The following is a 230,686-nucleotide window of genomic DNA, read 5'->3' on the forward strand; positions in this document are numbered from 1 at the left end:
CCGTTGGTGATGGTGAAAGTACCACCGGTCATTTCATCCATGGTGAGTTTGTTGTCGCGGGCTTTGGTAGCCAGTTCCACTACTTTCTTTTCAATCTGCGCCATATCCAGGCTTTCTGCATTACGGATCACCGGCACTACCAGTCCTTTCGGTGCTGATACAGCGATAGATACGTCGCAGAAATCATGGTATACCAGCTCTTCTCCGTCGATATATGCATTCACGGAAGGGAACTCCTTCAGTGCAAAACAACATGCTTTTGTGAAGAAGCTCATAAAGCCTAAGTTCACTTCATGCTGTTTCTTGAATACTTCTTTGTATTTGGCACGCAGTTCCATGATGGCTGTCATGTCCACTTCGTTGAAGGTGGTCAGCATCGCTGTCGTATTCTTCGCTTCCACCAGGCGGCGGGAAACAGTCTTACGCAGGTTGCTCATCTTCTCGCGGCGTTCTGCGCGGGTGAACATTTCCTGGCCGATAGCCACACCCGGATTCTGGAGTGCTGCGTATACATCGTCCTTCATGATCTTGCCATGTGCACCGGTACCCTTGATAGAGGATGGATCCACATGCTTGTCTGCAATTACCGCAGCAGCAACAGGAGTAGCCTTCAGATCGTTCGGGATAGCGGTCACCGGCGCCTGCTGTGGCTGTGGAGCAGCCTGTGGTTTCGCAGCAGGAGCTGCCGCAGCAGCCGGTTGTGCTTTACCCGCAGGACGGCCTACGCTGGTATCTATTTTGGCGATAGGATCACCTACCTTTAATACATCTCCTTCTTTACCCAGTGTCTGTAATGCACCGGCTTCTTCGGCATTCAGTTCGAAAGTGGCTTTCTCTGATTCCAGCTCGCAGATCACTTCATCGCGCTCTACATACTCACCGTCTTTCTTCAGCCATTTTATCAGTGTTACTTCACTGATAGATTCGCCCACAGTAGGCACTTTCATCTCAATGGTTCCTTTATTTACCGCAGGTGCTGCAGGAGCAGCTTCGGCAACAGGAGCAGCAGGTGCAGCTGCAGCAACAGGCGCCGCCGCGGCCGGAGCATTGTTGCCCACGGGTGCAACAGCATCGGTGTCAATTGTACAAGCTACATCGCCTACTTTTAAAGTAGCGCCTTCAGGGGCTGCAATTTTTAATACCCCTGCCTTTTCTGCATTCAGTTCAAAGGTGGCTTTTTCAGATTCCATTTCACAGATCACCTCATCCTGCTGCACATAATCTCCGTCTTTCTTCAACCACTTTGCAATTGTTACCTCGCTAATAGATTCTCCTACCGTAGGAACTTTGATTTCGATAGCCATATTTCTAATTTCTGTGTGCAATCAATGTTTAAAAGTGAACTCATTCTTCACTTTATTCTCTATTCATCTAAATGTTAAATGCAGTCTCAATGATTTCGAGCTGCTCACGCGCATGTACCTTCGCAAATCCGGTTGCAGTGGCTGCACTTGGATTACGGCTGATCACACCATAGTTGATCTGTTTCAGGTTCATCTGCAGGTAGGAAGCTGCGCCCATGTTCAGCGGCTCTTCCTGTACCCAGAACCAGGTAGCAGCTTTGTACTTCTGGTTCAGCGCTTCCAGTTGTGTTACCGGCAGCGGATACAATTGTTCAAGCCTTACAATAGCTACATCTTTCCTGTTCTCTTTCTGCTGTTTCTCGCTCAGGTCGAAGTACATCTTACCTGTACACAGCAGTACCTTTTTCACTTTAGACGGATCATCGATAAAATCATCATCCAGTACTTCCCTGAACCCTCCTTCTGTGAAGGCTGATATTGGCGAGTAAGAACCGATGTGCCTTAAATTGGCCTTAGGTGCGAAGTTCACCAGCGGCTTGCGGAACGGCCAGGTTAACTGGCGGCGCAATGCGTGGAAGAAGTTGGCTGATGTGGTAATATTTGTAACGATGATATTGTATTCAGCACATGCCTGCAGGAATCTCTCCGGACGGGCATTGGAGTGGTCTGGTCCACCGCCTTCATAACCATGTGGCAATAACATTACCAGGCCATTCTGCGTTGTCCATTTCTGTTCTGCACTGCTCAGGTACTGGTCTATAACGGTCTGCGCGCCATTGGCGAAGTCGCCATATTGCGCTTCCCACAGTACCAGTGCATTTGGATTGGCCATTGCATAACCATATTCAAAACCCAGTACTGCAAATTCACTCAGCAGTGAGTTATAGATGCGGAACTGGCCCTGCTTTTCCTGCAGTGCACCCAGCCTGCTATAGGTAGCGTTGGTATTTTCGTCGAACAGGATAGCGTGACGGTGCGAGAATGTACCTCTCTTCACGTCTTCGCCGCTCATACGCACGTCCTTGCCTTCCGTCAGCAGACTGGCATATGCCAGCAACTCACCGGTTGCCCAGTCCAGCTTACCTTCTGTTTCGAATAGTTTTATTTTTTCCTGTAGCAGCTTTTCAACTTTACGCAATGGAACGAACTCTTTAGGCCATTCCATCAGCTTGCCAAAAAGGCGTTTTACCTCTTCTTCTTTGATAGCGGTCACCGGCGACTTCTCAAAATCTTCCGGCTGTGATTTACGCAATGCCGCCCACCACTGCTCCGGCTTCTGGTAGGTATAAGGCAGCGGGTTCTGTCTTACCTCATCCAGGCGTTCCTGCAGGTCCGCCCAGAAGCTCTTCTCCATTTCCTTCGCCAGTTCCTGTACTTCCACTTCACCTGCCTGTAACAGTTTCTGTGTGTACACTTCCCTGGGATTAGGATGTTTATCGATCAGCGCATACAGGCTTGGCTGGGTAAATTTAGGCTCATCACCTTCGTTATGCCCATGCTTACGGTAGCACAGCAGGTCGATAAAGATATCTGAATTGAATTCCTGCCTGTAACGGGCCGCTATCTCTGATACTTTCACCACAGCTTCGGCATCGTCGCCATTCACATGGAATACCGGCGCCTGCACGGTAGAAGCGATACTGGTACAGTAGTCAGAAGAACGGGCATCGTCAAAGTCAGTGGTGAACCCGATCTGGTTGTTGATCACCAGGTGCATGGTACCACCGGTATAATACCCTTTCAGGTTGCTCATCTGGATGAGCTCATATATTACACCCTGTCCTGCTACCGCGGCATCGCCGTGGATCAGGATAGGCAGGATCTTGTCATAATCGCTGTTGTAGATCACATCGGCCTTACTGCGGGCATAACCTGTTACCAGCGGGTCTACCACTTCCAGGTGGGAAGGGTTGGGAAGCAGCTGCAGATTTACCTTGTTGCCGGTTGGTGTTTCCACGATAGAACGGAAACCCAGGTGGTATTTTACGTCTCCGCTACCCATTGTCAGGTCCGGAACGGCATGTCCTTCAAACTCGTTGAAGATCTGCTCATACGTTTTACCGAGGATATTGGCCAATACGTTCAGACGGCCACGGTGCGCCATACCGATCACTGCTTCCTGCACGCCTTCGGCAGCAGCAGTGTTGATAATAGCGTCCAGGGCCGGGATGGTATTTTCACCGCCTTCCAGGCCGAAACGTTTCTGACCGATATATTTGGTGTGGAGGAATTTTTCGAACATTACGCCCTGGTTCAGTTTCAGCAGGATGCGCTTCTTTCTTTCCAGGGATACAGGCTGCTGCAGGGTGGTTTCCATCTCACGCTGCAACCATTCTACTTTCTTAGCATCGTTGATATAAGTAAACTCCAGCCCCACTGCAGCAGCATATACCTGCTTCAGTCGGTTCACGATATTCTCCAGGCTTGTTTTACCAAGGCCCAGTACCTGACCGGCATAGAATTCTGTTTTCAGATCTGCTTCTCCAAGGCCGTAAAAAGATATATCCAGGTTAGCCTGTCTGTCCTTTCTTTCGCGGATGGGATTCGTTTTTGAGATCAGATGCCCCTTTTTACGGTAGGCTTGTATCAGTCTGTAAACATTGAGTTCCTTTGTTAACTGGTCACTGCTTACCGGAAGACCGGCGCCCGCCGCTCCCGGCGCTCCTGCTTTTCCATTAACGTTATTTACCGCAAAGTCAAATCCTTCAAAAAACTTGCTCCATTCCGGGTCTACTGCGCCAGGGTCTTTACGGTAATCCTGGTATAAAGATTCTATGTAGGCAGGATGTGAGTTGGTAACAAATGAGAAGTCCTTCATTTACAACGAGTTTTGCTAAAGCTTCGATTCAAATTGCTATTCTGTTGAATGCCCCATATATAATATATGGGATTGCAAATATCGTAGCTTTTTTGTGAAAGAAAAACGGAAAAATGCTGAAGCTTTAAAGCTTAATCAGGAACACTTAAACTGCTTTTCTTATATTAACCTGTTTTCACTTGATTTTATTCAGTTTAAACTAATTTTGTGTCTATAGTACGGAAATCCGTGGAAATATTCCCGGGAATTTTGTTTTTATTTGTTTTCTATTGAAGTAATGCATACCTTTGCCGTCCGAAACTTGAAATAAGAAAAATGGCAAACCATAAAGCAACGAAAAAAGACGTACGTCAGAGCAGAAAACGGAATGAGCGTAACCGTTACTACGGTAAAACCACCCGTAATGCTATCCGTGATCTGAAGAAATTGACTGAAAAGGCGGCTGCTGACGATAAGTTGTCTGATGTGATCTCTATGATCGACAAGTTGGCTAAACGTAATGTTATTCATAAAAATAAAGCAGCCAACCTGAAGAGCAAACTTTCTAAGAAAGTAAACGCCCTCGCGTAAGCGCTTTAGTCTAAAATAATTTAGCTCTTCCTGTAACTGGGAAGGGCTTTTTGTTTTGCGGTTACCTCCCCGGTTCTTCTAATTTATTGTCCTCCTGCCTGTTGCCTCCTGCCTGTTGCCTCCTGCCTGTTGCCTCCTGCCTGTTGCCTCCTGCCTGTTGCCTCCTGCCTGTCTTCACAGGTGAGGTTCCGTCGCTGCGGCTCCAGGTGGGACCCTGGCTGTAGTTTTTTGAAGCTGCCTTACTATTGAGCGTATCAGTACGTATCCAGCTTAGGTATGCCGATTTAACCCCTGTCAAGCGCATCGGTCAGCTTCAAAAAACTAAGGCCAGGATCTCCACCCGGAGCACTCCGCTAATGCCAGCCGTCCTGCCACGTTCCTGCCCGACGGCATTCATCTCCCTCCCCTACCGTTTGTAATTATCACTTCCCGCCCCATCAGCATCTATTACATTATTTCCTCATTCCTTCCAACTTATCATTTCTTTTATTCCCATCAGGTACTATGCCCGTTTTTTCATTACCTACTCTTTCCCATATGCGTCTACTGTCAGGGAGCTACCACCGCTTGTATAATTCTACCTCCCCTGCACACAACAGGCATATAAAAACTGAAGATATTCTACTATTTTGTCGCCCCGGTATTGAATAGCGTCAAATATGGAAGCTAACAGTTCTTTACAAACGCTATACGAGCGCTATACAGTTCTATTTGGCTATATACAAACGCCTATAATAGCTTAGCTAATACGGGTAGATCAATACAGCTCGTACAACAAAATCAACCAGAACCAAATCAAACAAACGTCGCCTTTTAATACATGAAGAACATGATCAGAACCGCCGCTCTGCTGGCGCTATGCTACTCCGCGCTACCTTCAGCGGCTCAGGACCTGAGCACCCGCTTTGAAAAGACGCGGGGACAGGAAACAGCTACTTATGAGGAATGCATCGCTTATTACCGTCAATTAGATAAACGTTTCCCACAGATCTCTATGAGAGAAATGGGCCCTACAGACGCCGGCTACCCATTGCACCTGGTAATATACTCCCCTTCCGGAGATTTCAACTTTGCCAGCCTGCGCAAAAAAAATAAACGCATCATCCTCATCAATAACGGCATCCACTCTGGTGAACCCGACGGTATAGACGCATCCATGCTGCTGCTGCGTGACCTGGCGCTGGGTAAAAACAAATTGCCTGATAACATCGTCCTGGCTGTCATTCCCATATACAATATAGGCGGTGCGCTAAACCGTAGTACCAACTACCGGGTAGACCAGAATGGCCCTGCCGCCTTCGGTTCCCGTGGTAATGCCAGGAATTATGACCTGAACCGTGACTTCATTAAAGCCGATTCCCGCAATGCCCGCTCTTTCCACCAGATATACCAGTTAACCGATCCAGACGTATTTGTAGATAACCACGTAAGTAATGGCGCTGATTATCAACATGTCATGACCCTCTTGTCTACCGAGCATAACAAAATGGGGGGTGATATGGGCAGATTTCTCCATAACGAATTTGAACCCGGCCTCTACCAGCTGATGAAGGAAAAAGGTTATGACCTGGTCCCTTACGTCAATCACTTTGGCGAAACACCGGAACAGGGCTGGATCACTTATGCCGACGGTCCCCGTTATTCCAGCGGTTATACCACCCTCTTCCATACCTTCGGATTTGTGCCCGAAACACATATGCTGAAGCCATATCCTCAGAGGGTACAGGCCACATATGCCCTCATGGAATCGTTCATCAGTTTTGTCAGCACACATAGCGAACAGATTAAAACACTCCGCGCAGAAACCAAAGAAAAAGAAAAGGAACAAACCTATTTCCCGCTGGAATGGAGGGAAGATACCACCCACTTCAGTTATATCAATTTTAAAGGATATGCTGCCGGGCACAAACCCAGCGAGATATCCGGCGAACCACGCCTCTATTACGACCGGACCAAACCCTTCGAAAAACAGGTAAAGTTCTATGACCATGTGGTAGCAAGAAATGAGATCACGAGACCAGAAGCGTATGTCATACCACAGGGTTGGTGGAATGTGCTGGATCTGCTGAAGAACAATAATGTGCAAATGAGGCGTTTTACACAGGATACAATCATCTATGTGGAGACTTACCACATAGATGACTATAAGACCGCACCACGCCCTTACGAAGGCCATTATATCCACAGTGATGTAAAAGTGTCTGTTACCAAAGACTCTATGCAGTTCCGAAAAGGGGACTATTATATTCCGATGAACCAGGTAGCCAACCGGTACCTGATCGAAACACTGGAGCCGACCGGAGGCGATTCTTTCTTTGCATGGAACTTCTTCGATCCCATCCTCATGAGAAAGGAAGGATATTCCCCTTATGTGTTTGAGGACATTGCTGCAGCATACCTCAAGTCCAATCCGACGTTACAGGAGCAGTTAAAACAGAAAAGAGAGGCCGACAGCACCTTCGCGAAAAGTGGTGAAGCACAGCTACGTTTCGTTTATGAACATTCACCTTATGCAGAACCAGGATATCTCAGGTATCCGGTATTCAGGGTTGCCCGAAAGAAAGCATTTTACAGACAATAATTACTTAAGGGCTGTCCGGTACTCCGGGCGGCCTTTTTGTTTACACCGTCTGTACCAGCATAAACGTGTGCTGCTCTCCAAAAAAGTGATTATAGATCAGGATATTCCGCAATCTTGCAGGTGGCTGCTGCAACATCGGGAACCATTGTGAGGGGATCTGTTGCTGCTTCAATATCTGTGCAGCCAGCCAGAGGGCAAAAGCGCCGGCCGTTTCGTAATCGCCGCTCAGATGTTTGAATGGCAATTGAGGGCAATGGGTATAACTATTCAGTACCTGGTAATAATGTTCATGATTACTGTCGGCATTTGCACCTGTCATTACCAGGTCTATGTCTGTTGCCTGTAAGCCACGTTGCCGCAGGAATTGAGGTAAGGCAGCACTCAGTTTTCCGGGGGATGGTTTATATAACATTTCCAGTCCTCCGATCTGTGCATAAGTCTGCGCTGTTGCTAAAGGAGCCAGTAAAAAGAATATGGCCCCTTCTCCGGCGATCGTACCAGGAGACATGTGCTCATACAACGTATCATTGGATATTGTTTCCTTCTTCCAATGACCGATACGACTCTTTATGAAAAAGTGTTCTGTTGTGATCTCGTCAAATGCGCCTGCCAATACATCAGAGGTGCCTTCATGCAATAAGAGCATGCTGTCCAGCAGGGCATGTTCAAATGAAAAGCCCCGGTGTACAAATGTGTTGTTGTACGTTGTACATTTCTGCTGTAAGGCGATCAGACCATTTACTGCATTGTAAGTAGATTGAATGAAAGGGGTAGGGTTCAGGGCCCGTTCCTGGTAATCGCGGATCTCTTTGATAAAACGTTCTGTGTCCTGCAGACTGCCCTTACCGGTACCGGTCACAATGGCGCCGGGAACGGCAATACCGCTGTCCTGCAGGCATTTCAGCGATGCTGTCAGCCCCATTTTGAGCACACGCGTCATCCGGCGCAAGCTGTTGGGAGCTATAAAGGAACGATAATCAGGTTCTATGCAGGAAAGCATATTTCCCCGGGTAATCGCCACCGGCTGCGACAGGTCTCCCTCAAACGTATGCTGGGGCGTAATGGCAGCCAATCCCTGTATATAACACTTACCCTTCATATTTGCTGATCAGCAGGGAGGCATTGTTTCCGCCAAAACCAAATGAGTTTGACAGCACATTACGCACGGGATAATGCTCCAGTAAACGGGTTTCCGGCGTAATGTACAATTCCTGCATTTTATCTTTAAAGTGGAGATTAGGAAATATTATCTGATGAGAGATAGCCAATACGGCATAAATAGCCTCTATCCCTCCTGCGGCTGCCAAAGCATGACCGGTAAACGGTTTCGTACTGCTGAACTTGGGCACCTCCATGCCAAATAAACGCTGTAAGGCCATGCCCTCTGCCACATCATTGCTGAGCGTAGCAGTGCCATGTACATTCACATACTGGATATCTGCAGGTGTACAGCCGCCCATTTCCATGGCGGTCTTCATAGCCGCATAGGCGCCGTCGCCATCCGGAGAAGGGGCCGTAGGATGGAATGCTTCGTTGGTATTGGCATAACCATTCAGCGTAGCCAGTACCCGCGCATTCCGCTCTTTCACAAGCGATTCGCTTTCGAGTACCAGGTAAGCCGCACCCTCTCCCAGATTCAGACCGTTACGGTCATTGTCGAAAGGACGGCAGGGGCGCTTATCTACATTCTTAAGCGAGTTAAAACCATTCAGGGTAAAACGGGTCAGCGCTTCTGTGCCACCACAGATCACCCGGCGCACTATGCCGGCTTTGATCAGTCTTGCGCCATACATCAACGCATTGGCGGACGATGAACAGGCGGTACTGATGGTGGTAACAGGTCCGTTGATGCCTGCTACATCAGCAATCTGCTGGGTGCAGTCGGCACAATCCAGGGTATCGATATATTTAACGAAATCGCCCGTTTTTTCCGGGTCTGCAATGTCGAAATAAACATTCTCCGTATCGCACATCCCCCCTACGGTAGACGCGTTGATAAAACCGGTGGATTCATCTTCCAGGTTACTGAGACCTGCATGCTTCAGGGCTTCCTGCATGGCGATCAGCCCCAGCAGCGTAGTACGGGTATATCCTTCTTTACCGGCAATACCAGCCATTTCACTGAGGGCAGGCGTGGTATGCTTTACTTCAGCTACCGGTAAAACGTCCCTGTAAATGGTATCCAGCTGCCTGGTGAAATCCAGTCCACTCTTCTGCGCGCACAGGCTCCGGAGATTTTCTGCTACGTTATCACCAATGGCGGTGATCATGCCTAAGCCTGTTATAAACACTCTTTCCGCCATGCCGGGTATACGCCTTACGCAGGTTGTTGTTTGGATTGAATAAATTCTGCCATAGACTGAACAGACTGTAATATTTTTCTTCCTTCGCGGGGATCTTCTACTTTGATCTGGTAATGCCTTTCCAGCAATACCATCAGCTCAAGGGAGTCAATGCTATCAAGGCCCAGACCTTCACCAAACAAAGGTGCATTGTCATCAATGTCTTCAGGACGTGTGTCCTGCAGGTTCAAGGCCTCAATAATCTGAACTTTCAATTTCTGTTTTAATTCTTCCATAGTTTTTGTTGCAGGTTTAAGTTCCCTTTTTTCCGGGAGCCTGGCCACCATCCGCAATTTTCACGCCAGGTGGCCGTAAAAATACAGCTTTACATCCAATAGTCAATACGCGCCATACTCAGCAGGACTTCCCTAGCTGAGCCGCTTCTTCTCTATCAGCGCCGCGATACACAATAGCACTACCGCAAATGATACCAGTTTGCCCATATGCCTCCAGATATGCGCCACACCTTCATTCCGCAGATAAATATCATTGATCGCATCCAGTCCCCAGCTAAGCGGCGACAGGTGGCCAATGAACTGCATATGTGATGGCATGATCTCCAGGGGTATCCAGATACCGCCAATGGCAGACAGGATAACGATGGATATAGCGCCAAAGTTCAGGGCCTGGTTGGGCGTTTTAAACACAGTTCCCACCAGTATGCCGTACGATGTAGACGCCAGCCCGATCCCCACCGCTACAATGAATGCTGCCAGCAGGCTCTGTCCCAGCATCAGCTTCGGCAATCCAAGCAATGGTAACAGGTAAATGCCTACCTGCATCATCAGGTAAAACTGCACCACACATACCGCTACAAAGAACAACATCTTACCCGTCAGGATGGCCAGGTAGGAACCGGGGATCAGCTTCATTCTCAGCAGGCTGCCATCTTCCCTTTCCCTGATCATATTACCTGCAATAGGTATTACGATGAAGAACATGGCAAAGATGCTCCATGCCGGCACGTTGTGCTGCACAGAATTGGATATCACGTCTAATTCTTCCGAAGGCCCCGTCAGTTGCTCTTTCAGCCCTACCGCCTTGAGCTGTATCACCATAGAATCGCTTTCAGGAACATCTTTCCGCTTCAATTGTTGCTTGATCCTTTCCAGCAGCAGGTCTGTCTCCACCTGCGTCAGGAAATTATCCAGCGCCTGATGAATAGCACTTTTAAAGGCTTTCTTTGAAGCGGGATCAAAATAGACGGTCACATTCAGTGAATCTTTACGGCTGCTTACCGGCAGTACTCCGGGCATGCCCATACGCTTCGAAATATCGTTAACGATCTTATTCGCATTGCTCACAATAGCGCCGGTAGCACCATGAGGAATGATGATACAGATCTTGTATTCACCTTCATTCACCAGGTCTCTGGCCTGCTGTTCCGTTACAGGCTGGCCTTTCAGGGAATCTATCACCCGGAACTGCGGACTGTATTCCAATCCATCCCTGATATATTTTCCCAGGCGTCCATGATCATTATCCACGGTCAGGATATCAAATCTCAGCTCCTGGTAATCACGGAAAGGCGCATCTTCTATCATAGCCATTACGGTGATCAGTACCACCGGCATAGCAAATAACAACGTCAGTCCCGTCCTGTCGCGCAGCAGTAATAACCATTCTTTTCGTATCGTAGCCAGTAGTCGTAACATCCGGTTTTTATTAGTCTCTCAATGCATGTCCGGTATAATGCAGGAACACGTCTTCCAGGTTGCGGCATTCAGGATGCTTTGCTATCAGCTCAGTGGTGCTGCCCTGAACAACTGCTTTGCCTTCATCAATAATGGCTACCTCCTGGCAGATGGTCTGTGCTTCATCCAGCAGGTGCGAAGTATATACGATGCTTACTCCCTGCCGGTTATAATCACGGAGGAACTGCAGTATCATACTGCGCGACTGCACATCCACACCAGCTGTAGGTTCGTCCAGCACCAGCAGCTGCGGCTGGTGTAAGATAGCTGCAATGATATTGGTACGGCGTTTCATTCCGCCCGAAAAATGCCTCACCTGTTTATGGCCGTTCTTTTCCAGCCCGAATACCTGGAGATAATCATCAATACGGTTGCGCAGGGATTTCCCTTTCAGTCCGTACAGGTTACCGAAATATTCCAGGTTTTCAACCGCAGTAAGATGGGGGAATAATGCGATCTGCTGGGGCACAATACCGATCAGCCCTTTAATGGCCTCCCGGTTCATGGCATTCTGAGGCAGATCGAAGATCTGTACCTGCCCGGCATCTGCTTTTATCAAACCACAGAGGATAGAAATAGTAGTGGTCTTTCCAGCACCGTTAGGTCCTAACAGGCCCACAATGGCCCCTTTCGGAAAACTAAAGCTCAGGCCTTTCAATGATGGTTCCAGCGCTCCCTGATATGTTTTGTGCAGATCCTGCACCAGAATGCTGGTCATTATAATTTTACTTTCGACAATTTACGGAATAGCACTTCTTCTTCTGCTGCACATTGCATCAGCATTTCACTGAGCTCTGCATAAGAGATATTATTCACACTCCGGCTCTTGCATACCCTGCCTGCGTTGAAGGCAAAGTTACGCCAGGTGTCCCCTATACGGGTCAGCTCTGCAGAGATCTCTGACAGCTCACTCCTTTTCAGGATACCTGCCGCTTCCTGTAAAAAGGCCGCATACATAAAACGGAAACCTGCACCACCGGTACCGATCTCCTCCTGCATACGGATGATATTACCCAGGTACAACACCGCTTTCCTGTCGCCCACCTTCTCCGGATAATACCTCAGTCGCTTTGCCAGGAAACGGATCCCTTTCACACCAAAAAAAGGCAGGGGGATATGCAACATATCACTGCAAGCCTGCTTGATCCCATCACGTATAGGTTGCTCCAGCGATACCTTTTCCGGTACTTCTACCGGATAATACATTTTTCCTTTCGGAGCAGGGAAACCTTTTGCAAAACGGGCCTCTGCCAGGCTTACCGGATCTATCTGTGTAACAGTTTCCATGATCGGATCACTGATACGGTAGTTGTCTCCATCCTTACCGAATGCCACCAGGTTGTGCGCATTGAAATGGAAACGATATGCCGGCGGGAAATAAGGCAGGTAATATACACTGGAAAGCAATCCTACAGGCTTGCCTGTTTCCAGTATACGGTCCAGCGCTGCCATACCTTTCTCAGGACTGGAAAATGTCTGTGATTCCATTTTAACCCCCAGCCGTTTGCATACTCTCTTGAATATAGCACCCGGCACCACCCGATAAGTTGTACCCGGAACACCGTTCACCTTTACAAAAGGCAGATGACCGAAGAAAATACCGGCTCCTATACCAAACGCCATCGGTTCACTGATATGTAAACCGTAATGGCGGAAGATATTTGAAATAACCCCACTCTCACAATGGGCAGTTTGCTCGTGGCTGAACTGAATATCACTCATAACTTCCAGTACCTCATCCATTTGGATATAATTTATTGAGCGTCCTGCGGGAACTGGTCCTGCAGGATCTGTTTACGCTTGATTATCTGATATTTTTCAATTCCTGTACGCTGATCTTGAATGCTGCCGCATACTTGCGCAACATTTTATCGTTCAGCTTATTAAAAACGGCTGGTTTCATATGGCGTTTTACCTGCCACTGGAACTTACCTACATAACTGGCCAGTAATGGCAGGTCCATGATGGTCTTCTCCATGTAGTACACTACCGGACTGACTTCACCCGCCAACACCTGCGCCCTGGCTTTTTCCACACGTTCATTGATCTCTTCCCACGCCTGCTTCATCGCTACATTCTCAGGCTCCCAGCCTACACTGGTTACCGGTACGTACTGACCCGCATTGTCGGTGGCATAAAACAACTGTTTGAAAGTACCTTCATGCATGTTGTCACCATCCTGGGGAACTTCCTCTTTTTTCATGTGTATTATGTTTGAGCCAAATTTACATTTATATTATATATCATATACCAAAAAAGAAAGGAGCTTACGCCCCCTCTTAATGATGTATTTGTAATTCGTCTGATGTTCGATGGCGTTGATCCGCATTCACAACGTGCATCCGGTTTGACGTCCCCCGGGTTTACAACCCGGGGCTACAAACACGTAACCCCTGGCGGGTTATGTCCGAGTGCTGTTGTTATGCCTCATATTCAAACGCCAGATCAATCAGGATTTTCCGATATTTTATACCACTGTAAGATGTGCGTAGGCATATGAGAATCTTGCGCTTTCAGGCACCATCATTACAATGGTCTGTCCTTTTTTCAGCATATTATTATTCATCAGCTCTTCCAGCATGAAATAAGGAGACGCAGTACCCACGTTACCCACTTTCGTCAGGTTGGTAAACCATTTTTCCTGTGGAATAGGCACTCCCAGGCGGGTGATCTCTTCATCTATTTTAAAACGGAAGAACTCAGAAGATAGGTGTGGCAGGAAATAATCCAGCTTATCGAGGTCGATATTATGCCGCTCTACCAGCTCTTTCCACATTTTTGCGCCGGACGGAACAATGTTCTTTCCCAGCAGGCGGGTATCCTGTTTAAAGGAGAATACGCTATGCTGCGCCCACTCTTCCGGTTTCATATCGATCCAGCCTTTGGTGGAACCGTCTTCGTTTTTGATGGAACCTGCATACATACAGGTTTCCAGTTCATGCGCGTAAGAGGCTATTTCCACCCAGTCTACACGCAGGGAAAGACCGGTTTCATTAGGCTTATCCTGGAACAGGGCTGCACTGGCGCCATCGGAAAGCATCCAGCGGAGGAAGTCCTTTTCAAAAGCGATGATCGGATTATCTTCCAGTTGTTTCAGGTTCTCAGTTTCAGGCTGGAACTTCTCTGCCAGCATCCAGCTGGAGAATTTCTCGGAGCCGGTACTTACCGCATTGCTGGTGTTACCGCATTTGATGGACATCCAGGCATATTTAAATGCCTGCATGCCTGCTGCACAGGCGCCTGTGGCGGCTATTAACTCTACCGGCTGGCATTTCAGCAATCCATGCACCATGGCGGCATGGTTAGGCAACAGCTGATCGGGTGAAGTTGTACCACATGCCAGCAATTGCATTTTACTGATAGGGAATTTATCATCAAACAGATTGTTTACAGCCGCGGCTGTCATTTCAGCGTTCGAATGAGTCGATTTACCTTCCTTATCCAGTGAATAATAACGTGTTTTGATCTTATTATTTCCCAGAATTCTCAGCCGGGCGCGGGAAGGTTTTCCATCCACCATGCCCAAAATGCTTTCCATTTCATCATTCCCTACAGGCTCATTTGGCAAAAATTTAGATAGCCTTGTAATATAAACTTCCTTCATTTGAAATAGATTCCTGTTTTTTTTGATGCCTATCCTCCTTTAAAGACCGGCTATTGATTTACAATGGTATGTTATCAGTGCAACGCGTGGCCTTTCCTGCAGACAGGTCATCTTCCCATTTACGTATGTAACCTGGTTATATGATGTCCGGTTAGCCCTTCCTGAATCCGTCCGATGCCGGCAAATCGTCCCCGTTTACTCGTTATATGCATGTCCGATTTGCCCCTCTTCTATCCTTTTGAATACACAAACGCCCGTAAATATAGAATACTCTACGGATATTACCGTAAAACAGTCCATTACATGTTGTCCCGGATAATAATTATACGATAAGCATTACATGACCGACGGCTGGACTTAGCGCAGATGTACCCCTTTATAATACTCAACGTCCTCCTGGAGCTGTTTCTTATTTAACGCCAGCTTGAAAACAGATGTTATTTTGGCTATAGGCGATAATACAAAAATACCAATCAGCAGTAATCCCCTGTACATTGTAACTCTTCCCTGGCGTTCCGGCGCTCCCGGACCTCCTTTAGCGCTGATGAATTCAGACCAGTAACGGAAAGCCCTGATACCTCTTCCTTCCAGCAGGATGAGATTAGGCAACAGGTCAATAGCGCCTAATTCCAGCAGTTGTGGCTGCAAGGCATCCCACTCCCTGGTTTCCAGCACTTTAGCTATCGGTTGTGCAAACCGTACTGATTCAACTATATCTTTTTCCTGTACACCTGCAGGCGGTAACAGGGCTGTTGCCTCTTTTTTTCCTTTGAACTGCCATCTTAATACCGTGATCAGCGCCACCAGGTTTGGAGAAGTATCTTTCAGCACAATGTTACCCACCAGTTTCGCTCCTGCTTTCTGCAGATATTCCTTTACTCTTTCCTGCGCATTCAACCACATATTGCGACAGCCCATCAGCGTGATAACAGGTTTGCCTTTCAGCAGGCGGCCTGCTATTTCACTCTGCAAAAATGCTGCCGTAGGTTGAGATGGAGACAGGAACCAGGGTTGGTAAGCCAGGATAACAAGATCAAAATGTTCATCCGGGTTCACTTTCAGCGGCGCAATACCTCTTGGACGCCCTAACACCGTTTCCGGCATTGTATCATAAAAAACCTGTTTTTTCCATGGGAACTCAAATGGTTGCAATGGCTTCAATTCTTCATATACAATGGTTGCTTTATCCTGTAAAGGGCCAAGCACTGTATCAATGATTCTTTTCAGTTGTCCCGTTTGTGTATAATATACAACCAGGATCTTAGGTCGTTCAATCATAAAAGGAATAGGAGGTTCAACAATATTGAAGGCGTAAACTTACGAAAAACAATATTAGGCAAAAGTATTTTTTTTGTTATATGAATGAGGGTCGTTCATAAAGGGTATCGATAAATCGACGTGATAAAATGGTTTGAGGTTTGGAAAGCAAGCTTGCATGTTCAGTCCATCTAAGGTCCAGGTATTATATTGAGCCGATACCAAAATGATATTTAGAGGTCATCTCAATATCCGTTTGATATATAAATGCCCTTATTATGCCCTCTTAATATCGTTTTAGTACCGTTATAGTAAGCCGACTGTAAGCCGGAAGCAGCCTATCTGAATACTACAAAATGGGTACCTGTTCTGTATAGCGTTATGCTATCATTGGGGTAGTTCGCGAATGCTGAAAGCCGTCCGTTTCGGGAATGATATGCATGGGGCGAGGGATAATTCAGGAAATAGTTCGCCTGTTCGCGGCAGGTTTAATGCTCCCGGATAATTCTTATTACAAAACTGAATGTGGGGAAAGTGGGGCTTGTGCCTTAGCCAGGTACTGCCATATCCTCTGCATTTGTTTACAGCAGTACCGTGGCCAAAGGACTTAATGAGTTGTTTAACAGGTACAAAGATGCTGCTTTGTACAATAACATAACTGTTAAAGAGAACTTAAAATTTTATTCCGCGTAAACAAATGTTCTCAAATTCCACCATCGTACTGCCGTCAGCCGACATTCTGGGCGTTTCCATCGCAGTATGCACGGCAACATCCCTGAATCCGTTTGCTTCCAGCAACGCTTTGGCATCTTCTTCGTTATACAAGGTAAAACCATGGGCGCTGAAAGGTAATTGCTGCATGGTATCACGGGAACGGATGCCCAATACCAGCTCTCCACCGGTAGCTAATACACGGTGTATGGATTTAAGGGCCACTGCAGGTTCGTCCCAGAAATACAGCACATTCACAGCAAATACCTTCGTAAAGGTCCCTGCTGCAAATGACATTTCCTCTGTTCTGCCCAGGTAAAGCTGCACGCTGCCCTCCGAAATACGGGCCTGATTTTCCCGGGTGGCTTCTGCCACCATTGTCTCAGACATATCGAGGCCGGTGTACCGGATCGTGGCTTCTCTTTCAAAGAGTGCAGGAATGAAATGACCATTCCCAAAGCCTATTTCCAGTATCCGGTCCCCTGGTTTTATTCCCAGGCAATTGAGCACCATATCATAAAGCGCTGCATTCGACTTGTTCATTGCAAAGCCCACCTTTATCCCATTTTCTCCTTCCGGCCTGCGTAACTGGCTGGCCACGTCCCCGGCGCTCATTGCTGGCTTCTCCATAATACCGTGTCTGTTTACGTTACTTTAAGATGATCCTGCGTTATATTATTGAACAGAGCTGGTCAGCGCTAGCTCTTCCGTACGGACCCTGAACCAGCTACTTTGGAACTCACTTCCGGGTTGCCTTTATATCTTACATCGCCCGAACCTGCGATCTTCGCTTCCAGCTTCACGCTGGCATGTACGTCTACATTACCGCTGCCCGCGATGCTTATTTCAGCATTTTCAGAATGCAGGTCGCCGCCCTCGAAATTACCGCTGCCTGCAAGGCTGATTTCCAGGTCTTTCGTTTCGCCGCTCAGTTTAATGTTGCCGGAACCGGCTGAAGATGCCTCTACTTCGGGGCTGTTCACCGCGCCGTCGATATTACCGCTGCCGGATAGTTTCAAACGTACCCCATCATGGTTTTCCAGTGTATTGGTAATGTGTATGTTACCCGAGCCGGCGAGCGACAGATAATTTACGTCAGGAGCAGTCAATTTTATCTTGATGCCTTTATGGGTTTTTACGGAGACATGGTCCTTCAGGTCCACTACCAGCTCATTTCCATGCAGTTCAAGCCGCACATATTGAATTATGTTGTCTTCGGCCTCTATCACTGCCGGCTGGGCGGGGCCCTGCGTGAATTCGATATCCATCGATCCTTTCAGTACTACTTTTTCATAGTCGCCCACAGAACGGGTTTCCGTTGTCACGTTTCCACTGCCGTTAATACGCTGACCGTCGCAACTGTATTGGCTTACAAGCAATAGAGCAATAGCAGAAAAACAAATGATCTTCTTCATAAGGGTAATATTTGTGTTGGGTTGTAAAATGGCGATTTATACACATGTATTTTACGAATATAAGAACAATCATCTACAGACTATTCCCATTTTCAAACTTGGGATTTCATATTTGGCCTTTATCTTTGCACCACCATGACAGAAAAGATACTTATACTAGACTTTGGCTCTCAATATACGCAGCTGATCGCGCGCAGTATCAGGGAGTTGAATATTTATTGCGAAATCAAGCCTTGTCTTCAGCCGGTACAATGGGATGATACAGTTAAAGGCATTATTCTCTCCGGTAGTCCGTTCTCAGTGAACGATGCCGGTGCACCTACCGTTGACATTGCTGCCATGGCGGCAAAAGTTCCTGTACTGGGTGTCTGCTATGGCGCGCAGCTTACAGCAAAGGTATTTGGTGGCGAAGTAGCCAAAAGCTCCATCCGCGAATATGGCCGCGCGTTTATGGAACATGATAACAAGGAAGAAAAGCTCCTGTATGATATCTCTTCCCGCAGCCAGGTATGGATGAGCCACTCAGACACTATCGTGCGTATGCCCGAAGGATTTGAGATCATCGCCCATACCGACAACATCCCGGTAGCGGCCTTCAAATCTGAGACCGTGGCCAAACACCCTATCCTGGGCCTGCAGTTCCACCCGGAAGTGACCCACTCCCTGGAAGGTAAACAGCTGCTCCGCAACTTCCTGGTGCACGTCTGCGGATGTAAACAGGACTGGACACCTGCAGCTTTTGTTCAGGAAACAGTTGATAAGATCAAGGCGCAGGTAGGCGACAAAAAAGTAATAATGGCGCTCAGCGGCGGCGTAGACTCTACCGTGGCAGCCGAACTGATACACAAAGCGATAGGAAGCAACCTGTATTGCATATTCGTGGATAACGGCCTGCTCCGTAAGAACGAATTTGAAACTGTACTGGATTCCTATAAACACATGGGCCTGAACGTAAAGGGCGTAAATGCCAAAGATCTCTTCTACGGAGAACTGAAAGGTGTAAGCGATCCTGAGAAAAAACGTAAGATCATCGGCCGTCTGTTCATTGAAGTATTCCAGCAGGAAGCAAACCAGCTGAAAGATATATCCTTCCTGGGTCAGGGTACTATTTACCCGGATGTGATAGAATCCGTTTCTGTAAACGGACCTTCTGTTACTATCAAATCCCATCACAACGTGGGCGGTCTGCCGGAAAAGATGAACATGGGACTGGTAGAGCCACTGCGTTTCCTTTTCAAAGACGAGGTAAGGCGCGTAGGCCGTGAAATAGGCATCAGCGACATCTTCCTGGGCCGTCATCCTTTCCCTGGTCCGGGTCTCGCTATCCGTATCCTGGGTGAGATCACCCCTGAGAAAGTAGCTATGCTGCAGGAAGCAGACGCGGTATATATCGACGGGCTCCGTGAAGCAGAACTGTACGATAAAGTATGGCAGGCAGGTACCATCCTGCTGCCGGTACAAAGCGTAGGGGTAATGGGAGACGAAAGGACCTATGAATTCACCGTAGCTCTCCGGGCAGTAACCTCTGTTGACGGTATGACCGCCGACTGGGCACACCTGCCATATGAATTCCTGGCAAAGATGTCTAACGACATTATCAATAAAGTGAAAGGTATTAATCGAGTGGTATACGACATCAGCTCCAAACCACCGGCTACTATCGAATGGGAATAATTCCCTGCGCTATGAGTAGAAACGCTTAACACTGAGTACTTTATACATTCTCATCTCAGTGTTAAGCGTTTCTTGTTCAACGCCCGGGAACGATTTTTGTAATTAATCATCGCTATGAGTAAATCCAAAATATGCAGTCTGATGGTCACTGCCTGTGCACTGACCATTCTGCTGTCTGCCTGTTCGCTGTTCAAAAGCAGTAGCAGCAGCACCCCCACTGCTCCGCCAACAACTGTCACAAAACCTAAAGAGGACGAAAAGAAAAAGGATGAGAAAAAGAATGATGAAAAAGCAGCCCCTTTCAACGTACCGGCATTTGCCCGTGAAGTGAAAAAAAGCTCCTACAACATTGCACTCTTTGCTCCCCTGTATCTTGACTCCGTTTTCACAAATGGTACAGAACTTTCCGGTCGCACGTTGCCCCGTTATGTATTACCCGGCCTTGATTTTTACGAAGGCGCCCAGCTGGCGCTCGACAGCCTGCAACAGCAGGGTGTAAAGCTCAATGTACACGTATATGACAGCAAATCCAGGGCTAACAGTGTCGATAACCTGATAAGAAATAAATCGCTGGACAGCGTTGACCTCATTATTGCAGCGGTAAGCTCTCCCGAGATCCAGGAGCTCAGCAACGTAGCCCGTCAGAGAGAAGTGAACCTGGTGTCTGCCACTTATCCCAATGATGGCGGCATCACCGCCAATCCCTTCCTGCTGATCACCAACAGCATGCTCCGGACACATGGAGAAGCCCTTCAGCGTTACCTGCAGGAAGCATTTGCTACTAAGAACATCCTGCTGTTCCATCGTAACAGCGCCTTCGAAAAACGCCTTGCCGCCGATTTCAAGGCCGATTATGAGAAAATGCAAAATCCTAAAAAATCACACATCCGCGAGGTGATCTGGAGTGATGCCATGACAGACGGAGAATTGTCGCAGTTCCTGCTGGCCGACAGACCGAACCTCTGTATCATTACCGCCCTGGACGAGGCCAATGCAAAGGCCATCCTGCGCAAACTCAGCGTACAGACAGGTACTTATCCTATCCAGGTATACGGTATGCCTACCTGGGATATCATGAAGTTCAAAGAACCTGAGTTCAAGGATATGCAGATTTACTATACGTCTCCTTACTTCAACGATAAGACCAACGCTTACAGCCGTTATATCACCGATTATTTCAAGCGCATCTACAAATCCCGTCCGTCTGATATGGCCTTCAAAGGATTTGAGCTGACCTGGTATTTCGTAAAACAGCTGAGCGATAAAGGGGTTTACTTCAATGGTAGCCTGAACGATCCTTCTAAAAAAGTGTTCAACAATCTTAATTATCAGCCGGTATATCTGAAAGATGGTGCTACTATGCCTGATTATTTTGAAAATAAGAACATCAACATCATACAAAAGAACGATAGCAGCGATGTAAGGATGAATTTCCAGTAAACATGACTGTGGTTCCTTTTAACGCAAAGAGGGTGTCCGTTAACAGCGGCGCCCTCTCTGTTTTTTCCGCCATTCCTTTTAGCCCCTAGCCATAACTACCTCCGACAAAAAAGACGTTTCGTTCCTGCAATAGCATGGTGCCGGATCTGTGTCTAACATGTATAAGCAGCCTGGATCCGGGTGGATATTAAAATCCCCGGCGGATAGACGAATAAACCAGAACGGCACCGTGTTATATATTGTAACGTTACAGGAGTATGGATTTGATGTATAATCCAGGGACAATGCCTTACACCCCAAAAAAGGATGCCTCCGATATCGGGACATCCATTTTCATTAAATGTGACTGAGGGGGGTTACATTGAGGATTCGAGACCGGGGTAATAATGCAGATAGTAATTTTGTGTTGCTCTTTACTATATAGTCTGTGAAAGTGCTTAAATCTTCGCGCTATAATACAAATTTCTCCTGCTTTCTCATCCCGAACTCCACCCCGACCCCACACCAGGAGCTGTTGAAACGCACACACACCACACAAAAACATCAACACCACAGCCAATTTAAAGGAATTTTATACTTTTTTTGAAGGATTTCGGCAGCAATGTCAAAATAATATCAAAACTCACCTTCATCACGCATGAAAATTGCATACTTTGCTTTCATATGCAGGTATTACAGTTTACGGACAAGGGTATTTACTGCCCGGCAGGAGATTTTTACATTGATCCCTGGCAACCTGTGGAACGGGCTGTTATTACCCACGCCCATTCCGACCACGCCAGGTATGGTAATAGACACTATCTCTGCCATCATGATAGCGTTCCTCTTTTGCAGTTGAGGCTCGGGCAGGATATCAGCGTGCAGGGCGTCGCCTTCGGCGAAAATATCCGTTATAACGGCGTCACAATTTCCCTGCATCCTGCAGGGCACATTATCGGGTCAGCACAGGTGCGGGTACAGCAGGAAAACGAGGTATGGGTGGTGAGCGGCGACTATAAAGTGGAAAACGACGGCATATCGGGGCAGTTTGAGCCGGTTCGCTGTAATACATTCATTACAGAATGCACCTTTGGACTTCCCATCTACAACTGGCAGCCACAGGGCGTCATCTTCAGTAACATCCGGCAGTGGATACAGGACAACCAGGCGGCGGGCAAGAACAGCGTGTTGCTGGGTTACAGCCTGGGAAAGGCCCAGCGGCTGTTGTACCATCTCCGTGACGCCACCCCACAGATCTGGGCGCATGGGGCCATCTATATTCCTCATCAGTTACTGAGAGAAAAAGGCTGGGACCTGCCGGAAATCCAGCGTATCACACCGGAAACACCGGCATCTGTCTATAAGAACAATCTTATTATCGGCCCTCCTTCTGCAGCAGACAGCTCGTGGATGCGCCGGTTCAATCCATACGCCCTTGGCGTGTGCAGCGGGTGGATGCAGGTACGGGGCCATATGCGCCGTCGTAACGCCGATGCCGGTTTTGCCTTGTCAGACCATGCCGACTGGACAGGCCTGCTACAGGCCGTGAAAGCCACCGGCGCTGAGAAGGTATATACAACCCATGGCTTCAGCAGTGCCTTTGCCCGTTACCTGACAGAAAACGGGATACCTGCACAGGAAGTGAAAACAGAATATGGTGATATGGATGAAGAGGCAGGAATGCCCGAAACCATCGCTAACGATCAATAACACCAGGTATGAAAGAATTTGCCGCACTGATAAGAATATTGAGCAACAGTACCAAGACCAATGAGAAACTGGATGCGCTAAGCCGGTACCTGGCTGCTGCAGATGCTCCTGACCGCCTCTGGGTGCTGGCATTGTTCACCGGCAGGCGGCCCAAACGTACCGTCAACGCTACCCAGCTTAGCACCTGGTGCCTGCAGATGACGGGTTTACCCGCCTGGTTATATGAAGAGTGTTATCATACCGTGGGGGACCTTGCTGAAACGATCGCCCTCCTGTTGCCGCCAGGTAAAAGCCTCTCTGCCCATCCTTTGCATTACTGGGTAGAACAGCTCATACAACTTGAAAAAGCGGACGAAAGCACCAAACAGACCTTCATCCTCAGGGCATGGGAAGAACTCGATACCAGTGAAAGATTTGTGTTCAATAAACTGATCACCGGTGGCTTCCGCATTGGCGTGTCGCAGCAAACGATGGTGAATGCCCTGGCAAATACCTACAACATTCCCGCTGCTACTATCTCACATATGATCAGTGGGAACTGGGACCCGCAGCAGACCACCATCGAGGCCCTGCTCAGTGAAAACATTACAGAAGCTGATGCTTCCAAGCCCTTCCCTTTTTACCTGGCTTATGCCCTGGAAGCCGATCCGGCAGAACTGGGCGCGCCCGAACAATGGCAGGCGGAATGGAAATGGGACGGCATCCGCGGACAGATCATCAAACGCAACGGACAATTGTTCGTATGGTCCCGCGGCGAAGAGCTCATCACCGACAAGTTCCCCGAATACCAGCCCTTGCTGGAGCTGCTTCCCGAAGGCACCGTGCTGGATGGGGAGATCCTCACATTTGCGAACGGCGCCCCCCTGCCTTTTCAGACATTGCAGACCCGCATAGGGCGGAAGAACGTGACCCGCAAACAACTACAGGAAGCTCCTGTGGCTTTTCTCAGCTATGACCTGCTGGAATGGGAAGGACAGGATATACGTACAACCGCATTGCAGGAACGCCGGATACTTTTGGAACAGGTGGTGGAACAGATCAATCACCCTACCCTTCGCCTTTCGCCCGCTATTACCTTCCACGATTGGGATGAACTGGCCAGTTTCAGGTTGCAGGCCAGGGAAAAAGGCAGCGAGGGCCTGATGCTGAAGAAACTGGATTCCATGTACCAGGTAGGCCGCAAACGGGGCGACTGGTGGAAATGGAAGATAGATCCGCTCACGGTAGATGCAGTAATGATCTATGCACAGAAAGGACATGGCCGCCGCTCTAATCTGTATACCGACTACACTTTCGCCGTCAGGGATGGCGATCAGCTGGTGTCTTTTGCCAAAGCTTATTCCGGCCTGACAGACAAAGAGATCAATGAAGTGGACAACTGGGTCAAAAAGAACTCGTTAGAAAAATTTGGCCCGGTAAGGACCGTGAAACCGGAACTGGTGTTTGAGATCGGCTTTGAAGGAATTGCCGCCTCCAACAGGCATAAGTCGGGCGTGGCACTACGCTTCCCCCGTATACTTCGCTGGCGGAAAGACAAACCACCTGCAGAGATCAATACCCTGGAGGATTTACAGCAGCTACTACGAACACATAAATAAATAAGGAACTTTGAAGGAATATTGAAGCTAATTAGTATATTGTACTTAATTTTGCTTTTGAAACGGAACATTATTCTATACTAATATGAATAACCTGGGAAATAACAAAAAAGATAACGCAACTGAAAATATTGCGCTGGATGAAAAGGATATTGCTATCCTCCAGTTGCTGGAGGAAGATGCCAAGATGACCATCCGTGATCTGGCAGCAAAACTGAACCTGAGCGCAACTCCCGTTTATGAACGTATCCGTAAAATGGAACAGGCAGGCGTTATCAGGCAGTATGCTGCCATTGTTGATCCCAGTAAGATTGATAAAGCCCTTACCGTACTATGCTATATCTCCCTGAAAGAGCATGGTAAAAAAGCAGGTAGTAAATTTATCAAAGAGATCACCTCTTTCCCTGAAGTGATGGAATGTCTCAACATTTCAGGCCAGTTTGATTTCATGCTGAAAGTGCAGGTAAAAGACATGCTTGCCTATCATGAATTCAATGTAAACAAACTGGGCGAGCTGGATAATATCCGTCACATGGAAAGTGTGTTCGTGATGTCAGTGATCAAAGCTACACACAGGGTGGTATATTAACTGCTTACAATTTCCTTAGGCCCTCATAACCGGGAAAGAGAATATAGGTATTGATATCTTCACCCTTAGGATGTACCGTAATGGCAGTACATAGCTGCTTACCGCCTTTCTCCGTTGTCATCTCAAATGCAATGCCTGCTTTACGCACATCATACAATATGATCTTCCTGCTTTTCTGTTTATCCTGGTATTGTGCCACGACCTTGATAGCGGGAAATAGTTTTTTCACTTCTATATAAGAGCTGCCTACCCGCAGTCCTTTTTCCGTTGTAAAGGAAGAAGTATTCACACGGATCTGCTTCACTACCATTGCCTCCTTACCGTTTGTTTCTTCTCTTACGGAATAAACAGCCAGGTATCTGCTGGAGTCGATACTCTTATCTTTTTTGTGGCTATACCAGATGCTCCATGCCTTTCCCATGGCAGCGTCTCCGCCATCGGCGGGTCCCAGCGCCGCAGCCATATCATCTGCGGTAGCGCCTATTTTTGAGTTTCCTATATACTGCCCGGGTTCTATTCTCCAGGCTGTCTGTGCCATTGCCGGTGCTATCATCAGCAGAAATGCCGCCCCTAAAAAGTAAAGGTGTTTCATAGTTGTTCTTTTATGCAAAGAAAGACAAAAAACACGCCACATCGCTTATAAATTATGCTTACATTAATGTTATGAATCGTAAGCACTTCCTGTCAGCACTGGCCACCGCAGCAGGACTCACCACATTGCCGGCGCTCGCCCGTTTACAACAGGCCGCCGCAGCCCTGCAGCCACATGAAGAAAGATTATTGATCCCGCCTTACCTCAGGCCCGGCGATACTATTGGTATCACCTGTCCTGCAGGACACATCACTATGGAAGAAATAAAACCAGCTATCAACATCATACAAAGCTGGGGCTTTAAAATACGTGTAGGCAATACTGTTAATAAAACTGATTTCAGCTTCGGAGGCACCGACGAGGAACGCCGGCAGGATATGCAGGATATGCTGGACGATTCCGCCATTAAAGCGATCATGTGCGCCCGTGGCGGTTATGGAAGCGCACGTATCGTAGATCAGCTGGATTTCTCCAGCTTTGTGCAACAACCTAAGTGGATCATCGGTTTTAGTGATATTACGGTACTACATTGTCATATTAATCGCCTGTATGGTATTGCCACCTTACACTCAAAAATGTGCAACAGTTTCCCGGATGATTTCAGTAAGGCTGAACCTATTGTACAACAAACTATTTCTTCTATCAGGGATGCGTTGTCTGGCCAGCAACTGCACTATACCACTTTCTCTGATTCCCGCAACCGAACCGGCGCCGCGAAAGGCGTTCTCGCAGGCGGTAATCTTTCAATGATCCAGAGTGTGCTTGCTACTAACTCAGAGCTGAATACCATTGGCAAGATCCTTTTCCTCGAAGAAGTAGGGGAATATCTTTACAGCCTTGACCGCATGTTCAACAGCCTTCAACGCGCACATAAGCTGGACAATCTTGCAGGATTGATCATTGGTGGCTTTAACCGCATCAAACCTGATGACCCGGGCGAAGAATTTGGCAGGACAGTATATGACATTGTGATGGAGAAAGTGAAGGATTATACATACCCGGTGTGCTTTGGTTTTCCCGTGGGACATCAGAAAGATAATTATGCACTGAAATGCGGAGTGATGCATCAGTTGACGGTTGGGAAAGAAGAGGTGACACTGGATGAGTTGAGGAACTAAGCGGCTATCTGACATCTTTTTCCGGATTTTTTTAAAAAAAATCCGGAAAAACGCTTGACTCTTACCTGTCACCCCCAGCCCATGTCACTAATCCCATACTTGCTTTTCCTCCCCCTTCTCCCTATCTTACAGCATCGAATTCCCTTCCATGAAAGCACACATCACTGTACTGGTATTTTGCATCGCAATCCTTACATCCTGCAAAAAAGATGACAACGTCCATGTCATGCAGGAAGGCACCTATAACAACAGGAAACTAGCCACTGCCGGCCCTGTTACGCTGTACGTCGGCAACAAAACCATTACTGAACATACTTTTATCCACGCCTTCCTTGAAAGAAGGATCAGCAGCTGGCTGGCGGATAGCACCTTCAGGGAACAGCCCGGGATCAACATACCGTTTATCTTTACTTCGGTAACCATCCAGGGAGACTTTGCCTATTACACATCAGATCCGGGCAACAGCTACCAGGATACTTTCCGCATCAACCCTCTTTCTGCCAATACAAGACTGCTTGCAGCCAATAGTGAATCTATTATAAAACCTACTGTGGCTGGAGAATTAAGCTGTTTGAATGTGGCAAAGTATGTACGCCGTAATCCGCCCACATATGCATGTAGCTACTTCAATTATCCCAACAGCTACTGCACCGGCCATAAACTAATGCAGCTGAATGTAGAGAGCGATTACCTGGTGATACCGGTATTGACATATTACTTCGCCCGCCCTATTGCTCCCGGTATCGTTTGTCATACTTACGAGCGTTACATCAGCGATGATTTTAATAAGGATATTCTTGGTAAATTACGTCCGGAAGATACACTCGCCGTACAAACCTATTTTGTAAAACTCTATAAGCAATAATCCTGTATTTATGAAACCATCCATGTTACTGATTTGCGCGCTGCTACTTTGTCCTGGCTGTGAGAGCGATGACGCGGCTCCTTACCCGACCGGCAATTATGAAAGCGTTGCCAATATTAAAAATGACCCGGTAACATTGTATACAAAAGATAAGGTCATTACAGATGTTGCTTTTATCCAGGCTTATCTTGAACGCAACCAGGTATATGGTTTCTTTGATCTGACAGCCGGTACAGCGGAATCTCCCATACATGTAACATTCGACAACAGGGTCTCCGACAGCGTCTATTTCAGATCAGTATCCGGCAATAGTGCGCTTGAATTGATCTTTAACCAGGTGTACTATGATAACAATGCAGCTATATTACTGGGTCGCGACAGCTTACCGGGATTCCCGGCCGATGACGGTGAATTGAGCTGTTCAAATGTCGGCATTAATATCCGCCGGCATCCGCTGCTTACCTTCTGCGATGCTTCAGGCATGCCGGGTGCATTGGTATGTAAAACAAGATACCGGATGCCGGTAGCAATGGAAGGCGATCGTCTTTCCCTTCCTGTTATCAGTTATCGCTTCAGCACCAGGACAAGTAATGCGAATTGTGCTTCGGGAGAAAGGTATGCTTATGGGTATTTGAACGCTGATGCCTTAAAAACGATACATACGCAGGATACACTGCTGGTGCAGACAAGAATGTTAGTTTTGGAGAGGAAATAAACAGGAAGTACATACAGGCCGCTAAACATAATAGTAGCTCAATATGAATCAGACTTTCAGCCGGAAAGTTCAGCGCCCGGTTCCACGTTATTTTTTGTATATTTAGTTTGTCCTTAACCCTTTTTATGTCGCATTCCCGTATTGGGCGTTGTCCTTTATAGTATCGCACCATAATTCGCCCCGCTCATCTGACCATTGACATGTCTTTGTTTTTCCCTAATTTCATCACCTGATGAAAAACAAAGCGCGCGGATGGCAAGTGATAACAGAATGGCTCGCTGCACATGACAGGAAGCCTTTTGCTTTCCAGGAAGAAGCCTGGGAGCATTACCTGCAAGGCAGATCAGGCCTTGTAAACGCCCCTACCGGTTACGGTAAAACCTTCTCTCTCTTCCTGGCGGTGGTGATCGACTGGATCAATAAACACCCGAAGGATTATCAGCAGAAAACAAAGAACGGCCTGCAAATGATGTGGATCACTCCGCTACGCGCATTGGCAAAAGATATTGCCCGCGCCATGGAGGAAGTACTGCAGGAACTTAATATGTCCTGGCAGGTTGGTATACGCAGTGGGGACACCCCTATTTCTACCCGTCAGCAGCAAAAGAAACAGATGCCGGAGATATTGATCATCACACCGGAAAGCCTGCACCTGCTGATGGGACAAAAAGAATATGCGAAGGTCTTTACACACCTGACAACAGTGGTGGCAGATGAATGGCATGAACTACTGGGCAGCAAGCGTGGGGTAATGGTGGAACTGGGCCTCAGCCGGCTCCGTGGTCTGGCAAAGAAGGCAGGGCGACCTCCCCTGAAGGTATGGGGCATCTCGGCCACTATCGGCAACCTGGAAGAAGCGCTGGATGTCTTATTGGGCCGGCCGGACCCGGAGGCGGTGATCATACGCGCCAGACTGGGCAAGAAGATAGAACTGCAAAGCATCCTGCCGGATGAGATCGAAAAATATCCCTGGGCAGGCCACCTGGGTACCAGGTTGCTCTATAAAGCCCTGCCGGTGATCATGAACAGTCAGACCACCCTCATATTTACAAACGTCCGTTCACAAACGGAGATCTGGTACCAGGAAATATTGCGCCAGTGCCCTGAACTGGCGGGCGCTATTGCCCTCCATCATGGCTCTATCGATGCGGAGCTCCGGGTATGGGTGGAAGAAGCCCTGCACACCGGCGTGCTGAAAGCAGTTGTATGCACCTCCAGTCTTGACCTGGGCGTAGATTTCAGGCCTGTGGACACGGTGATACAGGTGGGTAGTCCGAAGGGAGTAGCCCGTTTCCTGCAGAGAGCCGGCAGAAGCGGTCACCAACCCGGCGCCACCAGTAAGATCTGGTTCCTGCCCACACATAGCCTTGAACTGGTGGAGGCAGCGGCATTGAAGGCGGCGATGGAAGAACAGCTGGTAGAGAGCCGCCTGCCCGTTCTACTGGCCTTTGACGTGCTACTGCAATACCTGATGACGCTCGGCATCTCAGATGGTTTTCATGCGCCTGAAATATGGGAAGAAGTGACGGGGACTTTCTGTTTCCGTGATATGACGGAAGATGAATGGGCCTGGATATTATCTTTTCTGTCTACCGGTGGAGAAGCGCTGTATAGCTACGATGAGTTCAAAAAACTGGAAAGGGAGGGCGATTTCTTCATCTGTCGCAGCCGTATGCTGGCCATGCGGCACCGCCTGCACATCGGCACCATCGTGAGCGATGCCATGCTGAAAGTGAAGTTCATGAGCGGAGGCTTTATTGGTATGATCGAAGAATGGTTCGTTGCACGCCTGCAGCCGGGCGATGCTTTTAGCCTGGGAGGACGCACACTCGAATTTGTGATGATCAAAGATATGACGGTGCTGGTGCGCAAGTCGGCCGCCAAACGGGCCATTGTGCCCAGTTGGATGGGAGGACGGCTTCCTCTTTCTGCCAATCTCGGAAAGATATTACGCCGCACTTATAATGAGGCACTATCCGGCAAATCGGATATGCCGGAGATCAAAATATTGCAACCGCTGTTCGACTTACAGGAGCAATTGTCGCATATACCGAAAGACAATGAGCTGCTCATTGAAATGATCCATACCCGCGACGGTTATCATATGTTCGTCTATCCTTTTGAAGGACGACTGGTGCATGAAGTGATGGCTGCCCTGCTGGCCTACCGTATCAGTAAGCGCCAGCCCATTACCTTTTCAATGGCGATGAACGATTACGGGTTTGAGCTGCTTTCCGATCAGCCAATTCCTGTCAGCGACGGAGACGTGCACGATCTGTTTTCCCTTGAGAACCTGAGCAATGACCTGCAGGCCAGTGTGAACTCCACAGAAATGGCCCGCCGTAAGTTCAGGGATATTGCTGTCATTGCCGGCCTGATATTCCAGGGTTACCCTGGTAAGCACAAAGCCAGTCGTCACCTGCAATCGTCTGCCTCCCTGCTGTTCAACGTGTTCAGGGACTACGATCCGCAGAACCTGCTGCTGCGGCAGGCATTCAATGAGGCCTTCTTCTACCAGATGGAAGAGGCACGTCTGAGGGAAAGTCTGGAGCGTATTTACAACAGCGATATTATTATTACAGCGCCTGAGGCATTGACACCATTCTGTTTTCCGATCAAGGTAGACAGTCTCCGCGAAGAGCTCACCAGTGAAAAACTGGAAGACAGGATCAAAAAAATGCGTCCGCAGATATAGTTTGAGAGAGATACAGTAGTTTTACCGGAGATTATGGAGGAAGTGATTTACAGACACCAGGACCAGACCTGGCATTTATCGGCCCACCGGGCTATTTTCTGGAAAGAAGAACAGGCGCTGATCGTGTCTGACCTGCACCTGGGTAAATCCGCCCATTTCAGGAAAGCAGGAATAGCCGTTCCTGCCAACATCGGGCAAGACGACCTGTACCGCCTGCAGTTGCTGATTACTGCCTATAACCCCTCCCAGATCATTATTGTAGGAGATATGTTCCACAGCCGGGAGAACAATGACGTGCCTTACTTTAAACTCTGGCGTCAGCAATTTGCACATATCCGTTTCAAACTGGTAAAAGGCAATCATGATATATTGCCTGCCGCTACCTATGAAGCGCTGAACGTCGAGGTGTTTGATACGCTGATCATCCGCGATATTCATTTCATACATGAGCCCTGCTCGGAAGAAGATGCAGCGGGGTATACTTTCTCGGGGCACCTGCACCCGGGGATCGTTGTTGCCGGCGCGGGACGGCAGCGCTTACGCCTGCCCTGTTTCTACTTCGGCAGGCATTGCAGCATTTTACCCGCTTTCGGGCGCTTTACGGGCCTCGCCATGCTGGAGCCAGCTGTTGATGAGGCAGTATTCGTTATCGCTGAAAATAACGTCTTAAAAGTCAATTAATGCTGGTTGCCTACGATCCCATATATGCACATCCCTTACCCGAAGGTCACCGGTTCCCTATGTTGAAATATGAGCTTATTCCTGCGCAACTTTTAAGGGAAGGTGTGATCACCGATAAACAGCTGCATACACCGGCTCCTTCAGATGAAGCGACCATCCTGCTTACACATACGCCCGGCTACTGGTATAAGCTACAGCATCAGACCTTGTCTGACAAAGAGCAGCGCCGTATCGGCCTGCCCCAGTCACCTGCGCTGACGCTACGTGAGATCGTGATCTGCCAGGGAACAATAGATTGTGCGCTGCACGCGCTGGATCATGGTGTGGCATTGAATGTAGCGGGTGGCACGCACCACGCCTTCGCAGATCATGGAGAAGGTTTCTGCCTGCTGAACGATTTTGCTGTTGCTGCCAATTATCTGCTGCAGCAAAAGCTGGTGAAGCAGGTGCTGATCATCGACCTGGATGTGCATCAGGGAAATGGCACGGCAGCTTTATTTGCGGGCCGGCCGGATGTATATACCTTCAGTATGCATGGTGCGCATAACTATCCTTTTCACAAGGAAATATCCGACTGGGATGTACCCCTGCCCGATGGTATGCACGACGACGATTATCTTCGTACACTGGCTGATTGCCTGCCGGTCTTGATGGATAAAGTAAAGCCTGATTTTGTGTTCTATCTGTCGGGAGTGGATATCCTGCAAACTGACCGTTATGGTAAGCTGAAGGTCACTCCGCAGGGTTGCAGAAAACGGGATGAGCTGGTATTCCAGGCGATGAAGCAACATGATATTCCCTGCGCAGTGGCAATGGGCGGCGGGTATTCAACACATATCCGGGATATTGTGAATGCGCATTGCAATACGTTTAAGGCAGCGGCGGAGATATTCGGGTAATATCAGATCTTGCTGTTTGTCAGATCAACCAATGACCAACCATGTCCGTTTACATCTCCCGCTCCTGAATTTTTAATCCAGTCTCCGCTCGCATCATTGCCCCTTACAGGACTAAGGTGCGGCAATCCGCCTACGCTTTCAATACCTAACCTGGCTTCATACAGGCCGACAGATATAGGAGTAGGCGGCGCCTGTTGAGTTGTAGCATTGTTATTGTAGTGTGAGTCCGGAAGGGACTGAATACTGCTGTTAGTACCGGCGTCTCCTATATAATAATTGGAACTGGAAGCATCGATGTACTCTATGAGATCATTAATGGCATCTACGCAGATTTCGGCTGCTGTTTTTAGCGGAGTGGCATTAGTAGCACTATCCCGGATATTTTTCAGTAATCCGATACACATCACCTGAGTAGCGGGGTCCCTGTGGGTCAGCCATTTTATCCATGATTCATGCTCATTATATGCAGCCACTTTAGTGCTCATATTGGCATAGTGTACCAATGTATTTTCGACATCGTCGATTGAGTTTTTATGGCATACTGCAGCACTGTTGTTACTGAGGAAGTTATTATGACGCAGTTCATTCAGTGCCTTTTTTTTACCCATACCATGCAGGATGCTTTCAAGTGCATTCATTGCCCCATGGGTAAAGATGTCATCGATAATTGCTTCCTGTACAGGTTTAGTAGTCCGTTTAGCAGGTCTGCCGCTTGTGCCTACTACACTGCTCTTGGTGGTGTCTGTCTCTACCGGCCATCTCTGGGCTACTGAATTTCCCGTCGCCTGTAGTTGTAACACTGCGGCCCCGGATGCTTTCATTTGAACCGCCTTTTGCGATGCTCTGTCCGCAATATCTCCCCTATTGAATTGTAAAGGAGATACTGCGGGTAAAGCGATACCCGCGGAAGATCTATCGATGGCAGCTGCTGCTCTGGAATTGGAAGAAGGATGGGCTTTCTGTTGTTGTTGCATGATAAGGAATGATTGATTAGCCGATGTCCGACATATCGTCGTAACACCAGGAGATGCAAATGCTGTTATGCAATGCATACATTAATATACGAAATTAATCAATTCTTCACCCTGACAACCTACGGGGAAAATAACAATACTATCTCTGCCGCTATACTTACAGCGTTCCTCTACACAAACAACAATATCTTTGGGTTTATGCTTAATCCTTGATCCGCTTCTTCAGCATGCTCACCTGATCCTGCAGATGGCTCACCATATCAGCCAGGTGATTTACACTCAGGCGACTTTGCTGACCTGTTTTGCTGATGACAGCATCTGACTGCCAGAGTTCAAGGACTTCATCCATACCAACCGCATAGGGTTCATATTGCGGATTATCTGACACCAGTGTGATCTTTCCTTTAGTGCGGTTGCTTTTAAGCACACGTTTATAAACAATGCCCTCACGGCTGGTCACCACTACATAGGCTTCATTGTTGCGGATCTCTTCCCAGCCATCTACTTTGTGGCAAACGATCACTGATCCGGACGGAGTGGGTAACATAGAATCTCCTGCGATCTCGAATGCCCTGTAGCTGCCTGCACCCATCATAGGGAGCGTGAAAGTGTTCAGTTCTTCAATGAATTCATCATCGTTGTAGCCAGCCAGGTATCCTGCCGCAGCTTTTACAGGTACGAACTCTATCTGCTGACGATCATTCGCCATCTTCTGCTGTCTGCGTTTTTCCAGGAAACTCTCTTTCTGGGAACCTACATCACGACGTAATAAGTCATCAATGGATATACGGAACATATCACTGACCAGTTCGAGCACTTCTGTGCGGGGTTCTGCACGTTCTTCTTCGTAAGCGCCCAACAGGGAACGTTTGATCCCTAATTTATCAGCAAACTCCTGCTGCGTCCAGCCTTTCTGCTTGCGCAGGAATTTTAAATTGCGGCATACTACTGACATAATCTAAATAATTTAGTACGTTACTAACAAAATTAGCATATAATTTTTATAATTACCAAATATATTCCGGTCAGCTTAACTTATTTTTGCCCGTAAATCCAACTCAATATTATGCATAACACGTTGTTAATTATTCACTCGCTGTTAAGGTGGGCAATCGTACTGACAGGATTATGGGCCGTGATCCGTGCATTGAAGGGCGTTAGTAGTAAATCACCTTACACCGCCGCAGATAAAAAAGCAGGTCTTTTCTTCATGATCTTCCTGGATACACAATTGCTGATAGGCTTACTGCTTTACTTTGTAACCAGCGCATTCGGACTTAAAGCTTTTCAGGAATACGGAGGTGAGGTGATGCGTAACGGCGGGCTTCGTTATTATGCAGTTGAACATGTATTTGTTGCTATCGTAGCCATTGCACTGGTGCACATCGGACGTGCCAAGGTGAAAAAGACGGCACAGGATGCACAGAAACATAAAACTTCCCTGATCTTCTTCGCCCTTGCATTGATCATACTGGCAACACGCATTCCATGGGAAAGAGGTCTGCTGGGCTACTAGTATAATACTCATCACACTATATTTCATAAAAGTGAAGGCTGTCCACTTAAGGTGAACAGCCTTTATTTTTATATGTGACCACTAAAACACCTGATCCCTTATCCCTTGTCCGTATTGAACAGGCGGTAAGAATAAATATAAGGCAGCGCTGCCAGGATACCTCCTGTAAAGATCAGCAAAAAGGTACCTGTTACTACCGGCAGGAAGAATCCTGCAATGATCATAACAATCCCGGTACACAACCAGAGGTTTCCCGCAAAAGCATGCGTTTCGCGCCAGATATCGTCGCTCTTCAGCGTCCAGGGCGTTCGTACGCCAATGAAATAGTTCGGCTCAAGCCGCCTCAGGTAAATACCTATCACCCCGATCAGTAATCCCACTCCCGTAAACACCCAGCGCTCTATCACAAACGGATGGCCCTGACTGGCCATAAAAATGATAGCCGCGGTAAAAATTGCCAGGTAGATATGGATCATGAAACGGATCTGGTAGTACTTCCTGTGAAATACAGTCATATCCTTGTGGTGAATATCCGGCTCATCCACATGCGGAATGTACCGGAACAAAAAATATAACAGCAGATTAGTAAAGAACAGGAACGTCATCAGGAGAAGAAAGTCACTTTTGGCACCCACCCGCTCGGCAACACCGCCTACGCTGAAATTAGTCGGCATAACGTCTGGCAGGGAAGGCCAGATAATTCCCAGATAGATCATGGGTACTATCAATAACAACAATAACAACAGTTCCTGGCCAATATCAGGCTTTTTCATGAGAAAGTGTTTTGTTTGAAAGTAAGTTGACAAATACTGTACCCGCTTACGGCACCCTTATAATTAACCATTATCCCCTCCAATTTGTTATTGACTGGTTATTTGTACTAATATTATTAGCACAAACTAAAAATATTAGTAAATTCGCTCCGGATCGTATAGTACATGGGCGATGGTCCGTGGACAGGCAATGCCCTCATAGCCTATGTCATACACATGCCGCCCGTCCATAGACTGTTTCCTGTGTACTATTCATCACCTGAACCATTACCGTAGCTTATGATTTCTTTGCAGCACAGGTCCATTGCTCATTTCGACATGGACAGCTTCTTCGTATCAGTAGAATGCAGGGATGACAACAGCCTGAAGGGGAAACCATTGCTGATAGGAGGTATGAGTGATCGTGGTGTAGTAGCCTCCTGTAGCTATGAGGCCCGCCGTTATGGCATCCATTCCGCTATGCCCATGAAAATGGCGCTGAAACTATGTCCCCACGCTATCGTCAGAAGAGGGGATATGGAGAAATACAGCCAGCTCTCCCGCGAAGTCACCGAACTCATAGCCGATAAGGCGCCGCTTTACGAAAAGTCTTCCATAGATGAATTTTACCTGGACCTGACCGGCATGGACAAATTCTTCGGTTCCATGAAATGGACAGCAGAACTACGCCAGCACATCATGCGGGAAACACAGTTGCCTGTTTCTTTCGGACTGGCTTCCAACAAAATGATCTCGAAAGTAGCTACCAATGAAGCCAAGCCCAACGGACAAATGGAGATCCTTTTCGGCGAAGAAAAAGCTTTCCTGGCCCCTATGCCGGTGGAAAAACTACCCATGGTGGGTAAAGAAACAGCCGGTCAGCTAAGACGTCGTGGGGTGGAAACAGTGAAAACACTGAGCGAAATACCCGTTAATCTGCTCGAAGCATGGCTGGGGAAGAATGGCATCTCCCTGTGGAACAAAGCCAATGGTATTGACGAATCTCCTGTTGTGCCATATCATGAACAGAAATCTATCTCTACAGAAAATACCTTCTCTTCCGATACCATCGACATGCAGTTCATTCATGCAGAATTGGTACGGATGACAGAAAAGATCGCCTTCGAACTGCGCCAGCAAAACAAACTCACCGGTTGCGTTACCGTAAAGATCCGCTATTCAGACTTTGAAACTGTTACCAAACAAATGACTATTCCCTATTCTGGCAGTGATCATATACTACTTGAAAAAGTGAAAGAGCTTTTTAATAAACTCTATGACCGGCGGCTCCTGATCCGTCTGATAGGTGTACGTTTCAGTCACCTGGTACAAGGCAATTACCAGATCAGCCTGTTCGACGATACACAGGAAATGATCGCACTCTACCAGGCTATCGACAATATTAAAAACCGGTTCGGATGGCAATACCTGATGAAGGGTACCAATGCAGTACCGCCTGCAAAAAGGGGAACCGTACGAAAACCGGATATCATGCCTTATCCTAAAGTGAGATAAACGCCTGCTGATATGTATCTCAACTGCAAATCCTTCTTCAGCCTGCGCTATGGTACTATTGATACGAAAGACCTGGTCAGGATTGCCCGTGAAACAGGCGTTACATCTCTTGCGCTAACCAATATCAACATCACATCCGATACATGGAACTTCGTAAAGGAATGCCAGGAACAAGGCATTAAACCTATCATAGGTCTCGAATGCAGGAACGGACACGAGCTGAAATACATTCTGCTGGCGCGCGATATGGAGGGATGGTTCTATATCAACCGCTTCCTCTCCGATCATCTGCATAAAGCACTTCCCTTCCCCGACCGTGCCCCGGCCTTTCCCGGTATATTTGCCATCTATGCCTGGGGAACCCTGCCATTGCATGATCTGCATGCACATGAACTGTTAGGCATCCGCCGCCGCGAGATCAATAAACTGTTCCGCGTAGATACCATGTCCTACCAGCACAAACTCGTTATACTGCAACCTGTCACTTTTCAGGATACCGATCATTATGAACTGCATCGTGTATTGCGCGCTATCGATCAGAATATCCTCATCAGTCAGCTGCTGCCACATACCACCGCCCAGGCAGACGAACAGTTCCTGCCGCCGGCCATATTGTTTGAGAGCTTTGAACAATATCCGCATATCATCAGCAATACAGTGCGGGTGATGGATGCCTGCCAGATCGACTTCAACTTTAAAACACCCCGCAACAAAAAACATTTTACAAACAGTGAGGAAGAAGACCATGCGCTGCTCAGGCAATTAGCATATGAAGGCATGCTGAGACGTTATGGCCCCGACAATGAAGAAGCAAAAGCGCGCATTGAAAAGGAACTGGGTGTTGTGCAGGAACAGCATTTTGATTGTTATTTCCTCATCACCTGGGATATCATCCGCTATGCGCAGGAAAGAGGCTTCTTCTATGTGGGCCGTGGTAGTGGCGCTAATTCTATTATCGCGTACTGCCTGAAGATCACAGACGTTGACCCCATAGAACTGAATCTTTATTTCGAAAGATTTCTCAATCCTTATCGCAGATCTCCTCCCGACTTTGATATCGACTTCTCATGGCGGGACAGGGATGAGATCATTGACTATGTTTTCAACAAATATGGCAACGTACATACAGCCCTGTTGGGTACGGTTACTACGTTTCAACAGAATGCAACCATCCGGGAACTGGGCAAGGTATATGGTCTTCCAAAACACGAAATAGATAAAATACTGGACACGCCTTTCCAACCCGATCTCACGGGCGATAGTGTGCAGCGGAATATCCTGCGCTACAGCCAGCTGATGTCGGGCGCAAAGGCATTTCCCAATCATCTTAGCATCCACGCAGGCGGTATCCTCATCAGTGAGGCGCCCATTCATCAGCACTGCGCTACTTATATGCCACCCAAAGGCTTCAGCACGGCACAACTGGATATGCACCAGGCAGAAGCTATCGGGTTGTTCAAATTCGATATACTTAGTCAGCGGGGCCTCGGTCATATCAGGGACTCCCTGGCCATTATCAAAGAAAATAAAGGCATAGATATCGACATCCATGATGTAAAAGCATTCATGCAGGATCCACGTGTACAGCACGAGCTGAAAACAGTGAATACCATTGGCTGCTTTTATATTGAATCGCCCGCCATGCGGCAGTTGTTACAGAAATTGCAATGTGAAGACTATCTCACGCTGGTAGCCGCCAGCTCTGTAATACGGCCAGGCGTAGCGCAATCAGGTATGATGCGGCAATATGTGCACAACTACCGTAACCAGGACAAGGTAGTATACCTGCATGAAATTGTGAAGCAGGTATTAAGCGAAACATTCGGCATCATGGTATACCAGGAAGATGTGATCAGGATCGTGCATGAATATGCTGATATGGACCTTGCCGATGCTGACATCCTGCGCAGGGCTATGGCAGGGAAATACCGCGGACAGGGAGACTTTCAGAAAATAGAACAGCAGTTCTTCACGAACTGTAAACGGCTGGGAAGACCTGACGATGTAACAAAGGAACTCTGGCGGCAGATTGCCAGCTTCTCCGGCTTCTCTTTTTCAAAGGCACACTCGGCAAGCTTTGCAGTGGAGAGTTACCAGAGCCTTTTCCTGAAGACTTATTTCCCTGCGGAGTTTATGGTAGCAGTTATCAACAACTTCGGCGGCTTTTATAACAGGGAACTGTACTTTCGTGAATTACATAAGACCGGTGCTATCATTAAAGCACCCTGCATTAATAACAGTGAATACTATACGAGAATAACAGGCAACACGGTGTATACCGGCTTCATTCATATTGAAGGACTGGAAGAAAAATGGATGCAGGAAGTACTGGAAGAACGTACATTGTACGGTGCTTTCGAGAACCTGGAAGATTTTGTTGCACGTGTTGCGCCACCGCCGGAACAACTGGATATACTGATAAGAATAGGCGCTTTTAATTTTGATGCGCATACCAAAAAAGAATTGCTGTGGAAGAGCAGCCTGCTGCTGAGAAAAAGGGCGCCGCATGCAGAACATATACAACCCTTGTTCCGGGAGCAGGTACCCGAATGCCAGTTACCAATGTTATCGTATCATGAGCATGAACATGCATTCGAAGAAATTGCATTGCTGGGCTTTCCCTTATGCTCTCCCTTTGATATTCTTCAACATGACCAGCAGGGATATGTTCCTGCGAAGCGTTTTAAGGAGCATAAAGACAAGCTTATTTCCACACTGGGATACCTGGTGTGTACGAAGGGAATTTATACCAGCAAAGGCATTCCTATGAGCTTTGGCACCTTCATGGATGTAAACGGCGATTTTATTGACACCGTACATTTCCCCGATATCCTCAAACAATATCCTTTTCAGAAAGGAGGTTTTTATATACTGCAGGGAAAGGTGACAGCCGAGTATGATGTGTATTCAATTGAGGTGAGCTACATGCGGAAGATCGGCTACTTTGAAGATAAATAACAGCGCGTATAAACGACAAAGGGTACATCAGAAGATGCACCCTTTGTGGTTTATAATATACTTTCCAGCGCCTATTCCAGGTTGAACAAACCTTTATTCAGCAGCTGTAATGTTTTCTCTTTGTACTGACCGCCTATCAGGATAGAAATGTTATGACGGCTGCCTCCATAAGAGATCATACGCAATGGCACTTCATTCAGCGCATCAAACAGTTTCTTCAGAATAGAGGGTGTAGCTGCCACTTCATTACCTACAATAGATACGATGGTCTGGTGATGATCCAGTTCCACAGAACCGAAGGGCTGTAACTCTTTCAGCAGCTGATCCAGGTTAGGTGTATTCTCTATTGTCAGCGACACGGCTACCTCAGAGGTAGTGATCATATCAATTGGCGTACGGTATTTTTCGAACACTTCGAAGATCTTACGGAGGAAACCGTAAGCCAGCAGCATACGGCTGGATTTGATCTTGATAGCGATGATACCATCTTTGGCCGCAATAGCTTTTACACCGTCTCCGCTGGGCAGTTCAGTGATGATGGTACCCTTTGCCTCCGGCTGCATGGTGTTCAGCAATTTCACAGGGATGTTGAAATGCTGTGCAGGCCAGATGGATGCCGGGTGAAGGATCTTAGCGCCGAAATAAGCCAGTTCCGCGGCTTCGTCGAAAGACAGTTGCTCGATCGGGAAGGTTTTCTTTACTACCCTTGGATCGTTGTTGTGCATACCGTCTATATCTGTCCAGATCTGTACTTCGCTGGCCTGGATGGCAGCGCCGATCAGGGAGGCAGAATAGTCGCTACCCCCACGTTTCAGGTTGTCTACTTCACCTTTTGCATTACGGCAGATGTAACCCTGGGTGACGAAGATGTTCTTACCCTTGTTCTTTTCCAGCAGGTTACCCAGCTTGATCTTGATCTTCGGGATTTCAGGTTCTTCATATTCATCGATGCTCATAAAGTCCAGCGCCGGCAGCAATACGGCGTCTACACCGGCTTCTTCCAGGTATATGCTGAACAGGCGGGTGGACAACAGTTCGCCTTGTGCCAGTATATCCTTGTTCAGGGCCTCGTTAAAAGATATCTTAAGAATGATGTTCAGGAACTCGAAATGTTCGTCAACAACAGCAGCAGCCTTGGCGCGTGAGGCGTCCTGCTTGACCAGGGCCTCGCAAAAAGTTCTGTAATGTGCTTCCAGCTTGTCTATCTGGCCTTTTGCCTGTTCTTTTTTACCCTCGGAAAGGGATTGCCCGATTTCTACCAAAGCATTGGTAGTACCGGATAATGCGGACAACACTACTATTTTAGGAGTATTATCAGCAGTCACCAGACTGGCCACGGCATGCATACGTTCCGGTTTACCTACAGACGTACCACCAAATTTTAAGATCTTCATTGCTGTTGAATTGTTATATGTTTGACGCTACAAGATATTGAGCTTAAAAAGCCGCAAGTTCGTGTGTTTATGGCGACTTTAAAAATCCAATTTAAATTTTCCTGCTACTTCCTGCAGATCTTTCACCACGGGGTCCAGTAAGGGAATGCCCGCAGTTCTTCTCTCCTTCTCCATTTCCCTTTCAGGATCGCCTGGTATGAGCACCTGTTCGCCCGCTACAGGCTTTGCCTGGCGGAAACGGGTGATCCATTTGTCCATGTGTTCCTTGAACTCATCTGCCGGACGGAATGCATCCACCCTCATTGCTCCCAGGAAATGCCCCAGGCCCTCTCCTACCGGATCGGGCGCCAATGGCAGGAAGCTCACGAAAGGCGGCGCCCAGGGCCCGTAATTGGCGCCGGAGAGCACTGCAGAGAAGATGTCCACGATCGCTCCCAGGCAATATCCCTTATGACTGCCGTGGTCACGGTCGCCACCCAGTGGCAGCAAGGCGCCTCCGGACTTCAGTTCATGTGGGTTAGTGCTGGAATGACCGTCCTTATCCTGGATCCAGCCGGTAGGCGCTTCCTGGCTTTTCCGCTGCAGGATCTCCAGTTTACCATTGGCAGCCGTAGTAGTGGCAAAGTCGGCCACGAAAGGCGGCTGCTCTTTGGCAGGTATGGCTACCGCAATGGGGTTGGTGCCCAGCATACGCTCTGTGGCGAAGGTGGGGGCCACCAGGGGGCTGGCGTTTGTCATCGCCATCCCGATCATGTCCTTCTCCAGGGCCATCATTGCATGCTGGCCAGCTATACCAAAGTGATTGGAATTCTTAACGCTTACCCAGCCGCTGCCCACTGCAGCCGCTTTCTCAATAGCCACTTTCATGGCAAAGGGCGCTACTACCAGTCCGAGACCGGCGTCGCCGTCTACAACCGCCGTACTGGGCGTTTCATGTACCACGCGTACATTCGGCGTAGCATTGATCCTGCCGGCCTCCCACAACCGTACATAACCCGTCAGACGGGCTACGCCATGGGAATCTATTCCCCGCAGATCTGCAGATAACAATACTTCGCTGGCGGTGTCGGCATCCTGAGGAGGACACCCCATTTTTATAAATACTTCCCTGGTAAATTCCCGCAGATGGGGATAGGAGAATGTCTGACTCATTGTTACTTAAATCCTGTTTCCTGTATGGTTTCCGTTCAGCGTTTCAAAAAAGAACGATTATGCCTGTGCAGTTGGCCCGCCAAAGTTCATGGGCAGGGAAACAGGATCCTGGTCCTGAATGGCGCCATGCACAGATTCATATTTCTTGATATTGTCCACCAGGGCTCTCATGAAGCGCTTGGCGTGCTGAGGAGTCAATATAATGCGTGATTTTACCTTCGCCTTGGGCAAACCGGGCATCACGTTTACGAAATCCACTACAAATTCGGCATTGGAATGGGTGATGATAGCCAGGTTGGCATACACACCTTCCGCTATTTCCTCGCTCAACTCAATATTAAGCTGATTCTGTTCTTCCTGCTGATTTTCCATATTATTTTGCTTTTGCGGTACAAATGTAAAAAAGAGACCTTAAAATGAAAGGTCTCTTTTTCAAACGTCGGTACAAGGAAGTAATACGGTCTATTGAGCATCCCACCATACCCGGCGTGTCAGCCTGGTGTTGGCAGGCGTATTGGTATTGTAACGTACCTCGCTGCTGGGATAGAACAATGATCTTGGCAACTGCCCCCCCAGTACATTGCCCGGAGTAGCCGTCAAAGCTGGCAAACCCGTTCTGCGCCAGTCGGTCCATACCTCAGGGCTTAAGAACAGGGCTATATACTTCTGGGTCATGATGTCAGCGAGCGTAATATTGGCCGCGGTCTTCTCCACCTCTGTCAGATAGGACGCATTGTTGATGGTCCTGAGCAGATTGGCCCTCACTGCTTCATTGTAGGCTGCTGCTGCCTCCGCGTTATTTCCGTTCCGGAATTGCAGTTCCGCTTCAATGAACTTCACCTCATCATAAGACATAAAGTAAACCGGGGAGTTAGCAGAACCGTATAAGGGGCCCAGCGAACTTGGATCGGAAGGATCAAAATACACTGCATACCTCGGATCATCGGCGGCAGACATAATATCATTGAGGTGACCGGTAAAGATGATATCGGCACGCTGGGTATTGAACTGGTACCAGGGCGCCTGCGTAGTGGTGGCGCTGCTGCCGACAAATTTGACAAAAGCGCCCTCACCGGCTTCAAAGCCCTTAGCCGCTTCTGCCAGTGCTTTGGCCGCAGCTGTATTATCCACCTTTACAGTATGCAGGTAAAATTTGGCCTTCAGCGAATGAGCAAACCTGAGCCATTTTTCCAGATCGCCCTCAAACAGGAGGTCGTCATTGGTACCCGGCTGGAAAGCGCTGCCATCATCTACTTCAAGGTCGGCAATAGCCTCATCGAGCAAGCGGTGCAGCTCGGCATAAATGGACTGCTGGTTGTCATATTTCGGCTGTGTATTGACCAGACCCTTGAAAGCTTCTGTAAATGGTACATCTCCCCAGAAGTCAGTCACCTGCCCAAGGTCATTCGCCATCATTATTTTGCCCACAGCGGCATAGTGCTTTTGCCCGGCTGTAGTGGCAATAGATATCAACGTATCAATATTTGTCATGATAGCACCATAGAAGCCGGCATACCACATGTTGTCCACATCATCGGGCGTGATATTATACAAATCAGCACTGGCCGACTGGTTGGCAGCGCCTGTTACCTGTTGCATAAAGATAGACGGGAAACGGGAAGCATCTCCACCCCAGGTGTAAGCGCTCTGCAGGATCACCCCTGGTAGCAGGGACGACGCGGTTGGATTCTTTAACTGAGAGGGGTCATCATTGATGCCATTATAGAAATAATCCTTCCTGCAGCCCTGCGAGATGGCCAACAGAAATATTATTGACAGTAGATATTTAGTAATCCGTAACATGGTCATTCGTTTTAAAGGGTTAGAATTTAAACTTAAAATTCAGGCCATAGCTGGAAGTACCGGGTATATTGAAGTAATCAATACCCTGTGCATTGGTAGCCCCCGTCAGGCTGGTTTCAGGATCTATGCCCTTATACGGAGTCCATATGATGATGTTACGGGCAAATCCGCTAACAGTAATGGCTTTGACGAACCTGGAGTTCTTAAACTTATCTGCCGGAAAATCGTAGGACAAACTCACTTCACGCAATTTCACAAAAGAGGCATCATCTATAAATGTTTCTGTCTGTGCACCAAAACCACCACCATTTCCAAGGTACCAGGCTTCATCCAGTGGCACTGCGGTTGAATTGACCGCACCACCGCCCGGTTTTTCAGCACCACCCTCGTTATGTACGATCTCACCCGCATCGTTCAGGTGTCCCATCACACCGGGGAATACCTGTTGCTTTCCCCTGTCTATTGTATAATAGGAAGTACCAATAGCCTGGAGCGATCCGCGTGTACCGTTCCACAGGTCACCTTTATGCTTCCAGTCCACCAGCGCATACAATGAGAATCCTTTATAGCTGAAAGTATTGCCGATACCCATCAGGAACACCGGGTTGGGGTTCCCCACCTTCCTCTGTTCTGTAGACACCACCGGATAACCGAAGTCATCGGGATTGTCACTGATAACGATACGGCCCTGCGGATCTCTCTGCCAACCATAAGCATAGATAATACCAGCAGGCTCATTCGGCAGATGCGCTATCACCGTACCGGTAAACCCGTTCACTGTTACCTGGTTGATGCCCGGAGCCAGTGCCAGTACCTTGCTGCGGTTCATGCTATAGTTTACAAACATATCCCAGGTAAAGGCCTTGTCAGCGATTGGCTTGGCGCTCAGGGTAATTTCCAGACCATTGTTCCTGATAGAAGCAGCGTTCAGGTTAACATACTGGTATCCGGCAGAACCTGCTATAGGAGCCCTTACCAGCAGATCGGTACCTTTGGTGTGGTAACCGGTCGCATCAATTCCAAAACGGTTGTTGAAGAACTGTAACTGTATACCTGCCTCATAAGAGAGGGTCTTTTCAGGTTTCAGGTTGGGGTTGCCCAATACGTTGTTTAAAGAAAAGCTACCTTTTCCGTCATACGGGAAGGAGACACCTGTAGTATAGCCATCCGGATAAGTGGTAGGCACGGAGAAAGATTTCGTCAGGAAAGACCCCGGATCTTTACCTACCTGGGCTATTGATAACCTGATCTTACCAAAGCTGAGCACATCTCCCCCCTTCAGGGCGCCAAGTTCTGTAAATACAAAACCTAAGCTGGCTGATGGATAGAAGAAGCTGTTGCTGCCCGGCGGCAGGGTGGACGACCAGTCATTACGCCCCGTCACTTCGAGGAACAACATTGACTGATAATCGAAGTTTGCATCAAAATAAAGCGATATTCTCCTGTAAGGAGTAACGTAGTTGTATGATTTCTGTACGGTTGCGTTACTGATATTATCATATCCCGGAGAAGTCAGACCATCGCCCTGTACATACAGTTCATCCAATTTGCGTGAGTACAGGTTATTACCTACCCTGAGGTTTACCCTGAAATCTTTCGAAACCTGTTTGTTGTAGGTCACGATCGCGTCTGAGTTCACACTTTTATAAGTGTACCTGTCGTCATACAGACGACCGCCGTTATAGGCGCCGGATTGTATTTCATAGTACTGGTGACGGTTATCACTATATATGTCCGTACCAATACGATAGGTCAATGTGAAGTCTTTTATAAAGTCATAATCCACCTGCAGGCTTCCTATAATACGGTTCACTGCAGTAGTGTAAGGGTTATTATTGATAGTCCAGTAAGGATTATCGTATATACCATTCCGGTAAGAACGCTGTAGACCGTTGGAGAACAGGTAAGTCCTGGGGTCGTCTGCGGCCAGTCCTCCATTAGAGTTATCAAAAGTAATAGGCGTTCTCGTTAAGCCCAGCATGATACCAGACAGGTTACTACCATTTTGTGGCATACTACCGTTGGTAACGTTGAAATTAAGGTTAGCCGATGTCCTTATTTTTTCAGAGATTTTCAACTGTCCGGCCAGTGCGATAGCTGTACGTTGCTGGTACTGCAGCGGTACAATGGAGTTCTGGTAGTTGTGGGAAACAGACATGCGGTAAGTAGCTGCTTCGGTACCACCTGTAAATGACAGGCTATTATTATAGGTAACGCCCGTTCTCCAGAAATCCTTGGTGTTATCGTACGGAACGAATTTGATGTTGGCGTTGGGATTGGAAGCGCCCACCACGTCGCCATGGAAATCATATTCATTTGGGGTACCTGTCCAGAACAGGGTGTCAATATTGGCTCCCCAGGAATAGCGGGTAGTGGAAGTGAATGGCGCCAGTTTGCCACCTGTCCCTTTGGAAAATTGTTTCTGGATCTTTGGCAACCTGTTCACCACATCAAAGGAAACGCCTGTACTAAAATCTACACTGACCTTACCTGCCTTACCTTTTTTAGTAGTAATGATAATAGCGCCATTGGCGGCGTCAATACCATAAATTGCGGCGGCGGCGGGGCCTTTCAGTACGGAAATGCTTTCAATGTCGTCCGGATTGATATCCGCGCCACGGTTAGTATTTGTAGCCCCCTGCAGGAGATTGTTTGTTGCATCGGCAGGGTCGCCGGAATAGTTCTGCGAGTTATCCACAGGAATACCATCTATTACAAAAAGGGGCTGGTTATTACCGGTCAGGGAGTTCGTACCCCTGAGCTTTATGAAAGTAGAAGCTCCGGGCGTACCACCTGAACCAATTACCTGCATACCGGCCACCTTCCCCGACATGGCCCTGAGCGCATCGCCCTGGCTGGCCTTTACGAGGTCGTCGCCCTTTACGTCCTGTACAGCATATCCCAACGCTTTTTTCTCACGTTTGATACCTATACCGGTAACTACTACTTCCTGTAAGTTTTTGTTGTCCTGTGTCAGTGTAATGTCATAGGAAGTAGCGGCGCCCACAGGAATTTCTTTAAGTGTAAAACCCACGCTTCTGACTTGCAGAACGTTGTTATTACCGTCTACCACTAATCGGAAATTACCGTTCTGGTCGGCGGTAGTACCTTTATTGGTACCCTTTATCTGGACAGTGGCATAAGGTATGGGAACCCCATCGGTTCCTGTCACCTTACCTGTCACTTCACGCTGTTGTGCGTAAAGTCCTGTCATTAAACAACTAAGAATTAACAAGCACAGTAAATGTTTTAGCATAACGGTTCGGATTTATTTTATACACCGGAGAGGTGCGTGAATAAAACAATGTCCTGAGGAGTATGGCCCGATATGTCGTTTTACGAATTTCTTGCGTTAATTAAAATCCAAGCTTAGTTTTTCTGTTGATTGATTTACAAGGGGTTCTCCTGTATAACAAAAATGAAGGGGTTGGGTTCAGTGGATTAACAAAAAAGCCCTCCTCAAAACTATTGAGGAGGGCCTTGTTATCAATTCTAAATCTTGTGCAGCTACAGCTTTTGTCTATTCGGGAGTTGATTATTTATCCCAGAATATTTTTGTTGTCACTTTATCGCCATCGCCACCCAGATCTTTAGCTGCTTTGTCATAATTAGCTTTGTTCAGATTCTGTTCAGAAACAGGATAAGTGAAGCGTACAGGCCATGCACTTCTTGCAGTAGGACCAGGTACGAATACAGGGTAATCAAGTCTTCTTGCTTCTACCCATGCATCAAAACCACGGTTGTACAATGCGATCCATTTCTGCAGACCTATTTTCTGTTTGTAAGTACCTGTAGCTGTTGCATATGCCACGGAAGGCTGAGCCAGGTAGGCAATTGCTTCAGCTGCGGTACCACCCCAGGAAATGATGGAGTTGGTGATAGCGTTGTTGTAGTGAGTTGCAGCAACACCTGTTAACAGACCTCTTTCGATAGCTTCTGCACGCAGGAACTCTATTTCGGAATAGTCGATAAATACGCCTGGCAGATCTTTTCTTTCCAGTTTATCGCCCGGATGAGAGTATGCAATGTAAGAGCCTTTGGTACCATATTTTAATCCTATAAACTGACCACCCACTGTAGTGAAGAACTGACCGATCCTTGGGTCGTTCAGCGCCTTCAGCTGATCAATGATCAGAGTGGTAGCATTAAAGTCATGACGACCGCTCTGCACCAGGTCTTCCCACAGCGGGTTGGTATTTGGCGGAACGGTTGAATAAGGAAATCTCGCGTATTCGCCCTGGATATTGAAAGCCTTAGGATCTGCCGCAGTAACAGCAGCAGCAGCCTTATCCGGCGCTACGTCTACCAGGGTCATACCTAATCTGAATTTCAGAGAGTTGCCAAACTTGATCCAGCTGTTGATTTCATCATCAGCGAAGAGCATATTGGCGGCGTCAAAACCTCCGGCACTTGCATCGAAAGATGCCAGGGCTGCATCCAGGCGGGTAAGCAGGTCAGTATAGATGGTCAAACCGTCTTCATATACCGGGAACAGGTTGTCAATATCCAGTGATTTGCTGTAAGGTACATTACCGAAAGTATTTACAGCCACTGAAGTAGCGAAAATTGACATGATCTCGATCTGAGCCAGCTGATTCTTTTTAGTAGCAGCGCTGATGGATGCATCACCCTGTACTACTTTTTTCGCCTCGTTCAGATCTTTCAGTACATCTGTATAAAGTGCGCTCCACACCGCGTCAGGAATGCTCCTTTTGATCAGGTTGTAGTTGGACTCATCCAGGTAAGTGTTCTCTGTCCATTGTTGTACGATCAATCTGTAAACGTTCAGATTCACACTTGTACTGGTCAACAGGTCAGCCAGTTCTTTGGTTGCACTCGCATACAGTGCAGAACCAGCTACTACCTCCGGTTTCTTCACATCATTGTTAAGTGAAGTGAGGTCTTTGGTGCAGGATACTGTCGAAACCATACCTGCTATAGAGAGTGATGCGTATAAGAATATTCTTTTCATTTTACTTTTTTTGAGTTTAATTCACCTACTAGAACCTGAATCTTACGTTAGCACCAAATGTTCTTGTAGAAGGATAGCTACCGCCGATATAACCCTGATAGTTACCGGAGCTGATAGCATCATCAGGATCTGCATAAGGCAGATTTTTGTGGATGATCCAGAGGTTTCTGCCGATCAGGGAGAAGTCGATACCTTTGAAAGGCGCCATACGTTTTGTCAGAGATGCCGGCAGTGAGTAGGTCAATGATACCTCACGCAGTTTCACATAGCTCGCATCGTATACGAATGCTTTATCAGGATTGGATACGTAACCATATGTTCCGTATTCGTTTGCGATCCTTGTAGTGTTAGGTTTACCATCAGCGGTTACGCCAGGTACAATGATACCACCGGATTTGCTATCGCCTGTGAGCGGAGCCCTTGACTCATTACCCAGGTCGTTTTTACCAACTGTTTCAGGCAGGATACCTGTTGCCAGGCCATAGTACATATCCAGGGAGAACAGGTCGCCACCTTTACGTACATCAACCAGGAAGCTCAGGGATACGTCTTTATATTTCAGTGTGTTGGTGATACCGCCGATCCAGTCAGGATTTGCGTTACCGATGATGTTGTTGGAAGTAGGAGAGATCTCATAGTATCCATCAGCGTCAACCAGTTTCTGGCCTTTTTCATTGTATACATAGTCAGTACCGATGATAGTACCATAAGGTTTACCCACAGAAGCATTGACGGTAATGTTACCAGGGAAGCTTGCAAGCTGCAGTGTGCTGATACCAGGTAAGGATTTCACCTTGTTACGGTTACGTGACCAGTTCAGGTTAACGTTCCAGGAGAAGTCTTTGGTCTTAACCGGAGTACCGAAAACTGACAACTCAATACCCTGGTTCTGGATATCGCCGGCGTTGATCACTTTGTAGTCAAAACCAGTTGCAGTAGATACCGGCAGTGGAACGATCTGGTCTACAGTGTTCAATCTGTAGTAAGTCGCGTCAAAACCAAGGCGGTTTTGCAGGAAGGACATTTCCAGACCTGCTTCAAAGCTTTTTGTACGCTCTGATTTCAGGTTAGGATTGTATTTGGTTCCATCAACAGATGCCAAAGGAGTACCGTCGATACCTGTAAGTACCTCGTAGTAGTTTTTGGTGTACAATGCAGGAGCCGGGCTACCTACTTCAGCGTAGTTCACCCTTACTTTACCGCTTGACAGCCATGTAGCCTGTGGCAGCAGTTTAGAGAATACGAAACCTAAGGAAGCTGCCGGATAGTAGTAGCTGTTGTTGCTCTTGGGTAAGGTAGAAGACTGATCTCTTCTTACAGAGAGGTCGAGGAATAATAATTCTTTGTAACCCAGGTTAGCTGAAGCGAATATACCGTCTACTTCTTCAAGTGTAGCGATTTCGGTTGGCGCTTCCATAGGGTTGGCAGTGTTCAGCAGTGCATACAGACGAGGGATCAGCAAACCACCATTTGTTTTAGAAAGGATGGAATTGTTCTTGGTCCTTCTGACGTTACCACCGAGAATACCTTTGAAAGTCAGGTTCTCAGAGATATTCTTATTGAAATTCAGCATCAGGTCGTAGTTATACTCGCTGAAAGTATGTTCATATCTCTGGTACTGAGACACGTCGATTGAACCAATTGCGATCCTTTCCTCCTGCATTTCATTGTAAGTATCCAGCGACACACGGCCCAATACGTTCAACCAGTCGGTCACATTGTAGTTCAGCGCGATGTTGCCGAAGTTACGTGTACGGTGATCGTTTTCATAGTTCTCATATCTTGTCCAGTATGGGTTATCCCAGTATGCGGGAGCAAGGCTGCCAGGATACTGCTGGTTCCAGGTGATGTTCTTCATCTCCTTTTTGTAAGCCGCTTCCTGGTCTTTCACGTCAATGTTGGTTTCCCACCACTGCCTGAAGTTGGTCATCAGGTTCTTGGAATCATAACCAGTACCATAACGGCCCTGGCCTTTGATCAGCGAAGTATTTACTGATGCACTGGCAGTCAGTTTGGAAGTCAGGTTGTAAGAAGAGCTGAAGTTGATCAGGTCTTTACCGATGCGGCTGTTAGGCATGATACCCTGGTCAACGCTCTTGGTGTATCCCAGTTTGAAATTACCTCTATCGCTACCACCATCGATCACAGCACTGTTGCTGGTACCAACGGCAGTTTTGAAGAAGTGAGTAGCATCATTTGCAGCTGCTGTATAAGGCCTTTTTTTACCGTAGTTTGGTGAACCTTCATAGAAGGAATCCCAATGATAAACCATCAGGTTTGGATCGAATTTAGGACCATAAGAAGCATCATCTACGGTATTCACGATCTTGTCAACAGTGCCGTCGCCGTCGATATCTTCTTCAAACCAATAGTCGCCGTAACCAGCACCATAGTCTTTCTGATATTTTACGAAAGTGCTTTTATCTACTTTACCGATGTTAACGCCGCTGTTCACGGTAACGTTCAGACCACGGTTACCTTTTTTGGTAGTGATCATCACAACACCGTTAGAGGCACGTGAACCGTACAACGCGGTAGCAGCTGCACCTTTCAGTACGCTCACAGATGCGATATCATCCGGGTTGATATCTGCAGCAGCGTTACCATAGTCATAACCAGAACGGCCGGTACGCTGATCTTTACTGTTTGTGTTTGAGTTATCTACGGGCACACCATCCACAACGAATAATGCCTGGTTGTTACCAGTCAGTGATTTGGCACCACGCAGTACGATATTGGTGGAACCACCCAGGGTATTGTTTTTGCGGATTTCCAGACCGGATACTTTACCGGACAGGGAAGTTACCACATTCGCATCTCTGGTCCTGTTCAGCTCTTCCGCATTTACGATCTGAGCTGAATAAGGAAGTTCGTTTTTATTTCTTTTAACGTTCAAAGCGGTTACAACAACCTCCTGGAGGTTCTGATCGTCATTCTTTAGTGATATGGTCAGGCTCGCATTTCCACCTACAGCAATATCCTGAGCAACATAGCCCACACTTCTAACAATCAATACCGCATTGCTGCCATTTACATTCAGTTTGAAATTTCCGTCCTGGTCAGAAGTGGTTCCGGTATTTGTCCCTTTGACTTGAATTGTAGCGAATGGTATAGGTAAACCATCTGCTCCGGTGACCTTCCCCGAAACCTGACGTTGTTGAGCATACGTCAGCGTAGCGCTCACCATAAGCACGTTGAAAAAGAGTAACGCTCTTTTCTTCATAAACGATTTAGATTTAATTGACAATAAAAAAATTAGTCCCGAGGCTTGCTAATTGGCATAGCACAGACTATACAAGCCCCTAACTTGCAAAAACCACTTTATGTTTACTATAAATTTTGTTGTTGAAATAACCATCCGGGGTGAAGGCGGCAAGAACCTGGATGGTTGTTTGCAGTACGGAATGACACTCCTCTATCTTACCAACGGAAATGGAATACCGTCGAGCACAGGTTGACATTGTTGTATCTCTTGCAGTAAGACAGGAAAAAGAGATTCCGACCTCTTTCATATTACGATTTAGATTTTGGTTGAGGCCCACAATTTAGAGATTTTTTTTCCTCCCATCCAAGAAAAATTTAACCTTTTTTTAAGAGAGAAAAAAAATAACATATGTACATCTATATTTCCCAAATAAATATCGAATAAAATTTAACATTGTTTCCTTTTCCCTTCCTAAAATGAGTATTGCAGCTGACAATATATGAACCTGGACCTGTTACCTGTTACTTCATCCCAGCCATTTCCAATGCTGCTTACCCCGCCATATACTGTTTGCTGATAGCGTAACCAGTATGTCAGTCCTTTCTTCATTTTCCAGCGTATGCGGCACTGATACTGATGCCCCTCCCCCGACAGGCGGGATACCCCATATTCATACAGCATACCCGATGTAATGGCATACATGCTCTCCGCCTCCCCCGTTACAAACATGGTATATCTTACATATAATTGCAGCGGCCAGCGGGTACACTGGTAAAGCAGCTCCTGGAACAGAAGAAAACCCCGCTGCACGGCACCATCTACCCTGTGCCGGCTCAGCTCCACCCTGTTTTTTACAGTGAAGCCTCCTTTCGCTCCCAGTTTTGCCTGCAGTCGCCAGCTTTGATGGTATACCTGTACAGGCGGCGGCAGGAAGGATACATCATCCTTCCCATCCTGCTGTTTAACGGTGTAATTGTAGCGGAGAAAGATCTCCGTTTGTTTATCAGGTGTATAGCTTACCGTTGCCAGCAGGTCCCTTCCGCCTCCCGGCGCCGATGAACGGTATTGCAGCCAGGGAAAACGGAAGCGGTCTGCATAGGCTTCTATTTTCAGACGAGCATTCACTTTCAGACTGATCCCGGTGTAAATGCCGTTCTCATTGACAGGTTTATAAAACTCACCCCAGGCATCTGCGTAAAGAGATTGGTAGGCCCTGTTATAATTGCGGTAAAGCAACACCATATCAACATCTGCACTAAGGCTGGCCAGTAAACCACTGATGAAAGCTGTTTTCCCATTGCCGCTCATAGCCCCTTCACCAAAGAGATGCAGCCCTTTCCAGCTGGCTTCATAGTCTGCACTGAAGCCTTGCAGTGTCTTACCTTCAAACGCAAAAAGCTGGTAGGGAGCCGTACCTTTCTCTACTGGCCGGGAAAATTGATGTTGTATCACATTAAATCCCGCTTTCCAGTCCCGGCCTGTTACCGTGACGTTGCCGCCTAAAGTAAATTGTTTCAGCGTATGCCGTTTAGCCAGTTCTGCCAGGGAGCGGTGATAGCCGCTATTCTCCGTAATACTGCCATCCAGCATGCGGGAAGAAAGGAATGCCGTGCCCTCCCATTTTCCCTGTGCTAAAGTGACACCAGCACCGCGGTAGAAGTTGTATTCCCCCGCCGAGGCATAGGGCTTTAACAGTTCGCTTTCCCGTTTCACCTGCATGACGGCAGCCCCTTTGCCAAAAGCCAGCGACTGCCAGTTCAGCAAGCCCTGTCCCATGTTCACAGTAAAGTCGCCCAGGGCCAGTGCCCTGATCCATTTATACTGTCTTATAAACACATGTATGTTGTAGCAATCAAACCCCTGGCGCTGGGCGCCCCTGAAGAAGGCTTCTCCTGCATCTTTCTCCATTACAAGTCCCCAGCTCATGTACCGGGGGAAATTATACCGGTACCGCAGCAGCAACCTGTCAGGGCTGCCCAGGTAATGTGCAGCCGTGCTGTCGGTATGCCGATATCCCCTGCTGGTTTCCAGTTGCCGGCCATAGCGGAAAAGCAGGGTATGATCGCCTCTCTTCAAATAGTCTTTCAACGTATACTGCGGCTCCAGTCCACTGCCGGCACGCACATAAGGTAATATGCTCCGGATCAGCGGTTCGTCCCAGCCGGGTACTGCCTGTAGTTCATAAATGCTGAGCAGCTTCCCCATTTGCTGCCGGTATGCCAGGAACTGGCGGATCTGAATGGGAGACAACAGGCCCAGTGATTGCAGGGCTTTCACATCGGCAGTGTTCAGGTCAATTTTCCGGCGTGTATATCCCTGAAGCTGTTGCCAGTGACCATCATCTTCAGGTATATGATCCGCATTTGCTGCGTATCCTTCCAGGCGGCTTTCGGCCACGGCACTCATTTCGGGCTCCGGCTGCTGAGCATAACTGTCTGCGTAAAAGAACAGGAGCAGAAGTAGTATTATTGTTGTCATTAAGCTCCGCTTGCAGTTCCTGTCCAGGTACCTTACCATGAATGATGACATCATTACTTTAGTAGTCACACGATTGCAATGGCAGCGATCATACCGGCTTATGGATGCTGAGGCCCTCGTCACGCTGATGGCCAGGCAATCGCTATTGCAGCTGTAATAGCTCATCGCAGACAACGACATCATCATCGCTTTAACGGTTGCATCAACATGATTTTTCCTATAATGCCAGATTGCAGACAACAACCTCGCTGTCGCGTTAACCAGCACGCAACTGAAGATGTAATGCCCCTTTGATAATATTCTCATTGCCGCCGCTTTAATTGCCATACAATTGCGGTTGCCGGTGTGAGCCCTAATTGCGGATGATGACTCGCGGAAAGCTGTATATACAGCTGCTGCAGTGAAATACCAATAGCCGCACTATTGAGCTGCGGATCAGTACAGATCCCAAGCTGCAGGGACAACTGTTTTATAATACGATACTCACACATCACTTTGGTAAGTGTTGCAGCATCCGTCTCCTGTGTTACAGCTATACTCAATAGAAAGGCAGGCCTTACTTCATATCCCAGGCCGGCACTGTAAATAGCAGGCACCTTATTTTTACCCAGGCTTTGAGCGCTGCCTGCGGTGGGATTAAATACATGTAATCCCATATGCAGCTGTGACGTGAGATGCATGAGGCATCCCAGCTCAAAAACAACAGTAGCCGTTGTGGTGTATTGCGGAATGAACTCCGACAGATAATCCGCCTGCATGCCAATACTGAAGCGGTCTCCCAGGGTTCTGCCATATGACAGGCCTATGACCTGCCGCCTGTAATCAGTGTATCCGGATTGCTGTAAATGCAGTCCAAAACCACCATGCCTGACAGGCACCGCCAATGCGGCATTATGTGTGCTAATGGCCTTTAAAAGGAAACGCCGCTCTGTGATTATCCCTGCAGTCACCACAGGTATATAGGCCAGCGCAGCCTGGTTTTGCAGGGCGGTCAATAAGTGATGGAAGTTCCGGCTATAGGTACCGGCAAAGGGCTGCTTATCGACAGACAGCCAAACAAGTTGTGCGCAGATAACTGCCGTGCACATTGTACAGGCAATGGTCGCAATGATTTTTTTCATTTGCTTAAAATGATTGTGGATTAGTTAGTTTTTCAAGGGGAATGTTACGTGGTGCGGGTCAACGTGTTAACAAACAAAAATCTCCTCACATGTGTGAGGAGACAATATTAGGAAATTAATCTTTATTTAAAAAAACTATATCGTAATGATCAGAACAGACCATATAACTGAGAGTCTATTTTTGATATGATCTCACCCAGATCTTCTTCGCTTTCCGGGAATTTATTCTTGTCGATATCTATGATCAGCAGCGGTCCTTCCGAATATTTTTCTATCCAGTTGTTATAATATTCGTTCAGTCTTTTCAGGTAATCCAGGCGGATATTTTCTTCATATTCCCTTCCTCTTTTCTGGATCTGTGCTACCAGTGTAGGCACAGATGCACGCAGATAGATGAGCAGGTCCGGCGGTTTTACCATGGACTTCAGCGTTTCGAAGAAGTTGAAATAATTATCGAAATCGCGCTTGGTCATCAGTCCCATTTCATACAGGTTGGGCGCAAAGATGTGCGCATCTTCGTAGATGGTACGGTCCTGGATCACGATCTCATTTCCATTCTGGATATCGAGTAGCTGTTTCAGACGCCCGTGCAGGAAGTATACCTGCAGGTTGAACGACCAGCGTGGCATATCTTCATAAAAATCATTGAGGTAAGGATTATGCTCAACATCTTCGAACTGGGGCACCCATTTATAGTGTTTTGACAGCAGCTCAGTCAGTGTGGTTTTTCCGGCGCCAATGTTTCCGGCTATAGCTATGTGTTTGATCTTGCTTTGTTTTGCCATGATAATATCAGGGGTCACCAATCATTCAATTGCAGCCGGCTGGTGGCAGCAAGTAATTAGTAGACAACCTAAAATTTACAAATTATTTGGTTATCAATCGAAAAAACTTGCTACCACTTGCCATGCGGCATTATAACGAGTGATTAATAGTAGTGAATTCCAATGAGTTTCCTCGCTTGTTGCAAAGTTTGTGCCGCACTTTCCCTGGCTTTTTCCGCGCCTTCTTTCATGATACGGTTCAGGTAAGTCGGATCGTTCTGTAAAGCGAATGCTTTCTCCCTGATGGGGGCGATAAAATTCACCATGTCATCTCCCAATTGCTTTTTCATATCTCCGTAACGGATAGTCTGATTATCGTAGGTATCGCGGAAATGCTTGATCACATCCGGGGTGCTTACCTGTTCCATCAGCAGGAAGAGGTTTTCTATTGTTTCCGGCATGGGCGATCCTGGTCCTCCGGTTCCGCTGTCAGTCTTCGCTTTTTTCATTTTTTCCCGGATCAGTTCATCTGAGTCTGAAAGGTACAGCGTAGCCATCTGGTTTTCGCTCTTACTCATTTTACCCTTGCCATCCAAACTCGGTATCTTAACAAGGTTATCTCCAAAGTTGAATGCTACAGGTTCAGGGAACAGCTCACCATAACGGTTGTTGAAACGCTGTGCATAATTGCGTGCCATTTCCAGGTGCTGTTCCTGATCTTTACCTACCGGTACTTTCACAGCACGATGAATGAGTATATCTGCACTCATCAGTACAGGATAAGTCAGCAGCCCTGCGTTCACATTTTCCGGCTGCAGGCGCACTTTATCTTTAAAGGTGGGTACTTTTTCAAGTTCCCCCTTATAAGCCATCATATTGAGTAACAGATACAGTTCTGCGATCTCGGGAACGTCGCTCTGTACGTACAGGGCCACCTTTTCAGGGTCCAGGCCGGACGCAATATTTTCTGCCAGCACGCGGAAAACATTGGCGCGCAGGTCTTTAGGATCAGGATGGGTGGTAAGGGAATGCCAGTCAGCTACAAAAAAATAACAGTTGAATGTTTCCTGCATCCTGATGTAGTTGCGGATAGCGCCAAAATAATTGCCTAAGTGTAAATACCCGGTGGAGCGGATACCGCTCACCACTATTTCTTTTGATGTAGCCATAATGGGGTGCAAAATAAGGAATTTGCCCATTATGGACTATCGACTATTTAAGGTAACTTTAACGCGGACCATGTCCAATATTTATTATTTTTTCATTTAATTTGATTTATGGAAGTGAATGAGATGCTGGTACAGCAACTGGCAGACCTGGCAAGGCTCGAATTCAGCGAACAGGAGAAAAAAGAGATCCAGGGAGATCTTCAGCGGATGATCACCTTTGTGGAGAAACTGAATGAGCTGGACACAACTCACGTAAAACCATTATTACATCTGACGGCGGACAGAAACGTGCTGAGAGAAGATACTGTAGTCCCTTCCATAACCCGGGAAGAAGCTTTAAAGAATGCCCCCGCTGCCAACGAGCAATATTTCAAAGTGCCGAAAGTTATCAAGAAATAGATCAACCTTGTAATGCTATAAATCTATGCGCCCAAATTCCGTCATCCATTTGGAACATATCCGTAAAAGCTACTTCATTGGCAAAAATGAACTACCCGTACTGAAAGGTATTGACCTGGACATTTTTAAAAATGAGTACGTAGCGCTGATGGGCCCTTCAGGCTCCGGCAAATCCACGCTCATGAACATGCTGGGCTGCCTTGATACGCCTACCAGCGGCAGGTATATACTGAGTGGTCATGACGTAAGCAAAATGGAAGATGATGCCCTGGCAAGGGTACGCAACAAGGAGATCGGGTTCGTATTCCAGCAGTTCAACCTGATGCCACGTCTCAGCGCACTGGAAAACGTGGCCGTTCCACTGATCTATGCCGGTATCTCCAAAAAGGAACGGGAAGACAAAGCCCGGTTCATGCTGGAAAGGGTAGGTCTTGGACAGCGTTACAAACATAAACCCAATGAACTTTCCGGTGGTCAGTGTCAGCGTGTGGCCATTGCCCGCGCCCTGGTCAATGATCCGTCCCTGATACTGGCAGATGAACCTACCGGTAACCTGGATACCAAGACCTCTATTGAGATCATGGAAATATTCGGAAAAATACATGCTTCCGGCAATACGGTGGTGCTTGTAACCCATGAGGAGGATATAGCAGCCCATGCCCGCCGCGTAGTGCGCCTTCGTGACGGCCTGATAGAGTCTGACAGGAAGAATGAGGAAGTACTCGAAGACACCGTAAAATCCAATCAGTAAACCGTTCACTGATGTCATTTAAGATCTACACCAAAACAGGCGATCAGGGTAAAACAGCCCTGATCGGAGGTACCAAAGTGCCTAAAAGTGACCTTCGCATAGACGCCTACGGTACAGTAGACGAGCTCAATTCCTACATTGGCCTGGTAAGCGACCACCTGTCTGCCTATGACGATACGGTGACCCTGCTGCGGGAGATCCAGGACCGTCTTTTTACGATCGGCTCTTCCCTGGCCTGCGATCCAGAGAAGGATACCAAAATGCGTATTCCCGACCTCCATGCGGCCGATATTACATTGCTGGAAAATAATATAGATAAGATGAATGAAGTGTTGCCGGAAATGAAGTCATTCATTATTCCCGGTGGCCATGTAACAGTATCTACCTGCCATATTGCGCGCTGTGTATGCCGCAGGGCGGAGCGCCTCTGTGTGGGACTGCAGGAGCAGCAGCAGTTCATTGAACCGCTGGTGCTGCAATATCTGAACCGGCTGAGCGATTATCTGTTTGTACTGGCCCGCTGGGCAGGGCACCAGTTACAGGTGGCGGAAATACCCTGGAAGGCAAGGATGTAAAGTACGTTTTATCCGTGCCTTAACCAGCCTTTGACCAGCCGTTACCCAGCCTTTGTCCCGGACTTGAAGGCTATGACTGCTCCCCTACTATTCCCCCGTCTTTCATTACCAATTGCCTGTCGCTCATCGGAGCAAGCTCTTCGTTGTGGGTAACAATGATAAAGGTCTGCTGGAACTTATCCCGCAATTCAATGAACAGCTGATGCAGTTCCCGGGCATTTTTAGAGTCCAGGTTGCCCGTAGGTTCGTCGGCCATGACAATATCCGGCTGGTTGATCAGGGCCCTGGCTACCGCCACGCGCTGCTGCTCCCCTCCCGATAACTGGTTGGGCTTGTGTTCCAGCCTGTCTGACAGGCCCAGGGTCTCCAGCAGGAAGGCTGCCCTTTCTTTTACCGCCGCTTTGCGGGTACCCGCAATATACCCGGGGATACAGACGTTTTCTAAAGCAGTAAACTCCGGTAAAAGGTGGTGAAACTGAAAGATGAAACCCATATGTTTGTTCCTGAAATCAGCCAATGCGTTCCCTTTCAGCAGTCCCAGGTTAGTGTTATTCAGCCAGATTTCGCCGGAACTGGGGGTATCCAGCGTTCCGAGTATATGCAAAAGCGTACTTTTGCCAGCACCGGAAGACCCTACGATAGTAACGATCTCCCCTTTGGATACAGATATGCTTACACCTTTCAGGACGTGTAAGTTGGAATAATTTTTGGTAAGATTGCGTGCGGTTAGCATACTCAAAGAAAAGTAATTAACCTTTAAAATAGTAATAGTTGTTTATTTCAAATTAAATAATACTTTTGCGAAAATTCAGAAAGTAAAAATTTCGATAACATGTACTGGACCTTAGAATTAGCTTCATACCTGGAGGATGCTCCATGGCCAGCTACGAAAGACGAATTAATAGATTACGCCATCCGCTCCGGTGCACCGATTGAAGTGATAGAGAACCTGCAGGAACTGGAAGACGAGGGGGAAATTTATGAGGGAATAGAAGATATTTGGTCTGATTACCCGTCGCAAGACGACTTTTTCTTCAACGAAGATGAGTATTAGACGGATTATTTTCCATTATTGTTGCCTCAGCAATTCGCCTATGCTTAAAAAGTTTAGCCGTTCCTTTTCTTAGGAGGAACGGCTTTTTTTATATCCTGATCAGTAATATCATACATGATCAGTAGTAGCAGCACGGAGTGAACTGGAATTGTATGCCCCGAAAAGATGTCCTTTTCCTCACTACGCATCTGGAACCCAGGTGTGTTTTCATGTAATTAAATTATGTAGGTATCATTTGCCGCGGATGATTCATTCAACCTGTGTGAAAAACGGTGTTGGTATGTGTTATGCCGGGGCCCCCGGGGTTGTCACCTGCACACGGGGCCCGGGGTTGTCACCTGCACACGGGCCCCCGGGGTTGTCACCCCGGGCTACAAACACGGGACTCCTGACGGAGTCTATTGTCGTTTGTTAATGACGTTTGTTATAAATAGATATACGTGGCAACCGTATATGGGCCGGGGTTGTTCCCGCATATGGCGTCCCCGGTTGTCACCTGTACACGGATCCCGGGGTTGTCACCTGCACACGGGGCCCCGGGGTTGTCACCCCGGGCTACAAACACGGGACTCCTGACGGAGTCTATTGCCGTTTGTTGATGATGTTTGTTATAAATGGATGTACGTGGCACCCGTATATGGGCCGGGTTGTTCCCGCATATGGCGTCCCCGGTTGTCACCTGCACACGGGTCCCGGGGTTGTCACCTGCACACGGGTCCCGGGGTTGCCACCCCGGGCTACAAACACAGGACTCCTGACGGAGTCTATTGCCGTTTGTTGATGACGTTTGTTATAAATGGATATACACGGCGACCGTATATGGGCCGGGTTGTTCCCGCATATGGCGTCCCCGGTTGTCACCTGCACACGGGTCCCGTGGTTGTCACCCCGGGCTATAAACACCGGGACTCCTGACGGCGTCTATTGCCGTTTTGTTGATGACGTTTGGCGCAACCACATCGGTCAGGACCGGATTATAAATAAAGAAGCCGTGAAAAGGAGTATTCCTCTTCACGGCTCTTCAATTATGTTATACGACTTGATTATTTTTCCATCTGCTCAATTACCTCTGCGGATACACCGGTAAATGAGAAACCACCATCATGGAACAGGTTCTGCATAGTTACCATTTTGGTCAGGTCAGAGAACATTGCGATACAATAGTCAGCACACTGTTGTGCGGTAGCGTTACCCAGCGGGCTCATTTTTTCTGCATAGCCAATGAAACCATCGAAACCTTTCACACCGCTACCGGCAGTTGTTTTGGTAGGAGACTGGGAGATGGTGTTCACACGTACTTTCTTCTTGAAACCATAGTGGTAACCGAAGCTGCGTGCTACTGACTCCAGCATGGATTTGGCATCTGCCATTTCGCTGTAGTCAGGGAACACTCTCTGGGCAGCGATGTAAGTCAGCGCTACTACAGAAGCCCATTCATTCAAAGCATCCAGCTGGTATGCAGTCTGCAGTACACGGTGCAGGGACATAGCAGAAATGTCGAATGTTTTGTGAGAGAAATCGTAATCCAGGTCGGTATAAGATCTGCCTTTACGCATATTGATACTCATACCCACAGAGTGCAGTACGAAATCTATTTTGCCGCCAAAATGCTCCATGGATTTAGTGAAAAGGTTTTTCAGATCATCCATATTGGTAACATCAGCGGGTATAACAGGAGCCTTACACAATTCAGCCAGTTTGTTGATCTCTCCCATACGTAATGCTATAGGAGCATTGGTCAGCACAATTTCGGCGCCTTCTTCCACACAACGTAATGCTGTGCTCCAAGCCATAGACTTCTCGTCCAACGCACCAAATATGATACCTTTTTTTCCTTTTAATAAGTTATGAGCCATTGGGTTCAAAAATTAATTTCGGCAAAAATAGCTGTTATAGTTGAAAAAAAAAGATTAATTGAAAAGCGATCAATTGATTAGCTATTTCACCAGCTCCCTTGCATTTTCCAGCGCCGCTGCCGTAGGCTTCTCCCCGCTCAGCATCTGGGCAATTTTATTGATGCGCTCTTCCCTTGTCAGCAGCCTCACATTGGTAGTTACCTTACCATCACGGGCGTCCTTGAACACAAAGTAGTGGGCGTCTGCCTTGCCGGCAATCTGCGGCTGGTGGGTGATGCAGATGATCTGGTGACCGCGGGCCATATCTTCCATGATAAAACTGACCTGACGGGCCGCTTCCCCGGAGATACCAGTATCAATTTCGTCGAATATCAGGGTTGGCAGGGCTACTGACCGGGCTACCAGCGATTTGATGCATAACATCAACCTGCTCAGCTCACCACCGGAGGCCACCTTCCTGATTGGCGCGAATTGTCCGCTTTTATTGGCGTCGAAGAGGAATTCGATAGTGTCCTGTCCGTAAGGGTTCAGCCCTCCCTGTGCAATGGAGGCCTTCAGGCGGGCATTCGGCATACCTACCTGTGCCAGCAGGGCGTTCACCTTTTCTTCAAAAGGCCCCGCAGCTGCCACACGTGCAGCCGTGATCGTATCAGCCTGCTGCTGCAGGTCGGCCCGCAATACTTCCAGTTCAGCTTCCAGGGCTGCCAGCTTTTCATCCATGTTCAGTGCACCTTCCACGCTATTGGTCAGCTTCTCCTGGATCTGTAACAGTTCTGCCGTTGTCTGCACACCATGCTTTTTCAGCAGTTTATAGCCTGTTGACAGCCTTTCGTTCACCAACTCTATACGGGCACCATCAAACTGCACCTGATCGTTCATATGGCCTATTTCTGACGAAATATCCTGTAGTTCCACATAGGCCGACTGCAGCCTTTGCGCTACCGCCGGAGCGTCTTTATGGAAAGCTGCCAGGGCCTGTATGGAAGACTGTATCTGTTTCAGTTGCTGAAGGATGGGTTGTTCATCTTCATTCAGCTGGAAATATACACGGCTCAGCGTGTTACGGATCTCTTCCGCATGGCTTAATACCTTCAGTTCTGCGTCCAGCTCTTCGATCTCGTTAGATGCGAATGCCGCATCCGACAGCTCATCGAGCAGGAACTTATTATAGTCCAGCTCCTTATTGGCGCTGTCCCGCTGGTCTTTCAGCTGCTTCAGCTGTCGCTGTACCTGTGAATAGCGCTGGAACTGCTGCTGGTATTGTTGCATTACCGCAGGCTGGTTTACCAGCGCATCGAGTACTTCGCGCTGGAAATCGGACTTTTCCAGTTCCAGCGTATCAAACTGCTGATGGAGGTCTACCAGGTACTGGCTTAACTCTGTAAGCTGGTTCAGATTAACAGGTGTATCATTGACAAATGCACGCGACTTCCCGGCAGCACTGATCTCCCTGCGGATGATCAGCTGATCTTCCATATCCAGCTCGTACTGCTGAAAGAAAGCCGCCACCTGCGATTTTTTAACTTTAAATGCACCCTCTATCACACACTTTGCTTCTTTGTCAAGCAGCATTCCAGGGTCAGCACGCTCTCCCAATATTAATGACAATGCACCCAGCACGATCGACTTACCGGCCCCTGTTTCCCCCGTAATTACATTCAGGTTACCGGAGAAATCCACCTCCAGGTGGTCAATGATCGCGTAATTCTTGATAGTTAGTTTCTGTAGCATAAGGAGTATTGGAAATACGAATATATCACATTGGATTATTCCGCAAATTAATACACATATTACGAACTGTATTTGCGTAGTGACAGGCTCAACCACCATTTAAACGTTGCAAGCCTGCCTTCGCCCGCTGATCGAGTGAATTTTTATAGTCGTGTCCTTTCATATCCAGACAGGCCTGGTAGCATTTCTGCGCCTTCGTCTTATCATTCCTTTTCTCGTAGATATATCCCATCTGTAAAGAAGCTCTCGCCGCAAAGTATTCCGGCCTGTTGGCTCCCGTTCTCACCGTTACCTCATACATGATAATGGCATTGTCGTCCTGGCCCATTTCATCATAGATACGCCCCAGGCGGTAAGCATATTCCAGCTTTTCTTCCATTGACCCGAAATCAGCTGCCTTCTTCGTTTGCAACAATTTCAGCGCATCCTGGAAATAACCGCCATCGCTCAGCAAACGGGCCTTTAGTAAAAGTGCATTCGGCCATTTACCGCTTTTGGCGTCTTTTAATGCCTGCTTGTCTGCATCGGTTTCCGTATTTCCCCTGCTGAGGATCATGTTACGGTATTTATTGGCGGCATCCATATTACCATGCAGGTAATAATACCAGCTAAGGCGTTGCAGCCCTTCCTTGAGGTAAAACTTTCCTTTAAACCGGTCAACGAATTTCAGCAGATAGACATTGGCATCTTCATCCTGCCGGCACAGTTTCAATTGTCCCAGCAGGTAATATACATACGGGATCTCTTCATACTGTACACTGTCATTGCGCTCTGTCAGCACTTTAATACCCAATGAGGCCTTCTGGTTATTCATCGCAATATTGGCCACCATCAGGGCAAAGAGGTAGTTATTCTTCGTATCCAGCTTATACTTCTGGATAAACCCCCATACGTCTTCCGGCTTGTTCTCTATGAACAATTTCAGGTAGCAGTAATAATAACAGGCTTCCTCTCTGAATAACCTGGCCACTTCCGTATTACTGTCTATCACCTGCTGCACCAGCTGCATACCTTCACGGATGCTTCCTTTCATGCCAAGTGTATTGGATATCCAGCGGAAACCTTCAGGAATGGTACCAAAAACAGTTTGCATAGATCCCGCCAGCATGTTGTTGGGCAGGAACTGGGGAAATTTCTTCTGGTTGTCTTTTAACAACAGGTATGCCTTACGGATGTCCCATACGGCATCCCAGCGTTCACTAAACTTTACACGGATCATTCCCCACTGGAAACGGATCGCTGCCTGGGTGTAGAGATAATAAGGTGAGTTGGAAGGCCCTTCTTCCATGCGTGCAAGCCGTTCGGCCCTCAGAGGCTTTCTCTGCGCATACAATGCCGGGTCTTCATTAAAGAAGAGCGTAAAGAAATCTGTATAATTTTCCAGGAAATACGGGATGAGGTTGTCGGGGTTCGCCTTTTTCTCCTCTTCCAACAGGGCAGTTCCGGCGTCGAGGCGCAGCTGCATGATAGCGTCATAGGCTTGCTGACAACGGATATTGAAGTCGAAAACCTTTTGCCGTGCTGTTACCGAAAACGAAATACTTAAAATGAATGCCAGCAGGAATGATGTGCGCATGAAACAAAGATATCTGATTATTAACTCCGGGCCTATCTAACCAAATTCCAAACCAAATTTTAACACTTCCTTTCCGGCCTGAATGTAAAAGTCCCGGCATAAAGCCGGGACTTTGCTATATTATTTAAATGAGGTATATCGCACTATTAGATAGTCACGGTTGCGTCCAGGTCATTATCAACCAGGATACGGCCACAATGCTCGCAAACGATGATCTTCTTACGCTGACGGATCTCAGCCTGGCGTTGAGGAGGAATAGCGTTGAAACAACCCCCACAGGAATCGCGGGAGATGGTCACCACAGCCAGACCATTGCGGTAGTTGGTGCGGATCTTCTCGTAAGCTGCCAGTAAACGGGCTTCTACTTTGGTGCGGGCTTCGTCGCTCTGCTTGCGGAAAGCTTTCTCTTCTTTCTCGGTCTCAGCGATGATCTTTTCCAGCTCACCTTTCTTGTGCTTCAGGTTAGCCTCCTTGTCAGCGATCAGTCTCTTGGCGCTATCCAGGTTACGGCTCTTGTCCTTCACCTCTTCGTTCGCATCTTTAATATGCTTCTCAGCCAGTTTGATCTCCAGCGACTGCATTTCGATCTCTTTGGTGATAGCTTCGAACTCACGATTATTCTTAACGTTATCCTGTTGCTTCTCGTATTTCTTCATCAGGGCCTCTGACTCTTTAATCGCCGCCTTCTTGTTGGCAATAAAGTCCTGGATGCCACGGATTTCGTCCTCTACATGAGACAAACGGGTGTTCAGCCCTTCGATCTCATCTTCCAGATCCTTTACTTCCATTGGCAACTCTCCCTTCAACACCTGGATCTCATCCAGTCTGGAGTCCATCTTCTGTAGCCTAAGTACAGACGCCAATTTTTCTTCTACGGAGTATTCTTTTACAGTAGCCATGTATGTTTTTATAAGTAATTTACCGGATTTGTACGAATTGTAGATTTAAGAGGCGCAAAATTAGGGAATTTTTCGGTCAATATATGATAAAATAATTCAACCGTAAACTGCTCGCTCTCGAAATGTCCTACATCCGCTATAACTATTTGATTTTCAGCATCGAAAAATTCATGGTATTTAAAGTCGGCTGAAATATAGGCATCTGCCCCTGCTGATATTGCCTTTTTCAGGAGAAAACTGCCCGCTCCCCCGCAAAGAGCCACTTTTTTAACGGGCCTTCCCCTCAGTGGCGTATACCTCACACATCCCGTGTCGAACTGCTGTTTCACCCAGCGCAGGAAAGTTTCCTCGTCCATCGGCTCTTTCAGGTATCCGACCAGCCCCGAGCCTACCTCTCCATATGCATTTTCCAGCTTCACGATATCGTAGGCCACTTCTTCATACGGATGACTGTCATGTAATGCCTTTATCACATATTGTTCCAAATATACAGGAAATATCACCTCTACCTTTGTTTCCGCTTCGTAGTGACGTTCTCCCACCTTGCCCACATAGGGATTGGTGCCTTCTCCTCCCCTGAAAGTCCCTGTACCTTCTCCATTGTAACTACACTCGCTGTAAGCGCCAATATGTCCGGCACCGGCTGCAAAGAGGGCAGTGCGTACCTTTTCGGCATCTGCCTGTGGCACAAATGTATAAAGCTTGCGCAGCAACTCTCTCTTGGGCGATAATACACTGCAATGCTGCAAGGCCAGCTTCCGCGCCATCATCTCACAGACCCCGTTCCTTACATTATCGAGGTTGGTATGGGCGGCATAAACAGCGATGTCATTTTTGATGGCTTTAATAGCCACCCTTTCCACATAGTTATTACCATTGATCTTTTTCAGTCCGCCGAAGACAATGGGATGATGGGCCACCACCAGGTTACATTTCCTGGCAATCGCCTCGTCTATTACGGCTTCGGTAGCATCCAGCGTCAGCAACACACCGGTAAGCTCCCAATCGGGGCTGCCAAAGAGCAGTCCGGCGTTGTCATAACTTTCCTGGTATTGTAATGGCGCGAATGCCGCTATAGTATTGGTTATATTCCTGATCTTCATATCGACGGTAATTTACCCCTACTTTTGCACAAAATCAAAAGCATGGCACAGACCTCATCTACAGTAAGCCAATACGAAGCCTATAAGGGAAAGATGCAACAGATCGCAGATATCCGGAATGCGATTGCCGTACTTAGCTGGGACCAGGAAACCTACCTGCCGGAGAAAGGAGCCGCCTTCCGCGGGCAACAGATCACAACCCTCAGCTCCCTTGCGCATGAATTGTTCACTTCCCCGCAGCTGGGAGACCTGCTGGAAACTCTTGACAAGGAAAAACAAACACTGGATACCGTAGCCGCAAAGAACATTACTTTGTCGCTGGAAGATTACCAGAAGAATAAAAAATACCCTGCCAGCTTTGTGGCAGAAATGTCGCAAACCACCAATGAATGTTATCATGCCTGGATCAATGCCCGGAAAGAAGGCAACTATGCTGTTTTTCAGCCGGTGTTGAACAGGATGGTGGAACTGAAACGACGGGAAGCCGACATCCTGGGTTATGAAGGCCATCCTTACAATGCCCTGCTCAACGAGTACGAGAAGGGGGCTACCACTTCCATGCTGGATAAGATATTCAGCGATGTTAAAACAGCGCTGACTCCTTTGCTGCGTAGTATTGAACAAAGGCCACAGGTGAAGAAGGACTTCCTGCACCTTCATTATGACAGGAACCGTCAGTGGGAATTCGGCATACAATTGCTGAAAGCCATGGGCTACGATATGGCGGCGGGACGGCAGGACGTGTCAGAACATCCGTTCACGACCAGCTTCAGTCCCCAGGACGTAAGGGTGACCACCCGTATCGATGAAAATGACTTCGGGAATATGACCTGGAGCTGTATTCATGAAGGAGGCCATGCCCTGTATGAACAGGGACTTGATACAGCCGCTTACGGATTACCGGCCGGTGAGGCGGCCAGCCTGGGCATCCATGAATCACAATCCAGGTTATGGGAGAATAATGTGGGCCGCAGCCTGGTATTCTGGCAGCATCATTACCCGCAGTTGCAGCAGTTATTCCCTGATAACCTGGGCAATGTAAGCCTGGAGGATTTTTACAGGGCCATTAACCTGGTACAGCCATCCCTTATCCGTACGGAAGCTGATGAACTGACCTATCATTTCCATGTGATGGTGAGATACGAAATTGAGAAAGGATTACTGGATGGAACCTACCAGACGAAAGACCTTCGTGAAATCTGGAATTCCTACTATAAGGAATTCTTGCATGTAACGGTTCCTAACGACACCCAGGGTGTTTTACAGGATATCCACTGGTCGCATGGCAGCTTCGGTTATTTTCCCACCTATTCCCTCGGCAGTTTTTATGCAGCACAGTTCTTTACGACTGCACAACAGCAGATCCCCGGACTGACCGGGCAGATCGCCGGCGGTAAATACGATGCCCTGCTCAACTGGTTACGCCAGCAGGTGCACCGGCATGGCCGCTACTATACTTCGAATGAACTGTGTGAGAAAATAACCGGTGAGCCCTTGAATTTCAAATACTTCCTGGAGTATGCCACCCAAAAGTTCGGTGACATCTACGGCCTATAACTTGTCATATACACCCTGTTTCCGCCACACTTCCCTGCCATCCCTGTAAAGAATAAAAGTAGGCAGGGAAGTGGCGTTTATAGCCTGCATCACCTCACGGTCACGCCCTCCGTCCACCTTCAGCAGGCGTACTTTCCTGTTTTCTTTCAGATATGCCTGTATAACAGGCTCCATTTTCCGGCAGGGAGGGCACCATTCAGCGCCCACATCTACCAGCACCTCACCGGTGGCTATGGCGTTGTGGAAAGTATCTACGCTCATCTGCTGCTGGTCTGCCGCACCTTCCACAGGCAATCCGGCCTGCTTCCAGGCATTGATCCCTCCTTTGAGCTCAATGACCTCCCTGAAACCATTTTCCCGCATCCACTTTGCCGCTGCGGCGCTTCTCCCGCCGCTTAAACAATACACGTATATAGTTTGTTGTTTGTCAAGGTACTTTACCCGTTCGAGGAACTCTGGTTTTTTCGTATAATCAGCCTGCAATGCATGATGCAAATGACCGGTATTAAATTCTCCGGCTGTCCTTACATCAAATACCTGTGCATCTTTTTTTTCTATAGACTGCTGAAATACAGGCACATCGACCTGCTGCCCGCTTACACTACTCACTACTGAAATAAGTAAACCTACCAGGGCCACGTATGTATAATATTTATAAATCATATTTTTGCTATATATTGTTGAGCTTGTGCATCCGTAATTGTTCGTTAAGTGCTGAGTTGGAATAACTTGTGTTACTGGGACAGCCCCTGAACTGTTTGTGCAAAGTTTACGTTTTAATTTTTACGGATCAGCATTTATTCGTATTATTTTTATTTATTATTTTTTACACTTTATTTTTCACCCTGTGCTGACGTCCAATAGACAACGGCCATATCCGGAAAATGAAACACCAGTACCTACGCCAATTTACGCACTTCTGGTATGCTCTGTCATGCTTTATAGTGCTTTTTCTGCTTTCAGGCGCAAAAGCGCAAGCGCAGAACACTGTAGCTTTTACCGCCGACAACTGGAGTGGTTGCGGAGCAGTGTTCGTTCAATTTTTAAATCAGTCCAGCCCCGTCGGTTCAGCCTCCTGGGACTTCGGGGACGGAGGCGCAACATCCACATTATGGAATCCAACACGTTCTTTTAACCGACCTGGCAATTTCACAGTGACACTTACGGTTACTTTCCCCAACGGGCAGGTAAGTTCCACCCAACATGTGGTGAGTGTATACAATAAGCCGACGGTTGCTTTTGCTACCTCGCCGGTGACTAATTGTACGCCGCTGAATGTAACATTCACCGACCAGTCAACAGCCGGAGATGGCAGCATCTCGAGCATCAGCTGGGACTTCGGGGACGGTAACGGAGCTACCGGTTCTACTACCTCCCACACGTACGACAAGGGAGGCAGCATTGTGGCCACGTCAATTGTTACCAACAGTTTTGGCTGTACAAACAGCGGATCAACAACGCTGCAGATAAAGGCTAGCCCGCAGGTATCATTTACAAGCAACAACCAGGGAGGATGCCGTATACCAACGACTGTCAATTTTACCAATACTACCAGTGTAAATACAGTGGGCGCTCCACCGGCCATTAGCTATTTATGGGATTTTGGTGACGGGACTACCAGTACGGCCCAGCATCCAAGCCATGATTATACCGGCACAGGAACGTTTGACGTAAAACTGACGGCCACCACTGCAGACGGTTGTTCGCAAACCTATACTGCGCCAAGATATATCACCGTAACTACTGCCACAGCAAATTTTACCATTCAGCAGGCGTGTACCAATGCCAGTGCAACCTTCACCAACACGACGCTACCGGCTCCCGTATCTGCTACATGGACTTTCTCTGATGGTACTGTACAGAACTCAATAAACGCCGTAAAAAGCTTCACTGTAGCGGGGCCCTATTCCGTTACACTGAAATCTATCTCAGCGGATGGCTGTGAGGCTACCGTTACAAGGAACTTCACTATTTCAGCTCCGCCGACCATCAATTTCACCATGAACCCGACAGCCGCCTGCGCTGTGCCGGCCAATGTACGGTTCACCACTTCCGGCGCCGGCGCTACCAGCTGGGCATGGGATTTTGCAGATGGCACTACCAGCAACTTACAGAACCCCGTACACAGCTTCGCGGCAGAGGGTACCTACAATGTGAAAGTGATAGCTACAAGTGCCGGGGGATGTATAGATTCTGCCGTTAATTCAATTACCATAAAGAAGCCGACACTTGCCATCACCGGTACCAGCAGAGGTTGTATACCGCTGAATGCAACTTTCGGCACCACCATCGTAAGCCCTGACCCTGTAGTTTCATATCTGTGGGATTTTGGAGACGGTACCACTTCTACCGCTGCTACCCCATCACATGTGTACAATACGCAGGGCCGCTATACTGTCAACCTGACCATTACCACCCAGACAGGTTGTACACAGACAGCCACCTACGATGTAAGAGCCGGCAGTCCTATCAATGTTGACTTCACCGTCGATGCGACACAGGGTTGCCAGCCAACAATATTCAGGTTTACCGATCTCTCTACACCTGCTGTAGCCGGCCTGACATACCAGTGGACATTTGAGGAGAACGGTAGCGCTGCAGGCACTTCTGCGGTTAGAAATCCTACCTATGTTTTCAATACCATCGGTATGCACGATGTGACACTGACCGTTACCAATAATGGTTGCTCACGATCAGTGACGAAAACCGACTATATTGAAACACTTGCGCCGATAGCTGACTTCGCGATAGGCACTGTTGATTGCGCCAATCCTTTCGTGCGCGTATTTACTGATGAAACCAACTGGGGAACCGGCCCTGTTGGCACCTATTCATGGGACTTCGGCGATGGTACCACCGCTAATATACCGTCTCCTTCACATACCTATACTGCAGATGGTACTTACACTGTTGTGCTGAGCGTATCCAACGGTACCTGTACCTCCACTTTCTCGGCCATAGTAAGGGTGATCACACTAAAACCGGTGATCCACGCTACCCCGAATGTGCTTTGCCTGGGTACTTCTACATCACTCAGCGTAGATCCTTTCCCTCCCGGTACCATCACTTCCTTCAGATGGAATTTCGGAGATGGAAGAACCGGTAGCGGTACCAGCAGACCGGTGGTTACTTACAGAAATGCAGGCTCTTACGATGTTGTGTACACAGCCAATGACGTGAATGGTTGTCCGCACGTTTCCGATCCACTGAGAGTGGAGGTAAACGGTTCTGTATCAAATTTCACTATCGATCCGCGCCAGTGTAAAGACCAGCCGGTTACATTTAACGACCAGTCTACCACCCGCGCCGGCAATACGATCGTTTCCTGGACATTCGATTTTGGTGACGGTACAGCTCCGGTAGTTTATAATACCCAGCCACTGGGCATCACCCATACTTACAGCGTAACTGATACCTTCCAGGTAATACTCACAGTAGTGGACAACACAGGTTGTCAGGACACATCTATCCAGCAGGTTGTCATTCCCGACATCACAGCCGGCTTTAGCGCAAAAAGCAATATTGCCTGTCTGAATGTACCGTTCCAGTTTGATAACTCTTCTGTGACTGAGCCACTGACCTATGCATGGACATTCGGAGATGGCGGTACCAGCACAGACAGGGATCCGGCGCATATTTACACCGCACCCGGAACATATACTGTGACACTGGATATAACAAGCCCGAACGGTTGTACTGCTAACGTATCTGTAACTGACTTCCTGAAAGTGCCTAATCCGATCGCTGACTTTACCTTCCCGAATGTAGCGGGAGATATCTGTCCGCCGGTACAGGTACAGTTCACCAACCGCTCTACCGATTACGTGAAGACTTCATGGGATTTCGGAGACGGTAGCGCATCAGACGAAGACAATCCTTTACATAACTATATCAGGCCTGGCACCTTCCCTGTTACCTTAACGGTTTATTCTGAAGGTGGTTGCGCCAGCCCTGTTGCAGGACCGAAAGACATCGTCATAGCAGGTCCTGACGGTACCTTTACCGTAACGCCTCAATCAGGTTGCTGGCCGCTGACGGCTTCCATGACAGCTGTATCAGCCACTGCACAGCGCTTCATATGGGACTTCGGGGACGGTTATTCCGTACGTACCACCACTCCTGCTTCTCCATCCTATACTTACCAGAAAGAAGGGATATACTACCCGGTAGTATTGCTGGAAGATGCGCGTGGATGTACAGTACCTGCAGCAGGCAATCCGAAAATAACGGTAGACAGGATCACCCCTGCCTTCAGTGCAGATGTGACCCAGGCCTGCGATGGAGGAACCGTAGTATTCAGCGATTCCACCAAAGGCGTTTCTATGGCCGACAGCCTGGCCGCTACCTATGCATGGGACTTTGGTGTGTCTGGCCGCACAGACGACGTGTCCACCATTCCTAACCCGACTTTCATTTATACTGCACCGGGTACATATACCGTAACATTGACAACTACCAGCTATTATGGCTGCGTGAAGGATACCACCATGCAGATAGAGATAGAAGCAAAACCTGACGCCCAGATAGCGCCGGTTACACCTGTCTGCGTCGGTCAGCCGATACAGCTGGTGGGAACAGACACGAGGAACCTGCCAGGTACTACCTGGAACTGGACCGCCAACAATCAGCAATACAATGTACAGACACCGCCGGCCATTACTTATCCACAGGCAGGCACTTACCCGGCACAATTGATCATCACCACTGCCAGCGGCATCTGTAGCGATACCGCCACCCAGAATGTACAGATAATGGACTTCCCAACCCTGTCGCCAACGCCGGTTGCTGCCAGCATCTGCCGCGGCCAGTCTGTTACATTGCAGGCAAATACGCAGGCTGGTGTGGACATTACCTGGACAGACTATAACATTTCCGACGTCAAAAGTGCTTCTCCGGTTGTCACACCTGATATGGACACTACCTATCATATAGTAGTGGTGAACACCGCCGGTTGCAGCGCAGAAGGAGATGTGAAGGTAACCGTATCACAGCCATTCACCATGCAGGGCGTAAATGACGGGGATATCTGTCCGGGAGGAGCCGTACAGTTACATGCAGAAGGTGCAGTTAGTTATAAATGGATCCCCGCCACAGGCCTGAATAAGTCGGATATTGCCAACCCGCTGGCTACTCCCGATTCTACCATTACCTACCAGGTAGTAGGCTTCGGCAACGATAATTGCTTTACCGATACCTTGTCTGCCACCGTGACCGTACATCCTGCTCCTGTTGTGAATGCAGGTGCGGATATGGAAGTGCCGACCGGTACAGTGGTACAGTTACCGGTAACGGGCAGCAGCGATATTACACAAATAGAATGGTGGCCGGCCAACTCGCTGAGTTGCGTGGACTGCCTCACACCGATAGCTACACCAAGAGAAAACACCACCTATCATGTAAAAGTGACAAACGCTTATGGCTGTACCACCCTTGACGATGTTACCATCAGCCTGGTATGTTCATCGAGCGCTATCTTCCTGCCGAACACATTCACACCGAACAGTGACGGCGCAAACGACATCTTCTACATCAGGGGTAAGGGCGTAAAAACTGTCAAGTCTTTCAGGATATACAACCGTTGGGGCCAGCAGATATTTGAAAGGACCAACTTTAGTGTAGAAGATCCGGCATATGGATGGGATGGTCGTGTGAATGGCCAGCCAGTGAATCCGGACGTGTTCATTTACGTAGCAGAACTGGTTTGCGACTCAAACGAAACTTTCACCCTTAAAGGAAATGTAATGCTGGTCAGGTAAGCCATACCTGCCAGCATTCATCAAAACCATATGAATATTAAAAACTTGCCAGCATGAGAATGAATTGTAGAAACCTGTTAGTGGCACTGTGCCTGTGCGGCACACAATCACTGGTAGCACAGGATATACACCTGTCCCAGTTTTATGAAACTCCGATCTTACGTAATCCGGCCCTCATAGGGCTGTTTAATGGAGACTATCGTATCCAGGCCGTATACAGAAATCAATGGAACAGCGTTACCATACCATACCAGACAGGCGCATTAAGTGCCGAGATGAAGTTCCCGGTAGGAAGTAGTGAGGACTTCGTGACTGCCGGTATCCAGTTCACGTACGACAGGGCAGGCACTGCCCGCCTGCAGTCGGTACAGGCATTGCCGGCTGTCAATTACCACAAGTCCCTGAGCCAGGACAAAAGCATGTTCCTGTCGGTGGGCTTTACCGGTGGTATAGTGCAGCGCCAGTTCGATGCTACCAAACTGACCTTCAACAACCAATATACCGGCGGCCAATACGACCCTACGGCGCCTACAGGCGAAGAGGGCCGGCTGGCACTGCGCGGATATTCTTACCTGGACGCAGGCGCAGGTATCAGCTTCAATAGCACCCTCGGTGCAGATGAGCAGGTTACCTATTACCTGGGCGCCGCCCTGTTCCATTTTAACCGTCCAAAGCTGTCCTTCTTTAAGGATGCGACCATTGCCCTGGATCCCAAGTTCACCGTTAACGCGGGCATTACCTTCCCGCTGCAGGAAAGGCTGAAATTCATCGCCCAGTACAATGAGATCCACATGGGCGCCTATTCAGAATACCTGGGTGGTGCATTGCTGGGTTACAGCCTGTACGACGACGGACTGGAAAGTACAAGGGCATTTTATTTCGGCGCCTATATGCGTTATAAGGATGCGATCATCCCCTCTTTCCGTCTTGACATGGATAAATATGAGATCGGCGTAACATATGATGCGAATATCTCAAAGCTGAAGACAGCCAGCAACAGCTTCGGAGGTTTTGAAGTATCGCTGGTATTCAAAGGGTTCCGCAACGGAAGGAACAGTACGCTGGAAAGTATCCGCTGTCCAAGGTTCTGATTGTTGCACCAATTGTTATCTTTACATCTGACTTTAATCACGTAAACAGATAAACAGATGAACGTAACAGTTGGTGCAAAAGCTCCTGCTTTTTCCCTGGTAAATACAGAAAAGCAGAAAGTTTCCCTGGAGGACTTCAAAGGACAGAACCTGGTCATCCTATTTTTTCCAATGGCCTTTACCAGTGTCTGTACAGCAGAACTTTGCAGTATGAGGGACAATATAGCGACCTATAATAATCTGAATGCAGCCATAGTGGGTATATCGGTTGACTCGCCTTTCACATTGAATAAGTTCAAGGCAGAACAAAACCTGAATTTCCCGCTGCTGTCAGATTTTAACAAGGAAGCCTCCCAGGCCTACGGGGCTTTTTATGAGACATTTGTGCTGGATCTGAAAGGTGTGTCAAAAAGGGCAGCTTTCGTGGTGGATAAGGAAGGTACGATCAGATATGCGCAAGTGTTAGAAAGTGCCGGCGATCTGCCTGATTTTGAAGCTGTTAAGAATACGCTAAACAGCCTGCAATAAAAAATATCCGAAAGCGTTAATTTTTTTAAAAAACTAGTGGCAAGCCTTCCTTTTTGGCTTGCCATTTGTTATTTTTACGTAGGATGATATTGTGAAATAAATCGACTGATATTTGAAAAAATCTTTATCTTTACGGGTATGTGGAAAACCTCTACACTATTACTTACTTGCTTCCTTTGCCTGGCGTCCTTAGCAGGACGGGCACAAAGCGTCAAAACTTCTCCATTTTCCGATGGAGGTAGTAAGATCGTGAAGCTGTATCCCAACCCAGCTACCAGCAGGATTAATTTCGAAATCCAGAACAATAACGACCAAGGTTATGATCTTATTGTCTTTAATTTTCTGGGAAAAAGAATAGATCAGTTCAAAAATCTGAACACACGTACTACTGTTGAACTGGATAAATATTACAGTGGTGTATATATCTTCCAGTTGAGAGACCGTCAGGGCAACCTGGTGGAATCTGGCAAGTTCAATGTAGTCAAGTAATCATCAGGATATTTCCTTTAACTACTTATAGAAGAAAGGGGGCCGTTCAGCACGGTCCCCTTTTTTAATTCCTTCCATCATCCGGGTTAAGGCCCGGCTATAATTCTACAGCTTTCCGTGGCTGATGCGGCTTTTTCAGATCTTTCACCCTGGCCTATTGTACTTCTACAATGAGGAATTTCAGGTAGGTGGTATTTTCAATATTCCAAAGGATCGGGTGGTCCTGCGCCTGGGTCTGGAATGTTACCTGACGCAGTTTCTTTTTAGCATCCTTTGCGGCCATATCGATAATTTCCAGGAAAAGGGATGGCGGCACCAGGTTGGTACAGGAAGCCGTTACCAGGAATCCTCCCGGTTTCAGCAGTTTCATACCACGCAGGTTGATCTCCTTGTATCCTGTGATGGCCTTCTGGATATTCTCACGGCTTTTGGTAAATGCCGGCGGGTCCAGGATCACCACATCGAATTTCTTTTCTTCACGTGTCCATTGCTTCAATACATCAAATGCGTTGACTGCCTGGAACTTACATACATCATCCAGGTTGTTCAGGGTGGCGTTCCTGCGGGCGGTATTTACAGCATGTTCCGAAATATCCAGTCCCAGTACGCTTTTGGCCCCGTAGTGGCCCGCATGGCAGGAGAAGGTACCGGTATAGCAGAATGCTTCCAGTACGTCGGCGCCTTTCACAATATGCTGGATGGCACGGCGGTTATCCTGCTGATCCAGGAAATAACCCGTTTTCTGGCCATTTTCGATATCTACATGGAACTTCAGACCATTCTCATTGATGATCACATTGGTGTCAAAAGGGGCGCTTAAAAAGCCCTTTTGCTGCGGCAGTCCTTCCAGTTCACGTACCGGTACGTCATTACGCTCATAGATCCCCTTAGGTGAAAATATCCTGTTCAGTGCATCCACGATAGCGCCTTTCCAGCGGTCCATCCCCAATGCCAGCGTCTGCAGTACAAAATGGTCGTTGAACTTATCGATCACCAGCGCCGGCATTTCATCCGCCTCTCCGAACACCAGGCGGCAGTTTTCCACATAGCCCAGCTGCTGGCGGTATTTCCATGCCTTCAGCAGACGGCGGTAGAAGAATTCAGCGTCGATCTGCTCGTCTTTGTCGCGTGTAAGCAAACGCACCAGTATCTGGGACTGAGGGTTGATATATCCCCTGCCGATGAAAAAGCCCTGATGTGTAAATACATCCACCGTATCGCCAGCGGTCACCGGTCCATCAATTGTTCCCACTTCGTTACCAAATACCCATGGATGGCCCTGCAGCACACGGTTTTGTATCTTTTTCTTTAAAAAAACTTTGGTCATTGCAATTTTTTCCAGGCTGCAAAGGTAAGGCAATTACAGATTAGGATGGGGAATTTAGGGTCGGGATAGCCTTCAGATAGTGTGGAGATCCGGTGGAACCTCCTACTTACAGGCACTCTGCTATAGCATTATAGGCACTGTTCTATAGCGAACGCTATAGAATAGTAGGACAAATGCAGGCCCATAGCGCCTACAGGTAGGGAACTGCTATATAGCCGAAGCGAAGACGAAGCGAATACCTGACGAAACAAGGGCGAAGTCAGGACGGCCTCCCGGGCATCATCAGCCTTGTGTCAATTTGTCTTTTCTTTCCATCTTGGCAAGTTAATTGTCTGACGTACCTTTGCAGACAATATTACTTCATAAAAGAAAACGTAAAAGATATGCAGACAAACGGACAGGACACCGAAAATGGTAAAGGCATGCCGGATATTAATGCTGATGAGAACCTGAGCGGCACCACACACCTCAACGATGCCTTGGCGGATGAAAGCGAACTGGACAAGAAACAACAGGAGCTCAATGAAATGAGGGATAAATACCTTCGCCTGGTTGCGGAGTTTGACAATTTCAAGAAGCGTACGGCCAAAGAACGTATTGAACTGATGCAAACGGCCAGCAAGGAAGTGATCATTTCCTTACTGGATGTACTGGATGATAGCGAACGTGCAGCCAAACAGTTAGAAAATGCTACCGACATTAATGCCGTAAAAGATGGCGTTGCGCTGGTTTTCAATAAATTAAAATCGACCCTGCAAGCCAAGGGCCTTAAACCTATGGAGAGTTTGCACACCGAGTTTAATCCTGATCTACACGATGCCATCACTGAGATTCCCGCACCCTCAGAAGAGTTGAAAGGAAAGGTAATTGACGATATGCAGAAGGGGTACTACCTGAATGACAAATTGATACGTCATGCCAAGGTTATAGTAGGGAAATAAGTGACGTTCTGACAGAAATGCTTTCATTAACCATGCCGGCAATTTGCCGGCCTTAGTGTGATATATGTCTACCAAAAGAGATTACTACGAAATACTGGGTATTGCCAAGTCTGCCTCGCAGGATGAAATAAAAAAGGCCTACCGCAAGGTGGCGATGCAATACCATCCTGACAGAAACCCCGACAACAAGGAAGCGGAGGAGAAATTCAAGGAGGCAGCAGAAGCCTATGAAGTGCTGAGTGATGCCGATAAGCGGGCCCAATATGACCGTTTCGGACATGCTGGTGTAGGAGGCCGCGGAGGCTTCAATGGCGGCGGTATGAACATGGATGATATCTTCTCCAACTTTGGGGACATCTTCGGTGACGATATCTTCGGCAGCTTCTTTGGTGGCAACCGCGGCGGCGGTGGTGGCGGCAGGCGCGGCAGAGGAACCCGTGGTTCCAATCTGCGCATCAAGATCCGTCTTACATATGAGGAGATCGCGAAAGGCGCCAACAAAAAGATCAAGGTTAAAAAATATGTTCCCTGCAACCACTGTGGCGGCATGGGAGCCAAAGATAAAAATGCGTTCCAGACCTGCGGCACCTGTGGTGGTTCCGGCCAGGTAAGGAAGGTAACCCAGACCTTCCTGGGCCAGATGCAGACGGTAACTACCTGCCCTACCTGCCATGGCGAAGGACAGACCATTACCAGCAAATGCGGCCACTGTAAAGGTGAAGGACGCGTTTACGGCGAAGAAATGGTAAGCATCGACATCCCGGCAGGTGTACAGGAAGGTATGCAACTGAGCATGAGTGGAAAAGGTAATGCCGGCGAAAGAGGCGGCGCTCCCGGCGATCTGCTTATACTCATTGAAGAAGAACCACATCCTGAACTGCAACGCGATGGCCTGAATGTAGCCTATGACCTCTACATCTCCTTCCCTGATGCAGTATTTGGCACCTCTGTGGAAGTACCTACCATCGACGGCAAAGCCAAGATCAAAATACCAGCCGGTACACAGAGCGGAAAGATCTTCCGCCTGAAAGGTAAAGGATTCCCTTCCGTCAACTCTTATGAGAAAGGAGATCAGCTGATACACGTCAATGTCTGGACCCCTCAGCAGGTGAGCAGCGAAGAAAAGGCTTTCCTGGAAAAGATCCAGTCGTCCGACAACTTCAAGCCAAACCCGGAAAAGTCCGAAAAAGGCTTCTTCGAAAAGGTAAGGGATATCTTCAGCTAATACCCAGCCGCTCCCGTCCGTCATTCGCCGGCAGCATGAGTAACTGGTACCAACAAAGCGTACGATCAACGTTTCCAATATAAGAAGGCTGTCCGCCATAGGCGAACAGCCTTTTGTCTTTCTTACTTTTATATTTTTTACTTTTACAGGTTACATGTTCGATCCGTCAAAACTTCAGATGCTGGAAAACCGCCTGGTAAAGGTGTTCAAACACCTGCGCAAAACAGCGCGCCGGCAAAATATTACCTGCTACAGGGTGTACGATGATGATATTCCTGAATTTCCCTTCAGTATAGAATTATATGAAGACCACATCTATGTGGCGGAATACCAGCGCCAGCATGGCATGGAAGAAGAAGAACATGAAAACTGGCTGGATAGCAGCCTCGGGGTAATATCCAGGGTGCTGGAAGTACCCCTGGAAAAGATATTCGTAAAGCAACGCCAGCGCAAGGCCAGCAGGCAGGAGCAATATGAGAAACTGTCTTTCGAAAGCCATGAAATGACCGTACAGGAAGCCGGCCTTTCCTTCAAGGTAAACCTGTCCGACTACCTGGACACCGGTCTCTTCCTCGACCACCGTATTACCCGGGGTATGGTCAGAGATGCCGCAGCAGGCAAAAAGGTGCTGAACCTTTTCTGCTATACCGGCTCTTTTTCTGTTTATGCTGCTGCTGGTGGTGCCTCACAGGTCACCTCCGTAGATCTTTCCAAGACCTACCTGGCCTGGGCAGAAGAAAATATGCGCCTGAACGGCTTTGATGTAGCAAAACACCGCTTTGTTCATGCTGATGTACTGCAATACCTGGACACCCTTCCTGAAGAAGAATTTGACCTGGTAGTGCTCGACCCGCCTACCTTCTCTAACAGTAAACGTATGAAAGAGTTCCTGGACATCCAGCGGGACCACGTCTCCATACTGAACAAGGTACTGAGCGCTACAAAGCCGGGCGGCGTCATTTACTTCAGTAATAATTACCGCCGTTTTGTACTGGACAGCGACCGTATACTGGCGGCTGAAATAAAGGACATAACGGCGCAGACAATGCCGTTCGATTTCCAGCAGAAGCTGATCAGGAAATGTTATAAGATCACGCGATGAGGGGTTAATCTTCTATTTTCTTCGATTTCCTGAGCTCTCTCAGCAGGGCAATGAATTCCCTGCGATAACCGCCCGGATCATCTTCCAGCGAGTGTTTGGCAATGTCCAGCACCATATTGCAGGAGCCATTACCCTTATAGGCAGATTTCCTGAGCAGCATCCCCATCAGGGCCACGGCACTGGCAAACCTGAAATCGCCGGAGGCGTCCCTGAATGCTGTCAGATCGCCCGGTACCCGGTAATGCAGGTATTTCATGGTGGTATCTATTGCTTCCCGGTACCCCAGCTGAATGGTAGCCAGCGAGCTGTCTCCTTCCATCTTTCCATTTTGCGGAACGATCTCATACATAGCCACTGCGCAATGCCCTGCCCCAATAATTCCTCCGGAGATCTTGTCGGTTACAGAATCTTCATCCTTTATTACTTTATTCTCATAACCGATCAACCTGTAAGACTTCACTGTACGCGCATTAAAAAGCACATCAGCCTGCACATCTTTTGCCACTGTAAACAAGGTACTGCCAAATTCCCGGGCGAAGATCTTATTCGCTTCTTCCAGGTTGTCTATATAGGCAAAATTGCCATTCCCTTTACTGGACAAGGTCTCTAGTTTGGAATCCTTATAGTTCTTCATGCCGAAACCCAGGCAGGTGAGCAGTACGCCTGTCTCCTTTTTACCCAGTATGAGCTGTTCCATATCATAATCGCTCGTCTGCCCCACGTTAAAATCCCCGTCTGTTGCCATGATCACCCGGTTGTTGCCGTCTTTAATGAAATTCTCTTCCGCTATCTTGTACGCCAGCTTAATGGCCGCCTCCCCTGCTGTGGCCCCGCCTGCACTGAGATTGTCAATGGCGTTCAGGATCTTCGCCTTCTGATCGCCGGGAGTACTGGGCAGAATGATACCTGGCGTACCGGCATAGGCTACAATCGCTACATGGTCATTGCTGCGCAGGTTATTGACCAGGATGCGAAAGGCGGCCTGTAACAAGGGCAGCTTATTCGGTAAGGACATCGACCCGGAAACATCTATCAGGAAAACGAGGTTGCTGGGCGGCAGACTATCGAGGTTGACGGCCTTGCCCCGCACCGCTATCTGTAACAAACGGTGCTCGGGCGCCCAGGGGCAGGTGGCATAATGACTGTAGATCACCAATGTCTGGCCGGGAGGAGGTAGTGAATAATGATAATGGAAGTAGTTCATCATCTCCTCGATACGAACAGCGTTGACCGGAATCTTCTCCTTTAGCTTTACGAAACGCCGGATGTTGCTATAGGCAGCCCTGTCCACATCTACGGCGAACATCGAAGCATTCTTTATATCAGTTTCGACAAACTTATTCTCGTATAGTGTCCCATAGGTCTCATCAAAGAAGGCACGGGTTCCCATGGCAGAATTGCCATAATTGGGATTAGAGCCATTGGAAGAACGTTCCCGGGCAATGGCTTTGGCCTTTTTAGCCACATCATCCTGGACCTCTTCCCTGCTGCTCAACTGAACAAGCATACGACTGTATACCCCCGCAGACAAGCGCTTCGGGAAGTATTTGTTATGGTGAAATAAAAGTATCGCGTCCTGAGAGGGCACCGCAATGCGAAAAAGTCCGTACTGGTTCGTAATAACCCTGGCGGTATCATTGTTTACTGTGACGATCACTCCCTGCAGTGGACTGTGGGAGATGCTGTCTTCGACTGCCCCTGAAATCCATATCTTCTGAGCTCTCCCAGGTACAAGGATAATTAAGCCGACAAGCAGCATAAGGAGCCTTTGCATCAGTTTTGCATCAGTTATACATAAATATAATAAAAACGGAAAAAGGAAGGGAGGAATTGTGAAAGAACGAACACAAAGCCAGTACTGACAGGCTATTACGATTTCTATTTGGACCGGCAGATCTGCCTCGTTGGAGCACCGTGTCTATAGTCCGGTGTAACAATTCCGGGGCCTGTGTTGATAATCAGGAAGCCGGGGGCATGCCATTACGCCCCGACGGGGTTCAATAACAACGCCCTGTTTAATCAGATCCGATTAAACAGGGCGTATCATCCCGGAACTATATCCGGGATCATATGATGATGATCTGATTATTCCACCAGTTTGTATATCTCTGGCAGGTTGCGTCCCAGGCCATCATAATCCAGTCCGTATCCCAGCAGGAATTTATTGGGCACGGAAAAACCCAGGTAATCGATGTTGATAGGATGCTGCATTGCTTCCGGTTTGGTAAGCAGGGCGGCCACCATCAGTTTTTTAGGCTGCTGATGCTCCAGCTGCGGCAGGAACTGGCTCAGGGTCTTGCCGGTATCTACAATGTCTTCCAGGATAACCACGGTCCGGCCATACAGGTCTTCATCGAGACCAATGGCCTGCACTACATTACCAGTAGATTTCATGCCCTTGTAAGAGGCCAGTTTAATGAAAGATATTTCCGCCTCGATGGTGAGGTACTTAAAAACATCTGCAGCAAACATAAAAGAGCCATTCAGAATAGCGATGAATAGAGGCTTTTCTCCCTTCAGATCATTATTGAGGGCAGTGGCCAGTTCCCTGATGCGCTCCTGTAACTTTTCAGCGCTGATGTATGGTTCGAACTGTTTATCGTGTACCCGGATAACAGACATGCGATTCGTTTTATGTGATTAGATTTTGCCGACCAAAAGCCGTTGTCCTATTTTGATATCAAAACTTTCCAGATGATTCCATTGTTGCAACTGCTCTACTGTTACGTTGTAACGTTTCGCAATACCATATAGTGTTTCTTTCGTCTGTACTTCATGATATAATGAGTTGCCATCCCTGACAGGGCCTCCCGTTCCGGCAGGTTGCGATGGTGTGCCCGCAGGTTGAGCAGGAGATGTTGTTGCTACAGGCGCTGCCGGTTTCTCCGCTACAGGCGCAGGCTGCACCGGTGCAGCTGGTTGCGTAGCTGAAGGCTGTGTACCAGCCGGCGGCCTCGAAGTGTATACAGGCTGTGAAGAAGATGGCGACGATGGCACCGGTGTGGCAGGCTGTGTACCTGATGATTGTGCACCGGTTTGTGCAGGTTTGGAAGAATATACAGGCTGCGAAGACGATGGCTGGGTGGCCACAGGTTTTGACGATGCAGGTGTATTCTGCGCCGCACCGCCACCGGTCGATTTCACCTCACCAAGCTTTTTCAGGTCATCCTCCATACCTGGAGGCAGATTACTTTTTGGGGCCGATGTATTGTTCTGTTGCTGTTGCTGTGCTGCGTTCTGCTGTGCTATTTCCTCCTGCCGTTCCATTTCTGTTCTGACATCTTCAACGATTTGCCCGGGCTTAAAGTCGCCCTCTGTAGGGTCTTCTACCGGTGCATTTTTCGCAAGGCGGGGCGCTTTATTAGCGTAACCTGCTAATGCCAGCCGCTCTCCTATTTCCGGTTCCTCTCCTTCCTTCATCTTATTACGACGGCGTAACCAGCGGAGCTGGATACCTTCCGACTGAGCAATGTCGTACATGGTTTCTCCCGCAGCTACTGTATGGTAGTCATTCTTACCTGATTTACCCTTTTTCTGCAGGAAGATGAAAGTTTCTTTCGGTAATGGATCATCATTCGGCAGGTCGTTGTAGTGAACCAGGTTACGCAGTTTGATATCCCGCTGATCGGCTATCTGTATCAGTGAGGTCCCTGCAGGTACCAGTATTACTTTACGATCGTTGATCTGGAACACGCCTTTAGGTGCATTGGCCTTGGTAATGCCGGATGGTTTACCGGTGCCCGCAACGGGCGCTTTAGATGGTTTCGATGCCACCACTTCATCGCCGGTCTTGGCGTTGTTCGTTCCGGCTTTGGTTACCCCTTCTCCCTCCAGCGTGTACTGCTGTAAGTTGTAATCTTCAATGAGTTTTATGAGCTGCTGCGGATAGGTGTTGCTGGTGGCATATCCTGCCTGTTTCAGCCCATAGGCCCATGATTTATAATCTTCTTCCTGGAACTGGAAGAGGAACGCATACCGGGGATTGTTCCGCAAAAAATCTGAGTGATCTTTATAGGAATCGGCTGCAGATGGATATTTGCGGAAGCATTCCTGGCGGGCATCATCATCATACCTGACACTTTCGCCGGCCCAGTTGTTCTTACATTTTATGCCGAAATGGTTGTTGGAGTTTTGCACCAGCCAGCTGCCGCCAGACTGTGTTTCCAGTATGCCCTGTGCCAGTTTGATGGAAGCAGGTATACCGCTACGCTGCATTTCAGCAATAGCGATGTCTTTATACTTCGCGATATACTGCTGGGTACTCGCGTTTTGCGTTTGAGCCCTCAGCATGGGCATGCAGCCAAACAGGAAGCTACACACTAAAACAGATCTCCTTAGTTGCATGTATGTTGAATTTAATGGGTGCGGTTAGCGTAAGTGGATCAGTTTATCTTTCTGATGATCATCAGGCCGTCTCTGAGCGTCAGCAATAACTGTTCCGCCCTGCCGTCAGCTGCTACTTTTTCGCAGAAACTGATCATTGCTTTGGCATTGGTACTTTGTCTTGATGGTTCCAGTAATGTCTCTCCATGAAAGAGCACATTATCTGCCAGTATAAATCCCCCCGGACGTATCTTATCCCAGACCAGATCGTAATAGTTTCCGTAGCCTGTCTTATCTGCATCGATAAATACCAGGTCGAATACTTCGTCCAGCCGGGTTATAATATCTGCTGCCTTACCGATATGCATTTTTATCTTTCCGGATAATCCTGCTTCCACAAAATAGCGCTGGCACATTTCTTCTCTTTCCTCGTTGATGTCGATGGTGTGCAATACACCTCCCTCCTTTAATCCCTGTGCCAGGCAGATAGCTGAGTAACCGGTATATGTCCCGATCTCCAGTATCTTCAGCGGTTGCAGCATATGGCTCACCAGGCTCAGGAACTGCCCCTGCAACTGGCCGCTTAACATATGCGGTTGCTCTACCTTCAGGTATGTTTCCCGGTGTAACCGTTTCAACACATCTGTTTCAGGACTTGTATACTTTTCTGCAAACGCTTCTACAGCAGCAGGAATTATATCCATGTTGTATAATTTTTGCAAAAATATGGCAATAAATGCTAGAAGTTGGGGCGCAACTTATTTGTTGTGTAGAATACCCTGAAGTATTCCACAACTTCGTCGGCTGTATCAAACAGCTTTAACAGGCCCAGATCTTCCGGCGAAATATTGCTTTCCTTTTCCATCATGGTGCTGCGGATCCACTCCAGCAGCCCGCTCCAGTATTCCCTGCCCACCAGCACCATTGGGGTTTCCGTCATTTTCTTGGTCTGGATAAGTGTGGCTACTTCGAAAAATTCATCCATGGTGCCGAAGCCGCCGGGCATCATGACAAAGCCCTGTGAATATTTAGTGAACATTACTTTACGCACAAAGAAGTAATCAAAGTGCATGTTCTTGTCATGGTCAATATACGGGTTGGGGTTCTGTTCATGCGGCAGTGAGATATTCACACCGACAGATTTCCCTTTTACTTCCTGCGCTCCTCTGTTGGCGGCTTCCATAACACCGGGGCCTCCCCCCGTGATAATGCCGAAGCCTTCATCCGCCAGTCGTTTGGCGATATCGTGCGCCAGTTCATAATACCTGCTTCCGGGTTTAGTACGTGCAGAACCGAATATAGAGATACAGGGGCCCATTTTTGCGAGAGATTCAAAGCCATCCACGAACTCGGCCATGATCTTGAATATCTGCCAGCTGGAATGTGCTTTTGTTTCTGTCCAGTCTCTCTCCTTCAAATGCATTAAACGATCGTTCATTACTGAGAGTTGTTTGTTCTATAATTGGCTAAAATACTGAAAAACTGCCGGGATTATGACAGCGAATATAAAGCAGCAGGACAGTTAAGACACAGATCAGTCCCCCATCATGTCCATTGAGCATATATGGATGGCGTTAACTAAAGCAACATTGCTGAAGCTGATGGGGCAACAATGCTTAAAAAGAAGCAGGTAACTTGAAAGAAACCCGCTTAACATTTAACACGTTATGAACATGTAGTTGCCGTTGTTTGACATACCACATAATTTTTATCCATAGCTGGCCATAACGCATAACGTTCAATGCTTTTTCCTTTCCAAGTTAGTAGTGGTGTAATAATGACAGCCTGCATGTACAGGCATGTGAACAGTACAGTGTTTTCATACAACGTGGTTTAGTTTCATCATATTGACCTTGAGGGGGGCCAATTTTTACTTAAAATACAGATAATCTTTGTTAATTCCTAACATGATAAAAACTATTGGGAATTAACAATTAACGCTGCCGGGTTATGCGGGAAAACTGGTGTATAAAGACGCAGGCGCTGGGGCAGCTTGTCGCAATATGCGCGCGCCTGTATCTCATATCCGTATCCATATTTCATATTTGATATTTGATATCCGATATCTCATATTAGTAGCCCAATGCCTCATATATCGGGTTGCGCCCTGCTACTTATGGGAGGCAGCTAAGTAGCAGAAAAACAAAAGGGATCAGGCATTAAATGCCTGATCCCTTTATCAAACTAATTTTACCCTTACAATCCGATAGTCGCACCCACACGCAATATCAGCCCATTCTGGTATGGAGACCTGCTATCCTGCAGTACATCATACAAAGCCATAATACTGAATGCTGCATTGCCTCCGATAGGTTGTGTATAGCCACCTCCCATCAGCAAGCTGCTCACGCCATAGCTGTCCTTGACCACTGTTTTCGGATCAGTGTCATAATAGGTGCTTTTGAGATTAATGTGATTATATTCCGGCTGGATGTGTATAAAAAGGAAATCCAGCGGATATACGCGGCCCCATACGCCACCGCCAAAAATGCTGTACTGGTTACGCTGACCGGTATTACCGTAGTAATCGCGGAAACGCTCGGACCCGTATTGCGCATTGATGGCGAGACCTGCCGCAAATAACTGGGAAATACGATAACCCACCAGCGGGGATATATTGATATTGGTATAATCTCCAAATGCCAGTCCCATGGAGCCACCTACAATGAGGCGGGAGGCATCAAATTCTTTCTTCCTGGTTGTATCTGTTTTGTAATACTGTGCATGTACCAGTTGTACAGCTGTCAGCAGTAAAAAACACAACAATAAACGTTTCATATTACTGTCCTTTTAAATGGTTTATCATCAATCAAAAATCTTTCCCCTGTTCAGTATATTGGATGGGTCAAACACCTGCTTGATCTGCCGCATCAATTGCATGGAGGTGTTATCGAATATCACATCCATATAACTTTTCTGTACCAGGCCTATTCCATGTTCTCCGCTGATGGTGCCTCCCAGTTGCTTTACCAGCAGGAAGATCTCGCGGATACCTTCTTTCAGCGTACCGTTCCATTGCTCTTCCGTCAGTTCTCCCCGGATGATATTCACATGCAGGTTACCATCGCCCGCATGTCCGTAACACACAGAATGGAAACCATATTTACGTCCTATGTCTTTTACACCTTTCAGCAACACCGGTAGTTCTGCCCTTGGTACTACAGTGTCTTCCTCTTTATAAACAGAATTGGCCTTGACAGCTTCCGCCACCCGGCGGCGCAATTTCCAGAGCTCTTCTTTCTGCTGATGATCTTCTGCAAAAAGGATCTCCCCACAGTCGAACTCAGTCACTACGCCTGCGATTCCTTCCATCTCCTGCATCAGCACATCGGGATAGTTTCCGTCCACTTCTATCAGGAGGTGGGCCTGCACATCATCTTCTATTTTAACAGTGCTGCTGTCTACATACTTGCTCACCCAATCCAGGGCATCCCTTTCCATGAATTCCATGGCGGAAGGCGTGAACCCTGCCCGGAAGATAGCGCTTACTGCTGCACAGGCATTTTCAGCAGACCGGAAAGGCACCAGCATCAGGAGGTTGAACTTCGGCAGTGGTATCAGGCGGAGTACGATCTTGGTAACAATGCCCAGTGTACCTTCACTACCTACCACCAGCTGCGTCAGGTTGTAGCCGGTGGCATTTTTCAGCACATTAGCCCCCGTCCAGATCACATCCCCGGAGGGAAGTACCATTTCCAGGTTCAGCACGTAGTCCTTCACTACCCCATATTTAACAGCTTTAGGCCCTCCGGAGTTCTCTGCAATATTCCCCCCGATAAAGCAGGAGCCTCTGCTGCTGGGGTCGGGAGGATAAAATAAGCCCTTTTCTTTTACAGCGTCCTGCAATACCTCTGTGATCACACCGGGTTCAGTGGTCACCTGCAGGTTCCTTTCATCCAGGTCAAGGATCCGGTTAAACCGTTCCATGGAGATAAGCACACCGCCCCATTGTGGCAATGCGCCACCGCTCAGACCTGTACCACCGCCGCGGGGCGTGACCGGCAGGCCTTCCTGCTGGCACAAGCGCATAATGCGGCTCAGTTGTTCGGTAGTATCCGGTTTCAACACCACCTCTGGCAGATAGTGCAAATCTTCTGTTTCATCATGTGCATAGTTGTCCAGGTGCTCTGTATCAACTATCACATACGCCGTCCCTACTATCTCACGAAAAGCTTCGAGATGGCGGGTATTTACTTTCGCAAAATCGATCATGTAACAAAAATAGGAAAAAGCATCCTGTTAAAACGAAGGACAAATAACAGACCTTCTGGCGCCTGTAAAACTACGGTTGGGATACAAGCCGGTATAAACAATACCAATCTCATAAGCGCCGCGGCGGTTATTGAACTGTGCCAATGATGATGTGGTTACGTCGTAACTGAACATGATCTTCACCCTGTTCAGCTGATATCCCACCAGGAATACGGCCGCGTCGTTCATACGGTAATAGGCGCCACCATACAACTGTGTTCCTCCGTCGCCGGAAAGATTATAGGCCAGGTTACCACCAAACACTTTCTCTGTAGCTCTGGCCTGCCTTGCGTAGTAGGCGGAGGGATTCACTATCACTTTATCGCTCAGTTTAAAGCTTCCGTTCAGGAAGGCGATGTACCGGCGTGCAATCTCATTATCTCCTGCGAAGAATGTTTCCCTTGGTGTATTGATGTGTTGTGCCGATACACCGACATTAATGTAGATATTGTCTGTAGGGAAATAGGCATAGTTCATCCCTACCTGCATATCAAAGTAAGAGATCTTTGTCTGGCTGAAAGGTTCTGCAGTAGGTACCTGGGCGTCAAAGAACTTTCCATTCCACTGGTCGCCGAAGGTCAGTTTCGTTACATCTACCCTTTTACTGGCAGATCCTACATTGAAGCCCAGCGATAACAGGCTGCTCTGTCCCAGCAACTGGTGATAGGCGATAGATGCGTATGCTTTGGTGGAGGTCAGATTACCACTGCCTGCCACGTCCCTTAATACTACACCGCCTAAACCTAACCAGCCATATTCAAGCCTGTCACGGAACAACTGAAAATCTCCAAAGACTGACATGGTCTTATAAGGAACCGGGATACTGGCCCACTGGTTACGGTAATTGATGCCGATACGGTAGTTGCCGTCCGGAATGAAGCCTGTATTAGCAGGGTTTGTAAGGAGCGGTGAATTGAAGTACTGCGAGAAATGCATATCCTGTGCATTCCCTTCCAATGTTGCGGTTAACAACATTATACAACCTGCGATGTGTTTAAAAATCTGCTTCATATCATCATCTTAACAAGGTTACACTTCCATTCTTGGTGGCTGTGGTACCGTCACTGAACTGTACGTTGATCACATATGCATAGGCGTCCATTGGTTGCACTGCACCTTTAAAGCTTCCGTCCCATCCTATCAACGGATCAATGGATTCAAACACCATCTGGCCCCAGCGGTTATAGATCTTCATATTAAACTTGGCAATACCAAATCCTTTTACCAGGAATACATCATTTACACCATCCCTGTTCGGTGAGAACGCGGATGGGATATCAAACAGCGGTATTACGATAGCACTCACCTGCTTGTGGGCTGTATCCGTACAACCCGCGCTGTTTGAGGATATTAGGTATACATCAAATATTCCGGTCTTGTTGTACTGGTGCGCCGGATTCGTTTGTGTAGAACCCTCTCCGTCTCCAAATTCCCACAGGAAGCTGACAGCATCAGGAGAAGACTGGTTCGTAAAAGTGACAGGCGTATTTTCCACCGGTTTCGTTGGTGCAAAAGTAAAGTCGGCTGTTGGCGGCGGGAACACGTTGATCACCATGGTGGTGTCGTCGGTTTTGTTACAGGTGTTGTTATCTACTACATGTAACGATACCGGATAACTGCCCGCATTAGGATATATGTGTACAGGATTCACTTCAGTTGATGTAGTGCCGTCACCGAAGTCCCATGCAAATGTTTCACCTCCCAGGGTCGTATTCACAAACTCAATGGTAGCAGGTACACAGGTGCTGTCGGGCGCAACGAAAGAAGCCCTTACATTCTGTGCTACACGCAATGGTACCGTATCGATATGCGGTGCATTACAATAGTTCGTATCCACGAGGGTCAATGTTGCGTTGTACACGCCTTCTGCCGCATAGCGGTGCGTAGCTGGGAAATTGCCTGGCCCTACTGGAATTGAAGGTGTATTATCACCGAAATTCAACGTAAAGGAAGTAGCGGTGAAAGGAGGATTCGGTGGCGTTAGTGCAGCGAAATTGAACTGGTAATTCAGGTCTTCACATGGCGGGAGACGCTGCGCTGTCATATCAAAGTCAGCCCTGTTTGTACGGATACGCAGATCCAGTACTGCTGTATCGCAACCATTGCAACTGGCAGGATCACATTTGATGAGCGTTACCCTGTAGTTGCCCGGATTGTTGTAAGTATGCTGAATGGTGTCTTTACCGGTTACAGGTGCGGAACCATCTCCGAAATTCCATGTCCAGGTCTGTGCCGGTATACGTGTAGTATCAACAAAAGTAATGGTAGCCGGTACACAATAATTCGTTCTTCTTTCCAGTGTTTTGATACCTGCCTTTACACCATCCAGGTTGAAGGCGATCTTCAGGGCGCCGAGGTTACAGTTAGGCGGAGCTGTTGTTGCATATGCTCCCGGTGTAGTCGGATAACGGGGCCTGAAGTCTGTTCTGTTGGTTGGGCACCATGCACAGATACCCTGGTAGATCACCCCGTTACGATCAAAACGGCTGGTACCGCCATCCACATGCTCATAAGTACCATTACCACCAAAGTAGCTGCCAAACAGGATATCGGTAGCATCGCGCTGTAATACGAAGAAGTAGAAGTCCTGGGTATCCGTGGTACGCTGTAAAGGATTCTTCAGCGGCAATCCTGCTGTATTGGAATTCGGATAATGCAGGTCAATGTCAATACCGCCACCCCATCCGGATACGTACACGTTTTCACAACGGTCTACCAGGAAAGCTACCGGTGAGATACTGGGCGTCGAAGCCCCTTTCCCGAAGGTAGTGGAGTACACGAATGCTGACAGGTCTGGCTGCAGTTTCGAAATGAATTGTTTTGAGTTGTCATTGTAAAATGTGCCTGTATTAGGCGCCTGCTGTACAGGCCAGGTACCCTCTGTGGTACCCATGATGTATACAAAACCTTTGGAGTCCAGCTGGATGCCATACACCTGGTCGGCCGCCACCGTGTTGGCGCCCATATAGGTACTCTGCAATATACTTGTACCGTCGGCGCTGATATGTGCAATAAAACCATCGCATATGCCGCCTCTGTAGGATCCATAGATGGGATTTCCCCTGATCGGGAAATTGTTGCTGGCAGTACCGCCGGCAACATACAATGTACCGCCGTTCAAGGCCAGTACATAGGCTGCATCTTCCTTACTGCCACCAATAAAGCTGGCCCAGAGCAGGTTGGAACAATTCTGATCTATTTTGAGTATCACGCCGTCCTGTGCACCGCCGAAAGCCGTCTGAAAGGCGCCGGATGTTACCGGGAATCTATCAGAGCGGGTACAGCTGGCCACATAGATATTGCCGGTGTTGTCTATCACCACTTCGCTACGGGCATCATCACCATAGTTACGCAGCAGCACAGAAGCGCCCAGGGTTCTGTCTTCCCTGATATTCACACCGTCATCGCCAGGACTGGCCACAATCATAGAACCGATGATGGCGGAACCTGTGGCATTGAGCTTTGTAACGGCAATATCCCATCCACCACGGTTGCCGACTACTACCGGCTGACCGTTATTGGAAGCGGCGCCGGGAAAATTGCCGGAGGTAGTTCTTCCTGAGATCACCAGGTTACCGGCAGGATCTACAAAGAGACTATGTGGCTGTTCCTTACCACCGCCACCCAGGTAGGTGGCATATATCAGGTTACGGCCATTTGCAGAAAACTTGCTGATACCGATATCAAAACCACCTTCAGCATAAGTATTCTGCACTGCACCGGGCGTAACAGGGTATCCTACATTGAATACAATACCACCGCCATAGAAGGCGCCCACATTGTCGTAGGTAGCAGTGAACCCCCAGTTATCAGCCTGTGAGCCCGATACGGTGGAAAAGATGTAGGAAGGATCTATCACCAGGGGATAATTACTATCATATTTGCCGGAGACCTTGAACTTCAGTTTCAATCCGCTCAGTACATAAGATACTTTCACGGATACACGCTGATTGTCAATGTACTGATATGCAAAGGGCATCTGTTCTGTAACGGTACCTACGGAGGTTGTGATGATCAGCTGTTCTTTTTTGATCTCCAGTTTGTCCACGCCTGTATATTGCAGCTGTATCTGGGAAGGATCAGCGCCGGGTTGTACGATGAGGTCATATTTCAGCACACCTGCTTCCGAATACACCTGCATGTCAACGCCCTTGTACAATGCCTTGTAATTAACGAGTTGATAAGATCTTACACCGGAGGCCCATTTTTTAGGGTCATTGCCGATGAAGTAGTTGGCATAACTTTCAGACGCTTTTTCGGCAGTGATTTCAGGCGTTCCGGCGTTCAGGAAGCTCACCTCATATGCATGCCCTTTTACTTCGGGAAGCGGCAGCGTTCCACCAGCATCGCCATCTTCCTTCCGGGCAGCTGCATTATTTACAGCGCCGGACTTCACGTTGGCAGCATAGCTGGGATCGGGCACCCATACAACAGAATCTTTACCACCATGTGCATGGCCATGTATCCTTTCGGCCAGCGCATCGCGTTGTTTTTTGTCCTGTAGCAGGAATGTAAAGCCTGTACGTTTGAGAAAGGCGGCCCCTCCGCCCATATCAGTTTTATAAAGGAAATCACCGTTCCACTGTCCTTTGTTCTCAGTAAACTGCAGGGGTTTGTTGTCATAGATTTCCTGTACCTGCACCTGCGCACTGGCCATTACGCCCGTAAAAAGCGAAAAAAGGAAAGCCAAGCAGCCTATAGGGAAAGTAAAATTCAACGGAGTAGATTTAAAATGTTTATTCCTAGTTCTTTATCACTTATATAATACGTAATAACGCAGACAGCGGTACATTTGTTACCGCAAGAACAGCGCCAAATCAATTAGTAGCATTATCCCAAAACGCCGGCGGTTATTAATATAGATGGCGGAAACGGGCCGGAGTTTAAAATAAGTCAATATACCAGCTTGCCGGGGCGCATTTAAATAATAAACGTAAAAGTTGCTCAGGAAATTTTACTCCACTGAGATTTTCCTTGCTGGGCGGCCAGAAACCGCTGTAAGGATTGATTCTCAGGTGCTGACAAATCCGGATCTTCCTGTAGTATTTTTTCCGCACTGGCGCGGGCGGCTTCCAGTATGGGCCTGTCCTCCACAATATCGGCCAGTTTCAGGTCAAGCAGCCCACTCTGGCGGGTACCTTCGATATCGCCGGGGCCCCGCAGTTCCATATCTTTCTCAGATATGACGAAACCATCATTTGTTTGTACCATTACCTGGATACGTTCTTTTGAATCGGCGCCTACCTTGTTGCCCGTCATGAGGATACAAAAGGACTGTTCCGCTCCCCTTCCCACGCGCCCGCGCAGCTGGTGCAACTGGGAAAGGCCGAACCTTTCGGTGCTCTCAATCACCATCACGGAGGCATTAGGTACGTTCACCCCTACTTCTATGACCGTAGTGGCTACCATGATCTGCGTATCGCCTTTTACAAAACGCTGCATGTTGGCCTCTTTCATTTCTACCGGCTGGCGGCCATGCACCATGCTGATATAATATTGGGGCTCAGGGAAAAACGCTTTCACCTCCTCATACCCTTTCATCAGGTTTTCATAATCCAGCGTTTCAGAATCTTCAATTAACGGATATACGATATATGCCTGCCGGCCTTTCCTGATCTCGTCTTTAATAAAATCCATGACCTGGGGCCGCTGGAACTCCGTACGGTGTACCGTCGTAATAGGTTTACGGCCCGGCGGCAGCTCGTCAATGACCGACACATCCAGGTCTCCGTATACGGTCATGGCCAGGGTGCGGGGAATAGGAGTTGCCGTCATGACAAGTATATGTGGTGGTATAACGTTCTTTTCCCAAAGGCGGGCACGCTGTGCTACCCCAAACCGGTGTTGTTCATCAACAATGGCCATACCCAGGTTCTTGAAAACGACCTGGTTTTCCAGCAGAGCATGGGTGCCGATCAGCAGATGGATCTCCCCTTCTTCCACTTCTTTCAGGATCTGCTTCCGGGCTTTACCCTTCACATTGCCGGTAAGCAGCGCCACCTTTACCGGCATATTTTCCAGCAGGCCGGCAATACTTTTATAATGTTGCTGGGAGAGGATCTCGGTAGGCGCCATCAGGCAGGCCTGAAAACCATTATCGACCGCCAGCAGCATGGTAAGCAGGGCAACCATTGTTTTTCCGCTACCCACGTCGCCCTGTATAAGGCGGTTCATTTGCCTGCCGGTGGTGGTATCCTGACGGATCTCTTTCAGTACGCGTTTCTGCGCCCCTGTCAGTGAGAAAGGCAGGTGATGATTGTAAAATGTGTTAAATGCTTCGCCTACGGTATTGAAGATGAAACCGTGCGACAACTGCTGCCGCCTGATCTTCAGCCGGCAGATCCTGATCTGGGCAAGGAACAGCTCTTCAAATTTCAGCCTGCGGCGGGCCTGGTTAGCATCATCCTCTCCCGCCGGCAGGTGGATCTTAAAATAAGCTTTTGCCCGGTCCATCAGCCGGTATTGCTGCAGGATGGACTGGGGAATATTTTCAGGTATCTCTCCGGGAGACAATTGTTCCAATAAAGACTTTGTCAGCTTGCCGATGGCTTTAGCTGTCAGACCCCGGGCTTTTAGTTTTTCAGTAGTATAATAGACCGGTTCCAGGAAAGGTTTCCCGGCGGCAATTTCTTCCGTCAGCAGGTCCATTTCGGGGTGCGACATCTGCAGGTAGCCATTGAAAACAGAGATCTTCCCGAATACCAGGTAAGACACGTTCTGCTGCAGCGACTTTTCCATCCATTGCCAGCCCTGGAACCATACCAGCGATATCTCTCCGGTTTCATCCCGCAGGGTGGCCACCAGCCTTTTAGCGCGCTTATCTCCTATCACTTCCAGGCGGGTGATCTTTCCGCGGATCTGTACATAATCCATCTGCATATGCAGACTGATGATCTTTTCCACTTTTGTGCGGTCCACATAGCGGAAAGGAAAATAATACAGCAGATCCCTGAAGGTGTGGACTCCTATCTCTTTGCGCAGCAGTTCTCCCCGCTGGGGGCCTACTCCCTTCAGATACTCTATCGGATTGGATAATATGGCGTTTTTAAAATCCATAGACGACATTCCTCAGACAGGTGAATGTTCCCGGCCTGCGGACATGCTATTTTGCTTTTTTAAAGGTCAGGCTTTTCTCAATAAGCAGGGCACAAAAATAACGAGGATGTATCAAAAATAAACGAAGGTCCTGAAATCGCTTAAATACTGGCCCTTCTCTGCAAGTGCATGAATAAAAAGAGGCTGTACTTTGGATACAGCCTCTTTAGAATATTATTGGTAACTGGTGTTTACTCAGCTTCTACCTTACCTTCCACAAATTGCTTCATCCATTCTGTAGTAACGGATTTAGGTCTTTCGAGAGAGAAACCAAGCGCACGGTCCCAACACAGGGAAGCCAGTACACCCAGCGCGCGGGATACGCCGAACAATACAGTATAGAATTCATATTCTACCAGGCCATAATGTACCAGCAGTGCACCGGAATGCGCATCTACGTTAGGCCATGGGTTCTTGATCTTACCGAGGCTTTCCAGGATCGGTGGCACGGTTTCATATACCAGCCATACGATACGTACCAGCTCATCGTCAGACAGGTGTTTCTTTGCAAACTCCATCTGTGCGGTGAAACGGGGATCTGTCTTACGCAGCACAGCGTGACCGTAGCCGGGTACTACTTTACCTTCGCTCAGGGTCTTACGTACGTAATCTTCGATCTGCTGTTTGGTAGGCATACCACCACCCAGCTCTTCACGCATGTCAAGTATCCACTTGATCACTTCCTGATTAGCGAGACCATGCAGCGGACCAGCCAGACCGTTCATACCTGCAGCGAATGACAGGTAAGCATCGCTCAGCGCAGAACCTACCAGGTGGGTAGTATGTGCGCTCACGTTACCGCCTTCGTGGTCAGCGTGAATGGTCATATAGAGACGCATCAGTTCTTTGAAGCCTTCATCTTCATAACCCAGCATGTGAGCAAAGTTACCAGCCCAGTCCAGGAGACCGTTCGGTTGTATGTGGTTGTTGTTCTTATATTTACGGCGATAAATATACGCAGCGATACGTGGCAGACGGGCAATGAGATCCATTGCATCGTCGTACATCACGCTCCAGTAATCCTTTTTATTCATGCCTTCTGCGTAAGCTTTCGCAAAAGCAGATTCTGTCTGCATGGCCATTACACCTACGGTGAACATGGTCATCGGGTGCGTAGTCACCGGCAGGGCGTCTATAGCAGCAAAAACGTGGTTAGGCACATGAGAGCGGCGTGCCCACTGGTTAGAGAGGTGCTGCACGTCTGCTTCTGAGGGCAGTTCTCCTATCAACATCAGGTAAAATAATCCTTCCGGCAAAGGCTCAGCACCACCTTTAACTTTTGGCATTTTCTCCCTCAGTTCCGGAATGGAATATCCACGGAAACGGATCCCTTCGTTTGCATCCAGTAATGATGTTTCTGTCACCAAGCCAGTGATGCCACGCATTCCCTGGTATACCTGGGCCAATGTAACATCCTCTATCTTCTTATTGCCATGGTTCTTCACGAGGTCCTTCACTTCCGCATTGAGCTCATCGGCCTTTACCTTGAATTTTTCTTTTATATACCCCATTTTAAACTGTTGATTAGGTAATGATAACAAAAAATCGGATCAATTGTCAAAAGTAATGATTTGTTGAAAACTTTAGCTGCTTATAATCATGGAATTACAGGTAACTATTAACGAAATAACTTTCAAACAACTGATTTCCAATATACAAATAAGTAAATATTAATGTTACGCACGATAAATTAAAGAAATGTGAAATTTTATTTCGGCGCCCGCAGATACAGCCAGAAAGCCAGCCCTCCAAACAGGAAGTTAGGTATCCACACCGCCAGCAAAGGATTGAGGTCTGCCTTAATAGAAAATACCGTGGCAAACTGCAGGAAGATAATGTAGCTGGCGCTGATCACTATTCCCACAGCCAGGTGTAATCCACTTCCTCCCCTTACTTTTTTAGAAGCAATAATCCCACCAATCAGTGTAAGGATGATCACTGCCCCGCAGGAGGCTGTACGCCTGTATTTTTCAACATAGAATATGTTCAGTCCTTCTGCCCCTCTCAGCTCCTCCCTGGCAATGAACCTGTTCAGTTCGGGAGTTGTCATGGCCTCCTGTATATTTGACTCTTCGTACATCTCTTTCGGATGCAGGGCAATCTTTATCGAAGTATCTGTTTTCGTCCACCAGTGTTCCTTCAGCCCGTTGATAGAGCGCATGGTCACGTAGTCCAGTTTCCACATATTGGTGGTAGAGTCCCAGGTCACCCTGTCGGCCTTCATCTTGAACATAATGTTCTGTCCATGCACGTCTTCCAGCAGGAAGTTGGCGCCACTTTTATAGTTAGGGTCATAAGATCCGAAAGTGACATAGGTAAAACTGTCCACGCGGATGGTCTTATCATATATATTCTGCTGAGCCGACTGTTTATGCACATAGGCATTTTCGAACTTGGTCCTGATCTTATTGGCTATAGGCACGGTCCACCTGTTCCCCAGCCACAGCAGGCCTCCGAAAAGGAGCGCTCCTATCCAGTAGGGGCGTAAAAAGCGGCGGAAACTGACCCCGCTACACAGGATGGCGATGATCTCAGTCCTGTAAGCCATCTTGGAAGTGAAGAAGATCACAGAGATGAAAATAAAGAGCGGGAACAACAATGCGGCGATATGCGGGATAAAGCCGAAGTAGTAGTCTACTACGATCGTGTAGAAAGACAGGTTATTATTCATGAAGTCGTCAATCTTCTCCGTCACGTCTATCACTACGGAAATGATCAGAAGGATCATGAGGGAGTAAATAAAGGTACCTATGAACTTACGTAGGATATACCAGTCTATCTTTGTCATATAAGGGCAAGATAATATAAATCTAAAGTCTTTGTTTCAACTGTGGCACCATAGTATTTTTCCAGCTGGCGTAATTACCGGCCAGGATCTGCTTCCTGGCTTCCTTCACCAGTTCCAGGTAAAAAGCAATATTATGGATACTGGCCAGCTGCATCCCCAGGATCTCCCCCGCGGCAAATAAATGGCGCAGGTAAGCCTTGGTGTAACGGTTGCTGGCAAAACAGGCACTGTTCTCATCTACCGGGGTAAAATCGGTCGCCCATTTCTTGTTTTTGATATTTATTACGCCATTCCAGGTGAACAGCATACCATTACGTCCGTTACGGGTAGGCATTACGCAATCGAACATATCTACCCCCAGGGCAATATTCTCCAGGATGTTCCAGGGAGTGCCCACCCCCATCAGGTAGCGGGGCTTCTGTTCGGGCAGGATATCGCATACCAGTCCACACATTTCATACATATCCTGTTCCGGCTCGCCTACGCTCAGGCCGCCGATGGCATTGCCGGCACAATCCCTGGCGGCGATCTCTGTAGCCGAGATAGTACGCAGGTCTTTATAGGTGCTGCCCTGTACAATAGGGAACAAGGTCTGCTCATGACCATAGGCGGGTTGTGTTTCCGCCAGGCGTTTGATACAGCGGTCCAGCCAACGGTGGGTCAGTTCCATCGACTTTTTGGCATATCGGTATTCCGAAGGGTATGGCGGGCATTCATCAAAGGCCATAATAATGTCGGCCCCGATGGTCCGCTGGATGTCCATTACATTCTCCGGCGTGAACAGGTGACGGGAGCCATCGATATGTGACTGGAATACAACCCCCTCCTCCTTGATCTTGCGGTTGGCTGCCAGGGAAAACACCTGGTATCCGCCACTGTCTGTCAGCAGGGGTCTGTCCCAGCCATTAAATTTATGTAACCCACCTGCCTGCGACAGTACATCCATACCGGGGCGAAGGTACAGGTGATAGGTATTTCCCAGGATGATCTGAGCCTGCACATCATCGCGCAACTGTTCCTGCGTCACTGCTTTTACACTGCCTACAGTGCCTACCGGCATGAAAATAGGCGTTTCGATCCTGCCGTGACCTGTGGTGATCTCGCCGGCACGGGCTTTACTGTTGCTATCTGTTGTTATCAGTTCAAAATTCATCTCGGTATCTGAATGCTTGAGGCTATTCCTGCCATTTTCAGGGGGCAAAAATAAGGGGAATTATGCAGAAACCTTCATTCGGGGCCGGGAAAGCACCCGTCTCTCCGGGCGATTGTAAACAGTTCATTCTCATTAAAAAATCTTTTTTTCCACAGGCTTATACAGATAACTAAAAACGTATATATTTGTTGTTGCTATGTTGTATAACTTGGGCTTATTAGCCTTTTACGCTTTTGCTACCGTTGCAGCCATACAAATATTGTATTACCTGTTTTTCTTTTCCCGGGTAGCTTTTTATCGCCGTACCTTCGAAAATGATATCGATCCCGATAAGGAATGCTCCGTTATCATCTGCGCGAAAGACGAGGAGCTGAATCTTCAGAAGAATTTGCCGTCGGTGTTGTTGCAAAGGTATCACGACAAGAAAAAGCCGGCATATGAGGTGATCGTAGTCAATGACAATTCTGAAGACGACACCAAGTATTACCTCCGTTCTATCGAGCCCGGATATCCTCATTACCGCCATATCGAGATCAAACAAGCCGCCAAATTCATCCCCGGAAAAAAATTCCCGCTCTCCATGGGCATCAGAAGTGCCAGATACGAAAACATACTGCTGACAGATGCTGACTGTAAACCTGCCAGCACCTATTGGCTATCACTGATGAGCCAGGGATTTACGGATGGCAAAGAGATCGTACTGGGTTACAGTCCTTACGAGAAGAAACCGGGCCTGTTGAACAAGGTGATCCGCTACGAGACCTTTTTCAGTGCATTACAATACCTTTCTTTTGCCCTCAGCGGCATCACCTATATGGGCGTAGGCCGTAACCTGGCTTACAAACGCGAACTGTTCAACCGTCATAAAGGCTTTACAGCACACCACCATATTGCCTCCGGCGATGACGACCTGTTTGTCAATGCAGCTGCCAACCGGCATAATGTGGGGGTGGTGATCAACAAACAAGCCTTCACTTATTCAGAACCAAAGACCAGCTGGAAGAAATGGTTTCAGCAGAAGACCAGGCATATGTCCACCGGCAAGCATTACCGCTTCAGTCATAAGCTCCTGCTGGGCCTGTTCTCTTTAAGTCACTTTTTATTCTATCCGCTGTTCTTTGCAAGCATCTTCTATGAACCGTTGCGCATATATACGCTGGCTATTTTCGGAGGAAAACTGCTTTTGCAATCTGTGATCTCTTTCATGGCGATGCGCAAACTGGATGAGTCAGACCTCTTCAAGTTCAGCCTGTTCATGGATTTCTTTATGTGCTTATACTATATTATCCTCACTCCTGCCCTGCTGTTCAAGTCAAAGAACAGGTGGTAGTAGTGAACTACAAGACATACCGGCGGCTGTCTCAAAAAGAGGCAGCCGTTTTTTATTGGTACATCCTCTTTACATTTGCATCAATTTACAGACCATCACTACAATCATGGATATCGTACTCAAATACTTCTCTGACTTTACGGATACACAATTAGCGCAGTTAAAGGCCCTGGCAGGTTTATACCAGGAATGGAACGAAAAGATCAATGTGATTTCCCGTAAAGACATTGACGCCTTGTACGAGAAACATGTGCTGCACTCCCTCAGTATTGCGGCCATTGCCGACTTCCCGACAGGGATGCAGATACTCGACCTGGGCACGGGCGGTGGCTTCCCTGGCATTCCCCTGGCCATCTTCTTCCCGGAAGTGCAGTTTCACCTGGTAGATTCCATCGGTAAAAAGATCAAGGTGGTGCAGGGCGTATCCGAGGCGCTGGGCCTGAAGAACGTCAGTTCCGCCCATACACGCGTCGAAGATATCAAAGACCGTAAGTTTGACATGGTAGTTTCCCGTGCAGTAGCGCCATTGAAAGACCTGTGGCGCTGGAGTAAGCCGGTTTTGAAGAAAGCGCCCGCCCATGAACAGCAACCCGGACTGATCTGCCTGAAAGGCGGCGATCTGACCGGGGAGATAGCAGATAGCGGTGTACGTCCCCGCCTGACGAATATCTACAAACTGTTCCCGGAAGAATTTTTCCTGGAAAAGCACATTGTTGTAGTAAATAAATAATTGAAAATCAATAGCTCTCACAAAATAAGCCCGGAAATATTATAAAAATTTCGTAAACTGTAAAATATCCATTCTGTTTTTTCGTCTCCCTTAGTAAGATGAAAGAATTGCTCCTTAAAAAAACGCCTCTGGCTATGGCTGCAGAACAAAATGAGCGCATCCAGGAAACGGTGCGGCAGGAGCGCAAACGCTTACTTCATTTTATCCGGAAACGGGTGAATAATGTAGCTGACGCGGAAGACATATTACAGGACGTTTTTTACCAGTTTACAGAATATTCCCGCCTGGGGAGTCAGATCGACTCTATTACCGCCTGGCTGTTCACTGTAACCCGTAATAAGATCACCGATTGGTTCCGTAAGAAACGCGAATCCACCTTCAGCGAACATACCCGTGAGCAGGATGGAGAAGAGACCCTGTTCCTTTCAGAAATGATAGCCGACCCGGGTGCGCTGAGTGATGCGCCCATGACCCGTAAAGTAATAGCCGAGTCTATTATGGAAGCTATTGATGAATTGCCCGGGGACCAACGCATGGTGTTTCTGCAACATGAAATAGAAGGCAAGTCCTTTAAGGAGATGTCTGCCGAAACAGGTATATCCGTCAATACCTTATTATCCAGAAAAAGATATGCAGTGCTGTACTTACGTGAACGGCTGGCGGAACTGTATAAAGAGCTTTTAAAAGATTAAAAACATTATATATGAAACGTCGTACTCCGAAGATTGTGCATGTGTTAAAGTTCATTGTACTTGGCGCCATCTTCTTTTGTTTCATTGGCTTCGCCGTTCAGATACTCTGGAACTGCCTGATACCAGACCTCTTCCACGGTCCGCTCATTACCTTCTGGCAGGCCATTGGTCTTTGCCTGCTTGGTAAACTCCTCTTCGGATGGCATGGCAGCGGTGGCGGCCCCTGGGGTATGCGTGCCAAGCAACAATGGCGCAGAAAAATGATGGAGAGAATGGAAAATATGTCAGAGGAAGAAAGAGATAAACTGCGCGAGAAATTACGCCGCTGCGGTATGCCCAACCGCTGGGGAAACGAAGGCTTTTACAATGAACCAAAAGATCAGCAGAAAACAGAAACAAATCCATAATGCAAAGTTTAGCTGTAAACTACTTAACACCATTTGCCATGATAGGTATATTCAAAACCAATATAGCTACACAGGAAGACAGGCAAAATATACTGCAGGCTATCCGTAACAGATTTGAAGTAGGTCATTGCCATGTTGACCTGGAGGACTGCGATAAGGTATTACGCATTACAGAGATGAAAGTGCAGGAAGATGATGTGATTGAATTTGTAAAGAAGCAGGGATTTTACTGTGATGTGCTGGAATAGCAAGCCGTTTTTTAGATAGATAGACTATTGTCATAGAAAGGCTGTTCTGAAAGGAACGGCCTTTTTTATTTACCATAAAAAAACAGGTTGCCTTCTTTCAAAAGCAACCTGTTATCATCAGAAATTATTTAGCTGTTATCTTGTCATTACATTATTACTCCTATCCAAATCCGCCATTCTTGCACTCGGATCAATTTCAATGCTGGCGATCTCGCTCAGCGGCATATCTACTTCCACATCATAAGTCCTGTTAGTCCATGGCCAGTAATCATGTACGACACGGGGCGTGCTGTCTTCCGCAGGCTTGGAGCCGAACATCAGGGACATGGGCACGTAATGCATCACTTTCTTACCATCTTTCGCAGTGATCAGCAGGTCTATCGGCATAGGCATCTTATCGATACGCTTCAGCCTTACAATTGTTTTACCGCTGTTCTCAAATGCAGTGTCGATACCATAGTCAATATGCTTAGTGGTATATACAAAGTACTGTTTATACCAATCCAGTTGCAGACCACTTTCTTTCTCCATCACACGAACAAAATCGTTCACATTGGGATGCTTGAAACGCCATTCCCAATAGTATCTTAAAAGCCCTCTGTCACGCACAGCAGCACCGATAATGTACCCCAGCTGTTCCAGGAATACCGCTCCTTTTGAATAGGCAGACTGACTGTAACCAAAGTTGCTGTTATAATGATCGGAGTGTGTGCTCAAAGGTTCTTCATAACCGCTTCTTACCAGAGAAAAATAACCATTGTACGCACCTGTCTGAGGCGAAGGTGACCTCAGAGAATCCAGTGTGTGATATACTACATTGTTTTCAGCGAAAGTAGTGAACCCTTCATCCATCCATGGATAGAGGCTTTCATTGGTTCCCAGCATGCCCTGGTACCAGGTGTGCATCCATTCATGTGCAGCCAGACCGTATAAGCCTTCTATTTTGCCATTGCCCATGATCAGTGTAGCCATCGGATACTCCATACCACCATCTCCTCCCTGTATGAAGGAATAGCTCTTGTAAGGATAAGGACCATAATGTGCTTTAATGTATTTATAGGCATCAGGGATCATTTTGGCTAATTGCGGCCAGGTATTTTTCGTAATATCATTCTCGATGTAGAAGAAATGTGCTGTAAAGCCATCCACCTGCTGCGTGATATGTTTATAGTCAGGATCTGCCGCCCAGACAAAGTCATGCACATTAGGCGCCGAGAAATGCCAGGTCAGCTTATCGCCTGCCGGGCGCAACACCTTTGTGCCGGCCATTTCATAGCCATAGCCGATCTGGTTAGGATTCTGCAGATATCCGGTAGCTGCTACGACAAACTTTTTATCGATAGCGATTTTCACATCATAGTCGCCCCATACACCATAGAACTCACGGGCGATGTAAGGCGTAGGATGCCATCCTTCATAGTCATACTCACACATCTTAGGATACCACTGCGCCATGGAGTAATCCACACCTTCGGAGTTGTTACGGCCGCTGCGCCGGATCTGTACAGGCACCTGCGCTTCAAACTCCATATCAAACGTAGTAGTGGTATGCGGCAGGATAGGCTTAGCCAGGGGTACTTCGAGGATGGTACCAATAACGTTATATGACTGGCTGGCGCCATCTCTTTTCAGCGAAAGGATCTTCTGATAACCGATCTGGTCGGGTTGCAGTTTGGAAATACGGTCTGTTACACGGCCGTCCCAGTCACGTCTTTCATTACCGTTCTTGTCCCTGTATATCACCGTTTGTCCCAGTTCACGGCTGCGCACATCCATCATGCTGTTGGGCTGGAATGCGTTCCAGTAAAGGTGATAAAATACCTTAAACAGGGTGTCGGGTGAATTGTTGGTGTATTGCAGTTTCTGTTTGCCGCTAAAGCGGTGGGCAGCAACATCCATATCGATGTCCATCACATACTTTACTCTTTGCTGCCAGCGGTCCGATTGAGCCTCTGTGCTTTGCCAACCGGCAATGAACAGGCATGCCAGCAGGCATTTCATTACTCTCGTTTGCGTCATCCTTAAGTTCTTGTTTGCGTTAAATTGAGTTACGTTGATCTGAGATTACGTTAATCTAAGTTTATTATCGATATGAATTTGCATGAAATTGACAAGCGGGTTTTATGCTTTACCTTCGACAACGAGGACGATTTCCCCCTTTACCCCTTTTTCGTTAAAATAATCATGCACCTCCTGTAAGGTACCTCTTTTATTCTCTTCAAACATTTTGGTCAGTTCCCTGCTAACGCAGCACTGGCGGTCTGGTCCGAAGTAGGTAATCAGGTCGGCCAGTGTTCTGACCAGCCGCTGGGGAGATTCATAAAACACCAGTGTACGCTCATCCGTAGCCAGCTGGGTAAACAGGGTATGACGTCCCTTTTTCAGGGGCGGAAATCCTTCAAAAGCGAAACGGTTCATCGGGATACCGCTGTTGACCAGTGCCGGTACAAAGGCAGTAGCGCCTGGCAGGCATTCAACGGGTATGCCTGCCCTGTTACATTCACGTACCAGGAGAAATCCCGGATCGGAAACGCCCGGGGTACCTGCATCGGTGATGAGGGCCATGGTCTTACCTGCCTGGAGCTGCTGTACCAGGTGCTGCAGGACTTTATGTTCGTTATGCTGATGGTAGGGAGTGATGGGCTTATTGATATTGTAATGCTTCAATAAGATCCCTGAGGTGCGGGTGTCTTCCGCCAGCACCAGGTCCGCTTCTTCCAGTACTTTGACTGCGCGGTAGGTGATATCGGCCAGATTGCCTATAGGAGAAGGAACAAGATATAACTTCATACAATTGCGGATTACAAATTACGAATTACGAATGACATGCAGCGACGATCATAGATGCTATAGGCTCATTCGTAATTCGACATTCGTAATCCGTAATTGCTGATTTTTTACTGGATGCTTACTTCGAAAGATTCCATTACCTGGTTAGCCAGCAGTTTCTGACAGGCCACTTCAGCCAGTTGTTTAGCTTCTTCTTTGGTAGCAGCATCTATCTGCAAGGTGATATGTTTGCCAATCCTTACGTCGTGTACATTGTTGATGCCCAGGTTCTTTAAACCACTCATTACCGCCTTACCCTGAGGGTCCAGTAATTCTTTCAGCGGCATCACATTAATATGTGCAGTAAACGTCATTTTTAAAAATTTTGACGCAAACCTAAGATATAAATCGCAAAAAACAACTACTTAACGGCATTACCGGTAGAAGGTTTTGACATAACAGACAGCAGAACGTAGCACACAAAGACAAAAGGCACGGTGGCAAATTTCAGTACAGGAATGCCTGCTACCGACAGTGCCACCAGCACTAAACGGGCCCAGTTGGGCCTGAGCTGCAGACTTTTAAACTTCAGGCTAAGCATTGGTATTTCCGCTACCATGAGGTAGCACAACAGGGCGATGATGGTATACAGCACCCAGATATTCTGCAGCCAGTGGGCCAGGTTGAACGGATTGTACAATATGATCAGCGGGAAGGAAGCCACCAGCAATCCTACCGCGGGTGTGGGTATACCGATAAAATTCTCCGACTGACGGGTATCCAGGTTGAACTTCGCCAGCCTGTAAGCGGCAAAACAAGGTACCAGCAGGGCCGGCGCAAGGTTCACGTAAGACACGTCAAATACATCGGGCATACGCATATAAGCGCTGCGCAGGAGGCGGAACAGCATCAGTCCCGGTACCAGTCCAAAACTGATCACATCTGCCAGGGAGTCCAACTCCCGGCCAAAAGGCGATTGCAACTTGAGCCACCTGGCTGCCAGTCCGTCGGTAAAATCAAATAAAGCGGCCAGCACCACCATGGCAGAGGCCCAGTAAACCGGCTCCGGGTTGGTGATTGTATACTCTACGCCGTTGAACTCCGCGATGTACTGCGGAGCATGCAGGATATAAATAACGGCCAGGGCGCCGCAAAAAAGGTTGCTGAGCGTAAGGATGTTAGGTAGTTGCTTCATTTGTATTCAAGCCGATCGCCTATGGAAATGTATCCATAGACGATCGCACATTTTTAGCATTAAATATTTAGTAAATATATACACTATTTCTTCATCAACGACTCTATCTCCTCAGCAGTGATCGGAATATTCTTCATGAGGTCCACATTGCCCCCCGCTGTCAGCCATACATTGTTCTCTATGCGGATACCCATTTTTTCTTCCTCAATATAGATACCGGGTTCTATTGTCATCACGGAATTTTCCGGGATGGGCTGATGGAATGACGGTCCCAGGTCATGTACACCTATTCCGAGGTGGTGGGAAATGCCATGGTAAAGGTATTTGCGATAGGCTGGTGATTCGGGATCCTGGTTTTTGATGTCTTCCTCTTTCAGCAAACCAATCTTCACAAACTGTTTTCCCGCTTCCACACCAACCATATCATGATACTTCGCGATGGTCATGCCCGGCCTGAGGATGGATTTCGCATAGTTATGCAGATGGAGACAGGCATCGTATACCTCCCGCTGGCGGGCGGTGAACTTACCATTTACAGGCACGGTACGGGTCAGGTCTGCATTGTAACCACCATAGGCAGCGCCGAAATCCATCAGTATCAGTTCCCCGTCCTTACATTCCTGGTTGTTGAATATATAGTGGAGAATGCGCGCACGGTCGCCGCTGGCGATAATGGAGCCATATGCCTCTCCGTCTGCCCTGTTGCGCAGGAATTCATGCAGGATCTCTGCATGGATCTCATGTTCCCATACACCAGGACGGATAAACTGCAACAAACGGCGGAAGGTCTTTTCTGTGATGTCTATTGCGTGCTGGATCACCTTCACTTCTTCTGCCGACTTAACAGCACGCAGTTTCTTAAATATAACGGCCGCGCGCAGGTAATTATGCAAGGGGTAACGGCTGCGCAGCTCATCTGCATAGCGGTAATCCCTTACAGGTACCAGGCTGGATTTGCGGTTATTTTCGTTGGTGTTGAGATAAATGTTGGTGGTATCATGGATCCATGGCTGCAGTAAAGCGTCCAGGGAATCCAGCCATACTACCGTAGAGATACCGGAAACAGCGAAAGCCTCATCCTTTCGCAGACGGTGACCGTCCCATTTTTCCTTGAGCTCGTTAGGACGGACCAGTACCAGCACTTCCCTGTATTTCGGGTCCGGATTATCGGGGTACAATATAACCATCGTATCCTCCTGCTCTATACCGGTCAGCCAATACAGATCTGCATTCTGCTGGAACTTATGAAGTGCGTCCCCGTTGGTTGGCAGCTCATCGTTGGAATTGATGATAGCGATGGACTGGGGCTGCATTTCTGCAATAAAGCGCTGGCGATTCTTTATGAAGATCTGTGAGTCTAATGGTAAATGTTTCATATTCTTTTTTTACGGTGGTGTATGTAAATGCGCGTCAAACCTACTGAAATTTCACAATAAGCACCATCTTCTCTTTCCGGCCGGAAACCTGTCCTGTTCCATACTCTGACAAGGGCGCTTCTGCCGTATGAAACATAAAGCGTACTTTCTATGAGAGACCGCAACTTTTCAGGTGGAATTCAGGAGAAGACAGAAATAAATATCGGATAACATTTACGACGCTGTAATATAATGAAATATACTATTGTACAGGATAACAATAAGTGTACGACCACCACTTAATTCTTTACCATTTCCTACAAAACAGCCAGATCCATTTTAGATATTTATCAAACAAATATCCATTTAGCAGTTACAATTTCTAAATTTATGCAAATCTGCAGCCTTTAATTTGATAATATCAAAAAAGCACTAGATTTGCTTACTACACCAAAACAATCTTACTATGCAAGTCAGCAGTGTAAGGAATCCTGTTGCCGACCTATTAGAGCTAGGTATCCGGCAGGCAAGTCATATTTACTACCAACTGGAGCCGGCAGAACTGATCGCACAAACAGTAGCTGCGGGACAGGGAACAATCACCAGCAGCGGTGCGCTTGCTGTGAATACCGGCCAGTTCACCGGCAGATCTCCCAAGGACAAATTTATTGTGAAAGATGAGCTTACGGCATCTACAGTTAACTGGAATGACTTCAACATTCCGGTTAACCCTGATGTTTTTGATAAGCTGTACGACAAGATCACCCGTTACTTTACGGGTAAGGACGTATGGGTGCGGGACGGTTATGCCTGCGCCGATCCGGCTTACCGTCTGAACATCAAGGTGATCACGGAAACGCCCTGGGCCAACCTGTTTGCCTACAACATGTTCCTGCGCCCTGCTGAGGAGGAGCTGGATTATATCCACCCGGAATGGACCGTGATCCAGGCGCCGGGTTTCCTGGCAGATCCTGCTACAGACGGCACCCGCCAGGGTAATTTCGCCATGGTCAGCTTCAGCCGGAAGATGATCATCATCGGCGGAACAGCATATACAGGCGAGATCAAAAAAGGCATTTTCACCATCCTCAATTATATACTGCCTCATGAGCATGGCGTGTTGAGCATGCACTGCTCTGCCAACCAGGGAGAAGCTGGCGATACCGCTATTTTCTTCGGATTGAGCGGCACCGGCAAAACGACGCTCAGTGCGGACCCCGACCGAAAACTGATTGGCGACGATGAACATGGCTGGACGGCACACAACATCTTCAATTTTGAAGGCGGCTGTTATGCCAAGTGTATAAACCTGAGTAAAGAAAATGAGCCCCAGATATTCCATGCCATCCGTGAAGGCGCTTTGCTGGAGAATATCAGCTGCCATCCGGGCACCACAGAGGTAAACTATGCAGATAAATGCATTACGGAAAATACCCGGGTATCCTATCCGCTGCACTATATCGATAATGCCCTGATACCTTCTGTAAGCGGCATTCCCGAAAATATATTCTTCCTTACCTGCGATGCTCATGGCATATTACCGCCCATTTCCAGGCTGACGCCGGAGCAGGCCATGTACCAGTTCATTTCCGGCTACACAGCCCGGATAGCCGGTACCGAAGCGGGCATTACCGAACCTACAACTACTTTCAGCACCTGCTTTGGCGCTCCTTTCCTGCCACTTCATCCGGTAAGGTATGCATCGATGCTGGGAGAGAAATTACGCCGCCACAAAGCAAAAGTATGGCTGGTCAACACCGGCTGGATAGGAGGCGCATACGGCACAGGACAGCGCATTAAACTGTCTTATACCCGTGCCATGGTAGCGGCGGCCCTGAAAGGACAGCTTGACAGGCTGGCATATAAGGATCATCCGGTGTTCGGCTTCTCCATTCCCGAATCATGTCCGGGTGTACCTGCAGACCTGCTGGACCCGAGTAATACCTGGGCCGACAAGGCAGCATATGATAAGCAGGCTAATGCACTGGGACATAAGTTTGTACAGAATTTTGAGAAATATGCCGACCAGGCAACGCCGGAAATTTTATCTGCATCTCCAAGAATTTAACTATATTGGCATTCTACCCTGCCTTTAAAATTTCCACTACTATTACAAGTTCACCGATGTACAGACTTTGTCTGTCGCAAAACAAGTAACCTATTCATTATATTCATTATTGATGGCAGGGAACTTGTTTTGCGGAACTTGAAAGGAAATACCTACCTTTGCGCATGCAAATTTTAGACGGTAAACTTGTTTCAGCGGCTGTTAAAGCCCAATTGGCAGATAAGGTAACTGAATTGAAAGCGTTGGGCAAAAAAGTCCCCCACCTGGCGGCCATCCTGGTTGGCAACAATCCGGCCAGTGAAACTTATGTGGCATCTAAGGTAAAATCCTGCGCCGAGATCGGTTTTCACTCCACTCTTTTACGCTTCGATGCGAAAATCTCTGAAAAGCATTTACTGGACAATATCACCTTGCTGAATGAAAATGCAGATATTGACGGTATCCTCGTACAACTTCCTCTTCCGAAACATATCAACGAAGAACTGGTGATCAACACCATTGATCCCAGCAAAGATGTGGATGGCTTCCATCCCATGAACGTCGGTAAAATGGTGGCAGGACTGCCTGCTTATATTCCCGCAACGCCTTATGGTATTATGCTGATGCTGGAACACTACAACATCCCTACCAAAGGGAAACATGCGGTAGTGATCGGACGCAGCCACATCGTAGGTACGCCCATGAGCATCCTGCTGAGCCGTAACGCTAATCCGGGCAACTGTACCGTAACGCTGACCCACTCCCAGACGGTAAACCTGAAAGAGATCTGTCTCCAGGCCGACATCATCGTGGCAGCTATTGGTCGTCCGAACTTTGTTACCGCCGATATGGTAAAAGAAGGAGCTGTTGTAATCGACGTAGGTATCAACCGTATTGAGGATGCTACCAAAAAGAGCGGTTTCAGACTGGTAGGCGATGTAGATTACAACGCCGTAGCACCTAAAACCAGCTTCATCACGCCGGTACCGGGCGGTGTTGGTCCGATGACCATTGCAGCATTGCTGAAAAACACCTACCACGCCTCCCTGGGCCAGAAAGTAAACATGAACTAAGGAATATCCTGTAAAACGCTTAACACTTTGTACGGCTGCCGGCCTATAAAGCGTTAAGCGTTCTGCATTTCCGGGCACCGACCTGCCAGTGAATCTTCCCATTTACGTACCTTTGCAAAATGTCAACAACTACAGCCGATATCGCAACATCTCTTCAGCTTCCTGTAATGGAACGTTTCTACACCCTGCAGGGTGAAGGAAACTACCAGGGCCAGGCCGCGTATTTCATACGCCTGGGTGGATGTGATGTAGGCTGCCACTGGTGCGACGTAAAAGACAGCTGGGACGCTTCCCGCCACCCGATGATCGCCATCAGTGAACTGGTACGGGATGCCGCGGTACATCCCGGCCGTATTGCCGTGATCACCGGTGGAGAACCCCTTATGCACAACCTGGACGCACTGACAGAGGCCCTGCACCAGGAAGGCTTCCGTACGCACATGGAAACGTCCGGCTCCTCCCCTCTAAGCGGGCACTGGGACTGGATCACCCTTTCCCCCAAGAAATTCAAGGCGCCTCTTCCGGAGATCTGCGGAGTGGCCCATGAGCTCAAAGTGGTGATATTCAACAAGACTGATTTCGCCTGGGCCGAAAAATATGCAGCGCTGGCAGGCCCGCACTGCAAACTCTACCTGCAGCCGGAATGGGACCGCGCTGCCCAGATCACTCCCCTGATCATTGACTACATCAAGGAGAATCCTAAATGGCAACTCTCACTGCAGGTGCATAAGTACATCAATGTACCCTAAAACCTTTACCCTACATCATTTTAACCCCTTACATTTGTGCTTTTTTTCATATATTGGCGGCCTAGCCAATCTAAAAAGTTATGAAGAGAGTCCTTTTATTGATGAGCAGTTGCTTCCTGTTATGCCTGGAACTGAGCGCCCAGGTCATAACCTATGAGAACGCGAAGAAAAAAGCACAGAAGACTTTTGATGATGCTCAGATGGCAGTAAGGGAATACCGCATGACGGATGCTATTGAACTGCTGAAAGACGCTGTAAGACAGGAACCCGGATTTACAGACGCTTATGGACAGATGGTCATCACATACGCGGAAATGAAGCAATACAAGGAAGCCATCATCAACTACGAAACACTGAAAAGACTTGACAGCCCATCTACAAGACCGGCTATGCTATCTTATGCCAAAGCACTGGCAGGTGAAGGACGGTTCAGTGAAGCGCTGTCCAACGTTACCCTGTACATCCAGACCAACAAAACCAGAAGCGCAAGAGCAGAAGCGTTACAAAAAGCCTATACTTTCGCAGCAAAAGCTGCTGCCAAACCGGTGCCCTTCAAACCACGCAATATGGGTGACAGCATCAATACCAAGGATCCGGAATATTTCCCGTCCCTTACCATCGATGGCCGGACCCTCGTTTTCACCCGTCGTGTGAACAGCAAGAATGAAGACTTTTACGTATCCGAAAAAGACGATAGCCTCGGCTGGATGCCTGCCTATGGTTTTGGCTCGCCGGTAAATACCGCCAACAATGAAGGCGCGCAGAACATCTCGCAGGACGGGAATATGCTGGTGTTCACCGGTTGTGACTTCCCGGGAGGAAGAGGCAGCTGCGATATCTACTACACGATCAGAACAGAAGAAGGATTGTGGGTAGAACCTATGAACATGGGCTCTCCTATCAATACGCGCGACTGGGAATCGCAACCCAGTCTTTCGGCAGACAGGCAGACCCTGTACTTTGCCCGTGAGACCGCCGATGCCGGTTCGGAGATCTTCATGAGCAAGTTACAACCCAATGGTAAATGGGGCTTCCCGGAGCGACTGGATTCGAACATCAACACCCCCGGTCGCGAAACCACTCCTTTCATACATCCCGATAACCAGACCCTGTACTTTGCATCTAACGGACACGAGGGTTTTGGTGATATGGACATCTTCTATTCCCGCCGCCAGCCTGATGGCAGCTGGGGCCCTGCAGTAAATCTCGGCTACCCGATCAATACTGTTGACGAAGACGCCAGCCTGATCGTAGCCGCAGATGGTAAAACCGCTTATTTCGCCTCAGACAGATCTGACAGCCGCGGGCAACTGGACATCTACACCTTCGAGCTCTATCCGGAAGCACGTGCACAAAGAACACTCTTCGTAAGAGGTTATGTGTATGATGCAAAGACTAAACGCCGTCTCGTGGGTAACGTGGAACTGACCGACCTGGAAACAGGAAAGACTGCCGCTGTTGTACGCACAGACAAAATAGGCAACTACCTGATACCATTACCGACAGGTAAAGACTATGCCTTCAACGTAAACCGTAAAGGTTACCTGTTCTACTCAGACAATTTCTCTTTGAAAAATAAAACAGACGATTCCATGTTCGTCAGGGACATCCCCCTGGTGCCACTGGATACAAGTGCTGTAATGGTGTTGTACAACATCTTCTTTGACACCAGGCAATTCAACCTCAAGCCGGGTTCTGAAATTGAGTTGAACAGGCTTGTAGGATTGATGCAGGAAAACCCAACCCTGATCGTGGAGATCAGCGGACACACGGATAATGTCGGCAATGACAAAGACAATATGATCCTGTCTGAACGCCGTGCACAGGCCGTGGTGAAATATCTCGTGGATAAAGGCATTCCGGCAGACAGGCTGCAGGCAAAAGGTTACGGAGAGACACTCCCTGTAGCGGAGAATGATACTCCGGGAGGAAGAGCCGCAAACAGAAGAACGGAATTCAAAATATTGAAGCTGTAGGAAAAGGCTACACGTAAACTTTTAAATCAGGAATATCGCTGTTCGTTTAATGCGTTATTCCTGATTTTTTTTGTACTGTAGTTAAAAACATTATTAGCTCCTTTGCGGCTATGTTTATAAACAGGTTAAAATCACCGTTTAAATAACGCATTTAACAAACGTCAACCGGCTCCGTCAGGTGCCGTGTGTTTGTAGCCCAGGGTGACAAACCCTGGGTTAACAATCGGGTCACCAATCACGGTCACCAATCACGATCACCAATCCGGTCACCAATCACGGTCAATAATCCGCGTCAACAAACCGCGTTTAACAAACCCATTTAAATAACGCATTTAACAAAACATCAATCGGCTCCGTCAGGTGCCGTGTGTTTGTAGCCCAGGGTGACAAACCCTGGGTTAACAATCGGGTCACCAATCACGGTCACCAATCACGATCAACAATCCGGTCAATAATCGTCACCAATCCGGTCACCAATCACGGTCAATAACCCGCGTCAACAAACCGCGTTTAACAAACCCATTTAAATAACGCATTTAACAAAACATCAATCGGCTCCGTCAGGTGCCGCGTGTTTGTAGCCCAGGGTGACAAACCTGGGTTAACAATCGGGTCACCAATCACGATCACCAATCCGGTCACCAATCACGGTCAATAATCCGCGTCAACAAACCGCGTTTAACAAACCCATTTAAATAACGCATTTAACAAAACATCAATCGGCTCCGTCAGGTGCCGTGTGTTTGTAGCCCAGGGTGACAAACCTGGGTCAACAAACGTTTATTTATAATCCCGCAGTTCTCTTCGCAACAATGAATCCATTTCTCCCGGTGTGCGCTTATAATTGTATTCAAACATCGCCGGCAACCAATCACCATACATGGGGTTGGGCAATACAATAAACCGTTTACCAAAATCAGCTGCGGATTGTTGTGTAACCTGTTCACGCTTATCAACAGGTTGTTTATCGAATATCGCTGCGAAATCCCCCAGATTATCTCCCATGAGTAAAACGATGTGATGTGTCTGCGCTACTTGCTGGCGGCGGCTTTCCTTACCTGAGGTAGTTGTTTTCAGGAACAGATGCTCATTATCCGCATCAGGAAAATGCCAGCGTTGCAAATTCTGTAACGTTGACGCACGTTCTGTTTCTGAACGGTTAGTAATATAAAACACGTGTACACCTTTCGATGTTGCATATTGCAGGAAGGACAATGCACCAGGCACCGTGTCTGCAACGGCTTTCGCCGTCCATTCCATCCACGTTTTGTCTGCATATCCTTCCCCTCTCAAAGCAGTATGCACTGTATAGGGACTGTTATCCAGTATGGTTTCATCGATGTCGGTAACAATTGCAGGCGGCAGCGTAGCCGGTTGCGAAAGACTTTCATCCAATCTTATTTTCGCGATGTTATAAGCCTGGAAGCACAGGGCTTTGTATTCCGCCGCTTTCTGCTGCCAGAGGGCAGCCCAGGCCGGACCATACGGCTGAAGAATGGTGGATGATGCTGCCTGTGAAACTGATGGTTGCGTCGTCTTACAGGCAATCATTCCTGCAAGCAATGCACATGTGAGTAAAATATTTTTGTATTGCATGGGAGTAAACAGAAGAAGTTTTAACTTAGATATGTTAACCGCAAAAATACGCAATATGCAGGAGGAATTACGCCACCAGATTGCTCTTACACAAATTCCACAAATAGGAGATATCGTTGCCAAAAAGTTACTCGGACATTTTCATTCAGCCAGCGCTGTTTTTAAAGCTGCTAAGCATGAGCTGGAAAATATTCCTGATATCGGCACTGTCAGAGCTGCCGCCATACTGGAATTCTGTGACTATGAACAGGTAGACAGAGAAATTGCCTACATCACGCAAAACAATATACAGCCGGTCTTTTATACCAGTGTCCAGTATCCGCAACGACTGAGGCATTGTGCAGATAGTCCGGTGATGCTGTATTACAAAGGCAACGCAGATCTCAACGCCGGCAGGATAGTCAGTATTGTGGGGACGCGTGCACCGGGCGATTATGGCCGGACAGTTTGCGCAAAACTGGTGGAAGATCTCGCCGCACACAAGGTGACAGTAGTCAGTGGCATGGCCTACGGTATAGACATTATCGCCCACAGGCAGGCTTTGCTCCATGGCATGCCGACCATTGGTGTCCTGGCCCATGGACTGGACCGTATCTATCCGCCGCAACATAAAGGCACTGCTATGGAGATGGTTGAAAACGGCGGGCTGCTCACCGAATTCCTCAGTGATACAATGCCCGACAAACAGCATTTCCCCATGCGTAACCGTATTGTGGCTGGTATTGCAGATGCTACTGTCGTAGTGGAAAGTGGCCTGAAAGGAGGTTCACTCATCACTGCAGATATTGCCAATAGTTACAACAAAGACGTCTTCGCCATTCCTGGCCGGGTTGGCGATCCACATGCAGCCGGCTGCAATGAACTGATCAGAACGAACCGGGCCATGCTGATTACCGGCGCAGCAGATCTTTTACAGGCGATGGGATGGGACCATCACCACGCTCCCAAAAGCCAACTTAATCCCCAGCGGGAATTGTTCCTGACCCTCGATGAGGCAGAGCAGCATATATTGACGCTTTTTACAGGGAATGACGAAAAGCATATAGATCAGCTTCGCCGGGAAAGTCACCTGCCGGGTAGCCAGGTGACCTCCCTTGTGTTAAAACTGGAAATGCAACATGTATTGAGGGGACTGCCCGGGCAGAAATACCAGGTGATAAATTAACAGGGCGCTTCTTCGTTGCTTGTTCGTCGCTTATTCGTCCCTTGTTCGTCCAATTCTATTTGCGGTGTTCTGGCATTCAACCAGGGTGTGTGGGGTTCCGTATTCAACCCCGGGTTGAAACCCGGGGCTACAAATACGGCGCTCCTAACGGAGCGATATTTTCAAGGCGCCTGGGTTCGCAAAGTTTTATCTTAATTGTTGTGGTGGTCACACCAATTTCCAACTCCGGGTTACGGGGGTTCGTTCATTCAACCGGGGTTGTGGGCGTTTGCCGTTCAACCGGGGATATGGGCGTTCTGTATTCAACCCCGGAGTTGTGGGTTTCACCATTACCCCCAGGGCCAAAACCCCTAGCTACAAATACGGCGCTCCTGACGCAGCAATATTTTCAGGCGTCCCGGGGTTACAAGATTTTATCTTATCTGTTGTGGTTCCTTAATTTATCTGGTTTGTTCCTGTTTAGGTGTTCTCTTGTCTTTGTTTATTTCCTCCTTGTTCTCAATGCTCCCCTGTAATGACCCCGGCATTCCCCTCTTATCGGCTTTAAAACCGATATTCTGAATTATCGGCAAATCAACCGATATTTCAAAATATCGGCTAAATAACCGATATTTATAGTATGACCAGCATCATTACAGGCGATATTATCAACTCAAGAGGGCAAAACGACCCTGGCATCTGGCTGCATCCTTTAAAGGAGTTATTAGGAGAATGGGGTAAATCACCCAAGACATGGGAGATATTCAGAGGGGACAGTTTCCAGCTGGAGATCAATAAACCCTGGAAAGCATTACTGGCAGCTATCCGTATCAAGGCCTGTATCAGGTCCATAGACAAGCTGGATGTCAGGATCGGCATAGGGATCGGCGAAAAAACTTACAGTGCTCCGCATATTACCGAATCAAACGGACCGGTTTTTGTTTATTCGGGGGAAACGTTTGAAGAACTAAAAAAGCAAAAGCAACGTTTAGGTGTCAGAAGCCCGTGGCCGGAACTGGATACGCAACTGAACCTGATGTTCCGGCTGGCAGCTATTGCACTCGACAAATGGACGCCGGCAACAGCACAACTTGTAGCCATATCTATTGCAAACCGTGAACTTTCACAGAAAGAGCTGGGCGATCAGATCGGACGCACACAATCTACCATCAGTGAGGGGCAGAAAAGAGCCCATTATGAGGAAGTGATGGCATTGGAACATTACTACCGAAAATGTATTAAAGAATGTATTTCAAAAACACACACATGATATGATACTCTTTCTGCAATTATTCTTAGCGCATATCCTGGGCGATTTCTTCCTGCAGAATAACAAATGGGTCGGTGACAAGGAATCGCTGAAATGGCGTTCCCCATACCTATATATACATGTCCTCATTCATTTCTGGCTCATATTACTGGTAACCTGGAATATCGATAACTGGAAGATCGCCTTCCTGATCATGCTTTCCCACCTGCTGATCGATGGTGTAAAACTGCAATTCCAGCAAGCTGCCTATCAGCGGGCATGGTTCTTCGGAGATCAGCTGGCTCACCTGGCGGTTATAGGTATGGTCTGGGCATTTCATGAAAAAATAACATGGCGCTATGCAGACCTCATTACTGTCAAAGGTCTTATTATATGTATCGCCTCCCTGTTCGTACTGAAACCCGCTTCTATTATTACCAAAAACACCATCTCCCGCTGGACGCCCAACAGCGATCCCGGTCAGCCTATATCAGCAATAGAATCATTAAAAGATGCCGGTGAATGGATCGGGTTCCTGGAACGGCTGATGATACTTACTTTTATACTGATGGGCAAATGGGAAGGCGTAGGCTTCCTGCTGGCCGCGAAATCCGTCTTCAGATTTGGCGACCTGAAAGAACCCAAAGAGACCAAACTGACTGAATATGTGGTGATAGGCACATTCCTGAGCTTCTTCCTTGCCATCATGACCGGGCTGCTGAGCAGCTACTTATTGTCAGTGTTAAAGTAAACTTCACATCCCCTGATTCATCTACATTTTTCTATTTGACCAAATAGGTGTACATTTGCGTGCAATTATTTAATAACTGACAAATAGTTGCAACATGCCTGCCGGAAAATCAAAACCGAAATTTGTAGAGGACGGACTTACTTTTGACGACGTACTTCTGGTTCCCGCCTACTCTGAGGTACTACCCAGAGACGTAAATATCTCAACGCAACTTACCAAAAACATACGCCTTAACATACCAATGGTGTCTGCTGCCATGGATACTGTTACTGAAGCTAACCTGGCCATTTCACTGGCTCGTCAGGGAGGCATTGGTATTCTGCATAAAAACATGAGCATTGAAAAACAGGCAGAACTGGTGAGAAAAGTAAAGCGCAGTGAAAACGGCCTGATACTCGACCCGGTTACCCTGCATGCTAATGCTACTATCGGAGAAGCGCTCCGCCTGATGAAAGAAAACAGCATCGGCGGTATTCCTATTATAGACGACGCCAACAAACTGGTGGGTATCCTCACCAATCGTGACCTGCGTTTTGAAAGGAATCAGAAACGCCTGGTAAGTGAAGTGATGACCTCCGAGAACCTGATCACCGCTCCTGAAGGAACTGATCTGAAAAAAGCAGAAAAGATCCTCCAGCAGAATAAGATAGAGAAACTGCCCGTAGTTGCCAAAAACGGTAAACTGGTAGGCCTGATCACTTACAGGGACATTCTCCAGGTATCCAGCTATCCAAATGCTGTAAAAGATGCCTATGGCCGTTTGCTGGTTGGCGCTGCACTCGGCATCACACCCGATGTACTTGACAGGGCCCAGGCACTGATCAATGTAGGTGTGGATGTAGTTTGCCTCGACAGCTCACATGGTCATTCCATCGCTGTTATAAACAGTCTTAAGAAACTCAAGAAAGCATTCCCTAAACTGGAAGTGATAGCTGGTAACGTAGCTACCGGCGAAGGCGCACTGGCACTGGCCAATGCAGGTGCTGATGCAGTAAAGGTAGGTGTTGGACCGGGTTCCATCTGTACTACCCGCGTAGTAACAGGCGCTGGTTTCCCTCAGCTCTCCGCCGTAATGCTGGCCGCCGATGCACTGAAGAAAACAGGCGTACCGGTGATCGCTGATGGTGGTATCCGTTACACCGGCGATATGGTAAAGGCCCTCGCTGCAGGTGCATCCAGCATCATGGCCGGTTCTATCTTTGCAGGTGTGGAAGAAAGCCCCGGAGAAACCATCATCTATGAAGGTCGTAAATTCAAATCCTATCGTGGAATGGGCTCACTGGAAGCAATGGTAGAAGGTAGCAAGGACCGCTATTTCCAGGAAGAAGACGATATCAAGAAACTGGTACCGGAAGGTATCGTAGGCCGTGTACCTTACAAGGGTATGCTGTCTGAAGTGATCCAGCAATTCGTTGGCGGTCTGCGTGCAGGTATGGGCCTCACCGGTTCCAAAGATGTAAAAGCGCTGCAGGCGGCACAGTTCATCAAGATCTCTCCTGCTACCGTGAAGGAAAATCACCCGCACGACGTAGTGATCACTAAAGAAGCACCGAACTACAGCAGATAATCTTTGCTACAGATCAGCTGACAAAACTGACCGAAGTAGCTGATGATACATAACATGCAGTTGAACAATAACTGATGCGCTGGTCATCACTGCTCACATAATAATAAAAAGCCTCCTGCAACATCGTCAGGAGGCTTTTTATTATTATTTAATAATTTATTTCCCATACTACTTTTATATTCGCTCTTTCCCCGGCCTACCAACCGGCGGACAGACAAATCATATTACAGTTATCAGCATACCGTTGATAGCTGTTTATAAAATCAATTAACTATGAACCGCTGGTTACCCATACTACTAAGCCTTGCCGGTGCATTGCTGTTATGGGCCGCATGGCCAACCTCTCCCCTTACCTTGCTGATATTCATCGCCTTTATTCCCCTGTTGCGGTTGACAGATCTGGTGCCTCACCGGGGTAAATACTTTGGCTGTATCTTCCTGACATTATTCCTTTGGAATGTGGCCACTACCTGGTGGGTAGGCAATACTACCGTACCACTCAGCGGTGTGGCTGCAAACCTGATCAATACACTGCTGATGAGCATCCCCCTGCTGGGATATCACCGTACGCGAGCGCGGGTAGGACAAACAGCCGGCTATTTTGCCCTGATAGTATATTGGTTAACGTTCGAATACATCCACCTCAACTGGGAATTCAGCTGGCCCTGGCTTAGCCTGGGCAATGCCTTTGCCATGCACCCTTCCTGGATCCAATGGTATGAGTACACCGGCGTAAGCGGCGGTACCCTCTGGATTCTGCTTTGTAATATCCTTATCTATCATACCTGGCTGCAGCGCAAGCGTTACACTGTGCCACTGGGTACTTTTCTGTGGAAAACAGGCTGGCAGCCCGCAGCCGCCATTGTGATCCCTTTTCTACTCAGCTCGCTGGTACAATATACTTTCAAAGCGCCTGAAGGCCCCGCCGCCAGAGTCGTGATCGTGCAGCCGAATATTGACCCCTACGACAAATTTGCCGAGGAAAATGAGCAGCTGCAACTGGACAAACTGCTGGCTTTATCCGCTCAGAAAACCGATAATACCACTACATATATTATATGGCCGGAAACTGCGTTATTTACACATGGCGTGTGGGAACACAAGCTGTCTTATGAAAGCGGAACGGAGCAGATCAGGCAGTTCCTGAGACGCTACCCCCAGGCTACGCTGGTGAGTGGCGCCACAACCCTGAAACGCTACGATGTAATGGACGAAGCGCCTAAAATGGCCCGCAGCACAGAAGACGGTACGCTCAGATACGACGCGTTCAATTCAGCTATCCAGCTGGATACCTCCTACGCCGTACAGATATATCATAAATCCAGACTGGTGCCCGGTGTGGAGATAATACCTTATGTACGCTATCTCTCCTTCATGAAGCAACTGGCGCTGGACCTGGGAGGCATCACCGGAGGATACGGCCTGACGCCGGGAGTTGAGCTGCTGGAAAACAACCGTACACACATTAAAGTATTGCCTGCTATCTGTTATGAATCCGTTTACGGCGAGTTTGTAGCAGAAAATGTAAGAAGAGGCGCCAACCTGCTGTTTGTGCTTACCAATGATGGCTGGTGGGGCAATACAGAAGGGCATCGCCAGCATGCACAATATGCCCGCCTCAGGGCCATTGAAACCCGGCGCTGGGTAGCCCGCAGCGCCAATACCGGCATATCCTGCATCATTGACCCCCTGGGCAGGGTGCAGCAGCCATTACCATACTGGAAAGAAGGAGTTATTGTAGGAAATGTAACACCAGCCGATACATTTACGTTCTATGTGAGGTTTGGGGATCTTATATCCAAGGCGGCCGTTGTTTTCTGTATAATAATGATATTGTATAGTTTCTATCTGAAGTTCAGATTTTCAGCACCCAATTCCTGATTCAAAAATTATTTCAAGTGTCCACTAAACCTTCTACCCAAAATACTGATCTAAAGAACAAACCGGCAGTGCTGCTGATACATGGTTTTTCTGAAAACAACCAGATATGGCAGCAACAGCTGTCAGCCTTGAGCGAACAATTCTATGTAATAGCGCCTGACCTTCCCGGTACGGGCAATACGCCGGCAACAGGCACACTCAGCATGGAAAATATGGCTGAATATGTGAAGGATCTTTTAACAGCGGAAGGCATCTCCAGAGCAATAGTGATAGGTCATTCCATGGGGGGCTACGTAGCCCTGGCGCTGGCGGAAAAATATCCCTCCCTCGTACAGGGACTGGGCTTATTCCATTCTACCGCCGCACCAGACAACGAAGAAAAAAAAGAAGCCCGGCGGAAATCCATCAATATGATTGAGAAGTATGGGAACGAGGCTTTTGTAAAACAAACAATGCCTAATATGTTCAGCCCCGCCTTTAAAAAGCAACATCCTGAACAAATAGAGTCGTATATTCAGATGTGTTTGCAATGCCCGCAGTCATCCCAGGTAGCTTATTATGAAGCAATGATGCAACGCCCTGACCGCACTGCAGTGCTGTCATCTGTCTCCGTACCTGTTTTATTTGTAATAGGCAAAGATGACAACGCCGTACCCATGCAAAATGTGCTGCCACAGGTATCCCTGCCGCGCATCAGCAGCATATACATATTTGAAGACACAGGACATATGGGAATGTGGGAAGTACCGGAAGCCAGCACACAACTATTGGAACAGTTTATTCTTTTTTGCCAACAATATTGAACGTGAAAAGAACCCTTATACTGCTAATTATTCTTTCCCTTGGATACGCGACACGCGCCTCCCATATCATCGGAGGAGAAATGTCCTATAAATATATCAGCCGCAACGGAGACATGTTGACCTACCAGGTAACATTGAAGCTATTCCGTATCTGTGAAAGCGGGGGGAATATAGCAGAATTACCGGAGGCTGTTTACTTCGCTATTTTCAGCAAAGTAGACAATGCATCGTATGGTGCCCCGGTACAGGTACCGCGCGCCAATAAAGAAGTAAAACATCTGGCACAGGTGGATCCCTGCATCGTCAATCCTCCTGATATCTGTTTCCAGATAGGTACATATGTGCAGAACATCACTGTTCCTGTCAGCCCTATGGGATATACCGTTTCCTTCCAGAGTTGCTGCCGTGACAATACCATCGATAATCTTATTGACACCAGAGATCCGAACAATGAACAAAGCAGACCAGGAAACGGCGCCACCTATTTCACGGAGCTACCCGGTGAAAACGGTCAGCTAACCAACTCAAGCCCCTTTTTTACGAAAGATGAGGCAGTACTGGTATGTGCCAATAAGAAATTCACTTACGACTTTTCTGCAACCGATATCGACGGCGATGAGATCGTATATTCCTTCTGTGATGCTTATGGTGGCGGACAAACCACCCCACAGGGAGGAATACCACCTGCAGCTATTGCTCCCCCTTACGGAACGGTGCCTTATAAAAGCCCTTACTCCGGCAGCAGTCCGCTGGGAGCCGGAGCTACCATAGATCCGAAAACCGGCATTATTTCCGGGATTGCGCCCGACCCGGGAAAATATGTACTGACCGTCTGTGCCTACGAATACAGGAATGGCCAGCTATTGGGCATTCATCGAAAAGACTTCCACCTGAGGGTGACGACCTGCGTGAAATTGGTCGTTGCCGCCATGCCGGATAAGTATAACGATTGCTCGGGCTACACCGTTACCTTCCTCAATAACAGTACAGAAGGCAAACCCTATGAATGGGACTTCGGAGATGGCGACACGATGCATACCAACAGTACCGACCCTATACAGCATACTTACACCAGGCAAGGCACTTACAATGTTAAACTGTGGGTGGACAGATACAGTAATTGTGGAGACAGCGCAACCGCCACTGCCTATGTGTATCCTTTGCTGCGGCCAAATGTGAACTTCAGTGGGCTTTGCAGCAATACGATCACCACTTTCACCAACAATTCCACCACTTCCGGCGTTAATGATAATATCAACTATTACCGTTGGGACTTTGGCGTAACAACTTCCGATGCCGATACTTCGCTGGAAAAAAGCCCGCGCTTTCAATACCCGGGGCCCGGCAATTACCAGGTGGTACTGCACCTGAAAACAGAACGGGGATGTGAACGTTTCGATACTTCAGACCTTATTGTATATGACAAACCACCGCTGGCCGCCACACCAGATACACTACTGTGCATCCTGAACTCCATCCAGCTGCACGCGGAAAGCATGGTGGACGGCAATGTGGTAACCGGAACATATACATGGGCTCCTTCATATAATATCAATAATGCCAATACCGCCAATCCGACTATATTTCCAAGACTGGATACCGCCTATACCGTCACTTTCACAGACGCTACCGGCTGTACCAATAGTAAGCGGGTTGCCGTTGACGTGAGGGACAAACTGGTTGTGAGAACGATGGCCGATAGTGTGGTATGTACAGGCGATGAAGTGAATATCCCGGCCTTCCCGGACGGCAATTATCCACTCACCTGGTATGACGTCAACAATACGGTGGTAGATACCGGCCTTACCCTGAACATTGTTCCACCTCCCCCTTCCGCCACTTACAGGGTGCGGGGTGACCTGGGCGACTGCTTTGGTGAGGATAATATAACGCTGCGCGTAGTAGATCCGCCGGTGGCTTATGCCGGTGAAGATACCACCATCTGTTATGGAGAGCAGTTAACATTGCGGGCATCGGGAGGCGCCTATTATCAATGGACGCCAACAGCAACACTGAGCGCTCCGCAAAGCGCCACTACTATTGCCCGTCCAACAGATTCCACTGCGTATATCGTTACCGTGAGGGATGTACTGGGCTGTCCGAAAGCTGTTTCCGACACCGTACTGGTCAATGTGGTGCCTCCGGTACCAGCGTTTGCCGGCAACGATACCATTGCGATGCTGAACCATCCTTTCCAGCTGAATGCTTCCGGCGGTACCACTTATATATGGACCCCGGTAGATGGATTGGATAATCCGAATATCAATAACCCGGTTACCACCATCAACCACGATATTACCTATACCGTCACCGTCTACACGGAACAAGGCTGCTCCGGCAGGGACGATATCAAGGTTCGTTTTATAGCCGGTCCCGATATCTATGTCCCTACAGGATTCTCCCCTAACGGCGACGGGCAGAACGACATTTTCCGTCCGCTGCCTGTAGGCATTGTACAGCTGGACTTCTTCCGCGTATATGACCGTTGGGGAAAGCTGATGTACAGTACCACACAGTATTTGCAGGGATGGAACGGTTACTTTAAAGGATCGCCGGCAGCAGTAGGCACCTACGTTTGGGTAGTGCAGGGAAAAAATATAAACAATGAAACCGTAACAAGAAAAGGAACAGTAACACTCGTCAGATAGAAAATACTTCATTTAATGACATACTATCAACTGTAATGAACTACTGTACAGGTACTTCCAAAACCGCGTGTACACTGGAAAAAATGATTTTATTAACGGTGGATTTTTTTGTAAATTCCTATACGAAAGTCATTTTTACGTTATGCGCCCCTTTTGATGTACAGGTTTCTCATTCTGGCTATTTGCTGCACCTTTGTCCACGTTAGAGCAGATGCTTACCATATAATTGGCGGCGAAATTTACTATGCATACCTGGGGGTAGCCGGAGATGGCATTTACAGGTATGAGATCGTCCTCAAGTTATACCGGGATGCCGATTTCACGTGTGGTCCCATTCAGGGATGTCTCGATCATTTTGAGAATCCCGTTCCTGTCAACATTTACAACGCCAGCGGTATCCGTGTTACAAGCGCCCGGCAACTCTACATCCGGGAAACAAAGGCGCTGCGCGATACGCTTAAAAATCCCTGCCTGGCCCCCCGTACACAGAACCTGGAGGTAGCCTACTACCGCGATACTGTAGAACTGCCAGCCAGCTACGGCGGGTATTACATTACCTATCAGCGCTGCTGCCGTGGAGAAAAACTGACCAATATTTACGACTCAGAACATGAAGGGTCTACTTTTTATACCGTCATCCCGGGATCGGAAAAACGGCCTACCAACAGCAGCGTATATTTTAAACACGATGGTGCGATCGTCATTTGTAACAGCCTGCCTTTTACCTTTGACTATTCCGCCTTCGATCCTGACGGCGATAGCCTTACCTACACTCTCTGTAATGCCCTTACGGGCGGTTCTACACGCAGTGAAGGCGTAGCCGCCAATCCGCCGCCCTACAATTCCATCGTCAATTATGTCACGCCATATTCAGGCACTAATCCCATGGGCGGCTCTCCACAGATCTCCATAGACAATAAGGGTATACTGCGAGGTACGCCTAACCGTGAAGGCAAGTTCGTTATCTCCGTTTGTGTAAATGAATATGACAGGCGCACCAAGATGCTGCTGGGCACACACCAGAAAGATCTGCTGCTGACGGTCTTCAATTGCAAAACCAATATACAGGCCGGCTTCCCTTCTGTACTGATGAACTGTATAGCCAGTCCTGAACTGAAAGTCACCATTCCCAATTACAGCAATGCAGGTTTTACCTCCAGCTATTACTGGGATTTTGGTGATGGTACAGACACTACCACCTTCGACAAGACCGTCTTCGATCACCTGTACCCTGATACCGGCATTTACAAGCTCAAACTGGTCGTAAACCGCGGGCTCTCCTGCACCGACAGTGTAACGGGCTTCGTACACAATTATCCGGGCTTAAAAGCGGATTTCAGCGTGGAAGGTCTCTGTCGGGGAGAACCGATCCGCTTTAACGATATTTCTTCCTATACCTATGGCAAAATTACCAGCAGACGCTGGGACATTGGTATACCCGACGCCGCGCAACCTACCAGCGCTGTCAGCACCCAGCTCAATTATGTTTACCAGAAGGGTGGCACGTATACGGTCACACTCTCCCTGCTTACTGACCGATCGTGCAGTGCCACGGTGTCGAAGGAAGTGATCGTTTATGAAGTGAATCCTTTTGCCGGGAATGATACCATTCTGGCCAAAGGCCAGTCCCTGCAACTGAATGCCAGCGGAGGGGATTTCTATGCCTGGTCGCCAGCCACCGGTTTGAACAACATCAACATTCCGGACCCTGTTGCCAGCGGCAACCAGGATATCACCTACCTCCTGAAGGTGTCCAATTCCCAGGGATGCTCCGGCCACGATTCTATCAGCGTGAAGTATTACGCTGGTCCGGAGGTATACGTCCCTACCGCCTTCAGTCCCAATGGCGATGGGCAAAATGACCGTTTCCGCTTCATCCCGGTAGGGATCACCGAATATGAATACTTCCGCATTTTCAATCGCTGGGGGCAGGAAGTATTTTCTTCCACCGACTTCCGCAGCGGATGGGACGGCACCATCAAAGGCACGCCTGCGCCGGTAGACACCTACATCTGGATACTGGCCGGAAAAGATTTAACCGGTAAAAGCATTTTAAAGAAAGGCACTGTAACTTTGGTGAAATAAAATCGGGTTATGGCAATAGTTTTAATTACCGGAGCTACCTCTGGCTTCGGTGAAGCATGCGCAAAGAAGTTCGCAGCGAATGGATATGATCTAATTATCACCGGAAGAAGACAGGAAAGACTAACAACATTACAGGAACAGTTGCAGCAGGAACATAAGATTGCCGTACTCCCTCTTTGTTTTGATGTAAGAGATCAGCAGGCTGTCAATACCATATTGGGCAATATACCCGATAAATGGAAGGCTGTCAGCATCCTTGTCAATAACGCCGGACTGGCGCTCGGCATGAGTAGCATCGAAGACGGCGACGTGTCTGACTGGGACACCATGATCGATACCAACGTAAAAGGCCTGCTTTATGTGTCCAGGGTGGTGATACCCTGGCTCAAGGAACAGGGAAAAGGACATATCATTAACCTGGGCTCTACTGCCGCCAAACAGGTTTATGCAAAAGGACATGTATACTGTGCTACCAAAGCCGCGGTGGATTCCATCTCTCAGGGTATGCGTATAGACCTGCTTCCCTACCGTATCAAGGTGACGGCGGTACATCCCGGAGCAGCAGCTACCGAGTTTTCAGAAGTACGTTTTAAAGGCGATAAGGAAAAGGCCGACAGCATCTATAAAGGCTTCCAGCCACTCACAGGTGAGGATGTAGCAGATACTATTTACTATTGCGCTACCCTGCCCCCACATGTATGCATCAACGATCTGGTGATGACCTGTGTACAACAGGCCAACGCTTATTACTTTGATAAAGAATAAAAAAAACTCATATAACACTTAGATGTTATTTCGAATACAATGTTTTGTATTTATATTTGAAACAATTAACGTATATGAGGGGCTATGTGTGATGTAAGTAATTGAGGAGTGCTGCTTTATACCTCCACGCGGAGGTGAGAACCTAACTAACTATTTAACGTTTTGACAATGCCGACTATCTATCCTAAAAAACCATATCCCTATGCTTACATTTGCAACACTGTATTTGTTGCGCCTTTACTATCCCAGGTGGAAAGCAGAATGGCGCTTCTACTCCGACAGATCTAAAAGGAATAACTACGGTCGCTGGGCAACTCGCCAGGATTGGGCCGGAGCTTTTAGTTACTGAGAAATGAATCTAATCCCGCCGGTGTAAGCCGGCGGGATTTTTTTATACCATCCTTATTCATGCAACAGCTTACATCGTACCTGCTGTAACGCTCCTTCCCGCTGCGTATACGCCACCAGCACAGTATGATCATCCAATCCCTTTATCACCGGATAGCACGCATAAACAGAATCGGGCGTCAGCAGGCCTGTATCCAGTACTTTCCCTGCTCTATCCCTCAGCTGAAAACCTACGCGGCTGTTAAACGTATTTTTCACCTTTACCGGCTCATCCCATACCAGCATGATCTTATCATCAGCCAGCGCCGTGATCTGCGGATGTTTTGCCAATGGCAGCGAACTCACTTTCTGCTTATGGGTATAGGTCTGACCGTTATCTGCCGACTGGCAATAATAAACGCCTTCTCCTCCACCCATCGTAAACCAGGTAAAATGCATACCGTCTTTGTTCTTCACCATGGCCGGGCCGGTATGCGGGCAACCTCTCACCACCCAGTTATCTGCACTGATCCTGTTCATTGTCGAGAAAGAGGCGCCTCTGTCAGTGGATACCATATGCACCATATCGCGGATCGAGTCATTGATAATATCTCTGAAAGCGATATGAATACCGCCGTCTCCGTCTGTATAGAGATCTGTTCTGCAACATTGGCAAACAGTTTCCGCTAATGCCTTTTCCTGTTTAAAACCGTCATGGCCGGCTGTAACGGCAAAATAAAGGGAAGAGCCTTCCGCATCTATGTCCTTCCTGTTGTCCAGCCAGATAGCGGCTGCTTCGCCATCAGGCAACAGCGCGATATCAAAATACCGCTGATCATAACTACCTGTATCTGTTACCAGGGCCTGGGCAGGCAACCAGCTTTTTCCTCCGTTCAGGGACCGTGTATAAAATACCCTTCCTGCATATTTGTTACGGGCATCATTCTGCTCTACACCATAGATAGCAATGATCTCTCCATCGGGTTTGAATACCATCTTAGGCATGTTCTCTGCATGCGGCAATATGCCATTGGCGGTAGGCACCCGTTGCGGTATGGAAAATGTATTGCCTTTATCAGCAGATACCGCATAATACAAGGTACCTGTATCAGCGCCCGGAGCTGCTTCCACCCAGCTGATCACCGTTTTACCATCTGTAGTAGTGGTCAGGTACGGACAGGAAGCGTCCTGCGCCGGCTGAGACAGCACCTGCATTTTTTCCTTCCTGCTGTTACATGCTACTGTGCAAACTGCCAGTAATATCATCCATTGTCTGATCGCCATCGAAAATTAGTTTTTACCATTAAATGTATAAGCAACACCTATGTTGAATGTACGCTTCGGGCCTGGTCTGTAAGTAGTACTGTAAGCCGTTTTCTCCGCTGTTGTAGCATATATCACATCTGCCGCATTACGACAGTTCAGCCAGCATTCGAATTGCTTCCAGTTGTAACCTGTACGGAAGTTCAGCAGGTCATAACCGCCGTAGTAGCGTGTATTCTGCGGATCCATATAGTAACGGCTTACATGTTGCCACTCTCCTCCCAGGCGGAAGCCACGCAGGAAAGCAGGTTTCCAGGTGATCTCCGTATTGGTGATGACTTTTGGTGCACCACTCATCTGGTTATGATCATAGCTTACACCTTTTTCCACATAATCGTTGAAAAAGTGTTCTGCATATTGACCGCTGCAACGGATCCATAATGAACGGATGGGCGTATAACGCACATTCCATTCTATGCCTCTGTGTGTGGTACGACCAGTGTTACGGTTCTCATAAGAACCATCATCGAGTTTCACACTGATGATCTCATTTGTACCCTGCATATTGTATACACCTACATCCACATAGCCCTTATCATTCGCAAAACCAAACCAGCCGCCTGCTTCATAATTGCGATATGTAGCAGGTTCCAGCACGGGTACTTTCACCCCTCTGTACAATTCAGAGATATTAGGCGGTGCAAAACCTACGCTGTAGTTGGCATACATGCCACGGTTCTTTCCAAAATCGTATGTCAGGCCTACTTTTGGTGTCAGTGCATTAAAGTTGTTCCGTTCATCGGGAGCGCCTGTGAATGCAGAAGGCGTAAGGTGGTTATCAAAATCATAGTCCATCCTGTCGTAACGGAGCGCAGCTACCAGTTTTACCCCACGCAATAATTCCATATCGAACTGCGCATAGGCGGCCGTATTCAGCAGGCCTACGTTGTAATCTGTCAGTAAAGAATCTCTTTTAGTATAACCTGTATAATAACCTGCAGCATCGCGGGTAATATCTATAAATTCTGAGTAATACGCTGCAGGACTATAGTCTGCGCTTACGCCTGCAATTAAAGATGCATGCTGCCAGGGAAATTGCTTCTTATGTTGTATGATCAATCCATAACTGTTAAAGCTGTCGTCATTGATCTCGCCGGTAGCTTTCAGCGGATTCTGCATGTTGTTCTTAATAGCATAAAATGGATTCTGTCCTATGCTGTTGTTACGGAAGAATGCAGTTACCGTAGTCCTGTCTGTTGAGCTCCAGCTATGTTCCAATGTGCTTCTGTAGCGGAATGCATTTACCTTACGATAAGAGAAGGTCTGGAAATTGCGGTAATCTTTGCCATAGAAATGAGCGCTGTCCAATCCTCCTACCTGGTCGGTATAATAGTCGGTCAATGTAGCAGCATTGATCCATTTCGTCCGTTCATTGAGCTGGTAATCTACCCGGAATGTAAAAGCCAGTTTATGAAAATCGCTGTGGTCCATATAACCATTGCGCTGATCTGCATAATAGCCGCCGAAGGTGATACCCACTTTATTGAATGTGCTGGATGCGCTGAAATCAGTGCGTTTATATCCCCTGTCGCTGATCTCTGCCTGTATCCTGGCAGTGGGTTTCAGTGATGGCCCTGCAGTGATAAAATTCACTGCACCACCCACCGCTTCACTGCCATATAAGGAAGAGGCAGGGCCTCTCACTACTTCAATATTGCGCAATGCCGCCATATTGATCTCGATCAGTGCATTGTGATTAAAGTCGCCAATGGTACGAATAGGTATACCATCTTCCAGGTACAGAAAAAGGCTCTTATAACCGATGGGTTGCCTGATAGCCATAGTATGCTGTTCATTTCCCAGGTCGACCATATACACACCACTGACCTTGTTCAGCAATTGCTCGAGGGAAGTTGCTTTGGTATCCCTCATCTCCTGTGTTGAAATGGTGCTGATGGCTACGGGTGCATCTGTACGGGATTGTTTGTCCCTGCTGGTAGTCACTATTATTTCATTCAGGCTGGCGATGTCTGGCATCAGCGAAACAATGAAGGCTTCCTGTGTCTTAACTGCCAGCTTTTGTGACTTATAGCCCACAAAAGACACTTTGATGGAATCTTCTGCTTTATTGCCATGCATCACAAAACGGCCGGCTGCGTCTGTCTGACAACCTTTGTCTGTGTGTAACAGCTGCACGCTTACACCAGGCAATACTTCTCCTGTCTGCGCGTCAATCACGCGGCCCTGCATCTGCGCACGTGACTGTACAAAAAACAATACTCCTGTTATTATCAGTAATAAATATTTCATTGGTTCGATAGTTCAAGGCCACACCAGGGCGTACAACTGCATGACAGGCGGTGTAATATCGCTGCCGGTACAATTGCCATCACGGACAATAGTGGTCAATAAGTAAATAGATGGAATGAAGATCAATGAGACTGATCACAACAATAAGCTGCGTCTTCGCTCATATGAATGCATCACAATAAATGTGCTGTAATTATATTGTTGGCTGTACTTAAGCCTGGGGCGGGTGAAAGAAAGAGAATAAAGGAGTATGCAGTTCAGGATCCTGATAATAAACGATGAGCTTTGAGGAAGGTGCAAGCGGCGCGAAGTCAAACTCCTGCGGAGCATCTATAAAAGATACTTCATACTTTTCTTTGCCTGTGGTACCATTTTGCTGCTGCTGTTCATCCTGTTGCAGCTTTTTTCTGAGGTAACATTTACCGTTACAGTGCATGTCAGGTTTGTCCCTGTTTTCGCACAATACACGGGCTATATATGCCTGATCGATCTTATACTTCACCATAATCACAGCCTGGCTGAAGTTTTGCAACAGCAGTCCCAGGAATACGGATATGACGAATATATATCTCATTGATGCAAAAATAGGTCAAGACTTGTCCAATTTCAAATGATTTATGTCATGTTGCGGGGAGATCCTGGTAAGCAATAAAACCAAGCTCCCGGATTATTACCGATGGTCGCCTGAGCCGGATATTGCTATTTGAGCTATGCACGAATACCGTTTTGATGCCGTGGATGATGCTTCGTGCCCTGGCCTGGTAAACTGCAAAATTTCAGCACAAGGAGCGCATTAATATACTTGCATATATGTAAAGCGAAACCTGAAATCAAAATTACCTGTAAAGCCAATCCTGAAAAATGTTACTTTTTTGCCGTCCTGATACCGCTTTGATACCGCTTATATACCGCTAATGCTACGTTAATCTTACGTTCATGAACGTAAGATTAACGTAGCATTAGCGGTATATAAGCGGTATCTGTCAGGTCCTGAAATAGGTTTACACCTTAAAAAGTGTAAAACATGCAAAATTCAAACAATCAGAACAAAGGTGGACGCAAGGGACGCCTGGGACCACAGTTCCAATATGAGCAGTCGTTCATGAACAAAGTCGTAGCCGATTACATGGCCGGAGACCAAAGCATGAGCCAGGTCGCAGCTCGTTATAAGATCACTAAACCACAAATAGCTTATTGGTACTCTCTTTTTTCTTCCGAACTTAGGCAAACGACTTTGGAAAAACCCATAATATCTACGGCCATGACAGAACAGGAAAAAAAGGAGTTTGATGCTTTAAGAAAGCAAAATGAAGAACTCCGTAAAAAGCTGGAACATGCCAATTTAAAGGCATTTGCTTTTCAGACAATGATCGAAGTTGCTGAAGAACAATTTAATATTGAGATCCAAAAAAAGCCTGGTACCAAGCCGTCTGCAGAGTAAAAGAACATTATCCGGACAAGGATTTGGGTAATGTTTGCGGACTGTTTGGTAAAAGCAGACAAGCTTTTTATAAGCGGAAAAACAGCGATCATCAATTTGGCCTGGAAATGGCCATCGTTCTTGACAAAGCGGAGCAAATCAGAGCTTCACAAAAGCGACTGGGCGCCAGAAAACTTCATAGAATGCTTTCACAAACTCTTCAACATCATAAAATTAAATTAGGCAGGGATCGATTTTTCAATCTGTTGGCTGAAAATGGAATGCTTGTCCGTAAAAGAAAACGTAAGAAAATACGGACTACCGATTCTAATCATCCCTTCAAAAAATATCCTAATCTGATTAAAGAGCTGAAGCTTAGTCAGGCTAACCAGGTGTGGGTTAGTGATATTACTTACCTTCCTTTGGTAGGCTCCCGGTTCTGTTATTTGAGCCTGATAACTGATGCTTATTCAAGAAAAATCGTCGGTTATTGCTTACATCCATCACTGGAGGCCGAAGGGCCTATTGAGGCCTTAAAAATGGCTTTATCGGATATAAAGAATCCCATCAAATATAGCCTGATTCACCACTCTGACAGAGGGTCACAATATTGTAGTAAAAACTACATAGAATTACTTAATGATAGTCACGTCGGCATTAGTATGGCCGAGAAGGGCAACCCGTATGAAAATGCCATTGCTGAGCGAGTAAATGGAATATTAAAGTTAGAATTTGGCCTGGACCGGTTATTTAAAAACTATGAAGCCGCGGCTGCTATAGTAGCAGAGACTATCCGCATCTACAATGAACAAAGGCCTCATACAAGCTGCGACTATCTGACTCCGAATCAGGCACATACAAAACAAGGGGAATTAGTAAGGAGATGGCGAACCAAGAAAAAAGATGGTCCAAAATCAGGATTAACAGCAGATACTGTCAACCTGATCCAGGACTAAAATCTAAAGAAAACAACCTTTTTAGGATTATCTTTTAATATTGTAAAATTCAAACGGATTATCTCACCAAAAGTGTAAACCTATACCAGGATAAGACAATCAAAGCGGCAATCAAACCAGTCAAAACGCTCGGGAATGATAATGACCGGGTTGTCCTTTAAATATCATCTACTTTCTTTATATGATGCCAGTATTCCATCTCCCCGTTTTGGCGTCCTGTGAACATGGCTAAAATGGTGAAAGTAATCCTGCTATTATTACATCGACGGATATCGTCAACTGCCCGGCGTAGAAGGTGTACAAACAGAGAGGGGTGCCCCTGTTCGAGACACCCCTCTGCGAAAAAAGATATTGAAAATGCTGTTATTGCGCCAGCATAAATCTCAGTGTTAAACCACCTCTGGTACTGGTGATCGGATAAGCAGTTGAAATAACCGGTATGGTCTGCCTGCGGTCATAGAAGAAACGCAGGTTCAGGCGGTTGTTCAACACGTAGTCAATAGACGGCGATATACCGATCACTTTCTGTCCGCTTGTCGGTATCACCAGGTCAGCATCCAGCCTGTTGTTCACCGTCTTGTCGTCACGGAAGCTCATATCCAGCCTGAAGTTCATATCATTTTGCACCTTCTTGCCATCCTGTGGTTGTCCAAGGAATGCGAACTTCACGTTACGCAGACGGTAACTACCTCCCAGGGTGAGTTCTGTAGAACGCAGCTCTGTCAGCTGGTAATCGATCAGGCTAAGACTGAGTGAACGGTTCTTCTTGAATTCCACCCGCAGGTTCAGGCTGTTGGTGAAGGTCACATCAATACCCAGCAATGGTGCGAACTGCTCGGTCATGGTGATGTTTGGTATCAGGAAGTACGGAATATAGTTGCCGGAAACAGTATCCACGAATCCAGGATAACCGGCCAGACGTGGATCTTCATACAACAATGCGGAGTTGTATGAGCTCATGGCCAGGGTACCCACGTACGCATGTGTGAGCGATACGTTGGTAAAGAGCGACTTGAATGGTTCCAGTTTGGTTAATCCGTTGTAAGCCACACGCCAGTTTGGACGTGGTACATAATTGCTGAAAGGATTGCTGCGCACATTCGATAAACCAGCGTTCTTCAGCAGGCCGATCTTCTCAGGGTCCTTGCCTGTATACGCAGCCAGGAATGCCGGTACCAGTACATCCTGTGCGTAACGGCCATAACCATAGCGGTAGGTCGGATCTTTCGGGTTGTTGGTAGGCACACCGGGATCGCTGTTATAAGGGTTCAATGCACCAAGGCGATTGGAGATGGCCTGACGATAACGCTCAAAATCCTTGAAGGTTTTGGTGGTGCCGGATTCGGCATCAATACCTCCAAACATGGTTTTGATGGCCATGTAGGTGATCTCAAATCCACCCGCATCGTAAGGGCTCAAATGCTGGAAGCCGGAATCAGACAGGTTCTTGAACAATTCCGTATGCGTCTTGGTAAATGACTTGGTCATACTCAGATCGATCCGGAGGTCATTTACTGGTTCCAGCTGTGCCTGTATCTGCCAGCGCTGTGTGAATTGCTGCTGGAACTGGATGTTGAAAGTAGTATCGGGTGTGATAAGGCCTTTCTTGGCAAAATTGTCCAGCCATGCCTTATCGGGTTGTTTACCAAACACGAACGGCACACCCGGCGCCCAGCTGGCCCAGTTCATACCGAGCAGCTTGGTACTGTCTATATAACCCGGTAAGCGGGTACCGCCATTCTCAGAATAATCTACACTGATACGTTTCAGTGACAGTAATGGTTTCATAACTGCTTTCAGGATAGGCGATATTTCTGGTGTATTATCCTTTTTCGCTGGCTGCTGCTTATTCTGATTGCCAGCCATGCCCGGCCTGTTGTTATTGTTTGGTTGCGGCTTCTTCTTCTGTTGCGTACCCGTTATGGCCCGCAGGAAGGCAGATTTACTATAGAGCTCTGAGAACTTGAATTCCGCTATCATCGTCTTCTGGTTAGAATTCTCAATAGCGTTACCCAGGTACTTTGCCAGCAGGGAAGCGCCCGTCCAGCGGTAATCAGTGGAATAGCCCAGCGATACGTTCGTCCAGCTCAGTAAAGGTATCTTGGCTGTTGGCAGTGTATAAGTGATGTTAGCGGTATGATAGTAATTCGTGGTTCTGCCCAGTTTGAAGAAATTGTTCCATACGCTGTCTTTCTTTTCCTTGCTATCCAGGCGGCCTCTCGGTTCATCAATACGGGCGTTGTTCACCGCATTGAAGTCGATGCTGAGGCTCTTCGACAGATCCCACTTCAGACCATAATACCTGTCGAAAGTGAAGTACTTGTTATAGGTCTCAGGCAATTTATAAGTATCGTCCCCTCCAACGTTGCGGATACGTGTGGCTCCGAACTGGCGGGTGATGTCTACCCTGAAACTGATGAGTGATGGTATATAGTTAAAGTTAAAGTCGCGAACCAGGTCCAGCCATGGTGTTTTCGTCTTGAACAATTTCTTGAACGGCGTAATGAACTTACTCTGACCGGTGAAGGTGTACCCCAGGCCACCACGGTGTTTTGTCAGTTCATCGCTCTGAATGATCGGGCTATGGCTGGTGGTTTGTGTAAAGGAATAACTGATGTCGAAGTTCTCAATATCCCAGAGGTGGTTCTTCTTCCTGTTCAGGTTCATACGACGCACGTTGGTGAAGTTGAGGCTCTTGATAGCGGTAAAGTCTTCTGCAGCCTTACGGATGGAATCGCGTTCATAATCACTGCGGGCCATTCTTAACTTATCCTTCAGTTTGATATCCAGGTCGTACGGATCGTATTCCGGTCTGCTCACCGCCCTCGAATATCCGGCATAGACGGGAATGGACAGGCTGGCTCTCTTCGGCAGCAGTTTGCCCAGGTCCAGGTTGGCAGCCGCATCATATTGGAGGTAGTTGTCGCGGAAACGTTCATTCACACGCTGGTCAAGGTTACCAAAACCTGTAGTGTGCATGTTACCCGACACGCTAACGGTACCCAGGTCTGCCAGTTGCATATCTACACGGCCCATACCTGCATAACCGCCTTTTTCATCGAGACCGGACAGGCGCAATTCATTGAACCATACTTCACCGCATTTGGGCAGACCATCATCCTTAGGGTTGGTCACACCCAGCATGATGCTTCTTACATCACCCAGGTTCGGATTACCCATCACGCTCATGTAGTTGCCTTTTTCATCCTGAATGGTATATGGAGTTAAAGGAGAGCAGGTGCTACACTGGTTACGCTGTTGTTTCAACTGGGTCAGTTTACTCATCAGCAGGTCCATATCGTTTACTTCCGGCCAGATATCATAAGCTGTATGAGAGCCTCCCCAGCTGGTAACTTTCAGTGGTATCTGGTATTCGTAGTAGTTTTCCACAAAATCGCTACCCATACGGATGATGGCGCGCAGGTCACCATCTTTCAGACCGTTGGGATCGTTGGAAGCTTCTGCGTGCAGGTACATCTGGATATGTTTGTACTGACGCAGGTCCATATTCAGGTTCTTTGACACCCCGCGGGTATCTCCATCTTCCAGTTTGCACACCTGGATAGACATGGCCTGTTCGTTCAGCTGCAACACGGTACTGTTGGTGCTCACGGTATTCTGACGCACCACTCCCGGAGGCAGCGTATAAGGAATAGGCTTGCGGGAGGAGTTTTCTTCGATATTTACAGCGGAAGTATTGAAAGTAGTTGTTCCATCGTTCGGAACAGGATCGCCCGGTTGCAATTTATAGTCATACTGCCGCCATTGGTTACGTACCAGCTGCAGTTTGGCGAAACGTACAACTACAGAATCCGTGAATCCCGTCAGGAACATACGCATGAAACGGATGGATTTGAAGTCGGGAATGCTGCCTATTTTTGCGCCGAAACTGCTGATCGGCACCTTGAACTGGTACCAGTTTTCGATTGTCTTATTACCATTGGCCAGTGTTACTTCCGCCGCTATCTTATCCACGATATAGTTGGTACCCACCGCCATGTTAGGACGCAGGTTCACACGGTACTGGAAGTATTCCTCTGTTTCATTCAGCGTATTATCCCTGTTCAGGTCTTCCGATTCCGGAATATTGGTAGCTGCGGAGGAATAGGTCGTATTCTGTGAAACCGGGGAGTTACCTTCCGGATTGCTGTATCGCTTGTAACGTTGCAGGATATCGGCACGGTCATAGCTCCTGTAGTGCCTGTAGTCATCGTTGGATGGATCCCCTTTCGCGTCATTATAAATCTTGGAACCTGGTCCGAAATTTCTCGCCAGCTCATCAAGATATGTTTTATGGAACGTAGCCTCATCGGTACTCTGCAAACCATCGTACCCCACATCCTGGTAACGGCGGATATCCGGGTCATTGTCAAACGCCTGGGTGATCTGCTGCTGGAATTTCGGAATACGGCCCCAGATGGAAGAATCTGTTTTATTCAGGTCTGTGGTCGGGTTAGGTAATCCGTTCTCGAAGAACTTACGGGAATCTTTCAGGATATCTTCAGATACGTTACCGAGGTTGAAGTACAATTGACCACCGTTGCTGTTCGGATTCTTAATGAAAGGATCCTGGATCCAGAATTCGATAAACTCAACGTTCTGTGTCTGGAAGTCACTGTTGTCGATAGCGCGCATGATACCACCCCATGCCTTTTCAGGATGTTTCAGGTGACCATTGGCATCAACACTATCCCTGTTGGTAATGAAGTTGTACGGACCTCTTTCCGTTGGATAATAGGCCAGGTCAAGCGTGCTTAACTGGCTCTGACCAAAGTCGGTGGAACGGTTGGCAAATACCTCTTTCTGATATACCAGGCGCACCCGCGGGTCGGATTGATCTTCAGTACTGATACCCTCGGGCAATGCCGGCGATTTGGGGATCTGCAGAGTAGGCTCAATAATATACCATGCCAGCCTTGCCCTGTCATGACCATAGGCAAGATCATTCGGCTTGTCTGCATTCGGGAACAGTGCGTGCCCCGCGCTGTCAACTGCGTCTTTTGGCGTAGAAGCCAGTGCCCAGGCAGTTGCCGGGAACTTCAGGTCATAACCACTCTGGGACCCTTCGAAATCATCGATGAAGACCTGTCCCTGGCCGGTACCTGCCGCGTTTACCAGTTTGCTGTGGCCTGGGAATAACTTGGCCACCTCGCCGGTGAACATGATATTGGAAGGCGTATTGCTCTGGTAATTAGGCAGTTTGTTCAGGAAACGGGTCAGCCCTTTCCACTGTGAGTTGTAGTTCACGTCAAAGCCCACCACAGTATTCTTGATAGGGTCTTCGCCGTAGTTCACCTTCTGGTAATAAGGGCGTTCACTCATCCTGGCGATGGTAGATCCCAGGGTCAGGTTGTCGTTCACCACATAATCCAGGCGGGTACCGAAGTAGTTCCTCACCTGGGTGCCAAAGGCGGCATTATTTTCAAACTGTACATTGATGGCCACACCCGAGTTCAGGATACCAGCGTTGATGATCTTGATACGGCCCAGGTTATAGTCAATAATGAAGTCTACATTCTCACGCAGTTGCTGACCGCCGGCAGTTACGGTTACCGATCCCGGTGGGATATTGTAACCACCCAGCTGGATCTCGGACGAGTTGGCAGATTTATAGGATCCTTTCAGCACATAACGGTTCAATTGCGGGAATTGCTGCGCCACCACCTTAATGGAGTCGTACAGTACCTTGTACAGGTACTGGCGTTCCAGGGCGGCATTGCCACCGAAGGCTTTTTTGATACCCGCCGCGAAGGGCTCCAGTTGCGGGAACATAATACGTCCCGTCTGCGAGTTGATGGTATACCCTTCCACGTAGTCAAACACACCATCCGGCTGCGGGTCATTCTGGTTATTCAGCCTGTCGAGGTTCAGGATGGTAATGAGCGGAGCTCCTTCCCATATACCCTGGGCATCGGGCAGGTAACGCTTATCGCTCGGTGCACGGCTCTCTGTACCGGGGTCTTTATAGTAAACATCCAGTTTAAAGTCAGCCCTGTTGATCTGGTAGGCGCCTGTAGAATAGATGTTCTTCATCATCAGGTCCCAGATGGGCAGGTTGGGCCGCGCGGAGGTAGCTTTCAGCAATTTCAGGAACAGGATACGCTGGTTGGCGCTATTGTTCTGATCTGGCGGAATATCCTGTGAGAATTCACCCACTGTGTACACGCGGCCGTTATAAGTATACTGGTATGCAACGGCCAAAACTTCATCCGCCTGCAATTGCTGATTGAGCGAGATGAAGCCTAACTGCCTGTTGAGGGTATATTCCGTTGAGTCCAGTTTACGGGCGAAAGTCTTTTCGTATTGCTGGACGGGTTCGAGGTTGAGACTTCGCAAGCGGTTGACGACCGTTCCCGTATAACGGCTCATCGGGTCGGAAATCACCTGGGAGTAGAGGGTATTGGCCCTGTTGTCAGTGAGTTTGGCAGTACCTGGTATCAGGAATGCCTGGTTATAGGGATTGTATTCACCGAGGTCCATCAGACCGACGATATCCCTTGCATTGGTGGTAGCGCCTGTTTTATTGGTCACCCATACCTCTATTCTGTTCACATATGCCAGCGACTGGATGATGGGCAGGTTGGCTACAGCGTTGTTGAATGTATCGCGGAAGAACTGACCAAGCAGGAAGTGGCGGTTGTCTTCATATTCATCTGCCTTCAGGGTGAAATCCTGCACCTGGGTACCGCCCTTGATCAGCATATTCTGCTTCTGTGATTTCTGGTTGGACAGTACAGATGTCACCGTCAGGCGGCCGAACTGCAGCTGGGTCTTGATACCGAACAGGGACTGTACCCCGGATATCAGCGAGCTGCGCAGGGGGAAGCTCACGTTACCGGCCTCGATCTTCTTGATGATCTCATCGTCATAACCGGTATATTCCAGTTTGATCTGGTTTTCAAAGTCGAAAGTAGACTGTGTATTGAAATTGGTGATCAGTTTCAGCTTGTCCCCTATCTTACCTGTCAGGTTCATATTGATATTCATATCAAAAGCGAAACCTCCCGTTTTACGGGCCTGTTCTGTGAGCACGGGGTTCTTAATATTCTGGCCTTCATAGCCAAAAGTGAGTTCAAGGCTACCCTGGGGCTTGATATCCACTTTATTACCACCGAATATCCTGTCAAACAGTTTGCTGCCTTTATACAATTCGGGTCCGTCCCCCTTCTGGTTCAGCGATCCGAGTGTACTGGCCCTTTTTTTCCAGTAGTCCTCCTCACTCTTAGCAGACTGGAGTTTATAATATTCATCAAAGCTGAGATAGGTTGGATTGCGGTAGTAGTGGTCGCCAATCTTTTCTGTTACTGTATATTGCCTGGTGACGGGATCATAATCAACAGTACGGGATAAACCTGCAGGATCTTTTAAATCTATCTGATTCTTGACAGGATCTGTAATACTGGTACCGTAACGGTCTTTTATCGGAAACTTCAGCGTATCCTTTTTAACGGTATCTGCTGCTGCTGGTGTGACGATGTTTGGTTGCCAGTATTTCTTAGTATAGTTGTTAGTATAACCCGAACGATTCCTTGCCGCAGTATCAAAAATAAATAAAGAAACAACTCCTATTACTGCAATAGCACCATAATATGTCTTTCTTGACAAGAGAAATAGGTTTTTATAGAGGTCAGGGTAATAAATAATTTATAGACCTTTCAGCGACTTTTTAATAAGCCCTTCGAGGTCTTGCAATAGTGGTTCAGCTTTTAGCACTTTATTAATTGCCTGTTCTGCCACATTTCTGGCTATTCCTAAAGTGACTAATGCATTTAACGCGTCTTCCTGAATTGTATTGTTTGGTGTTACAGATATTTGGTGACCGGCATCCTTCTGTTTACTGATTTTGTCTTTAAGCTCCAGAATTACCCGTTTTGCCGTTTTAGCGCCGATCCCTTTTATACTTTCAAGCATTTTTTCGTTCTCCATCGCGATAGCCCGTTGAATATCTTCAGGTTGAAGGGAAGACAGCATCATCCGGGCAGTATTGGCGCCTATACCTGAGACGCCTATCAGCAGGAGGAACATATGACGTTCCGCCTGGTCAAAAAAGCCATAAAGTGTATGTGCATCCTCCTTTATATGCAGATACGTCAGCAATTTGCAATTTTCCAGTCCCTGTATGCGGGAATAGGTATTGAGACTGATCTGCACTTCGTATCCAACCCCTTGAACATCAATATGTACCAGAGCAGGGGATTTATAGGACAGTTTTCCGTTGAGGTAAGCAATCATACAGGAAGATAAATGTTTCTAATGTTCGGCAAACCTAGTAAAAATTTAGCAAGAACAGGGCAGTAAGTAACCTTATACTTACATTTACAAATTCTTATGTATTTTTACGCCTCGTTTAAAACATCTATTTTATTAATATGAACAAAATAACGGCCGCTATTACAGCGGTAGGTGGTTATGTACCTGACTACGTGCTCACTAATAAAGAACTGGAAACACTGGTAGATACAACAGACGAATGGATCATCACCCGTACGGGGATCAAGGAAAGAAGGATACTGAAGGGAGAGCGTAAGGGGACCTCTGAGTTATGTGTACCGGTAGCACAGGAAATATGCCGTAAAAGAGGGATCAGCCCGGAAGAGATCGACCTGCTGATCGTGGCCACCGTTACACCGGACATGGTGTTCCCGGCAACCGCCAACATCGTAACTGATAAAATAGGTGCCAAAAACGCCTTCGGCTTTGATATCAGTGCCGCCTGTTCTGGTTTCCTGTATGCGCTGGACACGGGTGCACGCTTCATTGAAAGCGGACGCTATAAGAAAGTAATGGTGATCGGGGCTGATAAAATGAGCTCTATCATTGACTATACTGACCGTACTACCTGTATCATTTTCGGCGACGGTGGCGCAGGCGTATTACTGGAACCTAATACAGAAGGACTGGGCCTGATCGACAGCATTCTGAAAAGTGATGGTCATGGCCGTGAATACCTGCACATGAAAGCCGGCGGTTCTGCACAGCCTGCCAGCATTGAGAGTGTGACCAACAGGGAGCACTATGTATACCAGGAAGGCAAAATGGTGTTTAAATATGCGGTAGCCAATATGGCTGAGGCGGCGCATGACGTCATGAAGCGTAACAACCTTACCGCCGATGATGTAGCATGGCTGGTACCTCACCAGGCCAACAAGCGTATCATTGACGCTACAGCTTCCCGTATGGGCCTGCCGGAAGAAAAAATAATGATGAACATTCAGCGATATGGTAACACTACCGCGGGTACCTTGCCACTTTGCCTCTGGGATTACGAAAAGCAACTGAAGAAAGGTGACAACCTGGTACTGGCTGCCTTTGGCGGTGGATTTACCTGGGGCGCCAGCTACGTGAAGTGGGCATACGATCCAAAATAATTAAACGGTCAGGAATTAGGAATTGAGCACTGCTGCGAATAATTACTGACGGGCCACATGGTTGCAACGGTAAGCGTTATAAGAATAACGCCGGTCAACAGGCAACTCAGGGCTTAATTCCTGACCTAATTGAAAGAAGGCAAACTATACCCCAGCCTCAGTTGCACTCCCTGTACCTCTGCACTGATATGGCCTCCCATTTTATCCATAAAGTCCTTACAGATCACCAGCGTTACAGACATATCATCTCCTCTCCTGTATTCAAATAAATGAGCTGCCATTTGCGGGGTAAATGCTTTAACGGTAAATGTGATATCCACCCGTACCAGTTCCTCCTGCATAGCGTGTACCACTATCGGCCCTTCTCCTTCCGACAGCATTACTGCACAATGCAGCAGGCTACGGTTAATGAACAGCAACATCTCCTGATCGCCCGCCAGGTATAGCCCTGAGGGAATATCCAGTCTTATCCGCTGCTGATCCGTATAATGCATGGCCTGCTCAAAAAGCAGTAACAGGTCGCAGGGGGCAGGATTGTATACAAAACCTGACAACTGGGATTTTATCCAGCGCAGGATATTTTCAAAAATAACCAGTGTTTTCCTGGAAGAAACAACGGCTTCATCAATGATCAGCTGCATGGATGCCTGGTCCATATCCTTATTCCGGAACATGGCCGACACCCGGATAATGTCATTCAATGGCTCCCGGAAATCCCTCGCCAGGATGGCGATCAGCTTATTCTTAAAATCGTCATGGATATTCAGCTGCTGGTTCTTTTCAGAAATAGCGTCGTTCATTTCCCGCAGCAGGCGTTCCTGCCGGCGTAATCCCTTATAAGACCGGTAACGGGCATAAGTAAAGCCGCCCATTAGCAGCAGCACACCTATCATAAAGCCGATCAGCTGCTGGCGGCTTTTCCGCTTCATATTGGCTTTGTTGATCTTCTGTTCCTGTACCCTGTTGCTTAATTCCCATTCATTCAGCTCCTGCTCTTTCAGGAAATAATCCAGGTAGTTCATATAATTGCGGGACTTCATTTCCAGCCGCTTTCTCACCAGTTCCCACAGCGCCCTGCCATAGTAGGCCTTTTTCGCTTCGTTATTGCTGTTGGCATAATACCTGTACAGGCTGGCAATGGTCGGCAACATCATATTCAGGTACCCTGACCGGCTACCAATGGCGAAAGCCCTCTCCTTAGCGGGTATGGCATCGGCAGGATAACCGTTCTGCCTATATGTGTCAATATGATCCAGCATGTCGATCGCCACCACTACCAGACCTTCTTTCAATGCTTTATCTGCCAGTTCGTTGATCTTCTGTACTGCGCGGGCACCTTCCCCCTCCTGCATCCATTCGTCGGCTTCCAGTGCCTGAATGTAGTAGATATCTCTGCTGCCGGGGTACTTGCGGATGATCTCCTTTGATCTGCCTAATGCCCATTTCACAGAATCCCGGCGGGTACTGTCCTGTTCAAAACGGAGCGCATAGTTGATCAGTACCAGGCTGTAAATAGAATCCTGCGCCAGTGTTTTTCCCAGCTCCATTGCCTGGTAGAGGTACTGGTTGGATTCCGGCTTCATACCATCCATGTCATGCAATACACTGAGATTCATCAGTAGCTGGCAGATGTTAGGCTGGTCTTCCAGTTCGCGATAGTATAACAGGGATTTAAAGCCATATTCAATAGCCTGTTTGGTATTGGCTTTCAGCGCATAGAAAATACTGAGGTTATTCAGGGCGCCGGCCAGTCCTCTTTTGTCGCCACGGCGGGTAGCTATATCCCGGGCTTTTACCCCATACCAGAAGCAACTGTCTGTGTTACTCAGGTGAAATTGCATACCCAGCTGGTTCAATATATCGGTATAGAGGGTACTATCCGGCTGCCGTAAGAGGTCAGTCCTTAACTGACGGATCACATTATCCTGGGCAAAAGACGCCCTTCCGGCCATCAGACCGGCAAACATCAGGAGTATAGTATATATCCGCGTTCTTTTCACTGTTCCTGGATTATGCCATCTTTTGCAAGGGGCAAAGTATAAGAGAACGTACTACCGTTCCCGGGGTTATTAATTGCCTGAATAGTGCCCCCCATTTTGTCCATAAAGTCTTTGCAGATGATCAGTGCCAGTCCTGCGCCTCCGTTTGTCCTGCCTCTGTCCTTTTCCCTGTTGCGGTATTCGAACAGGTGCTGCAACATACCGGGGTCTATCCCTCTTCCTTCATCGCTGAAGGAAATAGTGACCATATCGCCCTCCACCATAGCTGCGACGTGAAGGGCACCTTGTACCGGACTGAACTTCACAGCGTTATGCAAGAGGTTCCGGTGTACGAACTGCAGCATTTCCCTGTCGGCCAGCAATTGCAGCTGGTCCGGAATGTCGAGGTGTATATGTAAGGCTTTCTCCGTACAATTATCCTTCAGGATCTCCAATGCCTCCCTGATCATGACGGCTGGCCGGCAAACCGCGGGGGTATACACGAAACCGCTCAGTTGTGACCTGATCCAGCGCAGAATGCTGTCAAAAACATGCAGGGTATGCACAGATTTGGTCTCCAGCTTCCGGAACAGGGATGTTGCCTGATCATACTCCAGCGATTCGTCCTTCAGGAGATTGGTGATGTCTATGATATGATTCAGCGGTACACGGAAGTCATGTGCGATGAGGGAGATCAGTTTATTTTTAAAATCGTCATTGGTGCGCAGCAGTGCATTCTTTTCGCTGATTTCACGGTTCTTCTCTCTCAGCTGGACCGCATTCCGCCGGGAGCGCCGGTGGGAACGGTTTACATCTATCAGCAACAATACTGTCAATACCAGCAATACGGTCAGAAAGATAATAACCACGTATCTGCTGCGGCTTTCCATGCCTTTTTTGTCTAATAGCTGCTGCTGGTAGTCATGTTGTAACTGCAATGCGCGCAGCTTTTTCTCCTGCATGTAATAGTCAATGTAATCCAGCTCTCCCTGCGTTTTACTTTGTTCTTCCTTTTCCATTATATCGAGCATAATGGAGCCATAGAGGCTGGCGGAATCGCTTTTATTGTGATTATCGTACCAGGCGTAGAGTTTTGCCACCACCGGCAAAGCCAGTTCCCGGAACCCTCCTTCCAACGCCAGCCTTACCATCTGCCGCTGAAAGATCAGCGAGTCGGCCAGGTGATTGCGGGCTTTATAGGAAGCCAGGTGGGAAGAGCCATACATGGCATGATATACATACCCTTTCCTTTGCGCTTCCCCCACCAGGGCAATAAGCCTGGCCACTCCTTCTGCCTCGTCGCTTTTACCATAGATCAGCTCCTGGGCCTGCAGCATGCCGGTATATAACAGCAAGCGTTCATCGCCTGCCCTGGCCCCCATCTGGCGGGCTATTGCCAATGCCCGGTTAGCCCTTTTCCTGTCCACGAAGTCACTGCTTCGGCCGGCCCGGAGGTTACTGAGATAAATAAAATAATAATTGGCCCTCAGCGTCATGAGGATACTGTCATTTTTCAGGCCCTTACTGATGTCCAGGGCCCGTTTCATGTACTCCCCTGCTTCGTCATACTGCTTTTCGAACTGGTAATACACCCCCAGGTGCATACATGTCTGGCAGATGCCGGCACTGTCTCCCAATTCCTTATACAGGTTCAGGGCGTCAATATAAAAGCGGAAAGAAAGATAGCTGTTGTCGCGATAGGCATAATAGCTTCCGAGGCCACGGTAGGCAGCCGCCTCTCCTCTTTCATACCCCAGCCGCTGGGCCACTTCCCGGGCTTTACAGAGATACAGGAAACAGGTATCCAGCTGACGGTGCTGGAACTGGCTGGCCAGCTGGTTCATCAGATCTACATACCGGGTGCTGTCTGTAGTCAGGGCTGCGGTAGACTGCAGCCGGGAGATAACTCCTTTCTGGGCAAATGCTGCTCCCTGCCGGACAAAGCTCCCGGAAATGACTATCATGAGGTAGATGAGTACGTTCTTATTACGGAATATGCACAATAATAAACAGATGTAGTGTAGTGATTTCGCCTCTTTTCCCCTACAAGATACTGCTATATCTCGAACACGAGGCCCCTCCTTTTTAATTCTTCATATTTCTGTTTATCGAACCGGTACAGGTGCGCTCCTTTCTTGGAGGTTGTTTTATCCTTTTCATCGAGTTTCTCCAATATGTTCATGGACAGTATCTTCTTACGGAAGTTACGTTTGTCCAGCTCATGCTGGAAAATCTCCTCATAGAGGCTGCGTAACTGGGAAAGGGTAAATTTTTCGGGCAGGAGCTCAAAACCAATAGGGTGAAAATGAGCATTATCTCTCAATTTCTTCAGCGCGTCAGCTATCATCTGGCGGTGGTCGAAGATGAGGTTAGGGATCTGATGGAGTTCCAGCCAATGTGCGCTGTATTGCTGTGTGGGATTATGTTCATGTTCCCTGATACGGATCAGGGCATAATACGCCATGGATATTACCCTGGCGCCAGAGTCACGGCCTACGTCTCCATAGCAGGCCAGTTGCTCCATGTAAATGTTTTCAAGTCCCGTAGTTTGCTTCAATACCCGCGCGGCAGCTTCGTCCACACTCTCATCTTTCTGGAGAAAACCACCCATCAAAGACCATTCGCCCTGCATGGGATCTACTTTCCGCTGCATGATGAGCAACTTCAGTTTACTGTTTTCGAACCCAAAAATAATACAATCTACTGCTACCAGGTGTTGCGGTACATTAGCATAAAATGACTGTGCACTCATTGAAATATTGTTGTCTGCCTTGTGCTGACCAGCTGCAAAGATGCTACTATTTTCTGCTTCTTGCGAACTCGCTGTAATCAGTAACGGGAATTTTAGTAATACCGGCCTGCCGTAACATAGTTACCAGCTGACCGCGATGAAACGTTGCATGATTAAATACCTGCATCAGTATTTCTATAACGGTTGATTTACAATATTGTTTCCGGGTATCGTAATAAGCCACCACGTGCTGTAGCCTGACAGGCGGCACCTGTCTTACCCAGTCGGCCAGCAACTGCGACTGTTGCTGCCAGCGGGCGCAGGCTTCCACAAACGTGCCTTCAAAACCGATAGAGGGCCTGACGGCCTGTTCAACCAGGTGTAAACGCTGGTACCACAAGCTTTCCACGTCCCACATATGGTATGCCGTCTTGCGTAAACTTCCGAAGCTGCTACCTGTTTCCTGGTCCAGCTGTGTATCCGGCAACTTTTTCAATACATCCGCTATCCTATTGTTAGCCCAAAGGTTATAAGCTGCATAGCTGAGCAGGATATCCTTCATGGATATAATTTTAGTTACTATCTTCACCAAAATACCAAAAATTATGGCACCTGCCAGCAAGTGCAGGTAAATAATCCTGAAGGAACATGGAAAAAATTACTATTAGGGACGTACGAAAAGAAGATTGTCCGAGAATAATGGAGCTGATACAGGAGTTGGCTGAATATGAAAAAGCCCCTGAGGCAGTAACCGTAACACTGCAGGAGTTTGAGGATGCAGGATTCGGTGAGAATCCGGTCTGGAAAGCGTTTGCGGCTGTCCATACCACAGAGGGGAAAGAAACGATTGTTGGTTTTGCGCTTTATTATATCCGGTATTCTACCTGGAAAGGATGCAGATTATACCTGGAAGACCTGGTCGTGACCGAAAGCTTCAGAGGGAGGCGTATAGGCCATATGTTGTTTGAAAGATTATTCGAAGAGGTACGGGAAAAGAAGCTGAAAGGCATGAACTGGCAGGTATTGGAATGGAATGAACCTGCTATCAACTTCTATAAGAAACTAAATGCCAATTTTGACCCGGAGTGGTGGAATGCCAGCATTGACTTTTAATGACCTGATCCCATCAGGTATACAAATAAAGAGAGGCTACTTCATACTTTGAGCAGCCTCTCTTCATATTAGCTGATGCCGTTCACCACGGCATCTTTCTGTATCTTCACGATCAGTCCCTGCAATACTTTGCCAGGGCCGACTTCTGTAAATGTAGTTGCGCCATCGGCAACCATAGCCTGTACGGACTGTGTCCAGCGTACAGCGCCTGTCAGCTGATCGATCAGGTTTTGTTTGATCTCAGCCGGACTGCTGACAGCTTTCGCCACCACGTTCTGATATACCGGGCAGGATGGTGTGCTGAAAGTTGTTGTTTCAATAGCCGCCTTCAGTTCTTCTTTGGCAGGCGCCATCAGCGGGGAATGGAATGCACCACCTACAGGCAGTACCAGGGCTCTTTTAGCACCAGCCGCTTTCATTCTCTCACAGGCTACGTCAATACCCTTGATGGAACCGGAAATTACCAGCTGACCAGGGCAATTGAAATTGGCAGGTACCACTACCTCACCTGTTTCTGCGCTTACAGCAGCACAGATCTCTTCTACTTTCGCATCATCCAGCGCCAATACAGCCGCCATTGTAGATGGCTGCAGCTCGCAGGCCTTCTGCATTGCCGTAGCGCGTATGAATACCAGGCGTAATGCATCTTCGAAGGTCAGTGCACCATTGGCTACCAGCGCAGAAAACTCACCCAGGGAATGCCCGGCTACCATGTCTGGTTTCGCGGCAGGCTCTGCGCACAGGAAAGCGATCACACTGTGCAGGAACACTGCAGGCTGTGTCACTTTAGTCTGTTTCAGGTCTTCCTCAGTACCGGAAAACATGATGTCTGATATACGGAAGCCCAATATTTCGTTGGCTTTCTCGAAAAGCTCTTTTGCTTTAGGATTGCTATCATACAGATTCTTGCCCATACCCGGGAACTGAGAACCCTGTCCTGGAAAAACGTAAGCGTGTTTCATCTGATTTGGTTTACGCTACCTGACACATGCATTAATATTTCCACATATATCTTGGTAACTGGATTGCAAATATTCATACTCTTTATGATATATCAAAATCCCACCTAAAAAAGGCGGTATTATACCGTGGTTGTTTTAAATTGCATGAGCCTTATCTCCATGTAGCATTTCGATCCGTTCAGTAAAACACAGATAATTCTTAACAGGGATTAAATACATACTGCAATGATAACAGGAAATGATTACACCATAATTTCGAATAAAGAATTCAGCGAATTCTTCCCGGCATTTATTGACGCGCTCAAAGCACAGGACGCCCACCTCATTGCAGAGGAAGTGGAGGTAGTGGAGGATGAGGTATATGAGTATGTATTGGCAAAAGACAAGAAAGCATACCAGGAATACAGGGAAAACGGATATGCGGTGCATGAGCGGGGAGAAGGCTGCTTTGTAATCCTCGCCAAAAGAGTTCACAGGCTGGAATATAATGTTGAGATCACGACGAAGATAGAAGATGATGTGGAAGAGGCGATCGACCCTTATACATCGGTGCTGATCTTAAGGGATACCTGGAGTTATACACTGGTGTTGCCTGCCGTAATTGAGGATAGTGCGTATTGTCAGCAGGTGTATGATATAGCAGTGAATGTGTTGAGGTGAAATGAATAAAATGAACTCCTTCACAGATAAGGGTATAATATATTAAAAATCAACAATTTACTGAGGTGGCAAAATAGACATTGCCATGTGCGGCATTTCAGCCCTGATGGGGATGTAGCTGTGCTCCAATAAAAAACCGCCTGACCAAGGGCCAGACGGCACATATTTCCTTTTTAACTTATCTCGTAATCAAACGCATAAACTCATTCCTCGTCCTGCCATCTTCAAACTGTCCTGAAAAGGCGGAAGTTGTTGTTACTGAGTTTTGCTTCTGCACACCACGCATCATCATACACAGGTGCTGCGCTTCTATCACCACTCCTACACCCAGTGGCTGCAGCGTTTCCTGGATAGCATCCAGGATCTGGTGGGTCATCCGTTCCTGCACCTGAAGCCTGCGGGCAAACACATCCACGACACGGGCAAGTTTGCTCAGACCCGTAATATATCCATTAGGAATATAGGCAATATGCGCCTTCCCGAAGAATGGTAACATATGGTGCTCGCACAGGGAATACAATTCAATATCCTTTACGATCACCATCTCACTATATGCCTCAGTAAACTTAGCTCCTTCCAGGATAGCCTTCGCATCCATCTGGTAACCTTCAGTGAGGAATTGCATTGCCTTGGCCACACGTTCCGGCGTCTTCAGTAATCCTTCCCTTTCAACGTCTTCTCCTAATAATTCGATACTGCTCTTGTAATGATGAATCAGCTCATTCGTTGTCTTTTCATCATACGTTTCTATCTTATTGTAAGCCATTACTATAATTAACTTAGTCTAATAATCGGCAATTCCTGAATTTCCTTGGTATGGGATACCTCGTGGCTCATTTGGCGCCAAAGTATTCTACATAGATACGAGGCGTTTCATACAGCTTAATACAATGTAACTCCACTCCGGCAGGCAGGTGAGGTGTCAGCTGGTCCCAGATACCTATAGCGAGATTTTCAGCAGAAGTAAATTTACCGGCCATGAAATCAACATCCACATTCAGATTCCTGTGGTCTACCTTTTCCACGATATAATCCTTGATAAGTACGCCGAGTGTCTTGGCATTAAATACAAATCCGGTTTCCGGATCCGGCGTTCCCTTCACAGTGACGTGTAATTCGTAATTATGACCGTGCCAGTTTTCGTTAGCACATTTACCAAACACTTCCTCGTTCTTTTCCTTACTCCAAGCGGGATTGGACAACTTATGCGCCGCATTGAAGTTCTCCACACGCGTTAAATAGATCATTATTTACTCTATATTTTCCGCAAAAATACAATAATTCGATCAGAACCGATCGTTACACAAAAACCAAAAGCGCCTACCTTTGCATCATGAAAATATTGGTTACCGCAGCTACTACCTTTGAAATCCAGCCTTTTATGGACCATCTGGCCGGGAATAATTACCGGAATTGCCAGGTAACCACCCTGATCGGGGGCATCGGCATGATGCACACCGCCTACCAGTTGGGCAGGCAGTTTGCCACATCTCGACCGGATTTTGCCATTCAGGCCGGTATTGCCGGTTGTTTTGATCATTCCTGGGAAATGGGAAAAGTAGTGATGATCGATAAAGAACAATTGGGCGACCTGGGCGTTGAGGACGATCAGGCGTATAAAGACTTGTTTGATATACAGTTATGGCAGCCGGATCAGCCTCCCTTCACCAACAGGCAACTTATCAATCCGCTGAAAGACGTTCCTCACCTGCCGGCGCTGCCAACCGCTTCCGGTGTAACTATCAATACCGTCAGTGGTAGTGAGCGTACCCGTCAGCTGTTGGTCGACAAGTACAATCCGGAAGTAGAAAGTATGGAAGGCGCGGCTTTCCATTATGCCTGCCTGCTGGAAAATATTCCCTTTTTGCAATTGCGCAGTATCTCCAACTACGTGGAGGTGAGAGATAAAAGCAAATGGAAGATCCAGCTGGCTATTAAAGAATTGAATGATGCATTGATTAAATATTTTGAACGATGGAACTAACATTAGGATTTTCACCATGCCCAAATGATACATTCATTTTTGATGCGATGGTGAATAACAAGATCGATACAAATGGCCTCACCTTCAATACACAGCTTGAAGATGTTGAAACACTGAACAAGTGGGCCATGCAGGGCAAACTGGCCGTTACCAAACTGAGTTTCGGCGTATACCAGAAAGTGAAAGACAAGTATGAACTGCTCAACAGCGGCAGCGCACTTGGCAGGGGCTGCGGACCGCTACTCATTTCAAAAAAAGATATCCCGCAGGAAAAGATCAAAGATTGTAAGATCGCTATCCCCGGGGAAAACACCACAGCTAATTTACTCTTCTCTATTGCGTTTCCCGAAGCTAAACAGAAAGAAGTACTGATATTCTCTGATATCGAAAACGCCGTACTGGACGGCAGAGTAGATGCGGGTGTGATCATCCATGAGAACAGGTTCACCTATCAGCAGAAAGGTCTTGTGAAAATTATTGATCTGGGTGAATACTGGGAAAATACTACCGGCAGCCCTATTCCTTTAGGCGGCATCTTTATCCGCAAAGATATTCCTGATCACATCAAACAACAGGTAGATCAGCTAATACACGACAGCCTGCAATACTCCTACAAACACTATCCGGCCCTGTCATCCTATGTAACAGATCATGCGCAGGAAATGGATGAAACTGTGATGCGCCAGCATATTGACCTGTATGTAAATGATTTCAGTCTTGGTCTCGGCGAAGCGGGTAAAGCAGCGGTCGACAGGCTGATGTCTGTATATGCATAAACATTGATGGTATATAAATAAAAACAGCCCACAGACAATGAATATCTGTGGGCTGTTTATGTCTTAACGGCTGTATCTCACCCGCGCTTCTTTTATTACGATGACCTAAGAAGCTAATGCGGCTTTATACACTTCAAGTACTCTTTTGCGCGCCTGTTCATGCACTACCATCGGCTTTACATAAGTCAGTTCCTCAAATTCAGGCACCCATTTTCTGATGTATTCAAAAGAAGGATCAAAACGTTGTGTTTGCAGCGTTGGATTGAACACCCTGAAATAAGGCGCTGCATCACAGCCACAACCTGCCGCCCACTGCCAGTTACCATTGTTTGCGGCCAGATCATAATCGAGCAATTTCTTGGCAAAATATGCCTCTCCCCAGCGCCAGTCTATCAACAGGTGTTTTGTAAGAAAGCTCGCCGTGATCATACGTACGCGGTTATGCATAAAACCTGTTGTATTCAGTTCACGCATACCTGCATCTACAATAGGATAACCGGTTTGTCCGTCGCACCATTGCTGAAATTCTTTTTCGTTATTCCGCCATTGTATGTTATCATATTCACGACGGAAGGAATATTCCACCACATGTGGAAAATGCCACAAGATCATCTGAAAGAAATCACGCCATATCAGTTCACCCAGAAATGTCTCGTTCAGGCGATTGGCGCGGTCCGCTATTTCGCGAATGCTCATCGTTCCAAAACGCAGATGTAGTCCAATATGTGTAGTACCTTCAATGCCCGGCAGATCGCGCGTTTTATCATAATTCATAATCACGCTGTCCTTTACTCTCATAGAGGGGAATCCCCTGTCGCCGGCAAGGAATCCGATAGCACGCAGGCTGGGCACTTTTATGGTTTTCTGTTTAAAGAAATTTCTGAAGTAGTTTTCTGTAGGATATGCTTGTAAAGAATTTTCATTCAGTAGTGTTTTCCATTTTTTACTATAAGGTGTAAATATCGTGTATGGCTCGCCGTTATCTTTTAAAACTTCATCCCGGTCAAAGATAACATGGTCTTTATACTGATGAAAGCCGATACCCTTTTCCTTCAGCCGCTTCGCAATATCTGCGTCCCGCTTTACTGCATACGGCTCATAGTCAATGTTGGTGAACACTTCCTGCACATGATACTGCGTAGTCCAGTATTCAAATGCCTGTTGCGGAGTACCGTAGTAAATATCCAGCGTACTCCCCAGTTTACTAAGCTTTACCTGCAGGTCATTCAATGTATCGTGAATAAACGTGACACGTCTGTCATGCTTGTCTTCAAGATCATTGAGGATGTTTGTGTCAAACACAAAGACAGGGACAACAGGATTTGTTGACTTTAATGCGTAGTATAAAGCTGCGTGGTCAAGCAGACGTAGGTCACGTCGCAACCAGCATAAGTTTATAGTCGGAGGCATAAGAGTGGTTAGTTTTGCATTCTCAAATAAACAATCTCAGGTACAAGATAAACCAGATAAGACAAAGAAAGTTCCGCTAAAAATATGCCACTGTCATGCAGGTTCAGTATATATTACTAAATAGGTAATCGTATATTTTTTATCTATAATCCTTCGTGGATCAGCTCATGTAGAATAACTGCAGTGGCATTTCCATAACTACTATCGCGGAAGGAGCCTACCCAGCGGATACCGGTAACAGCATTAGTCAGAAATATTTCATCTGCCGTCTCAAGATCAGCCACTGTTATAGGTTTCTCAGTAACGGTGAACGGCAGCTCCATACGCAGCAGGTTCTTACGCATCACTCCACATACCCCTCCTTCCGATAAAGGAGGTGTGATAATCTGCCGGCCATGCACAATAAAAAGATTGGCAATGGTAGTATCTGCCACTCTGCCACAGGGGTTCAGCAACACTGCTTCATTAATGCGGTGTTGCTTTGCGTACATGGCAGCCATAACATATGGCAGGCAATTGTTCGATTTGATATAGGAGTATTTGTCGCTTGGTTTTCTTACATCGGGGAAGATATCCAGTTTCAGCCCGGTCTCATTTAACTCCAGCGTCTGCCGGCCGAGTTCCCAGCTCTGTATAATAAAATTCGGCAGGTTATTGACAGGGTCATATAAGCCTCCGTCGGACCTGAAGAAAGTCATTCTTACCCTGGCGAGCCGGTCATGACCGTTCCTGCTGCAGAGGTCTGTTACAAGCCTGGTAAAATATGATTTTGTAAAATGCTGGGGAACATCAAAATGAAGGAGGTTCATGCTGGACATGAGCCGTTCAAAGTGCAGGTCAGCCAATAAGATCCGTCCCTGGTACACCCGCATGGTTTCAAAACAACCATCTCCATAACGGAAGGAACGGTTATCGGCCGTTAATATAGGTTCGGACGCCGCAATAAACTTACCATTATAACATAAAGACCCCGATTGCACTTCGAACACTTTAGCATTTAATTGGACTGTTAAGTTACGGAAAATTAATGGGGTAAAAATGGGTAGCGGTTACCCGGCCTGATGCCGGATAACCGTCTTTTTTCACATAGGACAGGGGTTCTTCCCGGCTTAAGCAGAGATGGACACCTGTAATGACTGACAACCCAGTATTGGAAATTGCTGATAATACGGAAACATTCACGCGATATTATATACAAACCTTGTACTGGCTTGCTATCCGTTAAGTGTGACACAGTATTCTTTCATAATTCAAAAAAAAGTATAAGATAAATAGGACACTTCGAACAATCACATGACAGGAATTAAATTCCACCATATACCATTCGGTACCTGTAATCATTCAGTATTCTTTTCCGTTCAGGATAGATACATACGTGGTCTCACTTTCATAGTGTATTGCTTGATTCTCTGACGTTCACGACAAATTTCACAATGTTCCTGACATTGTACGATTTAAGTTTTGGTTCTCCCCTCCGGGAATATTTCTTCTCTTATCGGATCTGATTTCGAATGCTGTTCACATACATTACTGTTGCGTAATTGCTATCAGTAATTGACACAGCAAAGATGCTGATTTTGTTTTATTATACAATAGCAAGTTAAGGGTATTGCAAATATGAGGGATAATACTTATGAAAAAATAAAAAATTAGGAATTGAGCATTTGACACGAAGTACTATTGTGGTATGTCAATTCCTGATTCAGATTTAATTCAGTTTCATTTCTGGTATATCTCCGCTGACTATCAGTCGTCCTGCGGTCTTCGCAACGATCTCTTCCACACTCACACCGGGAGCTCTTTCAAGTAAGCGGAAACCTTCGGGAGTAATATCCATCACTGCCAGTTCAGTTACCACTTTCCTCACACAGGATACCCCTGTCAGCGGTAAGGTACACGTTGGTAGTAATTTGCTTTCTCCTTTTGGATTCGTATGCATCATGGCCACGATAATATTTTTCGCGGATGCTACCAGGTCCATCGCACCACCCATTCCTTTTACCATTTTACCGGGTATTTTCCAGTTGGCGATATCTCCTGCATCAGACACTTCCATTGCGCCCAATACGGTAAGATCCACCTTTCCTGCCCTGATCATGCCAAAGCTCTCAGCAGAGTCGAAAAAAGCGCCTCCTGGCAGTACGGTGACGGTTTCTTTACCTGCGTTGATCAGGTCTGCGTCCATCTCCTGCTCTTCAGGATAAGGCCCCATACCCAGCAGGCCATTTTCAGACTGTAACATGATAGAGATGCCTGGCGGTATAAAGTTGGCCACCAGGGTTGGTATACCGATACCCAGGTTCACATACATACCATCGCGCAGTTCCTGTGCTATTCTTTTGGCAATGCCGTATTTATCTAAAGACATAACGATTTTCGGATTTGAGGTTGCTTAAGCTGTGAGGGTCAACCCATTTTTATGGTTTTCCGCTCTATGCGTTTTTCATAATTACTTCCCTGGAAGATACGGTGTACATAAATACCCGGTACATGGATCTGGTCAGGATCAAGTTCTCCTGGCTGCACCAGGTGCTCTACTTCGGCGATCGTGATATTGCCTGCTTTAGCCATGGAAGTACTGAAATTGCGGGTGGTTTTACGGAAAACGAGATTACCCATCGTATCTCCTTTCCAGGCTTTAACGATAGAAAAATCTGCATGCAGGGCCAGCTCCATCAGGTATTGCTTACCATTGAACTCGCGCGACTCCTTTCCGGCGGCGATCTCCGTACCATAACCGGCAGGGGTGAAAAAAGCGGGAATGCCCATACCTGCCATCTGGATGCGGGTAGCCAGGGTACCCTGGGGGATCAGTTCTACCTCCAGTTCGCCGGAGAGCAGCTGACGTTCAAATTCAGCGTTCTCTCCTACATAAGACGAAAGCATTTTTTTGATCTGCCGCGTTTTCAGTAGTAATCCGAGGCCAAAATCGTCCACGCCGGCATTATTTGAAATACAGGTTAACTGTTGAATGCCCTTACGCACTAAGGCGGCAATACTGTTTTCGGGGATGCCGCACAAACCAAATCCGCCCAGCATTAAGGTTGCGCCGTCACGGATGTCATGCAATGCCTCATCAGCATTAGCTACAACTTTGTTCATGTTTTGGTGATGTTTTTAAAGAGGATGGCCTCAGTTCCCCGGCTTAGCCAGTTTGGGCATGGGATCATGCTTTGGTGGCAGATGGTCGAAATTGATGCCTCTCTTATTTTTCTTAACAAATGGAATTAATGTATCCTGTTCACCTGAAATTAGGCTATTATTATTAACCGGCAAAAGCGAACGGCGGTTTGTAACATACTCATGCCGTTTCAGGTTCAGATCCAGCATGTTTTTATCGCTGGTGACAGATGCGAACATCATATCGTATACTTCTTTGAACTTGTTGGGGTGCGACTCATAATAGGCATAGCTATGTCTGAACGCTTCAGGGGTCAGTTTATGCAGGTCCAGCACCTGGCGGTAATACACCTTCAGCCTTTGCTTGCGCACGGAGTCACTGACGATCACGTTGGGCTGGTCATCATCCGAAGTGCTGCTATATACATCCGCCAGGTTCATGTCCAGTAACACGTCGCGCATTTTTTCCTTTGGCAGAACGTCTTTCGGTACCTTATCCGCCTCCCCGCACGCCGTTATCAACAGCACCAGGCAAACTGCTATTATTCTATACATAAATGATTTTCCTTCTTCAGAATGCAAAGCTATTTCATCTGCTGATATTTCGCAGCATTGGTGACGTCCATTATGGCAAGTAATTGTGCCGCACGGGATTTTTCCTGCGGGGGTGATTTTGCAAAGATCTTCTGCAACTCATCCGCTTTGGCGGTAAAGAACGTGGCCATCAGCATAGAATTGGGTATATCCTGGTAGATGGCATACAACATATTCAGGCAATTCATCACCGCATTACGACCCTTATTCATGTCCTCATACATCATATCAAGCCCCTGCCGGTGGTATTGATACATCACATCATGAAAACGGGCGAATTTCACATTCAGCAGATTATCCTGCAGCCAGTAGCGGTTACGGTTACCTTCAAAAGGTTTCCATCCGGAAATGTCTTTACCGTCGGGCGCATTGGTCACTATGTTCAGCGCTCTTTTATAATAATCGTCTCCTCCCCTGGCCGCAAAAGAATCTGCGTCCAGTCCGAGAATAATGTAAGTATAGTATGCGAGGATAGCTGTGAGGTTGGATGCCAGCGGGTCATTTCCCACTACACGGTTATCACTGAATTCCAGGGGCTGGAACTCCACATAACGGAACACCACATTCTGATCCTGTGTGTTCAGGAGGCTGGTCAGGTATCCAGCATTATATACCGGCCGGGTGGCCTGTATGGTCAGGGTAGCCTTGAAGGTATTGTTGCCCAGGTCTTCTGTGATATTGACCAGGAAATTGCACTCTATCCGTTCTGCCGGCGTATACGCTTCGTCCGTCCACCTGCGGCCATTCAGGAATTCCCTGATAGAATTCTGCAGGGTAGTAAATACCTTCCTGCTGGTATTGTTATTTACCAGCCTGCCGGTAGTGACGGTAACATTTGCACGGAGTTCCTGTGCCTGCGCGGGCATCAGCGCCAGCAAAGTTCCTGCTATTGACATGATGAGTGCAAAACACCAGGTTCTGTGTTTTGCATACCATAAGTGAGCGTTATTAGCCATTGTGATCATTCTGGTTATATAGAGCATGTGTTTAGACTACCAGGGGAGCGCTGTTAAGGTGAACAATGTCCACGATAGCAGCTACTATATCCTGCGCCACCTCCAGTTTGGATTTCAGGGGCAGGTCCCTTGCATCGCCTTTCTTGTCGAATAAAGTTACCTTATTGGTATCATGATTAAAGCCGGCGCCTTTATCATTCAGGGAATTCATTACAACAAGGTCCAGGTGTTTCTCACGGAGTTTCTTCAATGCATACTCCCTTTCGTTGTTCGTCTCCAGTGAGAACCCAACCAGCACCTGTTTATCGGTACGGGTGGCGCCAAGCGTGCGCAGGATATCTTTCGTTTTTTCCAGTTCCAGCGTCAGGGCATCTCCTTCTCCTTTCTTCATTTTGATATCTGCCACGTGTTTCGGACGGTAATCTGCCACGGCTGCGGCCATCACAATCACGTCGGCCTGGGTGAAATGCGCAGCGCTGCTGTTGAACATATCTTCCGCAGTCACTACCCGGATGGTATTGATGGCCGGGTTGACAGCCGAGAGGCCTGTGGGCCCCAGCACAAGGGTAACCTCCGCTCCGGCAGCGGCCAGTGCATCTGCAATAGCAATTCCCATCTTTCCGCTGGAATGGTTACTGATATAACGTACAGGGTCTAAGGGTTCTTGCGTAGGACCAGCAGTTACCAGCGCTTTTTTTCCTTTCAGTGGCAGACCGGCAAAGACAAAGGCCTGCTGATCAATGTGCTGTGCAGATTGCCCGGCGCCGGGTTGTGCTGCGGGCTCAGGTTGCCCTGTCAGACCGGCACCGCCCGGTGTTACTTCTGGTTTATGCTGTGTATGCCCGGCGCTGAAATGCGCATCGAGATATTTTACAATATTTTCAGGTTCAGCCATACGGCCTTCGCCAAACAGGCCACTGGCCAGTTCGCCTTTTTCTACCGGTATTTGCTGGTGACCGAAAGAGAGCAGTTTACTGATATTGTTCCGCGTAGCAGGATGATGCCACATATCTTCATCCATAGCCGGTGCAAAGAGGACGGGGCAGGTGGCAGACAGGTAGGTAGCCATCAGCAGATTGTCACAGGCTCCGTTGGCCATTTTAGACAGGGTATTGGCGGAAGCCGGGGCTATCAGCATAACATCTGCCCAGCGGCCCAGCATCACATGGTTATTCCAGCTCTGGTTATCGCTGATGGTCACCGGCACTTCATGTTTAGATAAGGTAGCGAGGGTCAGCGGCGTAATAAAATCGCAGGCAGAAGGGGTCATCACCACTTTTACATCTGCGCCTTCTTTTACCAGCAACCTGACGAGGGTAGCGGCCTTATAGGCAGCAATGCTGCCGGATACACCCAGTAATATTTTTTTTCCTTGAAGCATGACCTATTGGCTATTAAACAAAAAGGCGGCAGAAATATGTTCCTGCCGCCATGAAGTTAGATATTTTTCAGTCAAACTACTTAACTATACAAGTCGTCGTCGTTCCTGCGGAAGTAGATCTTATCTTCCAGGAATTCCTGTGTAGCCTGGATAGCCGGATTAGCCATCCTCTCATAGAAACGGGAGATCTCGATCTGCTCTTTATTCTCATGCACTTCCTCCAGGTTGTCTGTGTGGCTGGCAAATTCTTCCAGCTTGGAGTGCAGTTCTTCCTTCACAGATATGTTGATCTGGTTGGCGCGTTTCGCGATCACTGCAATAGATTCATACAGGTTACCAGTTTTGCTCTTGATCTCGGTAGTATTTTTAGTTTCTACCATCGGATTGATGCTACTGGTGAGACCTCTTTTTATTTTGCTCATTCTCCAGGGAATTATTGTGTTTATTAATTGTTTTTAGTTTCGGTATCGGCTTTCTCAGATTTCTTTGATTTATCTGATTTTTCCGTTTTGTCAGCCTTTTCAGCTTTATCTGCAGCTTTTTCGGCTTTTTTTGCTTCTTTCTTCAGGCGCTCGGGCTTCGTATTATTATTATAGCTTTCAAGCGTTTTGATGTTGCCTTGTGCTAAGGTATAATATTTCTCAGCATCTCCCTTCAATTTGCTGTTCGGATAGTGATCGGCAAAATCCAGGTATTCAGACAGTACCTCGTCGTAGCGTTCCCTTTGCTTTTCCCATATGCTGTTCTTTGCATACTGGTAATAAGCCCTGATAGCCATATACTTATACTCATCGCTCTTATCAGAGTCCGGGTAGTTGCGCATCAGGCTTTTGAAAGAGATGGCGGCTGCCTTGTAATATCCTAAGTTATAGTATAACTCCGAGTTATTATATTCTTTCTTTTCCAGCTTCCTGCGGCACAGTTCGATCACGAGGTTAGCCTCAGGCACTTTATCGGAAGTGGGATAGTTGTTGATGAAGGTTTGCATGGCTGCAATCGCCTTCTGTGTATTGGTCTGGTCCAGCTGCACTTTGGGAGACTGCTTATAATAGCAGTAAGCCTGCATATAGTCCATTTCAGTAGCTCTCGGACTGTTCGGGAAGTTATCCAGGTAGTTCTTGAAATAGAACCCGGCCTGTACATAATCCCTCATTTTATAAGAGCAATAGCAGTAATTATAATAGATAGGTTCATACTTATCAGTTCCCTTATAGACCTGGAACAAAGACTCGTACAAGGCCTGGGCAGAAGTATACTTCTTTTTGGCATAGAGCTTATCAGCATATGCCAGCTTGGCTTCGTAGTCCTTGCTTTTTTCAATTCTGCGCAGCTCCGTATTACATGATACTGAAGCTGTTGCTGCCACAAAAAGACTGATGTATAAAACTATTTTCCGCATAAAGAGGGCAAAGTTAAGAATTAAATGTAAATGTAAGATAGGGCGGGGATCGAAGCTGTTAAAATTTTGCAAAAGCCGGGGCCGCAACCCGTCCTGTCTGTCCTGAATAATCGCTTCCGGACTTACCGAACCGGTAAACCCGCCGCTTCCCATCTCACAACAGGATTTTTCGGAAATACCCCACTTTTTACCACCCGAATCATATTCCCCCACTTTTTACCACGACAATCTATTTTCTCCACTTTTTACCACGATAACCTCAAATGTGGTGGGTTATCTGAAAATATTGCAAGTCCATTGTGTTTTAAGTCCACTCCTGCTTTAAACGCCCGCGGGAGGAAATATGGGACAGTTTTGTACTGCCAGAGGGGCGCCGACCGCCATCCCATACTGAAACTGAACTACTGAGCGTGATAAAGCAGAAAGTCTCATAGGCCTTGTGCACGAAAGAAGGTTCACATTGAAAATGAGTTACTTAGCATAATAAAGGAGAGAATCATCCATAAGCAGACGACAGGGGAATGCCAAGCATCACTTTACCATGAAAATGAAGCACTTATTAACAAACAAACTATTATCGGCCAAAGGTCCCCCAAGCGCTATCCTATTGAAACCGACCTCTTAACAAGGGTATAGCGCGAACTTCTGATGAACAAAATAACACTGAAAATGAATCCTTTAGCAAAAAACCATAAAAGCCACATCCACGTTATAAACAAATAATACACACTTATAAACACAATATTAACACGCTATCCACATCAATCCACATACATTACACAATAAAACTCACACAATTCAATATTATAGGCAACGAAACTGCTGTGGAAAAAATTTATATTTCATTTTTTCGTTAGAGAGTGGGAAAAAGTGTTATTTTGTGTTAGAAAAGTGTTTTTCAAGGACTTTCGCCCCCAAGTATGACAGGCTTTCTCGGTGAATATGAGGCTACGCTGGATGCAAAAGGGCGCTTTCTACTCCCCGCTGGCTTTAAAAAGCAGCTGGCAGAGAGCGCAGGGGAGCAGTTTGTACTTAACCGCGGGTTTGAAAAATGCTTGTCTTTGTATCCCATGAATGAATGGCAGCCAATTTTCGAGCGTATCAGCAAGCTAAACGACTTCGATCCGAAAGTTAGGGAATTCCGCCGCTATTTTCTGAATGGAGCTACAATATGTGAACTGGATAGTGCAGGGAGATTATTAGTACCAAAAAACCTGATGTCGTACGCTTCGCTTGAAAAAGACATTGTGCTGGCGGCGGCAACCAATAAGATAGAGATCTGGGATAAAGGTAAATACCAGGAGTTCTTTGAAAATTTCTCACCAGGATCATTTAGTGACCTGGCCCAACAAGTAATGGGAGGCGGAGATAATAATATTTCGATTTAACCGAGTATGGAAGAAGGTTCAGCATATCATCTGCCCGTGTTACTGCAGGAAGTGATCACAAACCTGCAGATACGCCCCGACGGTGTATATGTAGATGCCACTTTTGGAGGAGGGGGCCATTCCAGGGCAATCCTGGAACAACTAAATGAAAACGGCAGACTGATCGTATTTGACCAGGACGAAGATGCTTATAACAACCGGATAGATGACCCCAGGGTCACTTTTGTTCAACAGAACTTCCGGCATATGCAGCGGTTCCTGAAGTTATACAAGTCAGTCCCGGTGGATGGTATTCTGGCTGACCTGGGCGTTTCTTCCTGGCAGTTCGATACCGCAGAAAGAGGATTCAGTACCCGCTTCGACGGCGACCTGGATATGCGGATGGATAAGCGCACTACGCAGACCGCCGCAGATGTTCTGCAATCATCTACCGAAAAACAACTGCAACTGATCTTTCAGGAGTATGGCGAAGTAACAAACGCCCGCACCCTTGCAAAGACCATCGTGCAGGAACGCAAGGCAAGACCAATGCGTACCATTAGCGAATTCAAATCTGTAATTCAGCCGATAGTAAAAGGTAATCCGCAGAAATACCTGGCACAGGTGTTCCAGGCACTGCGAATTGCAGTCAACGATGAACTTGGCGCCCTGAAAGATATTTTGATCCAGTCGGCGGAAGTGCTGAAACCAGGCGGGAAACTCGCCATTATCACTTTCCACTCGCTGGAAGACAGACTGGTGAAAAACTTTATGAAAATGGGACAATTTGAAGCACAGGATGACACGTTCTCTTTTGAAACGCCTCCGAAACTCTTCAGATTAGTGACTAAAAAGCCAGTAACTGCCAGCCCCGAAGAGCTGAAGCGCAATACGAGGTCCCGAAGTGCAAAACTCCGGGTTGCCGAAAAATTATAAGATTGATTATGAATCCGCTATGCCAATGTACCTGTTTAACGACAGGCTACATTGGCTTAGTAGCATAAATAATAAAAAGTGTTGCAGGACGAAGAAGCATACATATCAGCCTTAGACGAGACCCCGGAAGAACAACCGGAACAGCATGAACATAAGAAGGAATGGCGCCTTCGTATCAACTACAGGGCCATCACCCAGAATATGCCGTTCATCGGGTTCCTGTCCGTACTCGCACTGATATATATTGCCAACAGTCACCTGGCAGAAAAAAAGATCCGGCGCATCAATAAACTTGGCAAGGAAATAAAGGAACTCAAATGGGAATACCTCAATGTCAAAAGTGAACTGATGTTCCGCAGTAAAATGAGCGAAGTAGGCAAAGCAGTTGAGCCCCTGGGACTAAAACCGCTTAACTCTCCGCCACAGAAAATTGAACTGGAGAAAAAGGAATAACCTTTTATACATAACAAACAGTGGAAGTAAAGAAAGACATATTGTGGCGTGTGTATCTGTGCTTTATAGGCATGGGACTGTTTGGTGTGGCAATCCTCGTAAAAGTGTTCATGGTCCAGAATATAGAGGGCAACTACTGGCGTAGTATGGCAGACAGCCTGCATACCCGCTACGTTTCTCTCGATGCCGACCGTGGCACCATTTATTCAGAAGAAGGCAGAATGCTTTCCACATCCATCCCTTACTTCAACCTGAGGGTGGATTTTGCTGCTGATGGCCTGCGGGAAAACAAAGGAAAGCTATTCAAAGACAATGTTGACTCATTGTCTATTCGCCTTTCTGCCCTGTTCGGCGATCATACGGCAGCTGAATACAAACGCATCCTGCTGGATGCCTACAAAAATAAAGACAGGTACTTCCTCCTGAAAAGAGATGTACAGTTTGTCCAGTACCAGGCAGTCCGCGACTTCCCTATGTTCAGACTGGGAAGGAACAAGGGCGGCCTGATCGCAGAAACGAAAAATAAACGCATCAACCCCTTCAAACTATTGGCTAACCGTACAATAGGATTGTCCAGGGAAAATGCACAGAACGTAGGTCTCGAAAGGACCTACGATAAATATTTAAAAGGCGTTACCGGTAAAAGACTGATGCGCCGTATCGCCGGTGGAACATTTGTTCCCGTGGAAGGATACGATATCGAACCTGAGAACGGACGGGATATCGTCACCACCATAGACGTCAATATGCAGGACATCGTAGAAACAGCGCTCATGAACATGATGGTGAGCAATGAAGCTGAACACGGCACCTGCATCCTGATGGAAGTGAAAACCGGTAAGATAAAAGCCATTGCCAACTTAGGCCGCCAGCCGGATGGCAGCTACTGGGAGGACATGAACTATGCCTTACAGGTGGGCGAACCTGGTTCCACCTTTAAACTGGCTACCGTGATCGCCGCCCTGGATGACCAGTACGTTACCATGAACAACCAGGTGAACCTGAACGAAGGCCGCTGGCAGATTGGTAAGAGAACGGTGTTTGATTCCGAACCTCACCCCGGACAAACGAACGTTAGCATCAAACATGCTTTCGAACTGAGCTCTAACGTGGGAATGGCAAAACTGGCGATGCAGTGTTACGCAAAAAGACCGAACGACTTTGTAGCGCACCTGCGAAAGCTGAAACTGGATAAACCCACCGGTGTCGACCTCGTAGGAGAAGGCAAGCCGGTGATCAAGAATACCAAGTCAAGAACATGGAGTTCCACCACCCTGCCATGGATGGCCTTTGGATACGAAGTGTTGATAAGCCCGTTACAGACCTGTATGTTATACAATGCAGTGGCTAATAACGGCACCATGATGAAGCCTTACCTGGTAAACGCTATCATGGAATATGGTCAACCGGTGGAATACTTTGATCCGGAAATTATTCTGGACAGTATCTGCTCACAGAACACCCTCAGACAGGTAAAGCAGATGCTGGAAGGTGTAGTGACCAATGGTACGGCTAAAGCCTTGTGGTCACCGTACTACAAGTTTGCCGGCAAAACCGGTACCGCCCTTGTAGCCAATGGCAAACGGGGGTATGAAGATAAGATCTACCAGTCTTCATTTGCAGGGTACTTCCCGGCCAACGATCCGCAGTTCACCTGCGTAGTGGTGATCAAGAACAAAGCCAATGCGGCGAAGTTCTACGGAGGTGCAGTAGCAGGACCGGTGTTCCGCGAAGTGGCAGACAAGCTGTACGCGATCGCCCTGGAGAAACAAAAACCAATGCGCGCCAGTCTGGCAATAGATACACTGCTGGCGTTTAAGAACGGACAGGGGCGCGAATGGAAAACAATACTGAACAAACTGAACCTGCCGATGCAGGGGAATGTGAATAACAGCAGCTGGGTAAGCGCTAAAGTGGATGATAAAAAGATCGTCTTCGCGCCGGTACAGCAAGTGAAAGGTGGAGTGCCCAATGTAACGGGGATGGGCTTAAAAGATGCACTGTACCTGTTAGAGAATGCAGGGTTGCGTGTGGTGATAAAAGGAGCCGGTAAGGTGACAAGCCAGTCAATACCCGGCGGCTCCAGGTTAGAAAGAAATCAGACAATCGTAATAGAACTGAGCTAAGAGAATGAAGACGTTGCGCGACATACTATACAATGTGAGCATCCGTGAGGTACACGGTAGTACTGATACTGCTGTTAACTCACTGAGCATTGACTCCCGGGCCATTGGCCAGGGAGATGCCTTTATTGCAATAAAAGGCGTACATGCAGATGGCCACCTGTTCATAGATAAAGCTCTTGCACAAGGCGCCGCAACTATCATCTGTGAGGAACTGCCGCAAAACCTGGCGGCCGGAGTTACATACGTACTGGTGAACAGCAGCGCTACAGCAGCTGGTATCATTGCAGGTAACTTTTACGATAATCCTTCGCATAAACTGAAACTGGTAGGCGTGACAGGTACCAATGGTAAAACCACCATCGCTACCCTCCTCTTCCGCCTGTTCAGTAAACTGCGTTTTCATTGCGGACTACTGTCCACCGTGCAGAACCAGATCGGCGATAAGATCGTTCCGGCTACACATACCACGCCCGACGCTATTCACCTGAATGCCCTGCTGGCAGAAATGGCAGACGAAGGCTGCGAATATGTGTTCATGGAAGTGAGCTCGCATGCAGTACACCAGCAACGTATTGCAGGACTGAAATTCGCCGGTGGCATATTCAGCAACATCACACACGATCACCTGGATTACCACAAGACCTTCGACGAATATATCAGGGTGAAAAAAGCCTTCTTTGACGGACTGCCGCCCACTGCCTTTGCACTCACCAACCTGGATGATAAACGGGGTAATGTAATGCTGCAGAACACCCGTGCAAAGAAACAGTCATACAGCCTGCGCACAGTGGCTGATTTCAAGGGTAAGATCCTGGAAAACAACCTGACAGGGCTGATCATGACGGTGAATGAAAAAGAGGTGCATTTCCGCCTGATAGGTGAATTCAATGCATACAACCTGCTGGCAGTATACGGCGCAGCCGTACTACTGGGACAAAATAAGGACGAAGTACTACAGGCACTGAGCGACCTGACAGGCGCTGAGGGCAGATTCGACTATATCATGTCCGCACAGGAAAAGATCATCGGTATTGTCGACTATGCACATACACCAGACGCACTGCTGAACGTACTGGCCACTATCAAAAACCTGCGCAAAGGCAACGAACAGGTGATTACAGTAGTAGGCTGCGGCGGCGACCGTGATACGGCCAAACGCCCCGTTATGGCAGCAGTAGCGACTGAACACAGTGATAAGGTGATCCTGACTTCCGACAATCCACGCTCGGAAGACCCGGTAGCCATCATTCAACAGATGGAAGCAGGTATACCAGTGCACCAGAAGAAAAAATCACTGTCTATCACCGACAGAAAAGAAGCCATTAAAACAGCTGTAAGCCTGGCTAACCCGGAAGACATTATCCTGGTAGCCGGCAAAGGCCACGAAAAATACCAGGAGATCCAGGGAGTAAAACATCCTTTCGACGACAAGCAGGTATTGCGCGAAATGCTGGAACTGATGGGGAAATAACAACAATGCTGAGACAACTAACGAAACTAAACCTGTAAGTAACGAATACAGGCAAAGACAGAGACTAACTAACTATATGCTATATTACTTATTTAACTATCTCAAATCATTAAACTTCAGCGGTAGCGGGATGTTTCAATTCATCACCTTCCGTGTTACAATGGCATTGCTGCTGTCGTTAGCGATTTCTTTGTTATTAGGTAAGCGCATCGTTCGTTACCTGCAGCGCAAACAGATCGGGGAAACTATCCGCGACCTGGGACTGGCCGGAGAGAACTCCAAGAAAGGTACCCCTACCATGGGTGGTCTCATCATTCTGTCTTCCATTCTTATTCCTACCCTCCTCTTTGCTCAGATCAAGACCGTATACGTATGGCTGATGCTTTTGTGTACAGTATGGCTGGGACTGATCGGATTCCTGGATGACTACATCAAGGTGTTCAAGAAAAATAAAGAAGGACTGGCTGGTAAGTTTAAAGTACTCGGACAGATAGGTCTGGGTATCATCATAGGCAGCACATTATATTTCAATGAGAACGTAGTGATATCCCGCGAGATCATCAGCGGTAAAAAACTTGCTTCCTATGAAAGAGATGTGCACCACAAAGAAAGGGTTACAAAAGATGGTCACCGTTTTGCCGATGTAAAGACGCCGATCACCACCATTCCTTTTGTAAAAAATCATGAGTTCAACTACGCCAAACTGATCTCCTGGATGGGAGAAGGTGCGGAGAAATATACATTCATCCTGTATATCCTGATCGTCATTGTCATCATCACAGCCGTCTCGAACGGCGCGAACCTCACGGACGGCCTCGATGGGCTGGCCACGGGAGTCTCGGCAGTGATTGGCGTGTGCCTGGGCATCTTTGCCTATGTATCGGGTAACATTCAGTTTGCGGAGTATCTGAACATTATGTACATCCCTAACCTGGGTGAATTGTCCATCTTCATTGCCGCCTTCGTGGGTGCATGTGTGGGCTTCCTCTGGTACAATGCTTATCCGGCGCAGGTATTCATGGGCGATACCGGTAGCCTTGCACTGGGTGGCATCATCGCTTCCATCGCGATCATCGTAAGAAAGGAATTATTGATACCCATTTTCTGTGGTGTGTTCCTGGTAGAGAATCTCAGCGTTGTGCTGCAGGTATCCTACTTCAAATACACCAAGAAGAAATACGGAGAAGGAAGACGCATTTTCAGGATGTCTCCCCTTCACCACCACTATCAGAAGCTGGGATATCATGAAAGTAAAATTGCAACAAGATTCTGGATCATTACCATCATCTGTGCAGCAGTGTCTATAGCAACGTTGAAAATGAGATAAACATGCAAAAGAAGCTCGTCATACTCGGAGCCGGCGAAAGCGGCATCGGTGCTGCCCTCCTGGGGAAGCAGCGGGGGTATGATGTATTTGTGTCTGATGGCGGTGCTATAAAGGATATCTACAAACAGGAACTGGCGGTCAACCATGTTCCATTTGAAGAAGGCAGGCACTCCTGGGATGTGATCCTGAACGCTGATGAGATCATCAAAAGCCCTGGTATACCGGAGAAAAGCGAGTTGATGAAAAAAGTGCGGGAGAAACAGGTGCCTGTGATCTCTGAAATAGAATTCGCTTACCGGTTCAGCAAGGACAGCAAGGTCATTGCCATCACCGGTAGTAACGGTAAAAGCACTACCACTGCACTGACCTTCGACATCTTTGAAAGAGCAGGACTGAAAGCAGCCATGGTAGGGAATATCGGCCTTAGCTATGCAAGGCAGGTAGCCACAGCGCCGGCGGATTACTATATCGTGGAGGTGAGCAGTTTTCAGCTGGACGATATTAAGGAATTCAAGCCCAACGTAGCCGTTCTGCTGAACATAACACCAGACCATCTGGATCGTTATGACTACAAAATGGAGAACTATGTGGCGTCAAAATTCCGCATAGCGATGAACCAGGGTCCGGAAGATTATTTCGTCTATTGCATGGATGATCCCGAGATCAGCGATTATTTAAGGAAGCAAACTATTTATTCAACAACAATACCCTTTACTATCATGGAACCATTAAAGCAAGGAGGATTTATGGCAAACGAACAGGTGAACATCCAGGTGAATGATGAGCCAATGATCGTATCAATGTATGATCTTGCGCTGAAAGGCAAACATAACTTGTATAATTCAATGGCAGCGGGTATTGCAGGACGCACCATGGACATCAGGAAGGAGAAGATCCGCGAGAGTCTTACTTCTTTCAAGAGCCTGGAGCACCGCATGGAGTATGTAGCTACTGTGCGCGGAGTGGATTTCATTAATGATAGTAAAGCAACCAACGTAAACTCGCTGTGGTTTGCATTGGAAAGCATGGAACACCCTGTAGTGCTGATCATGGGCGGTGTGGACAAAGGAAACGACTACAGCGCGATCCGTGACCTGGTAAAAGAAAAAGTAAAAGCAATTATCTGCCTCGGTGTAGACAATGCGCCTATCCAGGAAGCGTTATCTAGCGATACACCAATAATGGTAGATACACGCAATATGAAGGATGCTGTTCAGGCAGCATTCCAGCATGCCGCGAAAGGAGATGTAGTATTGCTCTCCCCTGCTTGCGCCAGCTTTGACCTCTTCAAAAATTACGAAGACAGAGGCAAGCAGTTCAAGGAGGCAGTCAAAGAACTGTAACCGGCTTGTTGTCTGAAAGTAATACACTCAGACAACAAGCGCCAAAAGAGTGAAATGGACGTACTTCATAGGACAAAAGGAGACAAAGTGATATGGACGATCGTGATCTTCCTGTCACTGGTAAGCCTGCTCGCTGTTTACAGCGCCACGGGATCGCTGGCGTATCGCGAACAGGGAGGTCATACGGAGTACTATCTTTTCAAACAGCTGAGTGTACTGGGCATGGGACTGCTGATCATCTACTTCGCACATAGAGTGAATTATACTATTTACTCACGTGCAGCGCAGATAGGGTTTCTTGTCTCTATACCATTACTGATCTACACACTGGCATTCGGACACAACATCAACGACGCCAGCCGTTGGATAAGGCTGCCAGTTATCAACCTGACATTCCAGACATCGGATGTGGCCAAACTGGCCATATTCATGTATGTAAGCAGACAGTTGTCCAAACGGCAGCATGTGATCACTGATTTCAGGAAAGGCTTTTTGCCCATCATTATACCGGTAAGTATCATCTGTATGCTGATCATGCCGGCAAACATGTCTACAGCATTGCTGCTGGGCGCCAGCTGCATGATACTGTGCTTTATAGGCCGGGTACCTGTCAGGTTCCTGGCTTCCATGGTCCTGGCTGTAGTGGTACTGGTGCTGCTGATGTTTGCCATTGCGAAGCTCACAGGACTTGAAATGCGTACACAAACCTGGATAAACAGGCTGGAACATTTCTCGGGAGAAGACAACTCCGATCTGCCTTACCAGGTGCAACAGGCAAATATTGCCATCGCCGGCGGAGGCATACTGGGTAAAGGTCCAGGCAACAGCACACAAAGAAATTTTCTTCCTCACGCATATAGTGACTATATATATGCAACAATTATCGAGGAGTATGGTATCTTTGGCGCCTTTTTGATATTGATGGCCTATATGTTGCTACTCTTACGGAGCATCCGCATATACAGGAAATGTCCTTATGCATTTGGCGCATTTCTCGCAGTAGGGCTCAGTGTCACGCTTGTAATACAGGCACTTACAAATATGGCGGTCAATGTGGGACTGTTCCCTGTAACAGGGGTTACACTACCACTGGTAAGTATGGGAGGTTCTTCCGTGATCTTTACCAGCCTTGCCATAGGAATTATACTCAGCGTATCGCGCAACGTAGAAGAACTGGAAGGAAAAAGAATTGAACAGGAGCGGATCGCTAAAGTGATGGAAGAAAACGGCATGCAGCCGGCAGCTTAAACAACCAACTTAAAAAAGATACAAAATGCAACGCAGAATAATCATAGCAGGTGGCGGAACAGGAGGACATATCTTCCCGGCTATCGCTATTGCCAATGCGTTGAAGAAAATAGACCCGGAAACGGAGATCCTTTTCGTAGGCGCCAAGGGAAAGATGGAAATGGAGAAAGTGCCTCAGGCTGGCTACAAGATCGAAGGACTCGAAATAGCGGGATTGAACCGTAGTAACATGTTGAAAAACCTGTTACTGCCTTTTAAAGTGATCAAAAGCCTGGGACAGGCACGCCGCATTATTGAACGCTTCCAGCCACAAGCCGTGGTGGGCGTTGGCGGTTATGCCAGTTTCCCTATCCTGCGGAAAGCCCAGAGTAAAGGCATTCCGACGCTGATACAGGAACAAAACTCCTTCGCAGGAAAAGCCAACATGATGTTGGGAAGAAAGGCTAAGAAGATCTGTACCGGCTATGAGGGCATGGAAAAGTTCTTCCCGGCTGATAAGATCATTTTCACTGGCAATCCTGTAAGAAATAATATCACACAGTCGTCCGTGACAAAAGAAGATGCATTGCAGCACTTCGGCCTGAAGAACGGTAAAACAACCGTCTTCGCTGTTGGCGGCAGCCTGGGGGCTAAAGCCATCAATGAAGCACTGCATCCGCTGCTGTCCGGCTTTGTAGAGAAAGATATCCAGCTGATCTGGCAAACAGGTAAGCCATATTTTGAAACAGCTAAGACTGCAGCAGCTGCATATGCATCTCATGTGAAGGTGTTTGAATTCATCAACCTGATGGACTTTGCCTACAAAGCGGCAGACGTAGTGATATCCCGCGCAGGCGCACTGGCCATTGCTGAATTGTGCGTAGTGAAGAAGCCAGTCATCTTTGTACCATATCCCTTTGCAGCAGAAGATCATCAAACCTTCAACGCGCAAAGCCTGGTGAATAAAAAGGCTGCCATCCTGATCAAAAATGATGATGCCGCAGCACAGCTTGGAACGACATTATTCAGCCTGGTACAAAACAAAGCACTGCTGGAACAACTGTCAGAAAATATCGGAAAACTGGGTAATACCAATGCCGATATGGTCATAGCAAAAGAAGTAATGGGATTAATAGGGTAATCAGTAATACACAATTGAAAAAATGGATCTGAACAACATAAAACGTGTATACTTCATCGGCATCGGTGGCATTGGCATGAGCGCCATTGCACGCTTCTTCAATGAGAAGGGTGTGCATGTGAGCGGCTATGACCGTACCGAGACGGCGCTTACCCGCCAGCTGGCCGAAGAAGGCATGCAGATCCATTATACCGATGATGTACAACTGCTGGATCAAGAAGCAGAACTGGTAGTGTATACTCCCGCTATTCCCGGCTCCCACTCAGAACTGATCTGGTTCCGCCAGCAGGGATATGAAGTGGTGAAACGCAGCGATGTATTGCAGGAGATCACCAGGAACCTGTATGCCATCACCGTAGGTGGTACACATGGGAAAACCACTACCTCTACCCTGATCGCACACATACTCAGGCATACCGGTTATGGCTGTAACGCTTTCCTCGGAGGTATCAGCGCCAACTATGACCGTAACTTCTGGAGCAGCAACAAACAGGTGGCTGTAATAGAAGCTGATGAATATGACCGTTCATTCCTGAAACTGCATCCTGATGTGGCTGTATTGACAGCTATCGATGCAGATCACCTGGATATTTACGGCACCGAAGAAGAAGTACAGGAAGCATTTATACAGTACACCCGCAACATCAAAGCCAATGGCACACTGGTGGCTAAGCGTGGTTTACATCGCGCAGATGAGCTGAAGGGCGATCACCATATATGGTATCACCTGGATGACAATAAGGCGGATATACATGCTACCAATATACAACCAACAGAAGGCGGTTACATGTTCGATGTGGTACAGAAAGACTGGAAATTAGCGAACATCTATCTTCCGGTCGGCGGTACCCACAATATAGAAAACACCGTAGCTGCCATCGCCGTAGCGCACCTGTTGGGCATCGAAGATGAAAAGATAAAGGCAGCTATTGCTGACTTTAAAGGTATCAAACGCAGGTTTGAATACCTCGTGAAGAACGATTACCAGGTGTATATTGACGACTATGCACACCATCCGGAGGAATTGCGTGCACTGATCTCCAGTGCCCGTGCATTGTTCCCCGACAGGAAATGCATCGTACTGTTTCAGCCACACTTGTACACACGCACGCGCGATTTTGCAGATGGCTTTGCAGAAAGCCTCTCGCTGGCAGACGAAGTATTACTGCTTCCCATCTATCCGGCCAGGGAATTACCGATTGAGGGGGTGCATAGTGAGATGATAGCAAAGAAGATCAGCAAGCCTGTTCAGGTGATACAAAAAGAAGATGTACTGGCCTGGGTAAAAGCGAACAGCGCTCCACTATTCATCACGGCAGGTGCAGGAGATATAGACCAGTTCCGGGAGCCTGTACAGGAAATACTGAATGGAAAAGGCATCATAGACAATGAAGAAGTAAAGAAGGACGCATAAAAAAAGTATAACACCCAATGCAAACCAAAACCCGTAAGGTATTAAGACGAATCGGCACCACTTTAATGTGGCTAGGCGTGCTGGCGGGCTTTGTTGTCATCCTGGTAGCAGCAGTCAATGACAAGAATGATGGGAAATGCACAGGGATCGTTGTGAAACTGCTGGGAGATGAGGCCAACTTCTTCATAGAAGAAAGAGATATTAAAGCGCTGATCACAAAAGACATGGACTTAAATCCTGTCGGTAAACCGATCAAGAATATCAATACTGCTAACCTGGAAAAGATCGTATCGCACGATCCCTGGGTAAAAAACGCAGAGATATTCATCGATAACCAGCGCAAACTGAACATAAAAGTAACACAGCGGGAACCCGTAGCACGTGTATTCACAGCAGCAGGCAACAGCTTTTACTTTGATACGGAAGGAGACAAGATACCGGTATCTGCCCGTTACACCGCCCGTGTACCGGTGTTCACAGACTACCCGGCAGAAGCTGTAAAACCCAAAGCGGCAGATAGCTCACTGTCGGCAGGTATCATGACGCTGGGTAGTTACATCATGGAAGATCCCTTCTGGTCTGCACAGGTAGAACAGGTAGTGATCACACCGACGCATGAGTTTGAGATCATCCCGAAACTGGGCGATCATGTTATTGCCTTCGGAGATGGAACAGATGTAGAGAAGAAGTTCAGCAAACTGCTGGCGTTTTATAAAGAGGGACTGAATAAAGTGGGCTGGAACAATTACGCGAGGATTAACGTTGCTTATGAAAATGAGGTAGTATGTACAAGAAGGAATGGTGAGGAATTATCCAGAAAACTGGCGTCTGCAGATAGTGCACGCACTGCCGGAAGTGATTCTGCCGCCAGGTTCCTGATACACCACGATGAAGTAACGCAAGCAGAAACAACATCAATGATGAAGACGCAGGCCAAAGTGGCGGCACCCAAGCAAACAAAAGCAAAGGTGACAACATCCAAACCGGCATCTTCAAAGCCGAAGGTACAGAAGGTTGCGGCAGCCGATAAAAAAGCGCCGAAAGCAGTGTATAAGCCGGTTAAAAAATCTGTCAACACAACAAAAAATAATAGAACGCCATGAATCAGGAAGCTCCCATCATTGTAGGTCTCGATATTGGAACTACAAAGATTGCTGCCATCGCAGGAAGAAAGAATGAATACGGGAAACTGGAAATCCTGGGTTTTGGTAAAGCCCCGTCTTTCGGTGTTCAGCACGGAATGGTGCTGAATATTGATCAGACTATCAAGGCTATCCGCCAGGCCCTGGAAAACTGCTACGCTTCTAATCCGAATCTCGAGATCAATGAAGTATATGTTGGTATTGCAGGACACCACATCAAAAGTCTGCAGACACGCGGTGACATTGTTCGTAGCGATACCGACGCCGAAATTTCACAGAAAGATATCGATCAGTTGATCAATGACCAATATAAAACTGTGATCCCCGCCAGTGATCAGATCATTGACGTGATACCACAGCAATATATCGTGGACAGCCTGCAGAACATCACCTACCCTATTGGTATGTCCGGTGTGAAGGTGGGCGCCAACTTCCACATCATTACCGGCGATAAGAACGCTATCCGTAACATCAACCGTAGCGTGGAGAAATCCGGTCTGAAGATACATGACCTCGTACTGCAGCCACTGGCGTCTGCAGCAGCGGTAATGTGCGATATGGACTTCGAAGCAGGTGTTGCTATCGTAGACATCGGTGGCGGTACAACAGACCTCGCCGTGTTTTATGAAGGTATTCTGAAGCACACAGCCGTGATACCTTACGGTGGTGAAAACATCACCAACGATATCAAGAACGGTCTGGGTGTACTGAAAACACAGGCGGAACAGATGAAAGTGCAGTTCGGTTATGCGCTGGCTGATGAAGCTAAGAATAACGCGTACATCACTATTCCTGGTCTGCGTGGCCAAAGCCCGAAAGAGATCTCTGTAAAGAACCTGGCCCACATCATACAGGCACGTATGAGTGAGATCATGGACTTCGTGGTGTATCATCTGAAACAGATCGGTATGGACAATAAGATGCTGAATGGCGGTATTATCCTGACCGGTGGTGGTTCTCAGCTGAAACATCTCATACAGTTAACTGAATATACAACCGGTGTAAGCGCGCGTATCGGTTATCCGAACGAGCACCTGGCCAGCGGTCATATTGATGAACTGACCAAGCCGATGTACGCTACCTGCGTAGGTCTCATCCTCAAAGGTTACAATGACTATGAGAATGACCGCAGGGCACTGGAAGAGAATTATGTAAAGATCAATACCAGCTACCTGGCGAAAGAACAGGCAGCTAAAGCCGCACTGGACGATGATTCCTGGGAAGATGACGAGCCGACAGTTGAGCAGATACAGGAAAGGAAAGTAAAAGAACGGAATGCTTCGCTGAAAACATTCCTGGACAGGATGAAGACAAAGATCATAGACATGTTCACGGAAGAAGAAGATGCGAAACTTTAACAGGGTATTGTCGGTATATGGCGCAATTGTTGCAGCCACAAACGATTTAAAAATCAAGTAATTAATAAGGGATAATTAATAACGTAGAAAGAATTGTGGGCATTATTAATTATACTAACTAACCCATAAAAGAGATAGAGTCATGATACATTTTGATCTTCCCAAAGAAAAATCTTCCATCATCAAGGTGATAGGCATTGGTGGTGGTGGGAGCAATGCGGTGAACCATATGTTCAACCAACGCATTGAGGGTGTGAATTTTATCATCTGCAATACCGATGCACAGGCTATTGCAAACAGCCCTGTGCCTAACAAGATACAGTTAGGACCACACTTAACGCAGGGACTGGGTGCGGGTGCCAATCCTCGCATCGGTGAACAGGCGACGGAAGAATCCTTTGAAGAAATCAAAAAGATCTTAGAGGTGAATACCAAGATGGCCTTCATTACTGCGGGTATGGGCGGTGGTACCGGTACGGGTGGCGCACCTATCATCGCACGTATATGTAAGGAGCTGGGTATTCTTACGGTGGGGATTGTTACAACTCCTTTCTCTTATGAAGGGAAAAAAAGGATGGCCCAGGCAGATGAAGGTGTCAGCAGATTGAAAGATTATGTTGATACACTGCTGATCATCTCCAATGACAAACTTCGCCAGAAATACGGCGATCTGAAATTCAAAGCTGCCTTCGAAAAAGCAGATAACGTACTCGCAACCGCAGCAAAATGCATCACCGATGTGATCAATTCAACTGGTCAGATCAACGTGGACTTTGCGGATGTTTGTACCGTAATGCGCAATGGCGGTGTGGCTATTCTTGGTGCAGCTACTGCAGAAGGTGAAAACCGTGCGCAGAAAGCGATCGAAGATGCACTGACATCTCCGCTGCTGAACGACAACGATATCCGTGGTGCTAAATGGATACTGATAAACATTTCCTCTTCAGAAGGTGAATTCGAACACACCCTGGATGAAATGGATACTATACAGGCATACGTACAAAGCCAGGCCGGTGAGGATTGCGATGTGATCCTCGGCGTAGGTTATGATTCCGCTCTTGATCGCAAACTGGGCGTAACCATCATTGCTACTGGTTTTGAACAGAAACCGATCCAACAGGTAAAAACGACTCCACAGGATCCTTCCCAGGAACAGCCTAAGATTGTAATGCAGCTGGGCCAAGATGGTGATGAAAAGAAAATGAATAATCAGCAACAGACATTATTCGTTGAACCGGCGGACCTGATGGCGCCCCGCCTGGTAGAACCTGTGGTTACCCAGCCTGCAACTACTTTCACTCCTCCTGCTCCGCAGCAGCCGGAAAGGCAAAGCTTTACGCTCAATATTGAGCCTTCAGCAACCGTTCCGCAGCCAGTGGCAGGATACGGTGCCGGTGTAAATGTTATACAGCCTACTCCTGCAGCCGGTGGCTACCCTGCAGGCCCTGCATACATCTACATTGAGCCGGGCAATAACAATCCTGCTTCCCAGGATGTTCCGGAGATGAAAATGGTGTTCAGAGAAGAAGATCAGTCGCCGGATGCACCTTCAGACATCCAGCTGCAGGCTTTTGAAGAACAACTGGAAGAACAAAAACGCAAACAGGCTGAACGCGTAGCGAAACTGCGCAGCATCAGCTTCAATGTAAAAGGCATAGACAATAACACAGAAATAGAAAATGTTCCTGCCTACATCCGTCGCAATATCAATCTCGATAACGGCGCCGGATCAGCAGAGAACTTCTATTCCAACTATACTATTTCCGACGGGCAGAATAACCAGGCGGAAATTAATACGATTAATACCTTTTTAGATGGGAAAAAACCCGATTGATCTATTCGGACGTTTGATTGTTTTTTAGTTGTGTTAAAGAAAAGTCCTCCGGTTCCCCGGGGGACTTTTTTTGTTTGTTAACGAGATATTAACAATTCTCAGAAAGGATATTCGGATATTGTGAGCGTCAGGACGCTCAAGCCCCGTAAATGAAATAACACTTATTGTCGTTAGGAAGATAATACAACCTCAACATTAAACTTTAAAAATTCCCCCTATGGATTTCAAAGATCAACTCAAACAGCTCGGCGATAGAGTGGCCAAGCTAAAAGATCAGATCCTTACAGAAGAAGCAACCAAAAACGCATTCATAATGCCGTTTATTCAATGCCTGGGATATGATGTGTTTAATCCACTTGAAGTAACTCCGGAATTTATCGCAGACATTGGAATTAAGAAAGGTGAGAAAGTAGATTATGCCATCATGAATGAAGGCAAACCCACAATTCTCATAGAATGTAAACACTGGTCGGCAGACCTTAATCCACATAACAGCCAGTTATTCCGGTATTTCCACTGTACCTCTGCAAGGTTCAGCATTCTTACAAATGGTGTACATTTCAGGTTCTATACTGACCTCGTAGAGCCTAATAAAATGGACGAGAAACCCTTCTTTGAATTTCGGATTGACGATCTGAAAGATAATCAGGCGGAAAAATTAAAAGAGTTTCATAAAAGCTATTTTGACCTCGAAAAGATCATTACAACTGCAAGTGAACTGAAATATACCAACGAGATTAAAAACATTATTACCAAAGAGCTAAACGATCCATCCGACGAGTTCACAAGGTACTTTGCCAAGATTGTTTATCCATCTATGGTTACAGCAAAAGTGCTTGAGCAGTTTAAAGGATTCCTTAAGCGTTCTTATAATCAGTTCATCAACGATACGATTAACGAACGCCTTAAATCAGCATTGAATAGTCAACAGCAACAGGAAGTAAAGGAAGAGGCATTAGAGGAAAACATTGTAGAAGAAGCAAAGATTATTACGACGCAGGAAGAGTTGGAAGCTTTCCATATTGTACGTTCACTATTGAGACAGAAGATCAATGCAGGCCGCATTGTCTTCAGGGATACACAATCCTATTTAGGCATACTGCTGGATGATAATAACAGGAAGCCTTTATGCAGAATTCACCTCAACGGTAAAAAGAAATTCATCTCCTTGTTTGACAAAGAGAATGAAGAAAAAATCGAGATAGCAGGTCTTGATGATATATATAATTACGGCGACCAATTGCTGAAGACTGCATTAAAATATGAGCCATTACAAAACATTGAAAAGAGCACTTCAGCGTAAATAAATTATGAGATTGGGCCATAGCGGCCCAATCTCATTTTCATAATATTGGCAATACTCAGGCGCTCTCTATCAGATAAACAATCAGCAATACACTCGCCAGAAATATAAACGCTGTCAATAATGTAATGAGCAAAGACGAATGGTTATAAGTCCCTTCCTTCAGTTGCTTTTCTGTACGTTTATAACGGATGTAGGAGAACACCGTAGTGGCTGCTCCAACCGCCACCAGTAATATTCCTACAAGCGCAGAAATACCTCTTGAATGAACTATATACTCCTTTCCCAGCACTAATGATATCTGCTTCACAAAAAGCGAAAATTTGACCACAACAAAGCCAAAAGCCATAATGCCGATACTTGTTCTTGTCCAGGCAAGTAAAGTACGTTCGTTGGCAAGGTGGTCGCTTGGATTTCCCCTTTTACTCTCTTCCGGCATAATGAGCTATTTATTATAAAAGATACATTAAAATTGACGCAAATGCCATTCAGATAATTTGAGTAGTAGTCATTTAGAAGTATTTTCTTTTTTTCCGTAGGTTTAGATGTTTGATTATCATTAACCTCAAATTGTCTTCTCGACAGATACCTCAGCATTCTACGTTAACACTCAAAATGTACACCATATAAAAGGTAATGAGATAGCAGAAGCTTTTGAAAACTTTAAACTAACTCACAAACATATCATGAAATACGTATCACTTTTTGTCATTGTCGTGCTGTTCTTCGCCTGTAAACCTCAAACTGGTAACGTTCGCGGAAACATCTTCTGGAAGTATAATAATTATGTCGGAAATAAACCAGATGCAGGGGCATCAGTAACTTTATACTCCATGTCCGATAGCGTAAAACTAGACGCCAAATGCGATGTTCAGGGCAATTTTATCTTTGATAAAGTACCTGTGGGAAAGTACATTTTAGTAGTAAGATCCCAAAATACGACCGGGTCTGCGGATGACCAGCTATCGCAGATATTAGATCATATTAATGAAGTCAACTATATAACTAGACAAGACATAGGAAAATTGGGTTTTACTGAGAACTTTGAAAAATTAAAAACCGCAGTCATAAACTCGTATGCACAGGAACAAGATCCAACAATAAATTATTTGGAAATATATAGGAAACGAAAAAAACTTGAAGACACACTTCAATCCTTTAGCTCAAATGCCCTGCATACCATATACTCAAAGGCGCCAATAAATACAACTCCGTTACCGTTACTTAGCAAATATTACTACAGCTTGTTGATCGTTGAACCAGAAAAAACTAATAACGTCGTAGTTGATTTTGGAACCACGTATCTATAGTATATAACTTTGTAATTCATGTGCCCCTAAAATCATCCACCCTTTCCTCACTTCTATCCATTCCCTACCCTGCCCTTCCTTCGTAAATTTGCGTATGCAAAAGACAGTAAACAAGGTTGTAAACAACCATCCGATCAGTGGCTCTCAGAGCGATTATTACTTTTATAGTCCCTTGCCTTATCAGGATGGCAAGGCAACGGATCCATTTCTGTTATTACATCACCATGGACCAATGACCTTACCTCCTTTTAACAGTGGTATGCCCTTTGGCCCTCATCCTCACAGAGGCTTTGAAACAGTGACCTGGATCATCAGCGGACACGTAGTACATAAAGATTCCCACGGTTATCATAGCAAAATTGATGCAGGCGGTGTACAGTGGATGTCGGCTGCACGAGGACTGATACATAATGAGTATGTGGAGAAGTCTTTTAAGGAAGAAGGTGGCGACCTGGAGCTTCTGCAGCTCTGGATCAATCTGCCGGCGAAACTGAAGATGAATCCCGCCAGATATACCGGCTTACAGAAGAACGATATTCCTGTCGTAACTGCTGACGATGGTAAGGTGCAGGTGGCCATCGCAGGAGGTAGCTGGAATGGTCATAAAGGCGCTATCAATTCCCTTACCGGCGTCAATGCCTGCCTGATCACCATGCAGCCGGACAGTAAGGCTGAAATCACTGTTAAAGACGGCAGGAATGTCTTATTCTATGTATTGCGGGGCGATGTGACGGTAAATGGAAAAACAGCCGGCGACAGGTCGCTGGTACTCTTTAATAACGATGGGGACACGATCGATATCGCAGCGGGCAGTGATGCAATTATCCTCTATTGTGACGGAGAACCTTTAAACGAGCCGGTGGCCTGGCATGGTCCTTATGTAATGAACACACAGACCGAGATTATGGAGGCGATGAGAGACGAGCGAATGGGTAAATTTGGGTTCTATATAGACTAAAAGTAAAAAGGCCAGCTTCATCACGCTGGCCTTTTTTATTAAGAATGTATAATCCTTCGCAGTTGGAGGTTCGTGACAGGAGACACGACCAAAGGATATTTTTCGATCGTTACATAACTTGAATCCAGTCCGAAACCACGCTCTTCCGATAAGCTGATCTTTTTGAGGAAGAAATACATACGCATCACCAGGCGCTCGTAGAGCGGCAGATCATTATCGTGTGAAAGGAATTTCTCCATCACAATGAACTGGAAGTCCCCTACTACATTGTTCTTGCTCAGGGATTCGTAACGGCTGGTAATGTTCACTTCCTTGTTACGCACCATATCTTCCACCACCATACGGAACATGAGATTGATACGCTGTTCCACTTTAAAGCCCAGTCTGAATTCGACCCTGATCACCTCATTCGGAATGATCGTTTGTACGGAATATTCACTCAGGTAAGGTTCATCCACAACATCTACATGCACAAACCAGTAGATGTCCGCCCTTTTGGGCTTTTTGTTCAGGATAGAATAGATGATCTTATGTTCAATCTCCTTCGGATTGTCAGCACTACTCATGTACACCAGGTGAGTGGCATATTTGGGGATGGTGCTGTCATTACTTAACTCCTGGATCACCGGAAGATGGTCTTCCAGCCTTACAAACTCCACATAGCGGTTTTTGATCTTCCTGGATTTAAACCATACCATCATGATCAGGAAGAGTATTCCCGCCACAATCACGGTCACATAACCACCATGCATGAATTTCACGAGGTTGGCAAAAAGGAAGGAGAATTCCAGGGTAAAATAAATGACCAGGTAGATCAGGATCAGGCTGAGCCGGACCCTTCGCGTATATAAATAGAAGGCGAACAGGCAGGAAGTCATCAGCATACAGATGGTAATAGACAGTCCATAGGCCGCTTCCATGGCGGTCGACTCCTTAAAGATCAGCACAATAGCCACACAACCTACAAACAGCATCGTATTGATACCGGGAATATACAACTGTCCACGCTCTTCGGTAGGATAGTTGATCTTCAGTTTAGGCCAGAGGTTCAGTCGCATTGCCTCCGAAATGAGGGTGAAAGAACCTGATATCAGCGCCTGGCTGGCGATAATAGACGCCAGGGTGGCGATCAGTACCCCGAAAATGACAAACCACTCCGGCATGATAGCAAAGAATGGGTTCTGGTCTTTAGGGATGATCTGTCCTTTCTGGGTCAGTAACCAGGCGCCCTGTCCGAGGTAGTTCAGGATCAGGCAGGCCTTTACAAAGGTCCAGGAAACCCGGATATTCCCCTTACCGCAGTGGCCCAGGTCGGAATACAGGGCTTCAGCACCCGTGGTACACAGGAACACCGCTCCTAATATCATAAACCCGCGTGGGTAGGTAGTTAACAGTTCTATGGCATAGTGGGGGCTGAATGCCTTAAAAATAGCTACGTCATCGACGATGTGTGACAGCCCGAGTATGCCCAGCATCGAAAACCAGATCACCATAATAGGGCCAAACAACTTACCGATGGATACGGTACCAAATTGCTGTACTACGAACATAAGGGTGATAATAGTCAGTACGATCTTTACAATGGTAAACTGGCTAAGATCCTTAAATACTTCCAGGGTTCGCAGACCTTCTATGGCGGAGGTCACTGTAATGGGCGGGGTAATGATCCCATCGGCCAGCAGGGCGGCCCCTCCTATCATCCCGAAGATAACGGCCCATTTGGCATGCCGTCTGACCAGCGCATATAATGAAAAAATCCCGCCTTCACCTTTGTTATCGGCCCGAAGTGTCAGGATCACATATTTGATAGTCGTTTGTAAAGTCAGGGTCCAGATGATACAGGATATACCACCGATAACCAGGAGGTCGCTTACAGGGTTATTGCCTACAATTGCCTTGAAAACGTATAACGGAGAGGTTCCAATGTCACCGTAGATAATACCCAAAGCTACTACTAAACCGGCCAGGCTTACCCTGTTAATGTCTTTTCTCACGAAATATGTATTTAATAAAAAAGCCACCAAAGTTAGGTGGAATTGCGCAGATGTACAAATATCAAAAAATACGCTTATAAAAAAACCCCGTCTCGGTTCGCGAGACGGGGCCTTATATCTTCTCAGTGAGACACTATTAGTTAGCAGGAGCTAAATCAACAGTTGAAGACTCACCAGGAGTGTTTTGTTTGATGAAGCGACCGCGATCGATACCTTGTTTATCAGCCAGGTAGTCGATAACTGCATCTACTCTTCTGCTGCTCAGGTCTACACCACCTTTTTTACCTTTAGCACCAGCGTGACCGGTAACCAGGATGTTGCAGGATGGGTTAGATTTCAGTGTGCTGGCAACGCTTGCCAGGATAGCTTCGTTGTCAGTTGCAACTTTGGTAGAGCTACCTTTGAAGCTTACGCTAGGCAGAACCAGTGTGTTACAAGCAGCTTCTGGTTTGATGTTTTTGCAGCACTCAGGATCTGGGCATTTACCAACACCATCAGCGTCAACTGGCTGGCAGTAAGTTGGAGTAACCAGTTGTTTATCCTTGAAGTCAGGAACACCGTCACCATCAGTATCTTTAGCTACACCGTGAACATCAACTGGAGCACCAGCTGGTGTGTTAGGCTCACGATCAAACTGGTCAGTAACACCATCACCATCAGCATCAGGCAGTACCGGAGTAGGCAGCTTCATGTGACGAGGAGCGCTCAGTTCGTTGTAAGCATAGTTCAGCGGATTTACCCACCATAATGGCTCAACGCGTTTAGCGGAGTTACCCAGGTTGAAGTTCAGACGGATGCTGGTATAGCTGAAAGCGTCTTTGTGGTTGCTATATGGAGAGGAATAACCGTCCAGATAGTCATCAAAGTATAAAGTATATTTCTCTTCGATACCGATGTTGAAACGTTTAGAAATTCTGTACGCGATTCCGGTACCGAAATCAGCGCCATGACGCCACAGCTGGTTGTTGTCTTTACGACCGATGTTACCTCTGTTACCCTGAGATGGAGCGTTCTGCTCGTAATCTCCGTCTAACAGGTTTTTCAGCTGATCCTTGATGTCTTTACGAGGAGCGGAGAAGTTGATGTTGCTGTAGTTGTAAGCTGCATTACCGTTCAACGCATCTACGTCAACGTCGATCAGACCTAAGCTATAACCACCGAATACATACCAGTTGATCTTAGGCTGTGCCTTATAGAACAGGATGTTGCTCAGAGAAGCCATCAGGTCAAAAGACAGCTGGTGAGAAGCTGTTTTATAGTTAGCTACGATCATACCGTTGTTAGCAGCTGCAGTAGTTGCCCATGCATTGCTACCAGTGGTGATCGCTGGCCTTAATCTGTAGTCCAGACCTTTATCGAAAGAACCGGTGTATTCAGCTCTTACAGAGATAGTATGACCCAGAGATTTTCTCAGGGAGATACCACCACCAAAACCTGGTCTGGCTGGGATTGTACCATTGATCAGGTGAAGACCACCATGGAAACCTAATTCCCACATGTCGCGAGGTTTCGCAGGGAAATCATACTGGTGGTTGGAAAAGTTGTTCTGTTGGGCCTGTCTTGACGCTGGTACCTTGCTTGAATCCAGGGCATCATAAACAGGGGTAACTTGTGCAAAACTGGAGGACGCCGCTAGGAGACTCATAGCGCCTGCCAGTAATAAGTACTTTTTGCTTGCCATAATTGTTTTCTATTTAAAAACTGTTAAAAATTTACTAATAACCCGTTTTTTTACCCAGCAAAGGTAAAATTCTCAAATGAATATTCAAATTTTTGTTACAATATTATTTTCATTGATAACTAGTTAACTACTAGTGCTTAGGCAAAACAAATGTTATACCTTAATTTGCCTTGGTATATAACGAATAAGCATATTTGTTATAACTAAAACAAAGTAATGTTAAAGTTATGTTACACCCATATATACAAATTAGGGGCCAAATTGTTAAAATTTGACATTTTAAGCATAGCTTAGCAATCTTTTTAAAGCACCTATGGACGAAATTAAACACCTGATCAGTAAGGAATTACAGGATTTTGAAAGCAAATTCGCTGACGCTGTAAAAAGCCATGTCCCCCTTTTGGACAGGATCATGCATTACATCGTTAAACGTAAAGGCAAACAGATCAGACCCATGTTTGTGCTTTTATCTGCCAAACTCTTTAATAATAATATACAGGAAAGCACATATCATGCCGCAGCCTTCGTAGAATTGCTCCATACGGCAACACTTGTCCACGACGATGTGGTGGATGATGCCAATGAAAGACGGGGCTTCTTTTCCATCAATGCACTGTGGAAAAACAAGATAGCCGTTTTGGTAGGAGACTATCTCCTGTCCAAAGGCTTACTACTTTCAGTAAACAACAATGAGTTCAAAGCCTTAAAGATCCTTTCAGAAGCCGTAAGGGAAATGAGCGAGGGCGAGCTCCTGCAGATAGAAAAGACCCGCAAGCTTAATATTAAAGAAGATATCTACTTTGAGATCATCCGCCGGAAAACAGCTTCTCTCCTCGCCTCTGCCTGCGCTGCTGGCGCCTGGAGCACTACCAACAACGATGAAACGACAGAGAAAATGCGTCTCTTCGGCGAAAAAGTAGGTGTGGCCTTCCAGATCAAAGACGACCTTTTCGATTATGGCTCCGATAAAATAGGCAAACCTACAGGGATTGATATACGGGAAAAGAAAATGACCCTTCCCCTTATTTATACCCTGGAACATGCCACACCAGATATCAGGAGACGTATTATTAATATCGTCAAAAATCACAATACCGATAAAGAACGCGTCGCCGAAGTAATTGAACTGGTTAAAAAATCCGGCGGTATCGAATATACACAACAGAAAATGTTCGAGTACCGCGACGATGCTTTGGCCATCCTCCACAGCTTTCCTGACAATGAGATCAGGGCCGGCCTGGAAACATTGGTAAGATATACTACAGATCGTACTTTTTAACCAATAAAAACTTATCTTCCGAGAACAGAACACTATTCGAACAACTTTAGATACTAACTCACGCATTAATGCAAAAACGCTGGACAGTCCGATCTTATCAACCGAAACAGGAAGCATTGCTCCAGTCGTCTTTGCGCATTCACCCTTTACTATGCAGATTGCTGGTGCAAAGGGGCATGCATACCTACGATGAATCACGCCTGTTCTTCCGGCCTACCCTTACAGACCTGCACGATCCCTGGCTGATGAAAGACATGGATAAAGCAGTCTCCCGTATTGAACAGGCCTTTTTCAGAAATGAAAAGATCCTCGTTTTCGGCGACTATGACGTGGATGGTACCACTGCTGTAGCTACTGTTTTTGACTTTCTGCATTCTTTATATAATAACATCGAATTTTATATCCCTCACCGCTATAAAGAAGGATACGGCATTTCCAAACAAGGTATCGAATACGCCAGGGATAATGAATTCACCCTGGTCATTGCACTGGACTGCGGCATCAAAGCCATTGACCAGATCACCTGGGCAGCCGGCAATGGCATTGATTTTATCATCTGCGATCACCACCTGCCCGACGCTATATTGCCACCGGCAGTGGCCATCCTCAACCCAAAGCAATACGATTGCCCTTATCCATATAAAGAGTTAAGCGGCTGCGGCATCGGCTATAAACTGATCTCCGCCTTTGCACAGAAAAGAGGTGTGCCAGATGAAAAAGTTCATAAATACCTGGACCTGGTAGCCACCAGTATCGCCGCCGACATTGTACCGATGACCGGAGAGAACCGCGTGCTGGCCTTTCATGGCTTAAAGAAAGTAAACGCTGATCCGCTTCCCGGTATACAGGCATTGATAGAATTAAGCGGGTTGAAAGAGCAGCTGACCATCTCCAATCTTGTATTTGTAATAGCGCCACGCGTCAATGCTGCCGGCAGAATGGACGATGCAAGAAAAGCAGTGAACCTCTTCGTGGAAACTGATAAGGAAAAAGCAATGGAGATCGCCAAAGTGCTGCATGCCGACAATTTCGACAGGAAAGAAATAGACGGCAACATCACCAAAGAAGCAGTTGAATTATTGCAGAACGATCTTACACTGCAGGATAAAAAATCCACCGTTCTATATAAACCCGATTGGCATAAAGGCGTAGTAGGCATCGTTGCCTCCCGCCTGATCGACAAATATTATTATCGCCCTACCATTATTCTTACACTGAGTAACGATAGAGTGGCAGGTTCTGCACGCTCCGTTACCGGTTTCAATGTATACGAAGCCATTCACCAATGCAAGGAGCTCCTGGAGAATTATGGCGGTCATTTTTATGCGGCAGGTATGACATTAAAACCTGAAAATGTTACTGCATTCCAAAAGAAATTTGAAGAAGTAGTGGCCACTACCATTGATCCCGATTTGCTGGTACCGGAAATACTGATCGATACCGAGATCCAACTGAAAGATATTACCCCCGCTTTTTTCAATATCCTGCGGCAATTTGAACCACTGGGACCGGAAAACCTGCGTCCCGTTTTCCTCGTCAGGAATGTAGTTGACAGTGGTTATTCAAGGCTTGTAAAGGATGAACATATTAAGTTCTCCGTAAAACAGGGCAAATCTCCTAACGCATTAACGGGCATAGGTTTCTACATGTCCGAAAAATTCCACATTGTCAACAGTAAACAGCCCTTCGATATGGTATTTACCATCGATGAAAACGAATGGAACGGTAAAATGAACCTGCAATTAAAAGTTATTGACATCAGGACCACCACTAAGTAATAATACTTATTCTCTCTCTTCTTCCGTATTGTTTAACCTGCTATAACAGTCTACCGTTTCTGTTGTAACAGCCAGGTATATAACGTACTATCTGCATATGCTTTTGTCCAGGCATCATGCCCGCCTGTTGCATTTTCTGTGTACTTAACCAGCTTGCTTCCACACGTCTTCAATGCATTTACCATGTCTCGCGAGCCGGCTACACTTACCGTCGGATCATTGGCATTATGAAAGGCCCATACCTGCATATTTTTCAGTACACAAGCCTGCGACGGTGTACCTGCACCGCTGATCGGCACAATAGCTGCAAACTTCTGAGGGCTGGCCTGCGCCCAGTTCCAGGTGCCGTAGCCGCCCATACTTAATCCTGTCAAATAAACACGCGCACTGTCTACATGATACTTCTTCAGCACTTCCTTATACAGCTGTTGTAAGACATCGGTATTCCACCAGGATGCAGTACACTGGGGAGCGATCATCACAAACTGCTTTCCTGTTACCACTTTTGGCAGCCCTACTTTTCTGATCACGTTGATATCGGTTCCTATCTCCCCCACTCCATGCAGGAAGATCACAACGGGCCATTTATATGCTTTTTTCTCGTTGTAAGTATCGGGAACATACAGCAGATAATCGTCGATGTTGCCACCTTTATAGTCCATTGTCTTTACGGTGATGCCCGGGGTCTGAGGGTCAAACACGTCTTCTTTGGGAGGATCGGGTATCGTATCAGTTCCATTACCGCCGGGTGTTGCGGCTTCATTCTTTTTGGAGCAGGCTACTATATTACCTAAAGAAACAAGCAGTAGCACATAAATAAATCTCTTAATTGTTCTTCTTTTCATATGTGTGGCATAAATGAAAAATCCCGCCTCATGTGCTATGAGACGGGATCCGGGTTGTTATTTCTTATTGCAAACCTACTACATTGTTGCTTTACAATAGCAGATTAATTCTTCTTTTCTGCACTCATCAACTCAACACTTCTATTCACAAATGCGGTAAGATCGGCGCCTGTCAGCAGGTTCTGTGATAATAACGCAAGATCTGCCAGGTTTCGTACCTGCTTCTGCTGTTTATCATTATCATTTTCTTCGAGGATCTGCAGATAGATAGGATGGTTTGCGTTGATGGTCATATTGATCTCATCCGGCATGTTTGCATACCAGCTCATACCGCTTCCGCCTACTGCCGCCATATCTTTCATACGACGCATGAATTCCGGACGGGTTACAATCACCGGCTGTGCATCTGCGCTCAGACCTTTCAGTTCCACCTTCACATGCTGCTGCGGAATATGCTGGAACAATTCCTTCAGTTTTGATTCCTGGTCGGATGTCAATACACTTTCAGATTTTTCGTCTTTATCCACCAGGTTATCAGCTATATCAGCATCCACACGGGTGAACATCATGCTATCCCATCTTGGCTCCATATTGTTGATGAACGCAGCATCTACAATAGTATCCAGCTTCACGATCTTATATCCCTTGTTCTTTGCCGCCTGTATGTAGCTATCCTGCTGCACTGCATTTGTTGCATACAATACGACCAGCTTTCCATCTTTATTGGTCTGCAAAGCACTTGTTTCCTGTTTATATTCTTCCAGTGTATAGAACTTGCCTTCCTCTGTGATATCTTCCATGATCAGGAATTTGTTCCCTTTCTCCTGGAATTTATCATCAGTCATCATACCATATTTTGCAAACAGGCCGATGGATTCCCATTTCTCTTCAAAGCTCTTACGATCATTACGGAAGATCTCATCCAGTTTATCAGCTACTTTCTTGGTGATATAAGTGCTGATCTTTTTCACATTCGGATCGCCCTGCAGATAACTGCGGCTTACGTTCAGCGGAATATCCGGACTGTCTATCACACCATGCAGCAACATCAGGAATTCAGGAACGATATCCTTTACTTCATCCGTTACGAATACCTGGTTGGAATACAGGCTGATCTTATCCTTCTGTACCTCAAAAGTCTTGCTGATCTTAGGGAAATACAGGATACCTGTCAGGTTGAACGGATAATCCACATTCAGATGGATCCAGAACAAAGGCGCTTCTGCGTATGGATATAATTCTTTGTAGAAATTCTGGTAATCTTCCGGTGTCAGGTCGCTCGGCTTCTTGGTCCATGCGGGACTGGTATTATTCAGCTGTTTGTCTGCAAATTTTACAGGTACAGGCAGGAATTTACAGAACTTCTCCAGCATGGTCTGAATACGGTGCTCATCCAGGAACTCTTCACTTTCTTCGTTAATATGCAGCACAATGTCAGTACCACGGCTTTCCTTCGTGGTTTCTTCCAGCATATATTCAGGGCTGCCATCACATTCCCAGCGCACAGCAGGTGCATCTTCTTTGTGTGACTTAGAGAAGATCTCCACCTGGTTACTTACCATGAAGGAAGAATAGAAACCGAGACCGAAGTGACCAATGATATTAGCGCCGTCTGTCTGGCCTTTGTATTTTTTCAGGAATTCTTCTGCACCGGAGAAAGCTACCTGGTTAATGTATTTGTCTACTTCTTCGGCGGTCATACCCACTCCCATATCGGAAATGGTCAGCGTCTTTTTCTCTTTATCCAGCTTCACTGTAATTTCAGGGGTGCCCAGCTCACCTTTAAACTCTCCGACACTAGCCAGGGTTTTTAGCTTCTGTGTAGCGTCAACCGCATTGCTCACCAGCTCGCGGATGAAGATCTCATGGTCTGAATAGAGGAATTTTTTGATAATGGGGAAAATGTTCTCTGTCTGAACACGTATTGCTCCTTTCTGCATGGGTGTCAAAATTTTTAATTCTCCCTGACAAAGGATATGCCAGCAGACATTAAGCTGACAAACTGTCTGCGAGAAGAGAAAAACAGGGCTCCTGCGTGCCGCTCCCTGTTCGATGCGCCTTCGTCGCTTATTCGTTGCTTCTTCGACCAATGCATGCCCGTATGCAGAAATGGCATTTTTTCCGCCCGCCGGCTTAACAAATAAATCATATGAACGGTCCCTCAACTCTAGGACAATTATTGTAGTTTTAATGTCCTGACCCCGGTGACATGTTGAGATGTATGTTTTACCCAAACCCTCTTTCTAAATCGCTGTTTTTATATGAAAAGACCTTTACTCCTTTTCTTTACCGCAGTTTGTTTTGCCAATGCCAGCGCGCAAACGCAACCTGCTGCCCAGACACTGCCTTATCAGCAGCCATTCAGCACCTTAGCGCCCTCATCCACCACCTATCCGGATGGATGGCAGGGCTGGACACTTTCCGGATCGCCCTCTGGCAGTTTTAATGTGCTGCCACCCGCCTCTGACAAAGCGCTTGTAACAGGCAGCGCTTCCAGCACGGCTAATGGCGTATACAATTACTCCGGGAAACTGGGCTTCCTCAATAGCGGTAGTGTGGATAACTCCCTGGTACTGGCCCTGAACACCAGCGGCCAGACCAACATCGCTTTTCAGTATGATGTGATGACGCTGCGTAACCCTTACGACGGTACCAGCAACACCCGCATCAACGAAGTAACCCTGCAGTACCGTATCGGGAACACCGGTAATTTTACCAATATCACCGGCGTGGAATACCAGAATGGTACCACCCAGCAAACCGGTTCCGGCGTGACCACGCCACTGGATTCCGCTCATCGGTCGCTGGTATTGCCGGCAGCCTGCGACAATCAGCCCCTGGTACAGCTGCGCTGGGTAAACCGCCAGATCAGCGGAGCAGGCTCCCGCCCTTCGTTTGCCATCGACAACATCGTGGCAGGCAGTTCGGGTGCAGATGTAACGCCACCTGCTATCGACAGCTTGTTCCCCGCCAACAACAGCACTGATATATCTCCATCTGCCCAGCCATCCATATTTTTCAGCGAAAATATCAAGGCAGGCAATGGTCAGCTCATACTGCACAACGTTACCGCCGGCACACAACAGGTATTCCCTGTGGATAGCGCCGCTGTGATCATCAGCAATAAAACACTTACACTGGCTGCAACACTGCAGCCACAGCAGCATTACTATATCACCCTGGATGATGGCGCCATACTTGATCTGAGTGGCAACGTGTTTGCCGGGATCACGGACAACAGCACCTGGACATTCAGCACCGGCGCCCAACAGTTGTCGTTTGACTTCAATACCTGCATGAGCGGCAGCATCACCGGCGGCTTCAGGCAATACAGCGTAAGCGGCGCCCAGAAATGGGATTGTACCACCTTCGGACAGAACGGCAACGGCGTACAGATCAACGGCTATAGCGGCGGTCCGATTGAAAATGAGGACTGGCTGATCTCACCAGCCTTCGATCTTTCCGGTTTTGACTATCCCCTGCTGGATTTCGCCAGCCGGACGGCTTTCTCCGGCCCCTCCCTTCAACTGATGGTCTCTGCCAACTACGACGGTGCCAGCAATCCGCACACTGCCACCTGGACACCGGTGAACGGACGTTTCCCGGCCCTGCTGTCAGACACCTGGACCGTTTCAGACAGTATCAACCTGGCAGCTTTTAAACAGCCTGAGGTATACATCGCTTTTGTTTACACCTCTTCTCCTGCCGTAGGTGCGGCCCGCTGGACATTGGACAATTTCCATATCACCAACAGCCCGGTAGCGCCTAAGCCATCCCTTGATCTGAATACCAACAGCATCGACTTTGACTATGTTCCCGCAGGTCAGCAGTCATCGCCGTTGCCATTCACTTTCCAGGCTAATGACTTCATTGACAGTCTGACCATTGTTTCGTCTTCCGTATTTTTCATAGCGAAAGACAGCAATGGCGTATACAGCCAGTCGCTGACCTATCTGCCCGATTCACTGAATGGCCCACGTACCGTTTGGGTGAAATTCCAGCCAGCCGCCGCAGATCAAAACTATACCGGCGCTATTACCTTCCGGAGCGACAGCATTCATGTACCAGCCATTCCCCTTTCCGGTACTTCCCTGCGTTCCCTGAAAGTGGTGAACTGGAATATCGAGTGGTTTGGCAGCCCGGTACAGAATCCGGCCAACGACAGCCTGCAACAGGCCAATGTAACGACCATCCTCAAAAAGCTGGACGCAGACATTTTTGCACTGGCAGAGGTCGTAGACACCGCCCGTTTCAGGGCAGTGGCCAACCAGATGCCGGGGTATAGTTATATTATATCCGATTTCGGTTCTTATGCAGATAGTATTAAAGATGTGGACTATGCCTCCGCCCAGAAACTGGCATTCCTGTATAAGACATCGGTTATCAGGGGATTAAGCTCCTACGGCGTACTACGCAGGGGCGGCAGCAGCGATGCGTATTACAACTGGTCGTCCGGCAGGTTCCCCTTCCTCCTGGAAGCACGGGCTAAACTGAACAACGACAGCGCCCTGATCCGATTTGTATTGCTGCATGCGAAAGCCAATACCGGCACAGCCGCAGATAAGATCGAGTCCTGGCACAGGCGTAAAAACGGCAACCTGGAGCTGAAAGACAGCCTGGATGCCCAGTATCCGACAGCTAACCTGGTAATACTCGGCGACTTCAATGACGCATTGAACAAGACCATCACCACCGAACTGGCGCCAGATACCACGACCTCTTACATAGACTTCGTCGATGACAGTATCCATTATAAACCGCTGACCCTGCCGCTCAGTTTACAGGGCCAGAAATCTACCGCGTCTTTTAACACGGTGATTGATAATGTACTGGCTTCCGATGAAATGGCCCTGAGCTACCTGCCGGGATCTGCCCGCGTAAGGACAGAGGTGGAAAAACTGGTGAACAGCTACAGCAGCACCACTACAGACCACTACCCTGTGCAGACCAGCTACAACCTGCATGTACTGGCGCATCCTGCACCGCTGGAAGACTTCTCTGCCACAGTTGACACGGGAGATGTAAAACTGACCTGGAGCACACCTTATGAGCTGAACACCGCCTATTTTGTGGTACAACGGTCCCGGAATCAGCAGCAATTTGAATCTGTGGACACTGTGGCGGCTCATGGTACCACCTCTCTGCCAAACAGTTATGTTACATACGATACCCGCCCCTGGCTGGGACTTTCCTATTACAGGCTGAAAACAGTGAGTCTTGACGGATCAGTTAGCTATAGCAGCAATGAAAGAGTGATAATCACACTTAAAGATCTGATAAAGAAACTTTTCTGGTGTATCTTTGGCCGCCAGTTACAGGTATATCTCGATATCGAAAGACCTGGGCAGGCCATTTTACAGCTGGTCGACATGCAGGGACATGTGAGACAGACGACGCTGACCACTGTTAATAAGGGAAGAAATATCAAGACATTGGATATCAGTAATTTGTCTAATGGTGTGTATATCCTGCGTGTACAGAGCAAGGAAGGCATCCAGACAAGCAAGATACTTGTTAACCACTGATCTTTTTGAAAAAGCCATTTGATCCAGCCGGTCTGTATTGCATACAGGCCGGCTTTTTTATTGGAATTACCCTTCAGGCGTAAGGAGGCTGCAAAAGGCGTATGTATTCGGTTAAGATAGCTTAGGAGTCCGGTGGGGGCTTCTACTTACAGGCGCTCTGCTATAGCATTATAGGCACTGTTCTATAGCGAACGCTATAGAATTGTGGGTAAAATGTAGGACTATAGCGCCTGTAGGTAGGAAGCGGTAGGACAGTCGAAGCGAATCTCCACCGAAGCGGTACCCTATAAAAGACCGGACAGGTAGCATCCCGCCTCCCCCTGAAAATCAATCCCCCGCTTTTATTTGCTGGTGTCAGCAATTTCAGTATCTTTGCACTCCTAATTTTTTTAACAAATTTTAAAACAGGGAAATTTATGAACTACGAATTGATGGTGATTTTTACCCCTGTGCTGTCTGAGGAAGACTACAAAGCTGCTCAGAAAAAATTCGCTGACCTCATTAAAGAGAACGGCGGAGATGTAACGCACGAAAATCCCTGGGGATTAAAATCACTGGCGTACCCAATCCAGAAGAAAACCACGGGCATGTACCTGGTTCTGGAGTACAGCGCGCCATCCGACCTCAATGAGAAGCTGAAAATCCAGCTGAACCGTGACGAGAATGTACTGCGTCACATGATCACAGCATTAGACAAATATGCTGTACAGTACAATGGCCGCAAAAGACATGGCGTGAACGCTGATTCTAAAACCGCAGAAGCTTAAAATTATGGCAGTAAAACAAGAAATTAAGTACTTAACCGCCGTAAAACAGGAGAAACGCGCAAAGAAATATTGCCGTTTCAAAAAGTTAGGCATCCGGTATGTGGATTACAAAGACGCTGAGTTCCTGAAGAAATTCCTGAACGATCAGGGTAAAATGTTACCTCGTCGTATCACTGGTAACTCTCTGAAATTCCAGCGTAAAGTAGCGCAGGCTATTAAAAAAGCCCGTCAAATGGCTTTGTTACCTTACGTTACTGACCTTTTAAAATAAACAAACCTATTCACCGGTTTCCTGGTCTATGCCAGGTAATTAAAGGTCCTTAAAACTAATTAACAATGCAAGTAATCTTAATACAAGACGTAGATAACCTGGGCCAGAAGAATGAGCTGGCAACCGTTAGAAACGGTTATGCCAGGAATTTTCTGATCCCGCAGAAATTTGCGGTAGAAGCCAGCCCTTCTAACCTGAAACAACTTCAGGAGCGCCTGAAAGTACAGAAGGTTAAAGAAGAGAAAATGTTGGCTGAAATTGCCAAAGTTGTGGAAGTGCTGAAAGCAGGTCCCGTTAAAATTGGCGCTAAGACCGGTACTTCCGGTAAGATCTTCGGTAGCGTAACTGGTGTGCAGATCGCACGTGCTATTAAAGAGCAGAAAGGTTACGAAATCGATCGTCGCCGTATCCACATCCTGGATGACGTAAAAGAGTTAGGTACTTACAAAGCAAGACTGGATTTCGGTAAAGGCAACGAAGCTGAACTGGAATTCGAAGTAGTAGCTGAATAAGACTACATATTCTTTCTAAAAAATCCCGTCTCGTTTTAAATGAGACGGGATTTTTTTATGGGGTTATTTATATTTGCGCATCATATGAAAAAGTATTTACCTCTATTTTTTATTGCAGGCATGATAGCTGCCTGTAATGGACAGGATCTCAGTGATAGCGCTTCAGATACTTCACATATAGAAGAAGCTCCCTCAATCGGCAAAGTGCCCGTTAATACAGATACCTTCTCTGTCGGTAACAGGTCATTTACCATCCATACGCTGGAACATTCCTCCTTTGATAAACTGTCAGATCCTGACTATGATAGTGCGGAAAACAGCCTCCTGAACAAAGACAAGGCACATGTAAAACGCACCGGCGACACCCTGCAGTTTACACTGAACAACGGCGAGACCCGCATTCTTGCCAATAATACCAAAGATGATGATAAGTATTGTATCTTCTTCTATGCCGGCTATCTGCCCGATATCCATCAATACCTCGTTTTCGGCAGTTATTATGAATCCAGCGACTATGTGCTGATCAACGCCGACAATGGGGAGCTGACGCATGTATGGGGCGTACCTGTCGTCTCTCCCGATCATAAATATGTCATATGCGCTTCAGTGGATCTGATAGCCGGGTTCAATAACAATGGCTTTCAGCTCTTCTCCTATCGCGATAATAAGCTCATTTCCGAGGGGGATGTGCAGTTTGATAAGTGGGGTCCGGGACAAATGAAATGGCTCGATAATAAGACTATCGAGGCCGAATACGTCGTACTTGACAACGATATGAATGAAGTGCCTAAACCGGTTAAACTGGTGATGAAATAAACGGAGCTGTCTTCGGAGAGATAAAGGAACATCAGGCGGTGTTCCTTTTTTTTGGTGTACCTGTCGATATACGTAACCATTGGGGCTGCGGCTCATTTTATTTCATCCCGGGATGCCGCAAATACATTAACTTTCTTATAAATCCCCACGCTGATGAAAAACGCCTTATTATTTTCATTGTTATTGCTGACTGGATTGACATCCATAGTCTTCAACAGCCTGGCGCAGGTACAACAGGCCCCGCTTTCCAATATAGAAGGTAATGCACAATCCATTACCGGTAAGCTGAAAGCGGCACTGACCTTAACCGAAGCCCAGCAGCCCAAGATACTCAACACCGTTACCAATTTCCTGCAGCAACGGGCTAATATCCTTTCGCTGAACAACAGCAATCCCAAGGCATACGATACCAAGCTAAAAAGCTTTCAGAACGGCTTTCAGCGAAAGCTGAAGACCATCCTGACACCGGAACAATTCACCGGTTTCCTGGAGCTGAAACCAGTGAACAATGACATGACCAATGTCCTGTCACAGTTATTTTATTAGCGGTCAACTCCAGGCTTTACGCAGGAACCTTAGCCAGTTGCCGTGCATAATATTGTCAATATCCGCTGCGGAATATCCTCTCTTTGCAAATAAAGCAGGTATTTTCTGCAGATCGGCAATTGTTTCGAGGTCGTAAGGACTTTGCTCTTTTCCGAAGGCACCGTCCAGGTCTGATCCTATCCCAACATGCAAGGCATTTCCTGCCAGCTGGCAGATGTGGTCCATATGATCGACCAATACATCCAGGGAGGCGCCCATTTCTTTAGGCTGAGACACACCCCTTACCCATCCGGGCACCATCATCCAGGCATCCATTGCGCCGCCAATTACAGCGCCACGGCTGATCAGCTCTTTTATCTGCTCATCAGAGAACTGGCGATTATGATTCACCAATGCACGCACATTGTTATGGCTGGCCCATACATGGCCATGGAAATGCTCCATTGCTTCCCAGAAGCTATCATCACACAGATGCGTAGCATCCAGTATGATGTTCAGTCTTTCCATTTCCTTCAGCAGGGCATGTCCCTTAGGGCCCATAAAACCGGTGGCATCTGTTCCCTGTGCATAACGGCCGGGGCCATAATGTGCCGGACCTACGGCACGTAGTCCATTGTCATAGGCACGCTGCAGGTAGCTGACATCAACGATAGAATCGGCTCCTTCCAGGCTGAGTATGTAACCAACCGGCTTGCTGATGTTGGGTGAACCATCGTTCCAGAGGGCCAGGTGTTTCTCGAGGGCCGCCAGGTTGGTGATCTGGACCATTTCCCCTGCGTCTTCCATCGCTTTGTACCAGGCCAGCTGTCCCTGTGTCTGGGCCCAGGCCTGCTCGGGTGAGAACCAGCCGGGTAATGGATTGTCGGGCGCCACGAAACGCGCTATCTGTGTAGCCACGACCAGCCCGATATTTCCTTTGCGCAACTCGGGGAATGATACCACTCCTTTTGCACGATCCGGTTTGTCCGTCATTCCTACCTCACGTCTCCTGATGTCTTCCACCGGCAATCGCAGGTTACGGTTCCATTCCATCGCATTCATGCTCAGATCAAGATGCGCGTCTATTATAAACATGTCAGTATTTTTTTGATAAGTTAGATCATGATCTTTCTGTCCCGCGCTATTACCTTCCAGTAGGCTACACAATTATTGTCTTCCACCACTCCTACCCGATCGTGCAAAGCTACTGTCGGACAGATATGTACCGGAATACCATAGAACACTGTACCTACCGGGTACAGGGAAGTATCCGGCACTTTAACCACCATATGCTCTTCACTATGGCCCTGTGGTATTGCATCTGGTACGTCCAGGAAAAGTATTCTCGGCTGAGGCATTTCAGATGCAATAGATTTATGTCCCAGGTCCACACACAGGCGGGTGTCGTCAATAATTGAGATAACCCTGGTAGCCACCACAGCGGCATATGCAAAGTCCTGCTCAGGAAGTTCCCGCCTGTATCCCCAGTCCCAGAAGATGAAAGTACCGGGGCTGCATTCTACACCGGGGCGCGCTGCATGAAATGCATAGGTGGGCGTACCACCTGCAATGATCTGCGGAGCTGTTGCTCCTGCAGCAGTGATCGCATCCGCGAGCGTAGTTACGGGCGCAAAGCCGGCATTACATTTCTCCCTGCGTACGGCAACGTCTGCGTCATGCAGATGACCATCATATGCGTGTAAGCCAACAGGTGTAATGCCAGGCATGTATTGCAGCTCCTGGTAAAGCTCAAGCGCTGCATCATCCGCAGGAATACCGGTCCTGTTCATGCCTATATTCAGATCAAGATATACAGGAATAGTACGTTGCGCAGCGAGGAACAAAGCGGCGATAGCCATAGCAGCAATGCGGTTGTCCACCAGGCAGGAGTACTTTGTATCAGGATATTGTTCCACTATCTCCAGCAGCCGGCCGATCTTCGGGCCGACAGGCTGATAAGCCAGTAATACATCCGCAGCGCCGGCCAATCCCAGCATTTCCGCTTCTGCTATCGTGGCACACTTAAACTTGTTGATACCTTCTTCCTTCAGTAACTGCACGGCTTCGATCATTTTGCTCGTCTTGATATGCGGCCGCAGGCGCTGTACATCTCCCACTGTCTTTTTCAGGAGCAGGATGTTCTCACGCATGCGCTCGGGGAAAACGAGCACCGCAGGCGTATCAACAGTATTGATATTGTGTAATTCGTACCAATGCATGATTGTAGATTAAGACCCGGGCATGAGGCATCTGCCCATGAAGGCAGCATGCGCGTCACACCTGATGGTTTTAGTGCAATTCAAACAGCGCTTCAATCTCCACCGGAATATTATCGGGCAATGAACCAAAGCCTACCGCGCTGCGTACGCCAATACCATTCTCTTCGCCCCATACTTTTGCAAATAGTTCGCTGCAACCATTGATAACGTAAGGATGACGGCCAAAGTCAGGCGTACAGTTCACCATACCCAATACTTTGATCACGCGTTTTACTTTATCCAGGCTACCCAGGTTAGCCACGATAGTAGACAGCATAGTAAGGCCCACCTGTCTTGCCGCCAGCTTACCCTGATCCATATCGAAGTCAACACCAATACGCCCGATGATCAGGCTCTTATCATCCTGTACAGGACCATGACCGGACAGATACAGGTATTTGCCATCTACGAGGCAAGGTTTGTATACGCCCAATGGTGACGGTGCCGGCGGTAATGATAATCCTAACGCTTTAAAATTCTCTGTTGGTGTCATAGATCAAGTTTTGCTTATAAGTTAGATAAAGAGGTTTAAGATCAGGCACCCGATCAATCCTACTACAGAAACGATCGTTTCCATGATCGACCAGGTTTTGAAAGTATCTTTCACTGACAAATTAAAATATTCCTTGAACATCCAAAAGCCACCGTCGTTCACATGGGAGAACATGAGGCTTCCTGCCCCCGTGGCCAGTACCATCAGGCTTGGATGTACGGTTGTGCCCACTACCAATGGCGCGACGATGCCCGCAGCAGTCAATCCGGCTACAGTGGCCGATCCCACACTTACACGTATCAGGGCTGCTATGGTCCATGCCAGTATCAGCGGGTTCATATGCATACTACCCAGGCCTTCTTTTATCACATCACTTACTTTACTGTCCAGCAGCATCTGTGTCAATGCACCGGAACCGCCAATGATGAGGATGATAACAGATACATCGCGGATAGCATCTTCCATCGTGCCCATCACCTTTTTGATAGGCCATCCTCTACGGATGCCCAGTACATAAGCGCCGTTAAGCACTGCCAGCAACATCACGATCACAGGGTCGCCCAGCCAGCTGGCAATGTTGAAGGCAACACTGTCAGGCGCGGCCTTCAGCTTCAGGAGCGAGGTAGCCGCCAGCAACAGCACCGGCAGCAATGCCGCCACAATACTGGTGGCCATCCCGGGCAATTGATCGTCCGGCAGGGCAACAGTAGTGAACAGCTGTGCAGGTTCCTGTGTATATTTTTTGAGGAAACGGCTGAAGACGGGACCTGCCAGTACAATGGCCGGAATAGCCACCAGGAGGCCGTATAACAACGTAATTCCCATATTGGCATGGAAGGCTCCTACCAGGGCCGTAGGGGAAGGATGCGGCGGTAAATAGCCATGCGTGACCGACAATGATGCCAGCATCGGAATACCCAGGTATACCGCAGGTAGTTTAGTGCGTGCTGCAACCGTGAAGATGAGCGGCACCATCAATACAAAACCGATATTGTAAAACAGGGGAATGCCTACGATGAAGCCCGTCAGCATCAGCGACCATTGCACATATTTACGCCCGAACACCTGCATCAGCCCATTGGCAATCTTTTGTGCCGCGCCGCTTTCAGCTACCAGTTTACCCAGCATACTGCCAAACACGATAATAATAACCAGTGAGCCCAGGGTTTTACCGATCCCCGTCTGGATAGATTGAGTAATGTCAGCAATGGACATCCGCTGCGCCGGTTCCCTGACGACGTTCAGCGCCAGGCCCATAAACAGGCATACGATCAGGAATGCAATGAATGTATTTAAGCGGAAATAAGCTACCAGTAATACCAGCAGCAGAATGGAAGCGAATACTACACCTAATAAAGCCATGAATTAATTGGATGTTGGCAATAGCCTGTTAATTATTCGTAACGCAGCGCAACTATCGGATCCAGGCGGGAAGCCTTGATGGCAGGATAAATACCTGATGCAAGCCCTACAGCCGCACAGATCACTATCCCTGTCGTTATCCATAACCACGGAATGATAAAATCGGTTTTCAATAATAATGATACGATGTTTCCTACCAGCATTCCGAGTATCACGCCCAGCAAACCACCCAGCAGGCTGATGATAACAGCTTCGTACAGGAACTGCTGCCATATCACCTTTCTGGTAGCGCCCAGCGCCTTGATAACACCTATTTCGCGGGTACGCTCCGCTACTGATACCAGCATGATGTTTGTCAGCCCGATAGCAGAGCCAAACAATGTGATCGCACCGATCAGGATGGCAGCAAATACTACCACACCTAACAGGTTAAACAGCATCTCTGCAACACTGTCGCTTTTATTGATATAAAAGTTCTCTTCTTCTTTGAGCGTGAGGTGGCGGATGATCCTGAACAGGCCAGTTGCCTCGCCTATAGCAGCTTCCATCTGGGTGATGTCTTTTACTGACACACCGAGATTGTAGGTCACATTCGGGCGGTCAAATATTCTACGTGTATTGTTGACCGTTGTGATCACCACATTGTCTGCGCTCATAAAACCGCTGTTCCCTTTCGGCGCTAACACTCCCACAACACGATAACGCACATTCCCTACCCGGATGCTGCTGTTCACAACGTTCCGCAGGTTGTCCCCAAACAGTTTCTTCGCTACGTCCATTCCCAGCAATACCACGTTCCTGCCCGATTCTACATCCAGCAGGTTCAGATTACGGCCTTCGCGCAATGTATAATTGGATAAATTCAGGTAGTTCTCATCCCCTCCTATTACACGTACGTTGGGATTCGTCTTTTTGTCGTCTTTATACACGGTAGCATTCCCTGTGGCATTGGTAGACACACTTACCACGGCCGGGAAGGCATACTGCTGTTTAAAGTCCATAGCTTCCTTGTAAGTAATAGGAATATTACTATTGGACGTTTTTACCTTGGATTTTTTGTCGCCTTTTGTTGCTCCTCCGCCACCACCTATGCGTATCCTCAGTGCCCTGCTCTGAATATTGAAGCTGTTGGCCCCCATATTGGCAAAGCTGCTGTAGATACTGTTCTTCATACTGTCTATGGCGGTAAAAATGCCCACCAGGGCCATAATACCAAAACCAATGATGGCTATAGTAAGCCCTGCGCGCAAACGGTTGCCGCTAACAGAGCGAAAGGCGAGGGAAAATGTGTCACGGAACTGCATGATTTAAAGTTAATAAAAAGTTTTTTTCCGCTACTTTTATTATACAAATGGCCCGATGCCTAATCCTCCCACCATAAAAGAAATTGCCAAAAGGCTGAACCTGGCTCCTTCCACAGTATCCAGGGCCCTGCACAATCATCCGCGTATCGGGTTGAGAACCAGGATGAAAGTACAGGCGCTGGCCCGGGAACTGCAATATGAGCCCAACCAGACAGCTATTTTTTTCCAGCAGAAAAAAACTTTTACGCTCGGTATCGTATTACCGGAATTGTCAGAAGCCTTCTTCTCAGCTGCCATCAGTGGCATAGAGGATACGGCAAATAAGAGCAATTATATGGTCCTGCTGGGGCAATCGCATGACGACGCTGAGCGGGAGCAGAAGATCGTGGAAATAATGAAGAATCACCGGGTGGACGGCTTGCTGGTTTCCCTGGCTAAGAATACGGTGAATTACGCACATTTTGAGATGCTGCGGAAGTATAATATACCAGTCGTGTTCTTTGACCGTATCCCTAACATGCCCGACATTCATTATGTGGCCTCAAACATGGAGTCGGGTACTATACAGGCTGTCTCTCTTTTATTGCAAGGGGGGCACCGCGTTATCGGGATGATCAATGGTCCCGAAAAACTGATTGCCAGCCAGCAACGTACCACCGGCTACCAGAAAGCCATGCAGCTGCAGCGTTTAAAATATGACGCCAGCCTCAATATAAATGCCGATCTGACCAAAGAAGGCACCCGCCATGCCATGCAACAGTTACTGGCGCATAAAAGAAAGGTGACCGCTATCGTGGCATTCAATGACTATGTATCCCAGGATGCAGTGCAATATGCGCTTGAGCAGGGCCTGGAGATCAACAAGGATCTTACTTTCGTCAGTTATGCCAACCTGCCCTTAAGCAGCTATATGGCTTTTCCTCCCCTGGCATCCGTAGAACAGTATCCTTACCTGCAGGGACAAAGAGCTACGGAGATACTGCTGGAACTCCTGTCAGGCAAACTGGCGCCGGATCAATACCAGCAGGTTGTGATCGATTCCCGGCTGGTGATTGCAGCGGGCAGATAAATTTGCGCAACCGTTTGTCCAACCATTCTCTCAATTCTTATTGTTATGTTTGAAGCATCGCAATCTTATCAACCAGCAATGCAGGAAATATTATCAGCTTATGGATTAGTGATGGGTGAATGCCGTATACAGGCATTCGGCAGCGGGCTTATTAACGCCACCTGGAAAGTGTCCCACGCTGATAAAAACTACATCCTGCAGCGCATCAACCACCAGGTGTTTAAGCAACCTGCACTGATTGCCCAGAACATCAGCGTTATCGGCCATTACCTGGAGAAACACCATCCTGAATATTTCTTTGTGCAGCCGGTGCTGACTACAGACAAGCAGGATATGGTCGTTACACCGGAAGGGGAATATTATCGCCTGCAACCATTTGTAGCCAATTCCCACAGTTATGATGTGGTGAACAGTGAACAGCTGGCATATGAAGCGGCCAGGCAGTTCGGGCGTTTTACCAGGTTGCTGTCGGGCATTGATACCAATGAAATACAGGTTACCCTGCCGGATTTCCATAACCTTACTTTACGTTATGCACAGTTCGAGCAGGCCGTGAAGCAAGGCAATCCTACCCGCATTGCGGAGGCTGGGCAGGATATCAATATTATCCGCAGATATAAATTCCTGACAGAGATATTCACATCTATACAGCATAGCCCTTATTTTAAAATAAGAGTAATGCACCACGATACGAAGATCAGTAATGTACTATTTGACGCTGATAACAAAGGCATCTGCGTAATAGACCTGGACACCGTCATGCCGGGGTATTTTATCAGTGACTTTGGAGATATGATGCGCACCTACCTCTCTCCCGCCAGTGAGGAAGAAACAGATCTCAGCAAAGTGAAGGTTAGAAAGGAATATTATACAGCGATCGTGAACGGCTACCTCAGTGAAATGAAAGATGAACTGAGTGTTACAGAGCAGGCGCACCTGGTGTATGCAGGGCAGTTCATGGTCTATATGCAGGCGATCCGTTTTCTGACGGATTACTTCAACAACGATGTTTATTATGGGGCAAAATATGAGCAACATAACCTGTTGCGGGCGAGAAACCAGCTTAGCTTATTGGAAAGTATCACTCAACAAGAACAAACTCTTTCTTCTGTGGCGACACACTAACGCCACTTCGTTTGAAAAGCAGCACCAATAAAAAAAACCGGCCATGTGGCCGGTTTTTTGATTTTATCCGAATATCTTAAATAAGCTGTAATAAAAGTCCGGGGAAGATACCCAGCAGTATCACGATGGCTGCTGTAATGATGAGCATCAGCTTGAAGCCGCCGGTGATAGGCGCTGTTGCAGGTTCTCCCTGTTTGAAGTACATCGCGATGATGACACGGAAGTAATAATAAGCACTGATGGCAGCACAGATCACCGCTACAATTACCAGCCATAAGAGATTGCCCTGCTCTACAGCGGCCGTCAGTACAAAGTATTTAGCGAAGAAACCTGCTGTGAGCGGGATACCTGCCAGTGAGCATACAAAGATGGTAGTGGTAATTGCCAGTACAGGCTGTGTACGGGCCAGACCGTTAAAACCGTCGAATGTATAATCCTTCAGTTTGATCATCACAGCGAAGATACCAATGGTAGCCACGCTGTAAGCCGCTGCGTACAACACGATACCCTGTGTAGCGTAGGCGTTCATGGATACAACCGCCAACAGCATGAAACCTGCCTGGGCGATACTGGAGTATGCCAGCATACGTTTTACACTTTGCTGGAACACTGCTGTGAAGTTACCGATGATCAGGGTAGCGGCGGTGATGATAGCCAGCAGTAATTGCCAGTCGGCAGTGATACGCTCGCCGATGAACGCGCCATGGAAGATCCTGATGAAAGCGATGAAACCACCTGCTTTTACCACGGTTGCCATGAAGGAAGTGAATACGGTAGGAGAACCGTCATATACGTCAGGCGTCCAGAAGTGGAACGGCGCCGCAGATACTTTGAAAGATAATGCGAAAGCTACGAGAATGATACCGCAGAGTGCCAGTGTATTTACTTTACCGGCGCCCAGTCCGAGGTCAGCTACGCTGAAAGTACCGGTAGCTCCGTATATTAGGGTAATACCCATCAGCAGGATACCGGTAGAGAAGGAACCCATCAGGAAGTACTTCAGGGAAGCCTCACTGCTTTTAGGCGTCTTTTTATCGCTGCCTGCCAGTATATACTGTGGAATAGAAATGATCTCTATTGCCAGGAAAAGCATTAATAAACTGCTGAAAGTAGAAGCTAAAGTGATACCTGAGAGGATGAAAAAGATCAGCGCGAAATAATCTGCCACATGCTCTCCTACATTCTCAAAAGCACTGCCCGACAGCAGGAAGAAGATCAGTGTAGCGCCCAATGCGATAGCATTGAACAGAATGCTGAAACGGCTGATAGTGATCATGCCGTATAGTGTACGGTCACCTGCTTCAATGGTGGATAACTCAGCCAGGTTGGCTACCAGACAAGCCAGCAGAACAACAATGGCTATAAACTTAATGCGCTGCTTATTACTTACAAATAAACCCGCAAACATCATTACAACGCCCGATAAAGCAGTAGATATTAATGCATTCATATTCCTGTGTTACGAAAGAACAACTTTTTAATAAACCTTGTTAACCAATTCAGTAGTGCTGCTTACCAGTTCCAGCATAGGCTTTGGATATACGCCCAGTACCAGAATGATCACTACAATAATGCTCAGTACCAGCAGCTCATTTGCTTTCAGGTCTGTAGTGGTCTCTGTCAGCGCATTGCTCTGACCGAAGATCACTTTCTGGACCATATTCAGTGTATACACTGCTGCCAGGATGATACCCAGTCCGGCAACGGCCATAAACCATACATTATATTGGAACAGACCGCTGAACATCAGGAACTCCCCGATAAATCCGTTGGTCAGTGGTAATGCGATATTGGCCAGGCTGATAATTACGAGGAAGATAGCGATACCTGGTGCATACTGTGCGATGCCGCCCATCTCGTTCAGGTTCTTAATCTTCAGACGCTGCTGGATGATCTCTACGATGATCCAGAGGCCGATGATGTTAATACCGTGGTTGAACAGCTGTATCATCATACCCTGTAAGCTCTGCTCATTATTAGTGAAGATAGCAGCGCTCATCAGGCCGATGTGGGCGATGGAAGAGTAAGCGATCAGGCGTTTGATGTCTGACTGTACGATGGCAATGCATGATGCATAGATGATACCGATGATAGACAATACAATGGCCACATCAGACCACATATAAGCACCTTTCGGCAGTACAGGCAGTAACCAGCGTACCACACCGAATAAGCCCATCTTCACCATGATACCGGAAAGCACCATTGTAACAGGTGTAGGAGATTGCTCGTAGGTATCCGGCTGCCAGGTATGGAAAGGGAAAACCGGCATCTTAATAGCAAAGGCTACGAAGAAGAGCCAGAACAACCATGACTGATCCTGCGGGGCTACGCTGCCATTGGTAAAGCTGGCATAGCTGAAGGAATGGTCGGGCGATTGCAGGTAGATGTAGATCAGGCCTATCAGCATGAGCAATGAACCTGCAAAGGTGTATACGAAGAATTTGAATGTAACAGGAATACGTTTTTCGCCACCCCAGAGTGAGCAGAGGAAGTACACCGGGATCAGCGCCAGCTCCCAGAAAACGTAGAACAACAAAGCGTCATAAGCAGTGAACACGCCTACCAGTCCTGCCTGTGAAAGCAGCATCAGACCGTAGAAGCTGTTGGGACGCTCATACTCCCTGTTGAAAATCACAATAAAGATCAGCAGGAAGGAAATGGCTGTCAGTAAACAAAGCATCAGGCCCATTCCATCCAGCCCCACGCTAAACTGAGCGCCCAGCTGAGGTATCCAGTTTGCAGAGAACTGCAGACTGGCCGGAGCAGTCCGGAACTGGAACAAGGCACCAAGCGTTACTGCCAGCGAAGCCAGGGATGCTATCAAACCCAGCGCTTTCGGTCCAGACCCCTTCAGACCAAACGTAATCAGGCCCGCAACTAAAGGAATCAATATGAGTAATACTGTCAACATAATTTATCTAAACTTGTCCTTTTTTAATGATGATGCAGGTTGCTGCTATTTCAGCAGAAATCCTATCACGAATAAAACAACCATTCCAATTACCATGGCAAAGATGTAGAAGCCTACCTGTCCGCTCTGCAGCAGTCTTACCTGCTGGCTGCTCCATTGTACACCACGGCCTACGCCATTTACCAACCTGTCAATACCTGATTTCTCGATCGCTTCTTCAAAGAAACGGCTCAGCATCATCAGGGGTTTCACTATGATAGCATCGTATAACTCATCCACGTACCATTTGTTTTCCAGTACTTTGGCAATACCGGTACGAGGTGCTCCATTGTCTTCATAATTGCGGTACCAGCTGCGTGCAAAGAAGATCGTGATGATCACCAGCACAGAGCTTAATCCCATCAGCAGCCATTCGGTGTTGTGCGACAGGTGCTCATGTTCATGAACGAATGGTACTGAGCCAGCAAATACAGGCGCTAAGTATTCTTTCAGCAGGCTGTGGGTACCGAATACTTCCGGCAGACCAACATAACCACCTATTACGGAAAGGATAGCCAGTACGATCAGCGGAATGGTGATAGCCACCGGGCTTTCGTGCAGGTGATGTTCCTGCTCGTGCGTGCCACGGAACCTGCCACAGAAAGTGATGTAGTATAAACGGAACATGTAGAAGGCCGTCATCAGCGCTGTGATCAGGGCTACTGCATACATGATCTTATTAAAGGCGAAAGTTTCAGCAAGGATCTCATCTTTGGAGAAGAAACCTGACAGACCCGGGATACCGGCAATAGCCAGACAGCCGATCAGGAAGGTGATGTGCGTAACCGGCATGTATTTTTTCAGTCCGCCCATCTTATTGATATTCTGCTCACCGCCCATTGCGTGGATCACGGAACCGGAACCAAGGAACAGGAGGGCTTTGAAGAATGCGTGTGTCATTACGTGAAACACTGCTGTGGTATAAGCGCCTACGCCCAGTGCGAGGAACATATATCCAAGCTGGCTCACGGTAGAGTAAGCCAATACTTTTTTGATATCGTCCTGTTTCAGGGCAATGGACGCTGCCAGTACCGCTGTAGCCAGGCCTATTACCGCAACAACCGTCTGAATGCATGGCGCCAGGGTATATAATACATTGCTACGTGCGATCATGTAGATACCTGCTGTTACCATCGTAGCAGCGTGGATCAGGGCAGATACGGGAGTAGGACCTGCCATCGCATCGGGTAACCAGGTATATAAAGGCAGCTGGGCAGATTTACCGGCTGCACCTACAAACAGCAGGATGGCAATAACTGGTATTACCTTGTCGCCATGACCAATTGCTGCTGCTTTTTCGAATACTTCAGGGAAAGTAACACTGCCAAATTTCACGATCATCGCAAAGATGCCCAGCAGGAAGCCGAGGTCACCGATACGGTTCATAATGAAAGCCTTCTTGGCAGCATTGTTATACGCAGTGTTCTTGAACCAGAAGCCGATGAGCAGGTAAGAGCAGAGCCCTACGCCTTCCCATCCGATGAACATCATCACATAGTTGGCGCCCAGTACAAGTATCAGCATGGAGAAAACGAACAGGTTCAGGTAAGCGAAATAACGCGCAAACCCTTCGCTGGTTTCATCATGCATATAAGAAGTGGAGTAAATATGGATCAGTGAACCAACACCGGTAATGATCAGCAAAAATAAAGCGCTCAGCTGGTCCACCTGGAATGCGAATGGAATATGCAGGCTGCCTGCAGAAATAAAGTCAAACAACGGAACTACCTGTGCCTGAAATCCCGGGGCTTTCACGTCCAGGAAGATCAGTAAGCTAATTACAAAGGCCGCTAATACAGCTCCGCTTCCTACTATACCCGCCAGTGATTTGGAGAGGTATCTTCTTCCCAATCCATTCACCAGGAAACCTAATAATGGTAAAAATGGTACCAGCCAAACTAGATGTATCATCTATTCAAATACTAATTACGATTTACAATTACGATTCAAGCTGTTAGTTCTTCAGCCTGTTCATGATATTAATATCCACCGACTGTGAATTCCTGTATACCATCACGATAATGGCCAGTCCTACGGCAACTTCCGCAGCGGCTACCACCATGATAAAGAATACAAAGATCTGCGCCCCACCGGCGTCTACACGGCCAGCGTCTGCCCACATTTTAGAGAAGGCTACCAGCAGCAGGTTTACGGCATTCAGCATCAGCTCCACGCACATGAAAATAATAATGGCATTTCTGCGCATCAGCACGCCCATCACCCCAATGCAAAAGAGTGCTATGCTTAAGAAAATGTAATATTGAACAGGCATCTTAAAAGAATTACAAATTGATCAATGACGATTTACAGATGTTGTGGTTATGCTTCCCTTTTCCCGATTACAACTGCACCTACCATAGCGCTCAGGAACAGGATACTGCTGACTTCAAAAGGAACTACGTATTGATTGAATAAAGTTTTACCAAGGTTGGCGATCAGACCTATATCTGTCGCTCCGGGTTGAATTGGAGTTACATCAGCCTCACGGAGTGCGCCCAGCAATACCAGCAGCAGGGCGCCGCCACTGATAGCGCCGGCATATTTCAACCAGCTGCGCTTCTGTGGTTCTATTTCTGCATTCAGGTTCATTAACATGATCACGAACAGGAACAATACCATGATCGCTCCCGCATACACTATGATATGCACCACAGCCAGGAACTGCGCGTTGAGCATTATATAGTGCCCTGCGATGGTGAAAAACGTTACTATCAGGCAAAGGACACTGGTAACGGGGTTCTTGCTCAATATCACGCCCAGGGCGGATATTATAGAGATGATCGAAAGTACCCCGAAAACGATTTGTTGTAAACTCATTCCCATTGCTATAATGACTATTATGTTTTTAGCTAAGACTGTCTTTAATTATGCTTTTTTCTTTTCACCAGGTGCTGGTATCAGCAGGTCCTGTTTTCCATAGATGAAACCTTCGCGTTTGTAGTTAGCAGGTGCAAATGTTTCTGTCAGATAGATAGCATCTTTCGGACAAGCCTCTTCACAAAAACCACAGAAAATGCAACGCAGCATGTTGATCTCATAACGGGCAGCGTATTTCTCTTCACGGTACAGGTGCTCTTCACCTGGTTTCCTTTCTGCTGCTTCCATAGTGATCGCTTCTGCCGGACAGGCTACTGCACACAAACCACAGGCGGTACAGTTCTCACGGCCTTCAGCGTCACGGTTCAATATATGCAGACCACGGAATACAGGGCTGAACGGACGCTTCTGCTCCGGGTAACGCACTGTTTCCTTCCTCTTCCAGATATGCTTAAAGGTGATGATCATCCCTTTAATAATATTCCACAAATAGATCTTCTCGATGAAGGTCATCGGTTTACGGTCTACCTGTCTTGCCCTACTTGTTAAAGCTTGCATATTATGCTATTAAAATAAGTCGTTAATTAATGTGAACTGCGATACAGTACGATCGCTCCTGTTATCAACATATTTGCCAGTGCCAGCGGGATCATAATGTTCCAGCCAAGACGCATCAGCTGATCGTAACGGAACCTCGGGATGGTCCAGCGTACCCACATAAAGAAGAACAGGAAGCAGATGATCTTGATGAAGAGTGCTGCTGTTCCGAGGATTGTCACCAGGTTAGGCGCCAGTCCCAGGCTGTCCATATATGGGAAGGAATAACCTCCGAAGTAAAGGCTGGACATCAGCGCAGAGCTGATGAACATATTGATGTACTCTGCAAACAGGTAGAAGCCCAGTTTCATGGAAGAGTACTCCAGGTGATAACCACCATTCAGCTCACTTTCAGCTTCTGACAGGTCGAACGGTGTACGGTTACACTCTGCAAAGGAACATACCAGGAATATCAGGAAGCCCAGTGGCTGGTATAATACATTCCAGCCGCCATGACGCTGCTGTTCTACAATTTCCTTGATGCTTAAACTACCGGTCATCATCAGCAATGCGATCAGCGACAGGCCCATTGCCAGCTCGTAAGAGATGATCTGGGAAGCTGCGCGCACGGATGCCAGCAGGGAGTATTTGTTGTTGGAAGCCCATCCACCCAGCATGATACCATACACGCCTAAGCTCACTACTCCGAAAATGTATAAGATACCGATGTTAATATCTGCGATCTGCAGGGATACCGTATGACCGGCTATGGTCAGTGTGTCGCCCCAGGGAATCACCGCGCTTGTCATACAGGCTACGATCATTGCCAGGGAAGGCCCCAGAATGAACAGGAAACGGTTGGAATTGCCAGGTATAATTTCCTCTTTGAAGAAGAGTTTACCACCATCGGCCAGCGGCTGCAATAAACCCATAAAACCGGCCCTGTTAGGACCAATCCTGTCCTGAATTATACTTGCTACTTTTCTTTCACCCCATGTGGAATACATCGCGACTACCAGTGATATCACCAGTACGCCGGATATCAGTACGATCTTTTCGAGGATAAAGAACCAGTCTATGTTCATCAAATACGAATTATATCAATTACGAATAAAGAGTGAATTACTTCTTGTTAAAGTCATCTGAGTGTGCCGGGCCATCTATCTTAGACAGATCAATATCCGGTCTGTTCACCTCGCTGACCTTATGAATGTCCAGCAACAGCTTAGGCTGACGGCCATCCAGTACCTCTACCAGCGTATCTTTCGGTTTGTGCACGCCAACATAGTGACCCTGGGAAATAACGCTGTGACGGTCTATTTTACGAGGTCCTTCTATGATCCAGTCTTTCACATCTTTTTTATCGAAGCGGCAGGTATCGCAGATCCACTCTTCCACTTCACCGTATTTATCCTTACGGGCAGTTACGCGGAAAATCTCATCACCACGCATCCACAATACGGTCTTACCGCAGCATTTAGGATCTTCACACTGACGGTGGGCATCTACCGGTTTCAGGAACCATACGCGGTTCTTGAAGCGGAAGGTTTTATCTGTCAGCGCACCTACGGGGCAAACGTCTATCACGTTACCGATAAAGTTGCTGTCCAATGCCTGGTGGATGTAAGTACCGATTTCTGCTGCTTCTCCACGTCCCAGTACGCCGTGCTCACGTTTTTCAGTCAGCTGATCGGCGGTGAACACACAACGGTAGCAGAGGATGCAACGGGTCATGTGTAACTGTATCTTATCGCCGATATCGATCCTTTCGAAGGTACGGCGTTTGAATTCGTAGCGTGTAGTATCTGCTCCGTGCTCATAGCTGAGGTCCTGCAGATGGCATTCCCCTGCCTGGTCGCACACGGGGCAGTCCAGCGGGTGGTTCAGCAACAGGAATTCCACTACTCCCTTACGTGCGTCCTGCACTTCAGGAGAGGTGATATTGGCCACTTCCATACCGTCCATTACGTTGGTACGGCAGCTGGCCACCAGTTTAGGCATAGGACGGGGATCAGCTTCTGATCCTTTGGTTACTTTTACCAGGCAGGTACGGCATTTACCACCGCTACCCTGCAGTTTGGAATAGTAACACATTGCAGGCGGCACGATATCTCCACCAATTTTACGGGCAGCATTCAGGATAGAAGTACCCGGCTCCACTTCCACGGAGATATTATCGATCTTAACCTTAAAGAGTTTCTTTTCTTCAGCCATTTTGCATCGCTTAAATTGATTCTTATACAGCAGCAGGAGCAGCTATTTCCAGTGGATCTGCGTAATGTGCCAGTCCGTAGTTACGTTTGGTAGCCTCGTCAGGATGCAGCACATGCCATTCAAACTCATCACGGAAGTGACGGATAGCAGCTGCTACCGGCCAGGCAGCAGCATCGCCCAGCGGGCAGATGGTGTTACCTTCTATTTTACGCTGGATATCCCACAGCAGATCTATATCACTCATTTTGCCCTTGCCGTTCTCTATATTATGCAGTACACGCTTCATCCAGCCGGTACCTTCACGGCATGGGCTGCACTGTCCGCAGCTCTCATGGTGATAGAAACGGGCAAATGTCAGGGTGTTCTTGACAATACACTGGTCTTCGTCCAGCACAATGAAACCACCGGAACCGAGCATAGTACCTGTAGCGAAACCACCATCGGCGAGGCTTTCGTAGGTCATCATGCGCTGCTCGCCTTTTGCTGTTTTCAGCAGCAGGTTAGCCGGCAGGATAGGTACGGAAGAACCACCGGGGATGCATGCCTTCAGGCGTTTGCCGTTAGGGATGCCACCACAGTATTCATCGGAGTAGATGAACTCCTCCACGGAGATATTCATCTCGATCTCGTACACCCCTGGTTTGTTTATATTACCACAGGCAGAGATCAGTTTAGTACCGGTAGATTTACCGATACCGTATTTTGCGTATTCTTCACCACCGATGCGCAGGATAGGCACAACAGTAGCCAGTGTTTCTACGTTATTCACCACAGTCGGGCAGTCCCACAGACCTTTTACAGCCGGGAATGGCGGTTTGATACGCGGGTTACCACGTTTACCTTCCAGGGATTCTATCAGGGCAGTTTCCTCACCACAGATATAAGCGCCGGCGCCACGCTGTACATATATTTCGAGATCAAAGCCGGAGCCCTGGATATTCTTACCCAGCCAGCCGTTCTTCTTTGCTTCTGCGATAGCCTGTTCCAGGATGTCAGGGATCCAGGCGTACTCACCACGGATATAGATATAGCAGCTGTTGCAACCCAGTGTATAGCTGGAGATGAGCAGGCCTTCTATGAGCAGGTGAGGGATAAATTCCATCAGGTAACGGTCTTTGAATGTACCTGGTTCGGATTCGTCCGCATTGCACACCAGGTAGCGGGGCACGCCTTCCGGTTTTGCAATGAAGCTCCATTTCATACCGGTAGGGAAACCGGCGCCACCACGACCTCTCAGACCGCTCTTTTTTACCTCATCCAGCACCTGGTCAGGTGTCATGCTTTTCAGCGCTTTTTCCGCAGATCCATAACCTCCGTTGGCCCGGTATACATCATAGTACCGGATGCCTTCTATGTGCGCTTTGTCAAAAAGTAGTTTGCGTCCCATCTTACTTTTTATGATTGTAGACCGTATTCCGGCCATTCAAAGTTTTAGTTTGCTTTAACCCTGCATTCCTCAATGATAGCATCTACCTTTTCAGGGGTCAGGTGCTCACGATAGTGTTTGCCCAGCTGCATCATAGGAGCGTATCCGCAGGCGCCGAGGCATTCTACTGTCTTGAGGGTGAACAGGCCATCTTTGGTGGTTTCGCCCACGCCGATGTCCAGTTTCTTTTTGATATAGTCAATGATGTTGTCTGAGCCACGCAGCATGCAGGGGCCTGTCTGGCATACTTCAAATACGTATTTACCAACAGGCTTCAGGTTAAACATCGAGTAAAAGGTAGCCACCTCATACACTTCGATCGGTTTGATCTGCAGCAGGGAAGCCACGTAATCCATGGTTTCCGCGCTCAGCCATCCGCCAAACTCTTCCTGTGCCAGATGCAGCACGGGAATCAGGGCGCTCTTCTGTTTCCCTGCCGGGTAACGGGCGATGATCTCTTTTACCTTATTCAGTTTCTCTTCAGAAAACATAACTATGAAAGAAAAAATTAATAATTAAGCATCCAGTTCACCTGCTATCAGATTCAGGCTACTCATACAGATTACGGCATCGCTGAGCATTGCGCCTTTGATCAGTTCTGCATAAGCCTGGTAATATATGAAACATGGGCGGCGGAAGTGCAGCCTGTAAGGGCTACGGCCACCATCGCTGATGAGATAGAATCCCAGTTCGCCGTTGGCTCCTTCTACAGGATTGTACAGTTCGCCCGGCAGGATATCCGATTCACCCATGATGATCTTGAAGTGGTATATCAGCGCTTCCATTTTGGTGTATACCGCGCTCTTTTCAGGCAGATAATAAGCAGGTACGTCTGCATGGTATACATCTGAAGGCAGGTCTTTCAGCTTGTCCATGGCCTGGCGGATGATGCTCAGGCTTTCCCACATTTCGGCATTACGCACCAGGAAGCGGTCGTAACAGTCGCCCGTGGTACCTACCGGTATATTAAACTCGAAATCTTCATAAGAGCAATATGGCTGTGCCACGCGCACGTCGTAGTCCACACCGGCAGCGCGCAGGTTAGGGCCGGTAAAGCCGTAGTTGATGGCTCTTTCCGCACTGATAGGGCCAACGCCCTGTGTTCTTTCCATGAAGATACGGTTACGGTTCATCAGGGTTTCGAACTCCTTCAGCGCCACCGGGTATTCTTTCAGGAAACGTTCTATTTTTTCAAACGCCGCAGGTGTAAAGTTTCTTTCAAAACCACCCACACGGCCAATATTGGTTGTCAGACGGGAACCGCATATTTCCTCATAGATCTCATAAGCCAGCTCACGGTATTTCATGAGGTAGAGGAAGCCGGAGAAGGCGCCGCTGTCCACGCCTACCACACCGTTACAGATCAGGTGGTCGGTAATACGGGCCAGTTCCATGATGATCACACGGAGGTAGTCAACGCGCTTGGGGGTTTTAATACCCAGCAGTTTCTCTACGGTCATGTGCCATCCCATATTATTGATAGGAGACGAACAATAGTTCAGACGGTCAGTTAAAGGAGTGATCTGGTAGTAAGGGCGTCTTTCTGCGATCTTCTCAAATGCACGGTGGATATACCCTACAGTAGATTCCGAACTCACGATACGCTCGCCGTCAATTTCCAGGATATTCTGAAATACCCCGTGTGTGGCGGGGTGGGTAGGTCCCAGGTTAAGGGTTTGTGTTTGCCTCTCTATGGAGCCTTCCGGCAGTGTGATATGTTGCTGCTCTGACATGTTCAAACGAATAATTTATTAAATGCCAATATGCCCGCCGCGGCCGAACATTTCATCATCTTTATCGGTACGGGTCTGATCTTCCAGCGGAAATTCCTTACGCATAGGGAAATAGGTCATTTCGTCCACGTTCAGGATACGTTTCAGGTTCGGGTGCCCCACGAAGTTCACACCGAAGAAGTCGTATGTTTCCCTTTCCATCCAGTTGGCTGATTCAAACAGCCGGGTAGCTGTGAATACACGAGTATCCTCAATGCTGGTGTAAACTTTAAAACGCAGTCTCACTCTTTCCCTGAAATTGTACAGGTGGTATACTACCGCCAGCTCCTCTCCTGTTCTGTTGGGATAGTGTACGGCAGTGAGGTCCGTTAAAAAACGAAATTGCAGTTCCTCATCATCGTACAGGAACTGCATTACTTTCAGGTTCAGGTCTTTCGGTGCGGTAAATGATAGCATCCCAAAGGATTCTTCCACCTGGCTGATTGATTCCCCAAACTTTTCTGCTAACCTTTGCTTTATATAGTCGTTTGTCAAAGACATTACGATTTCAATTTTCTATTTCAGATTGACTTTTCGGATATGATCTTCTTTCGTGTGGTAGATTACTCGATACCGTAAGAGTTCAATAATTCCTTGTATTTGTCGGTGTGACGGCGGCGCAGGCTTTCCTGTCCCACCAGTTCCTGTACGCGCATAAAACCATCTATAATGGCCTCAGGACGCGGAGGGCAACCGGGAACATATACATCTACCGGGATCACCTGGTCTATACCCTGCAATACGGAGTAAGTATCAAACACACCGCCGCTGCATGCGCAGGCGCCTACAGCTACTACCCAGCGGGGTTCAGCCATTTGCAGGTATACCTGGCGTAATACAGGGCCCATTTTCTTGGAAATTGTACCCATTACCATTAATAAGTCACACTGGCGGGGAGTGAAGGCCATTCTTTCAGAACCGAAACGGGCCATATCGTAGGTAGAGGCCATGGTTGCCATAAATTCAATACCACAACAGGAGGTAGCGAAAGGTAAAGGCCAGATGGAGTTTTTACGTGCCAGACCAATTACCTGGTCGAATTTTGTAGCAAAAAACCCTTCCCCTGCATACCCATCGGGTACTTCCACACTCTTCACTTTTTCATTATACTGGACCGGACGTGCCATACCATGTCAGATTTAAAAATTTTCACAATCAGATTTGACCTAAACGCACACGGGATTGCCAGCCACCGGCAACCCTTCTGCTAATATGCTTATATAAAAATCAGTCTTCCCATTTCAGCGCTCCCTTCTTCAGGATATAGAAGAAGCCGCCCATAAAGAACGCAACGAACAGTAACATGGCCATAAAGCCATCCCAGCCCAGTTCTCTGAAATTCACCGCATAAGGATAAAAGAAGATCACTTCTACGTCAAAAAGCACGAACAGAATGGCGGTTAGGAAGTACTTAATGGCTACTGGCTGGCGTGCGTTGCCTTTTTGTTCAATACCACTTTCAAAGGTAGCAAGTTTGTCGCTGGTTTTACGTTTTGGCCCCAAAAAATGCGTTGCAAGCATTGTAATTCCAACAAAGCCCAATGCAGCTACCAACTGCAGAACAATGGGAAAATAGCTGAAAGGAGTGGTTGCGGACAATAATTCTGTGTCTGTAAACATAAGCTTCCCTGTATAAATCGTTCTCCGAATGAGCAAAAATAGGCTAACTAATGCAAAATTCAAATCTTATGAAGGATTAAAATATTATCTTTTTTCACCAACCGGCAATTAAAAAGCCTCCTGTCAGGCGACAGGAGGCTTTCCTATAAATTTTAAACCAATTACTTTTTGTTACCCTGAGCTGGTTTAACAGCTGCAGCTTTGGATTTATTTTCCTGGTTTTCCTGGATCGCTTTCACGGTAGCGTTGTTAGGATCGATAGCCAGTACTTTGTCCATCCAGATCTTCATATTTGCCTGATCATCCTTATTGTAGTAGTAGATCATCATATACTGATAAGGGAACATCAGCTGGGCTGGTTTGTTCATCTTCTCATCTCCTTTGATCTCAAAGAATTTCTGGAAGTAAGGAACAGCAACACCTGATTTTGCTTCAGGATCTTTCGCCATGTTGGCACGACCTCTCCAGTAAATACCTAAAGCTTCGTTGTTAGGATATTTAGCTGCGAAGGCGCCCCAGGTTGAATCTGCCGCATCGTATTCACGTGCGTAGATCTCCATGGTACCTTTAAAGAACATATCCTGCACTTTACCGCTGTTCTGCTCATCAGTAAAATCATTTACCAGTTTGCCATACCACTCTGCTGAACGTTTGAAGTCATGCATTGCTTTAAAGTTCTCAGCAACGGCCCTGTATTTTTCAACATCTTTTGCCGTATCAGCCAGTGCGTATTTCTCCAGGTACATACCAGCCAGAGAATCGTTGATCGCTTCCTGTGCAGAATCAGTTACATGCTGCTGGTAGATAGCGCTCAGCAGTTTGTAGTCGTTAGCCTGGAGCTTAGCATCTCCAACGGATTTAACGTACTCTTCGATCACCTGTTTACCGGTAGTGGTATCACCTTTCTGCAGATAAGCATCTGTCAGCAGGCGTACGAATTTACCTTTATTACCTTCAGTTGTCTGGGGTAATACGGCTTTCGTTTTGCTGATAGCAGCGTCATAGTCTTTACGGTAGAAAGCGATAGCAGCCAGGTTGTATTCGTTTTCCAGTTTACCAGCGCCCTCACCTACTGCCGCCATATATTTCTCCAGGTACTTAGCTGCATTTTCGAGTGACAGCTGAGCTTTGGTTGGAGTGATATAGAACTGGTACAGTTCGTAGTAAGCTGGTGCGTAGTTTGCGTCCAGATTGGTGGCTTTTGTCCAATCATTTACGGCATCCTGCAACAGTTTAGCGTTGTAGTTCACCAGACCCTGTTTCATTACAGCTTCAGCGTTGTTAGGCTCGAGTTCCAGCGCCTTGTCGTAAGCAGTGATGGCTTTACCACCATTCTCACCACCCAGGAGGCGGTAAGCGTCGCCTAATTCTATATAATCTGCAGCTTTTGCAGTATATACTTCTTTCTTTTTACGGCCTTCATTGTTCAGCAGTTTTTCCATTACTGACAATGCATAACCGCGGTCGCCACCTTTTATTTCAGTGTTTGCATCTGCAATAGCGCGGGCTACATCACCGTTACGTCCTTCGGTAGCAGTGCTGGCGGCTTCAAATTTTTGTTTTGCTGCAGCAGCGTCACCTTTCAGCAGGTCGATACGGCCGAGGCCAGCCTGTAACAAAGGCGAGGTAGGCACAGCCTGCAGTCCTTTCTGAAAAGTTGCAGCAGCACCGGCGTCATCATGCAGGCCCAGCTGCGCAATACCCAGGTAGTAATACCCCCTGTCATCGGTTGGCTTGGCCGCTATTACTTTTTGCAGATTTTCTTTGGCTGTTTCATACTTGCCATAATACAGGTCTTTCAATCCATCTTCTACAGATTGGGCCATTACGCCGTTCGCGACGCACAGCAATGCAACAATTAAACTTTTCCGTCTGTTCATGAGCAATCCGGTTTTTAATTTTAGTTGTGTTAGTTTTTTACTTAATGTTCGCTTCCCTGAATACTACATTCAATCTCGCAGGGAACAGTCTGAATTTCGCAATGATCATCTGTCCTTCATAACTCCCCAGGAAAGTGGCGAACCCTGATCCCAATCCTGAATATGGTTCTTTCAAGCAGTAGAACAAACCACGTTTAAGCTGGTAGGAACCAAGAGCGATGTATGCCTGATATGGTTTTACAAATTCCGAACCATAATCTGCTCTCACCTTGACCACTTGCACTTTATTTGTAAACTCTATAGAAGTTGAGTCGTTGGGATCCGAGATCCAGCTCACTCCTATTACACCAATCGCATCTTTCATTTTAGCCACATAATCAACCACTTCGGGATTGGTTTTCGCAGCCATTACGTTCTGCGGCAACGGTTTTCCCTTATTGATCGAATCGCGGACATATCTTACCGTACTTGAATTCTGATTATCAAAAACTATTTGATGTTTTTTCGTGGAATCAGACCCGTCCATAATTTTCCGCACCTGGTCCATTGTAAGGATACTGTCGGGATTACTACGGTTAGTAATCAGCGCTACGCCATCCCAGGCAAGGAGCAGGCTTTGCGGCGATACCTTTGCCTCTTTAAAATATGTCTTTTCTGCTTCACTGAAATCTCTTGTTACGAAGATCAGCCTTGAACTATCGGCCAACAGATCTTTAAAACACTCAGCTTCGGGCTTGTATTCAGCAATGATATGCGCATCCTTATATAAGGATTCAAAAACCTTAATTTCGGCTTCCATCAGCGGGCGATAGGTTTCATCCACACTTATTCTGATGGTCCCTGCAGTTGGCGTATCCTGCTGTCCTGCGGACTTGTTGGCCTGTCCACAGGAGGCCACTAGCGCTGCTACGGCTAACAAGATAACAGCGATCTGGTTTCGCTTCAATATTCCGGTCGTCATATGTTCGTCTCTTGTTTAATCCTTTTGATGAAATAGGTATCTCGTTCCTCTATATACACGGAAAAGACCATACGCAATTAGTATGACCCCGAAAATAGTCACTACAGTCTGAGATACCTGGAACTCGCCCAGGTTATATTTCTGCGCAAAGATTGCATATAGGCCCAAGAGCAGAAAAAATATACCCCTTATTAATTCCCCGAGCGAACGATAATTTACCTTAGTCCGCGTGTTTCCAGATTTTTCTTGTTGCATTAGCATCGTTAGCGAATTACAAGTATACAAAAAAATATTTCCAAATAAATACCTGTTCTTTTAGAGGATTGTTAAAAAAAAGTGATTCCGGCCCCATCCCCTTCACCGTAAACCAGCCACTACGGCAGGTTTTAATAATCGTCGGGCATACACACATTTTTTCATATTCAATCTACATCTAATTAAACAAGAACTTGTTAAAACCATGTTAAATACTGGTACTTTCAGCACTATGTCGTACGTAATCACCGGAATACATACTCATTAAAAAGAAAGTATAGTATTAACCAATCTTACCATATAGATGCGAAGAAACCAGGATTCCATAATGCCTGTTTATCCCGTTTTACGGCCAATACCGGCTAATACGCACCAGTTCAGGATTTTAGGATGCGCATAAAATAATGTTAAAATCTTGTAGGTTTGCGGAAATTATGAAAATACTGATGGTATGCCTGGGGAACATCTGCCGTTCGCCCCTGGCAGAAGGAATACTAAGGCATCTTGCACTTCAGCAGGGACTGGACTGGGAAATAGATTCTGCCGGTACGGGTAACTGGCATGTGGGCGATCCTCCCGACCGCCGGTCGGTGAAGGTTGCACAGCGCCACGGAATAGATATCTCCGGCCTGCGGGGCAGACAGTTTCAGGCAGCAGATTTTGACCGGTTTGACCGCATTTTTGCCATGGACCTGGATAATTACAGGGATATACTCCTGAAAGCAAGAACTGACGCAGATAAGGCTAAATTGCAACTGTTGCTGGACGATCAGCAACCCGTGCCCGATCCATGGTATGACGACGCCTTATTTGAACCGGTGTATAACATGATCTACGAGGCCTGTGAGAAGATCGTGGCAGGAAAAAAATAAATTACTTTAAAGCATAACTGAACAATAATGATAAAACCCAGTATACCAAAAGGTACCCGGGATTTCGGACCGGTGGTGGTAAGAAAACGGCAATACATTTTCCAGACCATCCGTGAAACATTTGAGCTGTTTGGATTCCAGCCACTGGAAACCCCTACAATGGAGAACCTGGATACGCTTACTGGTAAATACGGTGAAGAAGGTGATAAGCTGATATTCAAGATCCTTGACAATGGCGACATCCTCGGTCGTGCCCAACAGGCAAAGGATAGCCGGGAACTGGGCATCTTATTATGTGAGAAAGCCCTGCGTTACGACCTCACTATCCCTTTTGCGAGATATGTGGTAATGAACCAGCATGAACTGGCCCTTCCTTTCAAACGTTACCAGATGCAGCCGGTATGGCGTGCTGACAGACCTCAAAAGGGCCGGTACCGGGAGTTTTATCAATGTGATGCCGACGTTGTAGGCAGCAATTCTCTGTTAAATGAAATTGAATTGCTTCTCATATATGATACTGTTTTTACCCGGCTGAAATTAGATGGGTATGAAGTTCGTATCAACAATCGTAAAATATTGAGTGCGCTTGCTGAGATAATTGGTAAACCTGCCCTGCTCACGGATATTACTGTGGCTATTGACAAATTAGATAAGATAGGTATAGGGAAGGTAAAGGAGGAACTACAAGAGCGGGGACTGGCTGCCAGTGAAATTGCCATCATTGAAAACTTCCTGGGTATTGAAGGTAACAACGAGGAAAAACTGCAACAGTTGAGTACTCTCTTCAAAGATTCTCCTACCGGTCTGAAAGGCATTGAAGAATTATCTTATGTATTGCATACACAACCGGACGCCTTCAAAACCACCCCGATCCTGGATGTAACACTGGCCCGCGGCCTGAACTACTATACAGGTATGATCGTGGAAGTTAAAGCACCTCCTGCTGTCAAAATGGGTAGCATTGGCGGTGGCGGCCGCTATGATGACCTTACCGGCCTGTTTGGCCTGCCGGGTCTTTCCGGCGTAGGTATCTCTTTCGGTGTGGACCGTATTTACGATGTACTGGAAGAACTGCAATTATTCCCTGCTGCAGCCCAACAGGGTACTCAGGTGCTATTCTTCAACCTGGATGCGCAGTCAAGCAGCGTCGCTTTCAAACTGCTGATGCAATTGCGTAATAAGGGCATTTCTTCTGAATTATTCCATGAACCATCTAAAATGGATAAGCAGATGAAATATGCGAATAAAAGGAATATCCCCTATGTGATCATTATGGGCGAAAGTGAGGTACAGGAACAAGTAGTGAGCGTTAAGAATATGGTGACCGGCACACAGGAGAAAGTGAAGATGGCGGATTTAGCGGATTATAATTTCTGAGGAAATTGAGCATACAGGCAAAGGCCCGCTTAATGCGGGCCTTTGTTATTTAGGTCCTTCAGGGCACAGCTATATACTATGCTCTTTGTTATAAAAGAACCGATTTCAATTTCTGCAATAAAAACGGCTGCCCGCATAAGCGAACAGCCGTTTCCTGAATAATTTATATTTATTACTTTCCTTTCTTAAACGCTTCTAACCCGCACTTCAACCAGCTGGCATATTCGCTTGCACGGGGCGTATATCCAACAGGCTTTGTTAACAGCTTCTCATCAGGGCTTATCAGCACATAATAAGGCTGTGAATTGTTCACAAAATTCTCTGTCTGCATGGTAGCGTATTTATCGCCCACAGTTTTGATCTCCTTCTTGCGACCGGTATTGGTAGTAAAGAGGAACTGCTGATCTTCCGGTAACAATTTCCTGTCGTCCACATACAATGATACGAGGATATAATCTTCTTCTATCAATGTTCTTACTTTCTCATCCGGCCATACATTCTCTTCCATTTTACGGCAGTTCACACAAGCCCATCCTGTGAAGTCTATCAGGATCGGTTTGTGCTGTTCCTTTGCAAGTTTCAGCGCTGCTTCATAGTCATTTACCACATTCGCCTCAACCCCTTTAGCAGCGTTCTTATAAAGACTATAGCTTAATGGCGGAGGGAAACCGCTGATCAATCTGCGATTGGCATATTTGGTGTTTGTTACGCCAGGCAGCAGGTACAAAGTCATTGCCAGGAAGATCAACGCCAATACCCAACGGGTCGGACTGATCTTCTTCAGCGGTGAATCGTGCGGGAAACGGATCTTGCCCAGGAGGTAGAGCACTATCAGGAAACCACAGATGATCCATACTGCAAAGAAAACCTCGCGTTTTACCAGTCCCCAGTGCGTTACCAGGTCTGCATTGGAGAGGAACTTAATAGCCATTGCTACTTCAATAAAGCCTAATACTACTTTTACTGAAGTGAGCCAGCCGCCGGATTTAGGCAGTGATTTCAACAAGTTCGGGAACATGGCGAACAAAGCGAAAGGCAATGCCAGCGCAAATCCGAAACCAGCCATACCTACTGTCAGCTGCATAGCGCCGCCATCGGTGGACAAAGAACCTGCCAGCAGGGAACCCAGGATAGGACCGGTACAGGAGAATGATACCAATGCCAGCGTCAATGCCATAAAGAAAATACCAATGATGCCTCCAACGCTTGTTTTTGCATCTACTTTACTGGCAAGCCCACTTGGCAGGGTGATCTCAAAATAGCCAAAGAACGAAATGGCAAACACAATAAAGATCACGAAGAAGATCAGGTTTAGCCATACGTTGGTAGAGATATTGTTCAGGATCTCAGGATCCAGTGAATCCAGGAAATGGAAGGGTAAGCTTAATAACACATATATCAGGAATATGAAAAAGCCGTAAATACTGGCGTTCATGACACCTGTCTTTCTATCCTGCGACTTTTTAGTGAAAAATGATACGGTCAGCGGTATCATCGGGAACACACAGGGCGTCAGCAAAGCAATAAAGCCACCGATCACACCGAGGATAAACAATCCCCAAAGGCTTTTTTTGGCAGTACCCTCTTCCCCACCGCAGTTATTCACGGGATGGTCTTTGTCGATCGTAGCACGTTTCAGGGTTTGCCCCGCGGCGCTCGATTCCTGCAGGCCCGCAGCTACATTCACCAGGTTGCCGTTTGCATCTGCATTAAAACGGAATTTCA

Annotated in this window: 186 protein-coding genes (2 of these 186 running past the window's edge); 82 read left to right on the forward strand and 104 right to left on the reverse strand. The window is 47.4% G+C overall.

What is annotated here, in order from left to right; genetic code table 11:
- Both odhB and MYF79_RS29900 read right to left on the reverse strand, forming a co-directional pair.
- Nucleotides 1-1,304 carry the 5' portion of a 2-oxoglutarate dehydrogenase complex dihydrolipoyllysine-residue succinyltransferase gene (odhB, locus tag MYF79_RS29895; protein WP_247811514.1) on the reverse strand. 268 nt of this gene lie to the left of the window's left edge, so 1,304 of the gene's 1,572 nt are visible here — the first part of the coding sequence; the start codon lies at nt 1,302-1,304; its stop codon lies off the left edge, out of view.
- 67 nt (nt 1,305-1,371) lie between these two features.
- Nucleotides 1,372-4,122 (reverse strand): 2-oxoglutarate dehydrogenase E1 component, encoded by a 2,751-nt coding sequence (locus MYF79_RS29900; protein ID WP_247811515.1) that lies wholly within the window; start codon nt 4,120-4,122, stop codon nt 1,372-1,374.
- A 315-nt stretch (nt 4,123-4,437) separates the two neighbouring features.
- On the opposite strand from MYF79_RS29900, the gene rpsT reads away from it, so the two are divergent.
- Nucleotides 4,438-4,692 (forward strand): 30S ribosomal protein S20, encoded by a 255-nt coding sequence (gene rpsT, locus MYF79_RS29905; protein ID WP_089834712.1) that lies wholly within the window; start codon nt 4,438-4,440, stop codon nt 4,690-4,692.
- 61 nt (nt 4,693-4,753) lie between these two features.
- Here rpsT and MYF79_RS29910 read toward each other — a convergent pair whose 3' ends face one another.
- Nucleotides 4,754-4,996, reverse strand: a complete 243-nt coding sequence (locus MYF79_RS29910) for a hypothetical protein (RefSeq protein WP_247811516.1) — start codon at nt 4,994-4,996, stop codon at nt 4,754-4,756.
- A 525-nt stretch (nt 4,997-5,521) separates the two neighbouring features.
- Between MYF79_RS29910 and MYF79_RS29915 the strand changes: the two genes are divergently transcribed.
- A complete protein-coding gene (locus tag MYF79_RS29915; protein WP_247811517.1) occupies nt 5,522-7,273 on the forward strand; it encodes a M14 family metallopeptidase in 1,752 nt (583 codons plus the stop codon).
- Between the two features lie 40 nt (nt 7,274-7,313).
- Here MYF79_RS29915 and MYF79_RS29920 read toward each other — a convergent pair whose 3' ends face one another.
- The 11 genes from MYF79_RS29920 to MYF79_RS29970 form a co-directional block, all read right to left on the reverse strand.
- Complete coding sequence (locus MYF79_RS29920; RefSeq protein WP_247811518.1) at nt 7,314-8,372, reverse strand: beta-ketoacyl synthase chain length factor; 1,059 nt, start codon at nt 8,370-8,372, stop codon at nt 7,314-7,316.
- Nucleotides 8,362-9,543 (reverse strand): beta-ketoacyl-[acyl-carrier-protein] synthase family protein, encoded by a 1,182-nt coding sequence (locus MYF79_RS29925; protein ID WP_247811519.1) that lies wholly within the window; start codon nt 9,541-9,543, stop codon nt 8,362-8,364. Before MYF79_RS29925 ends, MYF79_RS29920 begins: the two co-directional genes overlap by 11 nt.
- Before the next feature lie 47 nt (nt 9,544-9,590).
- Complete coding sequence (locus MYF79_RS29930; RefSeq protein ID WP_247811520.1) at nt 9,591-9,851, reverse strand: phosphopantetheine-binding protein; 261 nt, start codon at nt 9,849-9,851, stop codon at nt 9,591-9,593.
- Between the two features lie 132 nt (nt 9,852-9,983).
- The gene (locus MYF79_RS29935) at nt 9,984-11,270 is read right to left on the reverse strand and encodes an ABC transporter permease (RefSeq protein WP_247811521.1); all 1,287 of its coding nucleotides are present in this window, start codon (nt 11,268-11,270) and stop codon (nt 9,984-9,986) included.
- 10 nt (nt 11,271-11,280) lie between these two features.
- Entirely contained in the window at nt 11,281-12,027 is a 747-nt protein-coding gene (locus MYF79_RS29940; RefSeq protein ID WP_247811522.1) for an ABC transporter ATP-binding protein, read from the reverse strand.
- A complete protein-coding gene (locus MYF79_RS29945; RefSeq protein WP_247811523.1) occupies nt 12,027-13,052 on the reverse strand; it encodes a BtrH N-terminal domain-containing protein in 1,026 nt (341 codons plus the stop codon). Before MYF79_RS29945 ends, MYF79_RS29940 begins: the two co-directional genes overlap by 1 nt.
- Nucleotides 13,053-13,113: 61 nt before the next feature.
- On the reverse strand, nt 13,114-13,512 hold the full coding sequence (locus MYF79_RS29950) for a hypothetical protein (RefSeq protein ID WP_247811524.1): 399 nt from the start codon (nt 13,510-13,512) through the stop codon (nt 13,114-13,116).
- Nucleotides 13,513-13,776: 264 nt separating this feature from the next.
- The gene (locus MYF79_RS29955; protein WP_247811525.1) at nt 13,777-14,913 is read right to left on the reverse strand and encodes a beta-ketoacyl-ACP synthase III; all 1,137 of its coding nucleotides are present in this window, start codon (nt 14,911-14,913) and stop codon (nt 13,777-13,779) included.
- Between the two features lie 357 nt (nt 14,914-15,270).
- The gene (locus tag MYF79_RS29960) at nt 15,271-16,191 is read right to left on the reverse strand and encodes a hypothetical protein (protein WP_247811526.1); all 921 of its coding nucleotides are present in this window, start codon (nt 16,189-16,191) and stop codon (nt 15,271-15,273) included.
- A 651-nt stretch (nt 16,192-16,842) separates the two neighbouring features.
- The gene (locus tag MYF79_RS29965) at nt 16,843-17,511 is read right to left on the reverse strand and encodes a class I SAM-dependent methyltransferase (protein ID WP_247811527.1); all 669 of its coding nucleotides are present in this window, start codon (nt 17,509-17,511) and stop codon (nt 16,843-16,845) included.
- Nucleotides 17,512-17,579: 68 nt separating this feature from the next.
- The gene (locus tag MYF79_RS29970) at nt 17,580-18,296 is read right to left on the reverse strand and encodes a head GIN domain-containing protein (protein ID WP_247811528.1); all 717 of its coding nucleotides are present in this window, start codon (nt 18,294-18,296) and stop codon (nt 17,580-17,582) included.
- Between the two features lie 135 nt (nt 18,297-18,431).
- On the opposite strand from MYF79_RS29970, the gene guaA reads away from it, so the two are divergent.
- The 5 genes from guaA (at nt 18,432) to MYF79_RS29995 (ending at nt 25,286) form a co-directional block, all read left to right on the forward strand.
- Nucleotides 18,432-19,970 carry a glutamine-hydrolyzing GMP synthase gene (gene guaA / locus MYF79_RS29975; protein ID WP_199653177.1) on the forward strand — a complete coding sequence of 513 codons (1,539 nt, stop codon included), beginning with the start codon at nt 18,432-18,434 and terminating at the stop codon, nt 19,968-19,970.
- 114 nt (nt 19,971-20,084) lie between these two features.
- Complete coding sequence (locus MYF79_RS29980; protein ID WP_247811529.1) at nt 20,085-21,410, forward strand: ABC transporter substrate-binding protein; 1,326 nt, start codon at nt 20,085-20,087, stop codon at nt 21,408-21,410.
- A gap of 663 nt (nt 21,411-22,073) precedes the next feature.
- Nucleotides 22,074-23,099, forward strand: coding sequence for a ligase-associated DNA damage response exonuclease (locus tag MYF79_RS29985; RefSeq protein ID WP_247811530.1), 1,026 nt, complete (start codon nt 22,074-22,076; stop codon nt 23,097-23,099).
- 8 nt (nt 23,100-23,107) lie between these two features.
- On the forward strand, nt 23,108-24,697 hold the full coding sequence (locus MYF79_RS29990; RefSeq protein WP_247811531.1) for an ATP-dependent DNA ligase: 1,590 nt from the start codon (nt 23,108-23,110) through the stop codon (nt 24,695-24,697).
- 85 nt (nt 24,698-24,782) lie between these two features.
- A complete protein-coding gene (locus MYF79_RS29995; RefSeq protein WP_199653181.1) occupies nt 24,783-25,286 on the forward strand; it encodes an Lrp/AsnC family transcriptional regulator in 504 nt (167 codons plus the stop codon).
- A 4-nt stretch (nt 25,287-25,290) separates the two neighbouring features.
- On the opposite strand, the gene MYF79_RS30000 is transcribed toward MYF79_RS29995, so the two are convergent.
- Nucleotides 25,291-25,878 (reverse strand): hypothetical protein, encoded by a 588-nt coding sequence (locus MYF79_RS30000; protein WP_247811532.1) that lies wholly within the window; start codon nt 25,876-25,878, stop codon nt 25,291-25,293.
- A gap of 71 nt (nt 25,879-25,949) precedes the next feature.
- Here MYF79_RS30000 and MYF79_RS30005 point away from each other — a divergent pair, with 71 nt between their 5' ends.
- The 6 genes from MYF79_RS30005 to MYF79_RS30030 all read left to right on the forward strand — a co-directional run bounded on the left by MYF79_RS30005 (nt 25,950) and on the right by MYF79_RS30030 (nt 32,851).
- Nucleotides 25,950-26,996: an LD-carboxypeptidase gene (locus tag MYF79_RS30005; protein ID WP_247811533.1), complete on the forward strand. Its 1,047-nt coding sequence runs from the start codon at nt 25,950-25,952 to the stop codon at nt 26,994-26,996.
- A 148-nt stretch (nt 26,997-27,144) separates the two neighbouring features.
- Nucleotides 27,145-27,861, forward strand: a complete 717-nt coding sequence (locus MYF79_RS30010; RefSeq protein ID WP_247811534.1) for a hypothetical protein — start codon at nt 27,145-27,147, stop codon at nt 27,859-27,861.
- Nucleotides 27,862-27,871: 10 nt separating this feature from the next.
- Nucleotides 27,872-28,576, forward strand: coding sequence for a hypothetical protein (locus MYF79_RS30015; protein ID WP_247811535.1), 705 nt, complete (start codon nt 27,872-27,874; stop codon nt 28,574-28,576).
- A gap of 232 nt (nt 28,577-28,808) precedes the next feature.
- Nucleotides 28,809-31,271 carry a ligase-associated DNA damage response DEXH box helicase gene (locus tag MYF79_RS30020; RefSeq protein ID WP_247811536.1) on the forward strand — a complete coding sequence of 821 codons (2,463 nt, stop codon included), beginning with the start codon at nt 28,809-28,811 and terminating at the stop codon, nt 31,269-31,271.
- Between the two features lie 33 nt (nt 31,272-31,304).
- Nucleotides 31,305-31,952, forward strand: a complete 648-nt coding sequence (gene pdeM, locus MYF79_RS30025) for a ligase-associated DNA damage response endonuclease PdeM (RefSeq protein WP_247811537.1) — start codon at nt 31,305-31,307, stop codon at nt 31,950-31,952.
- Nucleotides 31,952-32,851, forward strand: coding sequence for a histone deacetylase (locus MYF79_RS30030; RefSeq protein WP_247811538.1), 900 nt, complete (start codon nt 31,952-31,954; stop codon nt 32,849-32,851). The genes pdeM and MYF79_RS30030 overlap by 1 nt, the downstream gene beginning before the upstream one ends.
- A gap of 2 nt (nt 32,852-32,853) precedes the next feature.
- Here MYF79_RS30030 and MYF79_RS30035 read toward each other — a convergent pair whose 3' ends face one another.
- Complete coding sequence (locus MYF79_RS30035; protein ID WP_247811539.1) at nt 32,854-33,825, reverse strand: hypothetical protein; 972 nt, start codon at nt 33,823-33,825, stop codon at nt 32,854-32,856.
- Between the two features lie 202 nt (nt 33,826-34,027).
- Complete coding sequence (locus MYF79_RS30040; protein WP_199653190.1) at nt 34,028-34,780, reverse strand: XRE family transcriptional regulator; 753 nt, start codon at nt 34,778-34,780, stop codon at nt 34,028-34,030.
- Nucleotides 34,781-34,891: 111 nt separating this feature from the next.
- Here MYF79_RS30040 and MYF79_RS30045 point away from each other — a divergent pair, with 111 nt between their 5' ends.
- A complete protein-coding gene (locus MYF79_RS30045) occupies nt 34,892-35,341 on the forward strand; it encodes a hypothetical protein (RefSeq protein ID WP_247811540.1) in 450 nt (149 codons plus the stop codon).
- Between the two features lie 98 nt (nt 35,342-35,439).
- Here MYF79_RS30045 and MYF79_RS30050 read toward each other — a convergent pair whose 3' ends face one another.
- Nucleotides 35,440-36,114: an SdpI family protein gene (locus tag MYF79_RS30050; protein ID WP_247811541.1), complete on the reverse strand. Its 675-nt coding sequence runs from the start codon at nt 36,112-36,114 to the stop codon at nt 35,440-35,442.
- A gap of 279 nt (nt 36,115-36,393) precedes the next feature.
- On the opposite strand from MYF79_RS30050, the gene dinB reads away from it, so the two are divergent.
- Nucleotides 36,394-37,608, forward strand: a complete 1,215-nt coding sequence (gene dinB / locus MYF79_RS30055) for a DNA polymerase IV (RefSeq protein WP_247811542.1) — start codon at nt 36,394-36,396, stop codon at nt 37,606-37,608.
- A gap of 12 nt (nt 37,609-37,620) precedes the next feature.
- Nucleotides 37,621-40,566, forward strand: coding sequence for a DNA polymerase III subunit alpha (locus MYF79_RS30060; protein WP_247811543.1), 2,946 nt, complete (start codon nt 37,621-37,623; stop codon nt 40,564-40,566).
- Between the two features lie 71 nt (nt 40,567-40,637).
- Here MYF79_RS30060 and MYF79_RS30065 read toward each other — a convergent pair whose 3' ends face one another.
- The 7 genes from MYF79_RS30065 to MYF79_RS30095 all read right to left on the reverse strand — a co-directional run bounded on the left by MYF79_RS30065 (nt 40,638) and on the right by MYF79_RS30095 (nt 53,110).
- A complete protein-coding gene (locus MYF79_RS30065; protein WP_247811544.1) occupies nt 40,638-41,960 on the reverse strand; it encodes an aspartate kinase in 1,323 nt (440 codons plus the stop codon).
- 78 nt (nt 41,961-42,038) lie between these two features.
- A complete protein-coding gene (locus tag MYF79_RS30070) occupies nt 42,039-43,112 on the reverse strand; it encodes an Ldh family oxidoreductase (protein ID WP_247811545.1) in 1,074 nt (357 codons plus the stop codon).
- Nucleotides 43,113-43,169: 57 nt separating this feature from the next.
- Complete coding sequence (locus MYF79_RS30075) at nt 43,170-43,484, reverse strand: DUF3467 domain-containing protein (RefSeq protein WP_089834682.1); 315 nt, start codon at nt 43,482-43,484, stop codon at nt 43,170-43,172.
- Between the two features lie 90 nt (nt 43,485-43,574).
- The gene (locus MYF79_RS30080; RefSeq protein ID WP_247811546.1) at nt 43,575-44,915 is read right to left on the reverse strand and encodes a SusD/RagB family nutrient-binding outer membrane lipoprotein; all 1,341 of its coding nucleotides are present in this window, start codon (nt 44,913-44,915) and stop codon (nt 43,575-43,577) included.
- Nucleotides 44,916-44,934: 19 nt separating this feature from the next.
- Nucleotides 44,935-48,129: a SusC/RagA family TonB-linked outer membrane protein gene (locus MYF79_RS30085; protein WP_247811547.1), complete on the reverse strand. Its 3,195-nt coding sequence runs from the start codon at nt 48,127-48,129 to the stop codon at nt 44,935-44,937.
- Nucleotides 48,130-48,450: 321 nt separating this feature from the next.
- On the reverse strand, nt 48,451-49,887 hold the full coding sequence (locus MYF79_RS30090; protein ID WP_247811548.1) for a SusD/RagB family nutrient-binding outer membrane lipoprotein: 1,437 nt from the start codon (nt 49,885-49,887) through the stop codon (nt 48,451-48,453).
- A 28-nt stretch (nt 49,888-49,915) separates the two neighbouring features.
- Nucleotides 49,916-53,110 carry a SusC/RagA family TonB-linked outer membrane protein gene (locus tag MYF79_RS30095; RefSeq protein ID WP_247811549.1) on the reverse strand — a complete coding sequence of 1,065 codons (3,195 nt, stop codon included), beginning with the start codon at nt 53,108-53,110 and terminating at the stop codon, nt 49,916-49,918.
- A gap of 100 nt (nt 53,111-53,210) precedes the next feature.
- Between MYF79_RS30095 and MYF79_RS32450 the strand changes: the two genes are divergently transcribed.
- Nucleotides 53,211-53,345: a hypothetical protein gene (locus MYF79_RS32450; protein ID WP_262922354.1), complete on the forward strand. Its 135-nt coding sequence runs from the start codon at nt 53,211-53,213 to the stop codon at nt 53,343-53,345.
- 218 nt (nt 53,346-53,563) lie between these two features.
- Here the strand turns inward: MYF79_RS32450 and MYF79_RS30100 are convergent, their stop codons facing one another.
- The 4 genes from MYF79_RS30100 to trpS all read right to left on the reverse strand — a co-directional run bounded on the left by MYF79_RS30100 (nt 53,564) and on the right by trpS (nt 58,624).
- Nucleotides 53,564-55,876: a ComEA family DNA-binding protein gene (locus MYF79_RS30100; protein ID WP_247811550.1), complete on the reverse strand. Its 2,313-nt coding sequence runs from the start codon at nt 55,874-55,876 to the stop codon at nt 53,564-53,566.
- Nucleotides 55,873-56,691 carry a hypothetical protein gene (locus MYF79_RS30105; RefSeq protein WP_247811551.1) on the reverse strand — a complete coding sequence of 273 codons (819 nt, stop codon included), beginning with the start codon at nt 56,689-56,691 and terminating at the stop codon, nt 55,873-55,875. The genes MYF79_RS30100 and MYF79_RS30105 overlap by 4 nt, the downstream gene beginning before the upstream one ends.
- A 149-nt stretch (nt 56,692-56,840) precedes the next feature.
- Nucleotides 56,841-57,476, reverse strand: a complete 636-nt coding sequence (locus tag MYF79_RS30110) for a deoxynucleoside kinase (protein ID WP_199653203.1) — start codon at nt 57,474-57,476, stop codon at nt 56,841-56,843.
- A 143-nt stretch (nt 57,477-57,619) separates the two neighbouring features.
- Nucleotides 57,620-58,624: a tryptophan--tRNA ligase gene (trpS, locus tag MYF79_RS30115; protein WP_247811552.1), complete on the reverse strand. Its 1,005-nt coding sequence runs from the start codon at nt 58,622-58,624 to the stop codon at nt 57,620-57,622.
- A gap of 108 nt (nt 58,625-58,732) precedes the next feature.
- Between trpS and gatC the strand changes: the two genes are divergently transcribed.
- The 3 genes from gatC to MYF79_RS30130 are packed head-to-tail and all read left to right on the forward strand — an operon-like array spanning nt 58,733 to nt 60,349.
- Nucleotides 58,733-59,023 (forward strand): Asp-tRNA(Asn)/Glu-tRNA(Gln) amidotransferase subunit GatC, encoded by a 291-nt coding sequence (gatC, locus tag MYF79_RS30120; RefSeq protein WP_199653205.1) that lies wholly within the window; start codon nt 58,733-58,735, stop codon nt 59,021-59,023.
- 25 nt (nt 59,024-59,048) lie between these two features.
- The gene (locus MYF79_RS30125) at nt 59,049-59,774 is read left to right on the forward strand and encodes an ABC transporter ATP-binding protein (protein WP_247811553.1); all 726 of its coding nucleotides are present in this window, start codon (nt 59,049-59,051) and stop codon (nt 59,772-59,774) included.
- A gap of 11 nt (nt 59,775-59,785) precedes the next feature.
- Nucleotides 59,786-60,349: a cob(I)yrinic acid a,c-diamide adenosyltransferase gene (locus MYF79_RS30130; RefSeq protein ID WP_247811554.1), complete on the forward strand. Its 564-nt coding sequence runs from the start codon at nt 59,786-59,788 to the stop codon at nt 60,347-60,349.
- A 70-nt stretch (nt 60,350-60,419) separates the two neighbouring features.
- Here the strand turns inward: MYF79_RS30130 and MYF79_RS30135 are convergent, their stop codons facing one another.
- Nucleotides 60,420-61,082, reverse strand: a complete 663-nt coding sequence (locus MYF79_RS30135; RefSeq protein WP_247815101.1) for an ABC transporter ATP-binding protein — start codon at nt 61,080-61,082, stop codon at nt 60,420-60,422.
- 99 nt (nt 61,083-61,181) lie between these two features.
- On the opposite strand from MYF79_RS30135, the gene MYF79_RS30140 reads away from it, so the two are divergent.
- Nucleotides 61,182-61,403 (forward strand): DUF2795 domain-containing protein, encoded by a 222-nt coding sequence (locus MYF79_RS30140; RefSeq protein ID WP_012794455.1) that lies wholly within the window; start codon nt 61,182-61,184, stop codon nt 61,401-61,403.
- Between the two features lie 1,043 nt (nt 61,404-62,446).
- Here the strand turns inward: MYF79_RS30140 and MYF79_RS30145 are convergent.
- The 5 genes from MYF79_RS30145 to MYF79_RS30165 form a co-directional block, all read right to left on the reverse strand.
- The gene (locus tag MYF79_RS30145; protein WP_199653208.1) at nt 62,447-63,259 is read right to left on the reverse strand and encodes an enoyl-ACP reductase; all 813 of its coding nucleotides are present in this window, start codon (nt 63,257-63,259) and stop codon (nt 62,447-62,449) included.
- 81 nt (nt 63,260-63,340) lie between these two features.
- On the reverse strand, nt 63,341-64,990 hold the full coding sequence (recN, locus tag MYF79_RS30150; protein ID WP_247811555.1) for a DNA repair protein RecN: 1,650 nt from the start codon (nt 64,988-64,990) through the stop codon (nt 63,341-63,343).
- Between the two features lie 88 nt (nt 64,991-65,078).
- Entirely contained in the window at nt 65,079-66,566 is a 1,488-nt protein-coding gene (locus MYF79_RS30155; RefSeq protein WP_247811556.1) for a tetratricopeptide repeat protein, read from the reverse strand.
- Between the two features lie 146 nt (nt 66,567-66,712).
- The gene (locus MYF79_RS30160) at nt 66,713-67,465 is read right to left on the reverse strand and encodes a zinc ribbon domain-containing protein (protein ID WP_247811557.1); all 753 of its coding nucleotides are present in this window, start codon (nt 67,463-67,465) and stop codon (nt 66,713-66,715) included.
- Between the two features lie 8 nt (nt 67,466-67,473).
- Complete coding sequence (locus MYF79_RS30165; protein ID WP_247811558.1) at nt 67,474-68,568, reverse strand: Nif3-like dinuclear metal center hexameric protein; 1,095 nt, start codon at nt 68,566-68,568, stop codon at nt 67,474-67,476.
- A gap of 42 nt (nt 68,569-68,610) precedes the next feature.
- On the opposite strand from MYF79_RS30165, the gene MYF79_RS30170 reads away from it, so the two are divergent.
- A complete protein-coding gene (locus MYF79_RS30170; protein WP_247811559.1) occupies nt 68,611-70,125 on the forward strand; it encodes a carboxypeptidase M32 in 1,515 nt (504 codons plus the stop codon).
- Here the strand turns inward: MYF79_RS30170 and MYF79_RS30175 are convergent.
- The gene (locus MYF79_RS30175) at nt 70,120-70,788 is read right to left on the reverse strand and encodes a rhodanese-like domain-containing protein (RefSeq protein ID WP_247811560.1); all 669 of its coding nucleotides are present in this window, start codon (nt 70,786-70,788) and stop codon (nt 70,120-70,122) included. The two genes, MYF79_RS30170 and MYF79_RS30175, sit on opposite strands and share 6 nt — an antisense overlap.
- Before the next feature lie 221 nt (nt 70,789-71,009).
- On the opposite strand from MYF79_RS30175, the gene MYF79_RS30190 reads away from it, so the two are divergent.
- The 4 genes from MYF79_RS30190 to MYF79_RS30205 all read left to right on the forward strand — a co-directional run bounded on the left by MYF79_RS30190 (nt 71,010) and on the right by MYF79_RS30205 (nt 77,989).
- Entirely contained in the window at nt 71,010-75,881 is a 4,872-nt protein-coding gene (locus MYF79_RS30190) for a PKD domain-containing protein (protein ID WP_317233101.1), read from the forward strand.
- Between the two features lie 53 nt (nt 75,882-75,934).
- Nucleotides 75,935-76,972, forward strand: coding sequence for a PorP/SprF family type IX secretion system membrane protein (locus tag MYF79_RS30195; RefSeq protein ID WP_247811561.1), 1,038 nt, complete (start codon nt 75,935-75,937; stop codon nt 76,970-76,972).
- 57 nt (nt 76,973-77,029) lie between these two features.
- Nucleotides 77,030-77,500: a redoxin domain-containing protein gene (locus tag MYF79_RS30200; protein ID WP_247811562.1), complete on the forward strand. Its 471-nt coding sequence runs from the start codon at nt 77,030-77,032 to the stop codon at nt 77,498-77,500.
- A 138-nt stretch (nt 77,501-77,638) separates the two neighbouring features.
- Nucleotides 77,639-77,989 carry a T9SS type A sorting domain-containing protein gene (locus tag MYF79_RS30205; RefSeq protein ID WP_247811563.1) on the forward strand — a complete coding sequence of 117 codons (351 nt, stop codon included), beginning with the start codon at nt 77,639-77,641 and terminating at the stop codon, nt 77,987-77,989.
- 154 nt (nt 77,990-78,143) lie between these two features.
- On the opposite strand, the gene MYF79_RS30210 is transcribed toward MYF79_RS30205, so the two are convergent.
- Complete coding sequence (locus MYF79_RS30210) at nt 78,144-79,316, reverse strand: class I SAM-dependent rRNA methyltransferase (RefSeq protein WP_247811564.1); 1,173 nt, start codon at nt 79,314-79,316, stop codon at nt 78,144-78,146.
- 383 nt (nt 79,317-79,699) lie between these two features.
- Here MYF79_RS30210 and MYF79_RS30215 point away from each other — a divergent pair, with 383 nt between their 5' ends.
- The 3 genes from MYF79_RS30215 (at nt 79,700) to MYF79_RS30225 (ending at nt 82,584) form a co-directional block, all read left to right on the forward strand.
- Complete coding sequence (locus MYF79_RS30215) at nt 79,700-80,257, forward strand: nucleotide exchange factor GrpE (protein WP_247811565.1); 558 nt, start codon at nt 79,700-79,702, stop codon at nt 80,255-80,257.
- Between the two features lie 64 nt (nt 80,258-80,321).
- Nucleotides 80,322-81,482, forward strand: a complete 1,161-nt coding sequence (gene dnaJ, locus MYF79_RS30220; protein WP_199653221.1) for a molecular chaperone DnaJ — start codon at nt 80,322-80,324, stop codon at nt 81,480-81,482.
- 154 nt (nt 81,483-81,636) lie between these two features.
- Complete coding sequence (locus MYF79_RS30225; protein ID WP_247811566.1) at nt 81,637-82,584, forward strand: class I SAM-dependent methyltransferase; 948 nt, start codon at nt 81,637-81,639, stop codon at nt 82,582-82,584.
- A 4-nt stretch (nt 82,585-82,588) separates the two neighbouring features.
- On the opposite strand, the gene MYF79_RS30230 is transcribed toward MYF79_RS30225, so the two are convergent.
- From MYF79_RS30230 to tgt, 13 genes are all read right to left on the reverse strand, one after another.
- Nucleotides 82,589-84,358, reverse strand: coding sequence for a vWA domain-containing protein (locus MYF79_RS30230; protein WP_247811567.1), 1,770 nt, complete (start codon nt 84,356-84,358; stop codon nt 82,589-82,591).
- A gap of 311 nt (nt 84,359-84,669) precedes the next feature.
- Nucleotides 84,670-85,206: a hypoxanthine phosphoribosyltransferase gene (hpt, locus tag MYF79_RS30235; RefSeq protein ID WP_247811568.1), complete on the reverse strand. Its 537-nt coding sequence runs from the start codon at nt 85,204-85,206 to the stop codon at nt 84,670-84,672.
- 18 nt (nt 85,207-85,224) lie between these two features.
- On the reverse strand, nt 85,225-86,928 hold the full coding sequence (locus MYF79_RS30240; protein ID WP_247811569.1) for a glucosaminidase domain-containing protein: 1,704 nt from the start codon (nt 86,926-86,928) through the stop codon (nt 85,225-85,227).
- A 38-nt stretch (nt 86,929-86,966) separates the two neighbouring features.
- Complete coding sequence (locus MYF79_RS30245) at nt 86,967-87,611, reverse strand: O-methyltransferase (RefSeq protein WP_247811570.1); 645 nt, start codon at nt 87,609-87,611, stop codon at nt 86,967-86,969.
- A 35-nt stretch (nt 87,612-87,646) separates the two neighbouring features.
- A complete protein-coding gene (locus MYF79_RS30250; RefSeq protein ID WP_199653227.1) occupies nt 87,647-88,345 on the reverse strand; it encodes a TIGR00730 family Rossman fold protein in 699 nt (232 codons plus the stop codon).
- Between the two features lie 758 nt (nt 88,346-89,103).
- The gene (locus MYF79_RS30255; RefSeq protein WP_247811571.1) at nt 89,104-89,685 is read right to left on the reverse strand and encodes a hypothetical protein; all 582 of its coding nucleotides are present in this window, start codon (nt 89,683-89,685) and stop codon (nt 89,104-89,106) included.
- A 27-nt stretch (nt 89,686-89,712) separates the two neighbouring features.
- Nucleotides 89,713-91,119 (reverse strand): FAD-binding oxidoreductase, encoded by a 1,407-nt coding sequence (locus MYF79_RS30260; RefSeq protein ID WP_247811572.1) that lies wholly within the window; start codon nt 91,117-91,119, stop codon nt 89,713-89,715.
- Between the two features lie 27 nt (nt 91,120-91,146).
- A complete protein-coding gene (locus tag MYF79_RS30265; protein WP_247811573.1) occupies nt 91,147-92,169 on the reverse strand; it encodes a PorP/SprF family type IX secretion system membrane protein in 1,023 nt (340 codons plus the stop codon).
- A 4-nt stretch (nt 92,170-92,173) separates the two neighbouring features.
- On the reverse strand, nt 92,174-95,875 hold the full coding sequence (locus MYF79_RS30270; protein WP_247811574.1) for a PKD domain-containing protein: 3,702 nt from the start codon (nt 95,873-95,875) through the stop codon (nt 92,174-92,176).
- Nucleotides 95,876-96,102: 227 nt separating this feature from the next.
- Nucleotides 96,103-98,214: an ATP-dependent DNA helicase RecG gene (gene recG / locus MYF79_RS30275; RefSeq protein WP_247811575.1), complete on the reverse strand. Its 2,112-nt coding sequence runs from the start codon at nt 98,212-98,214 to the stop codon at nt 96,103-96,105.
- 230 nt (nt 98,215-98,444) lie between these two features.
- Nucleotides 98,445-99,764, reverse strand: a complete 1,320-nt coding sequence (locus tag MYF79_RS30280; protein ID WP_199653231.1) for a citrate (Si)-synthase, eukaryotic — start codon at nt 99,762-99,764, stop codon at nt 98,445-98,447.
- Nucleotides 99,765-99,961: 197 nt separating this feature from the next.
- The gene (locus MYF79_RS30285) at nt 99,962-101,041 is read right to left on the reverse strand and encodes an LptF/LptG family permease (RefSeq protein WP_247811576.1); all 1,080 of its coding nucleotides are present in this window, start codon (nt 101,039-101,041) and stop codon (nt 99,962-99,964) included.
- 22 nt (nt 101,042-101,063) lie between these two features.
- Entirely contained in the window at nt 101,064-102,194 is a 1,131-nt protein-coding gene (gene tgt, locus MYF79_RS30290) for a tRNA guanosine(34) transglycosylase Tgt (RefSeq protein WP_247811577.1), read from the reverse strand.
- A 196-nt stretch (nt 102,195-102,390) separates the two neighbouring features.
- On the opposite strand from tgt, the gene MYF79_RS30295 reads away from it, so the two are divergent.
- From MYF79_RS30295 to MYF79_RS30315, 5 genes are all read left to right on the forward strand, one after another.
- Complete coding sequence (locus tag MYF79_RS30295; RefSeq protein ID WP_247811578.1) at nt 102,391-103,524, forward strand: glycosyltransferase; 1,134 nt, start codon at nt 102,391-102,393, stop codon at nt 103,522-103,524.
- A gap of 106 nt (nt 103,525-103,630) precedes the next feature.
- The gene (rsmG, locus tag MYF79_RS30300) at nt 103,631-104,254 is read left to right on the forward strand and encodes a 16S rRNA (guanine(527)-N(7))-methyltransferase RsmG (RefSeq protein ID WP_247811579.1); all 624 of its coding nucleotides are present in this window, start codon (nt 103,631-103,633) and stop codon (nt 104,252-104,254) included.
- Between the two features lie 134 nt (nt 104,255-104,388).
- Entirely contained in the window at nt 104,389-104,946 is a 558-nt protein-coding gene (locus tag MYF79_RS30305; protein WP_149693446.1) for an RNA polymerase sigma factor, read from the forward strand.
- Between the two features lie 11 nt (nt 104,947-104,957).
- Nucleotides 104,958-105,353, forward strand: a complete 396-nt coding sequence (locus MYF79_RS30310; protein WP_247811580.1) for a hypothetical protein — start codon at nt 104,958-104,960, stop codon at nt 105,351-105,353.
- Nucleotides 105,353-105,601 (forward strand): hypothetical protein, encoded by a 249-nt coding sequence (locus tag MYF79_RS30315; protein ID WP_247811581.1) that lies wholly within the window; start codon nt 105,353-105,355, stop codon nt 105,599-105,601. The genes MYF79_RS30310 and MYF79_RS30315 overlap by 1 nt, the downstream gene beginning before the upstream one ends.
- Nucleotides 105,602-105,736: 135 nt before the next feature.
- Here the strand turns inward: MYF79_RS30315 and MYF79_RS30320 are convergent, their stop codons facing one another.
- From MYF79_RS30320 to MYF79_RS30340, 5 genes are all read right to left on the reverse strand, one after another.
- A complete protein-coding gene (locus MYF79_RS30320; protein WP_247811582.1) occupies nt 105,737-107,620 on the reverse strand; it encodes a M1 family metallopeptidase in 1,884 nt (627 codons plus the stop codon).
- A 102-nt stretch (nt 107,621-107,722) separates the two neighbouring features.
- Nucleotides 107,723-108,391, reverse strand: coding sequence for a 16S rRNA (cytidine(1402)-2'-O)-methyltransferase (gene rsmI / locus MYF79_RS30325; RefSeq protein WP_247811583.1), 669 nt, complete (start codon nt 108,389-108,391; stop codon nt 107,723-107,725).
- Between the two features lie 107 nt (nt 108,392-108,498).
- Nucleotides 108,499-108,744, reverse strand: coding sequence for a phosphoribosylformylglycinamidine synthase subunit PurS (gene purS, locus MYF79_RS30330; RefSeq protein ID WP_089828235.1), 246 nt, complete (start codon nt 108,742-108,744; stop codon nt 108,499-108,501).
- 47 nt (nt 108,745-108,791) lie between these two features.
- Nucleotides 108,792-109,565, reverse strand: coding sequence for a CDP-alcohol phosphatidyltransferase family protein (locus MYF79_RS30335; protein ID WP_247811584.1), 774 nt, complete (start codon nt 109,563-109,565; stop codon nt 108,792-108,794).
- A gap of 83 nt (nt 109,566-109,648) precedes the next feature.
- Entirely contained in the window at nt 109,649-110,941 is a 1,293-nt protein-coding gene (locus MYF79_RS30340; RefSeq protein ID WP_247811585.1) for an aminopeptidase P family protein, read from the reverse strand.
- A gap of 445 nt (nt 110,942-111,386) precedes the next feature.
- Between MYF79_RS30340 and pckA the strand changes: the two genes are divergently transcribed.
- The 4 genes from pckA to MYF79_RS30360 all read left to right on the forward strand — a co-directional run bounded on the left by pckA (nt 111,387) and on the right by MYF79_RS30360 (nt 116,765).
- Nucleotides 111,387-112,988, forward strand: a complete 1,602-nt coding sequence (pckA, locus tag MYF79_RS30345) for a phosphoenolpyruvate carboxykinase (ATP) (protein ID WP_247811586.1) — start codon at nt 111,387-111,389, stop codon at nt 112,986-112,988.
- A 164-nt stretch (nt 112,989-113,152) separates the two neighbouring features.
- Nucleotides 113,153-114,040 carry a bifunctional methylenetetrahydrofolate dehydrogenase/methenyltetrahydrofolate cyclohydrolase FolD gene (gene folD / locus MYF79_RS30350; RefSeq protein ID WP_247811587.1) on the forward strand — a complete coding sequence of 296 codons (888 nt, stop codon included), beginning with the start codon at nt 113,153-113,155 and terminating at the stop codon, nt 114,038-114,040.
- A gap of 119 nt (nt 114,041-114,159) precedes the next feature.
- Complete coding sequence (locus MYF79_RS30355) at nt 114,160-114,789, forward strand: 7-carboxy-7-deazaguanine synthase QueE (RefSeq protein ID WP_247811588.1); 630 nt, start codon at nt 114,160-114,162, stop codon at nt 114,787-114,789.
- A gap of 80 nt (nt 114,790-114,869) precedes the next feature.
- Nucleotides 114,870-116,765 (forward strand): OmpA family protein, encoded by a 1,896-nt coding sequence (locus tag MYF79_RS30360; RefSeq protein WP_247811589.1) that lies wholly within the window; start codon nt 114,870-114,872, stop codon nt 116,763-116,765.
- Nucleotides 116,766-117,545: 780 nt separating this feature from the next.
- Here MYF79_RS30360 and MYF79_RS30365 read toward each other — a convergent pair.
- Nucleotides 117,546-118,361, reverse strand: coding sequence for a 5'-nucleotidase, lipoprotein e(P4) family (locus MYF79_RS30365; protein ID WP_247811590.1), 816 nt, complete (start codon nt 118,359-118,361; stop codon nt 117,546-117,548).
- Between the two features lie 55 nt (nt 118,362-118,416).
- On the opposite strand from MYF79_RS30365, the gene dprA reads away from it, so the two are divergent.
- From dprA to MYF79_RS30410, 9 genes are all read left to right on the forward strand, one after another.
- Nucleotides 118,417-119,526, forward strand: coding sequence for a DNA-processing protein DprA (dprA, locus tag MYF79_RS30370; protein ID WP_247811591.1), 1,110 nt, complete (start codon nt 118,417-118,419; stop codon nt 119,524-119,526).
- A 619-nt stretch (nt 119,527-120,145) separates the two neighbouring features.
- On the forward strand, nt 120,146-120,775 hold the full coding sequence (locus MYF79_RS30375; protein WP_247811592.1) for a SatD family protein: 630 nt from the start codon (nt 120,146-120,148) through the stop codon (nt 120,773-120,775).
- Between the two features lies 1 nt (nt 120,776).
- On the forward strand, nt 120,777-121,505 hold the full coding sequence (locus MYF79_RS30380) for a DUF3307 domain-containing protein (RefSeq protein WP_247811593.1): 729 nt from the start codon (nt 120,777-120,779) through the stop codon (nt 121,503-121,505).
- A 94-nt stretch (nt 121,506-121,599) separates the two neighbouring features.
- Entirely contained in the window at nt 121,600-123,072 is a 1,473-nt protein-coding gene (gene guaB, locus MYF79_RS30385) for an IMP dehydrogenase (RefSeq protein ID WP_247811594.1), read from the forward strand.
- 273 nt (nt 123,073-123,345) lie between these two features.
- Nucleotides 123,346-124,953: an apolipoprotein N-acyltransferase gene (gene lnt, locus MYF79_RS30390; RefSeq protein ID WP_247811595.1), complete on the forward strand. Its 1,608-nt coding sequence runs from the start codon at nt 123,346-123,348 to the stop codon at nt 124,951-124,953.
- Nucleotides 124,954-124,970: 17 nt separating this feature from the next.
- Nucleotides 124,971-125,756 carry an alpha/beta fold hydrolase gene (locus tag MYF79_RS30395; RefSeq protein ID WP_247811596.1) on the forward strand — a complete coding sequence of 262 codons (786 nt, stop codon included), beginning with the start codon at nt 124,971-124,973 and terminating at the stop codon, nt 125,754-125,756.
- A gap of 2 nt (nt 125,757-125,758) precedes the next feature.
- Nucleotides 125,759-128,404: a gliding motility-associated C-terminal domain-containing protein gene (locus MYF79_RS30400; protein ID WP_247811597.1), complete on the forward strand. Its 2,646-nt coding sequence runs from the start codon at nt 125,759-125,761 to the stop codon at nt 128,402-128,404.
- A gap of 156 nt (nt 128,405-128,560) precedes the next feature.
- Nucleotides 128,561-130,489: a PKD domain-containing protein gene (locus tag MYF79_RS30405; RefSeq protein WP_247811598.1), complete on the forward strand. Its 1,929-nt coding sequence runs from the start codon at nt 128,561-128,563 to the stop codon at nt 130,487-130,489.
- Between the two features lie 9 nt (nt 130,490-130,498).
- Nucleotides 130,499-131,254 carry an SDR family NAD(P)-dependent oxidoreductase gene (locus tag MYF79_RS30410; protein WP_247811599.1) on the forward strand — a complete coding sequence of 252 codons (756 nt, stop codon included), beginning with the start codon at nt 130,499-130,501 and terminating at the stop codon, nt 131,252-131,254.
- 402 nt (nt 131,255-131,656) lie between these two features.
- Here MYF79_RS30410 and MYF79_RS30415 read toward each other — a convergent pair whose 3' ends face one another.
- From MYF79_RS30415 to MYF79_RS30425, 3 genes are all read right to left on the reverse strand, one after another.
- Nucleotides 131,657-132,865: a sialidase family protein gene (locus MYF79_RS30415; protein WP_247811600.1), complete on the reverse strand. Its 1,209-nt coding sequence runs from the start codon at nt 132,863-132,865 to the stop codon at nt 131,657-131,659.
- Nucleotides 132,866-132,871: 6 nt separating this feature from the next.
- Nucleotides 132,872-135,154: a TonB-dependent receptor gene (locus tag MYF79_RS30420; RefSeq protein ID WP_247811601.1), complete on the reverse strand. Its 2,283-nt coding sequence runs from the start codon at nt 135,152-135,154 to the stop codon at nt 132,872-132,874.
- A gap of 211 nt (nt 135,155-135,365) precedes the next feature.
- On the reverse strand, nt 135,366-135,728 hold the full coding sequence (locus MYF79_RS30425; RefSeq protein ID WP_247811602.1) for a hypothetical protein: 363 nt from the start codon (nt 135,726-135,728) through the stop codon (nt 135,366-135,368).
- Nucleotides 135,729-136,178: 450 nt separating this feature from the next.
- Here MYF79_RS30425 and MYF79_RS30430 point away from each other — a divergent pair, with 450 nt between their 5' ends.
- Nucleotides 136,179-136,595 (forward strand): hypothetical protein, encoded by a 417-nt coding sequence (locus MYF79_RS30430; protein WP_247809347.1) that lies wholly within the window; start codon nt 136,179-136,181, stop codon nt 136,593-136,595.
- Between the two features lie 23 nt (nt 136,596-136,618).
- Nucleotides 136,619-137,530 (forward strand): IS3 family transposase, encoded by a 912-nt coding sequence (locus MYF79_RS30435; RefSeq protein ID WP_247809346.1) that lies wholly within the window; start codon nt 136,619-136,621, stop codon nt 137,528-137,530.
- 363 nt (nt 137,531-137,893) lie between these two features.
- Here the strand turns inward: MYF79_RS30435 and sprA are convergent, their stop codons facing one another.
- Together sprA and ruvA are read right to left on the reverse strand one after the other, a co-directional pair.
- Nucleotides 137,894-145,135, reverse strand: coding sequence for a cell surface protein SprA (gene sprA, locus MYF79_RS30440; RefSeq protein ID WP_247811603.1), 7,242 nt, complete (start codon nt 145,133-145,135; stop codon nt 137,894-137,896).
- Between the two features lie 39 nt (nt 145,136-145,174).
- Nucleotides 145,175-145,762, reverse strand: a complete 588-nt coding sequence (gene ruvA, locus MYF79_RS30445) for a Holliday junction branch migration protein RuvA (protein ID WP_199653260.1) — start codon at nt 145,760-145,762, stop codon at nt 145,175-145,177.
- Nucleotides 145,763-145,899: 137 nt separating this feature from the next.
- Here ruvA and MYF79_RS30450 point away from each other — a divergent pair, with 137 nt between their 5' ends.
- Nucleotides 145,900-146,898, forward strand: a complete 999-nt coding sequence (locus MYF79_RS30450) for a beta-ketoacyl-ACP synthase III (RefSeq protein ID WP_247811604.1) — start codon at nt 145,900-145,902, stop codon at nt 146,896-146,898.
- A gap of 125 nt (nt 146,899-147,023) precedes the next feature.
- On the opposite strand, the gene MYF79_RS30455 is transcribed toward MYF79_RS30450, so the two are convergent.
- The 4 genes from MYF79_RS30455 to MYF79_RS30470 all read right to left on the reverse strand — a co-directional run bounded on the left by MYF79_RS30455 (nt 147,024) and on the right by MYF79_RS30470 (nt 152,170).
- Complete coding sequence (locus MYF79_RS30455; protein WP_247811605.1) at nt 147,024-148,898, reverse strand: sensor histidine kinase; 1,875 nt, start codon at nt 148,896-148,898, stop codon at nt 147,024-147,026.
- Nucleotides 148,895-150,841 (reverse strand): tetratricopeptide repeat-containing sensor histidine kinase, encoded by a 1,947-nt coding sequence (locus MYF79_RS30460; RefSeq protein WP_247811606.1) that lies wholly within the window; start codon nt 150,839-150,841, stop codon nt 148,895-148,897. The genes MYF79_RS30455 and MYF79_RS30460 overlap by 4 nt, the downstream gene beginning before the upstream one ends.
- Nucleotides 150,842-150,933: 92 nt before the next feature.
- Nucleotides 150,934-151,629 carry an NUDIX hydrolase gene (locus MYF79_RS30465; RefSeq protein WP_199653264.1) on the reverse strand — a complete coding sequence of 232 codons (696 nt, stop codon included), beginning with the start codon at nt 151,627-151,629 and terminating at the stop codon, nt 150,934-150,936.
- 46 nt (nt 151,630-151,675) lie between these two features.
- Nucleotides 151,676-152,170, reverse strand: coding sequence for a DinB family protein (locus tag MYF79_RS30470; RefSeq protein WP_247811607.1), 495 nt, complete (start codon nt 152,168-152,170; stop codon nt 151,676-151,678).
- Nucleotides 152,171-152,256: 86 nt separating this feature from the next.
- Between MYF79_RS30470 and MYF79_RS30475 the strand changes: the two genes are divergently transcribed.
- On the forward strand, nt 152,257-152,721 hold the full coding sequence (locus MYF79_RS30475) for a GNAT family N-acetyltransferase (protein WP_247811608.1): 465 nt from the start codon (nt 152,257-152,259) through the stop codon (nt 152,719-152,721).
- A 68-nt stretch (nt 152,722-152,789) separates the two neighbouring features.
- On the opposite strand, the gene fabD is transcribed toward MYF79_RS30475, so the two are convergent.
- A complete protein-coding gene (gene fabD / locus MYF79_RS30480) occupies nt 152,790-153,683 on the reverse strand; it encodes an ACP S-malonyltransferase (protein ID WP_247811609.1) in 894 nt (297 codons plus the stop codon).
- Nucleotides 153,684-153,908: 225 nt separating this feature from the next.
- Between fabD and MYF79_RS30485 the strand changes: the two genes are divergently transcribed.
- The gene (locus MYF79_RS30485) at nt 153,909-154,343 is read left to right on the forward strand and encodes a hypothetical protein (RefSeq protein WP_247811610.1); all 435 of its coding nucleotides are present in this window, start codon (nt 153,909-153,911) and stop codon (nt 154,341-154,343) included.
- 178 nt (nt 154,344-154,521) lie between these two features.
- On the opposite strand, the gene folE is transcribed toward MYF79_RS30485, so the two are convergent.
- The gene (gene folE / locus MYF79_RS30490) at nt 154,522-155,109 is read right to left on the reverse strand and encodes a GTP cyclohydrolase I FolE (protein WP_199653270.1); all 588 of its coding nucleotides are present in this window, start codon (nt 155,107-155,109) and stop codon (nt 154,522-154,524) included.
- A 67-nt stretch (nt 155,110-155,176) separates the two neighbouring features.
- Entirely contained in the window at nt 155,177-155,590 is a 414-nt protein-coding gene (locus MYF79_RS30495; protein ID WP_247811611.1) for a 6-pyruvoyl trahydropterin synthase family protein, read from the reverse strand.
- Between the two features lie 86 nt (nt 155,591-155,676).
- Between MYF79_RS30495 and mqnB the strand changes: the two genes are divergently transcribed.
- Both mqnB and MYF79_RS30505 read left to right on the forward strand, forming a co-directional pair.
- Complete coding sequence (gene mqnB, locus MYF79_RS30500; protein WP_247811612.1) at nt 155,677-156,327, forward strand: futalosine hydrolase; 651 nt, start codon at nt 155,677-155,679, stop codon at nt 156,325-156,327.
- The gene (locus MYF79_RS30505; RefSeq protein WP_247811613.1) at nt 156,318-157,103 is read left to right on the forward strand and encodes a 1,4-dihydroxy-6-naphthoate synthase; all 786 of its coding nucleotides are present in this window, start codon (nt 156,318-156,320) and stop codon (nt 157,101-157,103) included. The genes mqnB and MYF79_RS30505 overlap by 10 nt, the downstream gene beginning before the upstream one ends.
- Before the next feature lie 105 nt (nt 157,104-157,208).
- Here the strand turns inward: MYF79_RS30505 and MYF79_RS30510 are convergent, their stop codons facing one another.
- The 9 genes from MYF79_RS30510 to MYF79_RS30550 all read right to left on the reverse strand — a co-directional run bounded on the left by MYF79_RS30510 (nt 157,209) and on the right by MYF79_RS30550 (nt 165,963).
- Complete coding sequence (locus tag MYF79_RS30510; RefSeq protein ID WP_247811614.1) at nt 157,209-158,486, reverse strand: cryptochrome/photolyase family protein; 1,278 nt, start codon at nt 158,484-158,486, stop codon at nt 157,209-157,211.
- Between the two features lie 170 nt (nt 158,487-158,656).
- Nucleotides 158,657-159,502 (reverse strand): aminotransferase class IV, encoded by an 846-nt coding sequence (locus MYF79_RS30515; protein WP_247811615.1) that lies wholly within the window; start codon nt 159,500-159,502, stop codon nt 158,657-158,659.
- Nucleotides 159,503-160,221: 719 nt separating this feature from the next.
- Nucleotides 160,222-160,881 (reverse strand): 3-oxoacid CoA-transferase subunit B, encoded by a 660-nt coding sequence (locus MYF79_RS30520; protein ID WP_247811616.1) that lies wholly within the window; start codon nt 160,879-160,881, stop codon nt 160,222-160,224.
- A 38-nt stretch (nt 160,882-160,919) separates the two neighbouring features.
- Nucleotides 160,920-161,615, reverse strand: a complete 696-nt coding sequence (locus MYF79_RS30525; RefSeq protein WP_247811617.1) for a CoA transferase subunit A — start codon at nt 161,613-161,615, stop codon at nt 160,920-160,922.
- Nucleotides 161,616-161,645: 30 nt separating this feature from the next.
- Complete coding sequence (locus MYF79_RS30530; protein WP_247811618.1) at nt 161,646-162,188, reverse strand: DUF4296 domain-containing protein; 543 nt, start codon at nt 162,186-162,188, stop codon at nt 161,646-161,648.
- A 29-nt stretch (nt 162,189-162,217) separates the two neighbouring features.
- Entirely contained in the window at nt 162,218-163,183 is a 966-nt protein-coding gene (locus tag MYF79_RS30535; protein ID WP_247811619.1) for a DUF4835 family protein, read from the reverse strand.
- Nucleotides 163,184-163,214: 31 nt separating this feature from the next.
- A complete protein-coding gene (locus MYF79_RS30540) occupies nt 163,215-164,564 on the reverse strand; it encodes a bifunctional phosphopantothenoylcysteine decarboxylase/phosphopantothenate synthase (protein ID WP_247811620.1) in 1,350 nt (449 codons plus the stop codon).
- Nucleotides 164,565-164,644: 80 nt separating this feature from the next.
- Nucleotides 164,645-164,986, reverse strand: a complete 342-nt coding sequence (locus MYF79_RS30545) for a DNA-directed RNA polymerase subunit omega (RefSeq protein WP_199653280.1) — start codon at nt 164,984-164,986, stop codon at nt 164,645-164,647.
- 23 nt (nt 164,987-165,009) lie between these two features.
- Nucleotides 165,010-165,963: an outer membrane protein assembly factor BamD gene (locus MYF79_RS30550; protein WP_247811621.1), complete on the reverse strand. Its 954-nt coding sequence runs from the start codon at nt 165,961-165,963 to the stop codon at nt 165,010-165,012.
- Between the two features lie 920 nt (nt 165,964-166,883).
- Between MYF79_RS30550 and mraZ the strand changes: the two genes are divergently transcribed.
- From mraZ to MYF79_RS30620, 14 genes are all read left to right on the forward strand, one after another.
- Nucleotides 166,884-167,351 carry a division/cell wall cluster transcriptional repressor MraZ gene (gene mraZ, locus MYF79_RS30555; RefSeq protein WP_089828277.1) on the forward strand — a complete coding sequence of 156 codons (468 nt, stop codon included), beginning with the start codon at nt 166,884-166,886 and terminating at the stop codon, nt 167,349-167,351.
- A gap of 6 nt (nt 167,352-167,357) precedes the next feature.
- Nucleotides 167,358-168,266: a 16S rRNA (cytosine(1402)-N(4))-methyltransferase RsmH gene (rsmH, locus tag MYF79_RS30560; RefSeq protein ID WP_247811622.1), complete on the forward strand. Its 909-nt coding sequence runs from the start codon at nt 167,358-167,360 to the stop codon at nt 168,264-168,266.
- A gap of 78 nt (nt 168,267-168,344) precedes the next feature.
- Nucleotides 168,345-168,719 (forward strand): FtsL-like putative cell division protein, encoded by a 375-nt coding sequence (locus MYF79_RS30565; RefSeq protein ID WP_247811623.1) that lies wholly within the window; start codon nt 168,345-168,347, stop codon nt 168,717-168,719.
- A 20-nt stretch (nt 168,720-168,739) separates the two neighbouring features.
- On the forward strand, nt 168,740-170,845 hold the full coding sequence (locus tag MYF79_RS30570; RefSeq protein ID WP_247811624.1) for a penicillin-binding protein: 2,106 nt from the start codon (nt 168,740-168,742) through the stop codon (nt 170,843-170,845).
- 4 nt (nt 170,846-170,849) lie between these two features.
- Nucleotides 170,850-172,316 (forward strand): UDP-N-acetylmuramoyl-L-alanyl-D-glutamate--2,6-diaminopimelate ligase, encoded by a 1,467-nt coding sequence (locus MYF79_RS30575; protein WP_247811625.1) that lies wholly within the window; start codon nt 170,850-170,852, stop codon nt 172,314-172,316.
- A gap of 76 nt (nt 172,317-172,392) precedes the next feature.
- The gene (gene mraY, locus MYF79_RS30580) at nt 172,393-173,643 is read left to right on the forward strand and encodes a phospho-N-acetylmuramoyl-pentapeptide-transferase (RefSeq protein WP_199653285.1); all 1,251 of its coding nucleotides are present in this window, start codon (nt 172,393-172,395) and stop codon (nt 173,641-173,643) included.
- 2 nt (nt 173,644-173,645) lie between these two features.
- Entirely contained in the window at nt 173,646-174,986 is a 1,341-nt protein-coding gene (murD, locus tag MYF79_RS30585; protein WP_247811626.1) for a UDP-N-acetylmuramoyl-L-alanine--D-glutamate ligase, read from the forward strand.
- A 54-nt stretch (nt 174,987-175,040) separates the two neighbouring features.
- A complete protein-coding gene (locus MYF79_RS30590) occupies nt 175,041-176,234 on the forward strand; it encodes an FtsW/RodA/SpoVE family cell cycle protein (protein ID WP_247811627.1) in 1,194 nt (397 codons plus the stop codon).
- A gap of 25 nt (nt 176,235-176,259) precedes the next feature.
- Nucleotides 176,260-177,354 carry an undecaprenyldiphospho-muramoylpentapeptide beta-N-acetylglucosaminyltransferase gene (murG, locus tag MYF79_RS30595; RefSeq protein ID WP_247811628.1) on the forward strand — a complete coding sequence of 365 codons (1,095 nt, stop codon included), beginning with the start codon at nt 176,260-176,262 and terminating at the stop codon, nt 177,352-177,354.
- A gap of 22 nt (nt 177,355-177,376) precedes the next feature.
- On the forward strand, nt 177,377-178,768 hold the full coding sequence (murC, locus tag MYF79_RS30600; protein WP_247811629.1) for a UDP-N-acetylmuramate--L-alanine ligase: 1,392 nt from the start codon (nt 177,377-177,379) through the stop codon (nt 178,766-178,768).
- A gap of 17 nt (nt 178,769-178,785) precedes the next feature.
- Nucleotides 178,786-179,871 (forward strand): cell division protein FtsQ/DivIB, encoded by a 1,086-nt coding sequence (locus MYF79_RS30605; protein WP_247811630.1) that lies wholly within the window; start codon nt 178,786-178,788, stop codon nt 179,869-179,871.
- Nucleotides 179,868-181,268: a cell division protein FtsA gene (ftsA, locus tag MYF79_RS30610; RefSeq protein WP_247811631.1), complete on the forward strand. Its 1,401-nt coding sequence runs from the start codon at nt 179,868-179,870 to the stop codon at nt 181,266-181,268. The genes MYF79_RS30605 and ftsA overlap by 4 nt, the downstream gene beginning before the upstream one ends.
- Nucleotides 181,269-181,410: 142 nt before the next feature.
- Nucleotides 181,411-183,102, forward strand: a complete 1,692-nt coding sequence (gene ftsZ, locus MYF79_RS30615; RefSeq protein ID WP_247811632.1) for a cell division protein FtsZ — start codon at nt 181,411-181,413, stop codon at nt 183,100-183,102.
- Between the two features lie 217 nt (nt 183,103-183,319).
- Complete coding sequence (locus tag MYF79_RS30620; protein ID WP_247811633.1) at nt 183,320-184,405, forward strand: type I restriction endonuclease; 1,086 nt, start codon at nt 183,320-183,322, stop codon at nt 184,403-184,405.
- A 58-nt stretch (nt 184,406-184,463) separates the two neighbouring features.
- Here MYF79_RS30620 and MYF79_RS30625 read toward each other — a convergent pair whose 3' ends face one another.
- Nucleotides 184,464-184,844, reverse strand: coding sequence for a YidH family protein (locus MYF79_RS30625; RefSeq protein WP_247811634.1), 381 nt, complete (start codon nt 184,842-184,844; stop codon nt 184,464-184,466).
- 247 nt (nt 184,845-185,091) lie between these two features.
- On the opposite strand from MYF79_RS30625, the gene MYF79_RS30630 reads away from it, so the two are divergent.
- Nucleotides 185,092-185,715 carry a carboxypeptidase-like regulatory domain-containing protein gene (locus MYF79_RS30630; protein ID WP_247811635.1) on the forward strand — a complete coding sequence of 208 codons (624 nt, stop codon included), beginning with the start codon at nt 185,092-185,094 and terminating at the stop codon, nt 185,713-185,715.
- 94 nt (nt 185,716-185,809) lie between these two features.
- On the forward strand, nt 185,810-186,673 hold the full coding sequence (locus MYF79_RS30635) for a pirin family protein (protein WP_247811636.1): 864 nt from the start codon (nt 185,810-185,812) through the stop codon (nt 186,671-186,673).
- A gap of 38 nt (nt 186,674-186,711) precedes the next feature.
- On the opposite strand, the gene MYF79_RS30640 is transcribed toward MYF79_RS30635, so the two are convergent.
- Both MYF79_RS30640 and MYF79_RS30645 read right to left on the reverse strand, forming a co-directional pair.
- Nucleotides 186,712-188,667 carry a KUP/HAK/KT family potassium transporter gene (locus MYF79_RS30640; protein WP_199653296.1) on the reverse strand — a complete coding sequence of 652 codons (1,956 nt, stop codon included), beginning with the start codon at nt 188,665-188,667 and terminating at the stop codon, nt 186,712-186,714.
- A 136-nt stretch (nt 188,668-188,803) separates the two neighbouring features.
- A complete protein-coding gene (locus MYF79_RS30645; protein ID WP_247811637.1) occupies nt 188,804-190,348 on the reverse strand; it encodes an OmpA family protein in 1,545 nt (514 codons plus the stop codon).
- 313 nt (nt 190,349-190,661) lie between these two features.
- On the opposite strand from MYF79_RS30645, the gene MYF79_RS30650 reads away from it, so the two are divergent.
- Together MYF79_RS30650 and recJ are read left to right on the forward strand one after the other, a co-directional pair.
- The gene (locus tag MYF79_RS30650) at nt 190,662-191,627 is read left to right on the forward strand and encodes a polyprenyl synthetase family protein (RefSeq protein WP_247811638.1); all 966 of its coding nucleotides are present in this window, start codon (nt 190,662-190,664) and stop codon (nt 191,625-191,627) included.
- A 68-nt stretch (nt 191,628-191,695) separates the two neighbouring features.
- Nucleotides 191,696-193,405 carry a single-stranded-DNA-specific exonuclease RecJ gene (gene recJ / locus MYF79_RS30655; protein ID WP_247811639.1) on the forward strand — a complete coding sequence of 570 codons (1,710 nt, stop codon included), beginning with the start codon at nt 191,696-191,698 and terminating at the stop codon, nt 193,403-193,405.
- A gap of 50 nt (nt 193,406-193,455) precedes the next feature.
- Here the strand turns inward: recJ and MYF79_RS30660 are convergent, their stop codons facing one another.
- Together MYF79_RS30660 and htpG are read right to left on the reverse strand one after the other, a co-directional pair.
- Nucleotides 193,456-194,250 carry an alpha/beta hydrolase-fold protein gene (locus MYF79_RS30660; protein ID WP_247811640.1) on the reverse strand — a complete coding sequence of 265 codons (795 nt, stop codon included), beginning with the start codon at nt 194,248-194,250 and terminating at the stop codon, nt 193,456-193,458.
- A 104-nt stretch (nt 194,251-194,354) separates the two neighbouring features.
- On the reverse strand, nt 194,355-196,190 hold the full coding sequence (gene htpG / locus MYF79_RS30665; RefSeq protein ID WP_247811641.1) for a molecular chaperone HtpG: 1,836 nt from the start codon (nt 196,188-196,190) through the stop codon (nt 194,355-194,357).
- Nucleotides 196,191-196,511: 321 nt separating this feature from the next.
- On the opposite strand from htpG, the gene MYF79_RS30670 reads away from it, so the two are divergent.
- From MYF79_RS30670 to MYF79_RS30695, 6 genes are all read left to right on the forward strand, one after another.
- Nucleotides 196,512-199,775 (forward strand): Ig-like domain-containing protein, encoded by a 3,264-nt coding sequence (locus tag MYF79_RS30670; RefSeq protein WP_247811642.1) that lies wholly within the window; start codon nt 196,512-196,514, stop codon nt 199,773-199,775.
- 416 nt (nt 199,776-200,191) lie between these two features.
- Nucleotides 200,192-200,542: a 30S ribosomal protein S6 gene (rpsF, locus tag MYF79_RS30675; protein ID WP_106601492.1), complete on the forward strand. Its 351-nt coding sequence runs from the start codon at nt 200,192-200,194 to the stop codon at nt 200,540-200,542.
- A gap of 4 nt (nt 200,543-200,546) precedes the next feature.
- A complete protein-coding gene (gene rpsR, locus MYF79_RS30680) occupies nt 200,547-200,813 on the forward strand; it encodes a 30S ribosomal protein S18 (protein WP_089828299.1) in 267 nt (88 codons plus the stop codon).
- A gap of 65 nt (nt 200,814-200,878) precedes the next feature.
- Complete coding sequence (gene rplI, locus MYF79_RS30685) at nt 200,879-201,325, forward strand: 50S ribosomal protein L9 (RefSeq protein ID WP_089828300.1); 447 nt, start codon at nt 200,879-200,881, stop codon at nt 201,323-201,325.
- A gap of 84 nt (nt 201,326-201,409) precedes the next feature.
- A complete protein-coding gene (locus tag MYF79_RS30690) occupies nt 201,410-202,141 on the forward strand; it encodes a hypothetical protein (RefSeq protein ID WP_247811643.1) in 732 nt (243 codons plus the stop codon).
- Between the two features lie 153 nt (nt 202,142-202,294).
- On the forward strand, nt 202,295-202,687 hold the full coding sequence (locus tag MYF79_RS30695; RefSeq protein WP_247811644.1) for a hypothetical protein: 393 nt from the start codon (nt 202,295-202,297) through the stop codon (nt 202,685-202,687).
- Between the two features lie 3 nt (nt 202,688-202,690).
- On the opposite strand, the gene MYF79_RS30700 is transcribed toward MYF79_RS30695, so the two are convergent.
- From MYF79_RS30700 to MYF79_RS30720, 5 genes are all read right to left on the reverse strand, one after another.
- A complete protein-coding gene (locus tag MYF79_RS30700; RefSeq protein WP_247811645.1) occupies nt 202,691-203,761 on the reverse strand; it encodes a dipeptidase in 1,071 nt (356 codons plus the stop codon).
- A gap of 20 nt (nt 203,762-203,781) precedes the next feature.
- Complete coding sequence (locus MYF79_RS30705) at nt 203,782-204,885, reverse strand: D-TA family PLP-dependent enzyme (RefSeq protein WP_247811646.1); 1,104 nt, start codon at nt 204,883-204,885, stop codon at nt 203,782-203,784.
- Between the two features lie 70 nt (nt 204,886-204,955).
- A complete protein-coding gene (locus MYF79_RS30710; RefSeq protein ID WP_247811647.1) occupies nt 204,956-205,417 on the reverse strand; it encodes a RidA family protein in 462 nt (153 codons plus the stop codon).
- Nucleotides 205,418-205,438: 21 nt separating this feature from the next.
- Nucleotides 205,439-206,779, reverse strand: coding sequence for a gluconate:H+ symporter (locus MYF79_RS30715; RefSeq protein ID WP_247811648.1), 1,341 nt, complete (start codon nt 206,777-206,779; stop codon nt 205,439-205,441).
- Nucleotides 206,780-206,811: 32 nt separating this feature from the next.
- Entirely contained in the window at nt 206,812-208,083 is a 1,272-nt protein-coding gene (locus MYF79_RS30720; protein WP_247811649.1) for an ABC transporter permease, read from the reverse strand.
- Nucleotides 208,084-208,138: 55 nt separating this feature from the next.
- Between MYF79_RS30720 and MYF79_RS30725 the strand changes: the two genes are divergently transcribed.
- Both MYF79_RS30725 and MYF79_RS30730 read left to right on the forward strand, forming a co-directional pair.
- On the forward strand, nt 208,139-209,152 hold the full coding sequence (locus MYF79_RS30725; RefSeq protein ID WP_247811650.1) for a LacI family DNA-binding transcriptional regulator: 1,014 nt from the start codon (nt 208,139-208,141) through the stop codon (nt 209,150-209,152).
- Between the two features lie 45 nt (nt 209,153-209,197).
- Nucleotides 209,198-210,277 (forward strand): phosphotransferase enzyme family protein, encoded by a 1,080-nt coding sequence (locus tag MYF79_RS30730; protein ID WP_247811651.1) that lies wholly within the window; start codon nt 209,198-209,200, stop codon nt 210,275-210,277.
- 76 nt (nt 210,278-210,353) lie between these two features.
- Here MYF79_RS30730 and MYF79_RS30735 read toward each other — a convergent pair whose 3' ends face one another.
- The 16 genes from MYF79_RS30735 to MYF79_RS30810 all read right to left on the reverse strand — a co-directional run bounded on the left by MYF79_RS30735 (nt 210,354) and on the right by MYF79_RS30810 (nt 226,457).
- A complete protein-coding gene (locus MYF79_RS30735) occupies nt 210,354-211,727 on the reverse strand; it encodes an NADH-quinone oxidoreductase subunit N (RefSeq protein WP_247811652.1) in 1,374 nt (457 codons plus the stop codon).
- A gap of 27 nt (nt 211,728-211,754) precedes the next feature.
- The gene (locus MYF79_RS30740; RefSeq protein ID WP_247811653.1) at nt 211,755-213,191 is read right to left on the reverse strand and encodes a NuoM family protein; all 1,437 of its coding nucleotides are present in this window, start codon (nt 213,189-213,191) and stop codon (nt 211,755-211,757) included.
- A gap of 45 nt (nt 213,192-213,236) precedes the next feature.
- The gene (gene nuoL / locus MYF79_RS30745; RefSeq protein WP_247811654.1) at nt 213,237-215,141 is read right to left on the reverse strand and encodes an NADH-quinone oxidoreductase subunit L; all 1,905 of its coding nucleotides are present in this window, start codon (nt 215,139-215,141) and stop codon (nt 213,237-213,239) included.
- 43 nt (nt 215,142-215,184) lie between these two features.
- A complete protein-coding gene (nuoK, locus tag MYF79_RS30750) occupies nt 215,185-215,502 on the reverse strand; it encodes an NADH-quinone oxidoreductase subunit NuoK (RefSeq protein WP_149693526.1) in 318 nt (105 codons plus the stop codon).
- A gap of 47 nt (nt 215,503-215,549) precedes the next feature.
- The gene (locus MYF79_RS30755) at nt 215,550-216,047 is read right to left on the reverse strand and encodes an NADH-quinone oxidoreductase subunit J (RefSeq protein ID WP_199653316.1); all 498 of its coding nucleotides are present in this window, start codon (nt 216,045-216,047) and stop codon (nt 215,550-215,552) included.
- Between the two features lie 48 nt (nt 216,048-216,095).
- Complete coding sequence (gene nuoI / locus MYF79_RS30760; RefSeq protein ID WP_199653317.1) at nt 216,096-216,605, reverse strand: NADH-quinone oxidoreductase subunit NuoI; 510 nt, start codon at nt 216,603-216,605, stop codon at nt 216,096-216,098.
- Between the two features lie 26 nt (nt 216,606-216,631).
- On the reverse strand, nt 216,632-217,669 hold the full coding sequence (nuoH, locus tag MYF79_RS30765; protein ID WP_199653318.1) for an NADH-quinone oxidoreductase subunit NuoH: 1,038 nt from the start codon (nt 217,667-217,669) through the stop codon (nt 216,632-216,634).
- 37 nt (nt 217,670-217,706) lie between these two features.
- A complete protein-coding gene (locus MYF79_RS30770; RefSeq protein WP_247811655.1) occupies nt 217,707-218,798 on the reverse strand; it encodes a 2Fe-2S iron-sulfur cluster-binding protein in 1,092 nt (363 codons plus the stop codon).
- Nucleotides 218,799-218,820: 22 nt separating this feature from the next.
- Nucleotides 218,821-220,185 carry an NADH-quinone oxidoreductase subunit NuoF gene (nuoF, locus tag MYF79_RS30775; protein ID WP_247811656.1) on the reverse strand — a complete coding sequence of 455 codons (1,365 nt, stop codon included), beginning with the start codon at nt 220,183-220,185 and terminating at the stop codon, nt 218,821-218,823.
- Between the two features lie 44 nt (nt 220,186-220,229).
- Entirely contained in the window at nt 220,230-220,715 is a 486-nt protein-coding gene (gene nuoE / locus MYF79_RS30780; RefSeq protein WP_236388526.1) for an NADH-quinone oxidoreductase subunit NuoE, read from the reverse strand.
- 24 nt (nt 220,716-220,739) lie between these two features.
- On the reverse strand, nt 220,740-221,957 hold the full coding sequence (locus MYF79_RS30785; RefSeq protein WP_247811657.1) for an NADH-quinone oxidoreductase subunit D: 1,218 nt from the start codon (nt 221,955-221,957) through the stop codon (nt 220,740-220,742).
- Between the two features lie 18 nt (nt 221,958-221,975).
- The gene (locus MYF79_RS30790; RefSeq protein ID WP_199653322.1) at nt 221,976-222,497 is read right to left on the reverse strand and encodes an NADH-quinone oxidoreductase subunit C; all 522 of its coding nucleotides are present in this window, start codon (nt 222,495-222,497) and stop codon (nt 221,976-221,978) included.
- 62 nt (nt 222,498-222,559) lie between these two features.
- Nucleotides 222,560-223,123 (reverse strand): NADH-quinone oxidoreductase subunit B, encoded by a 564-nt coding sequence (locus tag MYF79_RS30795; protein WP_199653323.1) that lies wholly within the window; start codon nt 223,121-223,123, stop codon nt 222,560-222,562.
- A 100-nt stretch (nt 223,124-223,223) separates the two neighbouring features.
- On the reverse strand, nt 223,224-223,616 hold the full coding sequence (locus tag MYF79_RS30800) for an NADH-quinone oxidoreductase subunit A (RefSeq protein WP_149693534.1): 393 nt from the start codon (nt 223,614-223,616) through the stop codon (nt 223,224-223,226).
- Between the two features lie 161 nt (nt 223,617-223,777).
- Entirely contained in the window at nt 223,778-225,496 is a 1,719-nt protein-coding gene (locus MYF79_RS30805) for a tetratricopeptide repeat protein (RefSeq protein ID WP_247811658.1), read from the reverse strand.
- Between the two features lie 37 nt (nt 225,497-225,533).
- On the reverse strand, nt 225,534-226,457 hold the full coding sequence (locus tag MYF79_RS30810) for a substrate-binding domain-containing protein (RefSeq protein WP_247811659.1): 924 nt from the start codon (nt 226,455-226,457) through the stop codon (nt 225,534-225,536).
- A gap of 689 nt (nt 226,458-227,146) precedes the next feature.
- Between MYF79_RS30810 and MYF79_RS30815 the strand changes: the two genes are divergently transcribed.
- Nucleotides 227,147-227,584 carry a low molecular weight protein-tyrosine-phosphatase gene (locus tag MYF79_RS30815; protein ID WP_247811660.1) on the forward strand — a complete coding sequence of 146 codons (438 nt, stop codon included), beginning with the start codon at nt 227,147-227,149 and terminating at the stop codon, nt 227,582-227,584.
- A gap of 27 nt (nt 227,585-227,611) precedes the next feature.
- Nucleotides 227,612-228,961, forward strand: a complete 1,350-nt coding sequence (gene hisS / locus MYF79_RS30820; RefSeq protein ID WP_247811661.1) for a histidine--tRNA ligase — start codon at nt 227,612-227,614, stop codon at nt 228,959-228,961.
- A 172-nt stretch (nt 228,962-229,133) separates the two neighbouring features.
- On the opposite strand, the gene MYF79_RS30825 is transcribed toward hisS, so the two are convergent.
- Nucleotides 229,134-230,686, reverse strand: the 3' portion of a protein-coding gene (locus MYF79_RS30825; RefSeq protein ID WP_247811662.1) for a protein-disulfide reductase DsbD family protein. The gene runs 427 nt beyond the window's last position; 1,553 of the gene's 1,980 nt are visible here — the last part of the coding sequence; the start codon falls outside the window, past its right edge; it ends in the stop codon at nt 229,134-229,136.

Origin of the sequence: Chitinophaga filiformis, assembly GCF_023100805.1 — a bacterium.
Taxonomy (GTDB): domain Bacteria; phylum Bacteroidota; class Bacteroidia; order Chitinophagales; family Chitinophagaceae; genus Chitinophaga; species Chitinophaga filiformis_B.

Coding starts and splice junctions, on each gene's coding strand:
- MYF79_RS30430 (WP_247809347.1), top strand. CDS start 136,179: ATGCAAAATTCAAACAATCAGAACAAAGGTGGACGCAAGGGACGCCTG.
- MYF79_RS30710 (WP_247811647.1), bottom strand. CDS start 205,417: ATGACACCAACAGAGAATTTTAAAGCGTTAGGATTATCATTACCGCCG.
- MYF79_RS30090 (WP_247811548.1), bottom strand. CDS start 49,887: ATGAAAAGAATATTCTTATACGCATCACTCTCTATAGCAGGTATGGTT.
- MYF79_RS30145 (WP_199653208.1), bottom strand. CDS start 63,259: ATGGCTCATAACTTATTAAAAGGAAAAAAAGGTATCATATTTGGTGCG.
- MYF79_RS30470 (WP_247811607.1), bottom strand. CDS start 152,170: ATGAAGGATATCCTGCTCAGCTATGCAGCTTATAACCTTTGGGCTAAC.
- murD (WP_247811626.1), top strand. CDS start 173,646: ATGCAAAAGAAGCTCGTCATACTCGGAGCCGGCGAAAGCGGCATCGGT.
- MYF79_RS30505 (WP_247811613.1), top strand. CDS start 156,318: ATGGAACTAACATTAGGATTTTCACCATGCCCAAATGATACATTCATT.
- rsmG (WP_247811579.1), top strand. CDS start 103,631: ATGGATATCGTACTCAAATACTTCTCTGACTTTACGGATACACAATTA.
- MYF79_RS29915 (WP_247811517.1), top strand. CDS start 5,522: ATGATCAGAACCGCCGCTCTGCTGGCGCTATGCTACTCCGCGCTACCT.
- MYF79_RS30050 (WP_247811541.1), bottom strand. CDS start 36,114: ATGAAAAAGCCTGATATTGGCCAGGAACTGTTGTTATTGTTGTTATTG.
- MYF79_RS30405 (WP_247811598.1), top strand. CDS start 128,561: ATGTACAGGTTTCTCATTCTGGCTATTTGCTGCACCTTTGTCCACGTT.
- MYF79_RS30545 (WP_199653280.1), bottom strand. CDS start 164,986: ATGAGCAAAATAAAAAGAGGTCTCACCAGTAGCATCAATCCGATGGTA.
- MYF79_RS30170 (WP_247811559.1), top strand. CDS start 68,611: ATGGCACAGACCTCATCTACAGTAAGCCAATACGAAGCCTATAAGGGA.
- murG (WP_247811628.1), top strand. CDS start 176,260: ATGCAACGCAGAATAATCATAGCAGGTGGCGGAACAGGAGGACATATC.
- tgt (WP_247811577.1), bottom strand. CDS start 102,194: ATGAATTTTGAACTGATAACAACAGATAGCAACAGTAAAGCCCGTGCC.
- MYF79_RS30360 (WP_247811589.1), top strand. CDS start 114,870: ATGAAGAGAGTCCTTTTATTGATGAGCAGTTGCTTCCTGTTATGCCTG.
- MYF79_RS30070 (WP_247811545.1), bottom strand. CDS start 43,112: ATGAGTCAGACATTCTCCTATCCCCATCTGCGGGAATTTACCAGGGAA.
- dnaJ (WP_199653221.1), top strand. CDS start 80,322: ATGTCTACCAAAAGAGATTACTACGAAATACTGGGTATTGCCAAGTCT.
- MYF79_RS30810 (WP_247811659.1), bottom strand. CDS start 226,457: ATGACGACCGGAATATTGAAGCGAAACCAGATCGCTGTTATCTTGTTA.
- mqnB (WP_247811612.1), top strand. CDS start 155,677: ATGAAAATATTGGTTACCGCAGCTACTACCTTTGAAATCCAGCCTTTT.
- MYF79_RS30340 (WP_247811585.1), bottom strand. CDS start 110,941: ATGAAACATTTACCATTAGACTCACAGATCTTCATAAAGAATCGCCAG.
- MYF79_RS29990 (WP_247811531.1), top strand. CDS start 23,108: ATGAAAGAATTTGCCGCACTGATAAGAATATTGAGCAACAGTACCAAG.
- MYF79_RS30770 (WP_247811655.1), bottom strand. CDS start 218,798: ATGGCTGAAGAAAAGAAACTCTTTAAGGTTAAGATCGATAATATCTCC.
- MYF79_RS30210 (WP_247811564.1), bottom strand. CDS start 79,316: ATGACCAAAGTTTTTTTAAAGAAAAAGATACAAAACCGTGTGCTGCAG.
- MYF79_RS30100 (WP_247811550.1), bottom strand. CDS start 55,876: ATGAGAATATTATCAAAGGGGCATTACATCTTCAGTTGCGTGCTGGTT.
- MYF79_RS30175 (WP_247811560.1), bottom strand. CDS start 70,788: ATGATTTATAAATATTATACATACGTGGCCCTGGTAGGTTTACTTATT.
- fabD (WP_247811609.1), bottom strand. CDS start 153,683: ATGAAACACGCTTACGTTTTTCCAGGACAGGGTTCTCAGTTCCCGGGT.
- MYF79_RS30795 (WP_199653323.1), bottom strand. CDS start 223,123: ATGGCACGTCCGGTCCAGTATAATGAAAAAGTGAAGAGTGTGGAAGTA.
- MYF79_RS30420 (WP_247811601.1), bottom strand. CDS start 135,154: ATGAAATATTTATTACTGATAATAACAGGAGTATTGTTTTTTGTACAG.
- MYF79_RS30695 (WP_247811644.1), top strand. CDS start 202,295: ATGAAAAACGCCTTATTATTTTCATTGTTATTGCTGACTGGATTGACA.
- ftsA (WP_247811631.1), top strand. CDS start 179,868: ATGAATCAGGAAGCTCCCATCATTGTAGGTCTCGATATTGGAACTACA.
- MYF79_RS30320 (WP_247811582.1), bottom strand. CDS start 107,620: ATGACGCAAACGAGAGTAATGAAATGCCTGCTGGCATGCCTGTTCATT.
- MYF79_RS30260 (WP_247811572.1), bottom strand. CDS start 91,119: ATGATCGATTTTGCGAAAGTAAATACCCGCCATCTCGAAGCTTTTCGT.
- nuoE (WP_236388526.1), bottom strand. CDS start 220,715: ATGTTTTCTGAAGAGAAACTGAATAAGGTAAAAGAGATCATCGCCCGT.
- MYF79_RS30140 (WP_012794455.1), top strand. CDS start 61,182: ATGTACTGGACCTTAGAATTAGCTTCATACCTGGAGGATGCTCCATGG.
- MYF79_RS29935 (WP_247811521.1), bottom strand. CDS start 11,270: ATGTTACGACTACTGGCTACGATACGAAAAGAATGGTTATTACTGCTG.
- MYF79_RS30495 (WP_247811611.1), bottom strand. CDS start 155,590: ATGATCTATTTAACGCGTGTGGAGAACTTCAATGCGGCGCATAAGTTG.
- MYF79_RS30815 (WP_247811660.1), top strand. CDS start 227,147: ATGAAAATACTGATGGTATGCCTGGGGAACATCTGCCGTTCGCCCCTG.
- MYF79_RS29995 (WP_199653181.1), top strand. CDS start 24,783: ATGAATAACCTGGGAAATAACAAAAAAGATAACGCAACTGAAAATATT.
- nuoH (WP_199653318.1), bottom strand. CDS start 217,669: ATGAACATAGACTGGTTCTTTATCCTCGAAAAGATCGTACTGATATCC.
- MYF79_RS30205 (WP_247811563.1), top strand. CDS start 77,639: ATGTGGAAAACCTCTACACTATTACTTACTTGCTTCCTTTGCCTGGCG.
- MYF79_RS30690 (WP_247811643.1), top strand. CDS start 201,410: ATGAAAAAGTATTTACCTCTATTTTTTATTGCAGGCATGATAGCTGCC.
- recN (WP_247811555.1), bottom strand. CDS start 64,990: ATGCTACAGAAACTAACTATCAAGAATTACGCGATCATTGACCACCTG.
- MYF79_RS30550 (WP_247811621.1), bottom strand. CDS start 165,963: ATGCGGAAAATAGTTTTATACATCAGTCTTTTTGTGGCAGCAACAGCT.
- MYF79_RS30305 (WP_149693446.1), top strand. CDS start 104,389: ATGGCTGCAGAACAAAATGAGCGCATCCAGGAAACGGTGCGGCAGGAG.
- MYF79_RS30410 (WP_247811599.1), top strand. CDS start 130,499: ATGGCAATAGTTTTAATTACCGGAGCTACCTCTGGCTTCGGTGAAGCA.
- MYF79_RS30460 (WP_247811606.1), bottom strand. CDS start 150,841: ATGATAGTCATTTCCGGGAGCTTTGTCCGGCAGGGAGCAGCATTTGCC.
- MYF79_RS30590 (WP_247811627.1), top strand. CDS start 175,041: ATGGACGTACTTCATAGGACAAAAGGAGACAAAGTGATATGGACGATC.
- dinB (WP_247811542.1), top strand. CDS start 36,394: ATGATTTCTTTGCAGCACAGGTCCATTGCTCATTTCGACATGGACAGC.
- nuoL (WP_247811654.1), bottom strand. CDS start 215,141: ATGATACATCTAGTTTGGCTGGTACCATTTTTACCATTATTAGGTTTC.
- MYF79_RS30225 (WP_247811566.1), top strand. CDS start 81,637: ATGTTCGATCCGTCAAAACTTCAGATGCTGGAAAACCGCCTGGTAAAG.
- MYF79_RS30215 (WP_247811565.1), top strand. CDS start 79,700: ATGCAGACAAACGGACAGGACACCGAAAATGGTAAAGGCATGCCGGAT.
- MYF79_RS30720 (WP_247811649.1), bottom strand. CDS start 208,083: ATGCAGTTCCGTGACACATTTTCCCTCGCCTTTCGCTCTGTTAGCGGC.
- pdeM (WP_247811537.1), top strand. CDS start 31,305: ATGGAGGAAGTGATTTACAGACACCAGGACCAGACCTGGCATTTATCG.
- MYF79_RS30020 (WP_247811536.1), top strand. CDS start 28,809: ATGAAAAACAAAGCGCGCGGATGGCAAGTGATAACAGAATGGCTCGCT.
- MYF79_RS30280 (WP_199653231.1), bottom strand. CDS start 99,764: ATGGGGTATATAAAAGAAAAATTCAAGGTAAAGGCCGATGAGCTCAAT.
- MYF79_RS30160 (WP_247811557.1), bottom strand. CDS start 67,465: ATGGCTACTGTAAAAGAATACTCCGTAGAAGAAAAATTGGCGTCTGTA.
- MYF79_RS30010 (WP_247811534.1), top strand. CDS start 27,145: ATGAAAGCACACATCACTGTACTGGTATTTTGCATCGCAATCCTTACA.
- MYF79_RS30075 (WP_089834682.1), bottom strand. CDS start 43,484: ATGGAAAATCAGCAGGAAGAACAGAATCAGCTTAATATTGAGTTGAGC.
- MYF79_RS29925 (WP_247811519.1), bottom strand. CDS start 9,543: ATGATCACCGCCATTGGTGATAACGTAGCAGAAAATCTCCGGAGCCTG.
- nuoK (WP_149693526.1), bottom strand. CDS start 215,502: ATGCCTGTTCAATATTACATTTTCTTAAGCATAGCACTCTTTTGCATT.
- MYF79_RS30110 (WP_199653203.1), bottom strand. CDS start 57,476: ATGGCAAAACAAAGCAAGATCAAACACATAGCTATAGCCGGAAACATT.
- MYF79_RS30085 (WP_247811547.1), bottom strand. CDS start 48,129: ATGACAGGACTTTACGCACAACAGCGTGAAGTGACAGGTAAGGTGACA.
- MYF79_RS30165 (WP_247811558.1), bottom strand. CDS start 68,568: ATGAAGATCAGGAATATAACCAATACTATAGCGGCATTCGCGCCATTA.
- MYF79_RS30575 (WP_247811625.1), top strand. CDS start 170,850: ATGAAGACGTTGCGCGACATACTATACAATGTGAGCATCCGTGAGGTA.
- MYF79_RS30135 (WP_247815101.1), bottom strand. CDS start 61,082: ATGCTAACCGCACGCAATCTTACCAAAAATTATTCCAACTTACACGTC.
- pckA (WP_247811586.1), top strand. CDS start 111,387: ATGCAAGTCAGCAGTGTAAGGAATCCTGTTGCCGACCTATTAGAGCTA.
- rpsR (WP_089828299.1), top strand. CDS start 200,547: ATGGCAGTAAAACAAGAAATTAAGTACTTAACCGCCGTAAAACAGGAG.
- MYF79_RS30605 (WP_247811630.1), top strand. CDS start 178,786: ATGCAAACCAAAACCCGTAAGGTATTAAGACGAATCGGCACCACTTTA.
- MYF79_RS30735 (WP_247811652.1), bottom strand. CDS start 211,727: ATGAATGCATTAATATCTACTGCTTTATCGGGCGTTGTAATGATGTTT.
- MYF79_RS29965 (WP_247811527.1), bottom strand. CDS start 17,511: ATGGAGAAGCCAGCAATGAGCGCCGGGGACGTGGCCAGCCAGTTACGC.
- MYF79_RS30650 (WP_247811638.1), top strand. CDS start 190,662: ATGGACGAAATTAAACACCTGATCAGTAAGGAATTACAGGATTTTGAA.
- MYF79_RS30700 (WP_247811645.1), bottom strand. CDS start 203,761: ATGTTTATAATAGACGCGCATCTTGATCTGAGCATGAATGCGATGGAA.
- recG (WP_247811575.1), bottom strand. CDS start 98,214: ATGGATTTTAAAAACGCCATATTATCCAATCCGATAGAGTATCTGAAG.
- guaB (WP_247811594.1), top strand. CDS start 121,600: ATGCCTGCCGGAAAATCAAAACCGAAATTTGTAGAGGACGGACTTACT.
- MYF79_RS30250 (WP_199653227.1), bottom strand. CDS start 88,345: ATGAACGATCGTTTAATGCATTTGAAGGAGAGAGACTGGACAGAAACA.
- MYF79_RS30030 (WP_247811538.1), top strand. CDS start 31,952: ATGCTGGTTGCCTACGATCCCATATATGCACATCCCTTACCCGAAGGT.
- MYF79_RS30425 (WP_247811602.1), bottom strand. CDS start 135,728: ATGAGATATATATTCGTCATATCCGTATTCCTGGGACTGCTGTTGCAA.
- MYF79_RS30620 (WP_247811633.1), top strand. CDS start 183,320: ATGGATTTCAAAGATCAACTCAAACAGCTCGGCGATAGAGTGGCCAAG.
- MYF79_RS29970 (WP_247811528.1), bottom strand. CDS start 18,296: ATGAAGAAGATCATTTGTTTTTCTGCTATTGCTCTATTGCTTGTAAGC.
- MYF79_RS30625 (WP_247811634.1), bottom strand. CDS start 184,844: ATGCCGGAAGAGAGTAAAAGGGGAAATCCAAGCGACCACCTTGCCAAC.
- MYF79_RS29945 (WP_247811523.1), bottom strand. CDS start 13,052: ATGGATGAGGTACTGGAAGTTATGAGTGATATTCAGTTCAGCCACGAG.
- MYF79_RS30645 (WP_247811637.1), bottom strand. CDS start 190,348: ATGGCAAGCAAAAAGTACTTATTACTGGCAGGCGCTATGAGTCTCCTA.
- MYF79_RS30065 (WP_247811544.1), bottom strand. CDS start 41,960: ATGAAGATCTTAAAATTTGGTGGTACGTCTGTAGGTAAACCGGAACGT.
- MYF79_RS30670 (WP_247811642.1), top strand. CDS start 196,512: ATGAAAAGACCTTTACTCCTTTTCTTTACCGCAGTTTGTTTTGCCAAT.
- MYF79_RS30705 (WP_247811646.1), bottom strand. CDS start 204,885: ATGCATTGGTACGAATTACACAATATCAATACTGTTGATACGCCTGCG.
- MYF79_RS30465 (WP_199653264.1), bottom strand. CDS start 151,629: ATGAGTGCACAGTCATTTTATGCTAATGTACCGCAACACCTGGTAGCA.
- MYF79_RS30785 (WP_247811657.1), bottom strand. CDS start 221,957: ATGTCAGAGCAGCAACATATCACACTGCCGGAAGGCTCCATAGAGAGG.
- MYF79_RS29960 (WP_247811526.1), bottom strand. CDS start 16,191: ATGATTGAACGACCTAAGATCCTGGTTGTATATTATACACAAACGGGA.
- MYF79_RS30295 (WP_247811578.1), top strand. CDS start 102,391: ATGTTGTATAACTTGGGCTTATTAGCCTTTTACGCTTTTGCTACCGTT.
- MYF79_RS30240 (WP_247811569.1), bottom strand. CDS start 86,928: ATGCAACTAAGGAGATCTGTTTTAGTGTGTAGCTTCCTGTTTGGCTGC.
- MYF79_RS30200 (WP_247811562.1), top strand. CDS start 77,030: ATGAACGTAACAGTTGGTGCAAAAGCTCCTGCTTTTTCCCTGGTAAAT.
- MYF79_RS30805 (WP_247811658.1), bottom strand. CDS start 225,496: ATGAACAGACGGAAAAGTTTAATTGTTGCATTGCTGTGCGTCGCGAAC.
- gatC (WP_199653205.1), top strand. CDS start 58,733: ATGGAAGTGAATGAGATGCTGGTACAGCAACTGGCAGACCTGGCAAGG.
- MYF79_RS30380 (WP_247811593.1), top strand. CDS start 120,777: ATGATACTCTTTCTGCAATTATTCTTAGCGCATATCCTGGGCGATTTC.
- MYF79_RS29930 (WP_247811520.1), bottom strand. CDS start 9,851: ATGGAAGAATTAAAACAGAAATTGAAAGTTCAGATTATTGAGGCCTTG.
- folE (WP_199653270.1), bottom strand. CDS start 155,109: ATGGCTTACAATAAGATAGAAACGTATGATGAAAAGACAACGAATGAG.
- MYF79_RS29910 (WP_247811516.1), bottom strand. CDS start 4,996: ATGCGCTTGACAGGGGTTAAATCGGCATACCTAAGCTGGATACGTACT.
- MYF79_RS30315 (WP_247811581.1), top strand. CDS start 105,353: ATGCAAAGTTTAGCTGTAAACTACTTAACACCATTTGCCATGATAGGT.
- MYF79_RS30000 (WP_247811532.1), bottom strand. CDS start 25,878: ATGAAACACCTTTACTTTTTAGGGGCGGCATTTCTGCTGATGATAGCA.
- nuoF (WP_247811656.1), bottom strand. CDS start 220,185: ATGGGACGCAAACTACTTTTTGACAAAGCGCACATAGAAGGCATCCGG.
- rpsT (WP_089834712.1), top strand. CDS start 4,438: ATGGCAAACCATAAAGCAACGAAAAAAGACGTACGTCAGAGCAGAAAA.
- folD (WP_247811587.1), top strand. CDS start 113,153: ATGCAAATTTTAGACGGTAAACTTGTTTCAGCGGCTGTTAAAGCCCAA.
- MYF79_RS30255 (WP_247811571.1), bottom strand. CDS start 89,685: ATGAAACGTTTATTGTTGTGTTTTTTACTGCTGACAGCTGTACAACTG.
- hisS (WP_247811661.1), top strand. CDS start 227,612: ATGATAAAACCCAGTATACCAAAAGGTACCCGGGATTTCGGACCGGTG.
- MYF79_RS30415 (WP_247811600.1), bottom strand. CDS start 132,865: ATGGCGATCAGACAATGGATGATATTACTGGCAGTTTGCACAGTAGCA.
- MYF79_RS30080 (WP_247811546.1), bottom strand. CDS start 44,915: ATGTTACGGATTACTAAATATCTACTGTCAATAATATTTCTGTTGGCC.
- MYF79_RS29940 (WP_247811522.1), bottom strand. CDS start 12,027: ATGACCAGCATTCTGGTGCAGGATCTGCACAAAACATATCAGGGAGCG.
- rsmH (WP_247811622.1), top strand. CDS start 167,358: ATGGAAGAAGGTTCAGCATATCATCTGCCCGTGTTACTGCAGGAAGTG.
- MYF79_RS30355 (WP_247811588.1), top strand. CDS start 114,160: ATGTCAACAACTACAGCCGATATCGCAACATCTCTTCAGCTTCCTGTA.
- MYF79_RS30130 (WP_247811554.1), top strand. CDS start 59,786: ATGTCATTTAAGATCTACACCAAAACAGGCGATCAGGGTAAAACAGCC.
- MYF79_RS29955 (WP_247811525.1), bottom strand. CDS start 14,913: ATGAAGGAAGTTTATATTACAAGGCTATCTAAATTTTTGCCAAATGAG.
- MYF79_RS30230 (WP_247811567.1), bottom strand. CDS start 84,358: ATGCAAAGGCTCCTTATGCTGCTTGTCGGCTTAATTATCCTTGTACCT.
- MYF79_RS30095 (WP_247811549.1), bottom strand. CDS start 53,110: ATGAAGAAAAGAGCGTTACTCTTTTTCAACGTGCTTATGGTGAGCGCT.
- MYF79_RS30450 (WP_247811604.1), top strand. CDS start 145,900: ATGAACAAAATAACGGCCGCTATTACAGCGGTAGGTGGTTATGTACCT.
- purS (WP_089828235.1), bottom strand. CDS start 108,744: ATGACGTTTACTGCACATATTAATGTGATGCCGCTGAAAGAATTACTG.
- MYF79_RS30335 (WP_247811584.1), bottom strand. CDS start 109,565: ATGAAGCAACTACCTAACATCCTTACGCTCAGCAACCTTTTTTGCGGC.
- trpS (WP_247811552.1), bottom strand. CDS start 58,624: ATGGCTACATCAAAAGAAATAGTGGTGAGCGGTATCCGCTCCACCGGG.
- MYF79_RS30475 (WP_247811608.1), top strand. CDS start 152,257: ATGGAAAAAATTACTATTAGGGACGTACGAAAAGAAGATTGTCCGAGA.
- MYF79_RS30520 (WP_247811616.1), bottom strand. CDS start 160,881: ATGTCTTTAGATAAATACGGCATTGCCAAAAGAATAGCACAGGAACTG.
- MYF79_RS30740 (WP_247811653.1), bottom strand. CDS start 213,191: ATGTTGACAGTATTACTCATATTGATTCCTTTAGTTGCGGGCCTGATT.
- MYF79_RS30105 (WP_247811551.1), bottom strand. CDS start 56,691: ATGAAAAAAATCATTGCGACCATTGCCTGTACAATGTGCACGGCAGTT.
- MYF79_RS30635 (WP_247811636.1), top strand. CDS start 185,810: ATGCAAAAGACAGTAAACAAGGTTGTAAACAACCATCCGATCAGTGGC.
- MYF79_RS30125 (WP_247811553.1), top strand. CDS start 59,049: ATGCGCCCAAATTCCGTCATCCATTTGGAACATATCCGTAAAAGCTAC.
- MYF79_RS30485 (WP_247811610.1), top strand. CDS start 153,909: ATGATAACAGGAAATGATTACACCATAATTTCGAATAAAGAATTCAGC.
- MYF79_RS30245 (WP_247811570.1), bottom strand. CDS start 87,611: ATGGATATAATTCCTGCTGCTGTAGAAGCGTTTGCAGAAAAGTATACA.
- hpt (WP_247811568.1), bottom strand. CDS start 85,206: ATGTCTGTTATCCGGGTACACGATAAACAGTTCGAACCATACATCAGC.
- MYF79_RS30015 (WP_247811535.1), top strand. CDS start 27,872: ATGAAACCATCCATGTTACTGATTTGCGCGCTGCTACTTTGTCCTGGC.
- MYF79_RS30530 (WP_247811618.1), bottom strand. CDS start 162,188: ATGTATAGAATAATAGCAGTTTGCCTGGTGCTGTTGATAACGGCGTGC.
- MYF79_RS30040 (WP_199653190.1), bottom strand. CDS start 34,780: ATGTCAGTAGTATGCCGCAATTTAAAATTCCTGCGCAAGCAGAAAGGC.
- ruvA (WP_199653260.1), bottom strand. CDS start 145,762: ATGATTGCTTACCTCAACGGAAAACTGTCCTATAAATCCCCTGCTCTG.
- MYF79_RS30005 (WP_247811533.1), top strand. CDS start 25,950: ATGAATCGTAAGCACTTCCTGTCAGCACTGGCCACCGCAGCAGGACTC.
- rplI (WP_089828300.1), top strand. CDS start 200,879: ATGCAAGTAATCTTAATACAAGACGTAGATAACCTGGGCCAGAAGAAT.
- MYF79_RS30730 (WP_247811651.1), top strand. CDS start 209,198: ATGTTTGAAGCATCGCAATCTTATCAACCAGCAATGCAGGAAATATTA.
- MYF79_RS30375 (WP_247811592.1), top strand. CDS start 120,146: ATGACCAGCATCATTACAGGCGATATTATCAACTCAAGAGGGCAAAAC.
- lnt (WP_247811595.1), top strand. CDS start 123,346: ATGAACCGCTGGTTACCCATACTACTAAGCCTTGCCGGTGCATTGCTG.
- MYF79_RS30630 (WP_247811635.1), top strand. CDS start 185,092: ATGAAATACGTATCACTTTTTGTCATTGTCGTGCTGTTCTTCGCCTGT.
- MYF79_RS30195 (WP_247811561.1), top strand. CDS start 75,935: ATGAGAATGAATTGTAGAAACCTGTTAGTGGCACTGTGCCTGTGCGGC.
- guaA (WP_199653177.1), top strand. CDS start 18,432: ATGACAGAAAAGATACTTATACTAGACTTTGGCTCTCAATATACGCAG.
- MYF79_RS30535 (WP_247811619.1), bottom strand. CDS start 163,183: ATGGCTAATAACGCTCACTTATGGTATGCAAAACACAGAACCTGGTGT.
- MYF79_RS30790 (WP_199653322.1), bottom strand. CDS start 222,497: ATGTCTTTGACAAACGACTATATAAAGCAAAGGTTAGCAGAAAAGTTT.
- MYF79_RS30800 (WP_149693534.1), bottom strand. CDS start 223,616: ATGTTTACAGACACAGAATTATTGTCCGCAACCACTCCTTTCAGCTAT.
- MYF79_RS30060 (WP_247811543.1), top strand. CDS start 37,621: ATGTATCTCAACTGCAAATCCTTCTTCAGCCTGCGCTATGGTACTATT.
- MYF79_RS29950 (WP_247811524.1), bottom strand. CDS start 13,512: ATGAAAAAAGAGGAAGTTCCCCAGGATGGTGACAACATGCATGAAGGT.
- MYF79_RS30310 (WP_247811580.1), top strand. CDS start 104,958: ATGAAACGTCGTACTCCGAAGATTGTGCATGTGTTAAAGTTCATTGTA.
- MYF79_RS30755 (WP_199653316.1), bottom strand. CDS start 216,047: ATGAGTTTACAACAAATCGTTTTCGGGGTACTTTCGATCATCTCTATA.
- rsmI (WP_247811583.1), bottom strand. CDS start 108,391: ATGAAGTTATATCTTGTTCCTTCTCCTATAGGCAATCTGGCCGATATC.
- ftsZ (WP_247811632.1), top strand. CDS start 181,411: ATGATACATTTTGATCTTCCCAAAGAAAAATCTTCCATCATCAAGGTG.
- MYF79_RS30155 (WP_247811556.1), bottom strand. CDS start 66,566: ATGCGCACATCATTCCTGCTGGCATTCATTTTAAGTATTTCGTTTTCG.
- mraY (WP_199653285.1), top strand. CDS start 172,393: ATGCTATATTACTTATTTAACTATCTCAAATCATTAAACTTCAGCGGT.
- MYF79_RS30525 (WP_247811617.1), bottom strand. CDS start 161,615: ATGAACAAAGTTGTAGCTAATGCTGATGAGGCATTGCATGACATCCGT.
- mraZ (WP_089828277.1), top strand. CDS start 166,884: ATGACAGGCTTTCTCGGTGAATATGAGGCTACGCTGGATGCAAAAGGG.
- MYF79_RS30715 (WP_247811648.1), bottom strand. CDS start 206,779: ATGGCTTTATTAGGTGTAGTATTCGCTTCCATTCTGCTGCTGGTATTA.
- MYF79_RS29985 (WP_247811530.1), top strand. CDS start 22,074: ATGCAGGTATTACAGTTTACGGACAAGGGTATTTACTGCCCGGCAGGA.
- dprA (WP_247811591.1), top strand. CDS start 118,417: ATGCAGGAGGAATTACGCCACCAGATTGCTCTTACACAAATTCCACAA.
- MYF79_RS30045 (WP_247811540.1), top strand. CDS start 34,892: ATGCATAACACGTTGTTAATTATTCACTCGCTGTTAAGGTGGGCAATC.
- murC (WP_247811629.1), top strand. CDS start 177,377: ATGGATCTGAACAACATAAAACGTGTATACTTCATCGGCATCGGTGGC.
- htpG (WP_247811641.1), bottom strand. CDS start 196,190: ATGCAGAAAGGAGCAATACGTGTTCAGACAGAGAACATTTTCCCCATT.
- MYF79_RS29980 (WP_247811529.1), top strand. CDS start 20,085: ATGAGTAAATCCAAAATATGCAGTCTGATGGTCACTGCCTGTGCACTG.
- MYF79_RS30660 (WP_247811640.1), bottom strand. CDS start 194,250: ATGAAAAGAAGAACAATTAAGAGATTTATTTATGTGCTACTGCTTGTT.
- MYF79_RS29900 (WP_247811515.1), bottom strand. CDS start 4,122: ATGAAGGACTTCTCATTTGTTACCAACTCACATCCTGCCTACATAGAA.
- MYF79_RS29920 (WP_247811518.1), bottom strand. CDS start 8,372: ATGAAGGGTAAGTGTTATATACAGGGATTGGCTGCCATTACGCCCCAG.
- MYF79_RS30540 (WP_247811620.1), bottom strand. CDS start 164,564: ATGCTTCAAGGAAAAAAAATATTACTGGGTGTATCCGGCAGCATTGCT.
- MYF79_RS30725 (WP_247811650.1), top strand. CDS start 208,139: ATGCCTAATCCTCCCACCATAAAAGAAATTGCCAAAAGGCTGAACCTG.
- nuoI (WP_199653317.1), bottom strand. CDS start 216,605: ATGCAAGCTTTAACAAGTAGGGCAAGACAGGTAGACCGTAAACCGATG.
- MYF79_RS30190 (WP_317233101.1), top strand. CDS start 71,010: ATGAAACACCAGTACCTACGCCAATTTACGCACTTCTGGTATGCTCTG.
- MYF79_RS32450 (WP_262922354.1), top strand. CDS start 53,211: ATGTTTACTATAAATTTTGTTGTTGAAATAACCATCCGGGGTGAAGGC.
- MYF79_RS30365 (WP_247811590.1), bottom strand. CDS start 118,361: ATGCAATACAAAAATATTTTACTCACATGTGCATTGCTTGCAGGAATG.
- rpsF (WP_106601492.1), top strand. CDS start 200,192: ATGAACTACGAATTGATGGTGATTTTTACCCCTGTGCTGTCTGAGGAA.
- MYF79_RS30035 (WP_247811539.1), bottom strand. CDS start 33,825: ATGCAACAACAACAGAAAGCCCATCCTTCTTCCAATTCCAGAGCAGCA.
- MYF79_RS30285 (WP_247811576.1), bottom strand. CDS start 101,041: ATGACAAAGATAGACTGGTATATCCTACGTAAGTTCATAGGTACCTTT.
- MYF79_RS30265 (WP_247811573.1), bottom strand. CDS start 92,169: ATGAAGCAGATTTTTAAACACATCGCAGGTTGTATAATGTTGTTAACC.
- recJ (WP_247811639.1), top strand. CDS start 191,696: ATGCAAAAACGCTGGACAGTCCGATCTTATCAACCGAAACAGGAAGCA.